This window comes from Bacillus aerolatus (genome assembly GCF_009183655.1).
Lineage (GTDB): Bacteria > Bacillota > Bacilli > Bacillales > Domibacillaceae > Pseudobacillus > Pseudobacillus aerolatus.
Map to the genome: position 1 here is coordinate 1 of NZ_WEIO01000010.1, position 170,187 is coordinate 170,187.

Genomic DNA, 170,187 nt, shown 5'->3' on the forward strand with positions numbered 1-170,187 from the left:
TGTCTTCAATAGTCTGGTGGCGATAGCGAAGAGGCCACACCCGTTCCCATCCCGAACACGGAAGTTAAGCTCTTCAGCGCCGATGGTAGTTGGGGGATTCCCCCTGTGAGAGTAGGACGTTGCCAGGCGAATAAAAAAAGTGAAAGGCGCTTTTCAAGCGCCTGCAGCTAGACAAATCATTCCGCAGTAGCTCAGTGGTAGAGCAATCGGCTGTTAACCGATCGGTCGCAAGTTCGAATCTTGCCTGCGGAGCCATATATGGAGAGCTGTCCGAGCTGGCCGAAGGAGCACGATTGGAAATCGTGTAGACGGTTAACGCTGTCTCAAGGGTTCAAATCCCTTGCTCTCCGCCATTTTAATGCAGCAACCATACAATTTATTAATGGCCCCTTGGTCAAGCGGTTAAGACACCGCCCTTTCACGGCGGTAACACGGGTTCGAATCCCGTAGGGGTCACCATTTATGGAGGATTAGCTCAGCTGGGAGAGCATCTGCCTTACAAGCAGAGGGTCGGCGGTTCGATCCCGTCATCCTCCACCATTTAAGTTTTAAATATTTATATCGTCGCGGGGTGGAGCAGTCTGGTAGCTCGTCGGGCTCATAACCCGAAGGTCGCAGGTTCAAATCCTGTCCCCGCAATCTATGGTCCGGTAGTTCAGTTGGTTAGAATGCCTGCCTGTCACGCAGGAGGTCGCGGGTTCGAGTCCCGTCCGGACCGCCATTATACATACTTATTAGGCTCAGTAGCTCAGTCGGTAGAGCAATGGACTGAAAATCCATGTGTCGGCGGTTCGATTCCGTCCTGAGCCACCACTTGTGCCGGTGTAGCTCAATTGGTAGAGCAACTGACTTGTAATCAGTAGGTTGGGGGTTCAAGTCCTCTTGCCGGCACCACTTGTAAATTTTATCTATATGTGCTGGAGGGGTAGCGAAGTGGCTAAACGCGGCGGACTGTAAATCCGCTCCTTCGGGTTCGGCAGTTCGAATCTGCCCCCCTCCACCAGTTTTATAGGGGCATAGTTTAACGGTAGAACAGAGGTCTCCAAAACCTCCAGTGTGGGTTCGATTCCTACTGCCCCTGCCAATTAAATATTGTTATGGCGGTCGTGGCGAAGTGGTTAACGCATCGGATTGTGGCTCCGACACTCGGGGGTTCGATTCCCCTCGATCGCCCCATAATTTTATAGTATTAATGGGCTATAGCCAAGCGGTAAGGCAACGGACTTTGACTCCGTCATGCGCTGGTTCGAATCCAGCTAGCCCAGTATGCGGAAGTAGTTCAGTGGTAGAACACCACCTTGCCAAGGTGGGGGTCGCGGGTTCGAATCCCGTCTTCCGCTCCATTTGCTTTTTAGGGCGGCATAGCCAAGTGGTAAGGCAGAGGTCTGCAAAACCTCTATCACCGGTTCAAATCCGGTTGCCGCCTCCATATTTATGCCGGTGTGGCGGAATTGGCAGACGCGCACGACTCAAAATCGTGTTCCTCACGGAGTGCCGGTTCGATCCCGGCCACCGGTATTAACAAAACCTTTATGGTAAGACTCTCAACATCAACGTTGAGAGTCTTTTTTGTTGTAGCCATTTCTATTGCTATCGTAGGAATAGCTTCCATGGTAGCTATGATGAGCGATCATGCAGGGGCAGAAGAGAAAGAAGACTTAACGAAATTGAAAGAAGTCACGAAGCAAGGAAAAGCGGAAGCTGAATTTGATGAAAGCCAAATTAAAATTGGCGGAGAATTAAATGCGTCTTTACCACGGCTTGTAGATGGAAACGAACCACAGGTTACAGATATAATGCATAAGATGACTTATCAGAAAGTTGTTTCTGATGACAAATGGGGAGCTATTGAAATGACCTCAGAAAACATCAAGGCGATAAAGCAGCATGCATTAGAAAACGATTTTAAATCAGAAGAGTTCTTCCTTGAAATTTTAGAAAGATGGGAAGGTGGAAATTTTGATAAAGTCGATAAATATCATAATGCTTTATGGGATGCTCAAAACGGAAATATCGGTATTGCGTATGATCTTATGACTGAACAACAAGACCGGCAATTTATTGAAGAAAATTTTAGATAATAATTAATTGGGTCTTGAAAATATTCAAGGCTTATTTTATAAGGAACAATTTGTTGTAGTGCTTCACGGCAAGTTCAATCATATGACAGGATACGGGTTTGGAAATAGGTTGAGTAAAGAAAAGTCTCTTAATTCTCTTGTATTCGACAATTATTTTTTGTATAATAGAATCCATATTATTAACCGTACCTTATTTGCGGGTGTAGTTTAATGGTAAAACCTCAGCCTTCCAAGCTGATGTCGTGGGTTCGATTCCCATCACCCGCTCCATTGCATATCGTTATTAACGCAATGTTTTATTCCTTGCTGGATAAGATGTTGCGTTTTTTAATTTGATATGAAAAAACTTGATTCAAATTACTTTCTCTGAAAGGGGAAATGTTAAATGGACTATTCAGCTTTGAAAACAGAAATCATTGATTACAGCCGGGAAATCGGTATAGATAAAATTGGTTTTGCTTCCGCTGCACCTTTTGCTGAATTAAAGAATCGGCTTTTGCGCCAGCAGGAGCTGAGTTATGAATCGGGTTTTGAAGAAAAGGATATTAATAAGCGGGTCGATCCTGCTTTAATATTTGATCGACCGCGGTCCATTATTGCGATCGCATTGGCTTACCCTTCTAAAATGAAGGGTTCACTTAAAGGAAAAAAAGGAGAAAGGCGTGGAATCTTTTGCCGCGCTTCTTGGGGGGAAGATTATCACACTATTCTTCGAGACCGCTTAAATAAATTAGAGGCTTTTATTTTATCTAAGGTTCCTGAAGCCCGTTTCCGATCGATGGTAGATACTGGGGAATTGGTGGATAGGGCTGTAGCTGAGCGTGCCGGCATCGGTTGGAGTGGAAAGAACTGCTCGATTATTACACCTGAATTTGGATCGTACGTATATCTCGGAGAAATGATTACTAACTTGCCATTTGAGCCTGACACACCTGTTGAAAATCAATGTGGCACGTGCACAAAATGTATCGATGCATGCCCAACAGGTGCGTTAGTGCAAGGCGGGCAGTTAAATTCAAAACGTTGTATTGCTTTTCTGACTCAAACAAAGGATTTTATGCCTGTTGAATTTCGTGAAAAATTGGGAAACCGACTGTATGGTTGTGATACTTGTCAAACAGTCTGTCCCAAAAATAAAGGCATCGACTTTCATTTTCATGAAGAAATGGAACCCGATGCAGAAGCGGTGAAGCCGCTGCTTCAACCTTTATTAAGAATGAGCAATAAAGAGTTTAAACAAAGGTTTGGACAAATGTCCGGATCTTGGAGAGGAAAAAAGCCCATTCAGCGTAATGCAATTATCGCTCTCGCTCACTTTAAAGAGGAAGAATCCTTGCCCTCATTAATCGAAGTATTGCAAGAAGACGTCCGGCCAGTCCTAAGGGGAACAGCGGCCTGGGCCATTTCAAAAATTGGCGGCGAACCAGCCCGGGAAGCACTAATTCAGGCAAGAGATAAAGAAATTGACACAGAAGTCATACAAGAAATAGAAAAAGGCATCCGTTCCTTAAAGTAACATGAATTTCAACAAACTTGAATAAACATAGAAAAGCGGAAGCACCTGGTCAGCGGATGAGCAGGAATCGTGAGCACCGTCATTAAAGTGATGAACAACAGTCAGGAATCTTGAACGACAGTGTACAGCTCCAAAAACTTTCTTGAATCGCAAGGATGTCTGCTGGAAGGAGGACTTTTCATGTATGAAGAGCTTCGGGATGGATTAGAGCGGAGGCTGCAATTGCTCGTAGAGGATAGAGTGGATGGCGATGATGAAAAGTTTTTAAGGAAAAAGCGTTTGACTGAATTAAGGAATAGCAAGATTGTGAAGGCGAAAGCGTTTGGTAAGGTTCTTTTTGACGATGGAGAACAGATGCGTTATCTCGTTCATTATAAATATTTAATTAAGCAGGGCGAGTTTATTTATTTAGAAGAAGAAGTGGAAGAAAGAGCCGCCCGCATAGAAAATAAAGAAGTGATAGAAGATAAAGAAGCGGAATCGCCATCACTTGTTTCAACAGAATGGAATGATTTTGCTGAAGCCGCTGAAGAGTTTGAAGAGAGGCGAATATTCCATTATGACCGGCTTAAAGCAGTTCAATATGCTGAGCGCTGGTGGAACAGTAATAATCCTGCTTACAGGAACTTTGATGTAAATTGTACAAACTATATTTCTCAATGTCTACATGCAGGCGGGGCACCGATGACAGGATATCCGGACAGAAGCCGCGGCTGGTGGATAAGGGGAAACAATTGGAGCTACAGCTGGTCAGTCGCCCATGCGTTCCGCTGGTTTTTGAGTTCTGCCCAAACAGGGCTTCGTGCAGAAGAGGTCAATGAGCCGGAAAATCTGCAGCCCGGTGATGTGATTTGCTACGACTTTCAAGGAGACGGGCGGTTTGACCATACAACGATTGTGACAGCAAAAGATCGCCGGGGCATGCCGCTTGTGAATGCTCATACGACGAACAGCCGTATGCGCTACTGGAGTTATGAAGATTCCACTGCGTACACAGCGAACATAAAATATAAATTCTTTCAAATTAAAGATGATTCTTCTTAAGGTTTTAGAGTAGTGGTATAATTAATTGGTTATAGTTTAAATATGAGGTGAATGATTTTGTCTATTAACGTGGTTCTTTACCAGCCTGAAATTCCTGCGAATACCGGAAATATTGCCAGAACGTGTGCAGCTACTGACACGGTGCTTCATTTAATTCGGCCTCTCGGCTTTTCTACTGACGATAAAATGCTGCGTCGGGCAGGTTTGGATTATTGGCAATTTGTGAAGGTTGTATACTATGATTCCATAGAAGAGTTTTTTGAAAAAAACGCCGATGGGGAATTTTATTATTTAACAAAGTTCGGCGAAAACAACTATGCCGGCTTTGATTATAGCAGCCGGGAAAAAAACCATTTCTTTATCTTTGGAAAAGAAACGACGGGACTGCCGAAAAGCATCATTGCCGAAAACAAAGATCGGTGTTTGCGTATTCCAATGAATGAAAACGTAAGATCTTTGAATTTGTCCAACACGGCAGCTGTTTTAATTTATGAAGCACTGCGCCAGCAGAATTTTTTACAATTGAAGTAATGAAAAAAGCACTGCAGATCATCTGCAGTGCTTTTTTCATGAATAAGAAAGTATAAGTGTTTTGTGCTTAGTTTTGATGTCTAGCTTCAGGCGTCATCGGCTCGAGTCATAAGCCAATCAATCCAGAAGGTTAAAGAATAATCTTCCAGCCGGCTAGTCTTATGCTTATCGCCGATAGACGAACGCCTTCCGCCTTTCTTTATTATTTTGTTCCTGGCTTGTCTTCATATCCAGAGGTGAAAATTGCGGCAAGGAAGGCAGCGATCACACCTAAAATGATTAAGAAATTCATTTTATGTACCCCTTTCTTAAGAAGTCTTTTCTTGCGCACTACTTTTATTATAGCTCAAACCGTAAGTAATGGAAACGCCAACTTATTGTAAAATGTGGACAATCTTCTATTCCGCTTTTCGTTAGCATGTTCAAGGCTGTACGGGCATAAGATTTATTAATCGTTCTCTAATTACGCAAAAGCGGGAGGTCTATATGGATATCTTAAAAAAAATCGAACTATATCGTGAAGAGGAAGAAAAATTAAAGTGGGAAGGCACTTTTGCAGAATACTTGGAGATTGTTAAACAAAAGCCTTTGGTAGCCCAGTCCGCTCATTCTAGAGTTTATCATATGATTAATGACAAAGGAGTGGAGACAGAAAGCGGCCTCAATAAGTACAGTTTCTTCAGCACAGAATTATATGGATTAGAAGAAGCACTGGAACGTCTCGTGGAAGAGTATTTTCACCCGGCAGCGAAACGACTTGACGTGCGCAAGAGAATTTTACTGTTAATGGGGCCGGTCAGCGGCGGGAAATCGACGCTTGTAGCTATGCTGAAAAAAGGGATGGAAGCTTATTCAAGGACGGATCGGGGGGCTGTCTATGCGATTAAAGGCTGTCCGATGCATGAAGATCCGCTTCATTTAATTCCGGCTCATTTACGGGCAGATTTTTATCAGGAATACGGCATTCGGATTGAAGGGAATTTATCGCCGTTAAACACAATGAGGCTGCAGGAAGAGTTTGGTGGCCGAATTGAAGATGTGTTGGTCGAAAGAATCTTTTTCTCAGAAGATAAACGGGTTGGCATTGGCACATTCAGCCCATCTGATCCAAAGTCCCAGGATATCGCCGATTTGACCGGCAGCATCGACTTTTCTACGATTGCTGAATACGGCTCTGAATCTGATCCGCGTGCCTACCGTTTTGACGGTGAGTTAAATAAAGCGAACCGTGGATTAATGGAATTTCAGGAAATGCTGAAATGTGATGAAAAGTTCTTATGGCATTTGTTGTCTCTTACGCAGGAAGGGAACTTTAAGGCAGGAAGATTTGCATTAATTTCCGCTGATGAACTCATCGTTGCCCATACGAATGAAACGGAGTACCGTTCGTTTATATCCAATAAAAAGAACGAGGCACTGCACTCCCGGATTATTGTCATGCCAATTCCTTACAATTTAAAACTGTCCGAAGAGGAAAAAATTTATGAAAAAATGATTCGGGAAAGTGATGTTTCTGACGTGCATATTGCTCCGCATACGCTGAAAGTCGCTGCGATGTTTACCATTTTAACACGCTTGAAAGAACCGAAGCGCGGAGACATTGACCTCATTAAGAAAATGCGCTTGTACGATGGAGAAAGTGTGGAAGGCTACAATTCAGCTGACGTCGATCAGTTAAAGAAAGAGTACCAGGATGAAGGAATGAGCGGGATTGACCCGCGCTATGTCATTAACCGCATCTCGTCGACAATTATCCGCAAAGAAGTTGCTTCCATCAATGCACTCGATGTTCTTCGTTCATTAAAAGAAGGGCTCGATCAGCATCCATCAATTTCGAATGAACAAAGAGAAAAGTATTTGAACTTCATCTCGGCAGCCCGAAAAGAATACGATAATATTGCGAAAAAAGAAGTACAAAAAGCGTTTGTTTATTCGTATGAAGAATCAGCTAAAACGTTAATGGATAATTATTTGGATAACGTAGAAGCGTATTGTAACAAGTCAAAAATGCACGATCCGCTGACTGGGGAAGAAATCAGTCCGGATGAAAAGCTCATGCGCTCGATCGAGGAGCAAATCGGCATCTCTGAAAATGCGAAAAAAGCATTCCGCGAAGAAATTTTAATTAGAATTTCGGCGTACGCCAGAAAAGGCAAACGCTTCGATTATCATTCCCATGACAGACTGCGCGAAGCTATTCAGAAAAAGTTGTTTGCTGATTTAAAGGACATTGTGAAAATCACGACTTCTACGAAAACGCCGGATGAACAGCAGTTGAAGAAAGTCAATGAAGTGGTCGCACGTCTCATTGATGATCATGGCTATAATTCTGTATCAGCCAATGAACTGCTGCGCTATGTCGGCAGTTTGCTGAATAGATAGAAAAAGAGGCAGCCATTTTGGCCGCCCTCTTTTTTCCTTTTCAACTAGGTGTTTTTATGAACAGCTGCTATCTTGTTTATTATGCTGGATGGGATCGGGCTGACGATGATCTTCTTTTAGTTCCTGGTTTGTGCGCTGATGTTCCATTTGTTTGCCGAGTTGTTCCATCTCTTCAAAGTTTGCGGCCATAGAGCCGTTTTCAGCCTGTTTGCTTTTTTCTTCAAAAGCTATATGAATTCACCTCTTTTTATAGAAGAATACCCATACAATTTTAAGCATAAACGCATACGATAAATCTAAGGAAAGGAGAGATGATAGGAGATGAGTGAGGATTATCACGTGTCCCGTGAAAATTGGTCTCTTCACCGCAAAGGGTACGATGATCAAGAACGGCATAAAGAAAAAGTACAGGACGCTATTAAAAAGAATCTGCCTGATTTAATTACAGAAGAAAACATTATTATGTCAAACGGCGATGAAGTCATAAAGATACCCATCCGCTCCATTGAAGAATATAAAATCAGGTACAGTTATGATAAGAATAAGCATGTCGGCCAGGGAGACGGCGACAGCCAAGTAGGCGATGTTATTGCCCGGGACGGCAGTCCTGCTGACGGGCCAGGCAAAGGGAGTGGGGCTGGTGACCAGGCAGGAGAAGATTATTATGAAGCGGAAGTTTCGTTCATGGAACTGGAAAAAGCATTTTTCAGTGAGCTTGCTTTACCAAACTTGAAGAAAAAAGAGCAGGCGCCATTCACTGTGGAAGAAGTGGAGTATAATGATATCCGCAAAACTGGGTTAATGGGCAATGTAGATAAAAAGAAAACATTGATGTCTGCCTATAAACGGAATGCGCTGACTGGAGAAGCGAAATTTCATCCAATTCTTCCTGAAGATTTGAAATTCCGGACGTGGACAGAAATTGAAAAGCCACACTCGAAAGCGGTTGTGCTGGCAATGATGGATACGAGCGGAAGCATGGGTGTTTGGGAAAAGTATATGGCAAGAAGCTTCTTTTTCTGGATGGTCCGCTTTTTGCGGACTAAATATGAAACGGTGGATATTGAATTTATTGCCCATCATACGGAGGCGAAAGTAGTCAGCGAGGATCACTTTTTTTCAAAAGGAGAAAGCGGGGGGACGATCTGTTCTTCTGCATACCGGAAAGCACTGGAGCTGATCGAGGAAAAATATGATCCCGTACGCTACAATATTTATCCTTTTCATTTTTCAGACGGCGACAACTTGTCATCCGATAATTTACGATGTGTTAAATTGGTCGATGAATTAATGGAGAAATCTAATATGTTCGGTTATGGGGAGGTAAATCAGTACAACCGCAACAGTACGTTAATGAACTCGTACAAAAACATAAAAAGTGAAAAGTTCAGGCATTATATTTTAAAGCAAAAAGCAGATGTCTTTTATGCCATGAAAAGTTTCTTTGGTAAAGAAGAATGAATAAGAATACCTTGTTGAAACGGTTCACTATTTCAGCAAGGTGCTTTTTTGTTTAGTTTTTCTGTAGAAGGTAATAAATAAAATAGCAGTTAAAATAAAGGAGGAGACCATTGATGAAAAAAGAGACCGATCAGCAGCAGGAAAATAAAAATCTTTCGATTGAGCAGAAAGAAAAACGAGAGCACGGGGAAGATATTGAACCACAGCGTGAAGTTGACAAGCCAACACATTCGGATTCATGAACGGGGTGTAAAAGTTGTATTGAAGCTATAAAAAAGAAGAAGCCAGGCCGGCTTCTTCTTTTTTTATGAAATTAATGAGGCAAGAAAGTGAGCTGATAAAAGAACAAAACCGCAAACAAATAAACGAGCGGATGCACTTCGCGAAACTTTCCTTGAACTAATTTCAGCAGCGGATACGAAATGAACCCGAGGGCGATCCCTGTGGAAATACTTGAAGTTAAAGGCATGCTTAAAATAATTAAAAATGCCGGGAAAGCTTCGTCCAGCTCTTTCCAGTTAATTTTTGCGACACTTTCCATCATGAGGCAGCCGACAATAATTAACGCAGGAGCTGTAATAGCGGATAATCCGGATACAGCGCTGACGAGCGGGCCAAAAAAAGCGGACAGAGCGAATAGAATAGCCACCACAACCGCTGTAAGCCCTGTGCGGCCGCCAGCAGCTACGCCTGTCGAAGACTCGATGTACGCACTTGTCGGGCTCGTCCCAAAGACAGCGCCGGCAGAAGCAGCAACCGAGTCAGCAAGAAGTGCTTGCCGTGCCCGTGGCATCGTGTTGCCTTTCATCAAGCCTGCCTGTTCAGCAACAGCGATCATCGTGCCGGTTGTATCAAAAATCGTTACTAGTAAGAATGAAAACACAACGGCATATAATCCGTACTGAATGACATCGCTAATAGCTTCAATTGGATTGCTGATGATTAATCCTTCAGGCAGAGAAGGAGTAGAGATGACCTCTGTAATCGTTAAATGGCCGGTAAAATAAGCGAGGCCTCCTGTAATCAGCATCCCAATAAATAACGAGCCGTTTACTTTAAGCACCATCAAAACAATAGTGACAGCAAGGCCCGCTAAAGCTAATAAGGCCTGTGGGCTGTGAAGGTCGCCAAGCATCACTAAATTAGTCGGATGATCAGCAATTAATCCAGTCAGACGGAGGCCGATAAATGCGATAAACAGCCCGATTCCGGCGGTGATGCCATGTTTTAAGTTATCCGGAATAGCGATAATCAGCTTTTCACGGAATGGTGTTAATGATAAGGCCATAAAAATCAGTCCAGAAACAAAAACAGCAGCGAAAGCGGTCATATAAGTAATATCATCATGAGACCCGACGACAGAATAAGCAAAGTAAGCATTCAGTCCCATCCCGGGAGCAATGGCGATTGGATAATTTGCTAACAAGCCCATCCAAAGAGTACCGATGACCGTAGCAATGATTGTGGCAGTAAAGACTTGCTCAAACGGTACACCGGCGTCTTGCAGGATGATTGGGTTAACGATAATAATATAGACCATCGTTAAAAACGTAGTTAGTCCAGCGATCATTTCTCTTTTTACATTTGTTCCATTTTCCTGTAATTTAAACATTGGAAACCTCCAAAATACGAACGTTTAAAAGCACACTTAATATAATATTCGTTTCAATGGGCAGATGCAATATTAAAATAAAAAAAAGAGGCAGTCCAAAAAAAAGTGCCAGGCACCTTTTCGCCATATATAGTATAAAACAATTGACAATACACTATACTTTGGTTTCGAAGGGGAGCCAGGCACTTATGGAACAGCCTCTCATCATTCGGCAAATGTAATGATGGATTCAAGCGGAAGACGATCTGTAGCGCGCGCTTCTTTTAAGGCCTTGCCAATAGTAATTAGCATCGTCGGCAAGTAGCGGCTGGAAACGTTGAACTCTTTCATTAGAGCAGCGCCGTTGAAGCCGCCAATGGGACAAGTGTCCCAACCGGATGATTTAGCAGCCAGCATAAATTGCATAGCGGCGAGAGAAGAGTTTAAAATGGCTGCATCCCGCGGATACTCTTCTCGTTTATAAGCGCCGTTAATTTGTCCGGCAAGAATTTCTTTTAATTCAGGTGTCATCTCTCCGGCTGCAACAGACGGGTCAAAGACGGGATCAATGTTTTTATGGCCTTCCAAATCAGCAAGCACGCAAATGACAGCAGAAGACTCGACAATTTGCTGCTGGTTGTAAGCGATGGGGAGAAGCCGTCCTTGTGTGTCTTCGTTATTAAAAATTAAAAAGTGCCATTGCTGCAAGTTCCATGCTGAAGGTGCTCTTCCTGCAACAGCAAGCAGCCCTGTTAATTCGCTTTCAGAAATTTCAACCGCCGGATCATACACTTTCGTTGAACGCCGGCTTTGAGCTAATTCAAAAAAATCTGTCATGTATATTACCTCCAAAAAGCATTGTAATTAAATTAAAAATACTATACTATTGTTAGTTAATCACTTTTAGTAAGTACTAACAATTATCAACTTTAATAAAGAATGAACAAACAGTCAAGGAAAAGAATTCTTTTTAATTAAGAAAGGAGAGCAAGAATGCCTGGCAGCAATCAGGAAAAAATATTAATTATTTTAATGCTTGTCATTGCTTTACTTTTATTTTTTTTTATTTTAGGGAAATATGTATTGTAAAAAAACGAGCGGATATCCGCTCGTTTTTTTACAAAAATAAATCAAGTACTAAGTAAGTCAAGCCAGCGATTGTGGCAGATATCGGCAAGGTGATGATCCATGTGATTAACATGCGCTGGGCCGTTCCCCATTTAACGCCGCGAATCCGGTGAGAAGCACCAACCCCCAAAATGGAAGAAGAAATGACATGTGTCGTACTGACCGGCAAATGAATGAACGTAGCGCCGAAAATAATCGATGCCGATGTTAAATCAGCGGCCACCCCGTTAACCGGACGGATCTTCATAATTTTTCCGCCGACTGTTTTAATAATCTTCCAGCCGCCTACTGATGTACCGAGTCCCATGGCAAGGGCACAGGAAAATTGTACCCAAAATTGAATATCCGTTGTAGATTGATAGTTGTTGGCAATCAAGGCCATCGTAATAATTCCCATCGCTTTTTGAGCATCGTTTGTTCCATGCGTATACGATTGCAGCGCTGCCGTAAAGATTTGAAAATGACGAAAGCGCCGGTTTGTTTTCGGTAAGTTATTATTTTTAAATACAACCTTAAATACGCTGTAGACGATAAAACCGCCGATGAAAGCAATAATAGGCGAAATAAGCAAAGCTTGAAGAATTTTAAAGAAACCGTTGTAATTTAAAATACCGACTCCGGCAGCAGCAATCGCCGCACCCGCAATGGAGCCGATTAAAGCATGGGAAGAACTGCTTGGAATCCCGTAATACCAAGTAAGTAAATTCCAAAAAATAGCGGCAATTAAAGCGGCTAAAATAACGGTCGAGCCGTTTTCAAGCATGAAAGGATCGACGATATCTTTCGTGATCGTTTTGGCTACGCCTGTAAACGTCATCGCCCCCAAAAAGTTCATTGACGCCGCGAGTATAATGGCATGCCGCGGTTTAAGAGCTTTAGTGGAGACAGAAGTAGCGATTGCGTTCGCTGTGTCGTGGAAACCGTTAATAAAATCGAAAGCTAGAGCACAAATAACAATTAATACTGTAATGAGAAATAGAGAATCCATAAAAAGGCCGCTCCTTAAGCATTTTTCATAATGATGGTTTCAAGTGTGTTGGCGACGTCTTGACAATAATCAGCGATCTGTTCTAAATTTTCATATATTTCTTTTAACTTAATTAATTGAATCGGATCTTTTTCTGTTGCGAACAAATGCTTAACGGACTGGCGAAGTACGCCGTCACAAGCTGTTTCGTAGTCTTTAATTTTAATGACGTGTTCACGGATTGGCAACAGCTTTTTTGTTTCAAGTAAATCGACAGACTGTTCGATTTGGATGGTGCAGCCGCGAATGGCTTCAACGAATTTAAGCATATATTCATCAGCATTAATAATGGAATACATTTCAAACATTGCGGCTGTTTCTTCAAGGCCGTCAAGAACGTCATCCATACTCATCGCCAGCGCCAAAATATCTTCACGTTCGATCGGCGTAATAAACGACTGGTTCAGCTCTTTAATGACTTCATGGATTAGGCTGTCTCCTTTTGTTTCAAATTTTTTCATTTCATCATAAAAAATTTTTAAGTCACTGGCATTGTTTAATTTGTAGTCAGCAAAGTAATCAGCACTTTCTTTCAAGTTGACCGCAATAGAATTGAGCAGGATGGTGAATTTATCTTTTTTATGTTTAAACAATGTGAAAAGCCTCCTAATAGTTGAAAATGGTTAACGGAATCATTTTACTTCAATAAGGCGTGAGAAAAAAGAGTTTGTCGAAAAAAGGAAAAAAATTGTTTGGTCAAACAGCGGCCAGCAAGTCTATTATTCGCTTCCATTCCTATTTGGCGGTAAAATAGAAGAGAGAAAGAAAGGAGGAACAATGATGAAAATTGCTGCAAACTTGCAAGATACCTTGACGCTTGACAATGGACTGGCTATTCCACAAGTTGGTCTCGGTGTTTACAAAATGACAGATGAAATTGAGGCGAATTTCGCGATTCAATCTGCGCTTCGCACCGGTTACCGTCTGATTGATACGGCAGCCATTTATGAAAATGAACAAACTGTCGGTGATGCGGTTAAAGAAAGCGGGATCAGCCGCGAAGAGATTTTTATTACCTCGAAAGTCTGGAATAGCGATCAAGGCTTTGATCAAACACTAAAAGCATTTGAAGTCTCATTAAATAAGCTGCAAACGAATTATATGGATTTATATTTAATTCATTGGCCTGGGAAAGATAAGTACAAAGAAACATGGCGTGCACTCGAACGTTTGTACAACGAAGGAGTCGTGAAAGCGATTGGCGTTTGTAACTTTCAAATTCACCATCTTGAAGAGTTGATGGCCGGCAGCAATGAAAAGCCTGTTATTAACCAGATAGAAAACCATCCGTATTTAACGCAGGAAGAATTACGAACGTACTGCCGGGACAAAAATATCGCCGTCGAAGCATGGTCGCCAATTGCCCGTAATCAGCTGGCAGCTGAGCCGACGTTAAATCATTTGGCGAAAAAGTACAATAAATCAGTATCTCAAATTATTTTGCGCTGGCACCTGCAAAATGGCACGATTATCATTCCAAAATCTGTCCACCCGGACCGGATTAAAGAAAATATTGACTTGTTTGATTTTCAGCTTTCCGTAGAGGACATGAAAAATATCAGCGCATTAAATAAGGGAGAGCGACTTGGGCCGGACCCCGATATCTTTGATATTGGTTTTTAATCCATAAGGCGGCTCTATAAGTGCCAGGCTAAAATGCCTGGCACTTTACTGTTCAGTTGAAAAAAGAAAACAGATCATCAGGGATGGCAGCCCGGCACACAATTTTTTCTCCCGTAAAAGGGTGGGGTATGTCAATTTCAATTGCATGAAGGGCTTGTCTGTTGACAATCGGCTTTCCACCGTAAAGACGGTCCCCAATTAACGGGTGGCCGATAGCCGAAAAGTGAACGCGAATTTGATGAGTCCGTCCGGTAGTAAGGTGGCATTTTACTATGGAAAGCTTTCGGTTTTTATCTTTTTTCAGCACTTCGAAATGAGTAAGAGCGGATTGGCCCGATGGCGAGACGCGCCTTCTGGAAGGATGATGCCTGTCTTTACCAATTGGTTGATTGATCGTTCCTTTTGATTGTTGAACCATGCCATGGACAGCAGCCAAGTATGTTCGTTTAATGAGACGTTCTTCCAGCAAGCGGGAAAGAACGGTGTAGGCGGCTTCATGCTTGGCAAATAAAACAGCACCTGATGTATGTTCATCAAGGCGATGGACGTGGCGGATGAAGCAGCGCTCACCGGATGATTGCACATGAAATGCTACAGCATTTAACAGCGAATTTGTTTCCGTTGGATCATTCGGATGTGTTTTCATGCCCGGCGGTTTATTAGCAACGAGCAAATGATCATCTTCATATAAAATATCTACGTCAACAAATGCAGGAACAGGGCTTTCTCCGTGCCAATGAAACAACGGCACTTGCAGCACATCTCCCGCTGCAAGGGGTGCTTGCCAGTCAGCCGTTTTCCCGTTTAACTTAACTGCCTTATCCATTCTCCATTCATGAACCATTTTTTTGGAAAGCTTCCATATACACTTGAAAACAGACTGAACTGTTTTTTCAGCCCATTCCTTGGGAACGACGAGTTCATAAATAGAACCTTTTCTATTGGTGTTATACAAAGTGTTTCCCGCCTTTACTTAATCTCTGCCCCGTTTCACAAAATTACCAACATTCTTGAGTGAGTTATATGTTATTCTTAAAACATCATGTCATTAAACAGACGCAGCAGAGAAGGTGTTTTTTTGAAAGTACTTATCGCCTCTACTATGGAGCAGGAAGAAAAAATCACAGAATTAATCAGGCAATTAAAAGAAGAAATCTTTCCTCGTTTCTTCGAGATGGAAGAATTAGAGAGAATGTGTGAGTATGGCGTGCTTCACTTGACAGAAAGCCACTTTGAACTATTCAGCACTCTTCGGGACGCTTTTCAATTAATCGCCAGCCTGCAGACGATTATCTCTATTCTTGAAACAGAAGAGCCTGCCAGTCTGCCACCGCATTATCAAGAGATGTTTGAAAGAAATACGATGATTTTGCAAGAGTTTGACGTTAGCTTTCCCTTCTTTCTCAGCCATTTTACCAATAAAAAGAGTCATGTGTCTTATTTAGCCTATGCCACTCCTGCCAATACATTTTTAATTTGAGTCTTCCGCCAGCCGGAAGGCTTTTTTTGCTTAGGAAACGGTAAAATAATCGCATGGTGATCGCCTTTGCGAATAGAGCGGGTATACGTCCAGCTCCAGCGTCTAGTCCCTCGAGGTCAAATAACCTTTCACCAATGAAGTCAAAAACGGACTTCCTCGGTGAAAGAACATTTGCTTGTCGGGACTGGTCGAGGCGCTTCCGCTTTTGTTCATAAAAAACCCCTGTTGCCAAGAACAGGGGAAGAAGTATTATTCCTTTTTATGGGCTTCCAAAAAATGTTCGAAGTTTTCTTTTGGGTGGCTGCCGACAAGGCGTTCTTGTTCCACGCCGTTTTTAAAATAAACCAAAGTCGGCGTGGATTCTATTTGATACTCATTCCAGCCGTCTTCAAACTCAAGCAAATTGAACTGTTTTACATCGACATTTTTATCTTTAGCGACGGGCATTAAGACAGGCGTTGTTTTCTGGCAGTGGGGGCATGTCGGGCTGTAAAAATAAACAAAAGCATCTTCGCCATTTTTCAGCTTTTCTTCCAATTCGTTCGGCAAAATCAAGTTGCTGTAATTCGGGTCATCCAGCTGCTTAATCGTTTCGGGATGAAGTTCTTTTTTGCCGTAAGGATTGTCTTTAGATGCCTCATTTTGTTGATATTTAGTTAGAAAAACGATAGCCGCAAATACAAGAAGAATGAGTGCAGCAAAAATGATAATTTTTTTCATATTACGCGTCGTCCTTTCTTTTGATGATCATCATGCTTGTTACAAAAATAATAATAAATGCTGTAAGAGCTAAAAAGGGAATCGTAATAAAACCAAACCAATTAATATAAATCCCTGTACAAGGCACTCTGCCGCAAGCCGGAGCTGAGGTTGAAAGAAAGTCAATCTTTTGAATCGCATAATGGTAAAGAGAAATACCCCCTCCTACTGCTGAAAGAAGCAGCGAGTAGCGGGCAGCCGTTTCATCTTTTTTGATGATGGCAAGTCCCAAAATTAGGACGAGCGGGTACATCAATATCCGCTGATACCAACAAAGTTCACATGGTTCATACTTCATTACTTCCGAAAAATATAAGCTGCCGAGCATCGAAATAAAGGAAGTTCCCCAAGCGGTTAGAAGCAAATTTTCTTTTTTCATATGTTCTCCTTCTCTGTACAAATTCCCTTAGACGATTATAATCTTAACAGCTGAAAAAAGTAAAATAATCAGAACCGGCAAAAAGCCGGCCAATTAAACAAGCGGCCTGAAAGGATAATGGAAATCCTTGTGGGCCGCTTGTTACTGGTGGAATTCTGTTAGGCGTCTAATGAGTTGGCATATTCGACATAGTGGAATAATGTATAAAATGTTTTTTCCACAGCAGAATAAGAATTAGGAAACGAGCGGGCGTGAAGAAAATGCTCAATCTTCTTTGACAGTAAGTGATCTTTCGTCCGCACCATTAATATCAGCAAGTTGTCCCAATCCGAACGATGAACGTAATACAGCACGCGGTCATAATCCGTGTAATCCAATTCTGATCCCCCCCTGTAGAGGAATTATCTTTATTATGTTCCTGAGCCAGCAAAACTCTCTCTGTAAATAATGGGAGGGAAGGCTGCCGGAAAAGAGAAATAGAATTCAATGGAAAAGAGGGTATGACCTTTTGCTTTTTTTCATAAGTATTTGTTAAAGGGCAAAAAGGGGGAAACAAAAATGAATAAGGCAGAAATGAAAGACCTTCAATATGCCATTGATGAAATTACAGAAATTGCATCAGGGTTCGGTCTGGATTTTTATCCAATGAGGTACGAAATCTGCCCGGCGGAAATTATTTATACATTTGGTGCTTACGGCATGCCGACCCGTTTTTCACACTGGAGCTTTGGAAAGCAGTTTTTTAAAATGAAGCTGCAATACGATCTTGGGTTGAGCAAAATATATGAACTCGTCATTAACTCTAATCCATGTTACGCTTTTTTACTCGATACGAATTCACTTATCCAAAATAAATTAATTGTTGCCCACGTGCTTGCTCACTGTGATTTCTTTAAAAATAATGCTCGCTTCCAGCAGACGAACAGGCATATGGTAGAAAGTATGGCAGCGACCGCTGACCGAATCCGTCAGTACGAAATCGATCACGGAAAAGAAACAGTGGAACAATTTTTAGATGCCGTCCTGGCGGTCGAAGAGCATATTGATCCTTCTTTGCTGCGGCGGAGGTTATCCTGGCAGACAGAAGAAGCTGAAGAGGAACTGGAAAAAAAGAGGGGACCGTATGACGATTTATGGATGCTCGATGGATCAGAAAAACTGGAGGTTGTACCTCAGAAGCCGAAAAAAACAATACCGCCTCGGCCAGAAAAAGACCTTATGCTTTTCATTGAACAATACAGCCGCTACCTTGAAGACTGGCAGCGTGACATTATGACGATGGTGCGGGAAGAAATGCTTTATTTCTGGCCGCAGCTGGAGACAAAAATTATGAATGAAGGCTGGGCTTCGTATCGCAAAGATGTTTAAAAAGAAAGCGATTATTGTCTCTATTTCCTTAAAGGAATATTGGTAATATTGAGCGCGATTATGTTAATATATGGAAATTAGTGAAGTGTGATTCATTTCCAACAATTATACTTATAGGAATAATACGGAATTACATAATTGTTACCGATTAATATCCCAAAAAAAGTCAGTGTGAAATTTATGTAAAGCGTTAGAAGGATAGTTAGTTCAATAAAAGAGCTAATTATTTTTTTGTTTAAGGAATTCAACATGTAAATAAATCTAGATAAAATAATAAAAACACTACGAATCGCTTTTATTAAAGGGAAAATCGGAATTTAATTATCCTGCTTTCTTAGTGGTAAAAGGATAATTTAAATTGAAAGGGGGAAAATAAACCTGATTATAATTTAAGGTGATGTAAATGAATAAAAGTATTTCTTTTGTATTGTTTGTATGCAGTATTTTGGTTTTAGGGATAAATAATGAAACAACATATGCAAATTCGAACGATAAACCTCAACCTCTGGAAGAAATCTACCCCAAAATTGGATATAAAACGGCAGAAGAGGCTATAAAGGATTTTGAACGGCATTTTAAACAAAATTTGGAACTTCCTCTTAGGATTCCACCTATAAATTTTACACATAATTTCGGTAGGTTTAGTGATTTAGATGGTGACGTGAATGACTCTTTAGAAGTTATATTTGTAAATGATAAATCACCTCAAAATCATTACAAAATTGATGTTCGGCCTGTTAAAGATAAAATCCCAATAAGTGATAAGTATGTTCTAAGGAATTACACGCTAAAGAACAAGAATAAAGCACTGTACATGAATATTTCGGGCTTAAATGTGCTAGCTTTCGAAACAGATAATTGGCAATATATGCTTGGAATCGATAAGAGAGTTTCTGACAAGGTGACTCCTGAAGTGTTAGTGGAGATAGCTAATTCAATTAATCGCTAAGAGAACAGCAAAGCCCCTTAAATTAAATAGGTGCGTTAATTTAGGATGCATAAAAGGAAACCACCAATTATCTAAATTGGTGGTTTCCTTTTACTTTACTGGATATAATTTATGAATTTCTAATTGAGGAAACAAAGGAAATTTGGCTATAACAATTTATGATCAACGGTTGCAGGAAAGTAAATTTGCAATCAATATAAGGATTTAACTATGTATGAAAACAAAGATTATTATTAGTAAATACTAGAATAAAGTGTAAGTTGAAGTTGTGAATTTAATCATTTGTTTAAGGAGCGTTATAACTATTATTTAGGCATCATATCATGTAGGAATTCAAGGTAAGTACTTTAATTGGAATCTAATGGTTATTTAGAGGTTCTTTTTATGGGAAAATTTAAACTTGTGGAAAGGATTAGATGGTATAATAGAATTATTCATGTTAAAAGCGAGGAAAAAAGATGTCAAAGTATTTTCTATTTCTAGATGAAAGCACTACTCATAGCTCAGGATTCAATAATCCTGTATTTTGTGTCGCTGGATTTATAATAAAGGAAGAGGATTATGAAAAAATCCTGATACCAAAGTTAGATGAACTTAAGTCAAAAATCTGGCAGGATTTAGCGAATCCCACTTCAATTGTTCTTCATGAAAAAGAGATAAGAGAAGCGCAAAATAGAATGCATCGAATTAATACTGTAAAGCCGCACTTTCAAAGATTTCGGCAAAACGGGAACTCTAGATTACTTTTCAGCGAACTTTCGAAATTATTTCAAGCTCTTCCATGTACTATTATAGGTGCTTGCATTGATATGGATTCGTTAAAAAATCATTTTGATCCTGCTTGTAGTACGGAAACTTATCTAACTGCAATGCAGATTATTCTAGAGAACTATTGTCATTTTTTACATAAAAATAATGGAATTGGATATGTTTTTGCGGAATCCAGAGCAGCGCAAGACACAGCGGTTAGAATGCATTTTAATCATGTAAAAGCAATGGGGTCTATGTTTGTCAGTCCGCATGCGATGCAAACTTATTTGAGGGAAATCGAATTTCCTCCGAAGTCTTCTAATAACCCTGGTTTGCAAGTAGCAGATTTTATACCAAACCCGTTTGCACGAAACGCTCTGCAAAAAAAGCAGAATAAGTTTAACGTTTATAAAGAGATAAGAAAGCTTAGATATGAAGGTGGGTTGAAAAGGTTTGATCGATTTGGAATTAAAATTATGCCCTGACTTCTAAATTTTATGTTTACAAGCCCTTTTTTTGTGCTATAATTTTAACGAAAGGGATTGAGGAGCGTTGCAGCTTTGCACATGATTCATTTCATGGATGTTGTTTGGTATCCGAAAGGGTATCAATAATATCGTCGCTTACGGGCAAACCCTTTTTTCTTTTGTAAACAAGGCATTTTGTAAAGAGACCTACATATACTAATCATGAGGATTGAAGGGCGTTGCAAATTATTGCACATGATTCATTTCATGCCGTCGCCTATGGGCAATCTTCAAAACACCCCCCTTTTAGCAAAGGGGGGTGTTTGTTTATGTCTGTATACAATTCATAAGATAATGTTCTAATAGTAAAAATGACGACTTTTTATAGAATTAAAATGCTTAGCCTTAGTTGGTTGTATTTAAAAAGAGATTTCAAAACTTTTTATAGACCTAGTTTTCTAGCTGTCCATTCACTTAAAGCTCTTTCTTGCATCAATGTCCATGAATTAAACCTAGTCTTACCTGAAACATATTTGTCCCATTCGTCACTAGGGATACTGTCAAGATCCCCATTATTTTTAATAGTAAACGGTGATTGATCAAACATCTCTTGAATAGATTGAAAATCCGAAAAACGTTGCATGAATGTATCGGGGAAAAGTTCAGAAAAGGAAACAGTGTTAGTCCCTTGAATTTCTTGAACACTTTGTTCAAGTTGTTTTAACTTCTTGCCAAATTCTTTAAAGCCTCTTGCCTTTACTCCCATGATCTCACCTCTTACAAAATTTATTTTTTACCTTTTGCTTGAGCTAGAGCCGCTGCTGCCACACTTTTACTCTTAGAGCTATAACGTCCATCACGTAAAATCTCTGAAGCCAATTTTGCAACACGTGGGCTTGTAATTTTTTTAGAACCTGGTTTTTTTGGCATGGCTTGTCTCCTTTTAGGGAAAATATGTTCGCATTTACAATTGTATGCTATTCTATATATTGTGTCAATCGTTAAGAAAGGGATACTCTATATTGTGTCTCGGGGAGTTTGTTCTTCTTCAGAGTTTATCGTTCTTTTTTATACCTACTTTCATATAATTACGAAAGTAACATTATTTAAAGGGGAGGATATCGGTGAGGGAATATAACGTACACGAAGCACTAGCTATTCTTAAGAAATACTATATAACTGATTCACAGCAAATGGTCACTCGATGGATAAGGCAGGGGCGGATACAAGGAGTAAGAAGTGATTATCGTAAAGAAGGATATTTAATTAGCGAAGAATCTTTGTTTGATTTTATTGAAGAAGAAAGACCTGGGCTGTCGTCTGTTTATGAAATTTATGATGAGTTTATTAAAAATCTTCAAGTAGAGAAAAACAGGAAACTTGATATAGAGTTGGATATAGAAGAGATTCACCTTAAATTAAGAAACTTAGAAGAACAGTTACTAGAAGTGCAACAGGAAAAACAAATTGTAGAAATGAATTTAATTGAGCAGTTAGAGGAAAAGAGAGAACTTGAAGAAGAAAATGAATTACTTACTGAACTTTATGAACTCATTCAAGCTGACAATGAACAATTAAAAAAACAGTTGAAACAATTGAATACGAGCACTCTACCAACAAAGCAAAATAAGGATTCACACAATACTAAATCTAAATACAATGTTTCTTACTCTGAATTTGAACGAACGAGCACGGATTTGTTAGATGAATTAAATGTTGACTTGAAAGACTTAAGTAATCAAGAACAATTAAAAAAGGTTTACAATGAACTATTTGAGAAGAATGGAGAGTTAAGAAGTGAACTTCTAGACAGTGGAAACATTATTTGTCCGTATACCAAGAAGTCACTAAAACAGGTAAAGAGGATAATAAATAATGCGTTACGACATCACTTTTCATCAGTTATGCGAGAAGATCAAGCAATAGAATCAATGATACAGGTAAGTGAGTGAAAAAAAGAGCTAACGTTATTCGTTAACTCTTTTTTTATTCTATTTCACCATAAGGGAATGGATGAGAAAGTTCTTTTTTTGATTACAAAAAGTCGAAAAGAGAGTGTGAACTTTTTGGGAGTTGTCTAAACCTTTTACCAATTCTCCTTTAAAAAAAGCAATTGCTTCTTTATTATTGTATCTCAATTTTGCATGTTCTTTATTCTTTCCAAACGTATTAAAGGTTGGCAACATGCCAGGAGGACAATAAAAAAGTGGTTTTGGAAAATTAATACCATATGGTTCTAAATAGTCAATGTCGGAAAAGAGTTCATCATAGAAGTGACATATATTTATGGGTTTCACGTATGTTAAAACAGCTTGATTGAATGTTTCCTCATTTGCTGCAAGTTGTACAGCTTTTCGAAATAAGTTGACTTGATTTATATCTGGAACAATTGAAAGACCAGCCGCAGCTTGGTGGCCGCCATGCTTAGTAAGATACATACTTGCTGTATTAATCACATTCACAATGGAAAATCCGCTTCCGTTCACACTTCTTGCTGAACCTGTCCCCGTTTTAGAAATCACAATAGACGGCTTTTTGTATTTCTCTACTATTTTTGAGGCGATAATGCCAATGATTCCATTGTGAAAATCTCCAAATACAACAATAACTTTATCTTTATAAAGTTGATCTTGTAAGATTAAGGTGTCTGCAATAAGCGCTTGTTGTTTAGTTAGCTCTTTACGCTTTTTATTTAGCCCAATTAAAAATGATATCTGTTGCTTGGTAGTAGTCACTCCAGTTAAGATATTCACCGCTGTATTTGGATCATCTATTCGTCCACATGAGTTGAATATAGGTCCTAATGTGAAGCCGATAGTAGAGCTATCTACATCTTTAACAGAAGTTTCATCGAAAATCCGTTTAAATACAGGAAGAGGGCTTGTATTCATCTTTTGCAGTCCGATTTTACAAATAACCCGATTTTCATCTTTGATTGGCATCAAGTCAGCAATAGTTCCTAAAGTAGCCAGTTCTACATATTCAAAGAATGGGAGATCAAAATCCTTACAGGCAACCTGGTATAATGCTTGTACAACTTTTAAGGCAACTCCTGCACCTGATAGGGAAGTAAATGGATAGTTGTTATCGTGACGCATCGGGTTAATAAAAGCTAGACAATCGGGATGCATGCCAAGTATTTCATGATGATCAGTTACTATTACGTCGATCCCTCTTGCTTTTGCAATACGCATAGCTTCATGTGAACTCGTCCCGTTATCGACTGTAATAATAAGAGACGTACCATCGCTCACTTTTTCCATTGCTTGGGCAGAGAGACCGTATCCTTCGCTTCGTAACGGTAGTCGAAACGACACATCTGCTGTAAAACGTTTTAGGGCTAATAACAATATAGAGGTAGAAGTAACACCATCGACATCGTAATCACCAAAAATAAGGATTTTTTCTTTTTGCCTGATTGCCTTAATAATACGAATAACTGCCTTTTTCATGTCATTTAACAGAAAAGGATTGTAAAGATCTGTTTTTATGCTTGGTGTTAGAAACTTCGTTAGCTTTTCATAATCATTGATCCCGTGATGGAAAAGATAATGGCCAAGTATAGGATCGATAAGGAATTGTCTTGAATGATACATTATAGATGGATAGTTAGGATGTTGTTCTAAAGGGATATCAAAATGACGCCAATTAACTGTCATGTTCTATCCCTCCATGATATACCTTGACAGACCTTATCAATCCTTTAGAAAAGATTACCTTTAACTGTTTAAATCGAACTGAAAAAATTGTTAGGCGTAGTAGTTTGTCGTAACAGCTTGTGCCTAGTGTGTTTAACAGTGTTGTATATTTCATATTATTTGCTCCTATCATGGTGTTGTTAAGACAATTTCTATATTTTTGTCACCGTGTATAATTACTTTTTCTACTAAAGTTTTGATGAGTGACTTTGCTTCTACGACAGGTAAAGTGTCAATAGCATCGATGAGAGAGGAAATTTTTCCGTTCAATTTTTCCTCTAATCCTTCTGTATTAATCGTCGTAGTCGATTGCCTAGTTTCAGCCTCTTGCACTATCTGCTCCATTCGGGACTTTTCTTTTTGAAGATCTCCTAATTCAATTAGTCCAGCTGTGTAGGCCTCTACCTTACGTGCATAGCGGTTTTTTGCACTCTGTATTTGTTGATTTATTACTTGTTTTTCATCATTTCTCGCTTGCTCAGCAAGCTTAAATATATAAGAGGAATTCATTGATTTTGACAATCTTAAAAGTCCTTCCTTGAACCAATCTTCGACATCACTTGCATTATAAGGCTGGCTTGTACAAGTTCCTTTATTCTTATTAGCAGAACATCGATAGCTTCGTTTTCTATTTGTTTTAGGGCCTGTCCAGCTAATCGTCATCGCTGCTCCACATCTACCGCATTTTAGAAATCCCCCTAATAAATGCGGGCTTGTTTTTGCCCGTGGTGGTACACTTGCCTGATTAATTCTTTTTTGAACCGCCTCCCATGTAGACTCATCAATAATTAGAGGGTGAGCATTTTCTACAACAACCCAGTCTTCATCATCTTTTTCAACTTGTTTGTTGCTACTTCTATCTATACGATTCCAGACCAGAGTTCCTTTATAAACTGGATTGGTGAGTAACAATTTAATGGAACGAATAGACCATCCTCTTTTTTTCTTAGAAGGAATCCCTTCTTGGTTCAGCTTTTTCGCAATACTGTAAAACCCCAGTCCCTCATTTAGATATAGATCATACACACGTTTTACAACTTCAGCTTCTGTTTCATTGACCACAAGCTCTTTATGTATGAGGTCATATCCATAGGGGCTCTGAGTGAGCCATTTTCCATGATTTGCTGCATGAAGCATGTTTTCAAAAACACGTTCTCTTATGCGTTCTCTTTCAAACTCTGCAACTGCTCCGAGGACCTGAAGAGTTAATCGGCCAGAAGGTGTATTCGTATCAAAAGATTCACTGATAGATATAAAAGACACTTTATTTTCTTGAAAAATATCGATGATTTCCAGGAGATGTTTTAGCCGCCTGCTTATGCGATCAAGTTTTGTTACCAAAATCTTTGAGATAGTACCTTTTTTAACTTCTTTTAACAAACTAATAAGTTGTGGACGATCCATATTTTTGGCAGAATATCCGTCTTCTATATAAACGTGAGGGATCTCTGTCCAGCCCATGGCTCGGCAATATGATTTAAGCCTTTGTTGTTGTTCATCAAGTGACACTCCTTCTCTTGCTTGCTCATCAGTTGATACACGACAGTAGAGAGCTATGTTTTTTGTTTCGTCAGAATACTCGTCTCTCATTGTTTTTCCTCCAAGTGTTATTTGTACATGCATATGAAAATACACAGGAAATCATGAAGAAAGAGATTTGATGGATTATCACTCTTTCATGTCGCATACACATTAACCAGGGGGGGAGTGTATGGACGATTTGAAGGTTAGCTATCTTTTTGACAACGCTTCTTTTGAATGCTTATCAGATTTACATGCCGAAGCTAGAGAGAAATTATCCCCTATGTTTCTTAAATGGGAGAAGAAGATAAGACACAGTTCAGCGGTCGAGACATTAAATAAAGAACTATCAGTAGATTCCACCAAGCTCCTTACAGTTTCAGTTGAAAATAAAGAAGAGAGTCAAACCTTCAAAGGTTAGACTCTCCATTTTTTTGTATGGTATTCATAATTATGAACAGATTGTTCATTTTTATGAATAGAATTTTGTTTACTGGAAATAATACTAATACAAGATTAACTTTTTAGAAGTAATTCAATTCCATTTTCTAAAGTTGAAAGAAGGTATTTTACAGCGTCGGGATTTTGAGTTTGTAGTTCTTTCATTTTTTTATTTGCGTGAGTGAGCCTTATATCAAGTTCATCCATGCTCTTTTTTTCAAATGGAAAGAGGTGAAGTTCGGTTTGCAATTTTTCTAAGAGTGATAATTGTATCGTATTTGTTTTCCCTGTCTCTAAATTACTAAGATATCCAGGGGATACACCTAACTTTTCAGCAAAGGCATTCAAGCTTATTCCCTTATTAGTTCTGATTGTTCGGATACGTTGCCCTAAATCGTATAGCATCTAATACCTCCTGTTCGTATCTATTAACGTGTATGAAAGAATCAAATTGTCCTATTACGGTTTTATTCAATAAGTTTTCAGGGAAATCCTGCTAAACGCTTTCTCTTCTTTGTATAGTATTAAAAAAGAAAAAGGAGAAAAAAATGACCAAAAAAATGATAAAGACAGTTTCAGTCAGTTATGTGCATGATCCTGAAGCAGCAGAGAAATGGTTTCAAATCTATATGGATTTATTACTAGATGAAATGAAAAAGGACAAGTTATCTATCGAGGCCTCATACAATGAAACATAGGAGAAGGAGGGGTTACTTCTGAAAACAGTCATGTATGTTCGTAATTCCATTAGTAAGGAAAAACAAAAGCTATCAATCGAAATGCAAAAGGATCATGTAAATAAATTGGCCCAGAAAGAAAATTTGCTAATAGATGATATATATAGCGACGATGAAACATCTGCTCGAAAGACAAAGGTGAAAGAACGAACCCAAATGTCTCGTATGTTGCGAGAAATTAGGAAAGGTGAGATAAAAACAGTTTTGGTATATAGCCGCTGCCGTTTCGCAAGAAACGTTCATGACTATATGGAGATATACCGAACTTTTAAAGAACATAGTATAAAGGTGTTTTTTGCAACAGAACATGAATTCCCCATGTTATTTACAATCGAAGGGGAATTAATAGAGCGCATAATGGCTGCATTCAATGAGCACGAAGCAGAAAATCTGGTGAAGAAGTTAAAAGATGCAAAGCTCACAAAGGCAAGACAAGGAAAGCATGCAGCTGGAAAAATATCTTTTGGATATGAACAAAGTGCCGAAGAAGATGGAGATTGGACCATTATTAAGGAGGAGGCCCAGGTTGTTCAGGATATATTCAACTTATTTACAGTTACTAGGCTTGACAGCTTGAATCAATTCGTCGAAATGGTAAATCAACAAGGACTAACTTACAAGGATGATAAACCATGGACCTATGGAAACATTCGTAATCTGCTCAAAAATCCGATTTATAAGGGGATACGTAAGTATCAGGATATTAAGGTTCCTGTTCTACATTTGCAAATTGTTGAGGAGCAAGTATGGAAAGAAGCTCAAGTGAAACTATCGACATTTACCCGAGATTCATTCAAGGAGGAAGAAAAAGAAAAACCGTTCTTCCTGTTAGACGGCATGATACAGTGCATGGAATGTGAAGAAGTTCTTATTTCCAATAAAGCTCAGATGCGCGGGAAGAAGATAGAAGTATATCGTTGTAAAAATCATTCAAAAATTAAGTTTGAAAAAGAAAAGATAGAAAAAGAAGTGATGCTCCAAGCGAACAATTTCTTTAATGAAATTTTGTCACCTTTCTTTAAAGAGCATCTAAAAAAGATGGCAGAAAAGGATACGAAAATTTTTAAAGATATTGGGAAAATGATTGAAAATGTTAGGAGTAACTTAAAAGATGAGATAGGAAATAGACTAGATGTTTTACTAAATATAGACAAAGTTTCTGATGTGTCACCAAGTATGATGAAATTGTATGAAGAATTACAAGAGGTTACAAAAAGTCATGAAACATTTAAGGAAAAATGGTTTGAATCAATCGAAACACTTAAGGAATTAGAGGCGTATCATGATAGATATGATGATGGCTCCACAGTAATTCTGCATGAAGATTTAAACGGTGAAACTGCAAGAGATTTATTACAGAATGTCGTAAAAGGCATTTATGTGCATAGCGACAAGGAAGTAAGTATTATTTTTAAACATCCTTATCTTGAAGGAGTAGGAGGCAGAGAGATTATTGGGCTTAAATAATGTTATTGCACCAGGGATGAAAGCAGCATTTTATGGAAGACATTCAACGGATAAACAAAATATGGATACACAATTAAGAAGTGCTTATGACTTTGCCAATCATTATCAATGTAAAATTATAGGAGAATATTTAGATGAGGCTGTATCTTCCCGTAGAAAAGAGAGAAAGGGACTTGAAGCTTTAATAAGGGATGCAGCTGAACAGAAATTTGATTTTATTATCATTTACTCTGCTTCACGCCTTGCGCGTATTCCTAAAGAGCATGATACATTACGCACAACAATGAATATACTAGGTATTCATATTGTGGAGAGCAGTACAGAAACTCTTTATAGTTATGGAGACATAGTTTATTCCTCAATAAAGGATGCTTTAGCTAAATATGAAATGGACAAAATCAGGGCATCAACGCGAGATTCCATTAAAACATTGCTAAATATGGGCCTATGGACAGGTGGAAGAGCACCCTTCGGCTATAAATACCATCCAAAATTAAGCAGGACAGGTGAAAAGGACAATAGTGAGGCCGTAAAAGAATTTACAAAACATCTACCTATTGAGGATTCTATGGCCATACAAAGAGGGAAGTTTGAAATAATTGATCATGAGCTTATACTTGCCAAGAGAGTATTCTCACTCTATAAGGATGGATATGGTTTTCAACAAATTGCTGAAAAAATGCCTGCAAAAAGTTACAGAGGTAAAAATTGGGATAAAAATAAAGTGAAACAAATTATTATTAATCCTTTCTATTCTGGAGTTGTCGCGATTAGAAAGCGTAATCCGTCTTCTAGAAGCTCTCTAAATGATCGAGAAGATTGGCTGATGAACAAGAATTCCAATATTCAACCCATTATATCTTTTAATGAATGGGAAGAGTGTTTTCGAATCTATGAACAAAGGAAGGAAAAAAGGCTTCCTCCAAATTATTACAAGACAAGTTTTCTATTGGCGAACCTTTTATTTTGCAAAACATGTGATCAAGAGTTAAAAGGAAAAGATCAACGTTCAAAAGGATATGGTAAAAGAATATATATTTGTAACGGGTGTGGCTTTAAGGTTTCAATAGACGATGTTCATCAAGAGGTCATGAATCTTTTCTTAAAAATGCAAACAAAGACTGCTGAGCAGCTAGTAAAGACTGTACAGGAGAAAATCTTAAAGGACTGTTACGAAATGGAAAGTAACATAGCTGTTATTAGTAATGCTCTTGAGCAGGAAAAACAAAAACTTTTCAATCTCAATGAAAAAATTGAAAAAATGTTTTCATCAAATGGAGATGAAACCATCATAAAGTTATTAAATATCGGTAAAGAAACTCTCCTTGCCTCTATTCAGGATAAGACCAGTCAAATTAGTCAGTTGGAAAAATCTATTAAGGTTTTGAAAGATATTGATGCCAATGAAGAGTTGATTAAAGACAAGATGATGGACTTTAAACGGCTTGTTGAGCTACCAAAATCCAAGATAAGAAGAATATATTTGTACTTCATAGAAAGGATTTATGTGGAGCCACCTGGTAGGTTGGAGTGTAAATTCCGTATTAATCTAGAAGAGGATGTATAAAAATCCGCGACATATGTTGTGGATTTTTATTTGGCAGTTATAAGAAAAGGATAAAGTTACAAAAGTAAAAATACATAGATAAAGATACCTTAAGATTTTATTCAATTAAGTTTGTGAGTCACTAATCATAAATAGGATTGATAGAGACTTAATTTTTATTTTGTGAATTCTCGGTTTTTAGGTTATCTTTTGGAATTGTTCTCGGTTTTAAGATAGGTAATCGATCGATTACCTATCTAAAAGCCGAGAGGAAACCTTAAAATTCTAGCTGGCTCAACGGGTTTACAAGGGAAAAGCTCCTTTGGGGATTATTAGAAAATGAGCATCTCGGTTTTTTAGGTCTGATTATTATTGTGTCTCGGTTTTTTATATAGTAAAAATAACGTGATAATGATCCGCTCGTATTATTATGTCTGTAATGTTACTAAAGTAACGTAATGACCAACAATCCCTCTTGATATTAAATTTTCTGGATTTTATTTTCTCAAAATGTATATGAAGGACAGTGGATAGAACAGCATTAAGGTTTTAGCTTTTTATTTAGTTCTTTTAGTTAAGCAACATACCACATTTTTTCTTGCTAGTCTCAGCTTTAGCCAAAATACTGTGATGAGAGGGATGAAAAACAATGGATTATTTTTACATAATAGGATAAAATTCAAGTATATATTGTGTTTATTTGGAGGATAATATGGAGCTAAAGTCTTCTTTACAAGAAAATATGAAGCAAGGTGATCCGTTCATTGAAAGAATGGATAAAGTCTTTGCAAGTCTAAGAGCTGACTTCGATGTTGCTTCGGCTCAATCTTCAAAGAAGAGGATTGCGGAGTTAAAAAAAATCCATGTGGACTCAACTAAAAAGGTATCGACCTTAGCAATACAGTGCCAAGAGTCAAATGGGTTTATTAAGGGGTTAAGGGGAACTGGAAAATCCCACTTACTTTTGCTTGCAAGGGATAAAGTTAATACTGAATCCAACCATCTTTGTATTTACATTAATCTTCAGGAACATTTAAATATAGGTGGTTCAGTTGTAGTACAAGAAAGGTTTTACGTTTGGGCATTATTAAAACAGTTAAAAAGGCAATTGTTTTATATAATCGATCAAAAAGAAGACGAGAACACAACTATAACAAATATTGCAAAAAATTTAGCTCGCTTTTTTTTGATTGATAAAGAAAAAGAAATAGAGCATAAATTAATGTCTATCTTTCAAAAACTAGAAAATTTAATTAGGATAGGTGAAGAAGAACTACATCTCTTTTCTTTTCAAAAAAAGGATGCACAACGTCTGGAAAGTAATGATGCCTGGGGTCTTGGTGGAGAGGTAAGCAAAGGGAAAACAAAATTAAAAGCGAAGTGGAATGAGTCTAGAAAAGAAACAGATTCGACTGAAATAGGTTACCGCGTCGAAAAGATACTTGATACTGATGGACTTAAAACTTTTCTTATTGAAATTGTAAATGTACTTAACATAAATGGTATAACATTTTTTTATGACGAGTGGAGTATGCTTACCAATAAAGATCAAGAAACATTATCCGTGTTGATTAGAGCATTGAGTTCTTCACCGATATTTCATTGGATTGCATATATTCCATATAAATCGAGTCTTGGAGTTTTGGAACAACTTGCTGATATGCCGCATAATATCGATCTGGACTTGCAATTTATTTTTGAAGAAGATAATAAAGTTTGCACCAATTATTTTAAGGAGTTTATAGATAACCGCTTGAAGTTAGTATTTGAATCTGACGTGTTTAAAGCACATGCTTTAATTAGACCAAGTGTGTTGGAAATAATGGTTAAGAGTTGCATGGGAAATACTAGAGATTTTGGAGTAATGTTAAATAAGGCTTGGAATAACTTTAGACAGGATTATTTAGTAACGCAAAAGAATAAGGTTATATCTAAGAAGCATGTTGAAAGAGCAATAAAATCTTTGGCTGAGGAAAAACAAGATAATTTAAGAGCTAAAAGCTCAAGTAAATATTCTGAACGGCTGTGGATAGAAATTGCAAAATTTATTTCGGAAAAAAAACACACTCATTTTTGCATAGAATTATCGGATAAAAATGTTGATTTTATTAAGGAAGAAGAATTCATTGACCTCTTGTATCATAGACTGGTCCACTTAAGAAAAAAGGATTATCCGCCTAAAGATGGCGAGAAGAATAGATTATCTATTTATGCTGCTGATGTGAGTGTCTTATTTTATCAAATATTCGAGGTGCGAAGTGAAAACAAGAAGATAAAGCTGGTGACAGATCTTTCAACTATTCACAACCGAACCAGACGATATATTTTCAACATAGAGAGATGTATTAATGAATTTAGAATGGAACAAGGTAAACAAGTTCAATGCGCTGCTTGTCGTAAGATAATAACTGAAGAGATGAAACTTGCCTGGGAAAAAGGGATTTGTATTTATTGCATGACACCTTTTTTGAATGAGGATAACACTTTAAAAGTAACATTGACATAGTCCCTAAGGGTTAACTAAGAACTAATTCATTTTAATAGCATTTATTTGGTAATTATGCGACTTGAAAGCTATCTCAGTATTCATCTTTGTTTTCAATTTGAAAAATAATTTTTTGAATAAAAAACAAAGTCGGGGAACTGACATACAGCATAATAAAAAAGCGCTGGTTTTTTCCGACGCTTTTTTGTTAAACAAAACATTAAAATTGAAGAAGGTGCGGATAATTCCAAGTTAAAGAATTATTCGCCTTTTTTAATCTGCCAGACCCCTATTACGTTGCCCCAATACTAAAATCCATAAAATATGTTTCAGAATCGATTTTATAGACTCTAACTGATGTTCTTCCATAGTTTATTACGTCTTGGGGATCTACTCTTTCTCCTAATGGAACACTCAGCCTATTTCTGAAATATTGTCCCATAATGCTGTTGTTTTCAGTGGTATGAATGGCTTTTCGCTCTGCCTGAGCCATTTTGCAGACAAGATGCTGCCCGTCATCTGTCAGCATTGTAAATGATTGTTCAAGCGGAGGGAAAAAGTCAGGATGCTGATTATTAAATGGCGTCGGAACTTTTAAGTAAGCCTGATTGGGGTCACGGCCTTCTCTCTGTCCCCAGTTTAAGCCAGCTCTTTCTTGTATAGCAGTATCATTTCGAATCAAAAGCGGCAGGTCAACATATTCCAGGTGCTGAAGATTAGGAGTTTCCGTATCCTCACCATCTAACTCCAATTGAACGATTTCATCGGTTTGTGGTCTTCTTTGTACGGTAACATGCTGAAAATTAATATGGTTTTCCACATCAGGATCGGTGCATAAAATGGCATCAGTTACATTAAACACATCGTCCACATTTTCAAAATAGCAGGGTACCAATAATTCATGCTGATCCCTAAATCCATTCCAAGAAAAATTGGCAGAGCCTGTAAAAGTAACACTGTTATTTAATAATCTGCCGTGAGGCCAATGGTAGATTTTTGTATGTATTCCAGGACGTGATTTTTGATAACTGATGGAAACATTTTGATATTCCTCCATTATTCGAACGTATTGTTCATGATCCCATCTTCTGATCCCGTCTTTTTTTGCCATCCCAATAACAAGCTCAATTTCTAAGTCAGGATACTTTGTTAGAATATGTGTCAAAAAAGCAGATGAAGCGTATCCTGATAAAATTCTTAAGGTTCTGTACCCTTCTTCGTATGGTGCGTCAAAAACAATATGTTCTAAATTTGTGACATAATACATGAGGCATTCCTCCTATTTGAAATTATTAAATTAATAATATCAAAAATTGGAAAATCAGTCATCAACAATTTTAGAGTTGCTTTGGCATGCTGAGTGTGTTATTTTTCGACATATTCTTGTATAATAGAGGCATGCAACAATAAAAATGGAGTTGTCCTAGATGATATTTAAAAAAGGTGAACTGTTCTGTGGACCTGGAGGATTGTCTTTAGGAGCAAAATTAGCAGAGGCAGTAAGTAAAGATGGAGAAATTTTTAGAGTAGAGCATGAATGGGCAAATGACTATCATGAAGATACATGTGAAACATTTCGCCTGAATATATGTCCAGATAGACCTGAATCCGTTATTTGCGGAGATGTCCGCGAATTAGATATTGAGGGCTTGCCAGAAATTGACCTTTTCTGCTTCGGTTTTCCATGCAATGATTATAGTATTGTAGGAGAAACCAAAGGGCTTGAAGGTGATTATGGACCTCTTTATACTTACGGCATCAAAGTATTAAAGCACCATCAGCCGAAAGTTTTCATTGCTGAAAATGTAGGAGGGCTTGAAAGTGCGAACGATGGGAGGGCGTTCATTCAAATCCTAAAATCAATGGAAGAGGCGGGATATAACATTACTCCTCACCTGTACAAATTTGAAGAATACGGAATTCCGCAGGCTCGACATCGAATTATCATTGTAGGAGTACACAAATCTCTTGGATGGAAATTTCAAGTGCCAATGCCTCCCTATAAAAATGATCCAGAGAATTGGACTTCGGCTAAAAAGGCAATTGAAAACCCTCCAATTCTAGAGAATGCTTTCAATCATGAATTTACCAACCATGCAAAGAAAGTAGTGGAGATGCTAACCATCATCAATCCTGGAGATAATGCATGGGCGGATTATATTCCAGAAAATCTACGGCTGAATGTAAAAGGGGCAAAAATGTCCAATATATACAAGCGGCTTGATCATAAATCTCCTGCCTATACGGTAACAGGAAGCGGAGGTGGCGGGACTCACATGTATCACTATGGTGAGCCTAGGGCCCTAACGAATCGCGAACGTGCAAGGCTTCAGACATTCCCTGACTGGTATCAATTTGTAGGAAAGAAAGAAAGTGTGCGCCGACAGATCGGAATGGCTGTTCCTGTTGACGGAGCCAAAATCATTGTCCAAGCCATTCTGGATTCTTTTGCTGGGAACGAATATCCAACGGAGCCATCCAAGTGGGAAGAGGAGTTGGCTGAAATGCTGGAGACAGGGAAAAAAGCCAAAAAGAAAAAACGCACTAGAGGAACGAAAGTAAAAGTTGAGGCTTCTGAAGAACAAACCGAATTGGAACTGAAAACCGAAGAGCCTGTTAAATAGGAGACCTTGATGGTCTCTTTTTTTGTCTGTTTTAGCTTCTATGGTTATGGGAATAAAAATAGTAAAACTCTATGAAAAAGGTGACATTTATGGCGGATATGAGCAAGGAAAAAAGGTCAAAGACAATGAAAGCCATAAAGTCTGTTTCAAAGCTTGAAAACAGAGTGACGAAAGCTCTCTGGGAAAAGGGATTTCGGTTTAGGAAGAACGCAAAATTGTTCGGAAAGCCAGACATCTCCATACAAAAATATAAAATAGCCATCTTTATCGATTCCTGCTTCTGGCATGTGTGTCCAATTCACAGCAATATACCAAAGACCAATCAGGAATACTGGATAAAAAAGCTGAAGCGAAACCAGGAGCGCGATAGAGAAGTAAGTGATTATTATAATGAAAAGGGATGGCATGTGTTGCGGATATGGGAACATGAATTAAAAGGTGATTTTCAGAGTACAATTAATAAAATAGCCATCTTTATTAACGAACACAAAACTAAATATAAGTAAATCGCTAATAAACGAAAAAAGGAGCCCTCAAAAGGTGCTCCTTTTTCATCTGTAAGTTTAGTGCGTCCGTTGGAAGAATAGCTGTTTCATAACTGTTAAATAAAGCGGATTATTCAGATTTATTTTGAAAATAATGTTAAAGTATTAATTGGATATTCTGAAAAATTGATCAATGAAGTTTTTATGGAATTACAAGGAGAGAAAGATATGGACAGAGATCATGCTAAAGTTTTTGTAAGTTATAGTTGGGATAATCCTGATCACCAGAGTTGGATTCGATATTTCACTAATGAATTAAGAAAGAAGGGGATAAATGCAAACTGCGACCAATTCATCTTGCAGAGACAAACTAAGAATTTAAATCAAATGATGATTGAGGGAATCCGAGATAACGATTTCGTTATATATGTCTTGACGGAAAATTATAAGACTAAATCCGACCAGTTTCAGGGAGGGGTTGGATTCGAACAATTGCTTTCTCTTTCTACTCTTCGAAATAATCCAGATAAATTTATTCTTATTAAGAAAAGTGCAGCAAGTTTTGAGGATGTATTGCCATTTCATTTAGAAGACTATTCTGTGTTTGATTTTTCAAATGAGGATAAGTTTGATGAAAACATAATCAAACTAGTCTATCGTATTTACGGTATTGACTACTATGAAGTTGCCCCTCTAGGACCTGTTCCTGATTTAGTGGCAAAGACAGAAAAATCGAGTGAGCAAGTCCAAACAAGTAATTGGTTGTCGGCAATAGAAGCATCCATTCCAATCAAAATAACTGACTTAGATAAAAATAATTTTATACGGAGTGCGTTTACTGAAATTATTGAAAAGCTAAAAGAACTATTGGACTACGTAAAACAAAGGGATCCAGCCGTGAACTATACTATTGATCAAAGCTTAAGACAGGTAGTAGTAAAATTGTATCAAAACGGAGAATACAGATCTGGAACTAAAATATGGGTTGGAGAATTTTTTGGGAGTCGTACAGAAAGCATTTTTATATCAAATGATGTCTCATCCATTTCGAACAACTCGTACAACGAACAGATCGTTTGTAAAGTTTCAAAGGAGAATCAATTAATTCTTGAAATGAACTTTGGTGCTTTTTACTCTCAGGATGCTGATTTATTGACGCCAGAAAAGATTGCTCTTCAAATTTGGGATAGACAATTGAAGAACTAAGGGGAAGGTTGCTATTTCACGGATATTGCTTATTCTGGAAAACATCTTTGCGAAAGGATGGCTGGGCTTCCTACTGGCATCAGCGCATCGTCCGCGAACTGGATTTAACGTCTGGAGAAGCGATTGAATTCGCCAAGCTGAACGCAGGAGTTGTGCAGCCGTCGCGCACATCAATTAATCCGTATTATCTCGGCTTAAAAATGTTTGAAGACATTGAAGAACGTTATAATAATCCGACAGAAGAAATGAAACGGCACGGCGTTCAACCGGGGTCTGGCCGGGAAAAAATGTTTGAAGTCCGGGAAATTGAATCTGATATTTCGTTTTTGCGCAATTACTTAACGAAAGAGCTTGTCTCAAGGGAAGACATGTATTTATTTCAGAAAAAAGGAAAAGATTATAAAATTACTGATAAAGAATGGACAAACGTGCGCGACCAGCTCGTCAGTATGAGGGTAAATGGCGGTTTTCCTTATTTGACTGTCAATGACAGCGATTATATGAAAGCAGGAGAGTTGTATGTGAAGCACTGGTATGAAGGAATTGAACTCGACTTAAGGTACTTGGAAAAAGTTCTTCCGCATTTATATACGCTCTGGGGGAGAACAGTTCACTTAGAGACAATTGTCGAAGACCGTGAAATTCTCTTCAGTTTCAGCGGCAATAAAATGCAGCGCAAGTATTTATAACAGACGGGTGTCCGGCCTTTCCCGGCCGCCCGTTTTTTTAATGAGTTTTGTTTGTAAATAAGAAGGGAAAAATATGAAAGGAATATTTGGCTGGGAGGAGGAAAAAGAATGACGGGATTCATCTTTATGTTTCTTTATTTTTTGATCGTCACTTTCGTTATTGAGATTTCAGTCATTTTATTTAACTTAACCGGATTAGAAACAGCTGTTTCCCGTTATCAAGTCGTTTCCATGCTAACTGGAACAGGATTTACGACAGATGAATCGCAGCTGATTATTGATCATCCGGTCCGCCGGAGACTCAGTATGTTTCTCATTTTATTCGGCGCTTTTTCTCTCGCAGTGATTATTTCTTCCATTACAAATATTTTATCAGATGATTTAAGGATCAAGGAATTATCCATTATTAATGTTGTCCTGCTCACTATGCTTCTTATTGGAAAAACGCCATTTATTAGAAATAAGCTGAACAAAAAATTTCATTATGAGATGGAAAAGAAACTGGAACTTTCGGAACTGCCTGTTAAAGAGGCGCTTTACTTAGGGGAAGACGATCTAGTGACGGATGTATTTATCAGCGAAGAGTCTGACTTTATTGGAAGAAAAGTGACAGATCTTATTGGCAGAGATGAAGACATTAGTGTTTTGTTTATTAAGAGGGGAAAAGTGAATATCCGAAGGCAATTGGAGAAGGAGAAAATTCAGGAAGGCGACCAGTTGTTTATTTATGGTAATAAGGAGCAAATTGTGGAGAGGTTCCTTAAGAGCAAAAATGAAAAAGAAAGCTCATCACACTGAGCTCTCCTGTCGATTCTTTTCCTGCAGCCTCTCCATTACACGGCGTTTCCGGTAAAGCATCATGCCGGTTTCAGCAATGTCATGAATAGCCGAGCGATTCGTGAAAGCCCCAAACACGATGCCGGCAATTGGAACGAGCTGCATCATTTTTTTCCAGCCAAATTGATCGCGGTACGTATAAATAACTTCCCGCCAGCCCTGCAATTGAGAAATCATCTCCCTGCTTTGTTTCCGGCTGCTATAAAAGTTGGACAAGTCATTCAATATCACTTTTTTGCCAACCACGTCTGACGAAGAAAACTGCAGGCATTTAATAATAAAAATGCGTTCTTCTTTTTGTTTTGGGTCGTAACCGTAGGCGATGGCAATTTCCTGAAGCGTTTTTAATGACAGTCCGAGCAGCAAAGGGATGTCCACTGCAAGGGTAAACACTCCGCCCACGCCTGTTGAAGCTCCCTGTACAGTCGCCATATTCGCGCGTGACTTTTTCAAGGTTTCACTTATAGCGTCCATTTTTTCAAGCGGGGCGGCACCGGCGTCTTGAATAGAATGAATGGCTGTTTCGGGATTTGCTTCTTGTATTTTCTTTAATACGCTTTTTTCCTGGATTAAATATTGTCCGCCCGTCTGAATAAAGCTGCCAATTTCATCGAGCAGCTGGCCGATCTTATTTTGAATGACTTTTGGTGTAATCCGGTCAAGCAGCTTGAATGGAAGGCGGGCGATTCTTTCCCAAATCCATAGCTGTTTTTGTTCTTGTTCCCACTTTTCAATTGCCGCGAGTTCCGTTAATAAATGTTCCTTCGTTTCCATTTCTATCCCAACCTTTTTCAAATGTTAATACATATACGCCAGCGGTCCGTATGAAGTTTCAATAAAATGGCTGATTTATATGAGAAAGAAGATTACGCGCTTTTTATCGCCTTTCTTGCATATTTTACATGCTTATGGAAAAAATGGCCCCTTTACCAACAGAAGAAATTAGGTAAAGGGGCTTATTTTAATGCTTCTTTTAAGTTTCTCACATGGTCAGCTAATTCATCGCATACGATTTGATAAGCTGCCCATTTTTCCAGCGCATCTTTGCAGTGTGCCGGGTTAGTTATGTTCCAGCGGAGGACTTTCTTATTAGAAGTAAGCGGAAGATCGGGGTGCTGATCACGTTGAAAATCATAAATATTCACAATTAGATCCGCACTCTTAATTAAGTGAGGCGCTAGCAGTTTCGGCTCCTTATTTGTGATATCTATATTGACTTCTTTCATTGCTTCTATAGGAAGGTCATCATCTTGGGCTTTCAGAAATGATGCACTAACAAAGTTTAATGAAGGCTCATTTAATCTAGAGGCCCATCCCTCCGCCATGATGCTTAAATCGTTAGATGTAGAAAGAAGTAAGATATTTTTATTGTCCATTATTTAAGCCCCTTTGCCGTCATTCTATTTCTTTTTTACCCTTTTTTTCAAAGAATAAGCATAAAGCCAAAAAAAATTTCCTTCGAATTTAATCCGAAAGTATCAGATCTAAAGTTTTGGGTGCAAACTGGGAGGTTCGTGAAGATTTAATGATGTTTCGCATGCTCAATCGCCTGGGATAAAAGGTCAATAACATGTTCGTCGTCGTGTGAGTAAAATAAGGTCGTTCCTTCCCGGCGATATTTAACGAGCCTTAAATTTTTTAAAAAACGAAGCTGATGCGAAACGGTGGATTGGAGCAGCGATAATTTTTCAGCAATGTCGTTTACAGAGTGTTCGCCGTTAAAAAGCAGATTCAAGATTCTTAACCGTGTCGGATCTGACAGCGCTTTAAAAGTTTGGGAAACGATAAACAAGGTTTCTTCATCCAATTCTATATGTTTCTTTTTCATTGCAGTTTCCTCCAGATAGATTCTTGTTAAGTTATCGTACCAAAAAAGTGAAAGGGCTGCCATGCAGTAAAGAAAAGGTAAATATGTTTGGGTAGTTGGAAAAAGCGGTAAACTTAACTATATTTTTGTAATTCTTGTTTTTGTCAGTTATGATAGAAATTGTGTCTAATTAATGAACTAGGGAAAGGGGAACGGTTAATGAAACTTACTGGCCGAATTATCATCGCTTTAATTGCTGGTGCTATAGTAGGGCTGCTGCTCAATATATTTGCACCAAACGTCTATAATGTATTAGATCCTTATCTTTTTACCCCGCTAGGCCGAATTTTTCTTAACCTTATCAGTATGCTTGTCGTACCAATCGTATTTCTTTCCATCATTTTAGGAGCAGCCGGTTTAGGTGATCCTAAGAAACTTGGCCGAATCGGATTGAAAACGATTACTTATTTTTTGATCACTACAAGTATTGCCATTATTATTGGTTTAATCGTCGCCGGAGTCGTTCAACCGGGAGAAGCCGGAAACTTTGATGTCGAAAGTGCAGAATTCTCCGCTGAAAAAGCTCCTCCTGTAGGAGAAACTTTGCTCAATATCATTCCAAAAAATCCGCTTGATGCAATGACTCAAGGCAACATGCTCCAAATTATTGCTTTCGCTCTCTTTATTGGACTCGCATTAACTGCACTCGGTGAAAAAACAAAAGGCGTCTTAAACTTAGTAGAACAAGGTAATGACATTATGATGTACCTTGTCGGAGTCGTTATGAAGTTTGCCCCGTACGGCACATTTGGATTAATTGCTTCAGCTATTGGAAGCCAGGGCTGGTCTGCTATTAAAGCGATGGGCATTTATATGATTTGTGTTCTTGCTGCATTGATTATTCACGGGCTGTTAACTTATGGGGGCACGATTTTGCTGCTTGCTAGAAAAAGCCCAGTCTGGTTCTTTAAAAACTTTGCGCCTGCAATGAGTGTAGCTTTTAGTACGTCAAGCAGTAACGCGACACTGCCGATTTCCATGGAAGTGGCGCAAACACGTTTGAATGTACCAAAGTCAATCAGCTCATTCGTCCAGCCTCTCGGCGCAACGATTAACATGGACGGAACTGCAATCATGCAAGGGGTTGCTACTCTTTTTATCGCTCAAGTTTATGGAATTGACTTATCCCTCGGTGAACTTGCAACTGTAGTATTAACAGCGGTATTGGCAAGTATCGGAACAGCCGGCGTACCCGGAGTAGGGCTGATTATGCTGGCGATGGTATTGAGCAGCGTCGGTCTTCCGGTAGAAGGAATTGGTTTGATCCTCGGAATCGACCGTGTGCTTGATATGGCACGAACAGCTGTCAACATTTCCGGTGACGCTGCTTGTGCGGTCTATGTCGCTGAAACAGAAAAGAAAAAAACAATTAAAGCACAGCGTTCAGGCGCTTAAATCAGCGACAGCAAGTGTGGCAAAAAAAGCACACTTGCTGCTTTCTTATTTTCATTTTAATTATTTTTATATATAATAAGGCAATCAACAGCTTATAAAAGCAAAAGGAGATAATCGCATATGAATCTCGGCTTTGGAGAAGTGGCAATTATTCTTATTGTAGCACTATTGCTTTTTGGCCCTTCCAAGCTTCCGCAGCTCGGCAAAGCAGCCGGACAGACACTTCATGAGTTTAAACGTGGCATGAAAGGCGTAATGGAAGAGGAAGAAGAGAAAAAACCGAAGACACACTAATTTCATTAAATCGAAGGGCTGCCGGTTAATAACCGCCAGCCTTTTTTATGTGCAGATGTACTACAACAGATAAGGAGAAATCGGTGAAAATTGGCGATTTAAGGCGAATAAGTTATAATGAAATTCTTATTGTGTGCAGCTAAGTGTCCGAAGCAAAATAAACGGCGCCGGCGAAACGCAATTTGGTTGAAATCTTAGCCGCTGAGCTGTCCCAAAAGCAAAGAGCCGAGCAACTATGGGACAGCCTGTAGATTGAATTGGGCTTATTCAGGAGGAACAAAAGAAAAGTATGAATGCAATTACCAAGTTTATGAAAAGTTTGTGGAGAAAGTTTCACCTTACACAAATTATGGTCTTAGCCGTGTCCGTCATTGTTTTAGCCGGACTCGGGTTTATAGTCTTTTTTATGAAATCAGCAGATGTCGAAACGTTAAAGCGCGGACTGTCTCAATCAACTGTTCTTTATGATGCAAATGGCGATAAGGCGAGTAAGCTGTCGGCGAACCGTTCGGACAGCGTACCGATCGGGAAAATGCCTGAGCACTTGCAAGAAGCCGTCATCTCAATTGAAGACCACCGCTTTTATGAACATAACGGTTTTGACTTAAAAGGAATAGGGCGGGCGTTTTTTAAAAACACTTTTACGAGTAGCGTGCAGGGCGGGAGCACCATTACCCAGCAACTGACGAAAAATGCTTTGCTCTCACCTGAACAAACGTATAAAAGAAAAGTGGAAGAACTTTTTCTAGCGATTGAAATTGAAAAGGTTTATAAGAAAAAAGAGATTTTGGAAATGTATTTAAATACGATTTATTTTGGCAGCGGTTCGTGGGGAGTTCAAAATGCCTCGAAAAAATATTTCGGAAAGAGTGCAAGTGAACTGACCCTCAGTGAATCGGCGATGCTTGCTGGAATTATTAAAGCGCCATCTGTACTTGATCCGTATAAAAATTTGGAAAAAGCCACCGCGCGCAGAAATTTAGTACTCGATCAAATGGCGAAGTACGGCTATATTACGAGCGAAGAAGCAGAGAATGCTAAGAACAAACAAACTGTTCTCGATGATACGAGCGGCGACCCATTAAAAGGAAAATATCCTTATTACGCTGATGCGGTCATAAACGAAGCGATTAATCGTTTCGGGCTGACGCAAAATGACCTGTTAACGAAAGGTTACGAAATCTATACAGCAATGGATCAGGGCGTGCAAGCAGGATTGGAAGATGTATATGAAAAAGACTGGCTGTTCCCGGATTCTGTGAACGGGGATCCATCTCAAAGCGCCGCTGTTTTAGTGAATCCGAAAACAGGCGGAGTAATGGCCGTTGTCGGCAAGAGGGGAGAGCATGTGTTTAGAGGATTTAATTACGCGACACAGTCGAAAATAGAGCCGGGCTCCACGTTAAAGCCGCTCGTCGTCTACACGCCGGCTTTGGAAGAAGGCTATACGCCCGATTCTATGCTGAAAGATGAACCTCAAGACTTTGGCGGCTACACGCCAGAAAATTATGGGGGAACTTACCGGGGGGAAGTAACGATGAACAAGGCGCTGGAAAAGTCGCTTAATCTGCCAGCAGTTTGGCTGTTAAATGAAATTGGCATCTCCAAAGGCCTGGATGCTTTAGAGAGATTTGGCATTCCGGCCGAAAAAGTAGATAGGGAACTGGGCATTGCTCTTGGCGGGGGCATGGTCGTGTCACCTCTGCAGCTCGCCCAGGCGTATACGACTTTCCCAAATAGCGGTGTGCGCAAAGACAGCTTCTTCATCCAAAAGATTATCGGTCCGGAAGGTGAAGTTAAACCGAAATGGACACCTGAAGAAACGCAAGTTACGACGAAAGAAGTGTCAAATGAAATTAACGCGATGCTGTTAAATGTAGTGAAGCACGGAAGCGGCAAGAAAGCAAAAGTTTCAGGCGTGGAACTCGCAGGGAAAACCGGCTCCACTCAAGTTCCTGCAGGAGGAAGCGGTACGAAAGATCAGTGGTTTGTCGGCTACACGCCTGATGTCGTCGGTACGGTATGGATTGGAGTAGAAAATGCAGACCAAGAAAACCATCTCGCCAAAAACAGTTCGGATGGAGCCGTTCCGTTATTTAAAGAAATTATGCAAGAAATTATGCCAGAGCTGGAAGGTACTTCTTTCGATGTAGAATCTATTGAAGAAGAAAAGAAAAAAGAAGAAGAAAAAGACTGGTTTGACAAAGCCGTTGATAAATGGAATGAACTATTTTAAAGCGCCCTCTGCAGGCGCTTTTTTCTTTAGAAAGATAAGACAGACAGAATGGTGCACAATCAGGATGAAAAAGCAATAAAAAAATATTCGAATTTTTTACGAATTTCTATAAAAAAATTAAAACCACATATATCAACCTTGTAAGCGATTGCATTTTATCTAGGTTAAAAGCCAATAATTTTAATTGTCTAAAGATTTGCCAAAAGGTGTTGACCTGGACAGAAAAGCAGGATATGATTGTCCTCAATATAAACTTAATTTTCAGATTTGACCGATAAAAACTTAAAATTAACTTAAGAGTGTGAGGCTAATTTAACAGCGGGAAATCACATTCAGCAAGAACATCACATGTAGCCTGAAGACACCTGGAGGAGATACTATGCGCAGCGACATGATAAAAAAGGGAATCGATCGTGCTCCCCACCGCAGTCTGCTTTATGCGACAGGAGTAAAAACAGAAGATTTGCATAAACCTTTTATCGGGGTTTGCAATTCTTATATTGATATTATCCCGGGTCACGTCCACTTAAACAAATTTGCCGAAGTCGTCAAAGAAGCGATTCGCGAAGCGGGAGGCGTGCCTTTCGAATTTAATACGATCGGGGTAGATGACGGCATCGCAATGGGCCATATCGGCATGAGATATTCACTGCCGAGCAGGGAGCTGATCGCCGATGCGGCGGAAACAGTCATTAACGCCCACTGGTTTGATGGAGTATTCTACATTCCTAACTGTGACAAAATCACTCCCGGCATGTTAATGGCAGCTGCCAGAACAAATGTCCCTTCTGTTTTCGTTTCCGGAGGTCCGATGGAAGGCGGCAAAACAGAAGCCGGAAAGCCGCTTTCACTCGTTTCCGTTTTTGAAGGAGTAGGAGCTCACCTTTCAGGAAAGATGTCCGCGGAAGAACTTCTTGAAATTGAATCTAGCGCTTGCCCGACATGCGGATCGTGTTCAGGAATGTTTACAGCCAACTCGATGAATTCCTTGATGGAAATTCTCGGAGTAACTCCACCGGGCAACGCAACGATCGTAGCCACGTCAAATGAGCGTCACCGGTTAATTAAGCAGGCGGCTCAGCATTTAATGGACTTAGTCAAAAATGATGTGAAGCCGAGAGACATCATTACAAAAGAGGCCATCGACGATGCGTTTGCGCTCGATATGGCAATGGGCGGCTCCACGAATACCGTTCTTCATACACTCGCCATCGCGAATGAAGCGGAAATTGATTATGATTTAAGCCGAATCAATGACATCGCTAAACGGGTGCCGTACTTATCAAAAATTAGCCCGGCCTCTGATTACACGATGCAAGACGTTCATGAAGCAGGCGGGATCAGCGCCATTATCAATGAGCTTTGCCAAATTGGTGCTTTAAATAAAGAGCGGATTACCATTACCGGAAAATCTGTCTATGAAAATGTAAAAGATTCAGAAATTATTAATGACGAAGTGATCCGCAGAAGCAGCAACCCTTACAGTCCTGTAGGCGGGTTGTCCATCCTGTACGGAAACTTGGCTCCGGACGGCGGAGTCATTAAAGTCGGAGCAGTCGACCCTTCCATTAAAACATTCATGGGAGAAGCGATTGTCTTTGAATCACAAGAAGAAGCGCAGGAAGGCATCAACAACGGCACAGTGAAAGAGGGCCATGTAGTTGTTATCCGCTATGAAGGACCTAAAGGTGGTCCGGGTATGCCTGAGATGCTGGCTCCTACAGCAGCAATTGCCGGCCGCGGACTTGAAAAGAAAGTCGCTTTAATGACAGATGGAAGGTTCTCTGGAGCATCGAGAGGAATTTCTATCGGCCACGTGTCGCCGGAAGCCGCAGAAGGAGGACCAATTGCCTTCATTGAAAACGGAGATCAAATTATAATTGATTTGCCAAACCGGACATTAAACGTGGTTTTGACGGAAGAAGAAATGGCTGAAAGAAAGAAAAATTGGATTCAGCCGGAACCGAAAATTAAAAAAGGTTATTTAGCAAGATATTCTAAGCTTGTTACTTCTGCCAGCACAGGCGGGATTATGAAAATTTAATTATTAAAACGTTGACGAGGAAAAAGTTGTAAGAAAAGGTGTTCACAGAGAGCCGGCGGAGCTGAGAGCCGGTAATACCCCTTACAGCGACATCCCCTCTGAGTGCCGGTCTGAACGGATGCAACTAGGATCGGTCGAGTAGTAATTACTCGTTATCAAAAAGGACAATGTAATAATTGTCCATGAGGTGGCATTTGTGAAAGTGCCATAAATCAGGGTGGTACCGTGAAAGGAAAAGTCTTTTCACCCCTGCGCTTATAGGATCAGTAGGCGTGGGGGGGAAAAGGCTTTTCTTTTTGTTTATTTTTACTTAAAGAGCCCAATCACTCTCGCAATTCAGGAAAACAACAATTTGGAGGGAAATTGCATGAACGCAAAAGTAAAAACAGAAGCCAAACCGTTGAAGCAGGCCATGAGTGGAGCTGAACTCTTTATTGAAGCTTTAAAAAAGGAAGAAGTAGAAGTGGTGTTTGGCTATCCTGGAGGAGCTGTTCTTCCACTGTATGATGCCCTATACAGAAATCCGATCCGCCATATTTTAGCGAGACATGAACAGGCTGCCATCCATGCAGCTGAAGGGTATGCAAGAGTAGCAGGAAAACCGGGAGTGGTTATTGCCACTTCAGGGCCGGGGGCGACAAACCTTGTAACAGGAATTACAGATGCGATGATGGATTCTCTGCCGCTTGTCGTCTTTACAGGTCAAGTGGCAACTGGGGTCATCGGAACAGATGCTTTCCAGGAAGCGGATGTAATCGGAATCACGATGCCAATTACAAAACATAACTATCAAGTGCGGGATTTGAAAGAACTGCCAAGAATTATTCGGGAAGCTTTCCATATCGCAACAACCGGCCGTCCCGGACCTGTGTTAATTGACATTCCAAAAGACATCGCGACAACGATTTCCAACCCAGAGTTCGTCACAGAAGTAGACTTGCCAGGGTACCAGCCAAATCTCACACCAAACGTTTTACAAGTGAAAAAGCTGGCAGATGCGATCGCTCAAGCTAAAAAGCCGCTCATCTTAGCCGGCGCGGGCGTGCTTCACGGAGGAGCTTCAGGGGAGCTGCTTTCCCTGGCGGAACAAATGAATATTCCGGTCGTGAACACGCTTCTCGGTCTCGGTTCATTCCCGGCAGACCATCCGTTATTTTTAGGAATGGGAGGCATGCACGGAACGTACACAGCGAATATGGCGATGTACGAATCTGATTTGTTAATTAATATCGGAGCCCGGTTCGATGACCGGCTGACAGGAAACTTACAGCATTTCGCACCGGAAGCACTCGTTGCCCACATTGACATCGATCCAGCGGAAATTGGCAAAAATGTCGATACTCACATTCCGATTGTGGCGGATGCAAAAGAAGCGCTTCAAAAGTTACTGGAGTTAGACTTAACAGAGCCGCAGGCTAATGAGTGGAGATTAAAAGTAAAACAAAACAAAAAAGAATACCCGCTTTGGAATTCCGAAGATGAAGAAGGTATTTCCCCTCAGCGCTTAATGGAAACTATCCATGAAGTAACGGATGGAGAAGCGATTATGACGACAGACGTCGGCCAGCATCAAATGTGGGCAGCGCAATATTACGGCTTTAATAAGCCGGGCCGCTGGATCACTTCCGGAGGGCTGGGAACGATGGGCTTTGGTTTCCCAGCTGCTATCGGTGCACAAATTGCATTTCCGGATGATACCGTCATTGCCATTGTTGGAGATGCCGGTTTCCAAATGACCTTGCAGGAGTTGGGGCTGATTGCCGAACTAAACTTGCCGGTTAAAATCGTTATTTACAATAATGAGGCATTAGGAATGGTTAGGCAGTGGCAGGAAACCTTTTATGAGGAAAGATATTCGCAATCATTGCTTCCTTGCCAGCCGGATTTTGTCAAACTGGCAGAAGCTTATGGCATCAAGGGTTATTCCGTTTCAACAGAAGAAGAAGCAGAGAGCGTGTTGAGAGAAACTTTAAACAGCCGCGAACCTGTTTTAATCGACTGCCGGATCAAGCCGAAAGAAAAAGTGTACCCGATGATTGCTCCAGGTGCAGGACTTCACGAAATGATTGGGGTGAAACCATGAAACGCACAGTAACCGTCACGGTACTTAATCAGAGTGGTGTGTTAAACAGAATAACAGGCTTATTTACAAAAAGGCAATTTAACATCGAAAGCATTACAGTGGGTCCTACGGAAACAGAAGGCATTTCCAAAATAACTTTTGTCGTTCATGTAGAAGACGCAAGGACAGCAGAGCAAGTATTAAAGCAGCTGAATAAACAAATAGATGTGCTGAAGGTAACTGACATTACTGACCAGGCAATTGTCTCAAGAGAGCTTGCGTTAATTAAAGTACTCACCACACCGCAAACCCGGGCAGAAATCAATGTCATTATCGAGCCTTTCCGGGCGACGATTATCGATGTAGCCAAAGATAGTGTCATGATTCAAGTGGTCGGAAACTTCGAAAAAATCGAAGCGATGATCGAGCTGCTTCGCCCATATGGAATTAAGGAATTGTCGCGCACAGGCCAAACAGCTTTAACGCGCGGTTCACAAAAGCAAGTAACTGAATTAAAGCAATACTCAATTTTAAAATAAAAAAAACAATTTTGGAGGATGATTACAAATGGCAAAGGTATATTATAACGGAGATATTAACGAGGCAGTTTTAGCAAATAAAAAGGTAGCAATCGTTGGTTACGGTTCTCAAGGTCACGCACATGCACAAAACTTACGTGAAAGCGGAGTAGAAGTTGTTGTTGGTTTAAGACCAGGGAAATCTTGGGATCAAGCAGAAAAAGATGGTTTCGATGTAAAATCAGTTCGTGAAGCAAGTGCTGAAGCTGATTTAATTATGATCCTTCTTCCGGATGAGCATCAAACAGCTGTTTATAAAAATGAAATTGAGCCTGAATTAAAAGAAGGCAAAGCATTGGCATTTGCTCACGGATTCAATGTTCATTTTAACCAAATTGTCCCTCCGGCAGACGTGGATGTATTTTTAGCAGCTCCTAAAGGACCTGGACACTTAGTGCGCCGCACATTTGAAGAAGGAGCAGGCGTTCCTGCATTATTCGCGGTTTACCAAGACGTAACTGGCCAGGCAAAAGACATTGCACTTGCTTATGCTAAAGGATTAGGATCCGCACGTGCTGGTGTATTGGAAACATCTTTCCAAGAAGAAACAGAAACAGATTTATTCGGTGAGCAAGCTGTTCTTTGCGGCGGTGTATCTGCACTCGTAAAAGCAGGATTCGAAACATTGATCGAAGCAGGCTACCAACCGGAAGTTGCTTACTTTGAGTGCTTGCATGAATTGAAACTCATCGTTGACTTAATGTACGAAGGCGGCCTTGAAGGCATGAGATATTCCATTTCTGACACAGCGCAATGGGGAGATTTCGTATCAGGCCCTCGCGTAATTACAGCAGAAACGAAAGAGCGTATGCAGGAAGTGTTAACAGACATTCAAACAGGTAAATTTGCGAAAGGCTGGCTGCTTGAGAACCAATTGAACCGTCCTGAATTTACAGCAATCAATGCGAGCGAAAGCAAACATCCAATCGAAGTTGTTGGAAGAGAACTTCGTGAAATGATGCCATTCGTAAAAAAACAATCCAAGAAGGAAGTGACGGCTGGTGCGAAAGGTTGAAATCTTTGACACAACGTTAAGAGATGGGGAACAGTCACCAGGGGTTAACTTAAACACTCTTGAAAAGTTAGAGATTGCCAAGCAACTTGAAAGACTTGGGATCGACGTCATTGAAGCGGGCTTTCCAGCCGCTTCAAGAGGCGATCTGGAATCAGTTCAGCTTATTGCTAATACAGTGAAAAACAGCTCGGTTACCGGTCTTGCCCGCGCTCATCAAAAGGACATTGATGCGGCATGGGAAGCGCTGAAACAGTCAGCCGAACCCCGCATACACGTCTTTCTTGCAACTTCACCGATTCACCGTGAGTTCAAACTGAAAATGTCGAAAGATGAAGTGGTCGAACGAGCCGTTGAAGCCGTCAAATATGCGAAAGAAAAGTTTCCGAAAGTTCAATTTTCAGCAGAAGATGCGTGCCGCACAGAGCCGGAATTTTTAGCGCGTGTGACAGAAGCGGTCATTAAAGCAGGCGCCTCTGTCGTCAACATTCCGGATACAGTCGGCTACATTACGCCAAAAGAAATTAAAGAGTTGTTTTTATATTTAAGAAATAACGTACCGAATATCGATCAGGCGATTTTGTCCGCCCACTGTCACGATGACTTAGGGATGGCTACAGCGAATTCGCTGGCAGCGATCGAAGGCGGTGCCGGCCAGGTGGAAGGAACCATTAACGGAATCGGTGAACGTGCTGGCAATGTAGCACTTGAAGAAGTGGCTGTTGCTCTGTATATCCGCAACGACTTCTACAAGGCAACAACAAATATGAAGCTTGATGAAATCAAACGGACGAGCAATCTCGTATCCAAATTAACAGGCATGATTGTGCCGGCAAACAAAGCGGTCATCGGCGACAATGCGTTTGCGCACGAGTCCGGCATCCACCAAGATGGTGTGCTGAAAGAAAAAACAACGTACGAAATTATTACGCCAGAACTGATTGGTGTTAAGTCGAATAAGCTTGTCCTCGGCAAGCTTTCCGGCCGCCACGCTTTTAAAAATAAAGCCATTGAGCTTGGCTTTGATTTAGTGGATGAAAAGCTAAATGAAGCGTTTCAGGCATTCAAAGATTTGGCAGATAAGAAGAAGGAAATTACGGATGAAGATCTTTTCTCCATCCTTGCTGATAAACAAACAGAAGCAGCCGATGTCAGCCATTACGAATTGAACAGTATTCAAGTTCAATATGGAACAGAAAATATTCCAACGGCTACTATCTCTGCGACGCTTCCAAACGGCACCGAAGTAACTGAGGCTGCTACAGGATCAGGGAGCGTGGAAGCGATTTACAATACACTAGAACGCCTGCTGGACGAACCGGTGAAGCTGCATGATTACAAAATTAATTCAGTCAGCGCCGGGCGTGATGCGCTTGCGGAAGTATACGTTCGTATTAAACATAAAGGCATTGAAACGAGCGGCCGGGGCACAGCACAAGATGTTCTCGAAGCTTCTGCCCGCGCCTATTTAAACGCTGTTAACCGAGTGTTAACGTTGGAAGCACAGCAGCTAGAAGTGCAAAAAGCACACATTTGATGTAACGGAGGGGTTAACGTGAAAAAGAACATTGCAGTATTGCCTGGAGACGGAGTCGGCCGGGAAGTAGCGAAAGGAGCCACTGCTGTTTTAGAGGCAGTTGGACAACGGTTCGGCCATGAATTTGAATTTGAATACGCCAATATCGGCGGAGCGGCCATTGAGGAATCAAACAATCCTCTTCCAAATGAAACGCTTGAGCTTTGCAAGCAAAGCGATGCTGTATTCTTAGGGGCAGTAGGCGGACCGAAGTGGGATAACTTGCCTTCGCATATGCGTCCTGAGCGTGGGCTTCTCGCGATCCGTAAAGAGCTTAGCTTGTTTGCCAACCTTCGCCCGGTCATCGGATTTCACAGCTTGCTGCAATCTTCGCCACTAAAGCCTGAAATTGCAGAAAATGTAAATATGATGATTGTCCGTGAATTGACTGGTGGTCTGTATTTCGGAAAACCAAGTGAACGTCGTGGAGACAATCAAGAAGTGGTTGTCGATACACTGCAATATACGAGAGAAGAAATTGAGCGCATTGTGGAAAAAGCGTTTGAACTCGCCGTCATCCGCAATAAAAAACTCACTTCAGTCGATAAAGCGAACGTGCTGGAATCAAGCCGCATGTGGCGTGAGATCGTGAATGAAAAAGCGGAGTTGTATCCGCAAGTCGAAGTGGAACACATGTATGTGGATGCAGCAGCGATGAAGCTCATCAGCCGCCCGAGAGACTTTGATGTTATCGTCACTGAAAATTTATTTGGTGATATCTTGAGCGATGAAGCGTCCATGATCACGGGATCACTTGGCATGCTGCCTTCAGCGAGCCTGCGGTCGGACGGGTTTGGTATGTATGAACCAGTTCACGGATCAGCACCTGATATCGCCGGCTTCAATAAAGCGAACCCAATGGCAATGATTTTATCGGCAGCCTTAATGCTGAAGTATTCTTTCCATCTGCGGGAAGAGGCCGAGGCTATTGAACAAGCTGTACAAGAAGTATTAAATGCCGGCTACCGGACAGTCGATCTTCAGTCCACAGGCGGGACAGTTGTCGGTACGGAGCAAATGATTGATTTAATTGCCCAGCGTGTAGAAGAAGGTTCAGCTATTTCTTCTATCATGGGTGCTTATATGTAATGTGAAAATCAATGGACATAATCTTGAAGGATTCCGTGTTTCCCACTAGGAGCTCGGAATCCCTCTTTTTTCAAAAAAAGACAGTGGGGGGACTGTTTTATGGCACCGAAAACGATTATTGAAAAAGTTTGGGAACAGCATGTAGTACACAGAGAAGAGGGAAAACCGGATCTTTTATATATTGATCTTCACTTAGTACACGAAGTTACTTCTCCGCAAGCATTTGAAGGCCTGCGCATGCACAACCGCAAAGTACGCCGTCCCGATTTAACGTATGCCACAATGGATCACAATGTGCCGACGGTTAACCGCCACATTATTAATGACCCTATTTCAAAAACACAAATGGAAACTCTTGATCAAAACTGCAAAGAGTTTGGTATTGAACTGGCTGACATCGATCACCCGGACCAAGGGATTGTCCATGTTATCGGACCGGAACTCGGTTTAACACAGCCCGGAAAGACGATTGTTTGCGGCGACAGCCATACGTCTACACACGGCGCTTTTGGTGCTTTGTCATTCGGCATCGGAACGAGTGAAGTAGAACATGTTCTCGCCACACAAACACTTTGGCAAACTAGACCGAAAACATTGCAAATAAAAGTCACTGGCAAGCTTGGCTTCGGTGTAACAGCGAAAGATTTAATTTTAGCTGTTATTGCAAAATATGGCGTCAATGCGGGTACTGGCTACATTATGGAATATACAGGCGAAGCAATCCGCCAATTGTCAATGGAAGAACGAATGACTGTTTGCAACATGTCGATTGAAGCCGGCGCGCGCGCGGGGCTGATCAGTCCGGATGAAAAAACAGTTGAGTATTTAAGAGGACGCCGCTATGCACCGCAAGGGGAGGCGTTTGAAAAAGCAGCGGATTACTGGTTGTCACTCGCTACAGATGAAGGTGCCGAGTATGACCGTACGCTAGAAATTGCTGGTGAAGAAATAGAACCACAAGTCACATGGGGAACGAATCCCTCCATGGGAAGCGGTATCAGCGCCTCCGTACCTGATCCTGAACAGTATGACCGTCAGGCAGACCGTGAGTCCATCGCCCGTGCGTTAGATTATATGGACCTTTCAGCCGGAATGAAAATTGAAGACATTCCTGTAGACTACGTTTTTATCGGTTCATGTACAAACTCTCGTATCAGTGATTTAAGGGCAGCTGCCGAAGTGGCCAAAGGAAGAAAAGTACAAGAAGGAATTACAGCCATTGTTGTACCGGGCTCGCAAACAGTTAAACAAGCTGCAGAAGCAGAAGGGCTTGATAAAATCTTTACTGAAGCCGGTTTTGAATGGCGGGAATCGGGCTGCAGCATGTGTCTCGCGATGAATGATGATATTGTCCCTCCAGGCAAACGTTGTGCTTCTACGTCTAACCGGAACTTTGAAGGGCGCCAGGGAAATGGATCGAAAACTCATTTAGTGAGTCCGCCGATGGCCGTTGCAGCAGCTGTTATGGGGAAATTTACTGACGTGCGCAAATTAGCCGAAGTGCATCAATAGGAGGGAAGAAGAATGAAAGCAATTAACAAGTTTAACGGAATTGTCTGCCCTCTCAACCGTGTGAATGTCGATACTGACCAGATTATCCCGAAACAATTTTTAAAACGGATTGAACGGCAAGGCTTTGGCCAGTTCTTATTTCATCATTGGCGTTTTGATGATGAAGGGAATAAAAGAGAAGATTTTGTAATGAATCAAATGCAATATGAACAGGCGGAAATTTTAGTATCAGGCGAAAACTTCGGCTGCGGCTCATCAAGGGAACATGCTCCATGGGCGCTGCTTGATTACGGCTTCCGAGTCGTTATTGCTCCGAGCTTCGCCGATATTTTTTATAACAACTGCGTGAAAAACGGTATTTTAGCGATTCGTCTAACTGAGGAAGAAGTGGAAGAGATTACGGAAAAAGCAGAAGAGCCGGGTTACCGCTTATTCATTAACTTGAAAGACCAGGACATTACCGACCGGAAAGGATTTGTCGCCGACTTTGACATTGACCCTTACTGGAAAGAAATGCTTTTGAATGGATGGGATGAAATCGCTGTAACGCTTAATCTTGATGAAGAAATTAACAACTATGAAAATAAAGTAACAGCAGGACAGTAAGAAAAGCGGAAGCGCCTGCTCTGCCCCGACAGGCAAATGTTCTTTCCCAAAGGAAGTCGTTCTTTGACTTCATTGGGGGAAGGTTATTTGACCCAAGGGGGTAGGCGCTGGAGCTGGACAGTTACCTAATCCGAAAAATTTGTTTAATAAAAGACTGCGGAGAACCCCGCAGTCTTTTGTTTATGCTTTCATTAAATCATGGAAATAATCCAGGAAATCACTACAATGGCACCAATAATCATTAGGATCGTACGCAGCACTTTTTTTCACCTCAAATAGTTAAATTAACGTCATTATTAATAAAGAATGATGTCGGTTGTCAGCTATATCGTTACTTTTCCCCCGCTCACACTGAATTAAACTTCTTGCGGCAATTCGAAATAAAAAATAAATGCAGCAATCTCATTATCTTTTTTTGGAATGAATTGCACGTAAAGAGGGAAAAGTGATAGAGGGATCTGAGATAGAGACAAAGGAGGGATAGAAATGGAATTTAGAACGGAACGTGATACACTTGGCGAAATGAAGGTGCCAGCGGATAAATATTGGGGCGCGCAAACTCAGCGAAGCAAAGAAAACTTTCAAATAGGGACCGAGAAGATGCCGATTGAAGTGACGTATGCGTTTGCCCATTTAAAAAAAGCTGCTGCTATTGCTAACAGCCAGCTCGGTAAATTGCCTGAAGAGAAAAAAGGGGTGATCGTCGGAGCTTGTGATGAAATCATTGCAGGAAAATGGGATGAGCATTTTCCGCTCGTTGTCTGGCAGACAGGGAGTGGCACGCAGTCTAATATGAATGTGAATGAAGTCGTCGCCAGAAGAGGGAATGAGCTGGCAGGAAAAGAAGGATTGATTCATCCGAATGATGATGTGAATATGTCACAAAGTTCCAATGATACTTTTCCAACGGCGATGCATATCGCCGCCTATACCGAAGTAGAAAAGCTGCTGAAACCGGCGCTTGTCCAGTTTAAACAAACACTTGAGCAAAAAGAAAAGGAATATATGGATTTAATTAAAATCGGGCGCACACATTTGCAAGATGCCACTCCATTAACGCTCGGTCAGGAAATCTCAGGCTGGCGTATGATGATCCAGCGCAGCAGTGAAATGATTGAGCAGTCGAAGCAATACATGCTCAGTCTCGCCATTGGTGGTACAGCAGTCGGAACCGGCATTAATGCCGATCCACAGTTCGGAGATAAAGTAGCTGAACAGCTCCATAAACAGACAGGCTATGCTTTTTATTCGTCACCTAATAAATTTCATGCGCTCACAAGCCATGATGAACTTTTGTATTTCCATGGTGCGCTGAAAGCACTGGCGGCAGATGTAATGAAAATTGCGAACGACGTGCGCTGGCTCGCGAGTGGACCGAGAAGCGGCATAGGGGAAATTTCGATTCCGGCAAATGAACCGGGCAGCTCAATTATGCCGGGCAAAGTGAATCCGACTCAAAGTGAAGCGATTACGATGGTGGCTGTGCAAGTATTTGGCAATGACGCAGCGATAGGTTTCGCCGCCAGCCAGGGGAATTTTGAATTGAACGTGTTTAAACCAGTGATCATTTACAATGTGCTGCAGTCCGTTCGGCTCCTTGCTGACGGCATCCGTTCGTTTGATGAAAAATGTGCAGCAGGCCTCGAAGCTAACCGCGAAGTTATTCAGCAGCTAATGGAACGTTCGTTAATGCTCGTTACAGCTCTTAATCCGCATATTGGCTATGAAAAAGCGGCTGAAATTGCTAAACTGGCTCACAATAAAGGTTTAACGTTGAAAGAAGCAGCCATTGAAACCGGCTATTTGACAGCGGAGCAATATGACGAATGGATCGATCCGGCTAAAATGGTTAATTTGTAAACAAATAAGAGAGCCCCTGAAAGATCAGGGGCTCAAGCCATGTGTATGAAGTTGTGAAAATTATTTTTGGAAGCCGTTCATTTGTTGTTGAGCCATTGCTACAAGGCGTTTTGTGATTTCTCCGCCAACAGAGCCGTTAGAACGGGATGTTGAGTCTGCTCCAAGTTGTACACCAAATTCGGAAGCGATTTCGAATTTCATTTGATCGATAGCTTGTTGAGCTCCTGCAACTAGTAATTGATTGTTGTTGTTGTTTGCCATGTTCTGTCATCTCCTGTTGTTTTTTTTGGCTGGGCTGCTGGATTTGCACCAGTCCGCAATTTCTTGCGGCCAGACTATCTGGTTAAGCCCATCGATTTGAAATGTTGCTGCTTGTAGTACTAGTATGCTTGGATTTAAAAAGTTTATTCAAAAATAATTAATGGTAATTTATACCTGTATTTACCTGTGTTTTGCAAGGTGTTTTTTGAATCTGTATGCTATACTGGTGGTAATATAATGTGTCAAAAACGGATAGGATATTCAGGAAAAAACGAGGTGCATAAATAGTGGTGGAATACAACCGTGACGTAAAAAACCGGCTCAGCCGGATTGAAGGTCAAATAAGAGGAGTAATCAAGATGATGGAAGAGGACAAGCACTGCAAAGAAGTTGTAACGCAGCTATCAGCCGTTCGTTCGGCCGTTGATCGTTCCATTGGATTGATTGTCGCGAAAAATCTGGAAGGCTGCATAAGGGAAGCGCATGAAAGCGGTCAAAATGCGGACGAAGCTATTCAAGAAGCAGTCAATATGCTTGTAAAAAGTAGATAAAGCTGTCCGGCGAATCGGTGCCAGACCCCTCAGCGGAACTTCCGCAGGCGTCCGGCACTCGCAGGACAGCTTTTAAAATGTTTCATTATTGATTTGGAGGCGTTTCCTCCATAAAAGGAGTTGCTTCTTCGATATTGGCAGTGATGGCTTCGTCTCTCATGTGGACCGAGCCTCCTGACATCCCTTCATTGATCATCCGGTCGATGTCTAAATACGCTTGATCTTTTCCTTCAAACTGTGTATCGGGTAAAAAAGAAAGTTCTTCGCGTTTTTGAGCCACTTTAACCCCTCCTTTGCCGTTAATATGTTCAGAAAAGCAAGGGGTTATTCCAGTTTTGGAGCTAGTTATCATACACGTGAAATAGCATAAGTTCATGAATTTGCTTTTCCAGCAGTTCACGATCTGTTTCTTCATGTATACTTGACAGCCACTCAATTGTTCCGTCACTTAAATAATTTCCCGTGAGGCGCTGTTTTTTATAATAAAAGGAAAATGACCAGCCGGGCAATTTTTTTTCTTTGTAAAGCGGTTTATATTGAAAATGCAGCAACATACTTTTCACCTCTCCCTCTATAGTATCATTTGCTTTCCAGAGGGGACAATATTTGCTAATTTTTGTGAAGTAAATTTATAATGAAAGAGCCGGCTTCGCCGGGATGAACGAATGGCAGGTGAACAGCAGATGAATCTTTTTACATTAATTATTTTCATGGTATTAATCGGTGCAGCGATCGGAGCAATTACGAATGCCATTGCCATCAGGATGTTATTTCGCCCTTATGAACCGAGATACATTAGCAAGTGGAAGATTCCATTTACTCCGGGGCTTATTCCAAAAAGAAGAGGAGAGCTTGCTCTGCAAATTGGCAGGACAGTGGAAGAGCATTTGCTTACACCGGAAAGCATTGAACGCAAGCTGAGCGAACCGAGTTTTCAACAAGAGATGACAGCCATGCTCCAGCGGGAAGTCAAGCCGATGCTTGCCACTGATAAAACGTTGTCCGAACTTCTTGAAAAAGTTCATTTTAAAGAGGCAGAGCAAAAGGCAGAACGATGGGTCGAAGAGTGGATTGACAATAAGTACCGCCATATTAAGAACTTTTATCTTGATCAAACGGTTAAAGAATCGCTTCCGGCAGAATGGCTCGACACGGTTGAAGGGAAAATTCCCGACGTATCTAAATATATTTTAACGAAAGCTATCGATCATTTTTCCAGCTTTGAAGGAAAGTGGCGAGTCAAAAAAATGACCGATGACTTTCTGGCTGAATGGGGTAAGCTTGGCAGCATGCTGCAAATGATTTTAGGCAGCACGTCACTCGAGGATAAAATTCAGCCGGAAATTATAAAATTTTTAAGAAATCCGGGCACGAAAGAAATGCTTGATACGATTCTCGCGAAAGAATGGGAGAAAGTGCTTGACTGGAAATGGGAAGAAGTGTTCAAATATTTTTCTGATGAAAAAGCACTCGCTAAAGGAAAAAGCTTCGTATTGCGCCAGCTGGATTTGCCGTCCTTGTTTCGCAGACCGGTGGCAGACCTTTTGCGTCCATTTGAAGATAAAATCATTGGTGAAGTGATTCCTTCTCTCGTAGAAAGAGCCGGACATCTTGTTGCATCCCGCATGCCGGTAATTATGCAAAAACTTCGGATTGGCGACATTGTCCGCGAACAAGTGGAAACTTTCTCGCTTCAGCGGCTTGAGCAAATCGTATTGGACATTGCACGTCGCGAGTTAAAAATGATCACTCTTCTAGGCGGCTTGCTTGGAGGAGCGATTGGATTAATTCAAGCACTCATCGTCGGGCTTTTTTCTTGAATTTCTCGCCAATTGTCGCATAGTTTGTTAAAGTGAAGTCATGATGAAATTAGAGGAGGAAGAATATGGGGAATTTATATGATTTAGCTTATGAGCTGGAAAAAGGCTTGAGACAAAGTGAAGAGTACACAATGTTAAAGAAATTGTACGAAGAAGTGAATGCAGACGAGCAAGCGAATCAAATTTTTTCGAATTTTCGTGATGTACAAATGCGGTTGCAGGAAAAACAAATGACCGGGCAGGAAATTACAGAAGAAGAAGTGCAGCAAGCCCAAAAAACGGTCGCGCTCGTACAGCAGCATGAGTTGATTTCAAAGTTGATGCAGGCGGAACAAAGAATGAGCATGATGATTGCTGATGTGAACAAAATCATTATGAAACCGCTCGAAGAAATGTACGGACCAGCAGCAGAGTAACCTTGAAGAGGGCTTTCCGCAAGTCAGTGAATAACTGACTTGCGGAAAGCCCCTTTTTAAAAATAAATACGATTGACACTTTTCCAAAGCGTTGTTCTAAAGCCTGTTTCCCCTTCATAATTTTTAAAAAGGACAACATGAAGGGGGAACAAAAATGGCTTACCGATTGCTGGCAATTAATATAGACGCATTTGATTGGCAAAATAAAGGCCGCATCACGAAATCAACGAAAGAAGCAATTAAATATGCCCGCAAGAAAAAAGTCGTTGTTTGCTTTTATTCTAACCGTGAATTGTCGATCGTAAAGAGGATGGCCAAATCTTTGCACCCGGAAAGCTGTCTTATCGCTCATAATGGCGCTTATGTGGCTGCTGAGCTCGCTAAACCAGTTTATATTCAGCGGATTAACGAAGAGTGTACGTATGAACTTGTGCAGTTCCTCGAATCGTTTGATTGCCGGGTATCGCTCTCTAATGAAAGCTTTTCTGTCAGCAACAGGGGCAGGCTTCCGGCGACATTAGTGAAGCGAAATATGTGGCAGAGGACGCAGAAATTTCTTTACTCTCAGTATTTTGTTGATTCTTTATCAGAACATTTATTTGATGAGGGAATCTCGCCTTTATCCATTCAAGTGACGTTTTTTAAACCGGGGGAAAGAAACGAAGCGTTCCAGGCATTAAAAAATATGTTTAACGAAGTGTCTTTTTCTAAAAAAGGAATAGATCGAATAGAAATCAGTTCAATTGGTGTAACGAAATGGAGCAGCATCGTATATTTAGCAGAAAGACTGATGATCCATCGCTCAGAGATTGCTGTCATCGGTGCGAATGAAGATGACGAAGAAGCTGTAAGGGAAGCGGGAATTGGTATTGTAATGGGGGATGCGCCTGAAAGTGTAAAGCAGGCAGCGGACTGGATTACAAGAAAGAAAGAAGAAGAGGGCGTTGCTTACGTGATTAAAGAACTGTTCAGGCGCCAAAGAAGAACGGAAACGGAGGAAGCAAATAAAATCGATTAAGCGGCGTAGAAGCGCCGCTTTTTTTGTTCAGTCTACCTTGACCGTCCGACGCCTGTTTCAGTATGCTAAGTAGAGCAAATGTAAGAAAGGTGAATCGTCGTGTTAATTTATATAAAAGGATTAGAAGATGAACGGTTTGTCCGGCCGCTTCAGCTGATTGCCAACTTGTTTTTTGAAGAAACGGAGATAACGATGGACGAAAGTCAAGATAGTGAACTCGTTATTGATTTTCAGTTAATGGAAGCAGAAAAACAAGTGTCGGCAACGGCTGTATTAACCGCCAAGTCGAGCGGGGAACAGTATAAAGCAAGCTACGGAAAAGCGGTTACAGCCGCTGGGGGAAAAGAATACTTTAAACAAGTCAAAACGATTGTTTCCCACGTGTATTTAAATGTGCTGCAGGATTATACACGTATGATTCAAAAGTGGGGCATATTAACAGGCATCCGCCCGACGAAGTTGCTTCATAAGCAAAATCAAGCCGGTGTACCTGGTGAAGAAGCGCGCCGCAAATTGCAGGAGGAATATTTAATTACAGAAGAAAAAATCGATTTAATGCAGCGGATTTTAGACAGGCAGTTAACGATGGTTCCTGATTTATATGAAGTGAAAGATGAAGTCAGTATTTACATCGGCATTCCGTTTTGTCCGACGAAATGTGCCTACTGTACGTTCCCGGCTTTTGCCATTCAAGGAAAACAAGGAAGGGTCACTTCTTTTTTAAGCGGCCTTCATTACGAAATGGAACAAATCGGGCGCTGGCTCAAAGAAAAGAGTGTGAAAATCACGACTGTTTATTATGGCGGAGGCACACCGACGGCCATTTCTTCAGAAGAAATGGATGAACTGTACGAGTTAATGTATGAAGTTTTTCCGGATGTGAACAAGATCCGAGAAATAACGGTGGAAGCGGGACGGCCAGATACGATCACTCCGGAAAAGCTTTCCGTCTTAAAAAAGTGGAACATTGACCGCATTAGCATTAATCCGCAATCGTATACACAGGAGACTTTAAAAGCGATCGGCCGCCACCATACGGTAGAAGAAACGATAGAAAAGTATCGCATGGCAAGAGCAAGCGGCATGAACAACATAAACATGGATTTAATTATCGGTCTTCCCGGTGAAGGTACTGCTGAGTTCGGTCATTCGCTTGCTGAGACAGAGAAACTGATGCCAGAGTCATTGACGGTTCATACGCTTTCTTTTAAGCGTGCTTCTGAAATGACACTCAATAAAGAAAAATACAAAGTCGCCGACCGGACAGAAGTGGAACAAATGATGAACATGGCAGAAGAATGGACGAAAGATCATGACTACGTCCCTTATTATTTGTACCGCCAGAAAAATATTCTCGGAAACTTGGAAAATGTCGGCTACTCCAAGCCGGGCCAGGAAAGCATTTATAATATTATGATCATGGAAGAAGTACAAACGATTATCGGCATCGGATGCGGAGCGGCCAGTAAGTTTATTGACCGGGAAACAGGAAAAATTGAGCACTTTGCCAATCCAAAAGACCCGAAGACATATAATGAACGGTTTAGTGAATATACGCAAAAGAAAATCGACAGGTTAAACCAGTTATTTCCTTAAAAATGCAACTTTTGCTTTGTTAACGGATATCGTGCATATTACAGCCATTTCCGTGCAGCAATGGCGGGCGGCATTACCTACTGTTACTATTTTAATTAAAGGCTGTCTAACAATCAGTTATTTACTGATTGTTAGACAGCCTTTTCGAAATTTACCGCAATTATACGTGAAATAAAACAAGTTTTCCGAGCGGCGATGTGCAGCGATACGTGTACCCTTCATAAGCATGTTGATGAAGCAGCTGCTGCCCCCGTTCTTTCGCTTCCTCGTCGTTATGAGCTTCAAATGCTTCGTCGAGCAGCTTTTTTCCGTTTTTTTCAAAAACTGTTAATTTATACACCATCTTTTCTCCCCCCTAAAAATACTTCTATTTCCATTGTACACAATTTTTAAATCTTTCAAAATATTATACAAAAAAATATTTTTTTGGAACTTTTTAGGTGCTGATGCGTATGGTTAAGAAGGGAGTGATAGAAGATGCTTATTTTAGAAAATGTGACAAAAAAATTTAATGAATTCACTGCAGTAAACGAGTTATCGCTGCAAATTCCAGAACAGGAGCTGTTTGGTTTTCTTGGAGCAAACGGCGCGGGAAAAACAACGACATTTCGCATGATTTTAGGTATTTTGCAGGCTAATGAAGGGACTATTCGCTGGAATGGACAGCCAGTCAATTATAAAACGAGTCCGCTCATCGGCTATTTGCCGGAAGAAAGAGGGCTTTATCCGAAAATGAAAGTGAAAGAACAAATTGTTTACTTAGCCCGTTTGCGCGGAATGGATAAAAAAGAAGCAGCCGCCGAAACGGACAGCTGGCTTGAACGGTTCAATGTTCCGGACTATGCGGGGAAAAAAGTCGAAGAGCTGTCAAAAGGGAACCAGCAGAAAATCCAATTTATTGCTTCCGTTGTGCACAAACCGCAGCTCCTTATTCTTGATGAGCCATTCAGCGGTCTCGACCCTGTCAATGTTGAACTGTTGAAGCAGGCTGTCATCCAATTAAAAGAAAGTGGTTCAACGATTGTCTTTTCCAGCCACAGGATGGAGCATGTGGAAGAACTTTGTGAAAATTTATGCATTATGCATCACGGGCGTCCCGTTGTTCATGGCGGTCTTCGTGAAATTAAGCGTTCATTTGGAAAGAAAAATGTGGCGGTGCAGGCGGATTTTGATGTCAGTTTTTTACAAGACATACCAGGTGTTTTACGATCAAGAAAAACAGCCGAAGGCATCCTGCTGCAAATAGCAAAAGAAGAAACCTCCCAGCATCTTTTCTCCGCTCTTCAAGGTAAAGGATTCGTGACAAAGTTTGAACTGGAAGAGCCTTCACTCAATGATATCTTTATCGAAAAGGCAGGTGCTTCCTATGAATAATTTTTGGATGATTCTCTCGCAATCTTACATAAATAAATTTAAGACAAAAGCGTTTATAGTGACGACGTTGCTCATCGCTGTGGTGATTATCGCGGCTGCCAACATGGAGCAAATTTTCTCTTATTTTGATGACGAAGAGAAAGAAACAAAGATTGCTGTGATTGATAAAACCGGTACGATGTACGAACCATTTAAAGCGCAGCTTGCTGTCATAGCGGACGATTTGATCGCTGTACAAACAGATAAAACAGAAAATGAATTGAAAGATGAAGTGGAAAAAGGTACGTATAAAGGCTATCTGCTTTTGGATCGGACAGCAGATGAACTTCCGGCTGCGACTTATAAAGCGGAAAATATAGCAAATAGCGAAACTACTTCCGACATACAGCAAGCTTTGCAAACACTTAAAACGATGGAAGTTGCAGGAAAGTTTCAATTAACGAATGAGCAAATCCAAATGTGGAACGCACCGGCTGCATTTGAAACGGTCGCTTTAGCGAAAAACGCCAAGTCGGAAGAAGAGCTGATGCAGGCGCAGGCTCTCGTCTATATTTTATTATTTTTTATTTATATGTCGGTCATTATGTATGCTAATATGATTGCTTCTGAAGTAGCGATCGAAAAATCTTCGCGAGTCATGGAAATTTTGATTTCGAGTGTGTCGCCCGTGAAGCAAATGTTCGCCAAAATTATCGGCATTGGTCTGCTTGGACTTACACAAATGGGCATTTGGATCGCGTTTGCGTACGTTGCTTTATCTAACCAATCAGAAGGATCCATCGTCAGCCTTATGGGCTTGAAATCTGTTTCAGCTTCAATGATGGTGTATGCCGTTGTTTTGTTTATTCTCGGCTATTTTTTATATGCTACAATCGCTGCTTTACTTGGCTCGCTCGTCAGCCGGCTGGAAGATGTGCAGCAAATGATGATGCCGCTGACATTCCTTGTGATGATTGGCTTCTTTATTTCTATGTATGGACTTAGCAATCCGGAATCGACGTTTATTACAGTGACATCGTATATCCCGTTTTTTACGCCGATGATCATGTTCGTCCGCATTGGTCTGCTGAGTATCCCTTTATGGGAAGTGGCACTCGGCTTCGGAATTTTGCTTGCTGCCATTTTCGTTTTTGGTGTGATTGGCGCCCGCATTTACAAAGGCGGCGTATTAATGTACGGAAAATCAAATTCGTTGAAAGATATGAAAAAAGCGCTCGAGATGTCTAAAGACAATTGAATCGGAAGGGCTGTTTTGGAGCAGCCCTTTTATCCTCCTTAAGCCGGCAAGAGGTGGGGTGATTCATTTGGATTATTATAGTTCCAAAAGCTAGTATGTTATAATTTGCTTATACAATTCAAGGAAGGTGAAGCATGTGCAGGGGATTACCCATTATGAAGCGGGACAAAGCGTTGAAACGTATTTATTAATTAAGTCAGCAACAAGAAGCATAGCAGTGAATGGAAACCCCTATTTAACGCTTATTTTGCAAGATAAAAGCGGTGATATTGAAGCGAAGCTTTGGGATGCAAAAGAAGAGACAGAAAAGCAGTATCAGCCGCAGACCATTGTAAAAGTCACGGGAGAAATCCAAAATTATCGCGGCAGAATGCAGTTAAAGATCCGCCAAATCCGCCCAGCCGGACCGCAGGACGGGAAGCAAGTCAATGAGTTTATTGAAACGGCACCACTCAGCCAAAAAGAAATGGCGGACACGATTACCCAGTTTATTTTTGAAATGAAAAATCCTCATATTCAGCGCATGACCCGATTTTTGTTGAATAAATATCATGCTGAATTTTTGGAGTACCCGGCAGCGACAAAAAACCATCATGAATTTGTCTCAGGTCTTGCCTTTCACGTTGTTTCTATGCTCAACCTAGCTAAATCAATCGCCGATCTTTATCCATCACTTGACCGCGATCTGTTATATTCAGGCGTCATTTTACATGATTTAGGGAAAGTGATTGAGCTGTCAGGACCGGTTTCTACTGTGTATACGGTGGAAGGGAACTTACTCGGGCATATTACAATTATGGTGAATGAAATTGGCAAAGCGGCGGAAGAACTCGGGATCGAGGGAGAGGAAGTCACAATACTTAAACACATTGTGCTTTCTCATCACGGCAAAGCGGAGTGGGGAAGTCCGAAGCCCCCAATGGTGAGGGAAGCCGAGATACTTCACTACATTGATAATCTTGATGCAAAAATGAATATGCTCGATCGGGCACTGGAACGTACGAAGCCAGGTGAATTTTCCGAGCGCGTATTTGCACTCGATAACCGTTCCTTTTATAAACCTCATTTTTCTTCTTAACATGTCCAAATTTGGGCATGTTTTTTCTTTTCGTGAATAAACTGATTAACAAATGCGGATAAGAAAGGGGATAATGATGATACTTCCATTATGGATCTACGCAGTAGTAGCAGGGATTTTGTTCAGCGCATTTATGACGGTTAAAACATCGAGAGCCGAGAAAAAAACCGACCTGGAATTTATCGAACAAGAAGGGCAGGTTTATATACAAAGAATGGAAAAAGAGAGGGAATTAAGAGCGAAGAGTTAAACAAGATAAGAGGCTGTCCGGTAAGCGCCTGGCGCTCATCGGACAGCCTCTTTATTTGTGGTTACTTTTCTTTTGTTTCTTTCGATTCATTGTCGGCACCAGAAAGGCTTTCAAATGCTCCTTTTAAGTTCTTATCTTCGACTTTGACATCTGCCGCTTTTAATTCTTTATCGAGCTTTTTCTGAACAGCTTCCGGATCGGCTTTGGAGAGCTTTAGTTCTTTCGTCAGTTCAGCTTTCATGTCTTTAAAAGGTTTTTTCTCTTTTGTATCCGTAATCTCGATAATGTGATAACCGAACTCTGATTTAATCGGCTCACTTACTTGGCCTTTTTTCAGCGTATCAAGTGCTTTAGTGAATTCAGGCACGAATTGCTGGCGGCCTTGGTTATCTACCCAGCCGAGATCTCCGCCGTTTTGTGCAGAACCTGGGTCTGCCGAATATTCAGTGGCCAGTTCTTCAAATTTGGCACCTTTTGCCAGCTTGTCTTTTACTTCTTTTGCCTTCTTTTCATCTTCCACTAAAATGTGGCGCACTTTAATTGGCGCTTTCCATTTTTCGTAATACTCTTTTACCTCTTTATCCGTCACTTTTATCTCAGAAAGAGTAGCTTTTTCTCTTAAAAGTTCCAACTCCAAAAAGTCTTTAAAGCCTTTTTCATCGAGGTTGTACTGAGCAAGGAAAGCCTCGTATTGAGGACCGAGCTGTTCTTTCGCTTCTTTCAGTTCTTTATCGAGTTCTTTGTCTGTGACTTCATATTTCTCAGAAAGCACCTTTTTGTACATAATTTCTTGAAGAGCTTGCTCCATTTGCGGAGAATACTTTTCCTTCATCGCATTATACAGCTCTTCCTGCGTCACGTCGCCTGCTTTAGAAGTAGCAACGACATCATTTCCAGCGCCGCACCCGGCCAGGCCGACAGCTCCCGCAAGTAAAGAAGCAGACAGGATCCATTTTTTCATTTCTTAAACAACTCCCTGATTAATCAGCCAGCCTTTATTTAAGCGGCGGCTTCTCCATTTTTTTGTTCAGGACATACTATAACACATTTTCAATAAGCAGCCAAAAAATTCAAACTTGAAAAGCGGAAGCGCCTCTCCAGCCGCGACAAGCAAATGTTCTTTTCCCAAGGAAGTCCGCTCTTTGACTGCATTGGAAAAAGGTTATTTGACCTCGAGGGCTAGGCGCTGCAGCTGGACAGTTATCTAACTCGAAAAAATTTATAATTTCCAAACTTTAAATAAAAAGAGCCTGCTTCTACAAGCGGCTCAGTCTATGTAAACAGAATTTCAATATACGAGGAAATCAATAAAATTGTAATGTAAATGTTGATCGTGCGGAAAATTTTAGGATGACGCTCTTCTGGAATTTCTTTTTGGATACAAAGGATATTCGTCATTCGATTGATATTATAAAGAATTACTCCTGAAAAGATAATAAATACGATAATGACGGAGATCAATTTATTCCCCTCCCCTTTATTTCATATGTAATAAACATATCAAATATTACTCTAAAAAGATAGAAAAACAGTCTGGAACAGGGGAGATCCTCTGCTTCAGACTGCTGTCAGCCTTCTGGCGGCGCTGCCGCAAAGACTTCATTCCATTTATTCAGGGATCAAAATTTCATATCCTCTGTCATGCTCTTCAATGACCGCATATTTCGGGGAAGTGAGCAGTGCTTTTACATATAAAAGGTCAATGGCGCACATGCCTGTATGATAAGCAGCGAGCATGGTAAAATAATGAATATAGTGCGGGAAAAGAGCGCCGCACACGAGCAGGACCGGATTAATAATAAAGAACGGCAAGACAAGGCTTATCATAAATCTATTTTTAGGAATCGGTTCTTTTATATTAATTGAAAAAACGGGCAGGCAAAAACAAGTGATTTTACACTGGCATTTCATTTGCGCCACATAGCGCAAAACGGGTAATAAGTGAATCAGCTTATGAAGCGGATAAAGAGCTAACAAAGCTACTAGAAAGAAATGAAAATACCCGGAATATAAGGTTTCTGAAAAGAGAGATTGCAAGAAAGCAAAGCTAAACGAAAAAAACATCAGCGCCAGCAATACGGAATATATCACAATTTTATTGAATCCGTATCTCTTTTCAAAATCAAATGTACGCCAGCATTTCATCGGAATGATCCCTCCGTTTGACGTTAAAATGTTGCTGTTGCCTACTCACTTTACGATGGACGCAAAGAAAAATCAACCTATTTTTTATTAAAAATAAATGAAGGTTATGTAAAGAGACAGGCGAGCGAGCCGTCAAGGAAAGAAAGCCGGAACATATCTGTTAGAGAAGGGTCAATCCTTTATCTGATTAAACTTTCTGCTGTTCGGGGATTTTCTTTAATTTGCCGTCTACTTCGTAAAATTCTTCGTCGATATTGTCGATGGATTTTTCAAAAATTTCGACAAAATCTTCCCCGTAAATATTCTTTACAATAGCCATTACCTCCATTAAATCAGGAAATTTGCCAAACAAGTCGCGCAAGGGGGCGCTGCCCGTGAATACAGAATTAGTGTCAGGGTTAAAGCATTCCATTAGCTCCAGCAGCAGCAGCTCGCCGTCCGCAGTAATTTCCACGTACGTATTCCGTTTATCCGCTTCTTTTTTGGAAAATCTTAAAAATCCTCTTTCCTCCAGCTTTTTTGAAAAATTAAAAGCAGTGGAGACATGCATGACCCCAAATTTAGCGATGTCAGAAATGGAGGCGCCTTTTAAATGATAAGCGATCGACAATATATGGTGCTCATTAATATTTAAGTCATAAGGCTTGATCCAACGCTGCCAATCTTTTTCTATTGCTTTCCATAATGCTTTGCTTAATTGAGCCATCCGCTGGCTGAAAATAAGCGCTTCTTTCATTGAATATTGATGATTTGTCATTTTTACACCTTCTTTTCCGAATTCTTTCGCTCCTAATAAACAGTAAGTTATGAAGATTGTTAATATTATTATGCCAAGAAAGTAAAAAATAATAAAGATATAAATTTACGAAATTTTCGAAAAAGATTCAAAAAAGAATAGAGAGCCTATTTTGGCTCTCCATTTTTTTCTTTGGTTGGCAGCGCTTTTTGCAAGTCTTCTGCTGTCTCTTGAATTTCTGCTATTTCTTGCTGCAGCCGTTCAATATTTGGTTCGGTGCTTTCTTTCCACATCCCAGCACTTGCTTTTAAGCCGTCGGTCACTTCGCCGATAGTATCTTTGCTGACATCTTTTAAATGAGTGACAGCTTGTTTAAGTTGCTCCACATCCGTTTTAATTACCCGTGCATTGCTTTTAACACTGGCTTGAGCTAATTTCACTTTCTCTCGTGCTTCGCGGCCTGACACAGGTGTGTTAAACAAGGCGGTAGCTGCTCCCGCTGCTGTGCCGGCGAGCATGCCGATTAACAAAGCTTTTTTATCCATTTTATTCACCTCTATATTCATTGTTCTCCTTAAAAAACAAAAATCCTTTAATTCCGTGTGGGGACAGGTTCACTGCAGGAGAGAATGCATAGTATGTAAGAAGACCCCGCCTTGCTATATTTCCCTTAATGCAAGAAATGCAAACTACTTAAAGGAGTGGCATAGATGGAAGGTGTTATTTTTGGCTTATTTGCGCTGAGTTTCATTCTTTTGATCAGTATGATTCATCATATCAGGTCCATCTGGCGGCCTGGCATCTCCAGATCAAGAAACTTATTAATGAGAAGAGCCAAAGTCCTCGGAATTGCAGGAAGTGCGATTTTGCTCTTTGCTGTGTTGCTGCTGTACAGATAGCAACAGCACGCCCAAAAAACCCTTCAGAAGAGAAGGGTTTTTTGGGCGTGCTTACACTTGTTCAACTAAGTTTGAGCGTTTTAATACAGATTGAACAATCGGATAAATAACAAGCATCACGACAGCGTTAACAACCGATGCAGGGAGCACAATTGTCAAAAACAAAGCGGCAAACGGTCCTGGAAGGCCGACAATAACGAGCGCGGAACTTAAGAAAACAACCCCGGATACGATCGTGCCGATGGCCGTCAGGAAAGCGGCGCCGGCTGCGTTTTTGCTGTACTTTATAAACAGGATGAACAAGCCGTAAAAAACGAAAGCAGTAACTGGTTTATCAATCATATTCGGAATCAACCCACCCGGAAAGGCTGTTGTCAGGCCCGAAATAATTCCAGTAACGAGGCCAGCGAGCAACACACTTTTAACATTCGGGAACAGCAAAATCCCCAAAAACATCATTGTAAGCATCATATCGGGCTTCATTCCAAGGAACAGGCCCGGCATTACGGTGTGAAGCACCGCTCCCATCCCTATTAAAAGTGACAGGCTGACTAAAGATTTTGTATTCATTTCTCATCTCTCCTCTTCTCATCTCAACTAAATCTTCCTTCTCCTGGCGTGCGCTGCTGCCGCCAGCGAAAAGATAGTACTAGTATACCATATTTAAAAGTAACGAGAAAACTGAATATTCTATAGGTTAAAGAGATTGTTCAAAAAGTGCGGAAAAAAGGCGGTGAGTATCGGCTCTTTACGTCCTTTTTTAAACACGATCTTAAAGATGGTCGGCAATATCCTTAGCGATTGCCTGCAGGTCTTCACTTGTGTATTCGCTGTCATGCGTTTCGAATACAGGGTGGAAGCCGTCTTCCTGGCCGTAGCGTGGAATTAAATGAATGTGATAGTGGAATACTGTCTGGCCGGCTGTTTCTCCATTATTATTTAAAATATTTAGTCCTTCCGGCTCGTACGCTGCTTTGAGGGCTTCAGCTATAATTGGCACCCTTTGAAACAAACGGCCCGCTTCCTCTTGTGAAAACTCGAATATGTTCTTCTTATGTTGTTTGGGGATGAGGAGTGTATGACCTTTTGTTACTTGGCTAATATCCAAAAAAGCATACACTTCTTCATCTTCATACACTTTCGCCGAGGGGATCTCTCCATTAATTATTTTACAAAAAATGCAGTCGCTCATTTTTTTCATCCTTCCTATGTATAATTGTCAAAATTTTATCATAAAAGGCGCGTTTATTAAATAGACAACATATAGAGGGAGATAATGACTGAGTTAAACAATGAGTTTGAACAAGGATTTTGTTAAAATGAATGTATGACTTTATGAGAAGGGACGTTTTTTATGTCTTTATTAACAGTGGAAGAGCTAGTGGGCGGTTACACCCGCAAACCGGTATTGAACAATATTTCCTTTTCGATCAATAAAGAAAGCATTGTCGGGTTGATCGGCTTAAACGGGGCAGGGAAAAGCACGACCATTAAACATATTATCGGGTTAATGGAACCGAAAACAGGCCGAATTTCCATTAATGGGCTTTCTCTTCAAGACAGTCCGGAAAAATACCGGCGCCAATTTTCGTACATTCCGGAAACACCGATTTTGTATGAAGAGTTAACGCTCGAAGAACATATGAAGCTGACTGCCATGGCGTATGGACTGACAGAGGAAGAGTACACTCGGCGTATCGGTCCGCTGTTAAAGGAATTTCGTCTTGATCAGAAAATGAACTGGTTTCCAGCTCACTTTTCAAAAGGGATGAAACAGAAAGTAATGATTATGAGCGCCTTTTTAACAGAGCCTTCCTTGTATATTATTGACGAGCCGTTCGTCGGGCTTGATCCGCTCGGCATCCAATCGCTGCTGGAGTGGATGAAAAAGATGCGTGACAGCGGAGCAGGCATCCTTATGTCAACGCACATATTAGCGACAGCAGAAAAATACTGCGATTCGTTCATTATTTTACATAACGGGGAAATTCGGGCGCAAGGAACAATCGCGGAGCTTCAGACAGAATTTCAAATGCCGGGTGCTTCCCTTGATGATATTTACATTCAACTGACGAAGGAAGAAGAGCGATGAAGACAATCGATCAGCTGTGGAAATCAAGGATTGAAGCGTATTATAAAGAGCTGCGCAAGTATTTGCGCTACATGTTGAATGATCATCTGCTGTTTGTTCTCGTGTTCGGGCTCGGTGCTGTTCTTTATTATTACAGCGGCTGGGTGAAGACGCTGGATGAAACATTTCCGGCTCCGCTTGTCATGGCGGTGATTCTCGGCGCGCTCCTGGCTTGGAGTTCGGTGTATACATTTTTAATGCGGGCCGATACCGTATTTCTGCTGCCGCTTGAAGAAAGGATGGCTCCTTATTTTCGTAAAGCGATTTTTACGAGCTTTATTTCTCAAAGCTACTTGCTTATAGCTGTGCTTGCTTTATTTATGCCATTGTATATGCAGGTAAGAGGCGGTTCCATGCAGTCGTTTTTCTTGTGGGTGATCATTCTTGCCGTTATGAAAGGCTGGAATTTAATCGTCCGCTGGCATGTGCTTAAGATCCAGGAAAAAGAAAGCAGGCAGATTGACTGGATCGTCCGTTTTGCATTGAATGGCCTGCTGCTTTATTTCGTATTTTCTGGGGCGTCGATTCTTTTTATTCTCATAGTGGCTGCCTTGATGGCCGCTTACCTAGCTTATTTTAAAAAGATATTCAAGCGGATGGCGCTTAAGTGGGAAACGCTCGTGCAGCTCGAAGAAAAACGAATGGCTGCTTTTTACCGCTTGGCGAATTTATTTACGGATGTGCCGCATTTGCGGGGGACTGTTAAGCGGCGAAAATGGCTGGACGGGCTGCTCGGGTCTGTGCCGTTTGACTCAGCCGGAACGTACACGTACTTGTTCCGGCGCACGTTTGTCCGCATGAATGAGTTTTTCGGGTTATATATTCGGCTCACGGTTATTGCGGCACTTATTATTGGCTTTAGCGACCAGGCTATATTGCAGCTGATTATCTCTTGGCTGTTCATATATTTAACTGGTTTTCAGCTTTTGCCGATGATCCGCCGCCATGAGATGAAAATCTGGGTTTCTCTGTATCCGGTTGCCGAGGAACGAAAAAGTACTTCATTGCTCTCGCTGATCGGCCGTTTGCTCTTTGTACAGGCCATTATTTTCAGCGCCGCTGCCTGGGCGGGCCACTCCATCACTCACGCAGGCATCGTGCTTGCTGCCGGGCTTGCTTTCGCGTTTTTCTTTGCGAAAGTTTATGCACCGTCGAGATTGAACAAACTGGTAAGGTAGAGTGTGCACATTCTGGCGGTTCTCATAAATAAGGGGCAGCCCAAAAGCAGTTATTTGCTGACTTTTGGGCTGCCCCTTTGCTTATCCATTTTACATATATAAACAATCAGGAACGGTCGTCTTCAGTGGGAACAGTGTAAGTAGTCACATAAGATGGACTTGAGAAAATATGCGGCTGGTTGTCCACGCCGGCTTCTGTTTTTTTCTTTTCATGTGCTTTGTTGTATTCTTTTGAATCTTGCCAGCTTTTGAAAGACGCCTGATCCTGCCAATGTGTCAAAATGACGTACGTGTCCGAGTTGAGTGGGCGCAGCACACGGATCGCGATAAATCCAGGGACATTTTCAATCATCCGCTCCCTGTTTTTAAAGCGGTATTCAAAAATAGGCCGTCCTTCGTCAGTGACTGGAATATTGTTCAGCACCATATAGCCATAATCAGCTAACTCTCCGGCAGCATCAATCACTTCGTATTTACGCGGCGATTGAAAGAACGTTTTGCCTGTTGTCTCATGCACAAGAGTGGCGCCTTCTGCATTTTCCATCAGCACGATTTTTTCTGCTGCGTGCTTATCTTTCAATTTTTTCATGAAGTCGTATGTACCCGTTGTAATAAAAATGTTCATGCTTTCACCTCATTTGAAAATAATAAAAGAGCTGTATACTATTACTTTACACTCAAATTCCCTTCTGTAAACTATTCTGTTTGCAAGCCATAAAGAGGAAGGAAATGCCTATGTGGCAGGCTTGTGGCTGTTTTCTTTGGCGAATTTATGACATTTGGGCGCCCTTGCTATACTTTTGCACGCAAAAGAACTATAGTGTAAACGTACAAATAGACAAGTTTCTTCATTTATTTCCGTTTCGGGACTGAATATAAGGTAAAATATCGACTTTTATTGGATGAAAGGTGGACATGCAGCAACTATGAGACAGATCAATGAAACATTTTTAAAAGCGGCAAGAGGGGAAAAGACAGACTATACACCAGCTTGGTACATGCGCCAGGCAGGCCGCTCGCAGCCGGAGTACCGTAAATTGAAAGAGAAATATTCGCTGTTTGAAATTACTCATCAGCCTGAACTGTGTGCTTACGTGACGAAACTACCGGTTGATCAATACAATGTGGACGCAGCCATTCTTTACAAAGATATTATGTCACCGCTTCCAGCCATTGGCGTGGATGTTGATATTAAGTCGGGTATCGGCCCAGTGATCGACAATCCGATCCGCTCCGTGGAGGATGTAGAAAAATTAGGTCAAATCGATCCGGAAAGCGATGTTCCTTACGTGCTGGAAACGATCAAAATATTAACGAAAGAGCAGCTTGATGTGCCGCTCATCGGCTTTGCAGGCGCTCCATTTACGCTGGCAAGCTACATGATCGAAGGCGGACCGTCAAAGAATTACAATAAAACGAAAGCGTTTATGTATGCAGAGCCAAAAGCATGGTGGGCACTGATGGATAAACTGACAGAAATGACCCTTACGTACGTCCGTGCACAAGTAAAAGCAGGTGCACGTGCTATCCAGATTTTTGATTCATGGGTGGGCGCGTTAAACGTAGCGGATTACCGCACGTTTATTAAGCCGGTCATGGAGCGCATTTTCAGCGAGCTTCGCGAAGAAAATGTGCCATTAATCATGTTTGGGGTAGGAGCGAGCCACTTGGCAAAAGAGTGGCACGACCTTCCAATTGACGTAGTCGGCCTTGACTGGCGTCTGTCGATTGCAGAAGCAAGAGCAATGGGACTGACGAAAACAGTACAGGGGAATCTTGATCCAGCCTTGCTGCTTGCCCCATGGGAAGTCATTGAAGAACGGGCACGCGCCATCTTAGATCAAGGCCTTGCACAGCCGGGCCATATTTTCAACTTAGGCCACGGCGTTTTCCCTGAAGTGAAACCAGAAACACTTAAACGCCTGACAAGCTTTGTTCATGAATACAGCGCTGAAAAGCTAAAATAAAGTGTGTGAACTTCTTTTTGGAAAAGCGGAACGAGACGTGTGAAAATAGAGGAAGTTTGCCTATTTTCACACGCACTAATTTAGAGGTGAGAGATATGACGAAGAAAAAAATGGGATTATTAGTCATGGCTTACGGGACGCCATATAAAGAAGAAGACATTGAACGCTATTATACGCATATCCGCCGGGGGCGCAAACCGACTCCGGAAGCGCTTGAAGACTTGCGTTCACGCTACGAAGCGATTGGCGGCATCTCTCCGCTTGCTTCGATTACGAAAGACCAGGGAGAACAGCTTGAACAGCATTTAAATGCCATCCAGGATAAGATTGAATTTAAAATGTACATTGGCCTAAAGCATATTGAACCGTTTATTGAAGATGCCGTTCAGCAAATGAAAGCAGACGGCATCGAAGAAGCGGTATCCATTGTGCTCGCTCCTCACTTTTCTACTTTCAGCGTAAAGTCGTATAACGGGCGGGCGCAGGAAGAAGCGGAAAAAATCGGCGGTCCGGCGATTACTTCAATCGAAAGCTGGTATAAAGAACCGAAGTTTATTAATTATTGGGCTGAAAAAGTAAAAGAAACGGTTGCTGCGATGACAGAAGAAGAACGGAACAATTTCGTACTGATTGTGTCTGCTCACAGCCTGCCGGAGAAAATCATTTCTATGGGCGACCCGTATCCGGATCAACTGCAGGAAACAGCTGATTTGATTGCCGAAAAAGCAGGGGTTGCCAATGTGGAAATCGGCTGGCAAAGTGAAGGCAATACGCCTGAGCCGTGGATCGGGCCGGATGTACAGGATTTGACGCGCGACTTATTTAAAGAAAGAGGCTATCAGGCATTTATTTATGTACCGGCTGGATTTGTAGCAGATCACTTGGAAGTTCTTTATGATAACGACTTTGAATGCAAAGTTGTTACAGACGAGATCGGTGCATCGTATTACCGTCCGTCCATGCCCAATGCCCGTCCGGAGTTTATTGAAGCGCTCGGAAATGTGGTCATCAAACATTTACAAGAGAAGGCAAAAATATAAAAAGAAGGCGATGTAACTGTGTTGGAAGGGAAAAAAAAGGTTGTAGTCATAGGTGGAGGGATTACGGGATTAACGGCGGCGTACTATTTGCAAAAAGCAGCAAAGAACGTCCAGCTCCCGTTAGCTGTGACATTAATTGAAGCAGCGCCCCGCCTTGGCGGCAAAATTCAAACAGTGAAAAAGGATGGCTTCGTCATTGAAAGAGGGCCGGATTCGTTTCTTGAACGAAAAGAAAGCGCCGCCCGTCTAGCGAGGGAAGTCGGACTTGGCGATCAACTGGTGAATAATGCAGCAGGGCAATCTTATGTGTTAGTGAACAACAAACTCCATCCGATGCCTAGTGGCTCTGTGATGGGCATTCCAACACGGATCACTCCCTTTATGACAACGACTCTTTTCTCCATCCAGGGAAAAGTGAGAGCAGGGGCAGACTTTTTGCTGCCTAAATCAGGATCAACAACCGACCAGTCACTCGGCGGCTTCTTTAGACGCCGTCTTGGTGATGAGGTCGTAGAAAACTTAATTGAACCGCTGTTGTCCGGCATTTATGCGGGAGACATCGATAAGCTCAGTTTAATGTCTACCTTTCCACAGTTCTATGAAGTGGAACAAAAATACCGCAGTTTAATATTTGGCATGAAAAAAACAACGCCCGCTTCGGCCGGCAAAGGCACGAAAAAGAAAGGTATTTTCCTGACGCTAAAAAACGGGCTGGAAGAGCTGGTAGAAGCCATTGAGTCAAAGCTCGAATCGGGTTCGGTTCTAAAAGGCACCCGCGTGGATTATATTGAAAAGCGGGAAGACGGCAAAATTATTCTTTCCCTGAACAGCGGCAAGCAAATGCTAGCGGATAGTGTGATTATTACGACTCCCCATTTCACATTGCCTGCGATGATGCCGCAATACCACTTCTTTAACGAATTGAAGGAGATGCCGGCTGCATCCGTTGCCACGGTGGCTATGGCTTTTCCGGAAGAAGCTATTTCACAGGACATAGATGGCACAGGCTTCGTCGTCTCAAGAAACAGTGATTTCACAATTACCGCATGTACGTGGACTCACAAGAAATGGCCGCACACGGTGCCAAAAGGTAAAGTGCTGTTACGTTGCTACGTCGGCCGTGCTGGTGATGAAGCAGTCGTTGATTTAGCAGATGCGGAAATAGAACGCATTGTACTGGACGATTTAAATAAAACGATGTCCATTACAGCAGAACCAGACTTTATGGTTGTCAGCCGCTGGAAAAAAGCGATGCCGCAATATACAATCGGCCATCAACAGCGTCTTAACGATATTGAAGAGCACTTGCAGCGTGAAATGCCGGGCCTTTTTATCGGCGGCAGTTCCTTTAAAGGACTCGGCCTGCCTGATTGTATTGATCAAGGAGAAGAAGTGGTACAGAAAGCATTGGCGTTTATACAGAAGAAGGGCTGAAAGAGCTGTTTCAAGTGCCTGGTTCCCCTATAGATTAAAATATAATACTTTTATACGATGGTAGAGGTGCCCGGCTATTGATGTCGGAGGCAGCCTCTTTTTTGTTGAAATATCAATATGAATGTTGAATAAGACTAATTTTAAAAATGAAGCTATTGCCATCCACGTTTATTTGTAGTATCTTATTAATACAAAATGACTAAATTGTTCATTCCGTCATAAAAAGGAGACGAAAGAGAGAATGGCAGTCGATCGTAAACAGCAAATTATTGAAGCGGCGACAAATTCCTTTTCACTTTTTGGCTACAAGGCAACAACGATGGATCAAGTAGCAAGGCTTGCGAATGTCGGCAAAGGCACTATCTATACGTTTTTTAAAAATAAAGAAGAATTATTTGATGAAATCATCCAGTCACTCATTGCTGAAATGAGAGAAGTGGCAGAAGAAGCAGTCGATCCGTCTTTATCTTTTTATGAAAATGCTCACAGAGCGCTTTTTCAAATTTTACAGTTTAGGAAAAGGCACCAGCTGACGATTAAGCTATTTCAAGAAGGAAAAGAAATGGGTACACCTGCTGTTATTGAAGTAATGACGATGATGGAAGATGCTATTCTTTCTTTTATTAAAGAGAAAATCTCGTTGGCTGTTGAAGTTGGTGAAATTAAACCATGCAATCCGGAAGTGACAGCTTTTGTTATGCTGAAGCTTTACATTTCACTTATTTTTGACTGGGAACAAAGAAAAGAGCCACTGAGCGAAGAGGAAATCTTGCGGCTGTTTGAACTCTATTTATTTGAAGGATTATCCATTTGAGGAAAATCCTTTTCTTTCGCAGCGGAATGACTAAATGAACAAAATGGTCATTAATATAAAGTGTAAGGGATGAAATGATGAAAAAATCTTTATTTATCGCGGAATTAAAAGACATCCTCAGCAATCGAATGCTGCTTATTTCGATTCTGGCTGTCTTATTTATTCCTCTTTTATATGCCGGAACGCTATTGTGGGCTTTTTGGGATCCATATTCGCAGTTAGAAGACTTGCCGGTCGCCGTTGTCAATAAAGACAGCGGTGCCGACTTTGAAGGCGAAAAATTAACTCTCGGCAAGGAACTGATAAAGGAAATTGATAAAAGTGATGATTTTGATTTTCGGCTCGTGTCAGAACACGAAGCAAAAAAAGGACTCGATAATCAAACATTTTATATGATGATTGAAATTCCCGCTAATTTCTCGAAAAATGCAACAACATTGCTGGAAGAGAAGCCGGAAAAGCTCGAATTGAAATATGTACCGAATGAAAGTTTCAATTTTCTATCAGCACAAATGGGAGAAACAGCTGTCAAAGAAATTCGGACGTCTGTTCAAAAAAGTGTGACGAAAACTTATTCGGAAACGATGTTTGAGAAAATCAAATTAATGGGTGAAGGTTTGTCATCGGCAAGCGACGGAGCAGGGGAGCTCGGTGAGGGAGCGGAAAAGCTTTCCGAAGGGGCCATTCAAATAAAAGAAAACTTGGCAGCCCTTGCTGACAACTCTATCCAATTTTCCGAAGGCATTTCGAAAGCGGGAAATGGATCGAAAGAACTGGCGAGCGGGGCTGCGAAGCTAAATTCAGGGCTTGCACAGCTTGAAGAAGGCCAGAATAAACTTGCGGCCGGCAGTGAAGAATTGCAAAATGGCGCAAACAACCTCGCCGTTGGTATTTCCAGCTTGCAAACAGGTCTTCATACAGTCGATGGAAAAATGGAAGAATTAAATTCCGGCACAGCAGAAATGAAAAAAGGAGTCGAGCAGTTTCAGGAAAAGCTGCCCGAACTCACGAAAGGCACAAAAGAGCTGGCATCGGGTGCCGAGCAGCTAAATAACGGGCTAGGACAATTTGAAGAACAGTTGATTGCTGAACTGAATGGGTCAATCAACCAGCAATTAGAACAATATATGCCATTATTGCAGCAAAAGCTGACACCGGTAGAAATTGCTGTACTAAAACAACAAGTGGCGCAGCAACAACAGCAAATGGCTGAAAAAATCAAAAGCAGTGTCGGTGAGCTGCAAACAGGAAGTGCTAAGCTTGCTTCCGGAGCAAAAGAAGTCAATGGAGCAATCAGCGGACAGCTCGCACCCAACATAAAGTCATTAAATGAAGGCCTCGGGAAAGTCCAAACGGGTCAGCAGCAGCTGAAGGCAGGTGTACACGAACTGGCCTTAGGGTCTGACCAACTAGCAGGTGGAGCCGGAAAATTACAAAGTGGGGAAAAAGAATTGACGGAGGGCATGAATCAGCTTAGTGAAAAACTTTCGGAAGCGAAAAATGGGTCAGCTGAACTCGCGGGAGGAGCTGAAACATTAAGCGGCGGACTAGGACAGTTAAACAGCGGGTCAGCCAAATTATCAGAAGGAGCCGGCAAACTTGCTGAAGGATCAGTGGATCTGGAAAACGGTTCAGCCCAGATGAAAGAAGGAACGAAAGAGCTTCATGAAAAATTGGAAGAAGCAGCTGAAAAAGCAAATGAGGTAAAAGGGAAAGAAGAAACGTATGATATGATGGCGGAGCCTGTAAAAGTGGACAAAGAAGTGAATCATCACGTGCCAAACTACGGAACAGGGATTGCCCCTTACTTCTTGTCTCTCGGTTTATTCGTCGGAGCGCTAATGTTGACTATTGTCTTTCAATTAAGAGAGCCAGCTAAGCGGCCGACGAACGGTTTTAGCTGGTTCCTCGGTAAATTCGGCGTGCTCTTTCTCGCCGGACTGGCGCAGTCGCTTCTCGTTTCAGCCATCTTGTTGTACGGCTTGAACATTGAAGTACAAAGTGTACCATTATTTATTTTAACAGCGGTTATTACGAGTCTGACCTTTATGGCGATTATTCAGATGCTAGTAACGATGTGGGGAAACCCGGGCCGTTTCATAGCCGTTTTGATTTTGATTCTTCAATTGACGGCAAGCGCGGGAACCTTCCCGCTGGAGTTAATTCCAAAAGCATTGCAGCCGTTTAACTCCATCTTGCCGATGGCCTACTCTGTCCGGGCATTTAAAGCAGTCATTTCAAGCGGCGACTTTGACTTTATGTGGGTAAACAATGGAGTTCTCGGTTTGTTTGCTGCAGGTTGTATCTTAATCACCATGTTGTTTTTTAAACGGCTGTTTAAACGGCAATATGGAATAGAAAAGCGCAAGGCGCCTGTTCAGACCCGACAAGCATAAGACGAGCTGGCGAAATGGATGCAGCCAGTTTGCCTTATGACCTCGAGGAGCTAGACAGCAAAAATAAGTATAAAAACTTATCTTTTCTTATTCATTGGCTGTTTTCTAAAAGACTGTTGTTTTTGTAGTATATTCTTATGAAAAAAGTGTAGCAAAAGGGTTGATTGGAGCGGAAGGTGCGAGACTCCTGCGGGATTAGCGGGACAGGTGAGACCCCGCAGGAGCAAAGTGACGGGGAGGCTCACCGCCCGCCCCGCGGAAAGCGAGCATCCTGGAGCGGAAATCAACCAACCCTTTTTTAATAGCAACAAAGTTTACGAAAACAGCCTATTCATTAAATAAAAGAAGAACCTGCTCAAGGCGAAGCTGGTTCTTCTTTTTTATATAAAATATGGAATTGGAAGATGAAGTTATGGCAGCGAATTAAAGATCTTTGATGTCTGTACACTCATCACAAGTGTGGTTGTAGCACTCATGCTGCTCTTCAATATAGGAACCGCATTTTGTGCATTGTTTAGCGGGCAAATTTTTGAAAAAATCAACGATGTTATTAATCATTTTCATTTCCCTCCTTGTTTTGTTATATAACTGATGTCTTGTTGTTACTTATTGTATTATAACAGTTTTTCCTCGTCAACTACTTTTTATTAATTTTTTTAAAAAATCTAAAAAATAGATAAGTTGAACTAAAGGAATTTCGGGAATACAATACGTATGGAGATAAAAAACAACGAAATGAAAGGAGCCACACCCATGAACGTTACCATTATTGGCTGCTGGGGCGGCTATCCGAAAGTTAATGAAGCGAGTTCTGGTTATTTATTCGAAGAAGGTGGATTTAAAATGCTCGTCGACTGCGGAAGTGGAGTGCTGTCGCGGCTGCAAAATCACATCCAGCCGGAACAGCTTGACGCTGTTTTGCTGTCCCACTACCATCCCGATCATGTAGCAGATATTGGCGTAATGCAGCACGCACTCTTAATTGGCAAACATTTAGGAAAAGAAACTTCCCCGCTGCCTATTTATGGCCACCAGGAAGATGAGAGCGGCTTTTCGACCCTTACATATAAGGATTTAACAGCAGGGAAAGCTTACACCCCAGATGAAAAGCTGTCAGTCGGACCGTTTACTGTTGAATTTTTGCGAACTGTTCATCCCGTGCCTTGTTATGCAATGAAAATTTCTAATCATAGGGCATCTGTCGTTTATACTGCCGATTCTGCTTATCAGGAAGCATTTATTCCTTTTGTAAAAGGAAGCAGCCTTCTTCTTTGTGAAAGTAACTTTTACAGCGGAATGGACGGGCAGGCAGCCGGTCATATGACAAGTACGGAAGCTGGCAGGCTCGCCCGCCTGGCGGAAGTGAATACGCTCGTTTTAACTCACCTTCCACATTTTGGTGATCTCAGCAAGCTTAAAAAAGAAGCTCAGGAAGAGTTTTATGGTACAGTATTACTAGCTCAACAAGATTTAGAAATAGGGTTATAACGGAGGTCCAGTTATGCTGTTTATAGACAACAAAGGAATGACTGATCCGCGGATAAACTTGGCAATTGAAGAATACGCGGTCAAATATTTGGACATTAACGAGTCATACTTGCTTTTTTATATTAATGAGCCGTCCATTATTATCGGGAAAAATCAAAATACAATTGAAGAAATTAATGTAGACTATGTGGAAGAAAACAATATACACGTCGTTCGGCGCTTATCGGGAGGCGGTGCGGTCTATCATGATTTAGGTAACTTAAATTTTAGCTTTATTACGAAAGATGACGGCGATAGCTTTCACAACTTTAAAAAGTTCACAGAGCCTGTTGTCACTGCTTTAAATAAGCTGGGCGTACAAGCAGAAATGAGCGGCAGGAATGATATTCACGCCAACGGATTTAAAATTTCCGGCAACGCTCAGTTTTCCACGAAGGGGCGGATGTTTAGCCACGGGACGCTCTTGTTCCAAACAAACATGGACGAAGTAGTGGCGGCCTTGAAAGTAAGAAAAGATAAAATTGAATCAAAAGGAATTAAATCTATCCGCAGCCGGGTAGCCAACATAGCCGATTTATTGAACACGCCGATGACGATTGAAGAATTCCGGCTGTTTTTATTGAATAATATTTTCGAAGGGGAAGAAGAGGTTCCGGAATACCACCTCGATGATAAAGACTGGCGAGCCATCGAACAAATTTCACAAGAACGGTATAAAAACTGGGATTGGAATTATGGAAAGTCGCCTGCCTTCAACATACAGCGTTCTCATCGTTTTTCGGTTGGTTTGATTGATGCCCGGCTTAATGTGAAAAATGGTTTGATTGAAAGCTGCAAAATATATGGTGATTTTTTTGGGGCAGGAGATGTACATGAGATCGAGAAGGCGCTCACAGGAGTGAGGCACGAAAAGAATGCCATCAAGCAAGCGCTCCATTCACTTGATGTGCCTCATTACTTCGGAAAAGTGAACGAGGAAGAAATTGCAGACTTACTATATTAATATGCCAAAACCTGACATTTGTTTCCTGTCAGGTTTTCCTATTTTTAGATTATTTTTACTTGCTCATAAGAAGAATTGATTGATTATTGCGGCAGCAAATCGAATTTTTAGAAGAACTTCCAAAAAACACGACGGGAAAAATATTAAGACGAGCTTTGAAAAAACAATTACTGCAAAACTAGCAATGAAGCCTTCACGGGATTTGAGTCAGCCGCTGCACCGACAGTGGCTGAATTTTTTTGTTCTAATCGGACAACTTATTTATTACATATAGTAAAGGATAGAGAAAGGAGTGAAGCACGTAGTGAAAAAGTGGGCTGTGTTTGCTTTGTTTGGCTATGGACTGTTCGCGCTGGCCATTTACTTTTACTTATATGGTATGACGGCAGGGGAGATCCCGGAGATTTATAAAGGGACAAGCGCCGATCCGGCTGTTTTTTTAAGTGAAAAAGAACTGATTTTAAGCGAAGAATATTCCACCATTAAAAATTTTTTGTTTTTTCTCAGTGTTCCATTTGAATGGCTCGTGTACTTTTTAATATTGGTGCTTGGTGTATCAACACAGTTTGAGAAATGGTCGAAGCAAACAGTGCGTTTTTCTTTCTTGCAAACCGCCATTTACTTATTCTATTTATCGATCCTTACATTTCTGCTCGCATTTCCTCTCCAATACATCGGCTTCCATTTCTCAAAAGCTTATCATATCTCCGCCCAAACGTTTTCGCAGTGGATGAAAAACGAACTCATCGATTTTTGGATCAGTTACGCCATTATGTCCGTTCTCATTTTTACGCTGTACGGACTAATGAAAAGGTTCAAGAAAAAATGGTGGCTGGCCGCATGGGCACTGTTTGTGCCGTTCACTGTTTTTATGATGTATTTGCAGCCTGTTATTATCGACCCGTTGTACAATGACTTTTATCCGTTGAAAAATAAACAGCTGGAAACAAAAATCTTGGATCTCGCCGATAAAGCAGCTATACCCGCCGATCATGTGTACGAAGTGGACATGTCAAAAGAAACGAATGCTCTTAATGCATACGTCACCGGAATAGGGAGCAATGCCCGCATTGTTTTATGGGATACAACGCTGAATAAATTGAATGACCAAGAAATATTATTTGTTATGGCCCACGAAATGGCCCATTACGTCAAAAAGCATATTTATGTTGGTATTGGCAGCTATTTAGTTCTCGCCTTTTTTGGATTTTGGCTTGCAGCTAAATGGATGGAGAAGTTGATCAGTAAATATGGGGAGAAGGTACAGATAAATGAATTGTCCCAATTAAGAACGCTGCCTTTATTTTTACTCGTCGTTTCCATGCTCGCATTTGCAGCCAGCCCATTTTCCAATGCTGTTTCCAGATTTGAAGAGAAGCAGGCGGATGAGTACGCGATCGAAATGACGGAAAATAAAGAAGCGGCTGTCAGCGCTTTTCAAAAGCTGGCTAAGGAAGGACTGTCGGAAGTCAGCCCGCCATGGCTCGTGAAAATATTCCGCTACAGTCATCCGGCAATGGCCGAAAGAATTTACATGTTGGAAACGTATCCGCTGTCAAGCGAAAAGGAAAAGGAAAAGGAAAAGGAGGAGTAGGAGGTACAAACGCTCAAAAAAAGCCGGAACTGACCCGCAAGTATATGGCGCCTCTTTTAAAGAGGTGCCATATACTTGCTTTTTTAAGTCAGCCTCCGTCCAGTGCCTCATAGGCATAAGGGGAGTTTAGTATAGAGGAGCAGCATCGTTAGAGAAGGAATGTTTAAGCCTTGAACTTGTTCTCTAATTCGTTCAATTGAGCTGATAATTCAATAAAAGATTCGCGATTGCCTTCATCAAGCGACTGATCGATCGCATCCATTAATTTTTGTTTCTCTTGTTTAAATAAAATTTCATTAAGCAGACTATCAATGTAGACGGCTGTTGCATTTCTCGCTTTTTCACGTGGCATCGGGGACTTCATCATTTCGGCAAAATAATTATTGTTCTCCATTTTTCATCACCTCAGATACCTTTTTCTTATTATATGTGATACCCCGAAAGTAATCAACAAAAACTTTAAAATTTTCAGAAAATTTATTTTTTGTTAAATAGGAATCCGTTCATATAAATAATACTTCATTAGCTCTTACATCAAGATTATACCGTTCAGTTATGGTAAAATGAAAAAAATCGAGTGCCTGTAGACATGAGAGGAAGACGACATGGATGTGATCAGCTTGAAAGAATGGTTTACGCTTGAAAGTATAATGGAGTTAATCGAAAAATATGAATCATTCGGGCCTATTCCCGGATTTTTTTTGCCGCTGCTTGAAGCGTTTTTGCCTTTTTTGCCGCTGTTTGTGTTTGTACTCGCAAACGCCAGCGCATTTGGATTATGGTTTGGGTTTTTGCTGTCGTGGGCAGGAGCGGTCACCGGTGCCTTTCTAGTGTTTTTGCTCATTAGAAACTATGGGCAGCACCGAATACTGTCCTTTTTGCATAGGCACCGCCAAGTGAGAAAATTAATGAATTGGGTCGACCGCCATGGTTTCGGTCCAGTGTTTTTGCTTTTATGTTTTCCGTTTACGCCGTCGGCCATTGTTAATATTGTCGCCGGTTTATCTAATATTAGTATTAAGCAATATTTATTAGCGGTAATGGCGGGGAAGGCTGTGATGATTTTCACCGTCAGCTTTATTGGCTATGACGTGGCCTCATTAATAAAAGAACCAATGCGTACGGCAATTCTGGGCGGCGTTATTTTTATCTTGTGGATCGTCGGAAAGCAGATTGAAGCGCGCCTTGATAAAAATAGGGAAAGAGAAAGAGGATGAGAGAGGCGGCAAAACAGCCGGCTCTTTTTTGTTGTTTAGCGTACTATAAAATAATTGCATGGTGGATAAATTTGCCGTCGGGGCTGGTCAAGGCGCTTGCGCATTCGAAGGTGACAGAACGTATGATCTGTATTATAGTGAAAAGATGCAATAAACAGCTGCAGGCAGAATGTGCAAGATTTACTGGAGGGAAGAGGATGTCTGTCCAATTTATTATCGGCCGGTCAGGAACCGGCAAAACGAGACGAATGATTGAATCAATAAAAAACAAAGTGAAAAAGGCCCCGATCGGTGATCCCATTATTTATCTTGTGCCCGAACAAATGACCTTTTTGTCCGAGCAATCCTTGTCATCTGACCCGGAGCTTGGCGGAATGATCCGTGCTCAAGTATATAGCTTTACGCGGCTTGCCTGGCGTGTGCTTCAGGAAACAGGCGGCATGAGCCGACAGCATATTTCTTCCATCGGCTTGAATATGCTCATTCGAAAAATTATTGAAGATAAAAAAGATGAGTTGAAAATATTTGCCGGTGCAGCGGACAAAAACGGCTTTATCAGCCACGTGGAAGGTATGCTGACAGAGTTTAAACGGTATTGTATCACACCGGAAGAACTGACGGAAAAGCAAGAGGCGCTTGAGCAGAGTGGAGGATCGAAAGCGCTAAAAGATAAGCTTCACGACCTGCAGACGATTTACAGCGACTTTGAAGAAGCGCTGATTGGCAAATATGTTGATTCCGAGGATTATTTGCGGCTGCTGGCGGAAGCGGCAGTTTCTTCTGATTATATAAAGCGGGCTGAAGTGTTTATTGATGGCTTTCATAGCTTCACTCCGCAAGAATATACAGTCCTTCAGCAGCTGATGAAAGAGGCAAAGCACGTAACAATCGCGTTAACAACAGATCGGTCATTCCGTTCGGCGCCGCCTGAAAACACGCACTTGTTTCGCATGACGGGCGAAACATATTCAACCGTTTATGAATTGGCTAAAGACAGTGGCGTGGCCGTCGAAGAAGACGTGATTTTAACTACGCCAGAACGGTATACAGCAGCCGGTTTGACTCATTTGGAGGCGTACTTTGACCACCGTCCGCCAACCGCTTTTGAATCGCCTGAGAACCTTTGTCTTATGCAAACAGCGAGCAGAAGAACAGAAATTGAAGGAGTGGCAAGAGAGATTAGGAGGCTGGCCCGCGAGGAAGGATTCCGCTTTAAGCAAATGGCAGTGCTCGTCAGGAATGGAAGTGACTACCGGCAATTGATTGAAACGGTTTTTCATGATTACGAGATTCCTTTTTTCATTGACCAGAAGCGGCCGATGCTGAATCATCCATTGATCGAACTTATTCGCTCCACTTTAGAGATCATCAACAGCAACTGGCGGTATGAATCGGTCTTCCGCGCAGTGAAAACGGATTTGCTTTTCCCGATGGATGAAAATTGGCAAACACTTCGTGAGAAAATGGACCGGCTTGAAAATTATGTGCTTGCCTACGGGATAAAAGGCGACCGCTGGACGGAAAAAGAAAAGTGGAGCTACCGACGCTACCGGGGGCTTGACCATGTAAACAAAGTGCAAACAGACGAGGAGCGCGAGACGGAAGAAGAGTTGAACGAAGTGAGAGAATGTATTTCTGCACCTGTGTCCCGGTTTGCACGCAGGCTGAAAAAAGCGGAAACGAGCAAAGAATATTGCGAAGCGCTTTATTTATATTTGGAAGAGCTTCACATTCCCGAAAAGCTGGAAACATTCAGCCTGGAAGCAGAAGAAAGAGAAGATCTTGTGGCGGCAAGAGAACATAACCAGGCATGGAACGCGGTCATTGAACTGCTCGATCAATATGTGGAAGTGCTTGGAGATGAAGCAATGACGCTCAAAAAGTTTGCTTCGGTTATCGAGGCTGGGCTGGAAGCGATGAAGTTTGCTATTGTGCCTCCGGCTGTTGACCAAGTGACAGTGGCTAATCTTGAGCTTTCCCGTCTCAGCGAGGTAGAGGCCGTTTTTATGATCGGTGTAAACGACGGCGTGCTGCCGGCAAGAAGCATAGAAGAAGGCATTTTAGCGGACGAGGATAGGGAAAAGCTGCTGGCAGGCGGCATGAAGCTCGCGCTCAGCAGCAAGCAAAAGATGCTTGATGAAGAATTTACAGCGTACCGGGCGTTCACAGTTTCATCGAACCGGCTGTATGTCTCTTATCCAATAGCCGACGATGAAGGCAAATCATTGTTGCCTTCTTTATATATTAAAAGAATAAAGGAACTGTTTCCGGCGACGGAGGAGAAGCTGCTCGGCAATGAACCGTCTGAACTTGACGAAACAGCGCAGTTGCAATACGTGTGCCACCCTAACCCAACCCTATCTTATTTAACTTCCCAGCTGCAGTTGAAAAGGCTGCATTATCCAATGTACGATTTTTGGTGGGATGTGTACAACTTTTACATGGAGCATCCGCAGCAAAAAGAAAAAGCGTCACGTGTGTTATCCAGTTTATTTTATAAAAATGAGGCGGCCAAGCTTGATGAAACTGTCAGCACCGAGTTATACGGGGAAGAGATGCTGGCGAGCGTTACGCGGATGGAGATGTTCAACAGCTGTCCATTTTCACACTTTGCTAAACACGGGCTGAAGCTGCAGGAGCGCGATGTTTTCCGTCTGCAGGCGCCGGATATCGGCAATTTATTTCACGGTGCTTTAAAATGGATTGCTGATGAAGTAGAAAGGCGCGGCTTAAAGTGGGCACAGCTGTCCAAGCAGCAATGCCAGCAGCTGGCTGCAGAAGCGGTTCAACAGCTGGCGCCGCGGCTGCAAAACCAGATTTTATTAAGCTCCAACCGCCACCTCTATCTCAGCAGAAAGTTAGAGCAGATTATTTGGCGGGCATCGTATGCGCTGAGCGGCCAGGCGAAAGCGAGCGGCTTTTCACCTGTCGGCATTGAACTCGGCTTCGGACCGGGAGAAGAGCTGCCGCCGTTGTCGTTCACGTTAAAAAATGGCACAAAAATGGCACTTGCCGGCCGGATTGATCGAGTGGATCAGGCGGCAGGCGAGGAAGGCGTATATTTGCGGGTCATTGATTATAAATCGAGCGGACGCGATTTGGATTTAACAGAAGTGTATTACGGGCTTGCTTTGCAAATGCTCACTTATTTAGACATTATTTTAACGTATTCCCCGCAGCTCATCGGAACAGAAGCGCACCCTGCAGGAGTGCTGTATTTTCATGTGCACAATCCGCTCATTAGCGGCAAAAAATTGATGACGCTTGAAGAAATCGAAGAGGAAATGTTTAAGAGCTTTAAAATGAAAGGGCTCATTCTTGGTGAAGATGAAGCTCTTCAGTTAATGGATGCTAACTTAGCGTCAGGCTCGTCCAATATTATTCCGGCTTCGTTTACAAAGAACGGGAAATTAGCCAAAGCATCGCAAACAGCCGCTAGACAAACATTTAGCGGTATGAGACACCATATTCGCCAGCTGTACCAACAGTCAGGAGACGAAATTGTCGGCGGAAAAGTGGATATTACGCCGTATCAATACAAAAAGAAGACCCCGTGTGAATTTTGTCCTTACCGTTCTGTTTGTCAGTTTGATGAATCACTTGAAGAAAATGGCTACCGGCTTATCGTGCCGAAAAAAGATGTATTTGAGAAAATGGCAGAGGAGGCGCAAAAGAATGAGTAATTTGATCATTCCCGGTAAACCGGAAGGCGCATCGTGGACGGATGACCAGTGGAAAGCCATTGCGGCGAAAGGAAGGGATATTCTCGTCGCTGCCGCCGCTGGCTCCGGAAAAACCGCCGTTCTTGTTGAACGGATTATCCGTAAAGTAATAAATAAAGAAGTGCCCGTGAATATTGACGAGCTGCTCGTTGTGACTTTTACGAATGCAGCAGCTGCTGAAATGCGCCAGCGCATCGGCACAGCACTCGAAAAAGAAATGGAAAAGGATCCGGCATCGAATCATTTGCGCCGGCAGCTGACGCTGTTAAATAAAGCGTCCATTTCGACGCTTCATTCTTTTTGTCTGGAAGTCATTCGTAAATACTACTACTTAATCGATATCGATCCCGCTTTCAGAATCGCTGACGAGGGAGAGTTGATGCTGCTCCGGGATGAAGTGCTCGACGACTTTTTGGAAGACGAATACGGCGCGGAAGGCAATGAAGAGTTTTACCGGCTCGTTGATACGTTTTCCAATGACCGCAGCGATGAAGAGCTGCAAACGATTATCCATACGTTGTATGATTTTGCCCAGTCGCATCCGCGCCCGGACGAGTGGCTCAGCGGGCTCTGGCAGCTATATGACGTGTCAGGCGGCGTGGAGGCAATTGACAGCCTGCCCTTTATTGATACGTTAAAGTTTTATATCGATCTCCAGCTAGAAGCAGCTGAAGCGATGTTAACGGAATGCGTCGACATGGTAAACATGCCCGGCGGACCGGTCCCGCGGGAAGCGATGTTCAACAATGAATTGCAAATGATCCGCCGGCTGCGTGCTGCCGTTCCTTCGTGGCAAAAGTTGTATGAAGAAATGCAGGCGATAGACTTTCCTACCTTGAAAAGCTGCAAAGGGGAAGAATACGACCCTGAACTGACGGAACAGTCGAAAGAACTGCGGACTGAAGCGAAAGAGATCGTCAAAAAACTTCAGGAAGAATACTTTTCCCATAAGCCGGAAAGTTATTTGAACAACATGGGGGAAATGAAGGAAACGATTGCTGCGCTCGCCCGCCTCGTGCAGCGGTTTGCTGACAGATTCCAGGCGGTGAAACGAGAAAAAGGACTCGTCGATTTCAGTGATTTGGAGCACTTTACGCTTGAGATTTTAACCGGAGAGGAAAACGGCCTTTCGGAAGCGGCGCTCGCTTATCAGCAACGGTTTAAAGAAATCTTTCTCGATGAATACCAGGACTTTAATATCGTCCAGGAATCGATTGTCCGCCTGTTAAAGACAGGTGAAGAAGAAAACGGCAATTTGTTCATGGTCGGCGACGTGAAGCAAAGTATCTATCGATTTCGCCTAGCGGAACCGAATTTATTTTTAAGCAAATATAGACGTTTTACAACGGACGGTGAAAACAGCGGCTTGCGAATTGATTTGGCGCAAAATTTCCGCAGCCGCGCCGAAGTACTGGCGGGAACGAACTTTTTGTTTAAGCAAGTTATGGATGTGAAAATCGGTGAAATTGAATATGATCAGCAAGCGGAACTCGTTAAAGGCGCTTCTTATCCGGAGCAGGTACCATTTCCGGTTGAAGTGGCCATTATCGATCAGGGGGCGAAGTCTGATTCAGATGATCTTGATATAAAAGACGCGGAACAATCTGAACTTGAAGCGAGGTGGATGGCGGAAAAGGTTAGAGAACTTATCGACTCAAGGCATCCCGTCTATGATCCAAAAACAAAAGCGGAGCGGCCGGTGCAATACCGCGATATCGTTATTCTTTTACGCTCCATGCCGTGGGCGGGTGTGATCAAGGAAGAGTTCAAACGCGCCGGTATTCCGCTTCATGCGAAAGTTTCCAACGGATACTTTCAAGCAATGGAAGTCGCTGTTATGATTTCGCTGTTAAAAGTGATTGACAATCCGTATCAAGATATTCCACTTGCTTCGGTTTTGCGTTCTCCAATTGTCCGCTGCACCGAAAATGAACTCTCCGTCATCCGGCTCGCATCAAAATCAGCTTCTTATTATGAAGCGGTACAGTCCTTCGTTTCCACGCGTCCCGAACCTCGCCATGAGCAGCTGCACGAGAAAGTCAGCAAGTTTCTGGAGAAATTATCCAGCTGGCGCGCTCTTGGCCGTCACGGCGCTTTGTCGGCACTCGTCTGGCAGCTGTACCGCGACACACACTTTTACGACTTTGTCGGCGGCATGCCAGGCGGGAAACAGCGGCAGGCCAATTTGCGCGCTTTGTACGACCGGGCGCGTCAATACGAAGAAACCTCTTTTCGGGGACTGTTCCGTTTTCTGCGCTTCGTGGAGCGGATGCAGGAGCGCGGAGATGATTTAGGAGAAGCCGGTGCGTTGAGCGAACAAGAAGACGTCGTCCGTCTCATGACGATTCACGCTTCGAAAGGGCTGGAATTCCCGGTTGTATTCGTTGCCGGTTTGAACAGGCAATTTAACATGATGGACTTGCATAAAAACTATTTGCTCGATAAAGAATTTGGCATTGGTGCGAAATATGTGCATGCAGAAAAACGAATCAGCTATCCTTCGCTGCCGCAGCTGGCATTGAAGAGGAAAAAGCGGCTTGAGCTTCTTGCTGAAGAAATGCGTGTGCTGTACGTGGCGTTAACGAGAGCAAAAGAAAAGCTGTTTTTGCTTGGAACCGTGAAAGATGCAGAAAAAACAGCTGCCAAATGGAAAAAATCAGAGAGAAATCCGGAATGGCTCTTGGGCAATGCGGAAAGGGCATCAGCTAAATCTTATTTGGACTGGGCAGGCCCCGCACTTGCCCGTCATCTTGATTATGACATAACTGGCCGCAGCCATTCAGCTGTTCCGGCCGCACTGGCGGAACATCCGTCAAAGTGGAGCATACAAACAGTCAGCGCAGAGTCGCTTCAGCAGAAAGAACTCGAACAGACAGAGGAAAGCGGCGGCTTGCTGGAAAAAGTGCAGTCATTTGAACGTGTTTCTATTTCCTCCCCATTTAAAGCTGAAATTGAAGAGCGGATGAGCTGGATATACAAACATGAGCCGGCAACTCATCTGCGCTCGAAGCAGTCTGTCTCTGATTTAAAGCGGATGAATGACATTTTTAATGAGGGCGCAGGAACGGATCTTTCCCGCCAGTATCAGCGGCCTATTTTTAGCCGTCCGTCCTTTATGCAGAAAAAAGCACTCTCGCCGGCGGAAGCAGGAACGGCGCTTCATACGGTTATGCAGCACGTATCACTTAAGAAAGAGCCTGCAGCCGGAGAAGTTGAAAGACTGTTGAACGATTTAATTGCCCGCGAACTGTTAACAGCCGATCAGGCGGCGTCAGTCGATCCTAAAAAGATTGCCGCTTTTTTCCAGACAGATATCGGTCAGGTACTGTTGCAGGCAGACCACGTCTATAGGGAAACACCTTTTAACATGGGAGTAAAAGCGAGCGAGCTTCACCCCGAGTGGGAAGGACCGGAAGAAACGGTTCTCGTACAGGGAGTGATTGACTGTCTCATCGAAAAAGACGGAAAGCTGTACTTACTTGATTATAAAACAGATAAAATAGCCGGACGTTTTCCGGGAGGATTTGAGCAGGGCAAGCCGGTTCTTGAAGGCCGCTATCGTGTACAAATAAACTTGTATGCGCGGGCGATTGAACAAATTTGGAAGCGGAAAGTCGATAAGAAGTTTCTCTTCTTTTTTGACGGAGCTCATTTGCTGCAAATAAATGATTGACTGTAAAATGGACGCCTCGGCTGGAGCCTTTGTTTCTGCTGTGGGCGTCTATTTTTTAGCAGAAATCATAACTTCTCCGTTTTCTTTTTAATGATGTTATGATGGAAAAAGAAATGGAGAAAGAGAGGGAGGAAGAAGAGTGTGCAATTAACACCCGTCAAAGAGGAGCAGCGCATCGTGACGCTGGACAGTTTGCGCAGTTTGGCGCTTTTAGGTATTTTTTTAGTTAATATGATTTCTTTCCATTCGCCTTATTTATACTACAACCCGTATGAATGGTGGAAAGGGGCAGAAGATGCTTGGCATTACCAGTGGATCGATATTTTCGTACAGGGAAGTTTTTATCCGCTGTTTGCCATGATGTTTGGCTTTGGCGCTGCGATGCAAATGGAGAATGCCGCCAAAAGAGGCCAGTCATTTACAGCGGCCGGCATTCGCCGCTTTACTTTTTTGTTGCTGATTGGCCTCATTCATGCTTTTTTTATCTGGTCCGGGGATATTTTAATTAATTATGCAATTCTTGGATTTTTATTGTTGCTGTTTTTGCGGCTTTCTGGAAAAATGTTAATTATCATCGGCAGTTTATTATTGTTTTTACCGAACGCCTTTCTCGGCACCCTGCTCGTGCTGATGGCTGCCGTTGATCCGACGAGTGCCGAGCAGTGGACAGATATTGTCGGCATTGAGAGCTCCATTGCCGCCTACAGCAGCGGCACGTTTGCAGAAATAACAGAACAGCGGACGGCCGACTGGCTGGTGGCAAATGGGCCCGCAACACTTTGGGTGCAGCTGATTGCTATTTTTCCGCATTTGCTTATCGGGGCAGGGGCGCAGAAATTGCAAGTATTCACTAGATGGCACAAACGGCCTGTCATCGCTTTTATCACGTTTGTGAGTTTCTTCGTAACAGGGATCATTTTGAAAGGACTGCCGTACATCATTGCTTCGAATCTTGCCTACGTATATATCCAGGATTCTATCGGCGGACCGCTTCTCGCTGTCAGCTACGCAGCGTTAGTGATCGGGATTGGCTCCATGAAAAATATAGGAAAGCTGCTGAAGCCTTTCGCAGCGGCAGGTCGAATGTCATTGACAAACTATTTGCTGCAGTCGGTGATTGGTACGCTCATTTTTTACCATTACGGATTCGGCTTGTATGGACAAGTACAGTTGTCCACCGGTGTCTGGATCGTTTTGGCCGTCTTTGCCGGACAAGTGATCCTTTCCGAACTTTGGTTGTCCAAGTTTAAGAGGGGACCGATGGAACACTTGTGGCGTAAAGCCACTTACGGATTTCAACAAGTAAGAAAAACAGAGAGTGAATAAAAGGGGGACGAAACGGTGAAATTTATTAGCTATCGTGCAAATGGAGAAGAAACATACGGGGTATATTTGGAAGAAGAAAAAACGGTCTGGAATCTGCAGACGCTTGAAGCAAGTGTATCGGGTGAAAGAACTCTCCCTGATACGCTGCTTGAAGCGATAGCAGCTGGTGAAGAATTAGTAATCTGCGCCCAAAAGTGGCTGCGGACAGCTGAAGAAAAAGAGAAGAAAGAAGCGGCTGTTTCTGCAGAAGAAGTCGAGTGGCTCGCTCCGATTCCGCGCCCTTCTAAAAACATTATGTGCATCGGGAAAAATTACCGTGACCATGCGATTGAAATGGGCGGCGAAGAAAGCATCCCGTCTAACTTGATGGTTTTCACGAAAGCGCCGACTGCTGTAATTGCAGCGAACGAATTGATTCCAGCTTACACGGAATTGACGGAAGCGCTTGATTATGAAGGAGAGCTTGCAGTAATCATCGGCAGACGTGGAAAGGGTATCTCAAAAGAAGCAGCACTTGATTATATTTTCGGCTACACGATTATTAATGATGTGACAGCGCGCGACATTCAAAAGCGCCATAAGCAGTTTTTCCTCGGCAAAAGCTTGGACGGCACTTGTCCGATGGGCCCGTGGATCGTTTCGAAAGATGAGGTGCAAGATCCTCATCAATTAAATATTGAAACGAAAGTAAATGGGGATATCCGCCAGCAGTCCAATACAGCGCACTTTATTTTTCCGATTGATGACATTATTGCCACGCTTTCTAAAGGAATGACGCTTGAACCTGGTGATATCATCGCGACAGGTACACCGGCCGGAGTAGGTCAAGGAATGAATCCGCCGGGCTTGCTGAAGTCAGGGGATGTTGTCGAAATTAAAATTGAACAAATTGGTACATTAACAAATAAGGTCCAATAATGCCCGTCACATCATTTCCTTCTCTTTTGGCAAAATGATACTATATAGAAGGAAAGAAGAAAGGAGGAGGGAATGACGTGGAAAGTTTATTTTTTAACAGTACCCATCTACATATCACGACTTGGGTCATTGCGGTTGTTTTATTTTTTATCGCTCTTGGCAAATATTCAACGGGTGCTCACATGGCATTAAGGCTATTTTACGTACTCGTATTAGCAACTGGTTTATTGCTCTTTATTAAACACCATTCAATCAATGATATGCTGTACGGCATGAAAATGCTCGCTGGCTTCTTAACGATCGGGTTAATGGAAATGGTGCTCGTGCGCAAGAAAAAAGGAAAAGAGACGAGCAAAGTGCTGATCGGCACGATTGTGCTGCTGATCGTGACGCTATACTTAGGCTTTAAACTGCCGGTGGGCTTAAATTTCTTTGCCTGAATAGAAATATGAATGAAGCAGTCCCTAAGTGCCTGGTTCCTCTGCACGCTGATATATAGTTTTTTATACTATGTGTTGGCAGAGGTGTCCGGCACTTTTCTATTCTATCGTCTAGGAAATGATAAGTTTGCAGAGGGATAACTTTGAGAGTTTTGGATCGGCGTCCAGTTCCATTGCCTAGCCCCTCGTCTTGTGCTTGTCGGAGCTAATCAAGGCGCTTTTGTTCTCATTTCTTGTAGATTTGTTGAACTTTCCTTTTTGTGTTTGACGGCACGCATGGAAAAGCTTAATCTTAAAAGCGGTACGATCATTTATTTGTGGGGGGAAGCGGAAGTGAAAAGAAGGCTATGCTCGCTTATCTTATTGCCGTTTCTTCTTTTATACGCCTTTCCTGTCGGCGCTGTAGAAAAAGAAGAACAAACGTGGCAAGATGAAACGATGTATTATTTAATGACAGATCGTTTTAATAATGGGACTAATAAAAATGATAAAGAAATAAATAACAATGATCCGCTAGCTTATCAAGGCGGCGACTTTTCAGGCGCAGCCGCTAAACTGGATTACATACAGGAGATGGGATTCACTTCCATCATTATCAGTCCAGTTTTTGAAAATGCCAAAGGTGGTTATCATGGCTACTGGATAACTAATTTTTATAAACCAAACGAGCAGTTCGGCACGATGAAGGAATTGAATCACCTCGTAAAAGAAGCACATGACCGCGACATGAAAGTGCTTGTTGATTTCCCAGTTACACAAGTTAGCCCGTCCCACCCGTGGGCGAAAGATTCGGCGAAAGCGGACTGGTTTAAAAAGAAAAATGCACAGCCAGAGGAAAAGTGGCTCGGAACAATGGCTGCGCTTAATCTCGAGAATGAAGAAGTAAAGAAGGAACTGATCAAAGCAGGCAAGTGGTGGATCGAGAAAGCGGACGTGGATGGCTACTACTTAAGTGATGCAGCAAATGCCCCTTTATCTTTCTGGCAAGACTTTTCAAAACAAGTAAAGCAGCAAAAAAGCTCCTTCTTTTTACTCGGTGAAAGCAACGAAAACATAGACATTAAGCGCTTTGAAGCGTCTGGCTTGGATAGCATGATGAACACTGAACTTTCTGCTTCACTTCGGGAGCAGTTTAAAAATGTGAAACAGCCTTCTGAAGGAACTGTGTCACTTTTGAAAGAAACGCCGTACAGAGAAGCTTTTTTATCAGCAAACTTTTTAGACTCCAACAAAACAGATCGCTTTACGAAAGAAATGGTAGAAGAAAACGTTTTTCCGGGCACGCGCTGGATGCTCGCATTAACTTACCTATATACCGTACCGGGACTGCCGGTCGTTTATTATGGATCAGAAGTGGCTCTTAATGGGGAAGAAGGAGTGGACAGCCACCGCCTGCTCAGCTTCAAGGAAGATCAGGAATTGATTGATTACATGAAGAAAATCGGCGAATTGCGCCAGCAGCTGCCGGCTTTAACCCGCGGCTCTTATGAACCGATTTATGATAAAGACGGCATGACTGTCTTTAAGCGTGAATATAAAGACGAAACGATCGTGGTAGCTGTGAATAATTCAGATAAAGCGCAAAAAGTGAGTATTCCAGCTGCTGAGCTTGACCGCAACAAAGAATTGCGCGGCTTGCTCGCCGGTGACATGGTCCGGCCGGAAGAAGACCGGTTCACGCTTATCCTTGACAGGGAAGAATCAGAAATATATGCATTGGCCGAAAAAACCGGCATTAATAAGATGTTTATCGCAGCGCTTGCTGCTGTGTATGTCGTTTTTATGATTTTTCTTTATCTCGTTTGGAAACGGGGAAGAGCGGCGCGCCGTAATAACTAAGAAAAAACCTTTGAAGTCTGGACTTCAAAGGTTTTTTCGGGTTGCTGTTATCAAAAAGTTGCCTTAGCCGTTCACAATCGTTCCACCGTTCACGTGGATCATTTGACCGGAAATGTAGCTGGAGTCGCTGCTTGCCAAAAAGACGTAGGCAGGCGCTAATTCAACAGGCTGGCCCGCACGGCCAAATGGCGTATCGGCACCAAACTTCGCTACTTTTTCCGCGGTAAAAGTGGAAGGAATGAGCGGTGTCCAAATCGGACCGGGAGCAACGCCATTGACGCGGATGCCGTCTTTGGCAAGAGACATCGCAAGCGACCGCGTAAACGAAACGATCGCTCCTTTTGTTGACGAATAATCAATGAGCGTTGGATTTCCTTGATAAGCAGTGATTGAAGCGGTATTAATAATGCTCGCGCCTTTTTTCAAATGAGGAAGAACGGCTTTTGTCATATAAATATAGCCGAAAATGTTCGTGCGAAATGTTTTTTCGAGCTGCTCGGCTGTGATATCCAATAGGCTGTTCTGCGGATGCTGCTCGCCGGCGTTATTGACAAGAATATCGATTTGGCCGAATTCACCGAGTGTTTTTTGTACGGCTTCTTTACAAAAATCTTCCGACCCGATGTCGCCGGCAATCAGCAGGCATTGTCTGCCTTCCTGTTCGATCAGCTTCTTCGTTTCTTCGGCATCTTCATGCTCGTTTAAATAAATGATGGCGACATCTGCGCCTTCACGAGCATAATAAACAGCCGCAGCTCGTCCAATGCCGCTGTCAGCCCCTGTAAATAAGGCTTTTTTGCCTTCCAACTTGCCGCTTCCTTTATAATCGCTATCAATGTGATCAGGCTTCGGATCCATTAACTCAGTTTTTCCGGGCTGGACGTCCTGATGCTGTTTTGGAAACGTTTGTTTTTGTTCTTGCTGGCTCATCTAATCACTCCTGATACAGATTTTTTCATCCGTTTATGTTTACCCGGAGTGTACGTATTTAACCACTTATTTTACAGAAAAACCGGATGGAGCCGCTCCATCCGGTAAAAGTGGGATCAGCGGAAATTAACAAATTGCACATCCACTGGTAAATCGGCTTCACGGACAGCTGCCATGATTTTCTGCAAATCGTCTTTGTTTTTGCCCGTCACCCGCAGTTGATCTTCTTGAATTTGAGATTTTACTTTTAATCCGCTTTCTTTAATGAGTGAATTGATTTTCTTTGCTGTATCTTTGTCGATGCCTTGCACCATTTTTGCACGTTGGCGGACAGTGCCGCCTGAAGCGCCTTCCATTTTTCCGTAGTCGAGATTTTTCACTGGTACTGAACGTTTAATTAACTTGCCAAGCAGCACGTCTTTCAATTGCCCGAGTTTAAATTCATCATCGGAAAGAAGGACAAGCTCTTCATTATCAAGTGAAATTTCACTTTTGCTTCCTTTAAAGTCGTAGCGCGTCTGAACTTCTTTCATTGCTTGGGTAATCGCGTTCGTCACTTCTGAAAAATCTACTTTTGAAACGATATCAAATGAATTTTCTTTTGCCATTTTTTATTCCGCCTTTCCAGTGAAGGTAATTTTTTATGAAGTGCTCAATCGGACAGTTGTGTTTCATTTAAGAAAAACAGCGCCACCGTTCCCGGACCTGCATGAGAAGCGATTGTCGAGCCGATAATATGGGTATAAATCTCCTGAGAGTGAAAGCGTTCGGCAATCATCTTTTTCAACAGTTCGGCCGACTCGGAGTCATCTCCGTGGCTGATGGCCACCCGCTGTACGTTAAGGTGTTTCCCGCGTTCCTCCATAATATCGAGCATACGGTTTAATGCTTTTTTGCGTCCGCGTACTTTTTCGAGAGGAACAAGCCTGCCTTCTTCGACGTGTAAGATCGGTTTAATGTTTAACAGCCCGCCAATCCAGGCAGCGCTGTTTGACAGCCGGCCGCCTTTTGCAAGATGGCCAAGATCTTCTACGGTGAAAATATGCTCCATATGTTGACAATGGAATTGAATATCCGCTACAATGTCTTTTTTCAGCCATCCTTTTTGAAGACATTCGGCGGCGCTCATAACGATTAAACCATAACCTAAAGAAGCAGCTTTCGTATCGATGATGGTTAAATCGAGAGTAGGATGCGTTTCTTTTACTTGATCGCGCACCATCACAGCGGTTTGATATGTACCGGAGAGGGCAGAGGAAAAAGCGGGATAAATGCCAGGTTCGCCGCTTTCCGCTAGTTCAGTAAATAGTTTTTCGAGCAAAAGCGGGGAAGCCTGGGACGTTTTTGGCATCCCGCCTTGACGAATGGCTTCGTAGACTTTTTTGGGGTTGATGCCTTTCATATCTTCAAAGTCCTCGCCGTTCAAATGCACATGGAGCGGGATTAACGTGATTTGGCAGCTATCAAAGAAATCGAGCGGCAAATCACAAGCTGAATCAGCAAATAATTTCATTTGTTGAAAACCCCCTTTACCTTTCATCATTGTAAAGGCTTCTTAAGAAAATAACAATTAAATTTGGACCTGGCTGCCTGTCAGCCAGACAAAGGAGGAGAAGTGTTGGTAAAAGAGTCTGTTTGGAGTTTAACGAAAAAAGTAATCATTGTCATCATCGGCGCTTTTTTGAATGCGGTGGCGATGAACTTTTTCTTAATTCCCGCAAATGTGTATGCGAGCGGGTTTCAAGGTGTAGCCCAGCTGCTTTCAAATATATTCACATCGTTTACACCTGTAAATGTATCGACCGGGATTTTATTGCTCTTATTAAATATTCCTGTAGCGATTCTCGGATGGCTGAAAGTAGGCAAATCTTTTACAATTTTTAGTTTTTTATCGGTGTTACTCACTACCTTCTTCCTCGAACTCATTCCTGTGAAAGCTTTATCAGAAGATATTATTTTGAACGCGGTCTTCGGCGGCGTCATCAGTGCAGTCGGCGTCGGTTTAACGTTAAAGTGGGGGGCTTCGACAGGCGGTCTTGATGTTATCGCGATGATTCTTTCAAGAATGAAAGACCGTCCGATCGGCAACTATTTCTTAGTGATGAACGGTGTCATCATTTTGCTTGCCGGTCTCATTTTCGGCTGGGAAAAAGCGTTATATACGCTTGTAGCATTATATGCAACTACGCGCGTCGTTGATGCGATCCATACTCGTCATGCGAAGCTGACCGCCATGATCATTACCGACAAGTCGGAAGAGCTGAAAAAAGCGATTCATGCTAAACTCGTGCGCGGCATTACCGTGCTGCCGGCAAAAGGGGCCTTTTCCGGGCAGCAGCGCGAAATGCTCATGATTGTCATTACCCGATATGAACTGTATGACCTCGAACGGATCATAAAAGAAGTAGACCCGAATGCGTTTACGAACATTGTAGAAACAGCAGGCATCTTCGGTTTCTTCAGAAAAGAATAGGTAAGAACTAAAGTGCAAGCGCCTTGATCAGCTCCGACAAGCAAATGTTCTTTCACCAAAAAAGTCCGCCTTTTGACTTTATTGGTGAAAGGTTATTTGACCTCGAGGGGCTAGGTGCTGAATCAGGGTGCAGGTCTGCTCCATTAGGAAAATGCGATTCTTTTATAGCTTCTTAAACAATAAAAGAACAGGCCCGTACGCCACGAAAAGCTACGCAGAGCCGGTTCTTTTTAATTAATGGTTTTTTCAAGATTAATGTTCAATTTCGACTCTAAAAAGAGGGCGACTCCGTCTTCTTCGTTTGTTAATGTCACTTCGTTCGCGATATTTTTCAATTCATCAATGCCGTTGCCCATCGCCACGCCTATGCCAGCATATTCGATCATTTCCAAATCGTTGTCCTCATCGCCGAATGCGATAATCCGCTCTTTTGGAATATTTAAATCAGCCGCAGCCCGTTGAATGCCAACCGCTTTGCTTAAGCCTAATTTAACAAGTTCAATCACATGCCACGGTGCGGCCCAGCGTCTATGATGGATCACTTCTGCATGAACCTGGCTTAAATGATCGCGAATCAGCGGTGCCGTTTCTTCTGTTGCATGAATGAGCATACAAGTTGGGTCATGAGCAAGCATCTGGCGCAGGTCACCAGTTGTTACAGCCGGCTCCCCCATGCTGAATAAATTAATCAGCCGCTCATCATGGTAATGAAAGTATACCTCGTCTTGTACTTCTGCGACAATATTATGAAAGTTAAACTCATGACATGCTTCCACAATTTCCACAGCTGTTTTTATATCCATCGGTTCATGATACAGGCCCCAGCTATTGTTCCGCGGGTGGTGAACAAACGCGCCGTTAAAATTTACAATCGGTGTTACTAATTCAAGTTCGCGGTAATACAGCTCACTCGAACGGAAAGGCCGTCCAGTGGCAATCATTACTTCATGCCCTTGTTCCATTGCTTTTTGCAAAACCTTTTTCGTGCGAGGAGAAATCTTCTTATCATCCGTAAGCAGCGTTCCATCAAGATCAACTACAATTAAATGTTTTTCAGCCATTGACTGCAGACACTCCTTTTCATAGTTTCCTACTATAAGTGTACGCTTAATTAAATACATATGTCCAATGCAGTATGGATATTTACATGAATTGTGCCTATTTGTGTGAAAATAAGCGTTCAAGGTGATAATTCACGTGCCACTTTGTTATGATAGGAATCATACGAAGTTAGAAGGAGGAAAAAGCATGGACCAGGATTTGAAAGAAAATATTTTAGGAGCACTCGAGCAAGTCATTGACCCTGAGCTGGGGATTGACATCGTTAACCTTGGACTTGTATACGATGTGGATATGGATGAAGACGGAAAAGCGAAAGTGACGATGACATTAACGTCAATGGGATGCCCGCTCGCAGGTGTCATCGTTGACCAAGTGAAAGCAGCGCTCGCCGATATCCCGGAAGTAAAAGATGTTGAAGTCGATATTGTTTGGAACCCGCCATGGTCTAGAGACAAAATGTCCCGTTATGCAAAAATTGCCCTTGGCATTCAATAAGAAAAGTGAAAGTACCTTGATCAGCCCCGATACAAGCATAAGGCAGACCGGCTAGAAGGTTGTTCCTTAACCTTCTGGACAGGTCTGGCTAGGGCCAGCCACTGTAACGGGACAATGAAAAAAGCATCGGCGAGACGCCCGATGCTTTTTTCATTGGAATGAGGGATGGAAATGGCGAACAATGCCGCATAGTCGTGAACAAACTGTTTGAAATGATGAATAATGCCGCGCAGTCGTGAAGAAAATGTCCGAAACGATGAACAACACCCCAAAAACGTGAACAAAACACCCGAAATGATGAACAACGTCTTCGAAGTAATAAACAACCACCGAAACTATTGAACTACTTCATTTTTTAAAGAAAAATCAGCACGAGCGGCCCGACGATAAAGCAGTAGATCGCAAAGTATTTCAAGTTTCCCTGAGCCATGATGTTCATGAACCATTTTAGTGAAAAGTAAGACATGACAAACGAGCCGATAAACGCGAGCAAGTAAGGAATGGCCAGCTGCTGCAAGTTAGGGTCGCCGAGAATATCCGAGATGCTTAAGGTCATGCCGCCGACACTGACGGGAATGAACAGCAGGAAAGAAAAGCGGAGGGCGGTTTCTTGCTTCATGCCAAGTCCCATGGCGGCTACAATTGTTGCGCCGGAGCGGCTGATTCCCGGGATGAGTGCGATCGCTTGGGCACAGCCGATAATGATGGCGTCGCTGACTTTCATGTCGCCGTCATTTTTACGGCCCCTCAAGTTACGGATCGTCCAAAGGGCGATACCGGTAATAATCAGCGTAATTGCAACTGTGCGGACAGAAGACAAAGTCCCCCGTTTAATCACTTCACTTTTAAAATCTAACACGAATGGGAAAGAAAGTGAAAAGATAACCTTTTTATCTTGCGAAAAACGGCTGGCAAACGAATCTTTTTCACCTCGTACTGCTTATCACTTTACAGATTATATGATAAAGAAATATAATTTATCAAAAGGTCAAAATAGGTCAAGGGAGGCGGGAGAAATTTGGATATTGAACGGATGACGCTGTCAGTGCAGGAGGCACTTGCAGAAGCCCAAAAGTCGGCGGAAGAAAACAAACAGACAGAAATTGACCTTGTTCATTTTCTGCAGGCGCTTACCGGCCGGACAGACAGTTTAATGGCGCGTATTATGGAACGGGCAGGCAGCAGCAATGCGCACTGGATCGAATTTCTTCAAGAGGAGCTGGCAAAGAAACCGGCTGTTTCGGGAGAAGGAATTAAATACGGGGCCTACCTTTCCACTGCTTTGCAAAAGGTCTTGAACGAAGCAGAGCAATTCAGAAAAAAGTGGAACGATGACTATCTTTCGGTCGAACATATTATGTCGGCTCTTCCTAATACAACTGACTATGAACTAAAACATTTTATGGAAAAAGAACAGCTGACAAAAGCTAACATAGATCAAGCAATTAAAGAAATAAGGGGGAATCAAAAAGTGACATCTCAGCAGCCGGAAGCAAGCTATGAAGCTTTAACGAAATATGGACGTGATTTAGTTGAAGAAGTACGTACGGGAAAACTTGATCCTGTCATTGGGCGAGACAATGAAATTCGCCATGTGATCCGGATTCTTTCACGAAAAACGAAAAATAACCCGGTGCTAATCGGGGAGCCGGGTGTGGGTAAAACAGCGATCGTGGAAGGTCTTGCGCAAAGAATTGTCCGTAAAGATGTGCCGGAAGGATTAAAAGATAAAACGATTTTTGCACTGGATATGAGCGCGCTCATTGCCGGGGCAAAATTCCGCGGAGAGTTTGAAGAAAGATTGAAAACGGTCTTGAATGAAATAAAAAAAAGCGACGGCCGGATTTTGCTGTTTATTGATGAACTGCACACGATTGTCGGTGCCGGAAAAACAGAAGGGGCGATGGATGCCGGCAATATGCTGAAGCCGATGCTCGCGCGTGGTGAACTGCACTGTATCGGAGCAACGACACTGGAAGAACACCGTAAATACATTGAAAAAGACCCGGCATTGGAGCGCCGCTTTCAGCAAGTGCTTGTGCAGGAGCCGACGCCGGAGGATACGATTTCTATTTTACGTGGCTTGAAAGAACGCTTTGAAATTCATCACGGCGTCAAAATTCATGATCGGGCAATTGTAGCAGCAGCCACACTGTCAAACCGGTATATTACTGACCGTTTCTTGCCTGATAAAGCGATTGATTTAGTTGATGAAGCTTGTGCGATGATTCGTACGGAAATCGATTCAATGCCAAGTGAACTTGACGAAGTGACTCGGCGCGTCATGCAGCTGGAAATTGAAGAAGCGGCCCTTCAAAAAGAAACTGACCCGGCGAGCAAAGAAAGGCTCGCGCAATTGCAGGAAGAATTGGCGAACTTAAAAGAGAAAGCACATGAAATGAGGGCGCGCTGGCAATCGGAAAAAGAAGCAATCCAGCACGTTCAGGAAAAACGAGAATCGCTGGAAAAGCTGAGAAGGGAACTGGAAGATGCTGAAAGCCGTTATGACTTAAACAAAGCGGCAGAGCTTCGCCACGGCAAAATTCCGGCGGTGGAAAAAGAACTTGTCCAGCTCGAAAAAGAAATGGAACACGCAGATAACAGCGAAAGTCGTTTATTACGAGAAGAAGTAACCGAGGAAGAAATTGCCTCGATCGTTGCTCGCTGGACAGGCATTCCTGTCACAAAGCTCGTGGAAGGGGAGCGGGAAAAACTGCTTCGTCTCGAAAGCATTATGCATGAGCGTGTCGTCGGGCAGGATGAAGCGGTCCAGCTCGTCAGCGATGCTGTGCTTCGCGCCCGGGCCGGCATTAAAGACCCGAACCGGCCAATCGGTTCGTTTATCTTCCTCGGACCGACTGGTGTCGGAAAAACGGAGCTTGCGAAAACGCTCGCCAACACACTGTTTGACAGCGAAGAACAAATGGTTCGGATCGATATGTCCGAATATATGGAAAAACATGCGGTCTCTCGTTTGATCGGTGCGCCCCCCGGCTATGTCGGTTTTGAAGAAGGCGGCCAGCTGACAGAAGCGCTGCGCAGAAAGCCTTATTCTGTCGTACTGCTTGATGAAATTGAAAAAGCGCATCCGGAAGTATTTAATATTTTGCTGCAAATGCTCGATGACGGCCGGATCACGGATTCTCAAGGCCGGACAATCGACTGCAAAAACACAGTTGTGATTATGACATCTAACATCGGCTCTGAATTTTTACTAGACCGCAAAGAGAATGAAGAAGAAATCCAGGAAGAAACGAAAGAGAAAGTGATGCAGCAGTTGCGCGGCCATTTCCGTCCAGAGTTTTTAAACCGGGTAGATGATATCGTCCTGTTCAAACCACTGAGCTTAAATAATATAAAAGGGATTGCGGAAAGAATGATCAATGACTTGAAAAAGCGGCTCGATGACCAGCAAATCAGCCTCGTGCTGACAGAAGGGGCGAAGGAGTTTATTGCAAAGGAAGGGTTTGATCCTGTTTACGGCGCCCGTCCGCTGAAGCGGTTTATCCAGCGCCAAATTGAAACGAAGCTTGCCCGCGCGATCATTGCCGGCAACATTCCGCTTCATGGAGAAGCAGTCATTGATGTGGAGGACGGCGAACTCGTTATAAGCTAAAAAAAAGAGCGTCTGCCAAGGCAGGCGCTCTTTTTTCTATAGAAAGATGATCAATGCTGTTCAGCATGCTCGTCCGTAAGTAATGTAGAAAGAACAAACATCAAAACAGTTGCTGCTATCGCAAGAACTAATCCTGTCATAAAGTTAAATTCAATGCCGTTCATTGAACTGACAACGTATGTTAACATTTCTGTCAGTAAAAAAGTCCAAAAGAAAGTCATAATAAATTGCACTGTGTTTCCCTCCTTCAGAGAAAGATGTGTATGTAATCCAACATTAATAATAGCATAGCGTAGAAGTGAATTTAAATGTATTTTTGTCATTATTTTTAACAATTTCATTTAACTTATCCAAAAAAACTTTTTCTTATAGGCAAATAGAAGTAAGATAGAGAAAGGTGTAAGGTTGCATTCAAAAGGAGAAAGAAAAATGATCAAGAGAATAGTGATAGTCATATTGGGTGTCTTTTTACTGACAGGCTTTGCCGGCTGTTCTTGGGGGAAAGAAGTGAACAAGCTGGAGAAAATCGGTTTGCTCGTCCCTGATACGATCAGTGATCAAGTGTGGGGAACGAAAGGGTATAAAGGCATGTTAAAAATTCAAGATGAATATGGAGCAGAGATTTTTTATAAAGAAAACATTAATTCTCAAGCTTTGGCAGAAAGGGCTGTAGAGGAGTTTTATCATAAAGGTGTTAATGTTGTATTCGGGCATGGCAATGAATACGCAGATTATTTCAATAAACTGGCTTCTGATTATCCAGATATGCATTTTGTCAGCTTTAACGGCAATGCTAATGAAAAAAATACGACTAGCTTAAAGTTTGAAGCGCATGCGATGGGTTTTTTTGGAGGAATGACAGCGGCGCACTCGTCGAAAACCGGGACGATCGGCATTGTAGCAACTTATAGGTGGCAGCCGGAAGTAAAAGGCTTTGTGGAAGGAGCTAAATTTGAACGGAAAAATATCCGTGTCGAGATCGAATATGTGGAGAACTGGGATGATTCCGATAAAGCATTGCAGCTGCTTGACAAAGTGACTGCCAAAGGCGCGGATGTTGTCTACCCGGCCGGAGATGGATATAATGTACCTGTCATTGAAAGACTGAAAGCAAAAGACCTGCACGCCATAGGCTACGTTTCCAATCAATCGGACCTTGGGGAAGAAACCGTCCTAACCAGCACCGTGCAACATGTGGACAAACTTTATTTACTCGTTGCTGACCAGTTTGTTAAAGGAAAACTGAAATCAGGCAACCTTCACTTTGATTTTGCGGATGGGGTGATTTCGCTGAGTCCTTTCAGTCCTGAAGTGGATGAAGATTTTACGAACGAAATTAAAGGGTATATAGACCAATATATCGAAACAGGCAAGCTGCCAAACAAATAAATGGATGGAGGAAGAAACATGAATGAAACTAAAAATATGGAATTTATGCAAATCGCAATGAAATACTTTCCGGAAGCTCAGGGAAAGTTAAAAGAATCAGGAATTGAATTTTCTATGGACTTAATTGAACCGTTTATGGGCATGTTTTTAAATGTAATGAACGAAGCGTATGAGCTTGGCAAGAAAGAAGCGCAGCAAGAGAACGAATAACAGTGGAAAGGGGCTGTTCCAAAAGTCAGTAAACAACTGGCTTTCGGAACAGCTTTTTTGTGTGATAGCACCACAGTGTTCAATAGTTATTGAAGTTTATGCACGGCTGTCACAGCTTTCTGCGCCGACTGCTGGATTTTGTGAATAAATCACTTGAATTTCTGCGTCTCCATATTCGATTTGTGCACAATAACCGTGGAAATATGTACGCCGCGGAATGATGGAATGCAGTAATATAACAATTTTCACCTATTGCCAAATCAGCTGTTTTTCAGTAAAATTAGTACCAAGTCTTAATAATTGATGATACATGATAATAAAGCAGTTGAAAGAAGGGAACCTGATGAATGCAGGGGTTATAGGAGTAGGGCGTTTTGTACCTGAAAAAGAAATCACAAACTTTGATTTGGAAAAAATGATGGATACGTCAGATGAATGGATCAGGACGAGAACCGGTATAGAATCACGAAGAATTGCAGATGACGAAATGGATACGTCCGACATGGGAGTGAGAGCAGCGAGACAAGCTGTGGAGAACGCAGGCATTTCTCCTGAGGACATTGGTTTGATAGTAACAGCGACCGTCACTCCAGATTATCCGTTTCCATCTGTGGCATCTATGATACAAGATCAAATCGGGGCGAAAAATGCTGCCGCTATGGATGTCAGTGCCGCCTGTGCAGGGTTTATGTACGGAATTGTAACAGCGAAACAGTTTGTTGAAACGGGCTCCTACAAGTATGTACTCGTTGTAGGAGTGGAGAAGCTGTCCAAAATAGTAGATTGGACTGAACGGGATACAGCTGTTTTGTTCGGAGACGGTGCCGGAGCTGTTGTGATCGGTCAAGTGTCAGAAGGTCGTGGCATTCTGTCTTTTGAGCTCGGGGCGGACGGTTCAGGATTAAAGCATTTGTATCAGGAGAAGCATATTAAAATGAACGGTCGGGAAGTATTTAAATTTGCCGTGCGTCAAATGGGAGAGTCATGCATTAACGTCTTGGAAAAAGCAGGGCTGCAAAAAGAGGATGTTGACTTTCTGCTGCCTCACCAAGCGAATATCCGCATTATGGAAGCAGCTCGTCAGCGGCTCGACCTTCCGAAAGAAAAAATGTCTGTGACGATTAATAAATACGGAAACACATCATCGGCTTCTATCCCGATTACGCTTATGGAAGAGCTGGAAGCTGGAAAAATTAAAGAAGACGATTTACTGATTATGGTTGGTTTTGGCGGCGGTCTCACATGGGGCGCCATTGCGATGAGATGGGGACGCTGAAATCATATATTAACTGAATGAGAATGAAGGAGTGGAATCATGGAAAAACGTAGAGTAGTGATTACCGGGCTTGGCATAGTGTCGCCTGTTGGAAATACAATAGAAGAAGCATGGGCAAATGTTTTAAGCGGCGTCAGCGGAGTAAAAGCGTTGACGAGATTGAATCCAGATGATTATCCGGCAAAAGTGGCCGCGGAAGTCACCGATTTTGATCCCGAAGACTTTATGGATAAAAGGGATGCCCGTAAAATGGACCGCTTTACGCAATATGCGGTAGCAGCTGCGAAAATGGCTGTTAAAAACGCCGACTTGACGATTGATGAGTCTAACGCTGAGCGCATTGGCGTCTGGGTCGGTTCAGGGATTGGCGGAATGGAAACATTCGAAACTCAATTTAAAACATTTCTCGACCGTGGATACCGCCGCGTGAGTCCTTTCTTTGTGCCGATGATGATTCCAGATATGGCAGCTGGTCAAGTATCCATTTTTCTCGGCGCAAAAGGAGTCAACTCTTGTACAGTAACAGCCTGTGCGACAGGGACAAACTCAATTGGCGATGCGTTCAAAGTCATTCAGCGCGGTGATGCTGATGCAATGATTACCGGCGGAAGCGAAGCACCAATTACGCAAATGTCGGTGGCCGGCTTCTGCGCCAACACGGCTTTGTCGACAAACCCAGATCCGAAAACAGCGAGCCGCCCGTTTGATGCGAATCGCAACGGATTTATTATGGGAGAAGGAGCGGGAATTCTCGTTCTAGAAGAGCTTGAGCATGCAAAGAAGCGCGGCGCGAACATTTACGCTGAAATCGTCGGCTACGGCTCGACAGGTGATGCTCATCACATTACAGCACCGGCGCCTGAAGGGGAAGGCGGGGCGAGAGCGATGAAGATAGCGCTTGAAGATGGCGGCCTGACACCGGAAGAAGTGGATTACATTAATGCCCACGGAACGAGCACGCCTTACAACGATGAATTTGAAACGATGGCCATTAAGCGTGTATTCGGTGATCATGCATACAAGCTGGCAATTAGTTCAACGAAGTCGATGACAGGTCACTTACTCGGTGCAGCCGGCGGGATTGAGGCGATCTTTACTGCTTTAACGATTAAAAATGGTATCATGCCTCCAACGATTAACTACGAAACACCGGATCCGAAATGTGATCTTGACTATGTGCCAAATCAATCGCGCAAAAAAGAAGTGAACGTCGCCATCAGCAACTCTCTTGGCTTTGGCGGACACAACGCGACGATTGCTCTCAAAAAATACAAAAATGCCTAACTTTATCGAAAAGGACGAGGGCATCCTAAAAGCTAAGCTTTTAGGATGCCCTCTTTTTTCAGTAGACCGAAATCGCGAACAAAGTCATCAAATGGATGAACAACGCACAGAAGCGGCGGACAAATCTTCCCTATAATAATTAAGATTAAAGAGGCTGTTCTATAGGTGCCTCGTTCTTTCTCTTAGGACACCCTCATCCTTTTTTGCATGTTTTTGGGCTTGCCGCATACATATATAGGACAAGCTGCCGCAGCCTGATAATTTGATAAAGGAAGAAAAAAATGGCCATACGCCTAGTCGCTTTTTTAACAGGGTTCGGTTTGTCCATTCTCGGGGGAGTCAGCTGCATCATGTATTTAAATTTATTGGCAGCCGGATTCACCATCCGGGAATATATTCAATTCATTTTGGAGCGAACGGAATGTTATTTACTTGTTGCTGGATTTTTGATGATGACGGTTTCGATTTATTTTCCAACTAGACAGTAAAGAAAAATTAGTCGACTGAGGAATAATTTAACTTTGCTTTGCCCATACTTGAAGACAAATAGATGAAGAAGTGAGGAGGTTCATTATGTTATATCTTCATGATGTCTGGGTGAACTGGTTTGAAGGGGAAGAAAACGGCTATAACGTTTGCCATTTTCACGAATGGCGCAAAGACGATGCAGTCGAGCTTCTGGATCAAGTACCGTTAGTTTTAATAGATGAGAAATTATTTTATTATATTGAGAATCAATTAGCTGAATTACCGAAACAATTGCTCGAGGATATTCGCAAAAAAGCTTTTTTGCGGAGAAACCACGAACGGATTCAATTAGAACACTGTTTCGTTGTCACAGACGGAAAAGGGATCCTTGCTGTTGACACGATGGGGTATACGATCCCTGTAAGAAAAAGCCGTCTCGTCCCGAGGCAAGAACAGCTCGCGTTTGATATGTTTAAAGCTCATCCAGTTGCTTCTTATGAGTTGGAACTTGAACCGGAAGAAAAAGAGTATCACATTTTATCGCTTTCTCCTGAAAGTGTGAAAGGCTTGACGAGAAAAGAAAGACAACTGAAGCAGCTGCTGTTTATGGCTCTCGACCAATTGTTTTCTTCAAAGAATTCAGCTGAAATTCGTTATTGGTACACAGAATGGGCCCCTGAACGGTATACAGATATTCAAAGTATGAACGCCGCAGACATTAAACAAATTTTCTTTGAAGAAGCGATGGATGGCTGGACGAGCCGCCATGACCGGCTTTGTGAAAACCTCATAAAAGGACAGCCGTTTTTTGAAAAGCTATGGGAAGTGGAACATGCATCGAAAATTAACCAATTAAATGAAAAAAGCTGAACCTAATAGGTTCAGCTTTTTTCATTGTCCAGCTGCAGCGCCTAACCGCTCGAGGTCAAATGTCTGCCAGCTGTGGTGGCTGGAAAACTGCCTCCTCGCTGTCAGACATTTGCTTGTCGCGGCTGAACAGGCGCTTCTGCTTTTCTCAGTTATTTTCTTTTTCTGCCAAGTCCCATAGCGTTTTCCATTTTCTTCAGTGTTTTGCCAGCTGTCTGATTGGCTTTTGCGGCTCCTTCATCGAGAATTTGGTCCAGCTCTTCTGAATTGACAAGCTCATGATAACGTTTTTGAATCGGTTCCAAATGGCGGATAACTACTTCAGCGAGCTCTGCTTTAAAGTCTCCGTATCCTTTGCCTTCAAAGCGCTTTTCAACTTCTTCAACCGGGAGCTGCTCCAATACAGAGTAAATGGACAGAAGGTTGGAGACGCCAGGTTTTGTTTCTTTATTAAATTTGACAATCCCTTCTGAATCAGTCACAGCACTTTTGATTTTCTTCTCTATTTGCTTCGGTTCATCGAGCAGAGAAATGAAAGATTTTAAGTTCGGATCGGATTTGCTCATTTTTTTCACTGGATCTTGCAAAGACATCACACGCGCTCCGGCTTTAGGAATCCGGACTTCAGGGATAGTGAAGATGTCATTGTATTTGCGGTTAAATCTTTCAGCAAGGTCACGCGTCAGCTCCAAATGTTGTTTTTGATCTTCGCCCACAGGCACTAGATCTGCACCGTAAAGCAGAATGTCAGCAGCCATCAGCGGCGGGTAAGTCAGAAGGCCGGCGGATACTGCTTCTTTTCCGGCAGATTTGTCTTTAAACTGCGTCATTCTTTCCAACTCACCGATGTAGGCGACGCATTGAAGCATCCAGCCCGCTTGAGCGTGTGCCGGTACTTCTGATTGGATAAATAAAGTTGCTTTTTCAGGGTCAATCCCGACAGCTATGTACAAAGCGGCAAGGCTGCGAATATTTTGACGCAGCTGCAGCCGGTCTTGCGGTACTGTAATGGCATGCTGGTCGACAATGCAGAAATAGCAGTTGTAATCGTCCTGCAGCTCGGTAAATTGTTTGAGCGCACCAATATAATTGCCGAGAGTGATCGTACCGCTCGGCTGGATGCCAGAAAATATCGTTTTCATAAATAATCCCTCACTTCTTAGTTGACAAAATTATAAACAAATCCTCTTCAACTTTCAAGATGAGGAAGTAAGCGCAATCACAAAAGTGGCGATAAGAATCAATCCTCCACCGGCTAAAAGCGGGTACGTCCACTTAAATCTTTTCTTTTTCGCATGCTCTTCATGAATGTTGCCCGTCTTATCCAGGTGATCGAATTCAGCAATATACCTTCCTTCTTTTGTGGATTTACGAAAGTTTTTAAAACTATAGCTAATCCCGCTAAAAAAACCGCCTTCTATGACGAACAGGCAAGCACCGGCGGTTACACATAAGAGGGAAAATAAAAAAGCATAATCCAAAAAGTTCTTAAAAAATATGGAAGAAAATAAGGAAAATACAGCAGAAGAAATAATAATAATCCCGCTGATCATAAAAGATTTTTGAATAAGTTTCATATACTTTTCTCCAGTTGTAATAATTACAAATAATATGAGTATAGCAAAAAGGTAGAATATACTCCACTTTCTACAGAATTCAAACTTAGTAAATATAATATTTAGCCAATAAACATTATATGTGAAAAATGATAATAGAATAAATATTCGGAAGAGTAGGAATATGTAAGCGCTTCACTTTGGTGAAGCGTTATTCAATTAAAATCAAAATCCACTTTTAACAACAACGCATATAACATTTTGCTGAAATTACGAAAATGTGTCTGAAATGTAACAAATCTCCAAGATAATTATTGCAAAAAAATTAAGATTGTTTATAATTAATAAAGAAATCTTCTGAATAATCAGGAAGAAATGAATAAAGTGAGGGGGATTTAGATGAAAAAGAGAAGTTATGCTCTCTTTCTCGTTCTTTTGCTTGCGATGAGTACGTTCTTGGCAGCCTGCGGCGGTGGCGGCAAAGAAAATGGAGATGGAGAAAATGGTTCTGGAAAAAGCGACAATATTTTAAATTTAACAGAAACGCAGGATATACCTTCTATGGATTCAGTTTTAGCTACAGATGCTGTTTCTTTCAATACGTTAAACAGCACGATGGAAGGTTTGTACCGCATGGGTGAAAATGACGAAGCGGTAGATGGAATAGCAGAAGGCGAGCCAGAAGTAAGTGGAGACGGTAAAACGTGGACATTTAAGCTCCGTGATGCAAAATGGTCTAATGGCGATCCTGTGACTGCTAACGATTTCGTATTTGCTTGGAGAAAAGCATTAACCCCGGATACAGCTGCTGAGTATGCCTATATCATGTACGATCTTAAAAATGCAAAAGCAGTCAACGAGGGCAAAATGAAGCCAGAAGAACTTGGCGTGAAAGCAATTGATGATAAAACTTTAGAAGTACAATTGGAAAATGCAGTGCCATATTTTAAAGAGCTGGTTACTTTCGGAACGTTCTTACCACAAAATGAAAAGTTTGTAACGGAACAAGGCAAAAAATTCGGTTTGGAAGCGGATACAACTTTATACAACGGTCCATTTACATTGGCTGAATGGAAACATGAAGACAAATTTGTAATGAAGAAAAACCCTGAATATTGGGATGCTGAAGCGGTAAAGCTTGAGCAAATCGATACGAAAATCGTAAAAGATACGCAAACAGATGTGAACCTTTTTGAAAGCGGCGATGTCGATCAAATCAAGCTTTCATCTGAATTTGTAGACAAGTATAAAGAAAATGAAGGCTTCTTCACTGTTAAAGAATCTTCCGTTTTCTTCTTGCGTTTAAATCAAGAATCAAATGAAATATTAAAAAATGTAGACGCCCGTAAAGCAATCGCTAAAGGATTTGATAAAAAAGGCATCACTGATGTGCTTTTAAACAACGGTTCAGTTGAAGCGAATTTCTTCGTTCCTGAAGAGTTTGCAAAAGGTCCGGACGGCAAAGATTTTCGTGAAGCCAGCGGAGAATACTTAAAAACAGACATTAAAGAAGCGCAAAAACATTGGAAAGCAGCGAAAAAAGGGCTTGGACAAGATAAGATTACGTTAGAATTATTGAACTACGACGATGACTTAGCTAGAAAAACTGGCGAATTTATTAAAGAACAGCTCGAAACGAACCTTGACGGCTTAACGGTAAATATTAAGCAGCAGCCATTTAAGCAAAAGCTTGATCTTGAGACTAAAATGAATTATGAAATGTCTCTTGCCGGTTGGGGAGCTGACTACTTAGATCCAATGACATATTTGGATATGTACGTAACAGGTGGTGCTCATAATCAGCAAGGTTTCTCTAATGCTGAGTATGACAAATTGATCCAAGATGCAAAAACTACTTTGCTTCTCGAGCCAGAAAAACGTTGGGAAGCTTTAGTAAAAGCGGAAAAGATCTTATTAGAAGATGAGGCAGCTATTGCTCCAATTTATCAAAGATCTCGTGCTTACTTGAAAAACCCACGCTTAGAAGGTGTATTGTTCCACAAAGTAGGTGCAGACCAGTCTTATAAATGGGCTGAATTTAAGTAGGCAGGTTATATAACCTATATGATGAGGAGGGTGTATGCGATGCAGCATATACTCTCCTTTTTCCCTGCTTAGGGGATAAAAATCTGAATTGACTGAATATATCGAGTAATATTCGTTTTTTTGTGGAATTAAATTAGTAAAGGAGGGCTTTCAATGGCAAATTTTATTTTGAAACGATTAGTCTATATGTTTATAACTTTGCTGATTATTGCAACGATCACCTTCTTCTTAATGAAGCTCCTGCCAGGATCGCCACTTACAAACCAGGAAAAATTAAGCCCGGCACAACAACAATTAATTCTTGATAAGTACGGGTTAAATGATCCTCTTCCAGTTCAATACGTGAACTATATGACCAACTTGTTTAAAGGAGACTTAGGGTTATCATTTCAATATGATAACCGGCCGGTAACGAAAATGATTGGTGAACGTATTGGCCCTTCCGCATACTTAGGTTTCCAAGCCGTTTTATTTGGAACGATTGTTGGTATTGTTTTAGGTATACTTGCAGCATTAAAACAAAACAGTGTTATGGATTATGCAGCAACGACGATCGCTGTTTTAGGAATATCCATTCCTTCTTTCGTATTTGCAGGCCTGCTGCAGTATTATTTGGCGGTTAAGTACCCCATCTTTCCGGTGGCTGCCTGGGAAGGGTTTGAGTATACGGTACTGCCAACGATCGCTTTATCGGTATTCGTTATTGCTACGGTAGCGAGATATATGAGATCTGAACTTTTAGAAGTGTTAAGCTCGGACTATATTATGCTTGCCCGTGCAAAGGGAGTAAGCTCTGCTGCGATTATGGTCAAGCACGCCTTACGCAATGCACTCATTCCGATCATTACATTATTGGGTCCTTTAGCTGTAAATATTATGACTGGCTCACTTGTTATTGAACGAATCTTCGGTATCCCAGGAATTGGCGAGCAGTTTGTCCGCTCTATCATGACAAATGATTTTACCGTCATTATGGGGATCACTCTTTTTTATAGCGTGTTATTTATTTTCATCGTCTTTATTGTTGATATTCTTTACGGTGTGATTGATCCACGTATCCGGTTAAGTGGAGGGAAGAAATAATGAATGTAGAAAATCCAGACAAAAAGATTCAATTGCAAAAAGACCTCTTTCAGCCGGTGGACAAACGGGCCTCACAATCGGAAAAGATCAGCCGGCCAAGCTTGAATTTTTGGCAGGATGCATGGCTGAGATTAAAAGGGAATAAAGGAGCCATTGTCGGATTAATCTTAATTACGATTATTACCTTTATGGCTATATTTGGCCCATCAATGAATAAATACACATACAAACAGCAGAATATCTCTCATGCTAAATTGCCGCCAAAAATAGCTGCATTAGAAAATGTTGACTGGCTGCCATTTGATGGGAAAGACAAAGATGGGTTCGACATGTATGAAGCGAAAAATGTGAAAGAGTATTACTGGTTTGGAACAGATGATCTTGGCCGTGATTTATGGACAAGAACGTGGTACGGTACACGCATTTCTATTTATATTGGTGTACTGGCCGCGGTTATTGATTTCTTGATTGGTATTGCTTACGGAGGCGTTTCAGGGTTTTACGGAGGCCGTGTGGACAACGTTATGCAAAGGATTATCGAAATTTTAATGGGGATCCCACACTTAATCGTCGTTATCCTATTTATCCTCGTTTTTGAACCTGGTATTTTTTCGATTACGATGGCGATGGTTATTACCGGTTGGGTGAACATGGCGAGAATTGTCCGCGGTCAGTTTTTAAAATTAAAGACCCAAGAGTTTGTGCTTGCTTCACGGACCCTTGGCGCATCTGGAAGCCGCTTAATCTGGAAGCACTTAATGCCGAACGTGATGGGGCCAATTATCGTAACGACGATGTTTACGATTCCAAGTGCGATCTTCACGGAGGCATTTTTAAGCTTTATCGGTCTCGGCATCCGACCGCCGGAAGCTTCGCTCGGTTCTTTAGTTAATGATGGATTTAAATCGTTGCAAATGTATCCTCATATGTTGATTATTCCATCCGTTATCATCAGCTTGCTTATTTTAAGCTTTAATTTACTAGCGGATGGCTTGCGTGATGCACTTGATCCGAAAATGCGGAAATAATGACTGGAAGGAGAGTACCTTGATGAAAAAATTATTGGATGTTCAAAATTTGCACGTCTCCTTCGATACGCATGCAGGAGAAGTGAAAGCAGTCCGCGGAGTGAATTTCCACTTGGATAAAGGAGAAACATTGGCGATTGTAGGGGAATCTGGTTCAGGGAAATCAGTTACAACAAAAGCGTTAATGCGCCTCATTCCGAACCCGCCCGGCCGAATTAAAGAAGGGAAAATGCTTTTTGAAGGAAGAGACTTAGTGAAGATTTCGGAAAAAGAAATGGAAAAACTGCGCGGAAAAGACATTTCGATGATTTTCCAAGACCCAATGACTTCTCTTAATCCAACGATGACGGTGGGGAAGCAAGTGATGGAGCCGCTTATTAAGCATCAAAAAATGAATAAAGAGGCAGCAAGAAAACGTGCAGTAGAATTGCTGGCACTTGTAGGCCTGCCTAATCCGGAAGCACGGATTAAACAATATCCTCATCAATTTTCGGGTGGACAGCGCCAGCGTGTCGTTATTGCGATTGCGCTTGCCTGTAACCCGAAAATCTTAATTGCGGATGAACCAACAACGGCACTGGACGTAACGATTCAAGCGCAAATTTTAGAACTCATGAAAGAATTACAGAAAAAAATTGAAACGTCGATTATTTTTATTACACATGACCTCGGCGTCGTAGCTAACGTAGCTGACAGAGTAGCAGTCATGTATGGCGGCCAAATCGTGGAAACAGGTACAGTCGATGAAATCTTTTACGATCCACGCCACCCATATACGTGGGGGCTGCTGTCTTCGATGCCGAGCTTAGATACAGATGAAGAAACGGAATTACAAGCGATTCCGGGAACGCCTCCGGATCTGCTGAACCCGCCAAAAGGTGATGCCTTTGCTTTGCGAAGCAATTATGCGCTGAAAATCGATCTCGAACAAGAACCGCCGGTTTATCAAGTGTCACCTACTCATTTCGTTAAATCGTGGCTGCTTCATCCAGATGCGCCGGCGTTTGAGCCGCCGGTGAATGTGCAGCAAAACTTGCGGCCGATGCCAAATAACTTTGACAAGCCTGCATTGTTCGAGGAGGTTCGCTGACATGGCTGAAAAATTACTGGAAATAAAAAATTTAAAACAATACTTTAATGAAGGCAAACCAAATATGGTGAAAGCGGTCGATGGTATCTCCTTTGACATTTTTCGCGGAGAAACACTTGGTCTTGTCGGCGAATCGGGCTGTGGCAAATCAACAACCGGCCGGACCATTATCCGCTTGTACGATGCAACGGATGGTCAGGTGCTGTTCGATGGCAAAGATGTTCATGGGAAAAAATCGAAAGCGGACATGAAGCAATTCAACCGGAAAATGCAAATGATTTTTCAAGATCCATACGCATCGCTGAACCCGCGTTTGAAAGTGGCTGACATCATTGCGGAAGGAATTGATATTCACGGACTTGCTAAAACGAAAAAAGAACGGATGGATAAAGTATACAGCCTGCTCGAAACAGTCGGGCTGAACCGGGAGCACGCCAACCGTTATCCTCATGAGTTTTCCGGTGGACAACGCCAACGTCTCGGCATCGCCCGCGCTCTTGCTGTGGAACCGGACTTTATTATCGCCGATGAGCCAATTTCTGCTCTCGACGTATCGATTCAGGCACAAGTCGTCAACTTAATGCAAAAGCTGCAAAAAGAAAAAGGGCTGACGTATTTATTCATCGCTCATGACTTGTCGATGGTGAAATACATCAGCGACCGCATTGGGGTCATGTATTTCGGCAAGCTTGTGGAGCTCGCGCCAAGTGACGTGCTGTATAAAAAGCCGCTTCACCCTTATACGCAATCACTGCTTTCCGCTATTCCGCTTCCTGATCCAGACTATGAAAGAAGCCGTACAAGAAAAGCATATGACCCGGCTGTCCACAACTATGCGGACGGCGAGCAAGTAGAAATGAGAGAAGTAGCACCGGGCCATTTTGTCTACTGCTCTGAAAAAGAATATAAGCAATATAAAGCGAATTATTAAAAGAGAACTTCCGCTGTGTGTTCATTGACACGGCGGTGGTTCTTTTTATTTTTAAGCAAGATTGCTAGAATAAAAGATATCCAAAATGGGTAAAAACGGATGGAGAGGAGAGATATGTATGATAAAATGGAAAAAGTGGGGATCTTTCATGGTTATCACCGGCGCTTTGCTGTTTTCAAATGTTATTAACGGTATGGCAGCGGAAGAAACGATGTTCAAAGAGCGCCCCGTTCCCTTGTTGAAGAAGGAAATAACAGAAAAAATGGCGCGCTTTCAATATGATAATGGGCTTAAATTCAAATATCCTGATGCGGTCCGGGGAATTTATGTGACAGGGCATTCAGCAGGTGGAGCCCGCTTTGAAAAGCTAATGAAGTTGATGGCTGACACAGAGTTAAACGCAATGGTCATTGATATAAAGGATGATGGGGGCAAACTTACATATAAGCCGGAGCCTGGCTCTCCATATACAGGCATCAGCCAACAATTCATTAAAGACCCACAGGCAATGCTGAAAGAAATGGAGAAAAAGCAGGTGTATCCGATCGCCCGGGTTGTTGTTTTTAAAGATACGACCTTGGCGAAAGCGAAGCCGGAATGGTCTTTTACTAAAAATGGCCAAGTATGGGAAAACGGCGGCGGTGAATCTTTCGTTAACCCGTTTATGAAAGAAGTATGGGATTATAACGTCGACATTGCGATTGAAGCAGCTAAAATGGGCTTTCAGGAAGTGCAATTTGACTACGTACGTTTTCCAGAAGGATTTGAAACACGAGATCAGCAGCTGACTTACAGTCTCGGTGATTACGAGCGCTCAAAAGAAGATCCTGTTCAACGCCGTGTGCAGGCAGTGACTGATTTTGTCGCTTATGCTCGCGAGAAGTTAAAGCCGTATGGCGTCAAAGTGTCTGTTGATATTTTCGGTTATTCTGCTACATTGCCGGAAGCGCCCGGCATCGGACAGAATTTCTCAAAAATTTCGGAGAACGTCGATGTTATCTCTTCCATGGTTTATCCGAGCCACTGGACGTCTTACTTCGGTATTGAAAAGCCCGATACCGAGCCTTATAAATTGATCGCAGCGTATGCCAAAGTAGAAAACGAAAAACTGAAGTCGTTAAAAACACCGCCGCTTTCCAGGCCATGGCTCCAAGATTTCACTGCTTCCTGGCTCGGGGCAGGCAATTACCGCCCTTACGGCAAAGCGGAGATAGAAGCGCAAATCCGCGCGTTAAATGAAAATGGAATAGAAGAATTCCTCTTGTGGAATGCTAGCAATAAGTATACGCCGAATGTGGACTACACACCTTAATAAGGAAAGGGAGATTGAATGCATTGGTATGAAAAGTTAAATCAGTATTTTCCAATCGAAGAAATGAAGTCAAAAGAGCATATTGAATTGCTTCTGGAAGAACGAGGCGATGTTTACTATAAAGATGAAGGGCCGCATCACGTGCTCATTTACGTAGAATTCGATGACTTTGTATTTGTCGACTATTTATTCGTATCTAAAGATGCCCGCGGCCAGGGACTCGGCCGTAAACTGATCAACAAGCTGAAGGAAAAAGGAAAAGCGATTCTCCTTGAAGTCGAACCGGTCAATTATGAAGATACAGATACCGAAAAAAGGCTGCGCTTTTACGCAAGGGAAGGGTTTAATCACGCCTCAACGATCGGCTATTCCCGTCGTTCGCTCGCCACGAATGAAGTGAATGACATGGAGATCCTTTATTGGGCGCCAAACGATGAAACAGAAGAGAAAATTTACGAAAGCATGAAGAAAACGTACCGGCTCATTCACAAATATAAAGATGAAGAACTGTACGGAGAACCGTTCGATCCTGTCCACAATGTGTTATCCAGAGAGGAAACGAGAGAAGATATATTGAAAGAATTAACGTGAAAAAGGCGCCGGGTGTCATATGACGCCCGGGGCTTTTTCGTGTAATAAATTATTTGTTTTTAGTTTAAACTAGGCAGGCAACGGGTAAAAATAAAAAGAATGCTTATATTAAAAAAATGTCTGAGCTGTGTAAAATTTTTATAATTATTATTACAATGTAATGAAAACTGTATTCATGAACCATTCAATCATGTATAATACATATTGTAGCCGGATATTTGAAGAAGTTCAAATGGATTGCTTCGCGAATGGAATTCCTCATGAAATAACAGGTATTATATTTTATTCTTTAAGGAGTGTGATTGAGGAATGGTTACTTTATATACTTCACCTAGTTGTACTTCCTGCCGTAAAGCGAAAGCGTGGTTAGAAGAACACGAAATCCCATACGTTGAAAGAAATATTTTTTCCGAGCCTTTGAGCATCGAAGAAATTAAAGAAATATTGAGAATGACAGAAGATGGCACGGACGAAATTATTTCCACGCGCTCAAAGATCTTCCAAAAGCTAAACGTAGATCTTGAAACGTTGCCGCTGCAAAATTTGTTTGAATTGATCCAATCAAATCCCGGACTGCTTCGTCGTCCGATTATCCTGGACGAAAAACGTTTGCAGGTAGGCTATAACGAGGATGAAATTCGCCGCTTCCTTCCTAGAAAAGTGCGCACGTTCCAACTTATGGAAGCGCAACGGCTCGTCAACTAAAGAAGAAGGACCTTCATACAGCAGTATGGGGGTTTTTTATTTTTGAATAAGAAAACACAAGTTTTTTGTACTTAGTTTAGATGTCGGGCTTAAGCCGCCTAGCCTCTCTAAGGTCTGGTTATTCTAGCGGCATGGCTGAAAAGCGCCATTCCACCAGTTTGTTTTATGCTTGTCGGGGCTGATCAAGGCGCTTGTGCTTTTCTTATTTCTTGTCTTGAGTTTTTCATAAAATTCAGATAAAATGGCGAGACACCCTTTTCATTTTCGAATCGTTATATTTTCATTTGCTGTATGTTTAGCATACAATAGAGTTAGGTACATGTATATCGTCAAGCCATTCAGGGAAATGCCTAATAATAAGGGAGTCAGCCCTCAGGTACCCTTAGACGGAAGGGAGAGGTAGTTATGGAAATCGAACGCATTAATGACAACACAGTTAAGTTTTATATTTCGTACTTAGATATAGAGGAAAGAGGCTTTGACCGCGAAGAAATTTGGTATAATCGCGAGCGCAGTGAAGAGCTCTTTTGGGATATGATGGAAGAAATACACGATGAAGAAGATTTTACTGTCGATGGACCGCTCTGGATACAAGTTCAGGCTTTAGATAAAGGTCTTGAAATTTTAGTGACGCAGGCAAATTTAACAAAAGACGGACAACGAATCGAACTGCCGCTGCCCGGAGACAAGTACCGGGATTTCCCAGTGGATGACCGTTTGGAAGAATTGCTTGATGAACACTTTCATGCAAACGAAGAAGATGATGAAGCGAAAGAACCGATATTGGAATTCCTGCTTTCATTTAACAACTTCGAGGATTTAATACAATTAAGCAAACGCACCGATCTTGATGAATTGTCTACACAGTTATACTCCTATAACAATAAATATTACTTGTTCGTGGAGTTTTCGGAAGAGGCATTTGATGAAGAGGCAGTGGAAAACACATTAAGCATTTTACTGGAATATACAGACGAGTCAGGCATGACGATTCACCGGATCCAAGAATATGGAAAATGTGTCATGGAAAGCGACGTATTTCAAACGGTTCGCAAATATTTCAACTAATGAAGCCCGCGCCGATTTCACTTGAAATCAGCGCTTTTTTTATTGGCCGCAAATTTGGCGGAAAGGCTTCTCTTTATGCTAAAGAGGGTATAATAGCAGAAAAAACAGCAGCAGAAGCAGAGAGGGCTGAAAATGGGGTATGAATAACACAGTAAAAGTAGCTAGCTTTATTTTGGCTGTTTTAGTAATTTATGTTTTATGGGCCGATCATTATATGAGCGGGCTGTTAAAATATATGAGTATGGCGTTAACGCTGACGGTGATTGTCATCAGCTTTTTAATTTTCTTTGAAAACAGGCATCCTACTCAAACCATTACATGGCTCATCGTATTAGGCGCCTTTCCGCTGTTCGGGTTTATTTTTTATTTGCTGTTTGGCAGAAGCTATCGGAAAGAACGCATGTTTAAGAAAAAATACATACTTGATAAAGAAACATACAATCAGTACAAGTTCACCCATTCAAAAGAAGACTTGAAGAAGCACTTTCAAAAATACGGAGAGCACACGATTTATACGCTTGCAGAACGACTTGGAAGCAGCGGCATTTCTTTTCATACCGAAACGGAATTGCTGACAAACGGAAAAGAGACATACGCCTCGATTTTAGAAGAGTTGAAAAAAGCGAGGCACCATATTCATTTGGAGTATTATATTGTCCGTGCAGATGGCATCGGCAATGAAATTAAAGACGTGCTGATCGAAAAAGCAAGAGACGGCGTGAATGTCCGTTTTTTATACGACTCAGTCGGTTCGTGGAACCTTTCTAAAGCTTATATTCAAGAGCTGCGGGAAGCAGGAGTGGAAATAATGCCATTCGGTCCGGTAAAGCTTCCGTTTTTTAATAGTAAATTCAATTTTCGCAACCACCGGAAAATCATCGTCATTGATGGAAATATTGGCTTTGTCGGCGGCTTAAATATCGGCGACGAATATTTAGGGAAAGTGCCTCAGTTTGGGGCTTGGCGTGACACCCATCTTTACGTCCGCGGAGAAGCAGTGCGTTCGCTGCAGTTAATTTTCCTACAGGACTGGTATTACATGACGAATGACAGCTTTATTACACCAGGCTACTTAACGCCTGAACCGGAGAAAAAAGTGAGAAGAACCGGCGGCGTCCAAATGATCGCCGGCGGTCCGGACAATGAGTGGAGCGTCATTAAAAATATTTTCTTTTCGATGATCACATCCGCACAGGAATTTGTCTGGATCGCCACGCCTTACTTCATTCCGGATGAAGATATTTTTTCCGCGCTGAAAATTGCTGCTCTCAGCGGCGTGGACGTCCGGCTGTTAATGCCGCAACGCCCGGATAAGCGTATCGTTTTTCATGCTTCTCGTTCTTATTTTCCAGGTCTTCTTGAAGCAGGTGCGCGCATATTTGAATACAAAGAAGGCTTTATGCACAGCAAGTTCATCATCGTCGACGGCGAAATAGCATCTATCGGCACATCCAACATGGACATGAGAAGCTTCCACTTAAATTTTGAAGTGAATGCCTTTTTGTACCACACACACAGCATCGAATCGCTTGTAAAAGAATACATTAACGACATGAACGCCTCCGATGAAATTGATCTCGACGATTTCAACGGCCGCCACTTAGGCTACCGCTTCATCGAATCAACATCAAGGCTCCTGTCGCCATTATTGTAAAAAAGCAAAACCCGATGTGGTTTTGCTTTTTTTATGCATACAGGGAGCCAAAAGCGGCGGCCGTAGGTCAAAGTCGTGGACAACATGGCTGAAAAAATGAACAACGTCTCGAAGTCGTGAATAACCTGGCCAAAAAGGTGAACAACGTCCTGTTCTTTTAGTTTCCTATCATTTCCCGGCAGGACATTGCAGAAAAGAAGCGAATAAGTGAAGAGTGAAAGGAGTGTTATTATGCTCGTTGCTGTTGATCAACATGGGAAGGCGATCAGTCTGGTAAAGCGGCCGCCTGAAGCCTTGATTAGCGAGCTGAGGTCTTCCCGCCACTTTTGCCCCGTCTGCCGCCAGCCTGTAATATTAAAAGCAGGCGCTGTGAAAGTTCCTCATTTTGCCCACATGCAAGCTCATTCGTGTGACTCATTTACTGAAAGGGAGTCTGATCGTCATTTAAAAGGGAAAGTGGATTTATATAGCTGGATCAGCCGTTATGAGAAAGTGAAGCTGGAAGCCTTTTTGCCAGATATTTCCCAGCGGCCGGATCTGCTTGCTGAAGGGAAGGTGGCGGTTGAGTATCAATGCTCCCATATATCGGCAAATTTATTTGTAAAAAGAACAGCCGGCTACAAAGCAAACGGTGTTTTTCCACTTTGGATTTACGGTGGTCCACCGATTAAAAAGCAGGCTCATCTCTATCGTTTTTCCGCGTTTCACCGCCTCTTTTTTCAATACTCTCCGCTGTTTGGTTTCTGGTTTTTAATGTACTGTCCTGAACGTGAAGCATTTCTTCTTTATTCCCAGCTCACCCCCATCAGTGCCTCGCTTTATTCCGCATCTGTGCAAATCATCCCGCTCACTTATTTGCCTTATCCGCCTTCGTTTGCAAAGAAGCAGCCTCCCACATTGTTTTCACTTTCCCAATGGTTCAAGCAAAAAAATCAATGGATTCAAAAGCAGTTATATTTCAAACAAGGGGTATACCATCCTTTTTTAAGCCTAGTATATAAAACAGGCCACAATCCATTTTTACTGCCAGAATGGATCGGAGTGCCAGTGCGCTATATGGCGCTCATAAAAAATCATCCCATCGAATGGCAGTTTTATTTATGGAAGGATTTACTGTCGCGTAAGAAAGAGGCAGGAGTGCAAGAAGCAGTAAATGTCATTGAAGAATATGTGGCAAAAGGAAACTTGCAGATGAATATATTTCCGCTTGTGTCGTCGCTAACTGTAACGGATCTCACAAAAGAATACTTGTTTCTTTTACAGTCCGCTGATGTAAAAAGTTTACAAGCAAGCAAGACAACTTTTGAACAGATGGCGAAAGAAAAAAGGTTTGCAGCAGACTATGAAGAATTAATTATGAACCGGCTTATTTTTTGAGTTTTTCTGCGTACAATAATATGATAAAGAGGAAGAGAAATTATGGAAACTGGAGGGGTTAGAGATGACGAACGAACAAGCAGTAAAGCAGCTGCCAGCAAGAGAACAAGTACCGGCGGAGCTTACGTGGCGGCTTGAAGATATTTTTCAAAGCGATGCTGTATGGGAAGAAGAGTTCAAGCAAGTAAAACAATTGTCTGAACAAGCGCAAACGTATCAAGGAACTCTTGGGGAAAGTGCCGAAAGCCTCCACCGTTTTTTCACTTACCAAGATGAACTGCTTGAGCGCATGGGCAAACTGTATACATATTCCCATATGCGCTACGACCAAGACACAACAAATTCCCACTACCAGGGATTGGACGACCGCGCCAAAAATTTATATACACAAATAGCGAGTGCACTTTCTTATGCCGTGCCGGAAATTTTGGCGATTGACGAAGCAAAGCTGCAGCAATTCGTGGCAGATCATGACGGGTTGAAAGTATACGAGCAGGCGATTGACGAAATCAATTTGCAGCGCTCACACGTCTTATCCGCAGCAGAAGAGAACTTGCTGGCGCAAGCTTCCGAAGTGACTTCTGCGTCCAGTAACACATTTGGCATGCTGAATAATGCTGATCTTGAGTTCCCGATAATCAAAGATGAAAATGGCGAAGATGTACAAATTACGCACGGCCGCTACATTCAGTTTTTAGAGTCAGATGACCGCCGTGTACGGGAAGAAGCGTTTAAAGCTGTTTATAAAACGTATGGACAATTTAAAAATACGTTTGCGAGCACGCTTAGCAGCCAGATTAAGAAAGACAATTTTTATGCGCGCGTAAGAAATTATAATAATGCGAGAGAAAGTGCGCTGGCCGGCAACAACATTCCGGAAGCGGTATATGACAACCTCGTTAATACAGTAAATAAAAACTTGCATTTGCTCCACCGCTACATTGAGCTGCGCAAAAAAGTGCTCGGCGTCGACGAGCTTCATATGTATGACTTGTACACACCACTCGTCAAAGATGTAAAAATGAAAGTATCTTATGAGGAAGCAAAAGAATATATGGTGAACGGTTTAGTACCATTAGGCAAAGAATACATCAATACATTGAAAAATGGCCTGGAAAGCCGCTGGGTCGATGTTGTTGAAAATAAAGGCAAACGCAGCGGGGCTTATTCCTCGGGCGCGTACGGAACAAATCCGTACATTTTAATGAATTGGCAGGACAACGTGAACAACTTATTTACTCTTGCCCATGAATTCGGCCACAGCATGCACAGCTATTTCACACGCGCTGCTCAGCCATACGTGTACGGCAATTATTCCATCTTTGTTGCAGAAGTGGCTTCTACGTGCAATGAAGCGCTGCTGAATGACTATCTGCTCAAAAACTTGGACGATGAAAAGAAGCGTCTTTACATTTTGAACCATTACCTCGAAGGCTTCCGAGGCACGGTTTTCCGTCAGACGATGTTTGCTGAATTTGAACATATTATTCATATGAAAGCTCAAAATGGAGAAGCGCTGACAGCGGATGCACTCACGAAAGAATATTATGAACTGAACAAAAAGTATTTTGGCGATGGCATGGTCATCGATGAAGAAATCGGCCTAGAGTGGGCGCGTATTCCGCATTTTTATTACAACTACTATGTGTACCAGTATGCAACTGGCTTCAGTGCGGCGACTGCATTGAGCGCTCAAATTTTAGAAGAAGGGCAGCCGGCGGTAGATCGTTACATTAACGAATTCTTGAAAGCGGGCAGCTCCGACTATGCGATTGAAGTATTGAAAAAAGCCGGTGTTGACATGACAACAGCCGCTCCAATTGAAGAAGCATGCAAAGTATTTGAGCAAAAGCTGAATGAAATGGAACAGCTTTTATCTTAAAAATGAAAAAAGTCTCCTAATCACGGAGACTTTTTTACTTCAACCGTTGTCTGTTCATGAAGTATACCGGCAAAAATAAAACAATAAACAAAATCGGTGCCGTTACATATAAAGGATATAAATTCAGCAAGCCCAGCAAATTAAATAAAAACGCAGCCGCTACGAGAGAAGCATAAAGCCAAAAAGCCATCCATTTCATTTGTCACCCTCCTGCAAAAAACGTCCCATTATATGTTAGTTTACGCTTACTATTCCAGTGTTATGACAAATGTGTGAAAAGATGTGCAAGAGCTTGTTTTTAGTTGTACGTACATGATAATATAATAATTGTGAAGTTGATCACACGCAAACATATACCCCTTTGTTTGACCGTGAAAAATTTCTCCCATCCCCTTTGTTCGTGAGAAAAGGCCTTGTAATGATACAAGGTCTTTTCTTTTTGTTGCCTAGGAAACGATAAAATAATTTCATGGTGGATAACTTTGCTAATGGAGCGGATCTACATCCAGCTCTAGCACCTGCAGCTAGACATTGAGGAAAGCACAATCGCTGATCAAGGCGATGGCGCATTTGTTATGCAGCGGATCTCCACAATAAAAAAACAGCCTGGGAAGCAGACTGTTTACTTATAAAAAAATACCGGAACTAATTCCGGCGTATTATTTTAATTGATATATTCCCATATAGAGCCAAACTTTACTGGTACTTTACGGACTTTACGTTGAAGGAGAAGTTTTTTCATTTCTCTTTCCACTTCGTTTTCTGTCCAATTGTACACTTCGCTAATCTCTTTCGTGGCAGTGAAGCGAAATTGCTTCAAAAAGTCTTCGAGTGAAGGAGGAGATTGCGGCTCCGGAATTTCTTCGAGCATTTCTTCTAAAATCTGTACATAAATATCATAGGAATAGAGGCCGGTAATTTTGATGCCTTCTTCTTCAATATTTTCATTAAAGAAAACAAGTGTAGGGGCTTCTTCCACTTCCATTTCCGACGAAATTTTTAAATCACATTGAAAGGCTTTTGCCGCGCTGGAAGAATGAATATCATTTAAAAACTCAACTTTATCAAGGCCGGCTTCTTTTGCACAATCTGTCAGCACGGCAAGATCAGAAATGTTTTGCTTGCCAATAAACAGCACTTCCTGCACTTTCCGTAAAAAACGGCTTCCGGCCCGGCGGCCTTGCAGTTCCGCAGCTTTAATAGCAATCGATGCCAGGAACGGAGAAGAGACAGGCTGATCGATCCAGAGAGTGCCGTCACATGACATGCCGGATCGGGCTGCCGATGCATCCCACTTTTGGGATATGGATTCACATTTATGTTTTTGAAGATTCAATGTGGCCAGGCTGCCTGTCAGCACTTGCTTTAAGCGAAAATAGCGGCCGTATTCAATGTGAAGCTTGCGGATAAACGGCTCAAGCGCCCAGCATTCCGGACAAAGAGGATCCACGAACATATAAATCTCTAGTGGTTTCTGCTGAGTCGAACACATCCGGTTAAGCAACAATGATGGTTTCAATAGTCTTCACCTGGTTCTTCCGGCTGATTGACCATGTGATTGGCCGTTAACTCAAGCCGATGATATAAAAAGTCACGTATGTCGCCATGCAATTCAATTTCATCCATCGCTTCACTCATACAGTGCAGCCAGGCAGCAGCGCGTTTCGGGGTTACCGGAAAAGGCAAATGGCGCGCCCGAAGCATCGGGTGGCCATGTTCATCAGTGTATAAAGAAGGACCGCCTAAATATTGAGTTAAAAATTGTTTTTGCTTGCGGGCCGTTTCCGTCAAGTCATCAGGGAAAATTGGAAATAAGTCAGGATGTTGACCAACTTTTGAATAGAACACATCAACAAGTTTTGAAAGCTTTTCTTCGCCGATATAGTCAAATGGTGCTATTGATTTTTCGCCCATACCAATAACTCCTTTTTACCTTGTAGTTGTAAATTCATTTTATCAAGGGGGCTGTTATAACACAAACAAAGTGCTTATGCCTATTTTTTACAGGTGGCTGTTCTGAATTATAATGAGAAATTTATCAGGGGAAAGAGAAGGGGCTGTCTTAAAAGTCATTGAGTAACAGACTTTTAAGACAGCCCCTTAAATATAAGCATCAGGCGTAATAGTTAGCACTAATTTTACGTACATAATTTTGAGTTTCTTTAAATGGGGGAATGCCGCCGTATTTTTTTACGTTGCCCGGACCTGCATTGTAAGCAGCGAGCGCGAGTTTAATGTTGCCGTCAAATTGATCCAGCATTTGGCGAAGATATTTCGTGCCGCCGAATACATTTTGTTCAGGATCAAATGAATTATGAACGCCAAGCCCGCGTGCGGTGGCCGGCATTAGCTGCATCAGGCCGGCTGCGCCAACGTAGCTTTTCGCGTCCGGGTTAAAGTTTGATTCTTGGCGGATGACTGCCTGGATTAATTTCTTTGGTATGTTATATTTTTCAGCTGCTCTTGTAATAATGTCATCAAAATCTGTTTTTGTTGTTGTACTTACCGGTTTGAGAACATCTGCTCCTGGTTTCGTCGGAAGAGCAGCAATCGGCAATGCCGAAGAAGTGAAAGCAGCCGTATCAGAATCTAATAAAGAACCTTCAAGAGACCCTCCGCCGGCAAGTTCCAGCCCTTGCATTAAAGCCTGCTGTAGTACAGCCCCAAACACTTGGCTCGGGGCTGGTGCAGCAGAAGGGGCTGTACCGGGATACATAGACATGCTTCGCAAGGCATTCGTCTCAAACATTGTTTTAAATAAATCGCTGCTCATCGTTCGCTCCCTATTTGTTACCAGCTGACTGGCGTAATTTTTCGTTGTAAAATCTTCTTACTTTATTATCGGCTTGTTTTACAGGAATTTGATACCTTTTAAATAAATCATGGAAGATTTTCTCTCCGCTTTTTCTTTCCGCTGCTTCGTATTCAATTTCATAGTCTTCGCGGTTTAAATAGAAGCTGTTGTCAAAAACGAGGAGGCCTCCTTCAAAGGCTGTTTCCGCTCTTTTCGTAGATAACGTACCGAAATGTTTTAAGTTAGTGAAATCGGTTATTAAATATTGAATAGCTTTTTTTACAGGCCCATCCGGGAAAGGCCCGCCCGCTAAAAGAGTCTCTGCTTCCGAACGGGAAAGTACCTCATTCGTTTCAAGCAACCCGTCCACTGCTGGCTCTTTTAACGTTAATTCAAATGTCCCGTTCTTCTCCCGGACACGCAGCGCACAGCCTGCTTTTTTTAACAGAAATGATTCTGTGTCTAAGTAATGATTATGCTGCACGTGAAAATCCTCTGGCTGTATGTGAAAGGCATTTACAAGTCGGTCGAAATCTGCCTCACTGACTATGTTTTTAAACTCAATCTCTAATTCCTGGCTCATATTCGTCCCTCTTTCTATAAATTCGCTGCGATCATCCATAGCTCTGTATTTGAAATGTATATATGTGTTAAAATATGAAATGGGTTTTTAACGTTAGCGCGTTGGATAGGCGCTTGGGGTTATAAGTTAAATAGCCGTGGCAGCAAAGGAACTGCCTCCACGCTATTCGTCTTATGCTTATCGCGGCTAGCTAGGGGCTTTCGCTCCAAAAATGATTTTAGCACAGCAGGCATGGAAAGGGGAAAAAGAGAATGAGAAAAACAATTCATTTTACAAAAGCAACGTGGAGTGGAAGTGGGTTGGAACTGCATGCAGAACCGCCTGTAAAGATGACAGGCATTCGAGCAGCGGGACAGATGATTGTAGATTCCGATGCAGCAGCTTTTGTATACTTAGCTGAAGAAAACGATGAATTTATTTATTTATACATACATGAAACTGCATGGGGAGCTCTTCAAAAAGCATTGAAAGAAGAAGCTCGTCTTTTTGCAGCAGGTGAAGATGTGATCCTCGAACTTGATGGCTGGAAAGAAGAACTCCTTTATTTAGTCAGTAACATTGAAGGGAACAGCAATTACGGAGATGAAATGGTGGAAAAAGTGGAGACGACTTTTTTACACCAACAATAATGCAGCCGAGTCTGAGAGGGAAGAGAAATGACGAATTGGGATGAATTTTTAGTACCTTATAAACAAGCAGTGGATGAGCTGAAAGTCAAGCTGCGCGGAATGCGGACACAGTTTGAGCGTGGAGATGAACATTCACCGATTGAATTTGTCACAGGCCGAGTCAAGCCGGTTGCGAGCATTCTTGATAAAGCGAGCGAAAAAAATATTCCGTTTGACCGCCTTGAAACCGAAATACAAGACATTGCTGGTGTCCGCATGATGTGCCAGTTTGTCGATGACATTATCAAAGTCGTCATGAAGCTGCGCATGCGCAAAGATTTTAAAATTATTGAAGAGAAAAATTACATTTCCCATAAAAAACCGAGCGGCTACCGGTCGTATCATATGGTCATTGAATATCCTGTGCAAACGATTAATGGCGAGAAAAAGATACTCGCTGAAATTCAGATCCGCACGCTGGCAATGAACTTTTGGGCAACGATTGAACATTCATTAAACTACAAATACGAAGGACAGTTCCCAGAAGAAATTCAAATGAGGCTGCAGCGCGCGGCAGAAGCCGCTTTCCGTCTGGATGAAGAAATGTCGCTCATCCGTGAGGAAATTAAAGAAGCGCAAGCGTTCTTTACGAAGAAAAAAGAACAGGCGAACGACCACAGAACGAAAGAATAAAGAGAGAAGGTGGTTCCATATGAAATTTGCTGTAACGTCTAAAGGAGATGCCGAGTCCAATGCGTTAATGCATAAGATCCGCGCATACTTGCTTGATTTTAAGTTAACGTATGATGAAAACAAGCCGGATATCGTTATTTCAGTCGGGGGAGACGGCACGCTTTTATACGCGTTTCACCGTTATAGCTCACGGCTTGATAAAACGGCGTTTGTCGGTGTTCATACAGGCCACCTCGGCTTTTATGCTGACTGGGTGCCCGATGAAATTGAAAAGCTCGTTATTGCCATTGCACGCACTCCTTACCAGATTATTGAGTACCCGCTTCTCGAAACCATCATCCGCTATCAAAGCGGCGGCAAGGAAACGAGATATCTTGCGTTAAACGAATCAACAGTAAAAAGTGTGGAAGGGACGCTCGTCATGGACGTGGAAATTCGCGGCGACCATTTTGAACGCTTCCGCGGCGACGGCCTGTGTGTTTCCACCCCGTCAGGAAGCACTGCTTACAATAAAGCACTCGGCGGCGCCATTTTGCACCCATCTATTCGTGCACTGCAGCTGGCAGAAATGGCTTCGATTAATAACCGGGTGTTCCGGACAGTCGGTTCGCCTTTAATTTTGCCTGCTCATCATACGTGTATGCTAAAGCCGGTCAACCGGCTCGACTTTCTCGTGACGATCGATCATTTGACGCTGCTTCATAAAGACGTGAAGTCGATTCAATACCGGGTAGCGAACGAGAAAATCCGCTTTGCCCGCTTTCGGCCGTTCCCGTTCTGGAAACGAGTGCACGATTCGTTCGTCAGCAGTTAACATGAAAAGATTTCGATTGAATTGGACAGCAGCGGGACAAGACGAGGGAAAAGGGCTGCGGGAATTTTTGGCCGAACAGCAAATTTCCCGGCGGGCGCTGACACATATTAAGTTTAACGGCGGCCGGATTTCAGTTAATGGCCGGGAAGAAAACGTTCGCTTTCAATTAAAAGCGGGAGACAGCATTGACGTTATTTTCCCCCGGGAAGTGCCAGGCGAAGGGATAGTGAAGGAGCGTTTTCCGCTCTCTATCGTCTTTGAAGATAAATACTTGCTTGTTATCGCTAAGCCGGCGGGGATGGCTACCATTCCTTCCCGGGAACACCCGTCAGGAAGCCTTGCGAATGGACTGCTCGGTTACTACGAGGAAAAGGGAATTGAAGCCACTATTCACATTGTCACTAGACTCGACCGTGACACATCTGGGCTCGTACTGATTGCAAAGCACCGGCACGTTCACCATTTATGTTCAGACATGCAAAAGAAGCATTTGATATCCCGTTCGTATGAAGCACTGGCCGGCGGCGTACTTTCCGCCCAAACCGGCCGGGTTGAAGAACCGATCGGCCGGAAGGAAACGAGCATTATTGAACGCGAAGTAAGAGCAGACGGTCAATACGCCTGCACATATTTTGATGTGATTGAATCATTTTCGCGATTCACCCGTGTGGCGCTTCAATTGCAAACCGGCCGCACGCACCAAATCCGTGTACACATGGCCCATATTGGCCATCCACTGCTCGGTGACAGTTTGTACGGCGGTTCCTTGACGGAAATCAACCGCCAGGCCCTCCATTGCGGCCAGTTGTCTTTTTCGCATCCTGTCACAAAAGAAAACATGCACTTTCAACTGCCGCTGCCGGAAGACATGCAGAAAGTGGTAGAGAGTGCGGGGAAATGATGAACAACGCTCGGAAATCGTGAACAGCAGCCCTAAAATTAAAAACAACTCTGCCCCGCTTTCCGGCAGAGTTGCCTATCTATGGTCCGCCTCGTCGCTGGCGGGCCGTTTTTTCTCTGATGAATAAAAAAGCATAGTTTTTATACTTAGCTTTGGTGGCCAGCTCCAGGCGCCATCGGCTCGAGGTTACAAGCCAATCCGTCCAGAAGGTTAAAGAACAGCCTTCCAGCCGGATCGTCTTGTGCTTGAGGCCCGCAGGAAGCGGGTCATGCGGACGTTGTCATAGGATGTGGCGAATTTATTCTGCGCTCCTTGATAGGCGGGCGCCTTCCGCTTTTCTTACTCGATGCGGCGGAATTTTTCCGGGGTGAATGGCATGGACGAAGGGACAGAGACTGTTTCTTTTTCAGGGTAGCGAAAAGCCGTTAAGGCTCCACCAAAAACGGCACCGGTATCAATGTTGGCAGAGTGGTTGATGATCCGGACTTCTTTCGTCGGTGTGTGGCCGTAAATAATCCATGGCTTCCCGTAGTACGTTTTCGCCCAGTCGCGCCGGACAGGAAAGCCGTCGGGATGCGTTTCGCCAGTAATGTCGCCGTACAAGACAAATGTTTTTACTTTGGAGTTGTATTTGCCGATGTCACATTCTCGGATGCCGGCATGAGCGATGATTAAGCGTCCGTCATCGAGGATGTGATAAAGCGGCGATTGTTCATACAACGTCATGAACTTTTTTTTCACTCGCTTATAGTCGCGGTTGTTCAGTTCATTAAGCTCAGCGACGGTTGTGTCCAGCCCGTTGTTGATATTAACTTTATTGCCGAGGAGCATCCGGTACAGTTTATTGCAATGGTTGCCAGGCACATAATACGCGAGATTTTGCTCCCATAAATCATGGACCGTTTCCATGACAAGGACGGACGCCGGGCCGCGGTCGGTTAAATCGCCGACAAAGCCGAGCAAGCGGTCTTGCGGGTGAACGGGGAGTCCGCTTTCCCACGAATAACCAAGTTTTTTTGTCAATTGTTCAAATTCTTGGAAGCAGCCGTGGATGTCTCCAATAATATCAATTTTCACGTGTAAAGCACTCCTTTAGTCAATAATGTCAATGTTTAAAAAATAACAGGCTGCAGCGACAGACCAATTCTGCTCCTTTTACTATACAATGAAAAGATAAAATATTCGCTGAAAAGGAGGTTCTTTTATGGAAGAGCACGCCTCATTACTTTCCTTAGTTATTGTTATTGTTGCCGCTTTTTTAACCCCTATTATACTGCATCGGCTGAAGTTGAACTTTATGCCGGTCGTCATTGCGGAAATTATTGTCGGCTTAATTATCGGGAAAAGCGGTTTTGATATTGTCGCCCAAGACGTCTGGCTCGAAACATTGTCTACGCTCGGCTTTCTTTTCTTAATGTTTTTAAGCGGAGTGGAAATTGATTTTACCGCTTTTTCCAATAAGAAAAAAGAAGCTCCAAGAATGCTGCCGGGGAAAGCCGAGCCGAATTCATTTGCAGCAGCGACGATTGTTTTTACCGGCATTTTGGTGTTGTCGTTCGGGTTATCTTATTTATTCGTCTTGCTCGGCTTGATCGAAGACGCTTTTTTAATGACGCTGATTATCTCGACAATCTCGCTTGGCGTTGTTGTGCCGACGTTAAAAGAAGCTCATTTAATGAAAACAGTGATCGGGCAGATTATTTTGCTCGTCGCCGTCATCGCCGACCTTGTTACGATGATTCTTCTCGCTGTGTTCGTGTCAATCCATGGAGCCGGAGGAGGCAATATGTGGTTGCTGCTCGTGCTGTTTGCAGCCGGTGTATTACTTTATTTCATTGCCAAACGCTTTAAAAATAAACCTCTTTTTGAAGCTTTATCAACCGGAACAGTACAAATCGGGACGCGCGCTGTATTTACTTTAATGATTGTGCTCGTTGCTTTGTCCGAATATGTCGGAGCAGAAAACATTCTCGGTGCTTTTCTCGCCGGTGTGCTCGTCTCGCTGCTGGCGCCAAACCACGAACTCGTCCGCCAGCTCGATTCGTTCGGCTACGGTTTTTTGATCCCGATCTTCTTCGTGATGGTCGGCGTGGAGCTGGAATTATGGTCGCTGTTAAGCGACAAAAAAATGCTCCTGCTTATTCCGCTGTTAATGATTGCCTTCTTGATTTCCAAAGTGCTGCCGATGCTATATTTAAAGAAATGGTATGACATGAAAACAGTGATGGCGTCCGCTTTTTTGTTGACATCGACATTGTCACTCGTCATTGCTGCAGCGAAAATCGCGGAACGGATAGATGTCATTACGGCACAAATGAGCGGTTTGTTAATTTTGGTGGCTGTTATTACGTGTTTAATTACCCCAGTCGTCTTTAAAAAGTTGTTTCCGCCTCATATGAAAGAGGAGAAGCAAATTAAAGTCGCTTTCGTCGGAGCGAATCAATATACGATGCCGATTTCAAAAGAATTAAAATCCGCTTTATACGATACTGTCGTTTATCGGAAAAAGCCGGAAGCGGATGAAAGCAACTTGAGCAACTCGGTATTCGACGTCGTTGAACTCGATGAACTGTCTGTCAGCGTCATGGAGGAAAACGGTGTATTCGCAGCCGATATTCTCGTATTCGCGACGGGAAGTGAAAAGCAAAATGCGGAACTGGCGACGGTCGCGAAAGCAAGAGGAGTGGAGCGTGTCATTGTCCACGTTGAAAGAGAAGAAGTAGAAAAGCAGATGATAGAAAAAGGAATCGAAACGTTCTCTTACTTCCTGTCCGCGAAAGCGTTGCTGCGCGCACTGATTGAATCGCCGAGCATTATTAGTATTTTAACGAATAAAGAAACATCGCTATACGAAGTGGAATTGTTGAATGACAACTATGAAGGCCTAACGCTCAGAAATTTCCCGTTTACCGGCGATGTCATTTTCGTCCGGATTTTCCGCGGGAACGATTCGATCGTTCCGCACGGGGATACAGAACTTCGCCTGCAAGACCGGCTTATTTTAACCGGATCAAAAGAATATGTAGACGAACTAAAGCTAGAACTTGAATACGGAGGATGATAAGAAGCGGCTGAAGCAAATGTTTCAGCTGCTTTTTTGCAAACGGTGCTTTTCAATTCGAAGCTTTCCTGTTAATATTATTACTAGGTACTAATAACTTGTAATAACAGGAGGAACGGAAATGACATTTTCTTTAACAGGAAAAACCTTTGTTGTCATGGGAGTTGCCAATAAAAGAAGTATTGCTTGGGGAATTGCCCGCTCACTGCATGCAGCCGGCGCCCGGTTAGTTTTTACATATGCAGGTGAACGCCTCGAGAAAAATGTCCGCGAATTGGCGGAAACGCTTGAAGGAAATGAATCACTTATTCTTCCTTGCGACATTACTGTAGATGAAGACATTGAAACGTGCTTTGCAAAAATTAAAGAAGAAGTCGGAACGATTCACGGTCTGGCCCACTGTATCGCTTTCGCTAATAAGGAAGATTTAGCAGGGGACTTTGTAGACACATCCCGTGAAGGTTTCCTTCTTGCTCATAATATTAGCGCGTATTCACTCACTGTTGTCGCGAAATATGCAAAGCCGCTTATGACAGAAGGCGGAAGTATTATGACGATGACATATTTAGGCGGCGAGCGCGTCGTGAAAAACTATAACGTCATGGGTGTCGCAAAAGCGTCTCTCGATGCGAGCGTGCGCTACTTGGCAGCAGACCTCGGCAAAGACGGCATTCGCGTTAACTCAATTTCTGCCGGTCCGATCCGTACACTCGCAGCAAAAGGAATCGGCGACTTCAACTCGATTTTAAAAGACATTGAAGAAAGCGCACCGCTGCGCCGCACAACAACACAGGAAGAAGTAGGCGACACAGCTGTTTTCCTTTTGAGTGACATGGCTCGCGGCATTACCGGTGAAAACATTCATGTCGATTCCGGTTTCCACATTATCGCTAAATAAGATACAATCCAAAACCCGCTATCGCAGCGGGTTTTTTTCTTTTTTTCATGAAACGGTTAAAACGGGCATATAAATGAAAAGAAAGCTTGGCAGGAGGTGTGTGTATGGAGAAGAATAAAGAAAAGCGCGAGCCGCTTATGTATATTCATCAGCCGGAATTTGTTTGGCCCGAGCCGGTCATGCAAAGAGTGTATCACACGAAAAATGAATCTCAGAAAGCAGAAAAAAATTCAAAGAACCAAATTTACGAAGAAACAAAAAAGGAAAAGTTGGCGGAAGAAACAAATCAACACGTAAAAGAGCCTGAACAAGTTCAGAAAAAAAAAGAGCCGCCGAAAGAAGAGAAAAAAGAGGTGAGAGAGCGGCCTGCCTGGATGGACATCCAGCCGGTCAAACGTTTCCAAGACATGAAGATGGATGAAAAACTTCAACATTTAATGACGCAGTTCACGACGCTTCCATGCTTGTTTGATTGCGGTGAGCAGTCTCATAAAGGCATACTCCGTGAAGTTTCGCCTACACAGATTCAAGTAAGAACGTTTAAAGGAGATATTGTCACGATCGAAAGGCAGGACTTGAAGCGTATTAAATTGCTCGGTCCGCTATAAAACAGGGCAGCGTGGATGATCGAACGGCAAATTGTGTGCTCTAAAAAATAAAATGAATGTGTCTTGCTCGTAAAGTTTCGAATGTGACCAGTAAAATCGATGAACCGGCTAGTATAGTTTGCGCGCCACTCGCAAATTCAAACAACTGACAAGTAAACAATCGATTGAGCGAAAGCGCGGGCTGACCGGCCGCAAAGGAAAAAGCAGCGGCTGGACCCGCTGCTTTTTCTCTTCATTAATCGCAAATTCTTAAGTTGACGTCTCTGACACATTGAACGCCGCAGAAGCAATTTAAGTCAACAGTGATACAGCTTCGTGTAGCACGGAAGTTTCTGACTTTGCATACTTTGCGGAGATCGATGCAGCAATCGTCCGTAATATCCACTAGATCTCTGTCATCATCGAGAGGGGCTAATACACGGAGGCGTGCGCAACAGTTGTTAAACACCTCTTCTACACGGAAGAAAATAGACACGCAGGCGTCATCGTCATCACGTCCACGGCGATCACGTCTGTCATGCCCGTCGTGGTCATGCCCATGATCGTGGTCGCGGCAGTCGCGGTGATCTCTTTCCGAATCAAAGAAAGCAAAGAATGGCGTACCATCTTTTGTTGATAATGTAAAGACGCGTGTATCTGCATTACGGCGGCGTGCACCGGCTAAGTCACCCAGCGGTTCAATTAAACAGTCTTTGCAATCCAGGCAATCGTCATCCATCGTTTCGTCCTGCAAATCTTTAATGGCCCGCAGCACCTCGCATACACAGCCGCTATGATGACGGTCGCGACGGTCATCATCGTGTTTATTGCAGCTCATAAATAAGCTCCTTTCTGAAAATTAATATTCTTACATTACTAACATATGGGGATTTAGCGGAATGGGTACGGACAATTGACGCATTTACGAAGAAAAATTTTATGTCAAAAGTGAAAGGGTTAATGATGAATATAACGGTTATTGATTTTATCATTCTTTTTCTTTCTTCCTTCCGGCTGACGAGACTGCTCGTGTTTGACGAGATTATGGAAAAAATACGTGAGCCTTTTTTTACAGAAATAGAAGAAGTATCGGCAAAAGGGGAAGTAGAGATATTTCTCGTGCCAAAGCCACACGGGTGGAAAGGGTGGATCGGCCGCATGCTTAACTGCTACTGGTGCACGGGAATGTGGGCGTCCGCTTTTTGTTGTTTGTTGTATATGTTTCTTCCCGGCATTGGCGGTATGTTGCTTCTTATTCTGGCCATCGCCGGCGGAGCCGCCATCCTTGAACTAGCCGTCCAGCAATTTATCAACCATTCCGATTAACCAATTCGAGCCCAGTCTCATATAGTAATGTATGAGGGGAAAAGGATGTGACAAATAAATGAGCGAGTCCTCATCCCAAAATAATCAAGATAAAAATCAAAAAAAGAAATCTTGCGGCTGTTCAAATAAGAAAAGAAGAAAGAAAAAATCGTCTGAATAAAGACGGTTTTTTCTTTTGGATAAATAAAAACAGCAAAACAGAAAAAACTAATACATAAATGGCAGGAAGAATGGAGGAAAAACATGAAAACGGTCATTTTTGTAATTGTGGCCATCATACTTGCGGGGTGCAACTTGCAGGAAGAAAGACCAGACAGCCCGCTCGCATTAATTAAAACGACGAATCCGGAACCGATTCAAATTGAGAAAAATGGAACATCCGTGGAAAAAATCCGCAAAGAAGTAGAAGGCATTGATGAAATTTATGATACAGCCGTCATCAAAGGTGACCACAACACTCTCGTCGCTTACAAAGTCCGGCACTTGGACCGGTTTCGTATGAAGAAAATCGAAAAAAACCTGAAAGAGCGTCTCGAAAAACAATATGAACAAGAAACCTTTGTCGTATCGAGCGATTATAAAATTTTCCTTGAAGCGGTCAGGCTGCGAGAAGACATTGATGCGGGAAAAATGAACGATGAAGAAGCGGACAAGCGGCTTCATGAGATCATTAAACTGAAAGAAGAACGGGCGTAAAGGAGAGGGCACATGGCAAATAACAATGAAAAAAAGACACCTGCCCAGCAGCAATATGACAAGCTGAACCAAAAGCATGAACTTAAGCGGCCGCTTCTTAAAAACTGCTTGCGCGCTTTTTTCGTCGGCGGCTTGATTTGCACGCTTGGCCAGGCAATTACTTATTTCTTTATTTACTTTTTTAATTTCACCGAACAGACGGCCGGGAACCCGACGGTAGCGACGATGGTATTTTTATCAATGCTGCTAACAGGGTTTGGCCTATATGACCATTTAGGGCAGTACTCAGGAGCGGGAAGTGCTGTACCGGTTTCGGGATTCGGAAACGCCGTTATTTCAGCGGCGATCGAACATCGTACGGAAGGATTTGTGCTCGGCGTCGGCGGCAATATGTTCAAATTGGCGGGATCAGTCATCTTGTTCGGTGTGTTCGCGGCTTTTGTTGTTGCTTTAATTAAAACGATCCTCATTCAGTGGGGCGGATTATAGCCCTTCTAGAGAAGAAAGGAGTGGCATGTGATGCTCGGTATGTTTTTTTGGGCGTTTGTCATCGGCGGACTTATATGTGTTATCGGCCAGCTAATGATGGACGTCGGCAAACTAACACCAGGCCATACGCTTAGTGCGATGGTCGTCGCCGGCGCGGTTTTGGCCGGCTTTGATTTATACGAGCCATTAATTGATTTTGCAGGGGCTGGAGCGACCATTCCGATTATGAGCTTTGGAAATTCGCTCGTCGCAGGAGCCATGCAGGAAGCGGAAAAACACGGAATTGTCGGTGTGCTGACCGGTATGTTTGAAGTGACAAGTGCAGGCATTTCCGCTGCTATTGTTTTTGGATTTATCGGTGCAGCTGTATTCAAACCAAAAGGATAAACAGACTAGTCATTGGCCCAAACGAATCCTCGTTTTTCTCATATAGTAACAGTGAAGTAAGAAAAGCGAGGTGAGAAGAATGGGCTATGGATTTGGCGGAGGCTGCGGCTACGGCGGCTACGGCGGTGGTTATGGACGCGGAACATCTACTTTCGTGTTAATCGTTGTGCTTTTCATTTTGTTAATTATCGTTGGTGCGAGCTTTTACTGCTAATGAATCACCAGGCTGACTAGAACGGGTTATGCAAAACGCCCGTTCCAGTCAGCTTTTTTCTTGGCAGGAAGGAAGTGAACTTTTTTTAGATGAAAGCATAAGATAAAAAAGAGAAGAAGGAGGTTGAAAAAGATGGATAACGGATTTTTTAAAAACATTGAACAAAAAACGGGCGTCCGAATGAAAGATGTGTTGGAACTGGCCAATTCCCTGCAAAACGCGAACTTTAAAGATCAACAAACAGTGCGGGACGTGATCAAGCGCGTGGCTGCTCTCGCTAACAAACCAGTTCCGCAGCAGCTTGAAGACCAAATTGTCCAGTCCATTGTAAAAGACGGCAGCAAACTAGACATCCAAACAATCACAGACATGTTAAATAAAAAAGATAAAGGATAAAATTTTTTCGAATAATTCAAAAAACTTGTTTGGTTTTCTAAAAAAGCGGGTAAAGAAGAAAAAATCTAACTTTTTTTAAGAAGAAAGGGAGGAGAGAGAAATGGGCTACATCCTGCCGATTCCTCAATATCAATACAGCCAGTACCGGGAACGCGTAGTGAATGAACTCGGTGACAGCTATTCATCCATTGATCCTGTAGAAAGGGTTTCTTTTAAGAAAATCCTTGACAATAGCTCTGATGCATCTATGGCTTCGAACGACCGTACAAGGGCCCAGCTATCAAAGAAAAAAGAATACGAAGCTTTTCAGGCGCACCTCGCAAAAATCAGTGGCAAAGGTATACAGATTAATAAGTACGTGTAAGCTGAAAAAGTACTTAGCTCTCTATTACCGCAAGACGAAAACAGGGGCTGTCCCCCAAAAAAAAGAGCCAGGCACCTCCATAGCCATATATAGTATAAAATACTATACAATGGCTTGGGGAGGAGGAGCCAGGCACTTACGGGACAGCCTCTGTTTTCTGTTTAAAAGGTTTTTTTCATCGTTTTATGCGGGATGCCGGCATCCATGAACTCGTCTGAAATCACTTCATAGCCAAGACGTTCATAAAACGGGATCGCGTGGGTTTGTGCATCGAGCTTCAAGGCAGCTGCATTATGCTCTTGCGCATGCGTTTCCAATGCATCCATAATCAGCCGGCCAGCACCTTTACCGCGGTACTCAGGCAATACGCAAATTCTTTGCGCTTTGCCGAAGCCATCTTTTATGAGGAAGCGTCCAGCGCCGCAAGGCTTCTCGCCGTCGTATAAGACGAAGTGAACCGCGGCATCTTCATGTTCATCAATTTCTAATTCGAGCGGGACACGCTGTTCTTCCACAAACACCTTTTTGCGGATGTCATACGCGTCATTGCGCCCTTGTTCATTCTTTACGGTAATTACTTTCACTGGATCATTGTTCCTTCCCTAATAAGAATGTGTCATAGACCGTCCATGAACCGTTTTCCAGCTGGTAAAGCAAATGGAAGCGATCCACCGTTTCTTCATGGTCAATGGAAAGCATAGTTAACGAATTGTACACATCATCATGTTCCAGATTGGAAAGATCCTGAGCCACTGTTAAATGGGGAACAAAAGCGTATTTCGGTTCTCCCCCAGTTACCTCTTCTGTATGCAAGTCTTGATTCAACGCAGTCAACGTGTCGTTTGGATCTACTTTAAAGTAAATCACATTATTCACCGGGTGGAATGACTTCACCTTGCTGACGTGAAAATTAAATGGTTTATATTTTTTTGCAATATCCCACAACTGTCCCGTTAATTGTTTTAGATCGCTTTCCTCAGCGTCAAACGGGCTTTTTAATGTAATGTGAGGCGGTACGAGCGAATAGTGAGGGTCATAACGCTTACGATATGAGTTAGTTAAATCTTGCAGCTTTTTTGATGGGAAAATAACGATGCCAAGCTTCATGCCATTTCACACTCCTTATAAAGTAAATATTTAGAAAAGACTTCATCATCTTATTATAACAAATCTTCTAATTATTCCATAGGGAAAATACTTTTCTGCAAAAACAACTTATTCAAACATCGTGAGAAGCGCCCTTTTTAAATCAGGCTGCCAAGACTTCCAGGAGTGTCCTCCTTGAAATTCGTCATAAAAGAAATCAAAGCCTTTTTCATAGAAGAGATCACTGAGCGCCCGGTTCGGTGACAGGAAATCATCTATTTCTCCGTTTGTTCTCGTTACTTCTGTCTCCTCAAGGCCGATGACATGGTACAAGCTCAAGTGTTTGTAATCTTTTGCTTCACTAACCGCATTGATCACTTTGTCATCAACGTGCGGCGAATGCATGAGCACTTTGCCAAACGTATGCGGGTAGCGGAGAGCAGTCATTAATGAAACAGTGGCCGCCAGTGAATCACCCGCAAGCGCCCGGCCATGACCGATGTGATGGACGGGATACTTTTCATCGAGAAACGGCACAAGCTCATGCGCCAAAAAGCGAATGTACGCCTCCTGTTTAGCGCCGTCCGGATGGTATTTTTGCCAGCGGTCTTCGACATCGCGGTAAGGTACACCGACGATAATGATATTTTCAATCGCTTCTTCCGCCAGCAATTCATCCGCTACACGCGGAATACGACCCATTTGAAAATAGTCTTTCCCATCCTGGGTAATTAATAGCGAATATTTATATAACGGGGAAAAATTCGCTGGAAGATACACGAGCAGCTCGACTTCTTCACCGAGCTCTTTCGAATAAATCGTTTCATCTTGAATCGTGCCGCGTTTCAACGTCATAGCTTTCCTCCCAAAAATTGATAATGTTTTTCATTCAATTCTAGCATAAAACGGCCGGAGGGTAAGCCGCGACGCTTCAGTTCCGGAATAAGAATACAAACTTGAACACAGGGAAGCGAAAGAAAAGGGGAGCTTTCGGCTGACTGGCATGCAGATTGCGGGGAGCCTGTGCATAAATTGGATGTGGGCGTGCAGAAAGTCGAGTATTTCGTGCACAATGCCAGGCTGCCGGTGCATATTTTGCAGATTTTCGTGCAGGACGCTATAAAGCCCGTGCATAAACCCCAATTATTAGTGCACAAATGTGGCTGCCTCTTTACAATATAAAGATTATTTTATTTCCACTGATTCTTGCTGGTGCTCATGAAGTTCGCCTTTTTCTACGTGCACTTTCACGTTGTACGTGTCTGGGGAGATAAACGTATGAGCGAGCGTGTATTTGCCGTTTACCATTCTGCCATTGTCTTCCCGTTTTTTGCGAATTTCAAACTGCACTTCGCTGGCATCTTCTACTTTTTCTTCCCCTTGTGTCACTTTCGCACTGAGAGTCACTTTTTCATTCGGTTCCGCTTGATCCGGCAGTTGAATTTCTACATTTAACATTTCGGGTGCTTTATTTGTCTCGGCTGGTTTTTCTTCTTTTTTCCCATTTGAACACCCGACGAGGATCACTAATAAACTGAAAAACAAAATAGCGAGCTTTTTCACTATGTCACCACTTTCCAAAATTTTCTTTACATCTTATTATGTATTGCCTAAGCTTTTCATTGTAGACAACCTAACCTGAAAAAAGTGTCAAAGTGGTCACTTTTTATTCAACAAATAAAAAAATGCCTAAGGGCAAGAACCCTCAAGCTGTATGGCTGTTTCTGCGCAAAGCAGCAGCTGGATAAGCGGCAAGTATATTAGAAAGCAAAAAACGTCGATTTTGTTTGCGGTAAAAGCAATAAGCATATATGGCAGACGGAGAGAGTGACTTCACCACAATATTGCGCTGGGTGATCGTCCCGTCCTGTGCCTCATACATAATAACGAGCGGCATCTCTTCACGCTGGCTTCTTAGAAATAAAGCGTTCAATTGTAATCGCCTCCTTGTTTTTATTTTATACGAACGAATGTTCTTTAATCAAGGAGAATAGCCGATTTTCAGGGGGAAACGATGGAGAAAATAATGGAAGAGTCACAAGCCGGATTTTCGGTGAATGGGAAAGACATATTAAGAGGAGTTAACATTGCGATAGAAGAAGGAGCGGCTGTAGCGGTAACGGGGGCGAACGGCTCGGGGAAAAGCTCATTAATTAAACTGTTAGCTGGCATATGTGAACCGCAGACGGGAAAGATCCACCGGAACTTTAACTCGCATGCGTACGTGCCGGAGCACTTCCCGGAACATCTTCCGTTTACGATAAAAAAGTATTTAGATTTACTCAGGGAGATGAGCGGCGGCCGAAAGAAAGAAGAGGTCAGTCACTACACAACATTGTTCGGGCTCGATTCTTTTTTAGACGTACCTTTAAAAAAATGCTCGAAAGGGACGAAACAAAAAGCGGGCTTTATCCAGGCACTTCTCAAAGAGGCGGACGTGCTTTTTCTCGACGAACCATTTACCGGTCTCGATGAAAATGCCGTCCAGTCAGCGGTCGACTTGCTGCTGGAGCGAAGAGGACGGAAGACGATGGTGTTTACATTGCATGAATTCGCGCTCGTTCAGCAGCTGGCGACACACATGGCTGTGATCGAAGAAGGCCGGCTCGTTTCGTTTTCAGCTGTTCAGAAGAAAAGCGGTATCATGCTTATTACATGCCAGTTTTCCGCACCGCTGCCGGAAAACGTGCTGCAGGCAGACAAATTAGCAGAACGCACATACCGACTGACTGTGCAGAAGGGTGAGTCAGACAAAGTGCTTAGACAGATCCTTAGAAACGGCGGACATATTATAGAAGTGAGAGCGGGGGAAGCACAATGAAATCATTTATTCATTATCAGCTGCTGTCCTTATTCCATTCATTAAAGTGGATGCCGCCCGCCATGTTATACATCGCCTGGATTTTCACCCAGTACTATTACAAAAATTTGCCGATGGCTGACAGCTATTCAATCTCAGCCGTCGTTCTCTATCCGATCATCGTCTGGAACGCTATGAGCGTATTCAATCTAGAAAAAGGCAGCGAAAAACTAATGTTGCTGTCGTACATGCCAAAGAGACAGCACTTTCTATACGGAAAAATCATCGTCGTTTTTCTAGCCGGAGCAGCTCTCGCCGCCATTTCATTTTTCATGCCACTCCTGCTCGGCATATTCAACGAACCGCTCACGATCCAGCACATTGTTCATTTCATGTATGGACACGTGGTTTTCATTCTTTTCGGTATTTTCACAGGCGGCCTCTTCAGCGCGACCAATATGGGCGGAAAAAAATACTCATGGAGCGGCAGCGCTTTCTTCGTCTGCGCCGCCATCGTCAGCACAAAAATCATGGACGTGCTGCCAGTAGCTTTGAAATGGATCGTATGGAGTCTTCCACCCGTCGGCACCGTCACCAATATAATGAAAGAAGGGATCACTGCGCACCCGGGGAAAAACATCTGGATCGCCGTTTACTTGATCATTGGCTTTATGGTGCTAATAAAGCTATTTTTAACAAGAGAAAAAGTGAACTAACAACCTGAAAGAAATCTTTTCTAAAAAAACAAAATAACCGTTGACAACTTCCAACATATTTCGTAGAATAATAATTGTCAGTTAAACGATTCCTTAGCTCAGCTGGGAGAGCGCTACCTTGACAGGGTAGAGGTCGCTGGTTCGAACCCAGTAGGAATCATATTTTAACGAAAGCCTTGAACTCTTGTTTTATAAGAGTTCAAGGCTTTTTTTGTTTTATTCTTTTATCCCCGCTTTAGTCTTGTGTTCAAATGCCTTCCTTCCATATCTTTGAGAAATAAGAAGTGATAAATTGATTCACCTTAATTATCTACCATATTTGGAAATATCCGCTATACCGGATTGAGTAATGCAGATATTTCCAAAAAGGGTCAAAAGGAGAGGAATCTATTTATGAAAAAGATCAAACGTATTCTTGCAGTAGGCATAATAGCAGGAGGATTGTTTGCACCAAGTCTGACATCTGCAAATGCGGCTAATTTTACGATGCCTGTTTTCTTTGATGTATCCGATCGTTATAGGGATGCCGTCGCATACTCATGGTACAATAATATCGCAAAAGGGATAAGCCAAGTACAGTTCAGTATCGCTCAACCGCTTAAACGTGTAGATGGAGCTATAATGATTGCGAGAAGTATTGACATGGATATTCCAGCGACATGGGAAACACCATTTGCAGATCTTCCAGAACGCGCGATTACAGCTGTATCGGCTCTTCATGAAGCAAAGATTATCAATGGTAAAACAGCAACATCATTTGCTCCTAATGAAACGATGACACGAGGTGAATTGGCTCTTATTCTATCAAAAGCATATAATCTGCCACCAACAACTGAAAAAAGTCCCTTTACGGATGTGACAGACAGATATGAAGATGCAGTCAACCGACTCGTAGCGTCTGGCATTGTACAAGGGAAGTCACCAAATCGTTTCGGTGTTCAAGACACTTTGAAGAGGGGAGAATTAGTGATAATGCTCTATAAGGCAGAACCACTGCTGAAACAAAAATCTCCTTACGGTGAATTGCCTTTTTCAGATGGAGGATTGACTCTAAAATTAGATGAAACAAGTTACAGCGAATCGGAAGGAAAGCAGCTGAAACTGACAGTTAAAAATATGAGCAAATTAACCTATCATTTTGAATATAATTTTCCGTTGGAAGTAAAGAAAGAAGGATCATGGTATAAGGTGCCGTTCAATAAAGATATAGTTCCTCCAGCTATTATGAACGAAACACGACCAGCTGAAAGTTATGAACACATAATCTACGGTTATACTTACAAATCGAAGCTTGAAAAAGGCGAATATAGATTGGTCCAGAATTTCTGGCAAGAAGATGGAACGAAAATGACTTTAGCTATTCCGTTCGAAGTAACTGAATAAATTTGTAATCAGATTGTTTACAAACATCTCAAAAGAAAGATGCTAACAGGATTTTCCGTGTCCTGTTAGCAGAAATGGAGATCATTACTGTCATCCTTTCTTAATGAACAGTATCAGCATTTTACCAATTTTTTATCCTTTTGTTCTGTCTTATTAAGAAGGTTTGGAAATCCTCTTCAAGTCTTTTTAAGGCTCTTGCATAAGCTGCGTTTCTTTCTCTTCCCAATCAAGATTTTGGAGGATGCGTTGCCAGTAAATGTTCCCTTTAGTGGCATAAGACTTTGCCGTTTCTCTCCATAAGAATGCTTCAGCTTCTTCTAAAACAATAAAAGATCTGCTTTGTATTTTAAAATGGGGCATCCCATCCTCTTGAATCAAATTATATATAGTTGCAGGACTAGTTCGGAAATATTCCGCTGCTTCTTTTACTGTGAAGACTGTTCTTCCGTAATAACGAGTTTTTTCTTTTTTAGCCTCTGTCCTTAAATCATTAGAGAATTTATCAAGTTCTTCCCTGACTATCTCCCTGAGAATATCCTCTATCAATTTAGACCCTCCCTTATTTTTTTCAAAATTAATAACTTCTGATTGGACTTTCGAGACATTCCAATTTTTATCTGGATCCGTCCATCCAAACTTCTTGTATTCAGCAACCGTTTCCTTTATTTCGTTTTTTTCAAATAATAACCGTCCTTTTACTTTTAAATGAGGCATGGCTCTTGCGTATGTTAATTGACGTAATATGGAAGAACTGATTCCGGTAGCACAGGCAACCTCTTTCATAGTCATATATCTCTTTGAGATAGGGTTATTCGTCTCAGAAATCCGGTTCTTTAGTTGAACAAGTTCTTCATGAATAATCTTGTTTAAAAGTGTTTCAAAGGATTTCAAAGGATATATTAATAGCATTATTTTCCATACTGCACCTCTGATAAGATTCATATATATCTTTATTATAAAATAAATAGCAGAACACTGGTTCCTAAATATGTGGTTATTTTTAAATATTCTGTATAGTATGAGGAGGTAGTAATTCATACTCCCGAGGTTAAATGATGATTTGAGAAAAAATATACCGGCATGACTCCCCATGTAGGTGTGACAATAGCACCTATACTGAAGTAGGAGAGATGGACAACTGGAATAGACGGCGAGAATATAGAATAATGAACTGTCCTGAATACGCACAACGGGAACGAATTGAGGAAGAACAAAGAAAAGGGCAGCAGGCCAAGAAGGAATTACATTTAAAGGAACTTTCTGAGGCTATCAGAACATCTTTTGAAGGTAGCTATATGAATAACTGGGTTTCTTGTTTTAGATCAATTAGAAGTAAGAGAGAGGCTTGGAAATTGACTAGTAGCATAGGTGTGGAAAATAGTAGTCTTTCATCTTTGCATAATTTGAAATATTTCTTTTACTTCTTTTGGGGATTTATCGTCTGAATCTGCAATTTCATTTAAGTTAGGTTTATTATACATTAAGCCAGGATGATTTAAATATGCATTTAAGGTTATGGATCTGTCCGTTGTTATTCCTAACTTTAAAAAGTAGCGGGTAAGGTTTTGAGGTATTTCGAGTGGGTTTAAATACAACATTATTGTGTTAATTCTCCTTACTTTGTCTTCAGTCAACCAATCAAATTAAGATAAGGATCTCTTGCTATTTAACTTACAATGGATTCGTAAAACTAGACACGAAATGAGAAGATTTTTCAAGAGATTGACACCCACGAAAGGAGTAAAGAAATTTTAAAAAAAATGTAATAATTCTAAAAGTAATTTTTATCCTTTTCTCTTATACTTGAAGTACTAACAGTTTTGCTATAACGAAAGGAGAATATAAATGAAGACAAAGATTAAGGGAAGATACGTCATTGGCTACGACGGTTACGACCATGTCATACTAGAAAATGCGGAGGTCGTTTATGAAAATGAAACGATTCTCTATGTTGGGAACAGTTATCCTGAAGAAGTGGATGAGGTGATGGACGCTGGTAACGCTGTCATTAGTCCAGGGTTTATCGATTTAAATGCCTTAGGAGATATTGATCACGATATTTTACATTTGGAAGCTAGTGCGAACAGACAGAAAAACCTGCTTTGGTCAGAGCAATATGTTGAAAATGGACATCATGAAGTAATGACGGAGGAAGAAGAAGCCTTTAAATCCCTATATGCATATTCACAGCTCATTCTGCATGGGGTTACAACCGCGATGCCTATTACTTCCGCTTTTTATAAAAAATGGGCCGAAACGTATGAAGAGCTAGCCTTCGCAGCAAAACACGCAGCAGACTTAGGATTAAGAATTTATTTAGGGCCAAGTTATCAATCTGGGGTCAGAGTCGTCCAGCCAGATGGAAATATAAAGCTTTACTGGGATGAGGAAGCTGGGAGGGAAGGTTTACAAAGAGCTGTAAGGTTTGTAGAGGAATTTGATGGGACACACAATGGATTGATAAGAGGGATGCTCGCTCCAGAACGGATTGAGTGTCAAACGGAAGTAAGTCTGACACAGACAAAATATTTTAGTGAAAAATTAGGTGTGCCAATCAAACTACATGCTGCACAAGGAAGCTTTGAATATCATACAATCGTTCATACACATGGTGTTACTCCTATTCGATACTTGTACGACCTTGGTTTCTTAGGTCCAAAAACAGGAATACCGCATGCCTATTTTATATCCGAATATAGTGAAGCACGAACCGGTGAGGGAAACGATTTGGCACTTCTAAAAGAAACCAATACTACTGTGATTCATTGCCCTCTAATTATTGGAAGACATGGCCAGGCTTTAGAATCCTTTGCGAAATATAAAAGGGGCGGAATCAATCTAGCATTGGGAACAGATACATTTCCTCCAGATATGTTCCAGAATATCAGAACAGGCAGCATACTTTCACGACTAATTGATAAAGAAGTAGATGACTCAACTTACGCTGATTTTTACCGATCAGCCACATTGGGTGCCGCTAAATTTCTTGGAAGGGACGATCTAGGCCGACTTGCTGCAGGGGCGAAAGCAGATATTATTGCGATTGACTTAGATGGGTTTCATATGGGTGTTTTAGATGACCCTATTCGAACAATGGTCGTTAGCGGAAGCGGAAGAGATGTGAAATTGTCGATCATTAATGGCCGGGTAGTAATGAATAACCGAAAAATACCTAATGTTGATTTAGATGAAATCAAATCTAAGGGACAGAAATATTTTGAAAAAATGAGAAAGGGATATATGGAGAGAGACTATCAGCAGCTTCCTGAGAATGATTTGCTACCGCCTTCTTTTAAGATTGTTGATACAATCCATACGGAAAAGTAAGTGTTTTTTTAGGAAGTAAAAATAGTGACAAAACTAGTAAAGATATTACAAATAATATAATCAGAATATTTAATATAATTAGATAGAGGCCTAGGGTTTTTAAATAAAAAGCAGGGGGTTCGAGTCTATGAGGATAAAAAGAGGGGTTGGAAGATGGATTCTAGTCATGGTGATGGCAATCCTGATGACTGGTTGTTCTACAAATCAGGACGTAAGTACAATGGGAAGTGGCAGTGACAAAGCATCCAAATATGGAGGGACTTTAGTTATTACACGTTTGTCAGACGCTGAAAATTTAGATCATCATTTTATGTCTACCATCAATGCGGCAAGTGTTACTCATAGAAAAATTTATGAGGGCTTAGTAGGACGAGATAAAAATGCCGAAATCCAGCCTTTGTTGGCAGAATCGTGGAAACAGTTAAACGATACAACCTGGGAATTTAAACTTAGAGAAGACGTTACATTTCATGATGGAACACCTTTTAATGCGAATGCTGTAAAAGCGACATTTAATAGACTATTAGATCCGAAGGTAGCCTCTCCAAGAGCGGTTGTATTTGAAATGGTAAAAGAAGTGAAAATAGTCGATGATTATACCGTTCAATTCATATTAACAAAACCGTTTTCACCTTTACTTTCTATTCTTGCGGGTCATGAAGGCGGGATTATCAATCCAAAGGCGATTGAGAAATACGGTAAAAAAATGATTCAAGAACCTAATGGAACGGGTCCTTTTGTGTTCGAATCCTGGACTCCGGGCCAAGAAATTAATCTTAGTAAAAATGATAACTACTGGGGAACGGCACCTAAAGTAGACAAAGTCGTTTTCAAGGTAGTACCTGAAGAAACGACAAGAATTGCCATGCTTGAAACAGGGGAAGCCCATATTGCTGAACCTCTTTCTATAGCTCTGATGGATACGGTAGAAACATCAGCAACTGTGGATGTTTACCGCAGTGAAGGTTTTGGTACAGAATACATTGGCTTTAATGTACAAAAGAAACCATTTAATGATGTGCGGGTACGTAAAGCGATCTCTCATGCCGTTGAAATGGAGTCCATTATTGAAGGCGTTTTCAATAATGTCGGAAAAAAATCAAATTCGTTAATGGGGCCCAAGGTGTTAGGATACCATGAGGGATTGAAAGCCTATGATTATAATCTCAATGCAGCAAAGAAATTGCTTGCTGAAGCGGGTTATCCAAATGGATTTGAAACAACATTGATCACAATGGATAATAAAGAAAGGGCAAATCTGGCAGAAGTACTTCAATCACAGTTAAAAGGCATCGGGATTAACGTAAAAGTACAGGTCATGGAGCTTGGTACATTTGCTGAGCAACTCAATAAAGGCGACTCAGAAATGTTTATTTACAGTTGGAGAAATGCAACGGGTGATGCGGATTATAATCAATATAATCTTTTCCATACAAACTCTCATGGTCCGACAGGTAACACATTCTTCTATAGCAATAAAGAGGTAGATCGCTTAATAGAGGCTGCCCGTAGTGAAAAGGATGAAGCAAAACGTATAGAACTATATGCAAAGGCACAAGAAATAGAAATGGAAGATGCCGTATATATTCCGGTCCGAGTCATTGAAAATATGGCTGCTGTTGCAAAAGGCGTAGAAGGCTTTTCAATGAGCCCTTCCGGCTATTTAGAAATCAATGATGTTTCAATAAAGTAATGGCTTACTATAAGAGGGATAACCTATTTGGATAAGCTCTTTTATCTTGTTTAAAGGGTGTCTGGGGGACTTGTATCCCGGCTTCAAGTATAATTGGCCGCTGTGAAATCGAAAAAAAGCGTCCTAGTATCCATTCCAACTAGTACACAACTGTACGCTTCATTGAAATTCAAGCTGCGTATAAGGCCCTCTGTCTGAGTGAGGTATTACTTCCAAATGCCAAATGGGCACTTTTTTTAAAGAAGTCAAAATGGTGAAAGAAATAGCGAAAACACAGGAGTTTTAGTAATTAGAAAATTTATTATGATTTGAAAAATATATAGATTTTTCAAATGAAAAGCAGGGGGTAAATAGTCTATGGAGGTACAAAGAGGGGTTGGAAGATGGTTGCTAGTCATGGTGATGGCGATCCTGATGACTGGCTGTTCTACAAATCAGGACGTAAGTACAATGGGAAGTGGCAGTGACAAAGCATCCAAAGATGGAGGGACTTTAGTTATTACACGTTTGTCAGACGCCGAAAATTTAGATCATCATTTTATGTCTACCATCAATGCGGCAAGTGTTACTCATAGCAAAGTTTATGAGGGGTTAGTAGGACGAGATAAAAATGCCGAAATCCAGCCTTTGTTGGCAGAATCGTGGAAGCAATTGAATGATACGACATGGGAATTTAAACTTAGAGAAGACGTTACATTTCATGATGGAACACCTTTTAATGCGAATGCTGTGAAAGCAACATTTGATAGACTATTAGATCCGAAGGTAGCCTCTCCAAGAGCGGTTGTATTTGAAATGGTAAAAGAAGTGAAAATAGTCGATGATTATACCGTTCAATTCATATTAACAAAACCATTTTCGCCTTTACTTTCTATTCTTGCAGGTCATGAAGGCGGGATTATCAGTCCAAAGGCGATTGAGAAATATGGTAAAAAAATGATTCAAGAACCTAATGGAACGGGTCCTTTTGTTTTTGAATCCTGGACTCCGGGCCAAGAAATTAATCTTAGTAAAAACAAAAGTTATTGGGGAACTGCACCTAAAGTAGACAAAGTCGTTTTCAAGGTAGTACCTGAAGAAACGACAAGAATTGCCATGCTTGAAACAGGTGAAGCGCATATCGCTGAACCTCTTTCTGTAGCCATGATGGATACGGTAGAAGCATCATCTGCTGTGGAGGCATACCGCAGTGAAGGTTTCGGTACAGAATTTATTAGCTTTAATGTACAAAAGAAACCATTTAATGATGTGCGGGTACGTAAAGCGATCGCTCATGCTGTTGAAATGGATTCCATTATTGAAGGCGTTTTCAATAATGTCGGAAAAAAATCAAATTCGTTATTGGGATCAAAGGTTTTAGGATACCATGAGGGTCTGAAAGCCTATGATTATAATCTCAATGCAGCAAAGAAATTGCTTGCTGAAGCGGGTTACCCAAATGGATTTGAAACAACATTGATCACAATGGATAATAAAGAAAGGGCAAATCTGGCAGAAGTACTTCAATCACAGTTAAAAGGCATCGGGATTAACGTAAAAGTACAGGTCATGGAGTTTGGTACATTTATTGAGCAAATCAATAAAGGCAACACAGAAATGTTTATCTCCAGCTGGAGAAATGCAACGGGTGATGCGGATTATAATCAATATAATCTTTTCCATACAAACTCTCATGGCGCGGCAGGTAACACATTCTTCTACAGCAATAAAGAGGTAGATCGCTTAATAGAGGCTGCCCGTAGTGAAAAGGATGAAGCAAAACGTATAGAACTATATGCAAAGGCACAAGAAATAGAAATGGAAGATGCCGTATATATTCCGGTCCGAGTCATTGAAAATATGGCCGCTATTGCAAAAGGCGTAGAAGGCTTTTCAATGAGTCCTTCAGGTTATTTAGAAATCAATGATGTTTCAACAGAATAAACTGCTTACGATAAGAGGGATATCCTATTTGGATAAGCCCTTTTATCTTGTCATTTCAAATGAAAGGATGACTGGAAGTGAATGAAAGTTATTGGTTAAAGAATGCGCGTTTAGAATGTGGTTTTATGAGAGAGAATGGCAGAGTTACAGGAACAATAACTGATCTATATCATTTATTAATAGAGGCTGGAAAGGTCACGAAGATTGTCAAAGCGGGATCAGCTGTTTCCATCAGCTTACCTGTGAAAGACGCCCAAGGATTCCTGTTGCTGTCATCCTTTATCTAATCGATGCCAGCTGTTCTGCAGAAGCCAGTGCAAGACGATCAAAACGCCGGGCCGTATTTTTTTACAAGGGAAATATAACTTACGGTTAATTAAGCGGTCAATCTCAAACCATTAATCAGACAACATAGTTTTTCCAAAAGAGAGTTTAGAAGAACTTACTTAGGAATCAGAGTTCATTGCCCTGGTCCCTTTTCTGTTTAAATCTGCAAAGCGTAGATAGCTTTTCGTTAGGCAAAAATAAAACCAGAATGCATGAAGCAATCCGGCAGCTAATTGATTGGAATGGGAAAACTTTGTGAAATCAGATACGTTTAAAATGGGGACGGCTCAAGTGACTAAAATAGCTGAAATAAATGCTCTAGCTTCAGGCTTTGTTGGCAGCAAGTCGAAATTATGAGTTGTTCCGTCATCAAGGAGCATTTTGTTTAGTTCCCAAGAAATTCCCTGTATGATCTTTTAAAGGTATCAGCTCTATGAAGAAAGATTGATAAATGAAATAAACCAAACAAATGAAACTTGATATGGCAAAACTAACCCAAATGGCCATGAGATTTTCTAACATTGGTAAAGATACATATCCTCCCGCTGCTCCAATGAATGACGCTAAGGGAATGATAGAAGGAAGAACTTTTTTGCTAAGGATGATATAGAGTAACGGGACAATTAACGAAGCATAAATATTCCCAAAGAAAAACAATAAACCGAGCAAGTTTGGTTCGAGGAAACTTACGATTGTCAGTAAAAATATGCAAATCATTCCAGAAACAATGTAAGTGCAGTTCCATTTTTCTTTATTCGTTAAAGTACGAAATACTTCTATTATATTTTTTACAATTAATGTTGTCGTAGCATGCAATTCTGAACTAATAGCAGATGAAATGGCACTAAAACAAAAAAGAACAAATAAAATAATAAGCATCGTGGATTGAATTTTGTCGACCAGCTCAAAAAATAGGGAATAAATAGTATCATAGCTTCTTCCAAAAATAATAATCATCAATAAAGAAGATAATGCGAGCGGAATGGTTGCCCATACTAATCCAGCTAGAGTGAAGGCCATTTGTGCTTTTTCTTTTTGTATGATAAAAACTCTTTGCCAAGTGGCACGGTCAATCATAACTTGTCCAAAACCGATTAATATAACCGTTACAATAAACAAAAAGGCATCTGTATTGTTAATGTACAGTAAGTATGGGTGATAGAGCTTAATCCCTTCATAAACGGGATAAACGCCTTCTTGAATATAAAAATAGACTGGGATAATAATAACAGCTCCAAAAATTAGAGCTACATTTGCACCGGCCAGCTGATGAAGCCTTTGCATTCCACCGACTCCGCCGATAAAAAAGCAAATAAGTAAAAAAATCAGCATGCCAGTAAAAATAGGCAACGGAAAAATCATATGTAAAAGGATATGAGCTCCCATTGCTTGCAACAATAAGGAATCGATGCTAGTTAGAAGAAGGACGGAGATCATATACCAATAACCTGTAGGCGTTAACTTTTGCCTCAATACATCACCGATTGTATGATGACCAGGGTATTTTTTGTGGATTTTCTTTGCTAAAAACCCAAACAAAATAAGAGCAAAAGCCCCCATCAGCGAATAACCAATTCCTCCAGTTAGTCCATATTTTATTAATGTTTCCGGAGAGGAAAGAATGGTATTCCCTGTTACCCATCTTGCCAGTAAACTAATGATGCCAAAACCTACTCCAAGTTTAATTGTACCACTTATATAAATTTGATAATCTTTTCTCTTCAACGGAATGTCTCCTTTAAGCGATAATCGCGGGGAGATTGTCCGATTGTTTTGCGAAACATTTGGCTAAAATAATGCTGGCTGTTAAATCCGCATCTTTCTGAGATGGTACTGATGCTTAACTCTGGATGATCAACTAACATTTTTTGAGCAACTTGTAAACGAAAATCATTTAAGTATTCAGAAAATCCCATTCCGACTTCTTCTTGAAACTTCCTGCTTAAATAGGCAGAGTTTATATGAATTTTAGAAGCTAAATAGTTTAAGGTAAGCTTTTCATTGTATTCTTGTTGAATAATTTGTAAAGCTTTAATGATTTGTTCTGAGTATCTGCTTAATCGTTGATACTTGGCTAAGATCTCCATCAACTCTTCCTCAATCACAGGCTTCGTGATGTAATCAACAACCCCAAGTCTTATCGATGTTTGAGCGTATTCAAAATTTTGAAAAGCTGTAACCATAATAATATCCATTGTATAGGAACGAGATAGCTCCGCAGCTAGGTCGAGTCCTGATTTTCCCGGAAGCTGAATATCTAGAAAAGCAAGAAAGATGTCATGTTGTTTGACGATTTGCAAGGCCTGTGAGGCATCTAGAGCTTTGAAAAACTTACAAGTCGAGAACTTTTTTTGAATTAAATATTCAAGCTGTTCTAACTCAAGTGGCTCATCATCTACGAGTAAAATATTCATATGGACGATGCTCCTTTCTCCATCAATGACTTGATGACAAACGGAAAAATGGCTATAACGGTCGTACCGTCTTCTGAATTAGTTAATTGGACAGAAGTTTCATCATTGGGGAATAGAAGATCAAGCCTTTTTATAATATTCCCTAAACCAAGTCCTCCTTTACCAAGTTTCTCATCAAGGTGATCAGGTAAGTTGTTCCATACAGTTACATGTATTGCTTGTTCTATTTTTATGACTTCTATTTTTAATAAAGCATCACCTATCTTTTTTTCAAATGAGTGTTTAAAGGCATTTTCAACGAGAGTTTGAATTAAAAAAGGAATAATAACGGCTTTGTTTACCTTTGGATCGGTTGATATCTCGTATTGAAGTCGTTCTCTAAATCTTGTTTTTTGTATTTCTAGATAATAATTAATATAAGTCAGTTCCTCTTCAATGGTTATGAACGTATTATTCGTTTGATATTTAAATTTAAGCAGCTTGGAAAGTGTCTCAATGGAACGGATTAATTCTGTCTTTCGATCCAACCTTGCTAAACTTAAAATCGAATTTAATGTATTAAAAAAGAAATGCGGTTGTATTTCTTTGTTTAATTGATTATAAAGAGCCGTTTGCAACTCTCTTTCTAAGGCAATTTCTCGAGTTTGTTTTTCCAATAGATCAATTCGCTTTTCAAAAATGAACAGAAAAAGCAACGTGAATGCCCCTAAGACAGGGGCGAGCACACAAATCATAATGTAAATGGAGAAAGCATCAAGGGTGATCATTTTGCAAAATTCTCCTTTTAATGTACAAAAAGGGAGAAAATTTCATCTCCCTTTTTCAGTATACCATATTTTTAATGTTTGAAATATTCGGAAAAATATTTTTGGTAATTTATTGTGGCAGATTTTCTGCAATATGGCAACTAACAAAATGATTTCGATCCAATTCTTTCAAGGCAGGTTCCTCTGTCTTACACTTTTCCATCGCAAATGGGCAGCGCGTATGGAAACGACAACCGCTAGGGGGATTCATTGGTGATGGCACATCTCCCTTTAAAATGATACGCTCTCTTTTTAACGTTGGATCTAGAGTGGGAATGGAAGATAATAATGCCTGTGTATATGGATGGAGCGGTGAATCAAATAATGTTTTTTTCTCGGCGATTTCAACGACTTTCCCTAAATACATGACCATGACACGATCGGAAATATGTCTAACTACACTTAAATCATGTGAAATAAAAAGAAAGGTCAGCTGAAACTGCTTTTGCAGCTCTTTTAATAGATTAAGGATTTGAGCTTGAATCGAAACATCTAAAGCGGAAACGGCTTCGTCACAAATAATTAACTTTGGATTTACAGCAAGTGCTCTGGCAATCCCAATTCGCTGGCGCTGTCCGCCGCTAAATTCATGTGGATAGCGATCAAGTGATTCTGGAGGAAGTCCGACATAGCGGAGCAGTTCCAGCATTCTGTCCATTCTTTGTGGTTTAGCAACGACTTCTTGAATCGCCATCGCTTCATCTAAAATTTGCTTTACTGTTTGGCGGGGGTTAAGAGAAGCGAACGGGTCTTGGAAAATAACTTGTAAATCACCTCTAAGTTTACGCATTTCTTTTTTACTTAGTTCGAGAATGTTTTTCCCAGCAAAGAATATTTGACCATCTGTTGGCTCATCAAGCCTTAAAATCGCACGTCCTGTTGTTGATTTACCGCATCCTGATTCACCAACAATACTTAATGTCTCTCCTTCAAATAATTGAAACGAAACGTCGTCAACTGCTTTTACAAATGTTTTGGGTTTAAAAAGGGAGTCCGTTTTCACCTTAAAATATTGCTTTAAATGGTCCACTTCTAGTATGATTTTTTTCTCTGCAGTAGTTTCCATTTTAGACAACCTCCTCTTTTTTAATGGTACCTGTCCATTCGTCTGTATATTTCCAGCATCTTACCTTCACACCGTCATTTTGTTCAATGAGTTCTGGCTTATGAGATGTGCACATCTCTTCTTTGTAAGGACACCTTGAAGCGAAGCGGCAGCCTGATGGCATATTATAAGGACTTGGGATACTGCCCTCAATCGTTTTTAACTCGTCAACATCTTCATTAATTTTAGGTAATGAATCAAGCAAGCCTTGAGTATACGGGTGTTTTGGGTTAGCGAAAATTTGTTCTGTAGAGGCGTATTCAACAATATTGCCTGCATACATAACGGCTACTTTATCACATGTTTCCGCAACTACACCCAAATCATGGGTAATCATGATCACGCCCATACCTATCTTTGTTTGTAAGTCTTTAATGAGTTCTAATATTTGAGATTGGATCGTTACATCCAATGCCGTTGTTGGTTCATCAGCAATTAACACTTCTGGAGTACAGGCAAGGGCCATGGCGATCATCACACGCTGGCGCATACCTCCGCTTAATTGAAAGGGCTCCTGTTTGGCCCTTTTTTCGGGGGACGGGATTCCTACTAATCTCAGCATTTCAACGGATTTTTCCCATGCGGCTTTTTTTCCTAATTTTTGATGCAGCCTAATAGCTTCGGCAATTTGCTCTCCTACTGGTATCACGGGATTTAAGGAGGTCATAGGTTCCTGGAAGATCATCGATATTTCGTTTCCACGAATTTCTCTCATTTCACCCTCTGGCATTGTCACTAAATCTTTTCCTTTAAATAGAACTGAACCTCCGGCAATTTTTCCCGGAGGAGAAGGGATTAAGCGAAGAATAGAAAGGGATGTCATGCTTTTTCCGCAGCCGGATTCTCCAACAATCCCTAGAGTCTCACCTTTATGCAATGTAAAATCGATGCCATCAACTGCTTTACTCACACCGCGTTTAGTAGTGAAATGTGTTTTTAATCCTTTTACTTCTAAAATGGGTTTATTTTTTTCATTCACAATCCATCACCACCAATTTAATTTAATTCAATCCGTTTATTAAAAATTCGATAAAACACATCAACGAATAAGTTCACCACTACGAAGATAAGGGAGGCAAATAATACGCCACCTTGAACCATTGGCAAATCCCTCGTCCGAATCGCATCAACAATCATTCTGCCTAGGCCATTAATCGCAAAAATGGATTCAACAAGAACTGTTCCGCCAAGCAAAGCGCCAAACTGTAATCCAACAACGGTAATAACAGGTATTAATGCATTTCTTAAAGCATGTTTATAAATGATAATGTGTTCACGGAGCCCTTTTGCACGTGCTGTTCGTATATAGTCTTGGCGAATAACTTCTAACATACTTGATCTTGTCATACGGGCAACAATCGCAGCTCCTCCTGCGCCTAAAGTGACGGCTGGCAAGATCACATGTAACAGACTATCCCATCCTGCAACAGGAAGAATTTGCAGTTTTACTGAGAAGAAATACATTAGCATTAAACCAAGCCAGAAGCTTGGTAATGAAATTCCAAGCAGAGCAACGAGCATTACACTAACATCTGTAAGGGAATATGGTTTGACAGCTGAAATGATTCCTGCAGTCATTCCTAGAACAACTGTGATGATGATACTGAAAAAAGCGAGTTCTATCGTAATCGGCAATCTAACTAAAATTTCATCCAACACAGGCTGACTATTCTTTAGTGAAACACCTAAATCCCCTTTGAAAACATTCATTAAGTATTCAAAATACTGGATATATAAAGGTTGATTTAATCCAAGCTGTTCACGAACTGCTTCAATTGCTTCTTTTGAAGCGCCTTCACCTGCAAGCAAAACTGCCGGGTCACCAGGGACAAGCTGCATAATAAAGAAAACAACAAATGTTACTCCAATAATAACTGGGACTATTTGCAAAATACGACGAAGAATAAACATTAACATCGACTGAAACCTCCTCTTGATCTATTTTTACTTCTTCATTCTTGGATCAAACGCATCTCGTAATCCATCTCCGAAGATATTAAAACCTAAAACTAAAATAGAAATAGCCAAGCCAGGAAATAAGGCAACATATGGTGCTGAGAACAAGAAATCTCTACCAATGCTTAACATCGTTCCCCACTCTGGAGAAGGAGGTTGTGCACCAAGCCCAAGGAAGGATAACCCGGCTGCCGAGAGAATAGCAGTAGCAAGACGCAGCGTTCCCTGGACAATAATAGGTGAAAGAATATTGGGGAAAATATGTTTGAAAATAATGGTTAAGTCATTAGCCCCGAGTGAACGGATGGCATCAATATACTCAAGGCGCTTTACTTCTAAAGTAGATCCGCGAACAATCCTTGCAAATAAAGGAACAGAGAAAGCTCCAACAGCTATCGTAACATTGATAAGACTTGGGCCTAGAGCAGCTATTATTGCAAGCGCTAACAAAATTCCTGGGAATGCAAGCATTATATCCATCATTCTCATAATGATGGAGTCGACCCATTTTCCATAATAGCCAGCGACTAGTCCGAAAATAATTCCAAAAAATGCTCCGAACAATACGGCGGCAAATCCCACTCCCATTGATAGCCTTGAACCATATAGAATTCGGCTTAAAATATCTCTTCCTTTATCATCAGTTCCCAGCCAATGGTCTGCAGATGGAGGCATTAATTTATTTTCTAAATGAATATCATAAGGACTATATGGAGCAAGCAGCGGGGCGAACAAGGCAATAAAAATATAGAAAAGAATGATGATGCCCCCAACCATTGCTGCTTTATTGATCATTAATATAGAGAGGAAGTCTTTCAGTTTAGATTCCTTTGGGTTACTAATAGATTGTGTGATAACCGTAGGCTGTTCCGTTTTTACTTCAACTGACATCTTATTTCCCTCCTAAAAAGTTTTTTGTATAGCTTGAATAGGACAATCGGTATGAAAACGGCTCCTCCTTTCAAAAGGTGGGATGGTATAAAATGAATAGCGTTTTATTAAAGTTATCAAAATTTATTATAAAGTAAATGTTTTTTTTTATAATTGTCAAAATATTTAAAAAACAGGTAAATATTCTGTAAATATCCCTATTCATCATCTTCTATAATGAAAATAAGCAAGAGTGGAGGGAGGGTGAAGGATCGTTTTATCCCGCATTAACTCGCAGTAAGACCCCCACTGTTGGAAGTTTCACTTTATTTTGATGGGTGGAAAATACTTCAGTAGACTACTTGAAGGGACATGAGAGCTACCAGGGCGAACAACCAAATGTTGATCGTATTTTAATGGCTTTTGATTAAACTAGCTAACTGGATCATGCTTAGTAAAATAATCAAAAAAGGAAAGTACTTTTCCTTTTTAAAACATAGGAGGAATTTGAATGACTACTCTTTGGATCACGAACGTTCGCTTAGAAAAAGGCTTCATATACGAAAATGATCGAATTACCGGTACCGAAACAGAAATTTGCCACTTGAAAATCAAAGGTGGAAAAATTATAGAAATTACCTGTGAAGCGCCGGAATCCGCTGACAATCAGTTCGATGCCCAGCATCATCTTTTACTTCCTTCATTAAAAGATATGCATATTCATATTGATAAAACTTACTACGGTGGGCCATGGAAAGCTTGTACGCCAATGACAAAAGGAATTTTTACTAGAATAGAAGAGGAAAGAGAGATTCTTCCAAAGCTTTTGCCAACCGCACAAGAACGTGCTGAAAAAATGATTGAACTGTATTTAAAAAATGGCCATACGCATATACGCACTCATTGCAATGTCGATCCCGTGGTCGGACTGAAAAACTTAGAGGCTACTGTGAATGCCTTGAAAAAATATGAAGGTGTTCTTACTTATGAAATCGTGGTCTTTCCGCAACACGGTCTGCTTAGAAGTGACTCTGTGCAGCTAATCCGTGATGCGATGAAAAATGGGGCCACTTTGGTTGGCGGAGTTGACCCAGCTACGGTAGATCGAAATATTGAAAAGTCATTACACACGATTTTTGAAATTGCTGTTGAAAACAACAAAGGCGTAGATATCCACCTTCATGACCCGGACACTTTAGGTGCTTTTACGTTTGAGAGAATGGTTCATTATACGAAGGAAGCGGGTCTTAAAGGAAGAGCAACGATTAGCCATGGGATTGCTTTAGGTGATCTGCAAGGAAAAGAACTTTCCGAAATGACAGAGATTTTAAAAGATCAAGAAATCGATGTAACGACTACGATTCCAATTAATCGTCCAACGATTCCAGTTCCAGCGCTTGACAAATTAGGAATTTCAGTATCAGTAGGGCATGATAGTATTACGGATCATTGGTCTCCATTTGGGACAGGAAATACAATCCGAAAGCTGGGAGTTCTTGCAGAAAGATTCCGGATGATTGATGAATATTCCTTATCTTCTGTTCTAAAATACGCTACTGGCGGCATTACACCATTAAATGAAGCTGGTGAAAGAGTTTGGCCTAAGGTTGGTGATGATGCCACAATGATATTGGTCAATGCTACTTGTTCAGCAGAAGCTATTGCAAGACGGGCAACTGTAGAATCGTTGTTCTTTAAAGGGAAAAAGGTTGAAAGCAAATTAAAAGAAACGGATACCGTAAGAGTATAAATTTTTTAACAAGCAGAGGGGGAAATAAAATGTCAACTCCATATTGGTTAACAAATGTTCAGTTAGAAACGGGATACCTTCAAGATGAAAAAGGGGCTTACACAACAAAAACTGAGCTATATCATTTGAAAATTCAAGATGGAAAAATTATAGAAAAACAAAATCAAAACTTTGAGATTCCACAAGGTAAAAGAAAAGTGGACGGTAAAGGATTTTTAGCCGTTCCAACTTTTAAAGAAATGCATAATCATTTGGATAAAACCTATCTGTCTCTTGAATGGAAGGCCTGCAAACCAGCAAAAAATTTAGAGGAACGGTTACGTTATGAAGCGATGGAGCTGGAAGAATTAGCTCCGACAGCGAAGCAACGAGCAAGCAAAATGATTGAACTCATCTTGTCAAAGGGCTCAACTCATATACGCACCCATGTAAATATTGATCCATATATCGGCTTGAAAAACTTAGAAGGTGTACATGCAGCGCTTGAGGATTACTCTGATAAGTTAACTTACGAAATTGTTGCCTTCCCGCAGCATGGTCTATTAAGGGAAAATGTGATTCCGCTTATGAAAGAAGCGATGAGATCTGGGGCTCACATTGTCGGCGGACTGGATCCCGCTGGAATTGACCGTAATATCGAGAAATCACTTTATGAAATGATGAACCTGGCCACAGAGTTTGATGCAGATGTCGATATTCATTTACATGATGGCGGACATGTTGGGTTTTATACCATTGATAAATTAGCAGAAATGGTGGAGGAGGCCAATTGGCAGAACCGCGCTGCTGTAAGTCATGCTTTTAGTTTAGGCGAAGTGCCTCAGCCACAAGCAGAAGAGATCGCTGACAAGTTAAGCGAACTCGGAATGTCGATTATGTCTACGATTCCAATTATAAAATCACTTCCGCCAATTGACCTTTTAGACCGAAAAGGGGTAAATGTTTATTTAGGCTGTGACGGTTTCTATGATTGTTGGGGACCATTTGGCAATGGAGATGTATTGGAAAAGGTAACAAGATACGGAGAGGTTTATCGGAAAAGTGATGAACATTCATTAGCTCAATCGCTAAAATGGGCGACAGGTGGGCTGACTCCATTAAATAAAGAAGGTGAGGTAGCATGGCCACTCGAGGGGGATGATGCGAATTTAGTCCTTGTCAATGCATCTTGTTCAGCGGAAGCGGTAGCCAGAACGCCAAAACGAGAAGCGGTTATCTTTAAAGGGAAAGTGGTAGCGGGAGAATTAGCATAAGGTGTTATAAGGAAGCTCGAATTGGGCTTCCTTGCTAGTTTATGTCATTTTTGGCGGGATGGCAATCTGGGCGATTAAATTGGCCGGAGGGATTACGCCGATTCTCCAATATATGTCCAAAGAGATTGAAGGAAACAGCATAATCGTTTTCCTTGCTTGTGTAAGTGCCATATTGGCAACATGGGCTGCACCGATCGTAAGTGTTTCTGACTTTACAAGGGAAGCCCGCTCGCAAAGAGACCAAATAAGTGGACAAATTGCCGGAATTGTCATTACGTATTTATTATTTGCGATTGCAAGTATCTCAGTCATCGTTGGTTCGGAAGTTGCTTTTGGCACACCGATATGGAATGTACTAGACGTAGTTGAACGTTTTGATAATAAATTTGCCATTGCTCTTTCCGTATTAACCATTTGTTTAACAACATTATCTGTAAATGTTACTGGTGATATTGTTCCAGCAGGCTATCAATTATTATCGCTATTCCCGAAAAGGGTTAACTTCAAAACAGGTGCTTTATTGGCTGCTGTCGCCGGTTTTATCATTATGCCGTGGAAGTTAATGGAGAGTACTACTAGCATTTTCATATTTTTAAATATTATCGGTGGTCTATTGAGTCCCGTAGCTGGTGTTATGCTTGCCCATTACTATGTTATCGCAAAAAGAGAGCTTAATGTGAAAGAGTTATACTCCGTTAATGGACAGTATAATTACAAAAACGGTTTTCATACGCCTGCTTTGATTGCCACTGTGATTGCGGGAGTTATTAGTTTAATAGGCCAGTTCGTCCCTGCCTTCAAACCATTATATGACCTGTCCTGGTTTTCAGGTACGATACTCGCATTCAGTATATATATTGTTCTTGTTAATAAGGGACTACTCGCTTCTGTAAAAGTACAGAAACAGGAAAATTCAGTTAATGAAGCTTGATCATTCCATCGTGAAATAGATTCACAACAAAAATAATCGGAAAATTATTATTGTTCAAACAATATATTTGGAGGAGGAAAAAACATGAAGTATGATCTAGTTATTAAAGGCGGAAAAGTTGTTTTCAAGAATGAAATAAGATGCGTTGATATTGCCATTAAAGATGGAAAAATATCTGCTATTGCTGAAACGGTTGACGATGCAGCCGATCAGGTCGTAAGCGCTCAAGGACAATATGTAATGCCTGGTATGATCGATACTCATGTTCACATTTGTGAGCCCGGCCGCACAGAATGGGAAGGTTTTGTTACAGGAACAAAGGCATTGGCTGCAGGTGGCACAACAAGCTATGTAGATATGCCATTAAATGCACTGCCGGCAACAGTAGACAGGGAAACGCTGCAGTCAAAGTTAGAAGCTGCAAAAGGAAAGAACTATGTTGATTATGCATTATATGGCGGACTTGTTCCTGGTAATCTCGATCATCTTGAAGAGTTGTCTGAAGAAGGGGTCGTTGCTTACAAGTGCTTCATGTCAACTTGTGGTTCAGATATTCCGAACGATTTCACAAATGTAGATGACTACACTCTTTATGCGGGAATGAAGAAGCTGGCCGAGTTAGGGCATATGTTATCGATCCATGCGGAAAACGCGCTCATTACAGACCGCTTAGGTGAGGAAATGGTCAAGCAAGGCAAGATAACAGCTGCGGATTATGTTGCATCCCGTCCTGTGTTCACAGAGGTTGATGCCGTAAAACGGGCACTATATTTAGCGAAAGAAACAGGTTGTAAGCTTCATTTCGTACACATTAGCACGGCAGAGGCGGTAGAAGAAATTATTAAAGCCCGAAACGAAGGTCAAGATGTAACTGTTGAATCTTGTCCCCACTATTTTACGATTACAACTGCCCAATTCGAGAAAATTGGCCCGGTTGCAAAATGTTCACCCCCGCTGCGCAACGAAGAGGAACAAGAAAAGCTGTGGAACAAATTAATTGAAGGCAAGATTGATATGTTAACATCGGACCACTCGCCATGTCCGTTTGAAATGAAATATAGTGCCACAAATAACATTTTTGAAGTATGGGGAGGAATTACAGGCTGTCAAAATAACGTTGATTTAATGTTTGATGAGGCAGTTTTAAAACGCAATGTCCCAGTAACTGACTTTGTACGCATGATTGCTACGAATCCTGCTGAACGGTTCAATATGCGTAATAAAGGGGAAATCGCCATATCAAAAGATGCCGATATCATCCTTGTTGATGCCAGCCAGTCTTATGTAGTTAAGAAAGAGGACCTTTATTACCGCCATCAACATAGCCCGTACATTGGAAGAAAGATTAATTGCCGTGTAACAAAAACATTTGTGCGCGGGAATCTTGTCTTTGATGTAAATCAAGGAATTATGGGCGATCCATTTGGTCAACTAGTCACATATAAAAAGGCAGAAGAAGCTGTAAAGCTCTAAAAACATTAAGTTTAAGTTACTCCTCTATCATTTGAGAGGAGTGGCCTAACTATTAATATGAACTGCGATTTTAATATGGGGGAGAAATTTGTGGCTGTATATATCGCTTCTGGGGTGGGCTCGTACCAAAAAATATTGAGAATATTAAGGAGCTTTATAAAATCGAGTAAATACGGAGCGATTAATAGTACTGTTCAAAAAGTTAATATGCTTTTATCGCTAATGGACAAAAACTAATAGTGTCATTGTCTATTAACGACAATGACTAACGAAGTGAAAACGCTTAAAATTTAAGTGAGAAACTTAATACATTCCAATTTAAGCTAATTATACCCGCAAAAACATTAGTAAGCTTTATGGGGATCAATGAAGGGGAATGATGAACATGGAAGACTTAGTTAAATGTGAAGGAAAGCTTGACATTGAACATTTAGCAGAAGAGATCGTCGATAAGCTCGAATGGTTAGGCGGTTTTGGAAAGGATCCAGCCGGAGGAGTGTCTCGCTTCCTCTATTCAAAAGAATGGGTGGATGCTCAACGGGCTTTAAAGCGCTGGATGGAAAGCGAAGGGCTTGATGTGCAATTTGATCAAATCGGGAATTTGAGCGGAACATTAAAGGGCACAAACATAAATGAAACGCTTCTTACTGGTTCCCACATTGATACCGTGAAAAATGGCGGGTTATATGATGGGCAATACGGAATCGTGGCAGGTGTTCTTGCGATAAAATATTTGAAGAAACAATATGGGCAACCGAAACGAAATCTTGAAATCGTATCTTTAGCAGAGGAAGAAGGCAGCCGGTTTCCTTATTGTTTCTGGGGTTCAAAAAATGTCGTCGGTATGGCAAACCGAGAAGATGTAGAAACCATTGCCGATTTTGAGGGTGTTCCTTTTGTTAGGGCGATGAAAGAATCGGGCTTTGCTTTTAGAGACGAATCAAACGCTCCGCGTCAAGATTTAAAAGCGTTTGTAGAAATCCATATTGAACAGGGAAATGTACTGGAGACTGAAAAAAAGTCTGTCGGTGTCGTATATAGCATTGTCGGGCAAAGACGTTTTACGATTGAAGTAACAGGCGAAGCGAACCACGCAGGAACAACGCCGATGGGCTATCGTAAGGATGCTGTCTATGCCGCTAGCCATATGATCTATGAAATAATCAGTTTAGCGAAGCAGCAAGGTGATCCGTTAGTTGCGACAGT

Annotated in this window: 170 protein-coding genes, 17 tRNA genes, 1 rRNA gene, 2 pseudogenes and 1 other annotated feature; of the genes and pseudogenes, 128 read left to right on the top strand and 62 right to left on the bottom strand. The window is 41.9% G+C overall.

The genetic code is table 11. The features are described 5' to 3' along the window. The first annotated feature begins 12 nt into the window (after positions 1-12). The 22 genes from rrf (at position 13) to F9802_RS15095 (ending at position 7,554) form a co-directional block, all read left to right on the top strand. Positions 13-128: ribosomal RNA gene (gene rrf, locus F9802_RS14990) — 5S ribosomal RNA — on the top strand. Positions 129-180: 52 nt separating this feature from the next. Then, positions 181-255 (top strand) — tRNA-Asn (locus F9802_RS14995). Between the two features lie 5 nt (positions 256-260). After that, positions 261-353: transfer RNA gene (locus F9802_RS15000), tRNA-Ser, on the top strand. A 31-nt stretch (positions 354-384) separates the two neighbouring features. After that, positions 385-459: transfer RNA gene (locus tag F9802_RS15005), tRNA-Glu, on the top strand. A 5-nt stretch (positions 460-464) separates the two neighbouring features. After that, a tRNA-Val gene (locus tag F9802_RS15010) sits at positions 465-540 on the top strand. Between the two features lie 25 nt (positions 541-565). Then, positions 566-639: transfer RNA gene (locus F9802_RS15015), tRNA-Met, on the top strand. A gap of 5 nt (positions 640-644) precedes the next feature. Then, positions 645-721 (top strand) — tRNA-Asp (locus F9802_RS15020). A gap of 16 nt (positions 722-737) precedes the next feature. Continuing rightward, positions 738-813 (top strand) — tRNA-Phe (locus F9802_RS15025). A 5-nt stretch (positions 814-818) separates the two neighbouring features. Next, positions 819-894 (top strand) — tRNA-Thr (locus F9802_RS15030). 25 nt (positions 895-919) lie between these two features. Continuing rightward, positions 920-1,003, top strand: a tRNA-Tyr gene (locus F9802_RS15035). Positions 1,004-1,010: 7 nt separating this feature from the next. Continuing rightward, positions 1,011-1,084, top strand: a tRNA-Trp gene (locus F9802_RS15040). A gap of 16 nt (positions 1,085-1,100) precedes the next feature. Continuing rightward, positions 1,101-1,176: transfer RNA gene (locus tag F9802_RS15045), tRNA-His, on the top strand. Positions 1,177-1,193: 17 nt separating this feature from the next. After that, a tRNA-Gln gene (locus tag F9802_RS15050) sits at positions 1,194-1,265 on the top strand. 3 nt (positions 1,266-1,268) lie between these two features. Beyond that, positions 1,269-1,343: transfer RNA gene (locus F9802_RS15055), tRNA-Gly, on the top strand. 12 nt (positions 1,344-1,355) lie between these two features. After that, positions 1,356-1,429, top strand: a tRNA-Cys gene (locus F9802_RS15060). 7 nt (positions 1,430-1,436) lie between these two features. After that, positions 1,437-1,518 (top strand) — tRNA-Leu (locus tag F9802_RS15065). Positions 1,519-1,610: 92 nt separating this feature from the next. Continuing rightward, the gene (locus tag F9802_RS15070) at positions 1,611-2,081 is read left to right on the top strand and encodes a DUF6241 domain-containing protein (protein WP_152153427.1); all 471 of its coding nucleotides are present in this window, start codon (positions 1,611-1,613) and stop codon (positions 2,079-2,081) included. Positions 2,082-2,277: 196 nt separating this feature from the next. Beyond that, positions 2,278-2,351 (top strand) — tRNA-Gly (locus F9802_RS15075). A gap of 115 nt (positions 2,352-2,466) precedes the next feature. Continuing rightward, positions 2,467-3,597, top strand: a complete 1,131-nt coding sequence (gene queG / locus F9802_RS15080) for a tRNA epoxyqueuosine(34) reductase QueG (protein WP_152153429.1) — start codon at positions 2,467-2,469, stop codon at positions 3,595-3,597. 180 nt (positions 3,598-3,777) lie between these two features. Further along, the gene (locus tag F9802_RS15085) at positions 3,778-4,641 is read left to right on the top strand and encodes an amidase domain-containing protein (protein WP_152153431.1); all 864 of its coding nucleotides are present in this window, start codon (positions 3,778-3,780) and stop codon (positions 4,639-4,641) included. Positions 4,642-4,698: 57 nt separating this feature from the next. Next, entirely contained in the window at positions 4,699-5,172 is a 474-nt protein-coding gene (trmL, locus tag F9802_RS15090) for a tRNA (uridine(34)/cytosine(34)/5-carboxymethylaminomethyluridine(34)-2'-O)-methyltransferase TrmL (RefSeq protein ID WP_152153433.1), read from the top strand. Between the two features lie 486 nt (positions 5,173-5,658). After that, positions 5,659-7,554 carry a PrkA family serine protein kinase gene (locus tag F9802_RS15095; protein ID WP_152153435.1) on the top strand — a complete coding sequence of 632 codons (1,896 nt, stop codon included), beginning with the start codon at positions 5,659-5,661 and terminating at the stop codon, positions 7,552-7,554. Between the two features lie 54 nt (positions 7,555-7,608). Here F9802_RS15095 and F9802_RS20100 read toward each other — a convergent pair whose 3' ends face one another. After that, positions 7,609-7,743 carry a hypothetical protein gene (locus tag F9802_RS20100; protein WP_263862313.1) on the bottom strand — a complete coding sequence of 45 codons (135 nt, stop codon included), beginning with the start codon at positions 7,741-7,743 and terminating at the stop codon, positions 7,609-7,611. A 132-nt stretch (positions 7,744-7,875) separates the two neighbouring features. Here F9802_RS20100 and yhbH point away from each other — a divergent pair, with 132 nt between their 5' ends. Further along, positions 7,876-9,015 carry a sporulation protein YhbH gene (gene yhbH, locus F9802_RS15100; protein ID WP_152153437.1) on the top strand — a complete coding sequence of 380 codons (1,140 nt, stop codon included), beginning with the start codon at positions 7,876-7,878 and terminating at the stop codon, positions 9,013-9,015. A gap of 110 nt (positions 9,016-9,125) precedes the next feature. After that, positions 9,126-9,257, top strand: a complete 132-nt coding sequence (locus F9802_RS15105; RefSeq protein ID WP_404799176.1) for a 3-methyladenine DNA glycosylase — start codon at positions 9,126-9,128, stop codon at positions 9,255-9,257. A gap of 71 nt (positions 9,258-9,328) precedes the next feature. On the opposite strand, the gene F9802_RS15110 is transcribed toward F9802_RS15105, so the two are convergent. From F9802_RS15110 to F9802_RS15125, 4 genes are all read right to left on the bottom strand, one after another. After that, positions 9,329-10,627, bottom strand: coding sequence for an NCS2 family permease (locus F9802_RS15110; RefSeq protein ID WP_152153439.1), 1,299 nt, complete (start codon positions 10,625-10,627; stop codon positions 9,329-9,331). Between the two features lie 204 nt (positions 10,628-10,831). Continuing rightward, entirely contained in the window at positions 10,832-11,443 is a 612-nt protein-coding gene (locus F9802_RS15115) for a nitroreductase family protein (protein WP_152153441.1), read from the bottom strand. 280 nt (positions 11,444-11,723) lie between these two features. After that, a complete protein-coding gene (locus F9802_RS15120; RefSeq protein WP_152153443.1) occupies positions 11,724-12,722 on the bottom strand; it encodes an inorganic phosphate transporter in 999 nt (332 codons plus the stop codon). A gap of 14 nt (positions 12,723-12,736) precedes the next feature. Further along, a complete protein-coding gene (locus F9802_RS15125) occupies positions 12,737-13,354 on the bottom strand; it encodes a DUF47 domain-containing protein (protein ID WP_152153445.1) in 618 nt (205 codons plus the stop codon). Positions 13,355-13,547: 193 nt separating this feature from the next. Here F9802_RS15125 and F9802_RS15130 point away from each other — a divergent pair, with 193 nt between their 5' ends. Continuing rightward, entirely contained in the window at positions 13,548-14,384 is an 837-nt protein-coding gene (locus F9802_RS15130; protein ID WP_152153739.1) for an aldo/keto reductase, read from the top strand. A 52-nt stretch (positions 14,385-14,436) separates the two neighbouring features. On the opposite strand, the gene F9802_RS15135 is transcribed toward F9802_RS15130, so the two are convergent. Further along, positions 14,437-15,339 (bottom strand): RluA family pseudouridine synthase, encoded by a 903-nt coding sequence (locus tag F9802_RS15135; protein WP_152153447.1) that lies wholly within the window; start codon positions 15,337-15,339, stop codon positions 14,437-14,439. A gap of 123 nt (positions 15,340-15,462) precedes the next feature. On the opposite strand from F9802_RS15135, the gene F9802_RS15140 reads away from it, so the two are divergent. Next, complete coding sequence (locus F9802_RS15140; RefSeq protein ID WP_152153449.1) at positions 15,463-15,864, top strand: DUF5365 family protein; 402 nt, start codon at positions 15,463-15,465, stop codon at positions 15,862-15,864. A gap of 249 nt (positions 15,865-16,113) precedes the next feature. Here F9802_RS15140 and F9802_RS15145 read toward each other — a convergent pair whose 3' ends face one another. The 3 genes from F9802_RS15145 to F9802_RS15155 all read right to left on the bottom strand — a co-directional run bounded on the left by F9802_RS15145 (position 16,114) and on the right by F9802_RS15155 (position 17,379). Next, positions 16,114-16,584, bottom strand: coding sequence for a thioredoxin family protein (locus F9802_RS15145; protein WP_152153451.1), 471 nt, complete (start codon positions 16,582-16,584; stop codon positions 16,114-16,116). A 1-nt stretch (position 16,585) separates the two neighbouring features. Further along, positions 16,586-17,002, bottom strand: coding sequence for a disulfide formation protein C (locus F9802_RS15150; RefSeq protein WP_152153453.1), 417 nt, complete (start codon positions 17,000-17,002; stop codon positions 16,586-16,588). Between the two features lie 158 nt (positions 17,003-17,160). After that, on the bottom strand, positions 17,161-17,379 hold the full coding sequence (locus F9802_RS15155) for a YhdB family protein (protein WP_152153455.1): 219 nt from the start codon (positions 17,377-17,379) through the stop codon (positions 17,161-17,163). Between the two features lie 181 nt (positions 17,380-17,560). On the opposite strand from F9802_RS15155, the pseudogene F9802_RS15160 reads away from it, so the two are divergent. The 3 genes and pseudogenes from F9802_RS15160 to F9802_RS15170 form a co-directional block, all read left to right on the top strand. After that, a pseudogene (locus tag F9802_RS15160) lies at positions 17,561-18,355 on the top strand (SpoVR family protein); the annotation flags it as partial. A 418-nt stretch (positions 18,356-18,773) separates the two neighbouring features. Then, entirely contained in the window at positions 18,774-19,319 is a 546-nt protein-coding gene (locus F9802_RS15165) for a hypothetical protein (protein WP_152153459.1), read from the top strand. A gap of 458 nt (positions 19,320-19,777) precedes the next feature. Continuing rightward, positions 19,778-20,554: a DUF3800 domain-containing protein gene (locus F9802_RS15170; RefSeq protein ID WP_152153461.1), complete on the top strand. Its 777-nt coding sequence runs from the start codon at positions 19,778-19,780 to the stop codon at positions 20,552-20,554. Positions 20,555-20,978: 424 nt separating this feature from the next. On the opposite strand, the gene F9802_RS15175 is transcribed toward F9802_RS15170, so the two are convergent. Both F9802_RS15175 and F9802_RS19765 read right to left on the bottom strand, forming a co-directional pair. Further along, on the bottom strand, positions 20,979-21,302 hold the full coding sequence (locus F9802_RS15175; RefSeq protein ID WP_152153463.1) for a hypothetical protein: 324 nt from the start codon (positions 21,300-21,302) through the stop codon (positions 20,979-20,981). A 20-nt stretch (positions 21,303-21,322) separates the two neighbouring features. Further along, positions 21,323-21,466: a hypothetical protein gene (locus F9802_RS19765; RefSeq protein ID WP_191992005.1), complete on the bottom strand. Its 144-nt coding sequence runs from the start codon at positions 21,464-21,466 to the stop codon at positions 21,323-21,325. A 194-nt stretch (positions 21,467-21,660) separates the two neighbouring features. Here F9802_RS19765 and F9802_RS15180 point away from each other — a divergent pair, with 194 nt between their 5' ends. Next, positions 21,661-22,488 carry a hypothetical protein gene (locus F9802_RS15180; protein ID WP_152153465.1) on the top strand — a complete coding sequence of 276 codons (828 nt, stop codon included), beginning with the start codon at positions 21,661-21,663 and terminating at the stop codon, positions 22,486-22,488. 39 nt (positions 22,489-22,527) lie between these two features. Here the strand turns inward: F9802_RS15180 and recJ are convergent, their stop codons facing one another. Then, positions 22,528-24,195, bottom strand: a complete 1,668-nt coding sequence (gene recJ / locus F9802_RS15185; protein ID WP_152153467.1) for a single-stranded-DNA-specific exonuclease RecJ — start codon at positions 24,193-24,195, stop codon at positions 22,528-22,530. 168 nt (positions 24,196-24,363) lie between these two features. Beyond that, entirely contained in the window at positions 24,364-25,824 is a 1,461-nt protein-coding gene (locus F9802_RS15190; protein WP_152153469.1) for a recombinase family protein, read from the bottom strand. 121 nt (positions 25,825-25,945) lie between these two features. Here F9802_RS15190 and F9802_RS15195 point away from each other — a divergent pair, with 121 nt between their 5' ends. Beyond that, the gene (locus F9802_RS15195) at positions 25,946-26,176 is read left to right on the top strand and encodes a hypothetical protein (protein WP_152153471.1); all 231 of its coding nucleotides are present in this window, start codon (positions 25,946-25,948) and stop codon (positions 26,174-26,176) included. Between the two features lie 95 nt (positions 26,177-26,271). On the opposite strand, the gene F9802_RS15200 is transcribed toward F9802_RS15195, so the two are convergent. Continuing rightward, on the bottom strand, positions 26,272-26,601 hold the full coding sequence (locus F9802_RS15200; protein WP_152153473.1) for a helix-turn-helix domain-containing protein: 330 nt from the start codon (positions 26,599-26,601) through the stop codon (positions 26,272-26,274). A gap of 143 nt (positions 26,602-26,744) precedes the next feature. Here F9802_RS15200 and F9802_RS19770 point away from each other — a divergent pair, with 143 nt between their 5' ends. The 4 genes from F9802_RS19770 (at position 26,745) to F9802_RS15215 (ending at position 32,452) form a co-directional block, all read left to right on the top strand. Beyond that, positions 26,745-26,894: a hypothetical protein gene (locus F9802_RS19770; protein WP_191992006.1), complete on the top strand. Its 150-nt coding sequence runs from the start codon at positions 26,745-26,747 to the stop codon at positions 26,892-26,894. A 30-nt stretch (positions 26,895-26,924) separates the two neighbouring features. After that, on the top strand, positions 26,925-28,400 hold the full coding sequence (locus F9802_RS15205; RefSeq protein ID WP_152153475.1) for a recombinase family protein: 1,476 nt from the start codon (positions 26,925-26,927) through the stop codon (positions 28,398-28,400). Next, positions 28,387-29,967 carry a recombinase family protein gene (locus F9802_RS15210; RefSeq protein ID WP_152153477.1) on the top strand — a complete coding sequence of 527 codons (1,581 nt, stop codon included), beginning with the start codon at positions 28,387-28,389 and terminating at the stop codon, positions 29,965-29,967. The genes F9802_RS15205 and F9802_RS15210 overlap by 14 nt, the downstream gene beginning before the upstream one ends. 691 nt (positions 29,968-30,658) lie before the next feature. After that, positions 30,659-32,452, top strand: coding sequence for a hypothetical protein (locus tag F9802_RS15215; protein WP_152153479.1), 1,794 nt, complete (start codon positions 30,659-30,661; stop codon positions 32,450-32,452). A gap of 271 nt (positions 32,453-32,723) precedes the next feature. Here the strand turns inward: F9802_RS15215 and F9802_RS15220 are convergent, their stop codons facing one another. Further along, positions 32,724-33,698, bottom strand: coding sequence for a restriction endonuclease PLD domain-containing protein (locus tag F9802_RS15220; RefSeq protein ID WP_152153481.1), 975 nt, complete (start codon positions 33,696-33,698; stop codon positions 32,724-32,726). Between the two features lie 160 nt (positions 33,699-33,858). Between F9802_RS15220 and F9802_RS15225 the strand changes: the two genes are divergently transcribed. The 5 genes and pseudogenes from F9802_RS15225 to F9802_RS15245 all read left to right on the top strand — a co-directional run bounded on the left by F9802_RS15225 (position 33,859) and on the right by F9802_RS15245 (position 38,233). Further along, complete coding sequence (locus F9802_RS15225) at positions 33,859-35,055, top strand: DNA cytosine methyltransferase (RefSeq protein ID WP_152153483.1); 1,197 nt, start codon at positions 33,859-33,861, stop codon at positions 35,053-35,055. 89 nt (positions 35,056-35,144) lie between these two features. Then, the gene (locus tag F9802_RS15230; RefSeq protein ID WP_152153741.1) at positions 35,145-35,561 is read left to right on the top strand and encodes a very short patch repair endonuclease; all 417 of its coding nucleotides are present in this window, start codon (positions 35,145-35,147) and stop codon (positions 35,559-35,561) included. Between the two features lie 207 nt (positions 35,562-35,768). Further along, positions 35,769-36,746, top strand: coding sequence for an SEFIR domain-containing protein (locus tag F9802_RS15235; protein ID WP_191992007.1), 978 nt, complete (start codon positions 35,769-35,771; stop codon positions 36,744-36,746). A gap of 32 nt (positions 36,747-36,778) precedes the next feature. Beyond that, a pseudogene (locus F9802_RS15240) lies at positions 36,779-37,435 on the top strand (SpoVR family protein); the annotation flags it as partial. Positions 37,436-37,543: 108 nt separating this feature from the next. Further along, entirely contained in the window at positions 37,544-38,233 is a 690-nt protein-coding gene (locus F9802_RS15245) for a TrkA C-terminal domain-containing protein (protein ID WP_152153489.1), read from the top strand. On the opposite strand, the gene F9802_RS15250 is transcribed toward F9802_RS15245, so the two are convergent. From F9802_RS15250 to F9802_RS15260, 3 genes are all read right to left on the bottom strand, one after another. Continuing rightward, positions 38,225-39,046: an EcsC family protein gene (locus tag F9802_RS15250; RefSeq protein WP_152153491.1), complete on the bottom strand. Its 822-nt coding sequence runs from the start codon at positions 39,044-39,046 to the stop codon at positions 38,225-38,227. The genes F9802_RS15245 and F9802_RS15250 overlap by 9 nt on opposite strands. A gap of 182 nt (positions 39,047-39,228) precedes the next feature. Continuing rightward, a complete protein-coding gene (locus tag F9802_RS15255) occupies positions 39,229-39,648 on the bottom strand; it encodes a low molecular weight phosphatase family protein (protein WP_152153493.1) in 420 nt (139 codons plus the stop codon). Positions 39,649-39,794: 146 nt separating this feature from the next. Continuing rightward, positions 39,795-40,100 carry an ArsR/SmtB family transcription factor gene (locus F9802_RS15260; protein WP_152153494.1) on the bottom strand — a complete coding sequence of 102 codons (306 nt, stop codon included), beginning with the start codon at positions 40,098-40,100 and terminating at the stop codon, positions 39,795-39,797. A 198-nt stretch (positions 40,101-40,298) separates the two neighbouring features. Here F9802_RS15260 and F9802_RS15265 point away from each other — a divergent pair, with 198 nt between their 5' ends. The 12 genes from F9802_RS15265 to fumC all read left to right on the top strand — a co-directional run bounded on the left by F9802_RS15265 (position 40,299) and on the right by fumC (position 56,403). Beyond that, entirely contained in the window at positions 40,299-41,534 is a 1,236-nt protein-coding gene (locus tag F9802_RS15265; protein WP_152153496.1) for a dicarboxylate/amino acid:cation symporter, read from the top strand. A gap of 120 nt (positions 41,535-41,654) precedes the next feature. Next, positions 41,655-41,828: a twin-arginine translocase TatA/TatE family subunit gene (locus tag F9802_RS15270; RefSeq protein ID WP_152153498.1), complete on the top strand. Its 174-nt coding sequence runs from the start codon at positions 41,655-41,657 to the stop codon at positions 41,826-41,828. Between the two features lie 289 nt (positions 41,829-42,117). Beyond that, entirely contained in the window at positions 42,118-44,064 is a 1,947-nt protein-coding gene (locus F9802_RS15275; protein WP_152153500.1) for a transglycosylase domain-containing protein, read from the top strand. A gap of 379 nt (positions 44,065-44,443) precedes the next feature. After that, positions 44,444-46,108, top strand: a complete 1,665-nt coding sequence (gene ilvD / locus F9802_RS15280) for a dihydroxy-acid dehydratase (protein WP_152153502.1) — start codon at positions 44,444-44,446, stop codon at positions 46,106-46,108. A gap of 2 nt (positions 46,109-46,110) precedes the next feature. Continuing rightward, positions 46,111-46,362: a binding site (T-box leader), on the top strand. 113 nt (positions 46,363-46,475) lie between these two features. Beyond that, on the top strand, positions 46,476-48,191 hold the full coding sequence (gene ilvB, locus F9802_RS15285; protein ID WP_152153504.1) for an acetolactate synthase large subunit: 1,716 nt from the start codon (positions 46,476-46,478) through the stop codon (positions 48,189-48,191). Continuing rightward, positions 48,188-48,709 (top strand): acetolactate synthase small subunit, encoded by a 522-nt coding sequence (gene ilvN, locus F9802_RS15290; protein WP_152153506.1) that lies wholly within the window; start codon positions 48,188-48,190, stop codon positions 48,707-48,709. The genes ilvB and ilvN overlap by 4 nt, the downstream gene beginning before the upstream one ends. Positions 48,710-48,737: 28 nt before the next feature. Beyond that, complete coding sequence (gene ilvC, locus F9802_RS15295; protein WP_152153508.1) at positions 48,738-49,763, top strand: ketol-acid reductoisomerase; 1,026 nt, start codon at positions 48,738-48,740, stop codon at positions 49,761-49,763. Further along, a complete protein-coding gene (locus tag F9802_RS15300) occupies positions 49,750-51,297 on the top strand; it encodes a 2-isopropylmalate synthase (RefSeq protein ID WP_152153510.1) in 1,548 nt (515 codons plus the stop codon). Before ilvC ends, F9802_RS15300 begins: the two co-directional genes overlap by 14 nt. A gap of 18 nt (positions 51,298-51,315) precedes the next feature. Continuing rightward, on the top strand, positions 51,316-52,425 hold the full coding sequence (leuB, locus tag F9802_RS15305) for a 3-isopropylmalate dehydrogenase (RefSeq protein ID WP_152153512.1): 1,110 nt from the start codon (positions 51,316-51,318) through the stop codon (positions 52,423-52,425). Positions 52,426-52,524: 99 nt separating this feature from the next. Then, complete coding sequence (gene leuC, locus F9802_RS15310; protein WP_152153514.1) at positions 52,525-53,937, top strand: 3-isopropylmalate dehydratase large subunit; 1,413 nt, start codon at positions 52,525-52,527, stop codon at positions 53,935-53,937. Positions 53,938-53,949: 12 nt separating this feature from the next. Further along, complete coding sequence (gene leuD, locus F9802_RS15315; RefSeq protein ID WP_152153516.1) at positions 53,950-54,543, top strand: 3-isopropylmalate dehydratase small subunit; 594 nt, start codon at positions 53,950-53,952, stop codon at positions 54,541-54,543. Positions 54,544-55,029: 486 nt separating this feature from the next. Beyond that, on the top strand, positions 55,030-56,403 hold the full coding sequence (fumC, locus tag F9802_RS15320) for a class II fumarate hydratase (protein WP_152153519.1): 1,374 nt from the start codon (positions 55,030-55,032) through the stop codon (positions 56,401-56,403). Positions 56,404-56,463: 60 nt separating this feature from the next. Here fumC and F9802_RS15325 read toward each other — a convergent pair whose 3' ends face one another. Further along, positions 56,464-56,664, bottom strand: a complete 201-nt coding sequence (locus F9802_RS15325; RefSeq protein WP_152153520.1) for an alpha/beta-type small acid-soluble spore protein — start codon at positions 56,662-56,664, stop codon at positions 56,464-56,466. Between the two features lie 290 nt (positions 56,665-56,954). Here F9802_RS15325 and F9802_RS15330 point away from each other — a divergent pair, with 290 nt between their 5' ends. Beyond that, positions 56,955-57,215 (top strand): metal-sensitive transcriptional regulator, encoded by a 261-nt coding sequence (locus F9802_RS15330; protein WP_152153743.1) that lies wholly within the window; start codon positions 56,955-56,957, stop codon positions 57,213-57,215. Positions 57,216-57,300: 85 nt separating this feature from the next. Here the strand turns inward: F9802_RS15330 and F9802_RS15335 are convergent, their stop codons facing one another. Both F9802_RS15335 and F9802_RS15340 read right to left on the bottom strand, forming a co-directional pair. After that, positions 57,301-57,495, bottom strand: coding sequence for a hypothetical protein (locus F9802_RS15335; RefSeq protein ID WP_152153523.1), 195 nt, complete (start codon positions 57,493-57,495; stop codon positions 57,301-57,303). 61 nt (positions 57,496-57,556) lie between these two features. After that, positions 57,557-57,769, bottom strand: a complete 213-nt coding sequence (locus F9802_RS15340; protein ID WP_152153525.1) for a YheE family protein — start codon at positions 57,767-57,769, stop codon at positions 57,557-57,559. A gap of 129 nt (positions 57,770-57,898) precedes the next feature. On the opposite strand from F9802_RS15340, the gene F9802_RS15345 reads away from it, so the two are divergent. The 4 genes from F9802_RS15345 (at position 57,899) to F9802_RS15360 (ending at position 62,065) form a co-directional block, all read left to right on the top strand. Then, positions 57,899-59,035 (top strand): DUF445 domain-containing protein, encoded by a 1,137-nt coding sequence (locus F9802_RS15345; RefSeq protein ID WP_191992008.1) that lies wholly within the window; start codon positions 57,899-57,901, stop codon positions 59,033-59,035. 65 nt (positions 59,036-59,100) lie between these two features. Then, a complete protein-coding gene (locus F9802_RS15350) occupies positions 59,101-59,451 on the top strand; it encodes a YlbF family regulator (protein ID WP_152153529.1) in 351 nt (116 codons plus the stop codon). A gap of 154 nt (positions 59,452-59,605) precedes the next feature. Beyond that, the gene (locus tag F9802_RS15355) at positions 59,606-60,469 is read left to right on the top strand and encodes an HAD hydrolase family protein (protein ID WP_152153531.1); all 864 of its coding nucleotides are present in this window, start codon (positions 59,606-59,608) and stop codon (positions 60,467-60,469) included. 99 nt (positions 60,470-60,568) lie between these two features. Beyond that, positions 60,569-62,065, top strand: coding sequence for a coproporphyrinogen III oxidase (locus F9802_RS15360; RefSeq protein ID WP_152153533.1), 1,497 nt, complete (start codon positions 60,569-60,571; stop codon positions 62,063-62,065). 160 nt (positions 62,066-62,225) lie between these two features. Here F9802_RS15360 and F9802_RS15365 read toward each other — a convergent pair whose 3' ends face one another. Next, positions 62,226-62,408, bottom strand: coding sequence for a YhzD family protein (locus F9802_RS15365; RefSeq protein ID WP_152153535.1), 183 nt, complete (start codon positions 62,406-62,408; stop codon positions 62,226-62,228). 134 nt (positions 62,409-62,542) lie between these two features. Between F9802_RS15365 and F9802_RS15370 the strand changes: the two genes are divergently transcribed. The 4 genes from F9802_RS15370 to F9802_RS15385 all read left to right on the top strand — a co-directional run bounded on the left by F9802_RS15370 (position 62,543) and on the right by F9802_RS15385 (position 66,004). Then, positions 62,543-63,439 carry an ABC transporter ATP-binding protein gene (locus F9802_RS15370; RefSeq protein ID WP_152153537.1) on the top strand — a complete coding sequence of 299 codons (897 nt, stop codon included), beginning with the start codon at positions 62,543-62,545 and terminating at the stop codon, positions 63,437-63,439. Then, positions 63,432-64,676, top strand: a complete 1,245-nt coding sequence (locus tag F9802_RS15375) for an ABC transporter permease (RefSeq protein ID WP_152153539.1) — start codon at positions 63,432-63,434, stop codon at positions 64,674-64,676. The genes F9802_RS15370 and F9802_RS15375 overlap by 8 nt, the downstream gene beginning before the upstream one ends. A 136-nt stretch (positions 64,677-64,812) precedes the next feature. After that, positions 64,813-65,754 carry a 3'-5' exoribonuclease YhaM gene (gene yhaM / locus F9802_RS15380; protein WP_152153745.1) on the top strand — a complete coding sequence of 314 codons (942 nt, stop codon included), beginning with the start codon at positions 64,813-64,815 and terminating at the stop codon, positions 65,752-65,754. A 76-nt stretch (positions 65,755-65,830) separates the two neighbouring features. Further along, entirely contained in the window at positions 65,831-66,004 is a 174-nt protein-coding gene (locus F9802_RS15385) for a sporulation YhaL family protein (protein WP_404799177.1), read from the top strand. Positions 66,005-66,065: 61 nt separating this feature from the next. On the opposite strand, the gene F9802_RS15390 is transcribed toward F9802_RS15385, so the two are convergent. The 5 genes from F9802_RS15390 to F9802_RS15410 all read right to left on the bottom strand — a co-directional run bounded on the left by F9802_RS15390 (position 66,066) and on the right by F9802_RS15410 (position 69,430). Next, positions 66,066-66,965 carry a peptidylprolyl isomerase gene (locus tag F9802_RS15390; RefSeq protein ID WP_152153543.1) on the bottom strand — a complete coding sequence of 300 codons (900 nt, stop codon included), beginning with the start codon at positions 66,963-66,965 and terminating at the stop codon, positions 66,066-66,068. 311 nt (positions 66,966-67,276) lie between these two features. Further along, positions 67,277-67,462 (bottom strand): hypothetical protein, encoded by a 186-nt coding sequence (locus F9802_RS15395; RefSeq protein ID WP_404799178.1) that lies wholly within the window; start codon positions 67,460-67,462, stop codon positions 67,277-67,279. Between the two features lie 150 nt (positions 67,463-67,612). Further along, positions 67,613-68,149, bottom strand: a complete 537-nt coding sequence (locus F9802_RS15400; RefSeq protein ID WP_152153548.1) for a DUF3267 domain-containing protein — start codon at positions 68,147-68,149, stop codon at positions 67,613-67,615. A gap of 187 nt (positions 68,150-68,336) precedes the next feature. After that, positions 68,337-68,906 (bottom strand): HTH-type transcriptional regulator Hpr, encoded by a 570-nt coding sequence (locus F9802_RS15405; RefSeq protein WP_152153550.1) that lies wholly within the window; start codon positions 68,904-68,906, stop codon positions 68,337-68,339. Between the two features lie 146 nt (positions 68,907-69,052). Continuing rightward, positions 69,053-69,430: a YtxH domain-containing protein gene (locus F9802_RS15410; RefSeq protein WP_191992009.1), complete on the bottom strand. Its 378-nt coding sequence runs from the start codon at positions 69,428-69,430 to the stop codon at positions 69,053-69,055. A gap of 165 nt (positions 69,431-69,595) precedes the next feature. Between F9802_RS15410 and F9802_RS15415 the strand changes: the two genes are divergently transcribed. After that, positions 69,596-69,784 carry a hypothetical protein gene (locus F9802_RS15415; RefSeq protein ID WP_152153554.1) on the top strand — a complete coding sequence of 63 codons (189 nt, stop codon included), beginning with the start codon at positions 69,596-69,598 and terminating at the stop codon, positions 69,782-69,784. A 51-nt stretch (positions 69,785-69,835) separates the two neighbouring features. Here the strand turns inward: F9802_RS15415 and F9802_RS15420 are convergent, their stop codons facing one another. Next, positions 69,836-70,354: a tryptophan transporter gene (locus F9802_RS15420; protein ID WP_152153556.1), complete on the bottom strand. Its 519-nt coding sequence runs from the start codon at positions 70,352-70,354 to the stop codon at positions 69,836-69,838. 202 nt (positions 70,355-70,556) lie between these two features. Further along, positions 70,557-70,976, bottom strand: coding sequence for an HIT family protein (locus F9802_RS15425; protein ID WP_191992010.1), 420 nt, complete (start codon positions 70,974-70,976; stop codon positions 70,557-70,559). A gap of 162 nt (positions 70,977-71,138) precedes the next feature. On the opposite strand from F9802_RS15425, the gene F9802_RS15430 reads away from it, so the two are divergent. Beyond that, complete coding sequence (locus tag F9802_RS15430; RefSeq protein ID WP_152153560.1) at positions 71,139-71,876, top strand: ABC transporter ATP-binding protein; 738 nt, start codon at positions 71,139-71,141, stop codon at positions 71,874-71,876. Further along, complete coding sequence (locus F9802_RS15435) at positions 71,873-73,093, top strand: ABC transporter permease (protein ID WP_152153562.1); 1,221 nt, start codon at positions 71,873-71,875, stop codon at positions 73,091-73,093. Before F9802_RS15430 ends, F9802_RS15435 begins: the two co-directional genes overlap by 4 nt. A gap of 106 nt (positions 73,094-73,199) precedes the next feature. On the opposite strand, the gene F9802_RS15440 is transcribed toward F9802_RS15435, so the two are convergent. After that, positions 73,200-73,718: an antibiotic biosynthesis monooxygenase family protein gene (locus tag F9802_RS15440; RefSeq protein WP_152153564.1), complete on the bottom strand. Its 519-nt coding sequence runs from the start codon at positions 73,716-73,718 to the stop codon at positions 73,200-73,202. Between the two features lie 301 nt (positions 73,719-74,019). Between F9802_RS15440 and hemE the strand changes: the two genes are divergently transcribed. The 5 genes from hemE (at position 74,020) to F9802_RS15465 (ending at position 80,744) form a co-directional block, all read left to right on the top strand. After that, positions 74,020-75,060 (top strand): uroporphyrinogen decarboxylase, encoded by a 1,041-nt coding sequence (gene hemE, locus F9802_RS15445; RefSeq protein ID WP_152153566.1) that lies wholly within the window; start codon positions 74,020-74,022, stop codon positions 75,058-75,060. A 95-nt stretch (positions 75,061-75,155) separates the two neighbouring features. Then, entirely contained in the window at positions 75,156-76,100 is a 945-nt protein-coding gene (gene hemH, locus F9802_RS15450) for a ferrochelatase (RefSeq protein WP_152153568.1), read from the top strand. Between the two features lie 18 nt (positions 76,101-76,118). Then, entirely contained in the window at positions 76,119-77,534 is a 1,416-nt protein-coding gene (hemY, locus tag F9802_RS15455) for a protoporphyrinogen oxidase (protein ID WP_152153570.1), read from the top strand. A gap of 241 nt (positions 77,535-77,775) precedes the next feature. Beyond that, on the top strand, positions 77,776-78,348 hold the full coding sequence (locus F9802_RS15460; protein WP_152153572.1) for a TetR/AcrR family transcriptional regulator: 573 nt from the start codon (positions 77,776-77,778) through the stop codon (positions 78,346-78,348). A 74-nt stretch (positions 78,349-78,422) separates the two neighbouring features. Further along, complete coding sequence (locus F9802_RS15465; RefSeq protein WP_152153574.1) at positions 78,423-80,744, top strand: YhgE/Pip domain-containing protein; 2,322 nt, start codon at positions 78,423-78,425, stop codon at positions 80,742-80,744. A gap of 423 nt (positions 80,745-81,167) precedes the next feature. Here the strand turns inward: F9802_RS15465 and yhfH are convergent, their stop codons facing one another. Continuing rightward, positions 81,168-81,302, bottom strand: a complete 135-nt coding sequence (yhfH, locus tag F9802_RS15470) for a protein YhfH (RefSeq protein ID WP_152153576.1) — start codon at positions 81,300-81,302, stop codon at positions 81,168-81,170. Positions 81,303-81,497: 195 nt separating this feature from the next. Here yhfH and F9802_RS15475 point away from each other — a divergent pair, with 195 nt between their 5' ends. The 3 genes from F9802_RS15475 to F9802_RS15485 all read left to right on the top strand — a co-directional run bounded on the left by F9802_RS15475 (position 81,498) and on the right by F9802_RS15485 (position 84,829). Beyond that, the gene (locus F9802_RS15475) at positions 81,498-82,232 is read left to right on the top strand and encodes an MBL fold metallo-hydrolase (RefSeq protein WP_152153578.1); all 735 of its coding nucleotides are present in this window, start codon (positions 81,498-81,500) and stop codon (positions 82,230-82,232) included. A 13-nt stretch (positions 82,233-82,245) separates the two neighbouring features. Next, positions 82,246-83,235, top strand: coding sequence for a lipoate--protein ligase (locus tag F9802_RS15480; RefSeq protein ID WP_152153580.1), 990 nt, complete (start codon positions 82,246-82,248; stop codon positions 83,233-83,235). A gap of 304 nt (positions 83,236-83,539) precedes the next feature. Next, positions 83,540-84,829, top strand: a complete 1,290-nt coding sequence (locus F9802_RS15485; protein ID WP_191992011.1) for a M48 family metallopeptidase — start codon at positions 83,540-83,542, stop codon at positions 84,827-84,829. A gap of 163 nt (positions 84,830-84,992) precedes the next feature. Here the strand turns inward: F9802_RS15485 and F9802_RS15490 are convergent, their stop codons facing one another. Continuing rightward, entirely contained in the window at positions 84,993-85,223 is a 231-nt protein-coding gene (locus F9802_RS15490) for an IDEAL domain-containing protein (protein ID WP_152153582.1), read from the bottom strand. 211 nt (positions 85,224-85,434) lie between these two features. On the opposite strand from F9802_RS15490, the gene F9802_RS15495 reads away from it, so the two are divergent. From F9802_RS15495 to F9802_RS15525, 7 genes are all read left to right on the top strand, one after another. Further along, complete coding sequence (locus F9802_RS15495) at positions 85,435-86,046, top strand: TVP38/TMEM64 family protein (RefSeq protein ID WP_152153584.1); 612 nt, start codon at positions 85,435-85,437, stop codon at positions 86,044-86,046. A 197-nt stretch (positions 86,047-86,243) separates the two neighbouring features. Further along, positions 86,244-89,729: a helicase-exonuclease AddAB subunit AddB gene (gene addB / locus F9802_RS15500; protein ID WP_152153586.1), complete on the top strand. Its 3,486-nt coding sequence runs from the start codon at positions 86,244-86,246 to the stop codon at positions 89,727-89,729. Continuing rightward, entirely contained in the window at positions 89,722-93,441 is a 3,720-nt protein-coding gene (addA, locus tag F9802_RS15505; RefSeq protein ID WP_152153588.1) for a helicase-exonuclease AddAB subunit AddA, read from the top strand. The genes addB and addA overlap by 8 nt, the downstream gene beginning before the upstream one ends. Positions 93,442-93,582: 141 nt before the next feature. Next, on the top strand, positions 93,583-94,767 hold the full coding sequence (locus F9802_RS15510) for a DUF418 domain-containing protein (protein ID WP_225435372.1): 1,185 nt from the start codon (positions 93,583-93,585) through the stop codon (positions 94,765-94,767). Positions 94,768-94,782: 15 nt separating this feature from the next. Beyond that, complete coding sequence (locus F9802_RS15515; RefSeq protein ID WP_152153590.1) at positions 94,783-95,685, top strand: fumarylacetoacetate hydrolase family protein; 903 nt, start codon at positions 94,783-94,785, stop codon at positions 95,683-95,685. A gap of 77 nt (positions 95,686-95,762) precedes the next feature. Then, on the top strand, positions 95,763-96,125 hold the full coding sequence (locus tag F9802_RS15520) for a YisL family protein (RefSeq protein ID WP_152153592.1): 363 nt from the start codon (positions 95,763-95,765) through the stop codon (positions 96,123-96,125). Between the two features lie 333 nt (positions 96,126-96,458). Further along, a complete protein-coding gene (locus tag F9802_RS15525; protein WP_152153595.1) occupies positions 96,459-97,964 on the top strand; it encodes an alpha-amylase family glycosyl hydrolase in 1,506 nt (501 codons plus the stop codon). Between the two features lie 63 nt (positions 97,965-98,027). Here the strand turns inward: F9802_RS15525 and F9802_RS15530 are convergent, their stop codons facing one another. The 3 genes from F9802_RS15530 to F9802_RS15540 form a co-directional block, all read right to left on the bottom strand. After that, complete coding sequence (locus tag F9802_RS15530; RefSeq protein ID WP_152153597.1) at positions 98,028-98,894, bottom strand: SDR family oxidoreductase; 867 nt, start codon at positions 98,892-98,894, stop codon at positions 98,028-98,030. Positions 98,895-99,010: 116 nt separating this feature from the next. Further along, positions 99,011-99,502: a YajQ family cyclic di-GMP-binding protein gene (locus F9802_RS15535; protein ID WP_152153599.1), complete on the bottom strand. Its 492-nt coding sequence runs from the start codon at positions 99,500-99,502 to the stop codon at positions 99,011-99,013. A gap of 44 nt (positions 99,503-99,546) precedes the next feature. After that, positions 99,547-100,407: a DegV family protein gene (locus tag F9802_RS15540; RefSeq protein ID WP_152153601.1), complete on the bottom strand. Its 861-nt coding sequence runs from the start codon at positions 100,405-100,407 to the stop codon at positions 99,547-99,549. Between the two features lie 105 nt (positions 100,408-100,512). Here F9802_RS15540 and F9802_RS15545 point away from each other — a divergent pair, with 105 nt between their 5' ends. Continuing rightward, the gene (locus F9802_RS15545; RefSeq protein WP_225435373.1) at positions 100,513-101,367 is read left to right on the top strand and encodes a YitT family protein; all 855 of its coding nucleotides are present in this window, start codon (positions 100,513-100,515) and stop codon (positions 101,365-101,367) included. Between the two features lie 230 nt (positions 101,368-101,597). Here the strand turns inward: F9802_RS15545 and F9802_RS15550 are convergent, their stop codons facing one another. Beyond that, a complete protein-coding gene (locus F9802_RS15550; protein ID WP_152153602.1) occupies positions 101,598-102,428 on the bottom strand; it encodes a Cof-type HAD-IIB family hydrolase in 831 nt (276 codons plus the stop codon). A gap of 187 nt (positions 102,429-102,615) precedes the next feature. On the opposite strand from F9802_RS15550, the gene F9802_RS15555 reads away from it, so the two are divergent. Continuing rightward, complete coding sequence (locus tag F9802_RS15555; protein WP_152153604.1) at positions 102,616-102,924, top strand: metal-sulfur cluster assembly factor; 309 nt, start codon at positions 102,616-102,618, stop codon at positions 102,922-102,924. A 20-nt stretch (positions 102,925-102,944) separates the two neighbouring features. Here the strand turns inward: F9802_RS15555 and F9802_RS19775 are convergent, their stop codons facing one another. Both F9802_RS19775 and F9802_RS15560 read right to left on the bottom strand, forming a co-directional pair. Beyond that, positions 102,945-103,250: a hypothetical protein gene (locus F9802_RS19775; protein WP_191992012.1), complete on the bottom strand. Its 306-nt coding sequence runs from the start codon at positions 103,248-103,250 to the stop codon at positions 102,945-102,947. 29 nt (positions 103,251-103,279) lie between these two features. Next, positions 103,280-103,783: an undecaprenyl-diphosphate phosphatase gene (locus F9802_RS15560; RefSeq protein ID WP_263862314.1), complete on the bottom strand. Its 504-nt coding sequence runs from the start codon at positions 103,781-103,783 to the stop codon at positions 103,280-103,282. Between the two features lie 159 nt (positions 103,784-103,942). On the opposite strand from F9802_RS15560, the gene clpB reads away from it, so the two are divergent. Further along, a complete protein-coding gene (gene clpB / locus F9802_RS15565) occupies positions 103,943-106,540 on the top strand; it encodes an ATP-dependent chaperone ClpB (RefSeq protein WP_152153609.1) in 2,598 nt (865 codons plus the stop codon). Positions 106,541-106,590: 50 nt separating this feature from the next. On the opposite strand, the gene F9802_RS15570 is transcribed toward clpB, so the two are convergent. Then, positions 106,591-106,773: a YjzD family protein gene (locus F9802_RS15570; RefSeq protein WP_152153611.1), complete on the bottom strand. Its 183-nt coding sequence runs from the start codon at positions 106,771-106,773 to the stop codon at positions 106,591-106,593. A 196-nt stretch (positions 106,774-106,969) separates the two neighbouring features. On the opposite strand from F9802_RS15570, the gene F9802_RS15575 reads away from it, so the two are divergent. Continuing rightward, complete coding sequence (locus F9802_RS15575; protein ID WP_152153613.1) at positions 106,970-107,929, top strand: BMP family ABC transporter substrate-binding protein; 960 nt, start codon at positions 106,970-106,972, stop codon at positions 107,927-107,929. Positions 107,930-107,947: 18 nt separating this feature from the next. Continuing rightward, positions 107,948-108,139 carry a ComZ family protein gene (locus F9802_RS15580; protein ID WP_152153614.1) on the top strand — a complete coding sequence of 64 codons (192 nt, stop codon included), beginning with the start codon at positions 107,948-107,950 and terminating at the stop codon, positions 108,137-108,139. Between the two features lie 96 nt (positions 108,140-108,235). Here F9802_RS15580 and F9802_RS19780 read toward each other — a convergent pair whose 3' ends face one another. After that, complete coding sequence (locus tag F9802_RS19780) at positions 108,236-108,388, bottom strand: hypothetical protein (protein ID WP_191992013.1); 153 nt, start codon at positions 108,386-108,388, stop codon at positions 108,236-108,238. Between the two features lie 94 nt (positions 108,389-108,482). Here F9802_RS19780 and F9802_RS15585 point away from each other — a divergent pair, with 94 nt between their 5' ends. From F9802_RS15585 to F9802_RS15600, 4 genes are all read left to right on the top strand, one after another. Beyond that, positions 108,483-109,415: a beta-ketoacyl-ACP synthase III gene (locus F9802_RS15585; protein WP_152153616.1), complete on the top strand. Its 933-nt coding sequence runs from the start codon at positions 108,483-108,485 to the stop codon at positions 109,413-109,415. 39 nt (positions 109,416-109,454) lie between these two features. Beyond that, positions 109,455-110,699: a beta-ketoacyl-ACP synthase II gene (fabF, locus tag F9802_RS15590; protein WP_152153618.1), complete on the top strand. Its 1,245-nt coding sequence runs from the start codon at positions 109,455-109,457 to the stop codon at positions 110,697-110,699. Between the two features lie 281 nt (positions 110,700-110,980). Further along, positions 110,981-111,187, top strand: a complete 207-nt coding sequence (locus F9802_RS15595; RefSeq protein ID WP_152153620.1) for a hypothetical protein — start codon at positions 110,981-110,983, stop codon at positions 111,185-111,187. Between the two features lie 85 nt (positions 111,188-111,272). Beyond that, positions 111,273-112,037 (top strand): YjbA family protein, encoded by a 765-nt coding sequence (locus F9802_RS15600; protein WP_152153622.1) that lies wholly within the window; start codon positions 111,273-111,275, stop codon positions 112,035-112,037. A gap of 149 nt (positions 112,038-112,186) precedes the next feature. Here F9802_RS15600 and trpS read toward each other — a convergent pair whose 3' ends face one another. Next, on the bottom strand, positions 112,187-113,176 hold the full coding sequence (gene trpS / locus F9802_RS15605) for a tryptophan--tRNA ligase (protein WP_152153624.1): 990 nt from the start codon (positions 113,174-113,176) through the stop codon (positions 112,187-112,189). 54 nt (positions 113,177-113,230) lie between these two features. Next, complete coding sequence (locus F9802_RS15610; protein WP_152153626.1) at positions 113,231-113,611, bottom strand: DUF3899 domain-containing protein; 381 nt, start codon at positions 113,609-113,611, stop codon at positions 113,231-113,233. 378 nt (positions 113,612-113,989) lie between these two features. Between F9802_RS15610 and F9802_RS15615 the strand changes: the two genes are divergently transcribed. The 12 genes from F9802_RS15615 to pepF all read left to right on the top strand — a co-directional run bounded on the left by F9802_RS15615 (position 113,990) and on the right by pepF (position 128,357). Next, positions 113,990-115,636, top strand: coding sequence for a peptide ABC transporter substrate-binding protein (locus tag F9802_RS15615; protein WP_152153629.1), 1,647 nt, complete (start codon positions 113,990-113,992; stop codon positions 115,634-115,636). A gap of 153 nt (positions 115,637-115,789) precedes the next feature. After that, on the top strand, positions 115,790-116,719 hold the full coding sequence (gene opp3b / locus F9802_RS15620; RefSeq protein ID WP_152153631.1) for an oligopeptide ABC transporter permease: 930 nt from the start codon (positions 115,790-115,792) through the stop codon (positions 116,717-116,719). Next, entirely contained in the window at positions 116,719-117,747 is a 1,029-nt protein-coding gene (opp3C, locus tag F9802_RS15625) for an oligopeptide ABC transporter permease (RefSeq protein ID WP_152153633.1), read from the top strand. Before opp3b ends, opp3C begins: the two co-directional genes overlap by 1 nt. Before the next feature lie 22 nt (positions 117,748-117,769). Then, positions 117,770-118,837, top strand: coding sequence for an ABC transporter ATP-binding protein (locus tag F9802_RS15630; RefSeq protein ID WP_152153635.1), 1,068 nt, complete (start codon positions 117,770-117,772; stop codon positions 118,835-118,837). A gap of 1 nt (position 118,838) precedes the next feature. After that, positions 118,839-119,768, top strand: a complete 930-nt coding sequence (locus tag F9802_RS15635; protein ID WP_152153637.1) for an ABC transporter ATP-binding protein — start codon at positions 118,839-118,841, stop codon at positions 119,766-119,768. Positions 119,769-119,886: 118 nt separating this feature from the next. Further along, entirely contained in the window at positions 119,887-121,080 is a 1,194-nt protein-coding gene (locus F9802_RS15640) for a putative glycoside hydrolase (protein ID WP_152153639.1), read from the top strand. A gap of 18 nt (positions 121,081-121,098) precedes the next feature. Next, positions 121,099-121,671 carry a GNAT family N-acetyltransferase gene (locus tag F9802_RS15645; protein ID WP_152153641.1) on the top strand — a complete coding sequence of 191 codons (573 nt, stop codon included), beginning with the start codon at positions 121,099-121,101 and terminating at the stop codon, positions 121,669-121,671. A gap of 309 nt (positions 121,672-121,980) precedes the next feature. Further along, the gene (gene spxA, locus F9802_RS15650; RefSeq protein ID WP_152153643.1) at positions 121,981-122,376 is read left to right on the top strand and encodes a transcriptional regulator SpxA; all 396 of its coding nucleotides are present in this window, start codon (positions 121,981-121,983) and stop codon (positions 122,374-122,376) included. Between the two features lie 405 nt (positions 122,377-122,781). Then, on the top strand, positions 122,782-123,444 hold the full coding sequence (gene mecA / locus F9802_RS15655; protein WP_152153645.1) for an adaptor protein MecA: 663 nt from the start codon (positions 122,782-122,784) through the stop codon (positions 123,442-123,444). Positions 123,445-123,583: 139 nt separating this feature from the next. Then, positions 123,584-125,098: a cardiolipin synthase gene (gene cls / locus F9802_RS15660; RefSeq protein WP_152153647.1), complete on the top strand. Its 1,515-nt coding sequence runs from the start codon at positions 123,584-123,586 to the stop codon at positions 125,096-125,098. A 207-nt stretch (positions 125,099-125,305) separates the two neighbouring features. Continuing rightward, complete coding sequence (locus tag F9802_RS15665) at positions 125,306-126,475, top strand: competence protein CoiA (RefSeq protein WP_152153649.1); 1,170 nt, start codon at positions 125,306-125,308, stop codon at positions 126,473-126,475. A 64-nt stretch (positions 126,476-126,539) separates the two neighbouring features. Continuing rightward, complete coding sequence (gene pepF / locus F9802_RS15670) at positions 126,540-128,357, top strand: oligoendopeptidase F (RefSeq protein ID WP_152153651.1); 1,818 nt, start codon at positions 126,540-126,542, stop codon at positions 128,355-128,357. Positions 128,358-128,391: 34 nt separating this feature from the next. Here pepF and F9802_RS19785 read toward each other — a convergent pair whose 3' ends face one another. The 5 genes from F9802_RS19785 to F9802_RS15690 form a co-directional block, all read right to left on the bottom strand. Further along, positions 128,392-128,556: a hypothetical protein gene (locus F9802_RS19785; RefSeq protein WP_191992014.1), complete on the bottom strand. Its 165-nt coding sequence runs from the start codon at positions 128,554-128,556 to the stop codon at positions 128,392-128,394. Between the two features lie 465 nt (positions 128,557-129,021). Beyond that, positions 129,022-129,849, bottom strand: a complete 828-nt coding sequence (locus F9802_RS15675; protein ID WP_152153753.1) for a ClpXP adapter SpxH family protein — start codon at positions 129,847-129,849, stop codon at positions 129,022-129,024. Positions 129,850-129,872: 23 nt separating this feature from the next. Further along, on the bottom strand, positions 129,873-130,271 hold the full coding sequence (locus tag F9802_RS15680; RefSeq protein WP_152153653.1) for a globin domain-containing protein: 399 nt from the start codon (positions 130,269-130,271) through the stop codon (positions 129,873-129,875). A gap of 199 nt (positions 130,272-130,470) precedes the next feature. Continuing rightward, complete coding sequence (locus F9802_RS15685; protein WP_152153655.1) at positions 130,471-131,130, bottom strand: lytic transglycosylase domain-containing protein; 660 nt, start codon at positions 131,128-131,130, stop codon at positions 130,471-130,473. 10 nt (positions 131,131-131,140) lie between these two features. Continuing rightward, positions 131,141-131,734: a CYTH domain-containing protein gene (locus F9802_RS15690; RefSeq protein ID WP_152153657.1), complete on the bottom strand. Its 594-nt coding sequence runs from the start codon at positions 131,732-131,734 to the stop codon at positions 131,141-131,143. A gap of 251 nt (positions 131,735-131,985) precedes the next feature. Between F9802_RS15690 and F9802_RS15695 the strand changes: the two genes are divergently transcribed. Genes F9802_RS15695 through F9802_RS15710 form a run of 4 tightly spaced genes read left to right on the top strand, consistent with a single transcriptional unit; the run spans position 131,986 to position 134,750 of the window. Next, positions 131,986-132,363 carry a UPF0738 family protein gene (locus F9802_RS15695; RefSeq protein WP_152153659.1) on the top strand — a complete coding sequence of 126 codons (378 nt, stop codon included), beginning with the start codon at positions 131,986-131,988 and terminating at the stop codon, positions 132,361-132,363. Between the two features lie 27 nt (positions 132,364-132,390). Then, on the top strand, positions 132,391-133,035 hold the full coding sequence (locus F9802_RS15700) for a GTP pyrophosphokinase (protein WP_152153661.1): 645 nt from the start codon (positions 132,391-132,393) through the stop codon (positions 133,033-133,035). Beyond that, complete coding sequence (locus F9802_RS15705) at positions 132,938-133,849, top strand: NAD kinase (protein ID WP_225435374.1); 912 nt, start codon at positions 132,938-132,940, stop codon at positions 133,847-133,849. The genes F9802_RS15700 and F9802_RS15705 overlap by 98 nt, the downstream gene beginning before the upstream one ends. 1 nt (position 133,850) lies before the next feature. Further along, positions 133,851-134,750, top strand: coding sequence for an RluA family pseudouridine synthase (locus tag F9802_RS15710; protein WP_152153665.1), 900 nt, complete (start codon positions 133,851-133,853; stop codon positions 134,748-134,750). Between the two features lie 339 nt (positions 134,751-135,089). On the opposite strand, the gene prpE is transcribed toward F9802_RS15710, so the two are convergent. Further along, positions 135,090-135,827: a bis(5'-nucleosyl)-tetraphosphatase PrpE gene (gene prpE, locus F9802_RS15715; protein ID WP_152153667.1), complete on the bottom strand. Its 738-nt coding sequence runs from the start codon at positions 135,825-135,827 to the stop codon at positions 135,090-135,092. A 127-nt stretch (positions 135,828-135,954) separates the two neighbouring features. Here prpE and F9802_RS15720 point away from each other — a divergent pair, with 127 nt between their 5' ends. From F9802_RS15720 to F9802_RS15730, 3 genes are all read left to right on the top strand, one after another. Then, positions 135,955-137,811, top strand: coding sequence for a monovalent cation:proton antiporter family protein (locus F9802_RS15720; protein WP_152153669.1), 1,857 nt, complete (start codon positions 135,955-135,957; stop codon positions 137,809-137,811). 121 nt (positions 137,812-137,932) lie between these two features. Then, positions 137,933-138,709, top strand: a complete 777-nt coding sequence (gene fabI, locus F9802_RS15725; RefSeq protein ID WP_152153671.1) for an enoyl-ACP reductase FabI — start codon at positions 137,933-137,935, stop codon at positions 138,707-138,709. A 104-nt stretch (positions 138,710-138,813) separates the two neighbouring features. Then, entirely contained in the window at positions 138,814-139,317 is a 504-nt protein-coding gene (locus F9802_RS15730) for a CotO family spore coat protein (RefSeq protein ID WP_152153673.1), read from the top strand. 235 nt (positions 139,318-139,552) lie between these two features. Here F9802_RS15730 and F9802_RS15735 read toward each other — a convergent pair whose 3' ends face one another. Beyond that, on the bottom strand, positions 139,553-140,134 hold the full coding sequence (locus F9802_RS15735) for a CotY/CotZ family spore coat protein (RefSeq protein WP_152153675.1): 582 nt from the start codon (positions 140,132-140,134) through the stop codon (positions 139,553-139,555). 101 nt (positions 140,135-140,235) lie between these two features. Between F9802_RS15735 and F9802_RS15740 the strand changes: the two genes are divergently transcribed. The 7 genes from F9802_RS15740 (at position 140,236) to F9802_RS15770 (ending at position 143,168) form a co-directional block, all read left to right on the top strand. After that, the gene (locus F9802_RS15740) at positions 140,236-140,622 is read left to right on the top strand and encodes a DUF1360 domain-containing protein (RefSeq protein ID WP_225435375.1); all 387 of its coding nucleotides are present in this window, start codon (positions 140,236-140,238) and stop codon (positions 140,620-140,622) included. A gap of 243 nt (positions 140,623-140,865) precedes the next feature. After that, positions 140,866-141,318 carry a YhcN/YlaJ family sporulation lipoprotein gene (locus F9802_RS15745; protein WP_152153677.1) on the top strand — a complete coding sequence of 151 codons (453 nt, stop codon included), beginning with the start codon at positions 140,866-140,868 and terminating at the stop codon, positions 141,316-141,318. Between the two features lie 12 nt (positions 141,319-141,330). Then, positions 141,331-141,807: a stage V sporulation protein AC gene (gene spoVAC / locus F9802_RS15750; protein ID WP_152153679.1), complete on the top strand. Its 477-nt coding sequence runs from the start codon at positions 141,331-141,333 to the stop codon at positions 141,805-141,807. 30 nt (positions 141,808-141,837) lie between these two features. After that, positions 141,838-142,194, top strand: a complete 357-nt coding sequence (gene spoVAE / locus F9802_RS15755) for a stage V sporulation protein AE (RefSeq protein ID WP_152153681.1) — start codon at positions 141,838-141,840, stop codon at positions 142,192-142,194. A gap of 79 nt (positions 142,195-142,273) precedes the next feature. Further along, positions 142,274-142,408 (top strand): YjcZ family sporulation protein, encoded by a 135-nt coding sequence (locus tag F9802_RS15760; RefSeq protein WP_152153683.1) that lies wholly within the window; start codon positions 142,274-142,276, stop codon positions 142,406-142,408. A 132-nt stretch (positions 142,409-142,540) separates the two neighbouring features. Next, positions 142,541-142,804, top strand: a complete 264-nt coding sequence (locus F9802_RS15765; RefSeq protein WP_152153685.1) for a stage VI sporulation protein F — start codon at positions 142,541-142,543, stop codon at positions 142,802-142,804. A 100-nt stretch (positions 142,805-142,904) separates the two neighbouring features. Continuing rightward, a complete protein-coding gene (locus F9802_RS15770) occupies positions 142,905-143,168 on the top strand; it encodes a hypothetical protein (RefSeq protein ID WP_152153687.1) in 264 nt (87 codons plus the stop codon). A gap of 161 nt (positions 143,169-143,329) precedes the next feature. Here F9802_RS15770 and F9802_RS15775 read toward each other — a convergent pair whose 3' ends face one another. The 5 genes from F9802_RS15775 to F9802_RS15795 form a co-directional block, all read right to left on the bottom strand. Next, positions 143,330-143,752, bottom strand: a complete 423-nt coding sequence (locus F9802_RS15775) for a GNAT family N-acetyltransferase (protein ID WP_152153689.1) — start codon at positions 143,750-143,752, stop codon at positions 143,330-143,332. Positions 143,753-143,756: 4 nt separating this feature from the next. Continuing rightward, on the bottom strand, positions 143,757-144,275 hold the full coding sequence (locus tag F9802_RS15780) for a YjcG family protein (protein ID WP_152153691.1): 519 nt from the start codon (positions 144,273-144,275) through the stop codon (positions 143,757-143,759). Between the two features lie 108 nt (positions 144,276-144,383). Beyond that, entirely contained in the window at positions 144,384-145,109 is a 726-nt protein-coding gene (locus F9802_RS15785) for an alpha/beta hydrolase (protein WP_152153693.1), read from the bottom strand. Positions 145,110-145,439: 330 nt separating this feature from the next. Then, positions 145,440-145,817, bottom strand: a complete 378-nt coding sequence (locus F9802_RS15790; protein WP_152153695.1) for a FixH family protein — start codon at positions 145,815-145,817, stop codon at positions 145,440-145,442. Between the two features lie 142 nt (positions 145,818-145,959). Then, on the bottom strand, positions 145,960-146,187 hold the full coding sequence (locus F9802_RS15795) for a hypothetical protein (RefSeq protein WP_152153697.1): 228 nt from the start codon (positions 146,185-146,187) through the stop codon (positions 145,960-145,962). Positions 146,188-146,268: 81 nt separating this feature from the next. Here F9802_RS15795 and F9802_RS15800 point away from each other — a divergent pair, with 81 nt between their 5' ends. From F9802_RS15800 to F9802_RS15815, 4 genes are all read left to right on the top strand, one after another. After that, positions 146,269-147,075: an ATP-binding cassette domain-containing protein gene (locus tag F9802_RS15800; RefSeq protein WP_152153699.1), complete on the top strand. Its 807-nt coding sequence runs from the start codon at positions 146,269-146,271 to the stop codon at positions 147,073-147,075. Beyond that, positions 147,072-147,770, top strand: a complete 699-nt coding sequence (locus F9802_RS15805) for a hypothetical protein (RefSeq protein WP_152153700.1) — start codon at positions 147,072-147,074, stop codon at positions 147,768-147,770. The genes F9802_RS15800 and F9802_RS15805 overlap by 4 nt, the downstream gene beginning before the upstream one ends. 87 nt (positions 147,771-147,857) lie before the next feature. Further along, a tRNA-Val gene (locus tag F9802_RS15810) sits at positions 147,858-147,930 on the top strand. A gap of 233 nt (positions 147,931-148,163) precedes the next feature. Then, positions 148,164-149,153 (top strand): S-layer homology domain-containing protein, encoded by a 990-nt coding sequence (locus tag F9802_RS15815; RefSeq protein WP_152153702.1) that lies wholly within the window; start codon positions 148,164-148,166, stop codon positions 149,151-149,153. 186 nt (positions 149,154-149,339) lie between these two features. Here the strand turns inward: F9802_RS15815 and F9802_RS15820 are convergent, their stop codons facing one another. After that, positions 149,340-149,936: a helix-turn-helix domain-containing protein gene (locus F9802_RS15820; protein WP_191992015.1), complete on the bottom strand. Its 597-nt coding sequence runs from the start codon at positions 149,934-149,936 to the stop codon at positions 149,340-149,342. Positions 149,937-150,283: 347 nt separating this feature from the next. Here F9802_RS15820 and F9802_RS15825 point away from each other — a divergent pair, with 347 nt between their 5' ends. The 5 genes from F9802_RS15825 to F9802_RS15845 all read left to right on the top strand — a co-directional run bounded on the left by F9802_RS15825 (position 150,284) and on the right by F9802_RS15845 (position 156,383). Next, on the top strand, positions 150,284-150,598 hold the full coding sequence (locus tag F9802_RS15825; protein ID WP_152153706.1) for a hypothetical protein: 315 nt from the start codon (positions 150,284-150,286) through the stop codon (positions 150,596-150,598). Positions 150,599-150,998: 400 nt separating this feature from the next. Further along, on the top strand, positions 150,999-152,480 hold the full coding sequence (locus tag F9802_RS15830) for an amidohydrolase family protein (protein ID WP_152153708.1): 1,482 nt from the start codon (positions 150,999-151,001) through the stop codon (positions 152,478-152,480). A 127-nt stretch (positions 152,481-152,607) separates the two neighbouring features. Continuing rightward, on the top strand, positions 152,608-154,173 hold the full coding sequence (locus tag F9802_RS15835; protein WP_152153710.1) for a glutathione ABC transporter substrate-binding protein: 1,566 nt from the start codon (positions 152,608-152,610) through the stop codon (positions 154,171-154,173). A gap of 357 nt (positions 154,174-154,530) precedes the next feature. Beyond that, entirely contained in the window at positions 154,531-156,096 is a 1,566-nt protein-coding gene (locus F9802_RS15840; RefSeq protein ID WP_152153712.1) for a glutathione ABC transporter substrate-binding protein, read from the top strand. Between the two features lie 77 nt (positions 156,097-156,173). Next, complete coding sequence (locus F9802_RS15845) at positions 156,174-156,383, top strand: hypothetical protein (protein WP_152153714.1); 210 nt, start codon at positions 156,174-156,176, stop codon at positions 156,381-156,383. Positions 156,384-156,792: 409 nt separating this feature from the next. Here F9802_RS15845 and F9802_RS15850 read toward each other — a convergent pair whose 3' ends face one another. The 7 genes from F9802_RS15850 to F9802_RS15880 form a co-directional block, all read right to left on the bottom strand. Continuing rightward, a complete protein-coding gene (locus F9802_RS15850; RefSeq protein ID WP_225435376.1) occupies positions 156,793-158,148 on the bottom strand; it encodes an SLC5/6 family protein in 1,356 nt (451 codons plus the stop codon). Continuing rightward, on the bottom strand, positions 158,145-158,837 hold the full coding sequence (locus F9802_RS15855; protein ID WP_152153716.1) for a response regulator transcription factor: 693 nt from the start codon (positions 158,835-158,837) through the stop codon (positions 158,145-158,147). Before F9802_RS15855 ends, F9802_RS15850 begins: the two co-directional genes overlap by 4 nt. Continuing rightward, positions 158,834-159,493: a sensor histidine kinase gene (locus F9802_RS15860; protein WP_225435377.1), complete on the bottom strand. Its 660-nt coding sequence runs from the start codon at positions 159,491-159,493 to the stop codon at positions 158,834-158,836. Before F9802_RS15860 ends, F9802_RS15855 begins: the two co-directional genes overlap by 4 nt. A gap of 220 nt (positions 159,494-159,713) precedes the next feature. Continuing rightward, complete coding sequence (locus F9802_RS15865) at positions 159,714-160,709, bottom strand: ABC transporter ATP-binding protein (protein WP_152153719.1); 996 nt, start codon at positions 160,707-160,709, stop codon at positions 159,714-159,716. A gap of 1 nt (position 160,710) precedes the next feature. Further along, positions 160,711-161,727, bottom strand: coding sequence for an ABC transporter ATP-binding protein (locus tag F9802_RS15870; protein WP_152153721.1), 1,017 nt, complete (start codon positions 161,725-161,727; stop codon positions 160,711-160,713). A gap of 17 nt (positions 161,728-161,744) precedes the next feature. After that, positions 161,745-162,665, bottom strand: a complete 921-nt coding sequence (nikB, locus tag F9802_RS15875; RefSeq protein WP_152153724.1) for a nickel ABC transporter permease — start codon at positions 162,663-162,665, stop codon at positions 161,745-161,747. A 27-nt stretch (positions 162,666-162,692) separates the two neighbouring features. Next, on the bottom strand, positions 162,693-163,595 hold the full coding sequence (locus tag F9802_RS15880; RefSeq protein WP_152153726.1) for an ABC transporter permease: 903 nt from the start codon (positions 163,593-163,595) through the stop codon (positions 162,693-162,695). Between the two features lie 490 nt (positions 163,596-164,085). On the opposite strand from F9802_RS15880, the gene F9802_RS15885 reads away from it, so the two are divergent. From F9802_RS15885 to F9802_RS15905, 5 genes are all read left to right on the top strand, one after another. After that, positions 164,086-165,324, top strand: coding sequence for an amidohydrolase family protein (locus F9802_RS15885; protein ID WP_152153728.1), 1,239 nt, complete (start codon positions 164,086-164,088; stop codon positions 165,322-165,324). A gap of 29 nt (positions 165,325-165,353) precedes the next feature. Beyond that, on the top strand, positions 165,354-166,577 hold the full coding sequence (locus tag F9802_RS15890) for an amidohydrolase family protein (RefSeq protein ID WP_152153730.1): 1,224 nt from the start codon (positions 165,354-165,356) through the stop codon (positions 166,575-166,577). A 31-nt stretch (positions 166,578-166,608) separates the two neighbouring features. Next, positions 166,609-167,508 (top strand): cytosine permease, encoded by a 900-nt coding sequence (locus F9802_RS15895; protein ID WP_225435378.1) that lies wholly within the window; start codon positions 166,609-166,611, stop codon positions 167,506-167,508. An 84-nt stretch (positions 167,509-167,592) separates the two neighbouring features. Then, positions 167,593-168,981 carry an allantoinase AllB gene (allB, locus tag F9802_RS15900; RefSeq protein ID WP_152153734.1) on the top strand — a complete coding sequence of 463 codons (1,389 nt, stop codon included), beginning with the start codon at positions 167,593-167,595 and terminating at the stop codon, positions 168,979-168,981. A 385-nt stretch (positions 168,982-169,366) separates the two neighbouring features. Beyond that, positions 169,367-170,187, top strand: an 821-nt coding sequence (locus F9802_RS15905; RefSeq protein WP_152153736.1) for a hydantoinase/carbamoylase family amidase, incomplete at its 3' end; no start/stop codon positions are given.

Coding starts and splice junctions, on each gene's coding strand:
- F9802_RS15070 (WP_152153427.1), top strand. CDS start 1,611: ATGGTAGCTATGATGAGCGATCATGCAGGGGCAGAAGAGAAAGAAGAC.
- queG (WP_152153429.1), top strand. CDS start 2,467: ATGGACTATTCAGCTTTGAAAACAGAAATCATTGATTACAGCCGGGAA.
- F9802_RS15085 (WP_152153431.1), top strand. CDS start 3,778: ATGTATGAAGAGCTTCGGGATGGATTAGAGCGGAGGCTGCAATTGCTC.
- F9802_RS15095 (WP_152153435.1), top strand. CDS start 5,659: ATGGATATCTTAAAAAAAATCGAACTATATCGTGAAGAGGAAGAAAAA.
- F9802_RS20100 (WP_263862313.1), bottom strand. CDS start 7,743: ATGGCCGCAAACTTTGAAGAGATGGAACAACTCGGCAAACAAATGGAA.
- yhbH (WP_152153437.1), top strand. CDS start 7,876: ATGAGTGAGGATTATCACGTGTCCCGTGAAAATTGGTCTCTTCACCGC.
- F9802_RS15110 (WP_152153439.1), bottom strand. CDS start 10,627: ATGTTTAAATTACAGGAAAATGGAACAAATGTAAAAAGAGAAATGATC.
- F9802_RS15115 (WP_152153441.1), bottom strand. CDS start 11,443: ATGACAGATTTTTTTGAATTAGCTCAAAGCCGGCGTTCAACGAAAGTG.
- F9802_RS15120 (WP_152153443.1), bottom strand. CDS start 12,722: ATGGATTCTCTATTTCTCATTACAGTATTAATTGTTATTTGTGCTCTA.
- F9802_RS15145 (WP_152153451.1), bottom strand. CDS start 16,584: ATGAAAAAAATTATCATTTTTGCTGCACTCATTCTTCTTGTATTTGCG.
- F9802_RS15150 (WP_152153453.1), bottom strand. CDS start 17,002: ATGAAAAAAGAAAATTTGCTTCTAACCGCTTGGGGAACTTCCTTTATT.
- F9802_RS15165 (WP_152153459.1), top strand. CDS start 18,774: ATGAATAAAAGTATTTCTTTTGTATTGTTTGTATGCAGTATTTTGGTT.
- F9802_RS15170 (WP_152153461.1), top strand. CDS start 19,778: ATGTCAAAGTATTTTCTATTTCTAGATGAAAGCACTACTCATAGCTCA.
- F9802_RS15175 (WP_152153463.1), bottom strand. CDS start 21,302: ATGGGAGTAAAGGCAAGAGGCTTTAAAGAATTTGGCAAGAAGTTAAAA.
- F9802_RS19765 (WP_191992005.1), bottom strand. CDS start 21,466: ATGCCAAAAAAACCAGGTTCTAAAAAAATTACAAGCCCACGTGTTGCA.
- recJ (WP_152153467.1), bottom strand. CDS start 24,195: ATGACAGTTAATTGGCGTCATTTTGATATCCCTTTAGAACAACATCCT.
- F9802_RS15190 (WP_152153469.1), bottom strand. CDS start 25,824: ATGAGAGACGAGTATTCTGACGAAACAAAAAACATAGCTCTCTACTGT.
- F9802_RS15195 (WP_152153471.1), top strand. CDS start 25,946: ATGGACGATTTGAAGGTTAGCTATCTTTTTGACAACGCTTCTTTTGAA.
- F9802_RS15200 (WP_152153473.1), bottom strand. CDS start 26,601: ATGCTATACGATTTAGGGCAACGTATCCGAACAATCAGAACTAATAAG.
- F9802_RS19770 (WP_191992006.1), top strand. CDS start 26,745: ATGACCAAAAAAATGATAAAGACAGTTTCAGTCAGTTATGTGCATGAT.
- F9802_RS15205 (WP_152153475.1), top strand. CDS start 26,925: ATGTATGTTCGTAATTCCATTAGTAAGGAAAAACAAAAGCTATCAATC.
- F9802_RS15215 (WP_152153479.1), top strand. CDS start 30,659: ATGGAGCTAAAGTCTTCTTTACAAGAAAATATGAAGCAAGGTGATCCG.
- F9802_RS15220 (WP_152153481.1), bottom strand. CDS start 33,698: ATGTATTATGTCACAAATTTAGAACATATTGTTTTTGACGCACCATAC.
- F9802_RS15225 (WP_152153483.1), top strand. CDS start 33,859: ATGATATTTAAAAAAGGTGAACTGTTCTGTGGACCTGGAGGATTGTCT.
- F9802_RS15230 (WP_152153741.1), top strand. CDS start 35,145: ATGGCGGATATGAGCAAGGAAAAAAGGTCAAAGACAATGAAAGCCATA.
- F9802_RS15235 (WP_191992007.1), top strand. CDS start 35,769: ATGGACAGAGATCATGCTAAAGTTTTTGTAAGTTATAGTTGGGATAAT.
- F9802_RS15245 (WP_152153489.1), top strand. CDS start 37,544: ATGACGGGATTCATCTTTATGTTTCTTTATTTTTTGATCGTCACTTTC.
- F9802_RS15250 (WP_152153491.1), bottom strand. CDS start 39,046: ATGGAAACGAAGGAACATTTATTAACGGAACTCGCGGCAATTGAAAAG.
- F9802_RS15255 (WP_152153493.1), bottom strand. CDS start 39,648: ATGGACAATAAAAATATCTTACTTCTTTCTACATCTAACGATTTAAGC.
- F9802_RS15260 (WP_152153494.1), bottom strand. CDS start 40,100: ATGAAAAAGAAACATATAGAATTGGATGAAGAAACCTTGTTTATCGTT.
- F9802_RS15265 (WP_152153496.1), top strand. CDS start 40,299: ATGAAACTTACTGGCCGAATTATCATCGCTTTAATTGCTGGTGCTATA.
- F9802_RS15270 (WP_152153498.1), top strand. CDS start 41,655: ATGAATCTCGGCTTTGGAGAAGTGGCAATTATTCTTATTGTAGCACTA.
- F9802_RS15275 (WP_152153500.1), top strand. CDS start 42,118: ATGAATGCAATTACCAAGTTTATGAAAAGTTTGTGGAGAAAGTTTCAC.
- ilvD (WP_152153502.1), top strand. CDS start 44,444: ATGCGCAGCGACATGATAAAAAAGGGAATCGATCGTGCTCCCCACCGC.
- ilvB (WP_152153504.1), top strand. CDS start 46,476: ATGAACGCAAAAGTAAAAACAGAAGCCAAACCGTTGAAGCAGGCCATG.
- ilvN (WP_152153506.1), top strand. CDS start 48,188: ATGAAACGCACAGTAACCGTCACGGTACTTAATCAGAGTGGTGTGTTA.
- ilvC (WP_152153508.1), top strand. CDS start 48,738: ATGGCAAAGGTATATTATAACGGAGATATTAACGAGGCAGTTTTAGCA.
- leuC (WP_152153514.1), top strand. CDS start 52,525: ATGGCACCGAAAACGATTATTGAAAAAGTTTGGGAACAGCATGTAGTA.
- leuD (WP_152153516.1), top strand. CDS start 53,950: ATGAAAGCAATTAACAAGTTTAACGGAATTGTCTGCCCTCTCAACCGT.
- fumC (WP_152153519.1), top strand. CDS start 55,030: ATGGAATTTAGAACGGAACGTGATACACTTGGCGAAATGAAGGTGCCA.
- F9802_RS15325 (WP_152153520.1), bottom strand. CDS start 56,664: ATGGCAAACAACAACAACAATCAATTACTAGTTGCAGGAGCTCAACAA.
- F9802_RS15340 (WP_152153525.1), bottom strand. CDS start 57,769: ATGTTGCTGCATTTTCAATATAAACCGCTTTACAAAGAAAAAAAATTG.
- F9802_RS15345 (WP_191992008.1), top strand. CDS start 57,899: ATGAATCTTTTTACATTAATTATTTTCATGGTATTAATCGGTGCAGCG.
- F9802_RS15350 (WP_152153529.1), top strand. CDS start 59,101: ATGGGGAATTTATATGATTTAGCTTATGAGCTGGAAAAAGGCTTGAGA.
- F9802_RS15355 (WP_152153531.1), top strand. CDS start 59,606: ATGGCTTACCGATTGCTGGCAATTAATATAGACGCATTTGATTGGCAA.
- F9802_RS15365 (WP_152153535.1), bottom strand. CDS start 62,408: ATGGTGTATAAATTAACAGTTTTTGAAAAAAACGGAAAAAAGCTGCTC.
- F9802_RS15370 (WP_152153537.1), top strand. CDS start 62,543: ATGCTTATTTTAGAAAATGTGACAAAAAAATTTAATGAATTCACTGCA.
- F9802_RS15375 (WP_152153539.1), top strand. CDS start 63,432: ATGAATAATTTTTGGATGATTCTCTCGCAATCTTACATAAATAAATTT.
- F9802_RS15385 (WP_404799177.1), top strand. CDS start 65,831: ATGATACTTCCATTATGGATCTACGCAGTAGTAGCAGGGATTTTGTTC.
- F9802_RS15390 (WP_152153543.1), bottom strand. CDS start 66,965: ATGAAAAAATGGATCCTGTCTGCTTCTTTACTTGCGGGAGCTGTCGGC.
- F9802_RS15400 (WP_152153548.1), bottom strand. CDS start 68,149: ATGAAATGCTGGCGTACATTTGATTTTGAAAAGAGATACGGATTCAAT.
- F9802_RS15405 (WP_152153550.1), bottom strand. CDS start 68,906: ATGACAAATCATCAATATTCAATGAAAGAAGCGCTTATTTTCAGCCAG.
- F9802_RS15410 (WP_191992009.1), bottom strand. CDS start 69,430: ATGGATAAAAAAGCTTTGTTAATCGGCATGCTCGCCGGCACAGCAGCG.
- F9802_RS15415 (WP_152153554.1), top strand. CDS start 69,596: ATGGAAGGTGTTATTTTTGGCTTATTTGCGCTGAGTTTCATTCTTTTG.
- F9802_RS15420 (WP_152153556.1), bottom strand. CDS start 70,354: ATGAATACAAAATCTTTAGTCAGCCTGTCACTTTTAATAGGGATGGGA.
- F9802_RS15425 (WP_191992010.1), bottom strand. CDS start 70,976: ATGAGCGACTGCATTTTTTGTAAAATAATTAATGGAGAGATCCCCTCG.
- F9802_RS15430 (WP_152153560.1), top strand. CDS start 71,139: ATGTCTTTATTAACAGTGGAAGAGCTAGTGGGCGGTTACACCCGCAAA.
- F9802_RS15435 (WP_152153562.1), top strand. CDS start 71,873: ATGAAGACAATCGATCAGCTGTGGAAATCAAGGATTGAAGCGTATTAT.
- F9802_RS15440 (WP_152153564.1), bottom strand. CDS start 73,718: ATGAACATTTTTATTACAACGGGTACATACGACTTCATGAAAAAATTG.
- hemE (WP_152153566.1), top strand. CDS start 74,020: ATGAGACAGATCAATGAAACATTTTTAAAAGCGGCAAGAGGGGAAAAG.
- hemH (WP_152153568.1), top strand. CDS start 75,156: ATGACGAAGAAAAAAATGGGATTATTAGTCATGGCTTACGGGACGCCA.
- F9802_RS15460 (WP_152153572.1), top strand. CDS start 77,776: ATGGCAGTCGATCGTAAACAGCAAATTATTGAAGCGGCGACAAATTCC.
- F9802_RS15465 (WP_152153574.1), top strand. CDS start 78,423: ATGATGAAAAAATCTTTATTTATCGCGGAATTAAAAGACATCCTCAGC.
- yhfH (WP_152153576.1), bottom strand. CDS start 81,302: ATGATTAATAACATCGTTGATTTTTTCAAAAATTTGCCCGCTAAACAA.
- F9802_RS15475 (WP_152153578.1), top strand. CDS start 81,498: ATGAACGTTACCATTATTGGCTGCTGGGGCGGCTATCCGAAAGTTAAT.
- F9802_RS15480 (WP_152153580.1), top strand. CDS start 82,246: ATGCTGTTTATAGACAACAAAGGAATGACTGATCCGCGGATAAACTTG.
- F9802_RS15490 (WP_152153582.1), bottom strand. CDS start 85,223: ATGGAGAACAATAATTATTTTGCCGAAATGATGAAGTCCCCGATGCCA.
- F9802_RS15495 (WP_152153584.1), top strand. CDS start 85,435: ATGGATGTGATCAGCTTGAAAGAATGGTTTACGCTTGAAAGTATAATG.
- addB (WP_152153586.1), top strand. CDS start 86,244: ATGTCTGTCCAATTTATTATCGGCCGGTCAGGAACCGGCAAAACGAGA.
- addA (WP_152153588.1), top strand. CDS start 89,722: ATGAGTAATTTGATCATTCCCGGTAAACCGGAAGGCGCATCGTGGACG.
- F9802_RS15530 (WP_152153597.1), bottom strand. CDS start 98,894: ATGAGCCAGCAAGAACAAAAACAAACGTTTCCAAAACAGCATCAGGAC.
- F9802_RS15535 (WP_152153599.1), bottom strand. CDS start 99,502: ATGGCAAAAGAAAATTCATTTGATATCGTTTCAAAAGTAGATTTTTCA.
- F9802_RS15540 (WP_152153601.1), bottom strand. CDS start 100,407: ATGAAATTATTTGCTGATTCAGCTTGTGATTTGCCGCTCGATTTCTTT.
- F9802_RS15550 (WP_152153602.1), bottom strand. CDS start 102,428: ATGGCTGAAAAACATTTAATTGTAGTTGATCTTGATGGAACGCTGCTT.
- F9802_RS15555 (WP_152153604.1), top strand. CDS start 102,616: ATGGACCAGGATTTGAAAGAAAATATTTTAGGAGCACTCGAGCAAGTC.
- F9802_RS15575 (WP_152153613.1), top strand. CDS start 106,970: ATGATCAAGAGAATAGTGATAGTCATATTGGGTGTCTTTTTACTGACA.
- F9802_RS15580 (WP_152153614.1), top strand. CDS start 107,948: ATGAATGAAACTAAAAATATGGAATTTATGCAAATCGCAATGAAATAC.
- F9802_RS15585 (WP_152153616.1), top strand. CDS start 108,483: ATGAATGCAGGGGTTATAGGAGTAGGGCGTTTTGTACCTGAAAAAGAA.
- fabF (WP_152153618.1), top strand. CDS start 109,455: ATGGAAAAACGTAGAGTAGTGATTACCGGGCTTGGCATAGTGTCGCCT.
- F9802_RS15595 (WP_152153620.1), top strand. CDS start 110,981: ATGGCCATACGCCTAGTCGCTTTTTTAACAGGGTTCGGTTTGTCCATT.
- F9802_RS15600 (WP_152153622.1), top strand. CDS start 111,273: ATGTTATATCTTCATGATGTCTGGGTGAACTGGTTTGAAGGGGAAGAA.
- trpS (WP_152153624.1), bottom strand. CDS start 113,176: ATGAAAACGATATTTTCTGGCATCCAGCCGAGCGGTACGATCACTCTC.
- F9802_RS15610 (WP_152153626.1), bottom strand. CDS start 113,611: ATGAAACTTATTCAAAAATCTTTTATGATCAGCGGGATTATTATTATT.
- F9802_RS15615 (WP_152153629.1), top strand. CDS start 113,990: ATGAAAAAGAGAAGTTATGCTCTCTTTCTCGTTCTTTTGCTTGCGATG.
- opp3b (WP_152153631.1), top strand. CDS start 115,790: ATGGCAAATTTTATTTTGAAACGATTAGTCTATATGTTTATAACTTTG.
- opp3C (WP_152153633.1), top strand. CDS start 116,719: ATGAATGTAGAAAATCCAGACAAAAAGATTCAATTGCAAAAAGACCTC.
- F9802_RS15630 (WP_152153635.1), top strand. CDS start 117,770: ATGAAAAAATTATTGGATGTTCAAAATTTGCACGTCTCCTTCGATACG.
- F9802_RS15635 (WP_152153637.1), top strand. CDS start 118,839: ATGGCTGAAAAATTACTGGAAATAAAAAATTTAAAACAATACTTTAAT.
- F9802_RS15640 (WP_152153639.1), top strand. CDS start 119,887: ATGATAAAATGGAAAAAGTGGGGATCTTTCATGGTTATCACCGGCGCT.
- F9802_RS15645 (WP_152153641.1), top strand. CDS start 121,099: ATGCATTGGTATGAAAAGTTAAATCAGTATTTTCCAATCGAAGAAATG.
- spxA (WP_152153643.1), top strand. CDS start 121,981: ATGGTTACTTTATATACTTCACCTAGTTGTACTTCCTGCCGTAAAGCG.
- mecA (WP_152153645.1), top strand. CDS start 122,782: ATGGAAATCGAACGCATTAATGACAACACAGTTAAGTTTTATATTTCG.
- cls (WP_152153647.1), top strand. CDS start 123,584: ATGAATAACACAGTAAAAGTAGCTAGCTTTATTTTGGCTGTTTTAGTA.
- pepF (WP_152153651.1), top strand. CDS start 126,540: ATGACGAACGAACAAGCAGTAAAGCAGCTGCCAGCAAGAGAACAAGTA.
- F9802_RS19785 (WP_191992014.1), bottom strand. CDS start 128,556: ATGAAATGGATGGCTTTTTGGCTTTATGCTTCTCTCGTAGCGGCTGCG.
- F9802_RS15675 (WP_152153753.1), bottom strand. CDS start 129,849: ATGTGTTCGACTCAGCAGAAACCACTAGAGATTTATATGTTCGTGGAT.
- F9802_RS15680 (WP_152153653.1), bottom strand. CDS start 130,271: ATGGGCGAAAAATCAATAGCACCATTTGACTATATCGGCGAAGAAAAG.
- F9802_RS15685 (WP_152153655.1), bottom strand. CDS start 131,130: ATGAGCAGCGATTTATTTAAAACAATGTTTGAGACGAATGCCTTGCGA.
- F9802_RS15690 (WP_152153657.1), bottom strand. CDS start 131,734: ATGAGCCAGGAATTAGAGATTGAGTTTAAAAACATAGTCAGTGAGGCA.
- F9802_RS15695 (WP_152153659.1), top strand. CDS start 131,986: ATGAGAAAAACAATTCATTTTACAAAAGCAACGTGGAGTGGAAGTGGG.
- F9802_RS15700 (WP_152153661.1), top strand. CDS start 132,391: ATGACGAATTGGGATGAATTTTTAGTACCTTATAAACAAGCAGTGGAT.
- F9802_RS15705 (WP_225435374.1), top strand. CDS start 132,938: ATGAAGAAATGTCGCTCATCCGTGAGGAAATTAAAGAAGCGCAAGCGT.
- F9802_RS15710 (WP_152153665.1), top strand. CDS start 133,851: ATGAAAAGATTTCGATTGAATTGGACAGCAGCGGGACAAGACGAGGGA.
- F9802_RS15720 (WP_152153669.1), top strand. CDS start 135,955: ATGGAAGAGCACGCCTCATTACTTTCCTTAGTTATTGTTATTGTTGCC.
- fabI (WP_152153671.1), top strand. CDS start 137,933: ATGACATTTTCTTTAACAGGAAAAACCTTTGTTGTCATGGGAGTTGCC.
- F9802_RS15730 (WP_152153673.1), top strand. CDS start 138,814: ATGGAGAAGAATAAAGAAAAGCGCGAGCCGCTTATGTATATTCATCAG.
- F9802_RS15735 (WP_152153675.1), bottom strand. CDS start 140,134: ATGAGCTGCAATAAACACGATGATGACCGTCGCGACCGTCATCATAGC.
- F9802_RS15740 (WP_225435375.1), top strand. CDS start 140,236: ATGTCAAAAGTGAAAGGGTTAATGATGAATATAACGGTTATTGATTTT.
- F9802_RS15745 (WP_152153677.1), top strand. CDS start 140,866: ATGAAAACGGTCATTTTTGTAATTGTGGCCATCATACTTGCGGGGTGC.
- spoVAC (WP_152153679.1), top strand. CDS start 141,331: ATGGCAAATAACAATGAAAAAAAGACACCTGCCCAGCAGCAATATGAC.
- spoVAE (WP_152153681.1), top strand. CDS start 141,838: ATGCTCGGTATGTTTTTTTGGGCGTTTGTCATCGGCGGACTTATATGT.
- F9802_RS15760 (WP_152153683.1), top strand. CDS start 142,274: ATGGGCTATGGATTTGGCGGAGGCTGCGGCTACGGCGGCTACGGCGGT.
- F9802_RS15765 (WP_152153685.1), top strand. CDS start 142,541: ATGGATAACGGATTTTTTAAAAACATTGAACAAAAAACGGGCGTCCGA.
- F9802_RS15770 (WP_152153687.1), top strand. CDS start 142,905: ATGGGCTACATCCTGCCGATTCCTCAATATCAATACAGCCAGTACCGG.
- F9802_RS15780 (WP_152153691.1), bottom strand. CDS start 144,275: ATGAAGCTTGGCATCGTTATTTTCCCATCAAAAAAGCTGCAAGATTTA.
- F9802_RS15785 (WP_152153693.1), bottom strand. CDS start 145,109: ATGACGTTGAAACGCGGCACGATTCAAGATGAAACGATTTATTCGAAA.
- F9802_RS15800 (WP_152153699.1), top strand. CDS start 146,269: ATGGAGAAAATAATGGAAGAGTCACAAGCCGGATTTTCGGTGAATGGG.
- F9802_RS15805 (WP_152153700.1), top strand. CDS start 147,072: ATGAAATCATTTATTCATTATCAGCTGCTGTCCTTATTCCATTCATTA.
- F9802_RS15815 (WP_152153702.1), top strand. CDS start 148,164: ATGAAAAAGATCAAACGTATTCTTGCAGTAGGCATAATAGCAGGAGGA.
- F9802_RS15820 (WP_191992015.1), bottom strand. CDS start 149,936: ATGAAAGAGGTTGCCTGTGCTACCGGAATCAGTTCTTCCATATTACGT.
- F9802_RS15825 (WP_152153706.1), top strand. CDS start 150,284: ATGGACAACTGGAATAGACGGCGAGAATATAGAATAATGAACTGTCCT.
- F9802_RS15830 (WP_152153708.1), top strand. CDS start 150,999: ATGAAGACAAAGATTAAGGGAAGATACGTCATTGGCTACGACGGTTAC.
- F9802_RS15835 (WP_152153710.1), top strand. CDS start 152,608: ATGAGGATAAAAAGAGGGGTTGGAAGATGGATTCTAGTCATGGTGATG.
- F9802_RS15840 (WP_152153712.1), top strand. CDS start 154,531: ATGGAGGTACAAAGAGGGGTTGGAAGATGGTTGCTAGTCATGGTGATG.
- F9802_RS15855 (WP_152153716.1), bottom strand. CDS start 158,837: ATGAATATTTTACTCGTAGATGATGAGCCACTTGAGTTAGAACAGCTT.
- F9802_RS15865 (WP_152153719.1), bottom strand. CDS start 160,709: ATGGAAACTACTGCAGAGAAAAAAATCATACTAGAAGTGGACCATTTA.
- nikB (WP_152153724.1), bottom strand. CDS start 162,665: ATGTTAATGTTTATTCTTCGTCGTATTTTGCAAATAGTCCCAGTTATT.
- F9802_RS15880 (WP_152153726.1), bottom strand. CDS start 163,595: ATGTCAGTTGAAGTAAAAACGGAACAGCCTACGGTTATCACACAATCT.
- F9802_RS15885 (WP_152153728.1), top strand. CDS start 164,086: ATGACTACTCTTTGGATCACGAACGTTCGCTTAGAAAAAGGCTTCATA.
- F9802_RS15890 (WP_152153730.1), top strand. CDS start 165,354: ATGTCAACTCCATATTGGTTAACAAATGTTCAGTTAGAAACGGGATAC.
- allB (WP_152153734.1), top strand. CDS start 167,593: ATGAAGTATGATCTAGTTATTAAAGGCGGAAAAGTTGTTTTCAAGAAT.